Origin of the sequence: Micromonospora pallida, from assembly GCF_900090325.1 — a bacterium.
Classification (GTDB): Bacteria; Actinomycetota; Actinomycetes; order Mycobacteriales; family Micromonosporaceae; genus Micromonospora; species Micromonospora pallida.
This window is the reverse complement of sequence record NZ_FMHW01000002.1, coordinates 459,160-689,845: the sequence shown is the minus strand read 5'-3', so window position 1 is coordinate 689,845 and position 230,686 is coordinate 459,160. Positions and strand designations below refer to the sequence as shown.

Annotated in this window: 190 protein-coding genes, 1 tRNA gene and 5 pseudogenes (2 of these 196 running past the window's edge); 78 read left to right on the top strand and 118 right to left on the bottom strand. The window is 72.2% G+C overall.

Annotated features, from left to right (window positions below):
• The 3 genes from GA0074692_RS03230 to GA0074692_RS03220 form a co-directional block, all read left to right on the top strand.
• Positions 1–9,041: the 3' portion of a non-ribosomal peptide synthetase/type I polyketide synthase gene (locus GA0074692_RS03230; RefSeq protein WP_176738264.1), read on the top strand. 2,677 nt of this gene lie to the left of the window's left edge; only the last 9,041 of its 11,718 coding nucleotides appear in the window; its start codon lies off the left edge, out of view; the stop codon is at positions 9,039–9,041.
• Positions 9,042–9,121: 80 nt separating this feature from the next.
• Entirely contained in the window at positions 9,122–9,829 is a 708-nt protein-coding gene (locus tag GA0074692_RS03225; RefSeq protein WP_091639179.1) for an ArsR/SmtB family transcription factor, read from the top strand.
• A complete protein-coding gene (locus GA0074692_RS03220; protein WP_091639177.1) occupies positions 9,822–10,619 on the top strand; it encodes an SRPBCC family protein in 798 nt (265 codons plus the stop codon). Before GA0074692_RS03225 ends, GA0074692_RS03220 begins: the two co-directional genes overlap by 8 nt.
• Before the next feature lie 17 nt (positions 10,620–10,636).
• Here GA0074692_RS03220 and GA0074692_RS03215 read toward each other — a convergent pair whose 3' ends face one another.
• From GA0074692_RS03215 to GA0074692_RS03200, 4 genes are all read right to left on the bottom strand, one after another.
• Entirely contained in the window at positions 10,637–12,823 is a 2,187-nt protein-coding gene (locus GA0074692_RS03215) for a transglycosylase domain-containing protein (protein ID WP_091639175.1), read from the bottom strand.
• A 143-nt stretch (positions 12,824–12,966) separates the two neighbouring features.
• Positions 12,967–13,749: a hypothetical protein gene (locus tag GA0074692_RS03210; protein WP_091639173.1), complete on the bottom strand. Its 783-nt coding sequence runs from the start codon at positions 13,747–13,749 to the stop codon at positions 12,967–12,969.
• Positions 13,750–13,963: 214 nt separating this feature from the next.
• Positions 13,964–15,073, bottom strand: coding sequence for an SPFH domain-containing protein (locus GA0074692_RS03205; protein ID WP_091639170.1), 1,110 nt, complete (start codon positions 15,071–15,073; stop codon positions 13,964–13,966).
• 4 nt (positions 15,074–15,077) lie between these two features.
• The gene (locus GA0074692_RS03200) at positions 15,078–15,548 is read right to left on the bottom strand and encodes an NfeD family protein (RefSeq protein ID WP_091639168.1); all 471 of its coding nucleotides are present in this window, start codon (positions 15,546–15,548) and stop codon (positions 15,078–15,080) included.
• Between the two features lie 90 nt (positions 15,549–15,638).
• Here GA0074692_RS03200 and GA0074692_RS03195 point away from each other — a divergent pair, with 90 nt between their 5' ends.
• A complete protein-coding gene (locus GA0074692_RS03195) occupies positions 15,639–16,955 on the top strand; it encodes a serine hydrolase domain-containing protein (protein ID WP_091639166.1) in 1,317 nt (438 codons plus the stop codon).
• 127 nt (positions 16,956–17,082) lie between these two features.
• Here GA0074692_RS03195 and GA0074692_RS03190 read toward each other — a convergent pair whose 3' ends face one another.
• Positions 17,083–17,895 carry a DUF3097 domain-containing protein gene (locus GA0074692_RS03190; protein ID WP_091639164.1) on the bottom strand — a complete coding sequence of 271 codons (813 nt, stop codon included), beginning with the start codon at positions 17,893–17,895 and terminating at the stop codon, positions 17,083–17,085.
• Between the two features lie 155 nt (positions 17,896–18,050).
• On the opposite strand from GA0074692_RS03190, the gene GA0074692_RS03185 reads away from it, so the two are divergent.
• On the top strand, positions 18,051–18,842 hold the full coding sequence (locus GA0074692_RS03185) for a hypothetical protein (RefSeq protein ID WP_091639162.1): 792 nt from the start codon (positions 18,051–18,053) through the stop codon (positions 18,840–18,842).
• A 55-nt stretch (positions 18,843–18,897) separates the two neighbouring features.
• Here GA0074692_RS03185 and GA0074692_RS03180 read toward each other — a convergent pair whose 3' ends face one another.
• The 7 genes from GA0074692_RS03180 to GA0074692_RS03150 all read right to left on the bottom strand — a co-directional run bounded on the left by GA0074692_RS03180 (position 18,898) and on the right by GA0074692_RS03150 (position 26,060).
• Positions 18,898–19,776 (bottom strand): HAD-IIA family hydrolase, encoded by an 879-nt coding sequence (locus GA0074692_RS03180; RefSeq protein WP_176738663.1) that lies wholly within the window; start codon positions 19,774–19,776, stop codon positions 18,898–18,900.
• Positions 19,728–20,753: a ferrochelatase gene (locus GA0074692_RS03175; protein WP_091639157.1), complete on the bottom strand. Its 1,026-nt coding sequence runs from the start codon at positions 20,751–20,753 to the stop codon at positions 19,728–19,730. The genes GA0074692_RS03180 and GA0074692_RS03175 overlap by 49 nt, the downstream gene beginning before the upstream one ends.
• A 110-nt stretch (positions 20,754–20,863) precedes the next feature.
• Positions 20,864–21,631, bottom strand: a complete 768-nt coding sequence (gene fabI, locus GA0074692_RS03170; protein WP_091639155.1) for an enoyl-ACP reductase FabI — start codon at positions 21,629–21,631, stop codon at positions 20,864–20,866.
• A gap of 39 nt (positions 21,632–21,670) precedes the next feature.
• Positions 21,671–22,375: a beta-ketoacyl-ACP reductase gene (gene fabG, locus GA0074692_RS03165; RefSeq protein ID WP_091639152.1), complete on the bottom strand. Its 705-nt coding sequence runs from the start codon at positions 22,373–22,375 to the stop codon at positions 21,671–21,673.
• A 618-nt stretch (positions 22,376–22,993) separates the two neighbouring features.
• Positions 22,994–23,944, bottom strand: a complete 951-nt coding sequence (locus tag GA0074692_RS03160; RefSeq protein ID WP_091639150.1) for a VWA domain-containing protein — start codon at positions 23,942–23,944, stop codon at positions 22,994–22,996.
• Positions 23,941–24,930 (bottom strand): DUF58 domain-containing protein, encoded by a 990-nt coding sequence (locus GA0074692_RS03155; protein WP_091652474.1) that lies wholly within the window; start codon positions 24,928–24,930, stop codon positions 23,941–23,943. Before GA0074692_RS03155 ends, GA0074692_RS03160 begins: the two co-directional genes overlap by 4 nt.
• Positions 24,909–26,060, bottom strand: coding sequence for an AAA family ATPase (locus GA0074692_RS03150; protein WP_245730095.1), 1,152 nt, complete (start codon positions 26,058–26,060; stop codon positions 24,909–24,911). Before GA0074692_RS03150 ends, GA0074692_RS03155 begins: the two co-directional genes overlap by 22 nt.
• A gap of 267 nt (positions 26,061–26,327) precedes the next feature.
• Between GA0074692_RS03150 and GA0074692_RS03145 the strand changes: the two genes are divergently transcribed.
• From GA0074692_RS03145 to GA0074692_RS03130, 3 genes are all read left to right on the top strand, one after another.
• Positions 26,328–26,564, top strand: a complete 237-nt coding sequence (locus GA0074692_RS03145) for a hypothetical protein (protein WP_218106527.1) — start codon at positions 26,328–26,330, stop codon at positions 26,562–26,564.
• 18 nt (positions 26,565–26,582) lie between these two features.
• Positions 26,583–27,110, top strand: a complete 528-nt coding sequence (locus tag GA0074692_RS03140; protein ID WP_091639148.1) for a PH domain-containing protein — start codon at positions 26,583–26,585, stop codon at positions 27,108–27,110.
• Between the two features lie 236 nt (positions 27,111–27,346).
• Positions 27,347–28,651: a PH domain-containing protein gene (locus GA0074692_RS03130; protein WP_091652465.1), complete on the top strand. Its 1,305-nt coding sequence runs from the start codon at positions 27,347–27,349 to the stop codon at positions 28,649–28,651.
• Positions 28,652–28,736: 85 nt separating this feature from the next.
• On the opposite strand, the gene GA0074692_RS03125 is transcribed toward GA0074692_RS03130, so the two are convergent.
• Positions 28,737–29,831, bottom strand: coding sequence for a phosphatase PAP2 family protein (locus tag GA0074692_RS03125; RefSeq protein WP_091639147.1), 1,095 nt, complete (start codon positions 29,829–29,831; stop codon positions 28,737–28,739).
• A 76-nt stretch (positions 29,832–29,907) separates the two neighbouring features.
• Between GA0074692_RS03125 and GA0074692_RS03120 the strand changes: the two genes are divergently transcribed.
• Positions 29,908–30,303, top strand: coding sequence for a thioesterase family protein (locus GA0074692_RS03120; protein ID WP_091639146.1), 396 nt, complete (start codon positions 29,908–29,910; stop codon positions 30,301–30,303).
• Positions 30,300–31,130, top strand: a complete 831-nt coding sequence (locus tag GA0074692_RS03115) for an MBL fold metallo-hydrolase (RefSeq protein WP_091639145.1) — start codon at positions 30,300–30,302, stop codon at positions 31,128–31,130. Before GA0074692_RS03120 ends, GA0074692_RS03115 begins: the two co-directional genes overlap by 4 nt.
• Positions 31,131–31,273: 143 nt before the next feature.
• On the opposite strand, the gene GA0074692_RS03110 is transcribed toward GA0074692_RS03115, so the two are convergent.
• Both GA0074692_RS03110 and asnB read right to left on the bottom strand, forming a co-directional pair.
• Positions 31,274–32,206: a carbohydrate kinase family protein gene (locus tag GA0074692_RS03110; RefSeq protein WP_091639142.1), complete on the bottom strand. Its 933-nt coding sequence runs from the start codon at positions 32,204–32,206 to the stop codon at positions 31,274–31,276.
• A gap of 113 nt (positions 32,207–32,319) precedes the next feature.
• Complete coding sequence (gene asnB, locus GA0074692_RS03105; RefSeq protein ID WP_091652461.1) at positions 32,320–34,281, bottom strand: asparagine synthase (glutamine-hydrolyzing); 1,962 nt, start codon at positions 34,279–34,281, stop codon at positions 32,320–32,322.
• A 112-nt stretch (positions 34,282–34,393) separates the two neighbouring features.
• Here asnB and GA0074692_RS03100 point away from each other — a divergent pair, with 112 nt between their 5' ends.
• Together GA0074692_RS03100 and GA0074692_RS03095 are read left to right on the top strand one after the other, a co-directional pair.
• Complete coding sequence (locus GA0074692_RS03100) at positions 34,394–35,875, top strand: aminopeptidase P family protein (RefSeq protein ID WP_091639139.1); 1,482 nt, start codon at positions 34,394–34,396, stop codon at positions 35,873–35,875.
• 607 nt (positions 35,876–36,482) lie between these two features.
• Positions 36,483–38,123 carry a right-handed parallel beta-helix repeat-containing protein gene (locus GA0074692_RS03095; protein ID WP_141725119.1) on the top strand — a complete coding sequence of 547 codons (1,641 nt, stop codon included), beginning with the start codon at positions 36,483–36,485 and terminating at the stop codon, positions 38,121–38,123.
• Positions 38,124–38,254: 131 nt separating this feature from the next.
• On the opposite strand, the gene pulA is transcribed toward GA0074692_RS03095, so the two are convergent.
• The 4 genes from pulA to GA0074692_RS03075 form a co-directional block, all read right to left on the bottom strand.
• Positions 38,255–43,747 (bottom strand): pullulanase-type alpha-1,6-glucosidase, encoded by a 5,493-nt coding sequence (gene pulA, locus GA0074692_RS03090; protein WP_091639135.1) that lies wholly within the window; start codon positions 43,745–43,747, stop codon positions 38,255–38,257.
• Positions 43,748–43,906: 159 nt separating this feature from the next.
• The gene (locus GA0074692_RS03085; RefSeq protein ID WP_091639132.1) at positions 43,907–44,206 is read right to left on the bottom strand and encodes a hypothetical protein; all 300 of its coding nucleotides are present in this window, start codon (positions 44,204–44,206) and stop codon (positions 43,907–43,909) included.
• A 31-nt stretch (positions 44,207–44,237) separates the two neighbouring features.
• Complete coding sequence (locus GA0074692_RS03080; protein ID WP_091639130.1) at positions 44,238–45,080, bottom strand: ABC transporter permease; 843 nt, start codon at positions 45,078–45,080, stop codon at positions 44,238–44,240.
• Positions 45,077–46,033: an ABC transporter ATP-binding protein gene (locus GA0074692_RS03075; RefSeq protein WP_091639128.1), complete on the bottom strand. Its 957-nt coding sequence runs from the start codon at positions 46,031–46,033 to the stop codon at positions 45,077–45,079. The genes GA0074692_RS03080 and GA0074692_RS03075 overlap by 4 nt, the downstream gene beginning before the upstream one ends.
• Before the next feature lie 456 nt (positions 46,034–46,489).
• Between GA0074692_RS03075 and GA0074692_RS03070 the strand changes: the two genes are divergently transcribed.
• From GA0074692_RS03070 to GA0074692_RS03030, 9 genes are all read left to right on the top strand, one after another.
• Positions 46,490–48,637, top strand: coding sequence for a TOMM precursor leader peptide-binding protein (locus tag GA0074692_RS03070; RefSeq protein ID WP_141725118.1), 2,148 nt, complete (start codon positions 46,490–46,492; stop codon positions 48,635–48,637).
• A 54-nt stretch (positions 48,638–48,691) separates the two neighbouring features.
• Positions 48,692–48,874: a thiopeptide-type bacteriocin gene (locus tag GA0074692_RS03065; protein WP_091639124.1), complete on the top strand. Its 183-nt coding sequence runs from the start codon at positions 48,692–48,694 to the stop codon at positions 48,872–48,874.
• Positions 48,875–49,062: 188 nt separating this feature from the next.
• Positions 49,063–49,281 carry a hypothetical protein gene (locus GA0074692_RS36385; protein WP_091639122.1) on the top strand — a complete coding sequence of 73 codons (219 nt, stop codon included), beginning with the start codon at positions 49,063–49,065 and terminating at the stop codon, positions 49,279–49,281.
• Positions 49,282–49,346: 65 nt separating this feature from the next.
• Positions 49,347–49,532: a thiazolylpeptide-type bacteriocin gene (locus tag GA0074692_RS03055; RefSeq protein ID WP_091639120.1), complete on the top strand. Its 186-nt coding sequence runs from the start codon at positions 49,347–49,349 to the stop codon at positions 49,530–49,532.
• A 96-nt stretch (positions 49,533–49,628) separates the two neighbouring features.
• A complete protein-coding gene (locus tag GA0074692_RS03050) occupies positions 49,629–51,590 on the top strand; it encodes a TOMM precursor leader peptide-binding protein (protein ID WP_091639118.1) in 1,962 nt (653 codons plus the stop codon).
• A 10-nt stretch (positions 51,591–51,600) separates the two neighbouring features.
• The gene (locus GA0074692_RS03045; protein ID WP_091639115.1) at positions 51,601–53,316 is read left to right on the top strand and encodes a SagB family peptide dehydrogenase; all 1,716 of its coding nucleotides are present in this window, start codon (positions 51,601–51,603) and stop codon (positions 53,314–53,316) included.
• A 41-nt stretch (positions 53,317–53,357) separates the two neighbouring features.
• The gene (locus GA0074692_RS03040; protein ID WP_141725117.1) at positions 53,358–56,117 is read left to right on the top strand and encodes a lantibiotic dehydratase; all 2,760 of its coding nucleotides are present in this window, start codon (positions 53,358–53,360) and stop codon (positions 56,115–56,117) included.
• Positions 56,114–57,193: a thiopeptide-type bacteriocin biosynthesis protein gene (locus GA0074692_RS03035; protein ID WP_091639110.1), complete on the top strand. Its 1,080-nt coding sequence runs from the start codon at positions 56,114–56,116 to the stop codon at positions 57,191–57,193. Before GA0074692_RS03040 ends, GA0074692_RS03035 begins: the two co-directional genes overlap by 4 nt.
• Positions 57,193–58,506 (top strand): M50 family metallopeptidase, encoded by a 1,314-nt coding sequence (locus GA0074692_RS03030; protein ID WP_091639107.1) that lies wholly within the window; start codon positions 57,193–57,195, stop codon positions 58,504–58,506. The genes GA0074692_RS03035 and GA0074692_RS03030 overlap by 1 nt, the downstream gene beginning before the upstream one ends.
• 82 nt (positions 58,507–58,588) lie before the next feature.
• Here GA0074692_RS03030 and GA0074692_RS03025 read toward each other — a convergent pair whose 3' ends face one another.
• From GA0074692_RS03025 to GA0074692_RS03015, 3 genes are all read right to left on the bottom strand, one after another.
• A complete protein-coding gene (locus tag GA0074692_RS03025) occupies positions 58,589–59,272 on the bottom strand; it encodes a cellulose binding domain-containing protein (protein WP_091639104.1) in 684 nt (227 codons plus the stop codon).
• Between the two features lie 275 nt (positions 59,273–59,547).
• Complete coding sequence (locus tag GA0074692_RS03020; RefSeq protein WP_091639102.1) at positions 59,548–59,937, bottom strand: hypothetical protein; 390 nt, start codon at positions 59,935–59,937, stop codon at positions 59,548–59,550.
• A 37-nt stretch (positions 59,938–59,974) separates the two neighbouring features.
• Positions 59,975–60,742, bottom strand: coding sequence for a hypothetical protein (locus GA0074692_RS03015; protein WP_091639099.1), 768 nt, complete (start codon positions 60,740–60,742; stop codon positions 59,975–59,977).
• Between the two features lie 19 nt (positions 60,743–60,761).
• On the opposite strand from GA0074692_RS03015, the gene GA0074692_RS03010 reads away from it, so the two are divergent.
• Together GA0074692_RS03010 and GA0074692_RS03005 are read left to right on the top strand one after the other, a co-directional pair.
• A complete protein-coding gene (locus GA0074692_RS03010) occupies positions 60,762–60,950 on the top strand; it encodes a hypothetical protein (RefSeq protein WP_091639097.1) in 189 nt (62 codons plus the stop codon).
• Positions 60,951–61,337: 387 nt separating this feature from the next.
• Entirely contained in the window at positions 61,338–62,000 is a 663-nt protein-coding gene (locus tag GA0074692_RS03005) for a C39 family peptidase (RefSeq protein WP_091639094.1), read from the top strand.
• 198 nt (positions 62,001–62,198) lie between these two features.
• Here GA0074692_RS03005 and GA0074692_RS03000 read toward each other — a convergent pair whose 3' ends face one another.
• Positions 62,199–62,573, bottom strand: a complete 375-nt coding sequence (locus tag GA0074692_RS03000; RefSeq protein WP_091639091.1) for an ArsC/Spx/MgsR family protein — start codon at positions 62,571–62,573, stop codon at positions 62,199–62,201.
• A gap of 541 nt (positions 62,574–63,114) precedes the next feature.
• Here GA0074692_RS03000 and GA0074692_RS02995 point away from each other — a divergent pair.
• The 8 genes from GA0074692_RS02995 (at position 63,115) to GA0074692_RS02960 (ending at position 75,054) form a co-directional block, all read left to right on the top strand.
• The gene (locus GA0074692_RS02995) at positions 63,115–63,786 is read left to right on the top strand and encodes a C39 family peptidase (RefSeq protein ID WP_091639089.1); all 672 of its coding nucleotides are present in this window, start codon (positions 63,115–63,117) and stop codon (positions 63,784–63,786) included.
• A gap of 259 nt (positions 63,787–64,045) precedes the next feature.
• The gene (locus GA0074692_RS02990; protein ID WP_091639086.1) at positions 64,046–66,904 is read left to right on the top strand and encodes an aconitate hydratase; all 2,859 of its coding nucleotides are present in this window, start codon (positions 64,046–64,048) and stop codon (positions 66,902–66,904) included.
• A 254-nt stretch (positions 66,905–67,158) separates the two neighbouring features.
• The gene (locus tag GA0074692_RS02985; protein WP_091639084.1) at positions 67,159–67,845 is read left to right on the top strand and encodes a class I SAM-dependent methyltransferase; all 687 of its coding nucleotides are present in this window, start codon (positions 67,159–67,161) and stop codon (positions 67,843–67,845) included.
• A 46-nt stretch (positions 67,846–67,891) separates the two neighbouring features.
• Positions 67,892–70,258 (top strand): alpha/beta fold hydrolase, encoded by a 2,367-nt coding sequence (locus GA0074692_RS02980; protein WP_091639081.1) that lies wholly within the window; start codon positions 67,892–67,894, stop codon positions 70,256–70,258.
• Entirely contained in the window at positions 70,255–71,253 is a 999-nt protein-coding gene (locus tag GA0074692_RS02975) for an ATP-grasp domain-containing protein (protein WP_091639078.1), read from the top strand. Before GA0074692_RS02980 ends, GA0074692_RS02975 begins: the two co-directional genes overlap by 4 nt.
• On the top strand, positions 71,250–72,407 hold the full coding sequence (locus GA0074692_RS02970) for an AMP-binding protein (RefSeq protein ID WP_091639076.1): 1,158 nt from the start codon (positions 71,250–71,252) through the stop codon (positions 72,405–72,407). Before GA0074692_RS02975 ends, GA0074692_RS02970 begins: the two co-directional genes overlap by 4 nt.
• On the top strand, positions 72,404–73,828 hold the full coding sequence (locus GA0074692_RS02965; RefSeq protein WP_091639073.1) for an MFS transporter: 1,425 nt from the start codon (positions 72,404–72,406) through the stop codon (positions 73,826–73,828). Before GA0074692_RS02970 ends, GA0074692_RS02965 begins: the two co-directional genes overlap by 4 nt.
• On the top strand, positions 73,825–75,054 hold the full coding sequence (locus GA0074692_RS02960; protein ID WP_091639071.1) for an ATP-grasp domain-containing protein: 1,230 nt from the start codon (positions 73,825–73,827) through the stop codon (positions 75,052–75,054). Before GA0074692_RS02965 ends, GA0074692_RS02960 begins: the two co-directional genes overlap by 4 nt.
• A gap of 27 nt (positions 75,055–75,081) precedes the next feature.
• On the opposite strand, the gene GA0074692_RS02955 is transcribed toward GA0074692_RS02960, so the two are convergent.
• From GA0074692_RS02955 to GA0074692_RS02925, 8 genes are all read right to left on the bottom strand, one after another.
• A complete protein-coding gene (locus GA0074692_RS02955; protein ID WP_091639069.1) occupies positions 75,082–75,672 on the bottom strand; it encodes a GTP-binding protein in 591 nt (196 codons plus the stop codon).
• Positions 75,653–76,039 (bottom strand): DUF742 domain-containing protein, encoded by a 387-nt coding sequence (locus GA0074692_RS02950; RefSeq protein ID WP_091639067.1) that lies wholly within the window; start codon positions 76,037–76,039, stop codon positions 75,653–75,655. The genes GA0074692_RS02955 and GA0074692_RS02950 overlap by 20 nt, the downstream gene beginning before the upstream one ends.
• A 6-nt stretch (positions 76,040–76,045) precedes the next feature.
• Entirely contained in the window at positions 76,046–76,471 is a 426-nt protein-coding gene (locus GA0074692_RS02945; protein WP_091639064.1) for a roadblock/LC7 domain-containing protein, read from the bottom strand.
• A 91-nt stretch (positions 76,472–76,562) separates the two neighbouring features.
• Positions 76,563–79,109 (bottom strand): sensor histidine kinase, encoded by a 2,547-nt coding sequence (locus GA0074692_RS02940; protein WP_091639062.1) that lies wholly within the window; start codon positions 79,107–79,109, stop codon positions 76,563–76,565.
• A 98-nt stretch (positions 79,110–79,207) separates the two neighbouring features.
• On the bottom strand, positions 79,208–80,851 hold the full coding sequence (locus GA0074692_RS02935; protein WP_245730091.1) for a prenyltransferase/squalene oxidase repeat-containing protein: 1,644 nt from the start codon (positions 80,849–80,851) through the stop codon (positions 79,208–79,210).
• Positions 80,848–81,741, bottom strand: coding sequence for a terpene synthase family protein (locus tag GA0074692_RS35575; RefSeq protein WP_141725116.1), 894 nt, complete (start codon positions 81,739–81,741; stop codon positions 80,848–80,850). The genes GA0074692_RS02935 and GA0074692_RS35575 overlap by 4 nt, the downstream gene beginning before the upstream one ends.
• A gap of 15 nt (positions 81,742–81,756) precedes the next feature.
• A complete protein-coding gene (locus GA0074692_RS02930) occupies positions 81,757–83,079 on the bottom strand; it encodes a cytochrome P450 (protein WP_091639056.1) in 1,323 nt (440 codons plus the stop codon).
• 225 nt (positions 83,080–83,304) lie between these two features.
• Positions 83,305–84,222, bottom strand: coding sequence for a GNAT family N-acetyltransferase (locus GA0074692_RS02925; RefSeq protein ID WP_091639054.1), 918 nt, complete (start codon positions 84,220–84,222; stop codon positions 83,305–83,307).
• A gap of 78 nt (positions 84,223–84,300) precedes the next feature.
• Here GA0074692_RS02925 and GA0074692_RS02920 point away from each other — a divergent pair, with 78 nt between their 5' ends.
• Positions 84,301–84,549, top strand: a complete 249-nt coding sequence (locus GA0074692_RS02920; RefSeq protein WP_091639052.1) for a DUF2630 family protein — start codon at positions 84,301–84,303, stop codon at positions 84,547–84,549.
• Between the two features lie 119 nt (positions 84,550–84,668).
• Here the strand turns inward: GA0074692_RS02920 and GA0074692_RS02915 are convergent, their stop codons facing one another.
• Complete coding sequence (locus GA0074692_RS02915) at positions 84,669–85,613, bottom strand: serine protein kinase RIO (RefSeq protein ID WP_091639050.1); 945 nt, start codon at positions 85,611–85,613, stop codon at positions 84,669–84,671.
• Between the two features lie 259 nt (positions 85,614–85,872).
• The gene (locus tag GA0074692_RS02910; protein WP_091639048.1) at positions 85,873–86,724 is read right to left on the bottom strand and encodes a carbon-nitrogen hydrolase family protein; all 852 of its coding nucleotides are present in this window, start codon (positions 86,722–86,724) and stop codon (positions 85,873–85,875) included.
• A 92-nt stretch (positions 86,725–86,816) separates the two neighbouring features.
• Between GA0074692_RS02910 and GA0074692_RS02905 the strand changes: the two genes are divergently transcribed.
• The 6 genes from GA0074692_RS02905 to mug all read left to right on the top strand — a co-directional run bounded on the left by GA0074692_RS02905 (position 86,817) and on the right by mug (position 91,424).
• Positions 86,817–87,389, top strand: a complete 573-nt coding sequence (locus GA0074692_RS02905) for a TetR/AcrR family transcriptional regulator (protein WP_091639045.1) — start codon at positions 86,817–86,819, stop codon at positions 87,387–87,389.
• A gap of 142 nt (positions 87,390–87,531) precedes the next feature.
• Positions 87,532–88,455, top strand: a complete 924-nt coding sequence (locus tag GA0074692_RS02900; RefSeq protein ID WP_091639043.1) for a TIGR04222 domain-containing membrane protein — start codon at positions 87,532–87,534, stop codon at positions 88,453–88,455.
• Positions 88,452–89,405, top strand: a complete 954-nt coding sequence (locus GA0074692_RS02895; RefSeq protein WP_091652457.1) for an MbnB/TglH/ChrH family RiPP precursor modification enzyme — start codon at positions 88,452–88,454, stop codon at positions 89,403–89,405. The genes GA0074692_RS02900 and GA0074692_RS02895 overlap by 4 nt, the downstream gene beginning before the upstream one ends.
• Before the next feature lie 167 nt (positions 89,406–89,572).
• Entirely contained in the window at positions 89,573–90,016 is a 444-nt protein-coding gene (locus GA0074692_RS02890; protein WP_091639041.1) for an SCO6045 C-terminal-like domain-containing protein, read from the top strand.
• A gap of 32 nt (positions 90,017–90,048) precedes the next feature.
• Positions 90,049–90,810 carry an SDR family oxidoreductase gene (locus GA0074692_RS02885; RefSeq protein ID WP_091639039.1) on the top strand — a complete coding sequence of 254 codons (762 nt, stop codon included), beginning with the start codon at positions 90,049–90,051 and terminating at the stop codon, positions 90,808–90,810.
• Positions 90,807–91,424: a G/U mismatch-specific DNA glycosylase gene (mug, locus tag GA0074692_RS02880; protein WP_091639037.1), complete on the top strand. Its 618-nt coding sequence runs from the start codon at positions 90,807–90,809 to the stop codon at positions 91,422–91,424. Before GA0074692_RS02885 ends, mug begins: the two co-directional genes overlap by 4 nt.
• An 81-nt stretch (positions 91,425–91,505) precedes the next feature.
• Here mug and GA0074692_RS02875 read toward each other — a convergent pair whose 3' ends face one another.
• The 3 genes from GA0074692_RS02875 to GA0074692_RS02865 form a co-directional block, all read right to left on the bottom strand.
• The gene (locus tag GA0074692_RS02875; RefSeq protein WP_091652453.1) at positions 91,506–93,473 is read right to left on the bottom strand and encodes an ABC transporter ATP-binding protein; all 1,968 of its coding nucleotides are present in this window, start codon (positions 93,471–93,473) and stop codon (positions 91,506–91,508) included.
• Positions 93,474–93,605: 132 nt separating this feature from the next.
• The gene (locus GA0074692_RS02870; RefSeq protein ID WP_091639035.1) at positions 93,606–94,370 is read right to left on the bottom strand and encodes an enoyl-CoA hydratase/isomerase family protein; all 765 of its coding nucleotides are present in this window, start codon (positions 94,368–94,370) and stop codon (positions 93,606–93,608) included.
• A 46-nt stretch (positions 94,371–94,416) separates the two neighbouring features.
• Positions 94,417–94,644, bottom strand: coding sequence for a helix-turn-helix domain-containing protein (locus GA0074692_RS02865; RefSeq protein ID WP_007072022.1), 228 nt, complete (start codon positions 94,642–94,644; stop codon positions 94,417–94,419).
• 587 nt (positions 94,645–95,231) lie between these two features.
• Between GA0074692_RS02865 and GA0074692_RS02860 the strand changes: the two genes are divergently transcribed.
• Entirely contained in the window at positions 95,232–95,789 is a 558-nt protein-coding gene (locus tag GA0074692_RS02860) for a GNAT family N-acetyltransferase (protein WP_091639033.1), read from the top strand.
• A 215-nt stretch (positions 95,790–96,004) separates the two neighbouring features.
• Here the strand turns inward: GA0074692_RS02860 and GA0074692_RS02850 are convergent, their stop codons facing one another.
• Entirely contained in the window at positions 96,005–97,612 is a 1,608-nt protein-coding gene (locus tag GA0074692_RS02850; protein ID WP_091639030.1) for an ABC-F family ATP-binding cassette domain-containing protein, read from the bottom strand.
• A 230-nt stretch (positions 97,613–97,842) separates the two neighbouring features.
• Between GA0074692_RS02850 and ypfJ the strand changes: the two genes are divergently transcribed.
• Complete coding sequence (gene ypfJ / locus GA0074692_RS02845) at positions 97,843–98,760, top strand: KPN_02809 family neutral zinc metallopeptidase (RefSeq protein ID WP_091639028.1); 918 nt, start codon at positions 97,843–97,845, stop codon at positions 98,758–98,760.
• Between the two features lie 274 nt (positions 98,761–99,034).
• Here the strand turns inward: ypfJ and GA0074692_RS02840 are convergent, their stop codons facing one another.
• From GA0074692_RS02840 to GA0074692_RS02830, 3 genes are read right to left on the bottom strand one after another with little or no spacing between them, the layout of a single operon-like run.
• Positions 99,035–99,586: a PIN domain-containing protein gene (locus GA0074692_RS02840; RefSeq protein WP_091639025.1), complete on the bottom strand. Its 552-nt coding sequence runs from the start codon at positions 99,584–99,586 to the stop codon at positions 99,035–99,037.
• Entirely contained in the window at positions 99,583–100,683 is a 1,101-nt protein-coding gene (locus GA0074692_RS02835) for a helix-turn-helix domain-containing protein (protein ID WP_245730090.1), read from the bottom strand. Before GA0074692_RS02835 ends, GA0074692_RS02840 begins: the two co-directional genes overlap by 4 nt.
• Positions 100,684–100,730: 47 nt before the next feature.
• On the bottom strand, positions 100,731–100,970 hold the full coding sequence (locus GA0074692_RS02830) for a winged helix-turn-helix domain-containing protein (protein ID WP_091639021.1): 240 nt from the start codon (positions 100,968–100,970) through the stop codon (positions 100,731–100,733).
• Positions 100,971–101,290: 320 nt separating this feature from the next.
• Here GA0074692_RS02830 and GA0074692_RS02825 point away from each other — a divergent pair, with 320 nt between their 5' ends.
• Positions 101,291–101,566: a DivIVA domain-containing protein gene (locus tag GA0074692_RS02825; protein WP_245730088.1), complete on the top strand. Its 276-nt coding sequence runs from the start codon at positions 101,291–101,293 to the stop codon at positions 101,564–101,566.
• 2 nt (positions 101,567–101,568) lie between these two features.
• Positions 101,569–101,850: a hypothetical protein gene (locus GA0074692_RS02820; RefSeq protein ID WP_091639016.1), complete on the top strand. Its 282-nt coding sequence runs from the start codon at positions 101,569–101,571 to the stop codon at positions 101,848–101,850.
• A gap of 28 nt (positions 101,851–101,878) precedes the next feature.
• On the opposite strand, the gene GA0074692_RS35570 is transcribed toward GA0074692_RS02820, so the two are convergent.
• Entirely contained in the window at positions 101,879–102,193 is a 315-nt protein-coding gene (locus GA0074692_RS35570; RefSeq protein ID WP_245730087.1) for an endonuclease domain-containing protein, read from the bottom strand.
• Positions 102,194–103,120: 927 nt separating this feature from the next.
• Here GA0074692_RS35570 and GA0074692_RS02810 point away from each other — a divergent pair.
• From GA0074692_RS02810 to GA0074692_RS02795, 4 genes are all read left to right on the top strand, one after another.
• Positions 103,121–103,495 carry a group I truncated hemoglobin gene (locus GA0074692_RS02810; RefSeq protein WP_091639014.1) on the top strand — a complete coding sequence of 125 codons (375 nt, stop codon included), beginning with the start codon at positions 103,121–103,123 and terminating at the stop codon, positions 103,493–103,495.
• A gap of 195 nt (positions 103,496–103,690) precedes the next feature.
• Complete coding sequence (locus tag GA0074692_RS02805) at positions 103,691–104,431, top strand: hypothetical protein (protein ID WP_141725115.1); 741 nt, start codon at positions 103,691–103,693, stop codon at positions 104,429–104,431.
• A complete protein-coding gene (locus tag GA0074692_RS02800; RefSeq protein WP_091639009.1) occupies positions 104,432–105,061 on the top strand; it encodes a hypothetical protein in 630 nt (209 codons plus the stop codon).
• A 329-nt stretch (positions 105,062–105,390) separates the two neighbouring features.
• Positions 105,391–106,692, top strand: coding sequence for a TolB family protein (locus tag GA0074692_RS02795; protein WP_176738263.1), 1,302 nt, complete (start codon positions 105,391–105,393; stop codon positions 106,690–106,692).
• A gap of 121 nt (positions 106,693–106,813) precedes the next feature.
• Here GA0074692_RS02795 and GA0074692_RS02790 read toward each other — a convergent pair whose 3' ends face one another.
• From GA0074692_RS02790 to GA0074692_RS02740, 11 genes are all read right to left on the bottom strand, one after another.
• Positions 106,814–107,461 carry an acVLRF1 family peptidyl-tRNA hydrolase gene (locus tag GA0074692_RS02790; protein WP_091639007.1) on the bottom strand — a complete coding sequence of 216 codons (648 nt, stop codon included), beginning with the start codon at positions 107,459–107,461 and terminating at the stop codon, positions 106,814–106,816.
• Positions 107,462–107,640: 179 nt separating this feature from the next.
• Positions 107,641–111,342: a reprolysin-like metallopeptidase gene (locus tag GA0074692_RS02785; protein ID WP_245730085.1), complete on the bottom strand. Its 3,702-nt coding sequence runs from the start codon at positions 111,340–111,342 to the stop codon at positions 107,641–107,643.
• A 251-nt stretch (positions 111,343–111,593) separates the two neighbouring features.
• Entirely contained in the window at positions 111,594–112,310 is a 717-nt protein-coding gene (locus tag GA0074692_RS02780) for a LysE family transporter (RefSeq protein ID WP_091639004.1), read from the bottom strand.
• A gap of 467 nt (positions 112,311–112,777) precedes the next feature.
• Entirely contained in the window at positions 112,778–113,179 is a 402-nt protein-coding gene (locus GA0074692_RS02775) for a metal-sulfur cluster assembly factor (RefSeq protein ID WP_091652447.1), read from the bottom strand.
• A 146-nt stretch (positions 113,180–113,325) separates the two neighbouring features.
• Entirely contained in the window at positions 113,326–113,799 is a 474-nt protein-coding gene (gene sufU, locus GA0074692_RS02770) for a Fe-S cluster assembly sulfur transfer protein SufU (protein WP_091639001.1), read from the bottom strand.
• Positions 113,799–115,103 (bottom strand): cysteine desulfurase, encoded by a 1,305-nt coding sequence (locus GA0074692_RS02765; RefSeq protein WP_091638999.1) that lies wholly within the window; start codon positions 115,101–115,103, stop codon positions 113,799–113,801. Before GA0074692_RS02765 ends, sufU begins: the two co-directional genes overlap by 1 nt.
• A 20-nt stretch (positions 115,104–115,123) precedes the next feature.
• Positions 115,124–115,897: a Fe-S cluster assembly ATPase SufC gene (gene sufC / locus GA0074692_RS02760; protein ID WP_091638996.1), complete on the bottom strand. Its 774-nt coding sequence runs from the start codon at positions 115,895–115,897 to the stop codon at positions 115,124–115,126.
• Entirely contained in the window at positions 115,897–116,223 is a 327-nt protein-coding gene (locus GA0074692_RS02755) for a non-heme iron oxygenase ferredoxin subunit (RefSeq protein WP_091638993.1), read from the bottom strand. Before GA0074692_RS02755 ends, sufC begins: the two co-directional genes overlap by 1 nt.
• Positions 116,223–117,374, bottom strand: coding sequence for a Fe-S cluster assembly protein SufD (gene sufD / locus GA0074692_RS02750; protein WP_091638991.1), 1,152 nt, complete (start codon positions 117,372–117,374; stop codon positions 116,223–116,225). The genes GA0074692_RS02755 and sufD overlap by 1 nt, the downstream gene beginning before the upstream one ends.
• Positions 117,375–117,494: 120 nt before the next feature.
• Positions 117,495–118,925, bottom strand: coding sequence for a Fe-S cluster assembly protein SufB (sufB, locus tag GA0074692_RS02745; RefSeq protein WP_091638988.1), 1,431 nt, complete (start codon positions 118,923–118,925; stop codon positions 117,495–117,497).
• Positions 118,922–119,680 (bottom strand): helix-turn-helix transcriptional regulator, encoded by a 759-nt coding sequence (locus GA0074692_RS02740; protein ID WP_091638986.1) that lies wholly within the window; start codon positions 119,678–119,680, stop codon positions 118,922–118,924. The genes sufB and GA0074692_RS02740 overlap by 4 nt, the downstream gene beginning before the upstream one ends.
• A gap of 99 nt (positions 119,681–119,779) precedes the next feature.
• On the opposite strand from GA0074692_RS02740, the gene GA0074692_RS02735 reads away from it, so the two are divergent.
• Positions 119,780–120,760 carry a COX15/CtaA family protein gene (locus GA0074692_RS02735; protein ID WP_091638984.1) on the top strand — a complete coding sequence of 327 codons (981 nt, stop codon included), beginning with the start codon at positions 119,780–119,782 and terminating at the stop codon, positions 120,758–120,760.
• Between the two features lie 253 nt (positions 120,761–121,013).
• Here the strand turns inward: GA0074692_RS02735 and GA0074692_RS02730 are convergent, their stop codons facing one another.
• The 3 genes from GA0074692_RS02730 to GA0074692_RS02720 all read right to left on the bottom strand — a co-directional run bounded on the left by GA0074692_RS02730 (position 121,014) and on the right by GA0074692_RS02720 (position 123,415).
• On the bottom strand, positions 121,014–121,928 hold the full coding sequence (locus GA0074692_RS02730) for an ATP-grasp domain-containing protein (RefSeq protein WP_091638981.1): 915 nt from the start codon (positions 121,926–121,928) through the stop codon (positions 121,014–121,016).
• 14 nt (positions 121,929–121,942) lie between these two features.
• A complete protein-coding gene (locus tag GA0074692_RS02725; protein WP_091638979.1) occupies positions 121,943–122,278 on the bottom strand; it encodes a hypothetical protein in 336 nt (111 codons plus the stop codon).
• 183 nt (positions 122,279–122,461) lie between these two features.
• Positions 122,462–123,415, bottom strand: coding sequence for a heme o synthase (locus GA0074692_RS02720; protein ID WP_425413323.1), 954 nt, complete (start codon positions 123,413–123,415; stop codon positions 122,462–122,464).
• Between the two features lie 289 nt (positions 123,416–123,704).
• Between GA0074692_RS02720 and tkt the strand changes: the two genes are divergently transcribed.
• From tkt to pgl, 6 genes and pseudogenes are all read left to right on the top strand, one after another.
• A complete protein-coding gene (tkt, locus tag GA0074692_RS02715) occupies positions 123,705–125,843 on the top strand; it encodes a transketolase (protein ID WP_091638976.1) in 2,139 nt (712 codons plus the stop codon).
• Positions 125,844–125,859: 16 nt separating this feature from the next.
• A complete protein-coding gene (gene tal, locus GA0074692_RS02710) occupies positions 125,860–126,981 on the top strand; it encodes a transaldolase (protein ID WP_091652439.1) in 1,122 nt (373 codons plus the stop codon).
• Positions 126,978–128,627 (top strand): glucose-6-phosphate isomerase, encoded by a 1,650-nt coding sequence (locus GA0074692_RS02705; protein WP_091638973.1) that lies wholly within the window; start codon positions 126,978–126,980, stop codon positions 128,625–128,627. Before tal ends, GA0074692_RS02705 begins: the two co-directional genes overlap by 4 nt.
• 2 nt (positions 128,628–128,629) lie before the next feature.
• A pseudogene (gene zwf, locus GA0074692_RS02700) lies at positions 128,630–130,179 on the top strand (glucose-6-phosphate dehydrogenase).
• Positions 130,180–130,279: 100 nt separating this feature from the next.
• The gene (locus GA0074692_RS02695; RefSeq protein ID WP_091638970.1) at positions 130,280–131,296 is read left to right on the top strand and encodes a glucose-6-phosphate dehydrogenase assembly protein OpcA; all 1,017 of its coding nucleotides are present in this window, start codon (positions 130,280–130,282) and stop codon (positions 131,294–131,296) included.
• Positions 131,297–131,558: 262 nt separating this feature from the next.
• Positions 131,559–132,329, top strand: a complete 771-nt coding sequence (gene pgl, locus GA0074692_RS02690; RefSeq protein WP_091638967.1) for a 6-phosphogluconolactonase — start codon at positions 131,559–131,561, stop codon at positions 132,327–132,329.
• A gap of 227 nt (positions 132,330–132,556) precedes the next feature.
• Here the strand turns inward: pgl and secG are convergent, their stop codons facing one another.
• The 7 genes and pseudogenes from secG to rapZ form a co-directional block, all read right to left on the bottom strand.
• Positions 132,557–132,811, bottom strand: coding sequence for a preprotein translocase subunit SecG (secG, locus tag GA0074692_RS02685; RefSeq protein ID WP_091638964.1), 255 nt, complete (start codon positions 132,809–132,811; stop codon positions 132,557–132,559).
• Between the two features lie 93 nt (positions 132,812–132,904).
• Entirely contained in the window at positions 132,905–133,696 is a 792-nt protein-coding gene (tpiA, locus tag GA0074692_RS02680) for a triose-phosphate isomerase (RefSeq protein ID WP_091638962.1), read from the bottom strand.
• Complete coding sequence (locus GA0074692_RS02675) at positions 133,696–134,919, bottom strand: phosphoglycerate kinase (RefSeq protein WP_091638960.1); 1,224 nt, start codon at positions 134,917–134,919, stop codon at positions 133,696–133,698. Before GA0074692_RS02675 ends, tpiA begins: the two co-directional genes overlap by 1 nt.
• A complete protein-coding gene (gap, locus tag GA0074692_RS02670) occupies positions 134,916–135,920 on the bottom strand; it encodes a type I glyceraldehyde-3-phosphate dehydrogenase (RefSeq protein ID WP_091638958.1) in 1,005 nt (334 codons plus the stop codon). The genes GA0074692_RS02675 and gap overlap by 4 nt, the downstream gene beginning before the upstream one ends.
• A gap of 261 nt (positions 135,921–136,181) precedes the next feature.
• Positions 136,182–137,162 (bottom strand): DNA-binding protein WhiA, encoded by a 981-nt coding sequence (gene whiA / locus GA0074692_RS02665; protein ID WP_091638955.1) that lies wholly within the window; start codon positions 137,160–137,162, stop codon positions 136,182–136,184.
• A 54-nt stretch (positions 137,163–137,216) separates the two neighbouring features.
• A pseudogene (locus GA0074692_RS02660) lies at positions 137,217–138,355 on the bottom strand (gluconeogenesis factor YvcK family protein).
• Positions 138,352–139,254, bottom strand: a complete 903-nt coding sequence (gene rapZ / locus GA0074692_RS02655) for an RNase adapter RapZ (RefSeq protein WP_091638952.1) — start codon at positions 139,252–139,254, stop codon at positions 138,352–138,354. The pseudogene GA0074692_RS02660 and the gene rapZ overlap by 4 nt, the downstream one beginning before the upstream one ends.
• Positions 139,255–139,921: 667 nt before the next feature.
• On the opposite strand from rapZ, the gene GA0074692_RS02650 reads away from it, so the two are divergent.
• Together GA0074692_RS02650 and GA0074692_RS02645 are read left to right on the top strand one after the other, a co-directional pair.
• Positions 139,922–140,857 (top strand): trypsin-like serine peptidase, encoded by a 936-nt coding sequence (locus GA0074692_RS02650; protein ID WP_245730083.1) that lies wholly within the window; start codon positions 139,922–139,924, stop codon positions 140,855–140,857.
• A 218-nt stretch (positions 140,858–141,075) separates the two neighbouring features.
• Positions 141,076–141,537 carry a carboxypeptidase-like regulatory domain-containing protein gene (locus GA0074692_RS02645; RefSeq protein ID WP_091638950.1) on the top strand — a complete coding sequence of 154 codons (462 nt, stop codon included), beginning with the start codon at positions 141,076–141,078 and terminating at the stop codon, positions 141,535–141,537.
• A gap of 10 nt (positions 141,538–141,547) precedes the next feature.
• Here GA0074692_RS02645 and GA0074692_RS33730 read toward each other — a convergent pair whose 3' ends face one another.
• The 8 genes from GA0074692_RS33730 to GA0074692_RS35555 all read right to left on the bottom strand — a co-directional run bounded on the left by GA0074692_RS33730 (position 141,548) and on the right by GA0074692_RS35555 (position 148,665).
• Positions 141,548–141,895, bottom strand: coding sequence for a hypothetical protein (locus GA0074692_RS33730; protein WP_141725114.1), 348 nt, complete (start codon positions 141,893–141,895; stop codon positions 141,548–141,550).
• On the bottom strand, positions 141,892–142,209 hold the full coding sequence (locus GA0074692_RS02640; RefSeq protein ID WP_091638947.1) for a PadR family transcriptional regulator: 318 nt from the start codon (positions 142,207–142,209) through the stop codon (positions 141,892–141,894). The genes GA0074692_RS33730 and GA0074692_RS02640 overlap by 4 nt, the downstream gene beginning before the upstream one ends.
• 112 nt (positions 142,210–142,321) lie before the next feature.
• Positions 142,322–143,230 (bottom strand): hypothetical protein, encoded by a 909-nt coding sequence (locus GA0074692_RS02635; RefSeq protein WP_141725113.1) that lies wholly within the window; start codon positions 143,228–143,230, stop codon positions 142,322–142,324.
• Between the two features lie 1,008 nt (positions 143,231–144,238).
• Positions 144,239–144,514 (bottom strand): DUF4265 domain-containing protein, encoded by a 276-nt coding sequence (locus GA0074692_RS36815; protein WP_218106526.1) that lies wholly within the window; start codon positions 144,512–144,514, stop codon positions 144,239–144,241.
• Positions 144,515–144,750: 236 nt separating this feature from the next.
• Positions 144,751–145,731: a TAXI family TRAP transporter solute-binding subunit gene (locus GA0074692_RS02615; RefSeq protein ID WP_091638940.1), complete on the bottom strand. Its 981-nt coding sequence runs from the start codon at positions 145,729–145,731 to the stop codon at positions 144,751–144,753.
• A complete protein-coding gene (locus GA0074692_RS02610) occupies positions 145,728–146,120 on the bottom strand; it encodes a roadblock/LC7 domain-containing protein (protein ID WP_091638937.1) in 393 nt (130 codons plus the stop codon). Before GA0074692_RS02610 ends, GA0074692_RS02615 begins: the two co-directional genes overlap by 4 nt.
• Positions 146,117–147,142, bottom strand: coding sequence for a sensor histidine kinase (locus GA0074692_RS35560; RefSeq protein ID WP_245730080.1), 1,026 nt, complete (start codon positions 147,140–147,142; stop codon positions 146,117–146,119). The genes GA0074692_RS02610 and GA0074692_RS35560 overlap by 4 nt, the downstream gene beginning before the upstream one ends.
• Before the next feature lie 5 nt (positions 147,143–147,147).
• Complete coding sequence (locus GA0074692_RS35555) at positions 147,148–148,665, bottom strand: nitrate- and nitrite sensing domain-containing protein (protein WP_245730078.1); 1,518 nt, start codon at positions 148,663–148,665, stop codon at positions 147,148–147,150.
• 483 nt (positions 148,666–149,148) lie between these two features.
• Between GA0074692_RS35555 and recQ the strand changes: the two genes are divergently transcribed.
• Complete coding sequence (gene recQ / locus GA0074692_RS02600; protein ID WP_091638935.1) at positions 149,149–151,002, top strand: DNA helicase RecQ; 1,854 nt, start codon at positions 149,149–149,151, stop codon at positions 151,000–151,002.
• Between the two features lie 28 nt (positions 151,003–151,030).
• Here the strand turns inward: recQ and uvrC are convergent, their stop codons facing one another.
• Positions 151,031–152,956, bottom strand: a complete 1,926-nt coding sequence (uvrC, locus tag GA0074692_RS02595; RefSeq protein WP_091638933.1) for an excinuclease ABC subunit UvrC — start codon at positions 152,954–152,956, stop codon at positions 151,031–151,033.
• Between the two features lie 36 nt (positions 152,957–152,992).
• The gene (locus tag GA0074692_RS02590; protein WP_245730076.1) at positions 152,993–153,961 is read right to left on the bottom strand and encodes an exonuclease/endonuclease/phosphatase family protein; all 969 of its coding nucleotides are present in this window, start codon (positions 153,959–153,961) and stop codon (positions 152,993–152,995) included.
• A gap of 169 nt (positions 153,962–154,130) precedes the next feature.
• On the opposite strand from GA0074692_RS02590, the gene GA0074692_RS02585 reads away from it, so the two are divergent.
• Positions 154,131–157,367 carry a penicillin acylase family protein gene (locus tag GA0074692_RS02585; protein WP_091638931.1) on the top strand — a complete coding sequence of 1,079 codons (3,237 nt, stop codon included), beginning with the start codon at positions 154,131–154,133 and terminating at the stop codon, positions 157,365–157,367.
• A gap of 114 nt (positions 157,368–157,481) precedes the next feature.
• On the opposite strand, the gene GA0074692_RS02580 is transcribed toward GA0074692_RS02585, so the two are convergent.
• From GA0074692_RS02580 to GA0074692_RS02560, 5 genes are all read right to left on the bottom strand, one after another.
• Complete coding sequence (locus GA0074692_RS02580) at positions 157,482–157,964, bottom strand: Rieske (2Fe-2S) protein (RefSeq protein ID WP_091638929.1); 483 nt, start codon at positions 157,962–157,964, stop codon at positions 157,482–157,484.
• Positions 157,965–158,086: 122 nt separating this feature from the next.
• Positions 158,087–161,029: an excinuclease ABC subunit UvrA gene (gene uvrA / locus GA0074692_RS02575; protein WP_091638927.1), complete on the bottom strand. Its 2,943-nt coding sequence runs from the start codon at positions 161,027–161,029 to the stop codon at positions 158,087–158,089.
• A gap of 266 nt (positions 161,030–161,295) precedes the next feature.
• Positions 161,296–161,523 (bottom strand): hypothetical protein, encoded by a 228-nt coding sequence (locus tag GA0074692_RS02570; RefSeq protein WP_141725112.1) that lies wholly within the window; start codon positions 161,521–161,523, stop codon positions 161,296–161,298.
• Between the two features lie 38 nt (positions 161,524–161,561).
• A complete protein-coding gene (locus GA0074692_RS02565; RefSeq protein WP_091638919.1) occupies positions 161,562–162,215 on the bottom strand; it encodes an MBL fold metallo-hydrolase in 654 nt (217 codons plus the stop codon).
• Between the two features lie 7 nt (positions 162,216–162,222).
• A complete protein-coding gene (locus tag GA0074692_RS02560; protein ID WP_091652427.1) occupies positions 162,223–162,915 on the bottom strand; it encodes a maleylpyruvate isomerase N-terminal domain-containing protein in 693 nt (230 codons plus the stop codon).
• Positions 162,916–163,103: 188 nt separating this feature from the next.
• Here GA0074692_RS02560 and rsgA point away from each other — a divergent pair, with 188 nt between their 5' ends.
• Positions 163,104–164,150, top strand: coding sequence for a ribosome small subunit-dependent GTPase A (gene rsgA / locus GA0074692_RS02555; protein WP_091638916.1), 1,047 nt, complete (start codon positions 163,104–163,106; stop codon positions 164,148–164,150).
• A 109-nt stretch (positions 164,151–164,259) separates the two neighbouring features.
• Here rsgA and GA0074692_RS02550 read toward each other — a convergent pair whose 3' ends face one another.
• On the bottom strand, positions 164,260–164,874 hold the full coding sequence (locus GA0074692_RS02550) for a DedA family protein (RefSeq protein ID WP_091638913.1): 615 nt from the start codon (positions 164,872–164,874) through the stop codon (positions 164,260–164,262).
• A 92-nt stretch (positions 164,875–164,966) separates the two neighbouring features.
• Positions 164,967–165,659, bottom strand: a complete 693-nt coding sequence (locus tag GA0074692_RS02545; protein ID WP_091652424.1) for a class I SAM-dependent methyltransferase — start codon at positions 165,657–165,659, stop codon at positions 164,967–164,969.
• A gap of 160 nt (positions 165,660–165,819) precedes the next feature.
• Between GA0074692_RS02545 and GA0074692_RS02540 the strand changes: the two genes are divergently transcribed.
• A complete protein-coding gene (locus GA0074692_RS02540) occupies positions 165,820–166,023 on the top strand; it encodes a cold-shock protein (protein ID WP_088983014.1) in 204 nt (67 codons plus the stop codon).
• Positions 166,024–166,071: 48 nt separating this feature from the next.
• Here the strand turns inward: GA0074692_RS02540 and GA0074692_RS02535 are convergent, their stop codons facing one another.
• Complete coding sequence (locus GA0074692_RS02535) at positions 166,072–167,739, bottom strand: CocE/NonD family hydrolase (protein ID WP_091638911.1); 1,668 nt, start codon at positions 167,737–167,739, stop codon at positions 166,072–166,074.
• On the bottom strand, positions 167,740–168,255 hold the full coding sequence (locus GA0074692_RS02530) for a MarR family winged helix-turn-helix transcriptional regulator (protein ID WP_091638909.1): 516 nt from the start codon (positions 168,253–168,255) through the stop codon (positions 167,740–167,742). It lies immediately after the preceding gene.
• Positions 168,256–168,392: 137 nt separating this feature from the next.
• Here GA0074692_RS02530 and GA0074692_RS02525 point away from each other — a divergent pair.
• Positions 168,393–170,518: pseudogene (locus GA0074692_RS02525) on the top strand (MMPL family transporter).
• A 43-nt stretch (positions 170,519–170,561) separates the two neighbouring features.
• Here GA0074692_RS02525 and GA0074692_RS02520 read toward each other — a convergent pair.
• Positions 170,562–172,037: a PhoX family protein gene (locus GA0074692_RS02520; RefSeq protein WP_091638907.1), complete on the bottom strand. Its 1,476-nt coding sequence runs from the start codon at positions 172,035–172,037 to the stop codon at positions 170,562–170,564.
• Positions 172,038–172,137: 100 nt separating this feature from the next.
• On the bottom strand, positions 172,138–173,643 hold the full coding sequence (locus tag GA0074692_RS02515) for a DedA family protein (RefSeq protein ID WP_091638905.1): 1,506 nt from the start codon (positions 173,641–173,643) through the stop codon (positions 172,138–172,140).
• A gap of 134 nt (positions 173,644–173,777) precedes the next feature.
• Here GA0074692_RS02515 and typA point away from each other — a divergent pair, with 134 nt between their 5' ends.
• The 3 genes from typA (at position 173,778) to GA0074692_RS02500 (ending at position 177,303) form a co-directional block, all read left to right on the top strand.
• Entirely contained in the window at positions 173,778–175,646 is a 1,869-nt protein-coding gene (typA, locus tag GA0074692_RS02510) for a translational GTPase TypA (RefSeq protein WP_091652419.1), read from the top strand.
• A 63-nt stretch (positions 175,647–175,709) separates the two neighbouring features.
• Positions 175,710–176,570, top strand: a complete 861-nt coding sequence (locus GA0074692_RS02505; protein WP_091638902.1) for a serine hydrolase — start codon at positions 175,710–175,712, stop codon at positions 176,568–176,570.
• A 55-nt stretch (positions 176,571–176,625) separates the two neighbouring features.
• The gene (locus GA0074692_RS02500) at positions 176,626–177,303 is read left to right on the top strand and encodes a lysoplasmalogenase (RefSeq protein WP_091638900.1); all 678 of its coding nucleotides are present in this window, start codon (positions 176,626–176,628) and stop codon (positions 177,301–177,303) included.
• Here the strand turns inward: GA0074692_RS02500 and GA0074692_RS02495 are convergent.
• Positions 177,272–178,068, bottom strand: a pseudogene (locus GA0074692_RS02495) (tyrosine-protein phosphatase). The gene GA0074692_RS02500 and the pseudogene GA0074692_RS02495 overlap by 32 nt on opposite strands.
• 41 nt (positions 178,069–178,109) lie before the next feature.
• On the opposite strand from GA0074692_RS02495, the gene GA0074692_RS02490 reads away from it, so the two are divergent.
• Together GA0074692_RS02490 and GA0074692_RS02485 are read left to right on the top strand one after the other, a co-directional pair.
• Entirely contained in the window at positions 178,110–179,210 is a 1,101-nt protein-coding gene (locus GA0074692_RS02490; RefSeq protein ID WP_091638897.1) for a mandelate racemase/muconate lactonizing enzyme family protein, read from the top strand.
• 57 nt (positions 179,211–179,267) lie between these two features.
• Positions 179,268–180,188 (top strand): C40 family peptidase, encoded by a 921-nt coding sequence (locus GA0074692_RS02485; RefSeq protein WP_091638895.1) that lies wholly within the window; start codon positions 179,268–179,270, stop codon positions 180,186–180,188.
• A gap of 231 nt (positions 180,189–180,419) precedes the next feature.
• On the opposite strand, the pseudogene GA0074692_RS02480 reads toward GA0074692_RS02485, so the two are convergent.
• Positions 180,420–181,417 (bottom strand): annotated as a pseudogene (locus tag GA0074692_RS02480) (TerC family protein).
• Positions 181,418–181,932: 515 nt separating this feature from the next.
• Between GA0074692_RS02480 and GA0074692_RS02475 the strand changes: the two are divergent.
• The gene (locus GA0074692_RS02475) at positions 181,933–182,226 is read left to right on the top strand and encodes an antibiotic biosynthesis monooxygenase family protein (RefSeq protein WP_091638893.1); all 294 of its coding nucleotides are present in this window, start codon (positions 181,933–181,935) and stop codon (positions 182,224–182,226) included.
• A gap of 148 nt (positions 182,227–182,374) precedes the next feature.
• Here the strand turns inward: GA0074692_RS02475 and GA0074692_RS02470 are convergent, their stop codons facing one another.
• From GA0074692_RS02470 to uvrB, 4 genes are all read right to left on the bottom strand, one after another.
• Entirely contained in the window at positions 182,375–183,241 is an 867-nt protein-coding gene (locus GA0074692_RS02470; RefSeq protein WP_091638890.1) for a helix-turn-helix domain-containing protein, read from the bottom strand.
• A 136-nt stretch (positions 183,242–183,377) separates the two neighbouring features.
• The gene (locus GA0074692_RS02465) at positions 183,378–183,746 is read right to left on the bottom strand and encodes a VOC family protein (protein ID WP_091638888.1); all 369 of its coding nucleotides are present in this window, start codon (positions 183,744–183,746) and stop codon (positions 183,378–183,380) included.
• Between the two features lie 25 nt (positions 183,747–183,771).
• Positions 183,772–184,614 carry a helix-turn-helix domain-containing protein gene (locus tag GA0074692_RS02460; protein WP_245730074.1) on the bottom strand — a complete coding sequence of 281 codons (843 nt, stop codon included), beginning with the start codon at positions 184,612–184,614 and terminating at the stop codon, positions 183,772–183,774.
• Between the two features lie 6 nt (positions 184,615–184,620).
• Positions 184,621–186,723 carry an excinuclease ABC subunit UvrB gene (uvrB, locus tag GA0074692_RS02455; RefSeq protein ID WP_091638885.1) on the bottom strand — a complete coding sequence of 701 codons (2,103 nt, stop codon included), beginning with the start codon at positions 186,721–186,723 and terminating at the stop codon, positions 184,621–184,623.
• Positions 186,724–187,054: 331 nt separating this feature from the next.
• Here uvrB and GA0074692_RS35205 point away from each other — a divergent pair, with 331 nt between their 5' ends.
• Positions 187,055–188,815 carry a hypothetical protein gene (locus GA0074692_RS35205; protein WP_141725111.1) on the top strand — a complete coding sequence of 587 codons (1,761 nt, stop codon included), beginning with the start codon at positions 187,055–187,057 and terminating at the stop codon, positions 188,813–188,815.
• Positions 188,816–188,905: 90 nt separating this feature from the next.
• Here GA0074692_RS35205 and coaE read toward each other — a convergent pair whose 3' ends face one another.
• Positions 188,906–190,084 (bottom strand): dephospho-CoA kinase, encoded by a 1,179-nt coding sequence (coaE, locus tag GA0074692_RS02445; protein ID WP_091652409.1) that lies wholly within the window; start codon positions 190,082–190,084, stop codon positions 188,906–188,908.
• Between the two features lie 135 nt (positions 190,085–190,219).
• Positions 190,220–191,707 carry a 30S ribosomal protein S1 gene (rpsA, locus tag GA0074692_RS02440; protein WP_091638883.1) on the bottom strand — a complete coding sequence of 496 codons (1,488 nt, stop codon included), beginning with the start codon at positions 191,705–191,707 and terminating at the stop codon, positions 190,220–190,222.
• A gap of 359 nt (positions 191,708–192,066) precedes the next feature.
• On the opposite strand from rpsA, the gene GA0074692_RS02435 reads away from it, so the two are divergent.
• From GA0074692_RS02435 to GA0074692_RS02425, 3 genes are all read left to right on the top strand, one after another.
• On the top strand, positions 192,067–192,954 hold the full coding sequence (locus GA0074692_RS02435; protein WP_091638881.1) for a class I SAM-dependent methyltransferase: 888 nt from the start codon (positions 192,067–192,069) through the stop codon (positions 192,952–192,954).
• A 279-nt stretch (positions 192,955–193,233) separates the two neighbouring features.
• A complete protein-coding gene (locus GA0074692_RS02430; RefSeq protein ID WP_091638879.1) occupies positions 193,234–193,452 on the top strand; it encodes a hypervirulence associated TUDOR domain-containing protein in 219 nt (72 codons plus the stop codon).
• Complete coding sequence (locus GA0074692_RS02425) at positions 193,439–193,870, top strand: DUF3140 domain-containing protein (protein WP_091638877.1); 432 nt, start codon at positions 193,439–193,441, stop codon at positions 193,868–193,870. Before GA0074692_RS02430 ends, GA0074692_RS02425 begins: the two co-directional genes overlap by 14 nt.
• A 328-nt stretch (positions 193,871–194,198) precedes the next feature.
• Here the strand turns inward: GA0074692_RS02425 and polA are convergent, their stop codons facing one another.
• Positions 194,199–196,898: a DNA polymerase I gene (polA, locus tag GA0074692_RS02420; protein ID WP_091638874.1), complete on the bottom strand. Its 2,700-nt coding sequence runs from the start codon at positions 196,896–196,898 to the stop codon at positions 194,199–194,201.
• Positions 196,899–197,005: 107 nt separating this feature from the next.
• On the opposite strand from polA, the gene GA0074692_RS02415 reads away from it, so the two are divergent.
• Complete coding sequence (locus tag GA0074692_RS02415) at positions 197,006–197,251, top strand: hypothetical protein (RefSeq protein ID WP_091638872.1); 246 nt, start codon at positions 197,006–197,008, stop codon at positions 197,249–197,251.
• A gap of 308 nt (positions 197,252–197,559) precedes the next feature.
• Here GA0074692_RS02415 and GA0074692_RS34495 read toward each other — a convergent pair whose 3' ends face one another.
• The 8 genes from GA0074692_RS34495 to GA0074692_RS02380 all read right to left on the bottom strand — a co-directional run bounded on the left by GA0074692_RS34495 (position 197,560) and on the right by GA0074692_RS02380 (position 204,904).
• Positions 197,560–197,703: a hypothetical protein gene (locus GA0074692_RS34495; RefSeq protein ID WP_176738262.1), complete on the bottom strand. Its 144-nt coding sequence runs from the start codon at positions 197,701–197,703 to the stop codon at positions 197,560–197,562.
• 117 nt (positions 197,704–197,820) lie between these two features.
• The gene (locus GA0074692_RS02410) at positions 197,821–198,531 is read right to left on the bottom strand and encodes an ABC transporter ATP-binding protein (RefSeq protein ID WP_091638869.1); all 711 of its coding nucleotides are present in this window, start codon (positions 198,529–198,531) and stop codon (positions 197,821–197,823) included.
• Positions 198,521–199,441 carry an ABC transporter ATP-binding protein gene (locus GA0074692_RS02405; RefSeq protein WP_176738660.1) on the bottom strand — a complete coding sequence of 307 codons (921 nt, stop codon included), beginning with the start codon at positions 199,439–199,441 and terminating at the stop codon, positions 198,521–198,523. The genes GA0074692_RS02410 and GA0074692_RS02405 overlap by 11 nt, the downstream gene beginning before the upstream one ends.
• A gap of 79 nt (positions 199,442–199,520) precedes the next feature.
• Positions 199,521–200,663, bottom strand: a complete 1,143-nt coding sequence (locus tag GA0074692_RS02400) for a branched-chain amino acid ABC transporter permease (protein ID WP_091638866.1) — start codon at positions 200,661–200,663, stop codon at positions 199,521–199,523.
• Positions 200,660–201,601: a branched-chain amino acid ABC transporter permease gene (locus GA0074692_RS02395; protein WP_091638864.1), complete on the bottom strand. Its 942-nt coding sequence runs from the start codon at positions 201,599–201,601 to the stop codon at positions 200,660–200,662. Before GA0074692_RS02395 ends, GA0074692_RS02400 begins: the two co-directional genes overlap by 4 nt.
• Before the next feature lie 61 nt (positions 201,602–201,662).
• On the bottom strand, positions 201,663–202,817 hold the full coding sequence (locus GA0074692_RS02390; protein WP_091638862.1) for a branched-chain amino acid ABC transporter substrate-binding protein: 1,155 nt from the start codon (positions 202,815–202,817) through the stop codon (positions 201,663–201,665).
• A 231-nt stretch (positions 202,818–203,048) separates the two neighbouring features.
• Positions 203,049–204,227 carry a hypothetical protein gene (locus tag GA0074692_RS02385; protein WP_141725110.1) on the bottom strand — a complete coding sequence of 393 codons (1,179 nt, stop codon included), beginning with the start codon at positions 204,225–204,227 and terminating at the stop codon, positions 203,049–203,051.
• 56 nt (positions 204,228–204,283) lie between these two features.
• Positions 204,284–204,904 (bottom strand): ANTAR domain-containing response regulator, encoded by a 621-nt coding sequence (locus GA0074692_RS02380; protein WP_091638857.1) that lies wholly within the window; start codon positions 204,902–204,904, stop codon positions 204,284–204,286.
• Between the two features lie 95 nt (positions 204,905–204,999).
• On the opposite strand from GA0074692_RS02380, the gene GA0074692_RS02375 reads away from it, so the two are divergent.
• A tRNA-Leu gene (locus GA0074692_RS02375) sits at positions 205,000–205,083 on the top strand.
• Between the two features lie 62 nt (positions 205,084–205,145).
• Here GA0074692_RS02375 and GA0074692_RS02370 read toward each other — a convergent pair.
• Positions 205,146–206,111, bottom strand: a complete 966-nt coding sequence (locus tag GA0074692_RS02370; protein ID WP_091638855.1) for a trypsin-like serine peptidase — start codon at positions 206,109–206,111, stop codon at positions 205,146–205,148.
• Positions 206,112–206,343: 232 nt separating this feature from the next.
• Between GA0074692_RS02370 and GA0074692_RS02365 the strand changes: the two genes are divergently transcribed.
• Positions 206,344–207,354 (top strand): LLM class flavin-dependent oxidoreductase, encoded by a 1,011-nt coding sequence (locus tag GA0074692_RS02365; RefSeq protein ID WP_176738261.1) that lies wholly within the window; start codon positions 206,344–206,346, stop codon positions 207,352–207,354.
• A gap of 293 nt (positions 207,355–207,647) precedes the next feature.
• Positions 207,648–209,096: a pyridoxal-dependent decarboxylase gene (locus GA0074692_RS02360; RefSeq protein WP_245730072.1), complete on the top strand. Its 1,449-nt coding sequence runs from the start codon at positions 207,648–207,650 to the stop codon at positions 209,094–209,096.
• A 92-nt stretch (positions 209,097–209,188) separates the two neighbouring features.
• Here GA0074692_RS02360 and GA0074692_RS02355 read toward each other — a convergent pair whose 3' ends face one another.
• From GA0074692_RS02355 to pyk, 4 genes are all read right to left on the bottom strand, one after another.
• Positions 209,189–210,181: a sulfite exporter TauE/SafE family protein gene (locus tag GA0074692_RS02355; protein WP_091638849.1), complete on the bottom strand. Its 993-nt coding sequence runs from the start codon at positions 210,179–210,181 to the stop codon at positions 209,189–209,191.
• Between the two features lie 192 nt (positions 210,182–210,373).
• Positions 210,374–210,841, bottom strand: a complete 468-nt coding sequence (locus GA0074692_RS02350) for an RrF2 family transcriptional regulator (RefSeq protein WP_091638847.1) — start codon at positions 210,839–210,841, stop codon at positions 210,374–210,376.
• A gap of 51 nt (positions 210,842–210,892) precedes the next feature.
• Positions 210,893–211,771 carry an acyl-CoA thioesterase gene (locus tag GA0074692_RS02345; protein WP_091638845.1) on the bottom strand — a complete coding sequence of 293 codons (879 nt, stop codon included), beginning with the start codon at positions 211,769–211,771 and terminating at the stop codon, positions 210,893–210,895.
• The gene (gene pyk / locus GA0074692_RS02340) at positions 211,768–213,216 is read right to left on the bottom strand and encodes a pyruvate kinase (RefSeq protein ID WP_091638844.1); all 1,449 of its coding nucleotides are present in this window, start codon (positions 213,214–213,216) and stop codon (positions 211,768–211,770) included. The genes GA0074692_RS02345 and pyk overlap by 4 nt, the downstream gene beginning before the upstream one ends.
• Before the next feature lie 404 nt (positions 213,217–213,620).
• Here pyk and GA0074692_RS02335 point away from each other — a divergent pair, with 404 nt between their 5' ends.
• Both GA0074692_RS02335 and GA0074692_RS02330 read left to right on the top strand, forming a co-directional pair.
• The gene (locus tag GA0074692_RS02335) at positions 213,621–217,913 is read left to right on the top strand and encodes a PAS domain-containing protein (protein ID WP_091638843.1); all 4,293 of its coding nucleotides are present in this window, start codon (positions 213,621–213,623) and stop codon (positions 217,911–217,913) included.
• A gap of 71 nt (positions 217,914–217,984) precedes the next feature.
• Complete coding sequence (locus tag GA0074692_RS02330; RefSeq protein ID WP_091638842.1) at positions 217,985–219,568, top strand: GMC family oxidoreductase; 1,584 nt, start codon at positions 217,985–217,987, stop codon at positions 219,566–219,568.
• A 49-nt stretch (positions 219,569–219,617) separates the two neighbouring features.
• Here GA0074692_RS02330 and GA0074692_RS02325 read toward each other — a convergent pair whose 3' ends face one another.
• From GA0074692_RS02325 to GA0074692_RS02275, 11 genes are all read right to left on the bottom strand, one after another.
• A complete protein-coding gene (locus GA0074692_RS02325; protein WP_141725109.1) occupies positions 219,618–219,932 on the bottom strand; it encodes a hypothetical protein in 315 nt (104 codons plus the stop codon).
• 175 nt (positions 219,933–220,107) lie between these two features.
• Positions 220,108–220,941: an esterase/lipase family protein gene (locus tag GA0074692_RS02320; RefSeq protein WP_091638840.1), complete on the bottom strand. Its 834-nt coding sequence runs from the start codon at positions 220,939–220,941 to the stop codon at positions 220,108–220,110.
• 200 nt (positions 220,942–221,141) lie between these two features.
• Positions 221,142–221,684 (bottom strand): dihydrofolate reductase family protein, encoded by a 543-nt coding sequence (locus GA0074692_RS02315; RefSeq protein WP_091652400.1) that lies wholly within the window; start codon positions 221,682–221,684, stop codon positions 221,142–221,144.
• Positions 221,685–221,713: 29 nt separating this feature from the next.
• A complete protein-coding gene (locus tag GA0074692_RS02310) occupies positions 221,714–222,505 on the bottom strand; it encodes a TerC family protein (protein WP_091638839.1) in 792 nt (263 codons plus the stop codon).
• 160 nt (positions 222,506–222,665) lie between these two features.
• Positions 222,666–223,103 (bottom strand): hypothetical protein, encoded by a 438-nt coding sequence (locus GA0074692_RS02305; protein WP_091638838.1) that lies wholly within the window; start codon positions 223,101–223,103, stop codon positions 222,666–222,668.
• A 119-nt stretch (positions 223,104–223,222) separates the two neighbouring features.
• On the bottom strand, positions 223,223–223,810 hold the full coding sequence (locus tag GA0074692_RS02300; protein WP_141725108.1) for a DUF6518 family protein: 588 nt from the start codon (positions 223,808–223,810) through the stop codon (positions 223,223–223,225).
• 336 nt (positions 223,811–224,146) lie between these two features.
• Positions 224,147–224,596 (bottom strand): hypothetical protein, encoded by a 450-nt coding sequence (locus tag GA0074692_RS02295; RefSeq protein WP_091638836.1) that lies wholly within the window; start codon positions 224,594–224,596, stop codon positions 224,147–224,149.
• Positions 224,597–224,948: 352 nt separating this feature from the next.
• The gene (locus tag GA0074692_RS02290; protein WP_245730070.1) at positions 224,949–225,215 is read right to left on the bottom strand and encodes a DUF6244 family protein; all 267 of its coding nucleotides are present in this window, start codon (positions 225,213–225,215) and stop codon (positions 224,949–224,951) included.
• A 208-nt stretch (positions 225,216–225,423) separates the two neighbouring features.
• Positions 225,424–225,870 carry a hypothetical protein gene (locus tag GA0074692_RS02285; protein ID WP_091638835.1) on the bottom strand — a complete coding sequence of 149 codons (447 nt, stop codon included), beginning with the start codon at positions 225,868–225,870 and terminating at the stop codon, positions 225,424–225,426.
• 324 nt (positions 225,871–226,194) lie between these two features.
• Positions 226,195–226,443 carry a DUF6244 family protein gene (locus tag GA0074692_RS02280; RefSeq protein ID WP_091638834.1) on the bottom strand — a complete coding sequence of 83 codons (249 nt, stop codon included), beginning with the start codon at positions 226,441–226,443 and terminating at the stop codon, positions 226,195–226,197.
• A gap of 348 nt (positions 226,444–226,791) precedes the next feature.
• Positions 226,792–227,010 carry a GntR family transcriptional regulator gene (locus tag GA0074692_RS02275; RefSeq protein ID WP_091638833.1) on the bottom strand — a complete coding sequence of 73 codons (219 nt, stop codon included), beginning with the start codon at positions 227,008–227,010 and terminating at the stop codon, positions 226,792–226,794.
• A gap of 300 nt (positions 227,011–227,310) precedes the next feature.
• On the opposite strand from GA0074692_RS02275, the gene GA0074692_RS02270 reads away from it, so the two are divergent.
• Positions 227,311–227,490, top strand: coding sequence for a hypothetical protein (locus tag GA0074692_RS02270; RefSeq protein WP_091638832.1), 180 nt, complete (start codon positions 227,311–227,313; stop codon positions 227,488–227,490).
• Entirely contained in the window at positions 227,487–228,281 is a 795-nt protein-coding gene (locus GA0074692_RS02265) for a hypothetical protein (protein WP_091638831.1), read from the top strand. Before GA0074692_RS02270 ends, GA0074692_RS02265 begins: the two co-directional genes overlap by 4 nt.
• 506 nt (positions 228,282–228,787) lie before the next feature.
• On the opposite strand, the gene GA0074692_RS02255 is transcribed toward GA0074692_RS02265, so the two are convergent.
• The gene (locus GA0074692_RS02255) at positions 228,788–229,588 is read right to left on the bottom strand and encodes a hypothetical protein (protein ID WP_091638829.1); all 801 of its coding nucleotides are present in this window, start codon (positions 229,586–229,588) and stop codon (positions 228,788–228,790) included.
• Positions 229,585–230,686, bottom strand: the final stretch of a protein-coding gene (locus GA0074692_RS02250; RefSeq protein ID WP_091638828.1) for an FtsK/SpoIIIE domain-containing protein. It continues 1,448 nt past the right edge of the window; only the last 1,102 of its 2,550 coding nucleotides appear in the window; its start codon lies off the right edge, out of view; its stop codon occupies positions 229,585–229,587. Before GA0074692_RS02250 ends, GA0074692_RS02255 begins: the two co-directional genes overlap by 4 nt.

Genomic DNA, 230,686 nt, shown 5'->3' with positions numbered 1-230,686 from the left:
GGGTCGCGTACCGGCTGGGCCTGACCGGTCCGGCGATCACCGTACAGACCGCCTGCTCCACCTCGCTGGTGGCGGTGCACCTGGCGGCCCGCGCGCTGCTCGCCGGGGACGCCGACCTCGCGCTGGCCGGCGCGGTCGCCGTGCACGTCCCCCAGGTCACCGGCTACCACCACACGCCGGGCTCGATCCTCTCCGCGCAGGGCCAGTGCCGTCCCTTCGACGCTGCCGCGGACGGCACCGTCGGCGGCAACGGGGTCGCGGCGGTGGTGCTCAAGCCGTACGCCCGCGCCGTTGCCGACGGGGACCCGGTGCACGCGGTGCTCCTCGGCTCGGCCGTGAACAACGACGGCGCGGGCAAGGTGGGCTTCACCGCGCCCAGCGTGACCGGGCAGGTCGAGGTGATCCGGCAGGCATTGCGGAACGCCGCCGTGTCCGCCGCGTCCATCGGGTACGTCGAGGCGCACGGCACCGGCACCGCGCTCGGCGACCCGGTGGAACACCACGCCCTCGCCGAGGCGTACGCGTCGGCCCGGCCGCTGCTCGGCTCGGTCAAGGCGAACATCGGCCACCTGGACAGCTGCGCCGGCATGGCCGGCCTGGTCAAGGCGGTGCTGGCGGTCCGGACCGGCCAGCTTCCCCCGCAGATCAACTTCACCCGGCCGGTGGTCGACCTGGCCCCCTTCACCGTCACCACCAGCCCCATCGGCTGGCCGGTCGGCGACACGCCGCGCCGCGCGGCGGTGAGCGCCCTCGGCGTCGGCGGCACCAACGCCCACGTCATCGTCGAACAGCCGCCCGCCGAGGTCGCCCCACCAGCCGCCACCACGTCCCCCGCACCCGGCCTGCTACCGCTGTCGGCGGCCGACCCGGCGGCGCTCACCGCGCTCGCCGCACGCCACCGGGACCACCTACGCGCCCACCCCGACCTGATGCTGGCCGACCTGGTGACCACCGCCGGACGGGGTCGCCGGCACCTGCGCCACCGCCTCGTCGTACGGGGCGACTCCCCCGCCGCTCTCGCCTCGGCACTGGACCGGGTCGTCGGCGGCACCGCCATCCCGGACACGGTGGTCACCGGGTCGGTACCCGCCGGACCGCTGGCCCTGGCCTTCCCCGGGCAGGGCGACCTGCGCCCGGTGCTGCTGCCGCTCGCGGAACGGTTCCCGGTGGTCCGGGACGTCCTGGCGGAGGCCGCCACCGCGTACCGGGACGCGGTCGGTGGTGACCTGCTCGCCCGGTTGCGGGAGACCCCCGACGACCCCGCCGGGGTCCCCACCGACCTGGCCCAGCCGGTACTGGTCGTCGTCGGGCTGGCCCTGGCCGAACTCTGGCGCTCCTGGGGGATCGTCCCGGAACTCGTGCTCGGCCACAGCGTCGGCGAGTACGCCGCCCTGGCCGTGGCCGGCGCGCTGCCGTTCGCCGACGCGGTACGCCTCGCCGCCTGGCGCGGCCGACTCATGCAGGACGCGCTGGGGCCGGGTGCGATGTTGGCGGTGCTCGCCGACCGGGCGACCGTCGACGACCTGGTGGTGGGCAGCACCGTGGAGGTGGCCGTGGTGAACGGCCCCGACCGGCACGTACTGGCCGGGTCGCCCGACGAGGTCACTGCCGTCGCCGACCGGGCCGCGCGGCGGGGACTGTCGACCCGGCGGCTGCCGGTGACCCGCGCCTTCCACAGCTCGGCGATCGAGCCGCTCCGGGACCAGCTGTCCGCCCTGGCCGGTCGGGTCGACCTGCGGCCGGTCCGACTGCCCGTGGTCAGCACCGTCGACGGGCGAGTCCGCGAGCCGGGCTGGCAGCCGGACGCCGAGCACCTGTACTGGCAGGCCCGCGGGGCCGTCGAGTTCCACGCCGCCGTACGGACGATCGTCGACCAGGGCTGCCGGACGATCATCGAGGCCGGGCCGGACGCCGCCCTCACCCGGCTGGCCCGGGCGACCCGGTCGACGGCGACCTGGGTGCCGTCCCAGCGGCGCGACGCCGACCCGATCGACGGGGTATGGCGGGCCGTGGCGGAGCTGTACTGCGCGGGCGCACCGGTCGACTGGACGGCGATCACCGAAGGCTGCGGGGGACGCCGGGTGTCGTTGCCCGGGTACCCGTTCCAGCACCGCCGCTACTGGATCGACCCCGACCCGGACCCGACAGGGGGTACCCGTGCCCGCGCAGCGCGGACCGCCGACGGCCCGGCTCCGGCGGTGCGGGCCGCTCGACCGGACGCCGTACCCGACACTGCCGCCCCGCTGACCGAAGCCCCGGTCACCGCCCCGGCCCCCGCCGCCCACACCGAGGCATCCACTCCGGTGGCCGGAGCCCCGGTCGCCGGCCCGGTGTCCGGGCAGCCGGTGCTGACCGGGGAGCCGTCGGCCAGTGACCTGGTGGCCGACGAGGCGGTGCTGGACTGGGTGCGTACGCTAACCGCCGACAAGCTGGGGCTGGACGTCACGGCGGTCGGCCCCGACGAGACCTTCTTCGCCCTCGGCGCGGACTCGCTGCTGCTGATCAGCATGTCTCGCGAGATCGACCAGGCCCACGGGGTACGGGTCCCGATCCGGGACCTCTTCGAGACTGTCGACACGCCACGTCGACTCGCCGAACGCATCGTCACCGGCTCCGCCCCCTCCCCGACCGACCCCGCCCAGACCGCCCTCTCCCCGACCGGCCTCTCCCCGACCGGCCCTTCTTCGAGCGGGCCTGGCCTGTCTCGGGTGGGGGTGCCTCGAGATACGGCAAGTCGGGGTGTCGACGCACCCGGGACACCCCGACTCGCCGCATCTGGAGTTGATCGAGGGGGTGTCGCACGACCGGGAGAGGCTGCGGAGACCGGCACGCTCAGGCCGACGATGCCGACGATGCCGGCAGTGCCGGCGGTGCCGGCGCACGACCTGAGCGCCATCGTCCACCGCCAACTCGACCTGATGCAGCAGCAACTCGCCCTGCTCAGAGCGGCAGGCCAGCCGGCCGGCATTCTGCCGGTCAGCGCTCTGCCGGCTGGCGCTCTGCCTGCCACGGCCGCCACCGGCGCACAAGGCGCCATCCCCACACAGAGCTCCGTCCCCGCAAGGGACTCCGCCCCGGCGCCGGCTGCTGTCCCGACGTCGGCTCCGAGGCCGGTGCCGACGAGGGTGCCACCGGGCCCCGACCCGCAGCCCGCTACGGAACCGAAGCCGGGCGCGGACCCGGGGCCGGACGCAGAACCAGGGCCAGACGCAGAACCAGGGCCAGACGCAGAACCAGGGCCGGGCGCGGACAGTGTCGACGTCAGCCTGTACTTTTTCGGCGACTATCCCGACCAGGACGCCGACGACCGGTACGGCCTGATCCTCGACGCCGCGCAGTACGCCGACACCCACGGGTTCCACGCGGTGTGGTTCCCGGAACGGCACTTCCACTCGTTCGGCGGCATCTTCCCGAACCCGTCGGTGCTGGCCGCCGCACTCGCCGTACGCACCAGCCGGATCCGGCTCAACGCCGGCTCGGTCGTACTGCCCCTGCACCACCCGGTCCGGGTGGCCGAGGAGTGGTCCATGGTGGACAACCTCTCCGGTGGCCGGGTCGGGCTCGGTTGCGCGCCCGGCTGGCACGCCAACGACTTCGTCTTCCAGCCGGAGAACTTCGGCCGGCACAAGCAGGTGATGTACGAGCACCTGGAGACGGTGCGCCGGCTCTGGCGCGGCGATGCGGTCGCCGCCCGGTCCGGCAGTGGCGACCCGATCGACGTCCGGCTCTTCCCCCGGCCGGTGCAGGACGCCCCGCCGTTCTTCACCGCGATCGTCGGCAACCCGGACAGCTACCGGGAGGCCGCGCGACGCGACGTCGGGGTGGTCACGAACCTGATGACCCAGGACGTCGCCCAGCTCGCCGAGAACATCGCCCTGTACCGGCGTACCCGCGCCGAGCATGGCCTCGACCCGGCCGCCGGCCGGGTGGTGGTGCTGCTGCACACGTACCTCGGCGACGACCTCGACCGGGTACGCGAGGCGGCGTTCGAGCCGTTCTGCGCGTACCTGCGCTCGTCGTTGCACCTGCTCGGGCAGGTGGTCAACAGCCTCGGCATGAGCATCGACCTGGCCGACACCCCGGACGACGACGTCCGGTTCATGCTGTCCCGGGCGTACCAGCGATACTGCGAGCAGCGGGCGCTGATCGGCACCCCGGAGAGCTGCCGACCGGTGCTGGACGCGGTGCTCGACGCGGGCGCCGACGAGATCGCCTGCTTCGTGGACTTCGGCGTGCCCGCCCCGGCCGTCCGGGCCGGGCTGCCCTTCATCGACGTGCTGCGCCGGGCCACGCCGCGCCGCCGTACCGCGCCGGTGGCCGGCGGGGCGGTGGACCGCGAGGAGACCGCCCCGCTCACGCCCGGCCAACGCCGGCTGTGGCTGACGGAGCAGCTCCACCCTGGCACGCCCGCCTACACCGAGGCGGTGGCGGTGCGGCTGCGCGGTCCGTTGGACGTCGCGGCGCTGCGTGGCGCGCTGGCCGACGTGGTGGCCCGGCACGCGCCGCTGCGCACCACGTACCGGGAGGTCGACGGCGAGCCGTGCCAGGTCGTCCGGCCGACGGTGCCGGTGGAGCTGCCAATACGGGAGCTGGCTGGGCCGGCGAAGAAGGCGGTACGGGAGCTGGCTGGGCCGGCGGAGGAGCCGGTACGGGAGGTGACCGGAGAGGCGGCGGAGTCGGCCGTCGCGGCGGCGATGGCCGGGGAGAGCCGGCGGGTCTTCGACCTGGCCGAGGGGCCGGTGTTCGCGTTCACCCTGCTGCGCTTCTCCGCCGAGCACCACGTGCTGGTGCTGGCGTTCCATCACCTCGCCACCGACGGCACCTCGTACGCCGTGCTCACCCGGGAGGTCTCCGCCGCCTACCGGGCCCGGGTGACCGGTACGACCCCGGAGCTGCCCGACCTGCCGGTCAGCTACCCGGATCTCGCCCGGGCCGCCGCCGGACGCCGCGACGTCGACGACAAGGACCTGGGGTACTGGCTGACCCGGTTCGACCCCCCACCTCCCACCCTCGTCCTCCCCTCCGACCTGCCCCGCCCGGCGCTGCCCTCCGCGGCCGGCCGGAGCGTCTTCACCGAGGTTCCGGCCGAGCTGACCGACCGGATCCGGCGGTTCAGCCGGGCCGAACGGGTCACCCCGTTCACCACGCTGCTCAGCGCGTTCGGCGTCATGCTGTTCCGGTTCAGCGGCCAGCCGGACCTGGTGGTCGGCACCGGGTTCAGCGGCCGGGACGACCGCACCGCCGACCTGGTCGGCTTCTTCGTCGACACCCTGCCGCTGCGCCTGGACCTCACCGGCGACCCGACCTTCCGTGAGGTGCTCGCCCGCACCCAGGCCACCGCCGCCGAGGGGTACGAACACGCGGCCGTACCGTTCGACGCCCTGGTTCGTGCGCTCGCCCCGCACCGGGAGGCCGGCCGGAATCCGCTCTTCGACGTCGTCGTGGAGTACGAGACCGGTGGCGCGTTCGCCTTCGACCTGCCCGAGGTGACCGCCGAACCGCTGCCGGTGGGGCTGGACAAGGCCCCGGTCGACCTCATGGTCTACCTGTCGCACACCGACACCGTCCGCTGCCACGTCGAGTACCGGACCGAGGTGTTCGATCCGGTGACCGTACGCCGGTTCCTCGACGACTGGCTCGGGATGCTCGACCGGCTGACCCGGAACCCGGACCTCCCGCTGTCCCGGCTGGCCGACGCCGTCGGGCAAGACGCCGCGCCGAACGGGACAGCCGCGCGGCCGGCCCCGGCCCGCCACCGAGCCGATCCGGCCGGTGAACGCCCCGAGCCGGTCCGTGAACGCCCCGAGCTTGTCCCCGGGCAGGCCGGTCGACTGGACGATCTGGTTCTCCGGCAGGCCGGTCGGACGCCGGACGCACCGGCGGTGGTCGGCGGCGGGAGCCGCTGGACGTACCGGGAGCTGCGGGTGTGGGCCGAGGCGCTGGCCGGCCGGATCGCCGCCACCGGCGTCGGGGCGGACGACCTGGTCGCGGTGCTGCTGCCCCGCCGGCCGGAACTGGTCGCGGCGCAGCTCGGGGTGCTGCTGGCCGGGGCGGCGTTCCTGCCGCTCGACCCCGATCTGCCGCCCGCCCGGCTGGCCGCCCTGCTCGCCGACAGCGGCGCCCGGCTGCTGGTCACCTCGACGGCGGTCGACCACCCGACGAACCCGCCCCGGCTCACGGTCGAGGAGGTCACCGAACTCACGGTCGACGAGGATGCCGACGAGGATCGGTCGCCGGCGGCCACCCCGCAGTCGAACACCCTCCCGGCGTTCCGGACAGCCGGCCCCGCATCGACCGCCGGCCTCGGCCCGGAGCACCTGGCCTGGTGCGTCTACACCTCTGGCTCCACCGGACACCCCAAGGGGGTGCTGGTGCCGCACCGCGCGGCCGTCCGGTCGGTCACCTGGCACGCGGAGGCGCTCGGGCTGACCGGCTCGGACGTGGTCGCCCACGGGCTCGGACTCGGGTTCGACGCGAACCTCGCCGAGATCTGGCCGGCGCTCGCCGCCGGGGCGACCGTCCACCTCGTACCGGACGCGGTGCGCGCCGACCCGGCCGCGCTGCGCGCCTGGTGGGCCGAACACCGGGTGACCGTGGCATTCCTGCCGGCGCCCCTGGCGGAGCTGGTCTTCGCGCTGCCCACGCCACCCGCCGCCACGCTGCGGACCCTGGTGGTCGGGGGCAGCCAGCTCCGCCGCCGGCCGCCGGCCGGCTTCCCCGCCACTGTGATCAACGCGTACGGCCCGACCGAGGCCACCATCGTCACCACCGCCGGGCCGGTGCCGCCCGACGGGACCGGCCCGGTCGACATCGGCGTGTCCGCCGCCGACCATCGGCTGTACGTGCTGGACCCGGACGGCCGGCCCGTCCCGCCCGGCGCGGTGGGCGAGCTGTACGTGGGCGGCGACGGGCTGGCCCGGGGCTACCTCGGTCGGCCGGCGGAGACTGCCGCCGCCTTCCCGCCCGACCCGTACTCGCCAGTGCCGGGAGCGCGGATGTACCGCACCGGTGACCGGGTACGGGTACGCGGCAACGGGAACCTGGAGTTCCTCGGCCGCCTCGACGACCAGGTCAAGATCGCCGGCCACCGGGTCGAGCCGGGTGAGGCAGCCGTTGTGCTCGCCGGGCTGACCGGCGTGCGGCAGGCCGCCGTCGTCGCCCGGCACGACCGGGGCGACGAGCCGTACCTCGCCGCGTACGTGGTGCCGGTCGACGACGGCGAGCCACCGGCCGAACGCACGGCCCGGTTGACCGCCGCCCTGGCCGACCGGCTCCCGCCGTACCTGGTGCCCCGGGCGTGGGTGCTGCTGGACGTGCTGCCCACCGGGGGCACCGGCAAGATCGACGTGGCCCGGCTGCCTGCCCCGGAGGCGCCGGCCGGCGACCAGCGTCCGCAGCCGGGCACCGAACAGCTCGTCCACGACGCCTGGTGCGCCGAGCTGGGCGTGTCCCGACTGCCGCTGGACGTACCCTTCTTCGCCGCCGGTGGACACTCGCTGGCCGCCGTCCGCCTCGCCAACCGGCTGACCGGACTGCTCGGCACCGAGGTCGGCGTGCACCGGGTCCTCCAGGCGCCCGGCATCCGGGCCCTGACGACCGCCCTGACCACTACCGCCCCCACCGGGGAGACCACCCCGACCGGACCATCTGCCCCCGTCGAGGAGAGCCCGGCGACCGGACGTAGCGCACCGGTCGAGCCGGCCGCGCCCGACGCGGAGGTCGCGCCACGCGGGGAGGTCGCGCCCGAAACGAGGGCCGCGCCGGTCGAGGAGAGCGCGCCGGCGACGTACCAGCAGGAACTGATGTGGCACGGGCAGCGACGGGCGCCGAACCCGGCGGCCGTGCACATGCCGGTCCGGGTCGACATCACCGGCGACCTGGCCGTGCCGGCCCTGCGCGCGGCGCTGGACGCCCTGGTCTCCCGGCACGGCGCGCTGCGCACCCGGCTGGTGGACCGGGACGGCACGCTGACGCAGGAGATCCTCCCGCACCGGCCGCTCGACCTGCCCGTGACGGAGATGCCCGAAGCGGACGTGGACGCCTGGTGCGTGGCGACCGGCCGGGAGCCGTTCCCCGACGACGGGCCGTGGCTACGCGCCCGGCTGGCCCGGCTGGCGGCCGACCGGCACGTGCTGATGCTGGTGATCCACCACCTCAACGGCGACGGCTGGTCCATCCAGCACCTGCTGCGGGAACTTGAGGAGGCGTACCCGGCGCTGCGGGCCGGCGGCTCCGTCTCCCGGGAGTCGGCGGACGGCCTCCGGTACACCGGGTACGCCCGCCGGCAACGGGCCGCCGCCACGCCCGAGCCGGTACGGCGGTACTGGCGGGAGCAGTTGACGGGCGCGCCGCGTACCGTGCCGCTGCCCACCGACCGGCCCCGGCCGACGGCGCTCAGCGGCGACGGCGACGAGTACGCCTTCGACCTCTCCGCCGACCTCGCCGAGCGGGTACGCCGGGCCGCCGGGCCGTCCGGCAGCGTGCTGCCCGTCCTGGCCAGCGGGTGGGCGCTGCTGTTGCGCCGGCTCACCGGGGCGACGGACGTGGTGCTCGCCGCCTCGTACGCGCACCGGGACAGCCGGGACGTCGAACCGGTCGTCGGCCTCTTCACCAGCGTCGTCCCGCTGCGGGTGCCGCTGGCCGAGGGGGGTTCCTTCGCCGACCTGGTGGCCCGCACCGACCGGGTGTTCCTGGACGCACTGCGCCACCAGCCCGCCCCGGCCGCCGCGATCTACTCCGCCGTCGACCCGCGGTGGCGTCCCGGGGAACCGCCGCCGGTCGGCACCGCGCTGTTCGGCTGGAACCCGGGCGTGCCGGAGTTGCGCCTACCGGGCCTCGACACGGAGGTGACGGACCAGGGCCTGGCCTGTGCCCGCCGCGACCTGGGGGTGGTGGTCTCACCGGTCGGGTCGGTGCTGCGCGGGGTGGTGGAGTACTCCACCGACCTGTACGACCGCTCCACCGTGGCCCGCTGGTGTGCCGAGTACGTCGACCTGCTCACTGCCGCCCTCGTCGGCCCGGAGGCATTCTCTCGCCCCTGACACGCCACCTGCGGGGCCGTGTCACCGGCCTCCCTCGTGTTGCCATTGACAGGATTTGTTGTCAAGGGCAGGGTGGGGTCATGTCCGTCGAAGCTGTGGAAGTCATCGCGGCCCCCGCCGCGGCGATCGTGGCGCTCGATCCGGTCCGGTCCCGCCTCCTCGCCGAACTGCGCGAGCCCCGGTCGGCGACCGAACTGGCCCGTACGCTCGACCTGCCGCGCCAGCGGGTGCACTACCACGTCCGGCAACTCGAGGCGCAGGGCCTGGTGACCGGCGCGGGCGAGCGGCGCTGGGGTGGGCTCACCGAACGGCTGCTCGTGGCCACCGCCGGGGCGTACCTCGTCTCGCCCGAGGTGCTCGGGGCCGCCGCCGCCCGCCCGACGCCGGGCGACCGCCCGGACCGGCTCTCCGCCGCCTACCTCGTCGCGCTCGCCGGTCGGGTCGTCCAGGAGGTCGGTGCCCTGCTACGCCGGTCCCGGGAGACCGGACGGCCGGCCGAGACGTTCACTATCGACGCCGACATCACCTTCCGCACCCCGTCGGCGCGGGCCGACTTCGTCCGCGACCTGACCGAAGCCGTCGCCACGGTGATCGCCCGGCACCACGTCGAGAGTGGGTCGACCGGACGACGGCACCGGCTGGTCATCGGCGCCTACCCGATTCCGCAGAACGCGCCAGCGGACGCTGGCCCGAGCGAAGAGCAGAACCTGCCAGCGGACGCTGGCCCGAGCAAGGAGCAGAACCTGCCAGCGGACGCTGGCCCGAGCAAGGAGCAGAACGTTGGCTGACATTCGCGCGTCCATCGACGACGAGGACGGCCGGTACCGCGCGGTCGTCGAGGCCGACATGCCGGGCACCCCCGAGCAGGTCTGGGAGTTGATCGCCACCGGCCCGGGCCTGGAGGCCTGGTTCGTCCCGGCCGAGGTCGAGCCCGGTCCGGGCGGTCGGATCGTCACCCACCACGGTTCCTACGGCTCCTCCGAGGGGACGATCACCGCCTGGGACCCGCCCCGCCGGATCGTCTTCGACGAGCCCGAGGAAATCGATGAGCGAAGCCGGACGTGGAACACCGAGATCCTGGTCGAGGCGCGCTCCGGCGACACCTGCGTCGTCCGGCTGACCAGCGGTTTCCTTGTCGACGGCGACGAGTGGCGCGAGCACGTCGACCAGACCCTCGGCGGCTGGACCGCCGCGCTGCGCCTCATGCGGCTCTACCTCACCCACTTCGCCGGCCTGCCGGTGACCACGCTGCTCGTGCAGCACGAGGTGCCGGAGTCCATCGAGGCGCCGGATGCCGTGGCGGCGGCCGGACTGCGCACCGGAAAGGTCGGCGACGAGGTCGCCACGTCCGAGCCGGCACCGCTGCTGGCCGGCGTGGTCGAGCAGATCGACGACACGTCGGTCACCGTCCGCACGCACGAGCCGCCCGGCGTCGCCGAGGTCGCCACCATGACGTACGCCGGCACGTCGTCCGTCCTGATCCGCTGGTACCTCTACGGCGACCAGGGCCCCGCCACCCGAGACCGCGAAACCCAGGCATGGTCGACCTGGGCCGCCCACCTGATCACCCGCGCCTGAGCTCCGCCGGGCCACCGTCAGCGGGGGATGCCGAGGCGGTCCAGCCAGCTGCCGAGGTCCAGGTCGTCGTCGGGGCGGGTGAGGGGTGAGGAGCGGGGATCGGGCTCGTTGCCGAGGGCGATCTGCCGGCTCGGCGGGGTGAAGTCGGCCTCCGGCCGGCCCGCGGTGGCCATCGCGATGACCCGGGCCACCGCCGACACCACGCCGGACTGCGCCGAGATACCCACCCGGTCGGTCGGGTCGTCGGGGTTGGCGGCGATGCCGGCCACCGCGACCTGCGGTGTGTAGGCGACGAACGACTTGGTGGCGTCCTGGTCCGAGGTGCCCGACTTGCCGGCCACCGGGCGCCCCTCGAGGATCCGGTCGACCGAGGTGGCGGTGCCGCCGGTGCACCGGCCGAAGGCGGGGTCCTGACCGACCGGGCAGCGGGCCGCGTCGGTGGCCGCCCGTGCCACGTCGGCGTTGAGCACCCGCCGGCAGGACGGGTCGCCGACGGGCAGCTTCGCGCCGTCCGGGCCGGCGACCGAGAGCACCGGCAACGGCTCGCAGTACGTGCCCTCGGCGGCCACCGTGGCGTACGCGTTGGCGAGGTCCAGCGGCGTGGTGGCCGACACGCCGAGGGTGAACGCCCCCCACTCGGTGGGCTCGGTCCGGGCCAGTTCCTCGTCCAGGTCGGAACGGAACGTGATGCCGAGCCGCTGGGCCATCTCGACCACCTTCGCCGGGCCGATTCGCTCGGACAACCACACGAAGTACGTGTTCACCGAGCGGCCGAAGCCGTCCCACATGGTCCGGTAGCCGTTCATGCTGGCCGGGTCGGCGTTGGACGGGCACCACCGGTCGCCGCACGCCGCCGTCGACCCCTCGGCGGGGTGCCGGGTGGCCAGCCGGGTCGGCGCGTCGAAGCCGGTGGCCAGGGGCAGCCCCGACTCCAGGGCGGCCAGCATGGTGAACAGCTTGAACGTCGATCCGGCCTGGTAGCCGTCGATCGCCCCGCCGCCGGCCACCAGCTGGTTGACCGTGTTCGGCCGGTTGTCCTGCCCGTCCGGGTTGGCGTCCAGGCTGTAGTTCCGGTTGACCGCCATCGCCAGCACCCGGCCGGTGCCCGGCTCGACGGCCGCGATCGGCAGCGCCCGGGGCTCGTCCCGGTCGAAGACCGCCAGCGACTGCCGCAGCGCGCTCGCCTGCACCTCCGGGTCCAGCGAGGTGACGATGGTGTAGCCGCCCCGGCGCAGGGCCTGCTCCCGTTCGTCGGCGGTGCTGCCGAAGGCCGGCTGGTGCAACCACCAGGTGCGCAGGTAGTCGCAGAAGAAGCCCCAGTCGGCGTGCCCGCCGTCGATGGCGGTGCAACCGTTGGGCTGCTCGGTCGGATCGAGGGTCACCTCCTCGGCCCGGGCCTGGTCGGCCTGCTCGGCGGTGATCGCGCCGGTGGCCACCATCGAGTCGAGCACGTACGAGCGGCGGACCAGGGCCGCCTCCAGGTCGCCGTCAATCGGGCTGTACTCGTTCGGCGACTGCACCAACCCGGCCAGCAGCGCCGCCTGGTCGAGGGTCAGCTCCGCCGGGGTGACGCTGAAGTACCGCTCGCTGGCCGCCGCGATGCCGTACGCCCCGGAGCCGAAGTACGCGATGTTGAGGTAGCGGGCGAGGATCTCGTCCTTGTCGAGGGTCTGCTCCAGCGCGGCGGCGTACCGGATCTCCTGGAGCTTGCGGCCGACGCTCACCTCGGTCGCGCTCTCCCGCTCCTCGGCGGTGCGCTCCGGGTCGCTCTTGAGCACGTTGCGCACGTACTGCATGGTCAGCGTGGACGCGCCCTGCGTGGTGCCCTCGCTGGCGTTGCTGACCAGGGCGCGGGCCAGGCCCCGCAGGTCGACCCCGCCGTGGGAGTAGAAGCGGCGGTCCTCGGCGGCCACGATCGCCTGGCGCATCACCGGGGCGATCTCGGTCAGCGGCACATCCCGGCGGTTGACGTCGTAGAAGCTGGTGATCAACGTCCGACCGTCGTTGGCGTAGACGGCGGTGCGCTGGCCGGTGGTCGGGGTGCGCAGTTGCGCCGGCAGGTCGCCCCAGAGCTCGCTGGCCGCCTTCACGCCGAGCCCGGCCACCAGGTTGCCGGGAAACGCGGCGGCGGCCAGGAAGAGGCCGGCGAGGACCCCGCAGAGCACCACGGTGACCAGCCGGTCCAGCAACGATCGCAAGCGCATTTCCCCAGGTTGACGCGGTGTCGCGAGCAGCGCCCACTCTTTCCGCAGGGTTGCCAGAAAACTCACGGCGACGCGCCGTAGCCGGGCCGGCCATCCGGTACGCGGTGGTGGCTGCTGTCCGGTTCGTCCGGACGGCGCCGCGGTCATCGGGTGCCGGCCGGCGGTGTGGGGGTGGCGAGACTCGCGGCGGCGGCGTCCCGGGCGATCTGCTTCGGCACCAGCCGACCCGCCCGGTAGGCGATGCCGATCCCGGCGATCAGCGCGAACATGGCGCCGAAGGTCTGCAGCGAGCCGACCAGGGCACCGCCGAGGCCGAGCAGGGGCGCGGCGATTGCCAGCAGCACACCGTCACCGATGCTGAACACCCCGGACCGGCCGACCGCCCAGCCGGTGAGCGCCCAGCCGACGCTGTAGCAGGTGGCACCGACCAGGACCAGGCTGCGGGCGGTGGCGCCGAAGACCGGGGTCTGCTCGGCGAGGCCGGCGAACGGCAGCATGAGCACCGTGCCGGCAAGGCTGACCAGCAGCCCCGTCGCGGCGCTGCGGCGACTGCGGGTGGTGACCAGCAGCCCGGCCAGCGCCAGCAGGGCGAGCAGGCCGATCCAGACCGCCCCTACCCAGCCGACCAGGTAGAGCGGCCGGCCGTCGGCGGGGTACGGGTCGTTGCCGACGCCGCCGTCGCTGGCCAGGGCCACCACGCCGTAGAGGATCGCGTACGCCGGGAGCAGCCACACCGACGCGCGGGCGAGCCGCCGCATCGACCAGGCCCAGGTGGCGTCGGTGGCCGGGCCGGTCGGGGTGGGTTCCACGACGAAGGGCAACACCCCGAACCCGCCCCCAGTACGGCGCGAGCCGAGTGGTCCGAGTGGATCGTGCGCCCCGGGGACGGCCGCGCGGGAACGGACCGGATTCGTCGGATCGTTCATGCGTCACCTCGCTCACTGCTCCGGAGCCGGTCGACGCCGTCGGCCGAAGGAAGATCGGCGAGGCGGCCCGGCCCGGTGCCGGGGGACGCGTACGGCGCCCCGGCACCTGGTCACCATCGGTCCTCACGTACCGATCGTGGCAGGCACCGGAGCGCCGTATGAGTGATATTCGCTTTTTGCCCCCGGCCCCGGGGTCAGCGCCGGTTCGCCCTGGTCAGCCCCGTTCGCGGTGGTCGGCCGGGTCCTGGAGCAGACTGTGCGGGGAGACCGGTTCCGGGGCGGGCAGCCCCTGCGGGCCGTTGCCGCCGGTGGCCTGCGCCTCGGCGACGCGTACCTCGTCGTGGATCTCCCGGGCGGCGGCCGCGGCGGCCTGCGCGGCCGCCGCCGCTTCCCGCTCCACGTCGCTCGCCCCGGACGCGGCCTGCGGCGACGGCGCGTCCCCGACCATCTGGCTCAGCCCGCCGAGCGCGCCGCCCATCCCCTCCAGGGCCTTGGTCAGCTCGGCCGGCACGATCCAGACCTTGTTCGCGGTGCCGTTGGCGATCTGCGGCAGAGCCTGGAGGTACTGGTAGGCGAGCACCTTCTGGCTCGGGTTCGCCTGGTGGATCGCGTCGAAGACGGTACGGATCGCCTTCGCCTGGCCCTCGGCCTGGAGAATCCGCGCCTGCCGGTCACCGTCGGCCCGCAGCACCGCCGCCTGCTTCTCACCCTCGGCGGTGAGGATCTGCGACTGCTTGTGCCCCTCGGCGTTGAGGATCGCCGCCCGGCGGTCCCGCTCGGCGCGCATCTGCTTCTCCATCGAGTCGCGGATGCTCGGCGGCGGCTCGATCGCCTTGATCTCCACCCGGGTCACCTTGATGCCCCAGCGGCCGGTGGTCTCGTCCAGCACCCCGGACAGGTGTCGGTTGATCTCCTCCCGGCTGGTCAGCGCCCGCTCGAGGTCCAGCGAGCCGATCACGTTCCGCAGGGTGGTGACGGTGAGCTGCTCGATCGCCTGGAGGAAGTTCGAGATCTCGTAGGTGGCCCGGACCGAGTCGACCACCTTGAAGTAGAGCACCGTGTCGATCGAGACGACCAGGTTGTCCGAGGTGATCACCGGCTGGGGCGGGAAGCTGACCACCTGCTCGCGCAGGTCCACCTTGGTCCGGACCGCGTCGATGAACGGCACCAGCAGGTTCAGCCCGGGATTGAGGGTGCGCTTGTAGCGGCCGAGCCGTTCCACCACGTCCTGGCGCTGCTGCGGCACGATCCGCACCGACTTCGCCAGCGCCACCACCCCGATCAGCGCCATGGCGCCGAACAGCACCGCGATCACCAGTTCCATACGCTCACCCCTCCGACCCGGGCAGCGTGCCCGGGGAGATGTCGTCCCGCCAGACCAGGGCGGTCGCGCCCCGGACCTGGATCACCTGCACCCGCTGGCCCGGCGCGAACACCTGGGCGGCGTCGTACGACCGGGCACTCCACAACTCGCCGTCGATCTTGACCAGGCCGCCGTCGGTGTCGACCCGTTCCAGCACCAGCGCGGACGCCCCCTCCAGGGCCTCCACCCCGAACGGCTGCTCGCCGCTCTCCACCGCCGAGCGGCGGTGGCGCTGGATGGTCGGCCGGGCCGCCAGGACGGTCAGCGCCGAGACGGCCGCGAAGACGATCGCCTGGACGCCCACCGGGGCGCCCAGCGCCGCCGCGCCGGCGGCGGCGAACGCGCCCACCCCGAACATGATCAGGAAAAGCGTCGTCGTGAAGATCTCGGCGACCGCCAGCACCACACCCAGCACGATCCAGAGCACCGCGTCCACGCCTTCGATACTCGCACGTGAGCGCACCCCCACCTATTTGGAGATCAGTAAGCTCGGGCCGACGTCCCGTACCGGCCCTGGAGGAACGACATGTCCCTGTCACCGGAGACCGCCCGTCGGGTGGACGGCCTCGTCGCCGAGGCGCAGGCCGCCGGTCACGCCCCCTCCCTGCTGATCGGCGTGGTCCGCGACGGGGCACTGATCCACCTTGGCGTCGCCGGGGAGCACCCACGCCCGGACGTCGACCTCCAGTACCGGCTCGGCTCGATCAGCAAGACCATGACCGCCGTGCTGGTCATGCAGGAGCGCGACGCCGGACGGCTCACCCTGGACGACCCCCTCGACCGGCACCTGCCCGGCACCCCGCTCGGCGCGCTCACCCTGCGCCAACTCCTCGGCCACGCCAGCGGCCTGCAACGGGAGCCGGACGGCCAGTGGTGGGAACGCGCCGAGGGCGGAGACCTGGCCACCCTGCTCGCCGGGCTGAGCGCGGACAAGATCGCGTACCCGCCGCACCTGAGCTACCACTACTCCAACCTGGCGTACGGGCTGCTCGGCGGGGTGCTGGAACGGCTCACCGGTAAGCCCTGGTTCGACCTGCTGCGGGAGCGGATCCTCGACCCGCTCGGCATGCGCCGCACCACGTACCAGGCCACCGAGCCGTTCGCCCGGGGCTACGTGGTGCACCCCTGGCACGACACGCTCCGCGAGGAGCCCCGGACCGACACCGGGGCGATGGCCCCGGCCGGCCAGCTCTGGGCGACCGCCGCCGACCTGGCCACCTGGGCGGCCTTCCTCGCCGACCCGGCACCGGGGGTGCTCGCCGCCGCGAGCCTGACCGAGATGTGCGCGCCCGTGGTGATCAGCGACCTCGACTCCTGGCGCGGCGGCCACGGCCTCGGGCTGGAGCTCTACCGCCAGGGCGACCGGGTGTACGTCGGCCACGGCGGCTCGATGCCCGGCTACGTCGCCGCCCTGGCGGTGCACCGGCCGTCCCGCACCGGCGTCGTCGGCTTCGCCAACTCGTACGGCTTCCGGGTCGGCGGGATCAGTCTGCTCGGCCAGCAGGTGCTCACCACCGTGCTCGACGCCGAACCGGCCCTGGCCACGCCCTGGCGACCGGCCACCGCTGCGCCGCCGGCCGAGGTGGCCGAGCTGACCGGGCGCTGGTGGTGGATGGGGCACCCGACCGACGTCACCTGGGACGCCGGCGCGGGCCAGCTGGTGGCGTACCGGCGGGGCGAGCGGATGCTCCGGTTCGCGCCGGCCGGGCCGGACCGGTGGCGGGGCTGCTCCGCCGAGGAGAACGGCGAGCTACTCGCCGTGCTGCGCGACGGCGACGGCCGGGCAGTCGCTCTGGACGTGGCGACCTTCGTCCTCACCCGCACCCCGGACGAAGAGCCCTGACGGTCGCCCGCTGAGGGTGGGGCGGCTGGGCTGGTAGCAGGGGTCCCCTGCACGTCAAAAAGCGGTAACAAGGGTCCCCTGCTACCACCCCAGCCGACGCCGCCCGGCTACCAGCTCAGCCGACGCCTCACGCCGGGTCGGTGACGAAGTCGATGAGGCGTTCCATCGCGTTGATCAGCGGGGTCTCCACGTCGGCGAAGCTGTCCACCCGGGACAGGATGTGCCGCCACATGTCCGCCGGGTCGGCCACCCCGAGGGCGGCGCAGACCCCCTCTTTCCAGGGCCGTCCCGGCGGCACCACCGGCCACGCCGCGATGCCGAGCGCGGCCGGCTTCACCGCCTGCCAGACGTCGACGTAGGGGTGGCCGGTCACCAGCACGTGCGGCGAGTCGACCCGGGCCACGATCCGGCTCTCCTTGGAACCGGGCACCAGGTGGTCGACGAGCACCCCGAGCCGCCGGCCCGGCCCGGGCGCGAAGGCGCGAACCTCCTCGGCGAGGGCGTCGATGCCGTCCAGCGGCTCCACCACGACGCCCTCGATCCGCAGGTCGTCGCCCCAGATCCGTTCTACCAGGGCGGCGTCGTGCACCCCCTCCACCCAGATCCGGCTGGCCTTCGCCACCTGGGCGCGTACCCCCTCGACGGCGATGGATCCGGAGGCGGTGCGCCGTCGGGCGGACGGCACCGGCGCGCGGGTCGGCCGGCGCAGCGTGACCGGCTCCCCATCGAGCAGGAACGCCGCCGGCAGCAGCGGGAAGTTGCGCCGCCGGCCGTGCCGGTCCTCCAGCACCACCGCACCGGCCTCGAACCCGACCACCGCGCCGCAGAAGCCCGAGTCGGCGTCCTCGACCACCAGTTCGGGTTCGGCGTCCACCTCGGGGATCACCCTGCGCCGTCGCCAGTCTCCCGCGAGCACGTCCTCGCCGTATCGCCTCCCCATGGCCCGTGACGGTAACCGCCCGGTCGGCCGGCCGGAGGCAGGCGCGCCGCCCGCTGGCCGGGCCACCGCCGGGCGAAAAGGGGCAATCCAGGGCAGGCGGTACGCCCCCAACGACGGTCGAGACAGAGCCGCCGTCAGGACGTACCCTTCTCTGCATGTCTCCCGCAACGGACGCGGTCACTCTCGCGCCGCGCCGGTCGAGCCGCTTCGTGGCCTGGGTACGCGCGTGGCGCGCCGGGCTGGTCCCGTTCGACGAGGTGCCCGACGCCGTCGCCGGTAACGAGGAGCACCTCGTCGCGGACGCTCCCGGCACCTGGACGGACGTGCCCCTGCGCGACGCGCTGCCCACCCTGGCCCGGCTCTCGCCGGACGAGATCCGACTGGTGCTGCCCGCGCCGGGCGACCCACGCGGCCTGCCCGGCCCGGGTGACTTCACCGGGGCGGCCCTGGTCGCCGGTGAGGCGGTCGTCGCCGGTGGGCTGGGCCTGATCCCGGAGGTCCGGACGCACACCTCCGGCTCCGGGATGACCTGGGAGACGGTGCTGTGGCGGTGCTATCCGCTGCCGCCCAACGCCCCCGCCGCGTCCCTGACGATGCCCGGCGCCGCCGAGGCGGAGGCGGAGCTGGCCACCGCGCTGGCCGAGACCACCGCCGCGTTGACCCGGCTGGACGTCGCCCAGTGGCGGCCCGAGCTGGCCGGCGCGCTGGCCGCGCTGCGCCGCCCGGACGGCACCACCGACCTGCCGCCCGGGTTCGATCCGCGGTCCCGGCGGCTGTTCGCCCGGGCCGCCGTGCTCGACCGGGTGCTCGCGCTGGCCGAGCACGCTGCCCCGGGTGGCGCGGTCAACGGGTACGAGGCGCAGCAACGGGACGCGGCGCTCCGGCCGCTGACCACCGCCTGCCGACGCGCCCTCGTCGCCGCCTGCAACGCCCCGCTGCGCCCCTGACCGGACGCCCCCGGCGACCTGCGGCCCGCTGACGGGACGCACGGCCGGGGGCGACTCAGATCTCGTCGATCAGGTCGAGCACCGAGTCGACGATCCGCGACGGCCGGTACGGGTACCGCTCCGCCTCCGCCCGGGTGCTGATGCCGGTGAGCACCAGGATGGTCTCCAGACCGGCCTCGAGGCCGCAGAGGACGTCGGTGTCCATCCGGTCGCCGATCATCGCGGTGCTCTCCGAGTGCGCCTCGATGGTGTTCAGCGCCGAACGCATCATCATCGGGTTCGGCTTGCCGACGAAGTACGGCTCCACCCCGGTCGCCTTGGAGATCATCGCCGCGACCGAGCCGGCCGCCGGCAACGCGCCCTCCACCGAGGGGCCGGTGACGTCCGGGTTGGTGCAGATGAACCGGGCCCCGCCGTTGATCAGCCGAACGGCCTTGGTGATCGCCTCGAAGCTGTAGGTGCGGGTCTCCCCCAGCACCACGTAGTCCGGCTCGAAGTCGGTGAGCACGTACCCGACCGCGTGCAGCGCGGTGGTCAGCCCCGCCTCGCCGATCACGTACGCGGTGCCGCCCGGCCGCTGGTCGACCAGGAACTGGGCGGTGGCCAGCGCCGCCGTCCAGATCGCGTGCTCGGGCACCTCGAAGCCCATCCGGTTGAGCCGGGCGCACAGGTCACGCGGCGTGTAAATGGAGTTGTTGGTGAGCACCAGAAACGGCTTGCCGGAGGCACGCAGCCGGTTGATGAACTCCGGTGCGCCCGGCACCGGCTGGCCCTCGTGCACCAGCACGCCGTCCATGTCGGTGAGCCAACTGGCCACCGGCTTCCGCTCGATCATCTCTTCCCTCGGGGTGCTCGGAGTCTCCGGTCGGTGGGACGCGGGACGGGTCAGGGGCGGCGGGCGGGTACGCAGCACGTGGTCGGGCAGGTGTCCCAGCCGGGCAGTTCCCCGAGCCGGCGCGGTGCTGGCCCGGCCGGGTCGAGCCGCTCGGTGACCAGTTCCCGCACCATCGTCACGAACCGGGGATCGGTGCCGGGGCTGGCGGCCCGGACGAAGTCCAGGCCGAGCTGTCTGGCCGTGGCCAGCGCCTCGGTGTCCAGGTCCCAGACCACCTCGAGGTGGTCGGAGACGAACCCGATCGGGCTGACCACCACGCTGGTGACACCGTCCCCGGCCAGCTTGCCGAGGTGGTCGTTGACGTCCGGCTCAAGCCAGGGCACCTGCGGCGGGCCGGAGCGGCTCTGCCACACCAGGTCGTACGGCAGGTCGGGCGCCGCCGCCGTGGCCACCAGCCGAGCGGTCTCGCGCAGTTGTGCCTCGTACCGGCCGCCGTGCGGGCCGGCGGTGGCCGCCATCGAGGTGGGCACCGAGTGCGCGGTGAAGACCAGGCGGGTGGTGGCCCGCCTCGCCGGGTCGAGCTGGGCCAGCGCGGCCCGGACCGCGTCGGTGTGCGGCTCGACGAAGCCGGGGTGGTCCCAGAACTGGCGGAGCTTGTCGATCACCGGCGCGTCCGGCCCGACCGCCGCCCGGGCCGCGGCGATGTCCTCCTGGTACTGCCGGCAGGAGGAGTAGCCGCCGTACGCGCTGGTGACGAAGGCCAACGCCCGGCGTACTCCGTCGTCGCGCAGCTGCGCGACGGTGTCGGCGAGCATCGGGTGCCAGTTGCGGTTGCCCCAGTACACCGGCAGGTCGAGCCCGTGCGCGGCGAAGTCGGCCCGGATCGCGGCGAGCAGGTCACGGCACTGCTGGTTGATCGGGGAGACCCCGCCGAAGTGCTGGTAGTGCTCGACGACCTCGGCGAGCCGCTCCGGGGGAACCCCCCGGCCCCGGGTCACGTTCTGCAGGAACGGCATCACGTCCTCGGGCCGCTCCGGGCCGCCGAAGGAGACCAGCACCACCGCGTCGTACGCCATGCCCCCCATTGTTCCCCGCGCACCGGGGTCGTCCCGCGACGGCCCCTCGTCCCGCGCACGCACGACGCCCCCGCTGTGGCGGAGCCGACAGCGGGGGCGTCGTGACGCGGTCAGGCGCCGAGGGCGTGGTACCCGCCGTCGACGTGGACGATCTCGCCGGTGGTGGCCGGGAACCAGTCGGAGAGGAGCGCCAGGCAGGCCCGCGCGGCCGGCTCCTGGTCGGTCAGGTTCCAGCCCAGCGGGGCCCGCTCGGTCCACGCCGTCTCGAACTGGTCGAACCCGGGGATGGACTTCGCCGCGATGGTGCGCAGCGGGCCGGCGGCGACCAGGTTGCTGCGGATGCCCTTCGGGCCGAGGTGCAGCGCCAGGTAGCGGGAGGCGGACTCCAGCCCGGCCTTGGCCACGCCCATCCAGTCGTAGACCGGCCACGCCTTGGTGGCGTCGAAGGTGAGGCCGACCACGGAGCCGCCCGGGGCCATCAGCGGCAGCGCCGCCATGGCCAGCGACTTGTAGGAGTACGTGGAGACGTGCAGCGCGGTGGCCACGTCCTCCCAGGGCGCGTCGAGGAAGCCGCCGCCGAGGCAGCTCTGCGGGGCGAAGCCGATCGAGTGCACCACCCCGTCCAGGCCGTCGACGTGCTCGCGGACCTTGTCGGCGAGACCGGCCAGGTGCTCGACGTTGGTCACGTCGAGTTCGATCACCGGGGCGGGCTCGGGCAGCCGCTTGGCGATCCGCTCGACCAGGGAGAGGCGGCCGAAGCCGGTGAGCACGACCTGGGCGCCGTTCTCCTGGGCGAGCTTCGCCACCGAGAAGGCGATCGAGGCGTCGGTGATGACGCCGGTGACCAGCAGCCGCTTACCGGCCAGCAGTCCGGACATGTGGGTCCCTCCGTGGTTGTGTCGGTGCGGGTGGCCGCGTCAGTGGCCCATGCCGAGGCCGCCGTCGACCGGGATGACGGCACCGGAGATGTAGGCCGCGGTGTCGCTGGCCAGCCAGGTGACCACTCCGGCCACCTCCTCCGGGGTCGCGAACCGGCCGGCCGGGATGGCCGCCTGGTACTGCTCGCGCCGCTCCTGCGGCAGCGCCGCGGTCATGTCGGTGTCGATGAACCCGGGCGCGACGACGTTGGCGGTGATGTTGCGGGAGGCCAGCTCCCGGGTGATCGACCGGGCCACCCCGACCATGCCGGCCTTGCTGGCGGCGTAGTTCACCTGGCCCATCCCGCCGTACAGGCCGACCACCGAGGAGACGAAGATCATCCGACCCCAGCGGTTGCGCAGCATCTTGCGGGAGGCGCGCTGGGCGCAGCGGAACGCGCCGGTCAGGTTCGTGTCCAGCACCCGGGTGAACTGCTCCTCGGACATCCGCATGAGCAGCGTGTCGTCGGTGATGCCGGCGTTGGCCACCAGAACCTCGACCCCGCCCAGTTCCGCCTCGACGGCGGTGAACGCCTCGTCCACCGAGGCGGAGTCGGTGACGTCGCAGCGCACTCCGAACAGCCCGTCGGGGGCGTCGCCGGAACGGTGCGTCACCGCGACCCGGTCACCCTGCTTCGCGAAGGCCTGCGCGATGGCCAGGCCGATCCCCCGGTTGCCCCCGGTCACCAGCACGGTACGGGCCACAAGTCCCCCTTGCGCGACAAACGACTGCACAGACGGGTTGGAGACTAGGGGTTACCCACAGGTAAGCGTGAACCCGGGAGGGGTGGTGCGCGTGGCGCGACCCGCCGCCCACCGCTCCGGGCCCGGGTTGTACGATGATCCGCGTTCCGGACCCGCCGACCGCTGGAGGTGATCGCTGTGCGAGATAGCGATCCTCCGAGTCGTGGCCGGGCCGTTCGTCAGTCCCGCTGAGCCACGACTCAGCCTGGCCTGACCCGTCTCCCGCTCCCCGCGTCCACACCCGGCGTTCCGGCCTTTCCCGCCGCACGCGCCGGGCCCAGCCGCCCGTGCCCCGGGCGGTCGCGGGTCGAGCACCCCGGTCACGACTCCTGTGCGCGTCCTGTCCCCTCCCCGGTCCGGCCGTCGTGCCGCGCCGTCCGTCGCCACCGGAGCTGTCCATGAGCCGCTACGTCGCCCCGCTGGGCTTCACCCTCGCCGCCGTCTGGGTCGCCGTCCTCTTCGTCCTCACCAGCGGAAGCCACTGACCCACCGGCCCCGTTCGGACGGTCGCCGACCGGTGCCGGTGCGGGACCACCATCGGGCACGTACGACGGCAGCCCCGCACCGCGCGGACCGGGTTCAGAGCAGGCGCGGCGTCCAGAGCAGACTCGCGCCGGCTGCGGCGAGGGCGAAGAGCAGCGCCACGCCGGCGTACCACTGGGTGATCTCCCGGGGTTCGGTACGGAATCCGATCGAGCTGCCCATGTCCTGGTACACCTGCTTCAACTCGGTCACCGAGGCCGCCTCGTAGAAGTGCCCCTCGGTGGTTTCCGCCAGGTCGGCCAGCGCCAACCGGTCCACCGGCACCCGCTGCACCTGACCGCCGATGTCCACCTGCCCCGAATCGGTGCCGAACGCGATCGTCGAGACCGGAACGTTGGCCGCCTGCGCCGCCGCCGCGGCCTCCTCCACCGACCGCCCCGCGGTGCGGAACCCGTCGGAGAGCAGCACGATCCGGGCCGGCGGGAGGCCCGCCGCACCGTCGGCCGGCACCGACCGGATCGCCTCCAGGCAGGTGAAGACCGCCTCACCGGTGGCGGTCGCCTCGGCCAGCACCAGCCCGTCGATGGCGGCCGTCACGGCGGCCCGGTCCTTCGTCGGCGGCACCAGCACGTTCGCCGACTTGGCGAACGAGACCAGTCCCAGGTTGTAGGTCTCCGGCAGCTCGGCGACGAACTGCTTCGCCGCCTCCTGGGCGCCCTGCAACCGGTTCGGGGTCACGTCGTCGGCCTGCATGGACAGCGACACGTCGATGGCGAGCATGATGGTCGCCCGCTCCAGCGGCTCCTCGGTGTCGACCGCCGGCCGGGCGGTCGCGGTGGCCAGCGTCAACAGACAGAGCAGCAGCGCGCCGGCCGCCGCGTGTCGCCGCCAGCCCAGCCCCTTCGGCGCGAGCGTCCGCAACAGGTCCACGTTGGTGAAGCGCATCGCGTACGCCCGGCGGTGGCGTTGCCGCCAGACATACAGCGCCGCGACGGCGAGCACGGGCAGCAGGGTCAGCAGCCACCACGGTTGCATCAAACGGATCATCGAGTCGTCCCCCGGGTGCGGGCGTGCCGCTGCGCGGCCACGAAGCGCACCATGTCCAGCAGCCAGTCGGTGTCGGTACGCAGACGCAGGTGGGCGGCGCCGGCCGCCCGCAGTTCCCGGGCGATCGCCGCGCGCTGGGCGGCGGCCGCCTCGGCGTACCGGCGGCGCAGCCTCGGATCGGCGGTCTGCACCTCGTGCAGTTCCCCGGTCTCCGGGTCCACCACCGGCAGCACCCCCACGTCCGGCAGGTCCAGCTCACGCGGGTCGACCACCTCGATCGCCAGCACGTCGTGCCGGACCCGCAGCTTACGGATCGGCCGCCCCCACTGCTCGGGCGGCGCGAGGAAGTCGGAGATCACCACCGCCACGCCCCGCCGCCGGGGCGGCCGGTTGAGCAGGTCGACCAGGGCGCCGAGGTCGGCGCGTCCCGGTCCGATCTCGGTGCCGGCGATGGCGCGTACGAGGCCCTGGGCCTCCTTGCGCCCGGTGCGGGCCGGCAGCCGCCGCACGACCGGGGCGGCGGGCGGCATGCCCCGCCGGGACGCGGACGGCGGACCGCCGGTACCGACCACCGCGCCGATGCGGTTGCCACCCCGGACGGTCAGGTGTGCCAGGGCCGCCACCGCCGCGACCACCACCTCGCGCTTGAGCCACTGCCCGGTGCCGAAGTCCAGGCTCGCCGAGAGATCCACCGCGAGCCACGTCTCCAACTCCCGGTCGGCCACGGTACGCCGCACGTGCGGCATCGTGGTCCGCGCGGTGACCGGCCAGTCCATCCGGCGGACGTCGTCACCGGGGCGGTACTCGCGGGACTCCCCCGCCTCGCTGCCCGGCCCCGGCAGGAGCCCGGCGTAGTCGCCTTGGAGCAGGCCGTCGAGTTTGCGGGTGACCAGGAGCTGGAGCCGGGAGAGGACCGCCTCGCTGCGACCGGGGGTGACGCCGGCCGACCGGCGGACGGGTGGGGTCACGGCCGCTGCCCGGGCCAGCCGGCACCCGGCGGCGGGCCGGGGTGCGGCTGTCCGCCCGGGTGCGGCCCGCCCTGCGGCTGTCCGCCCGGATGGGGCCCGCCCTGCGGCGTCGCCTGCTGCCGGGGAGCCACCGAGGGCAGCGGGATGGTCGACATCACCCGGTGCACGATGTGGTCGGCCGGGACGTCGTCGGCGAGCGCGTCGTAGCTGAGCACCAGCCGGTGCCGCAGGATGTCCGGGGCGATGTCCTGCACGTCCTGGGGCAGCGCGTAGTCCCGGCCGCGCAGCAGGGCCAGCGCGCGGGTGGCCCGGACCAGGCCGAGCGACGCCCGGGGGCTGGCCCCGTACTGGATGAGCTGGGCGACGTCGGGCATCCCGTGCTCGGCCGGGGTGCGCGTGGCCAGCACCAGCCGGACGGCGTAGTCGACCAGGGCGTTGTGCACGAAGACCTGGTCGGCCTTGCGTTGCAGGGCGAGCAGGTCGGTGGTGGTGAACACCGGCGCCGGCTCGGGCGGGCTCACCCCCATCCGGTAGACGATCTCCCGCTCCTCGGCGTCCGTCGGGTAGCCGACGATGATCTTCATGAGGAAGCGGTCCCGCTGCGCCTCGGGCAACGGGTAGACGCCCTCCTGCTCGATCGGGTTCTGGGTGGCCATCACCAGGAACGGGTCCGGCACCCGGTGGGTCTCCCCGCCGATCGACACCTGCCGCTCGCTCATCACCTCCAGCAGCGCCGACTGCACCTTCGCGGGCGCCCGGTTGATCTCGTCGGCCAGCAGGAAGTTGACGAAGACCGGCCCCAGCTCCACATCGAACTTCTCGCTGGACTGCCGGTAGATGCGGGTGCCCATGATGTCGGCGGGCACCAGGTCGGGGGTGAACTGGACCCGGGCGAACGAGCCGCCGACGACCTTGGCGAGGGTCTCCACGGCCAGGGTCTTGGCCACCCCCGGCACCCCTTCCAGCAGGCAGTGGCCCCGGGCGAGAAGGGCGACGAACATCCGCTCGACCATCCGGTCCTGCCCGACGATCACCCGCTTGATCTCGAACAGCGCCCGTTCCAGGAGGGTCGCGTCCTCGGCGGGTGTGCTCGGTGGCGCCGGGGCGGCGTCGGTCGCGGTCGGGTCGGGCGTGGTCGGCTGGGCCACCGGTCCTCCACAGCGTGCTCGTGATCTCTGGCGACGAGGTGCGGGTCAAGCCTCGCATGCCCGGCTGAAAGCCAACCGGGCGAGCAACCGATTGTCATCACGCCGCGTCCGGACGCGCGAATCGCCGGCGGGGGTGTCCGAGCGCCTCCGCTGCGTGTACGATTCAGCCGTCGCCGGGCGGCTCCCCCCGTGGCCGCCCGGCGCTCTACTTCCCGACACTCAACTCTCCGTGCTCGGCCTCCCGGCTCGCCACCTAGACTGGCCCGGGTGACCGAGTCCTCGCCCGCCCCCACCGACCTGCCCGTCTGTTCGGCGCGCGGCTGCCGGGCCCCGGCGGCCTGGTCCCTGCGGTGGAACAATCCCCGGCTGCACGACCCCGAACGGCGCAAGACCTGGCTCGCCTGCGCCGAGCACCGGAGCACGCTCGGTGACTTTCTCACCGCGCGGAGCTTCCTCCGGGAGGTCGAACCGTTGCCCGCGTCGTTACGCTCAACGGGTGAGTAAGCGCAGCGGGGCACACCGGTGAACACGGAACACGCCGACGGGCCTACCCCCGCCCCGGCCGATCCGCTCGAACCGTGGCCGGAGACGGTCGACTGGCAGCGCGTCTCCACCGACCTGATCTGGGTGGAACTCGTCCGGCTGGGCATCGGCGTGCTCGTCGTGACGGCCGGGCTCGCGGTGGCCTGGGCGCTGACCGGGCTCTGGCCGTTCGGGGCCGTCCTGGGCGTCGTCGCGCTGTTGAGCCTCTGGCGGGCGGTGGCGATCGTCCGGGCCGTCCATGCCTGGGGGTACGCCGAACGCGACGACGACCTGCTGGTCCGGCACGGGCTGCTGGTACGACGACTGTCGATCGTGCCGTACGCCCGGATGCAGTTCGTCGACGTCACCGCCGGCCCACTGGAACGGGCCTTCGGGCTGGCCACCGTGCAGTTGCACACCGCCGCCGCGGCGAGCGACGCCCGGGTACCCGGGCTGCGCCCGGCCGAGGCCTCCCGCCTGCGCGACCGGCTCACCGCGCTCGGTGAGAACCGCGCGGAGGGATTGTGACCAGCGGCCCGCCCGACGCCGGCCCGGCCGAGCAGACCGGCCCGGCCGAACAGCCAGGGCCAGCCGAGCAGCCAGGACCGGTCGCGCAGCCAGGGCCGGCCGAGCAGCCAGGGCCGGCCGAGCAGCCAGGGCCGGCCGAGCAGCTAGCTCCGGCCGAGCAGCCAGGGCCGGTCGGGCCGTACCCATGGCCGGCCGTTCCCGGTTTCGGGCCGGCGCCCGTCGAGCCACGGCAACGCCTGCATCCGCTGAGCCCGGCGCTGCACGGGGCGAAGTCCCTGGTGGTGGTGATCGCCGGCCTCTCCTGGTCGACCCTGTCCCGGGTCGGGTTCGGCACGTTCGCGGTGCTGGCCACGGTGCTCGCGCTCGGCGCGACGGTGCTCGCGGTGGTCAGTTGGTACAACACCGGCTACCACGTGGTCGGTCGGGAACTGCGCGTCTACGAGGGACTGGTGTGGCGGCGTACCCGGGCCATCCCACTGGAGCGGTTGCAGGCCGTCGAGGTGGTCCGTCCGCTGCTGGCCCAGCTCACCGGCCTGGCCGAACTACGCCTCGAGGTGGTGGGCGGCGGCAAGACCGAGGCGCCGCTGGCCTTCCTGAGCGTGGCCGACGCGACGGCCCTGCGGACCCGCCTGCTCGACCTGGCCGGACGTGCCCCGACTGGCGCACCCGAGCCGGCGACGACAACGGGGACGGGGACGACGGGGACGGGGACGACGGCGGCGGTGCCGAGCGGTCGACCGCTGCACTCCGTCGGCAACCGCGACCTGCTGGTCAGCCAACTGCTCACCCCGCAGGCGTTCATGCTGCCGGTGGGCGTCGCGTTCGTAGTGGTGCAGTTCCTCTCCGAGGATTCCTGGTCGTTCATCGCGGTGGCCAGCACGGTCACCGCGATGGCCGGGGTGCTGCTGCAACCGATCCGGCGGGTCCTCGACGACTGGAACTTCCGGCTCGACCGGGACTCCGACCGGCTGCGTATCCGCAACGGCCTGCTGGAGACCCGCGCGCAGACCGTCCCGATCAACCGCGTGCAGGCCGTCGGAGTGACCTGGCCACTGCTCTGGCGGACCAAAGGCTGGCTGCGGTTGCGGCTGGAGGTCGCCGGCTACTCGGCGGCCGAACCGGACGACCGCAACCGCCCGGACCGGCTGCTGCCCGTCGGCGACCTGGCGACCGGCGAGATGATCACCGCCGAGGTGCTGCCCGGCGTGGCCGTCTCCGCCCTGCCGCTGACCGCCCCGCCACCCCAGGCCCGCTGGCTGCGGCCGTTGAGCAGCCGCGCCCTCGGCGCCGGCCTGGCCGACCGGGTCTTCGCCGTCCGTTCCGGCCTGCTCACCCGCCAGCTCGCCATCGTGCCGTACGCCCGGATCCAGAGCGTCCGGGTGGTCCAGGGGCCGGTCCAGCGGCGTCTGGGGCTGGCCACCGTGCACGCCGACACCGCCGGTGGCGCCGGCGCGGCGGCGCTGCACCGGGACGTGGCCGAGGCGTGGGCCCTCGCCGCCGAGCTGACCGCGCGTTCCCGCGCGGCCCGGCTCGGCAGCTGACCGACTCAGCGACTGACCAGCCCGGCGCCTGACCGGCTCAACGGGCGACCGGCTCAACGGGCGACCGGCTCAACGGGCGACCGGCTCAGCGGGCGACCGGGATCGACGGCTCCCCGGTCGGCGACGACCCGTCGTCGGCACCGGCGTCAGCGTCTCCGCTGTCCGTCCGGGGCGCGGAGTCGACGGGGACGGTCCCGGCCAGTTCCGTCGTCGGGGCCCGACGTGCCTGGCGGGCCTGGCGGGCCGCCCACCACCGCTCGGCGAGGCCGACCACCAGGAAGGTCATCCCCACGTACGCCCAGCCCACCAGCACGTCGATGATGTAGTGCTCGCCGGAGTACACCAGGGTGAACGTCATCGCCAGCGGGTACGCCAGCAGCAGCGGCCACCAGCGGCGACGGGTCGAGGTGAGGAAGAACAGCACCACGAAGAGCGCCCAGGCGGTGTGCAGGGACGGCATCGCGGCCACCGGGTTCGAGGCGATCTGCCCGGCGTTGAGCATGTTGCCCGCGCCGTGCATGCCGAACTCCTTCCACCCCCGGGTGGAGATCCGGGCCACCTCGGCGAGCAGCCCGTTCTGCGCCGCCCACCACGGTGGGGCGGCCGGGTAGAGGAAGTAGGTGGCCAGACCGGCGGCGCAGAGGAACCCCCACCGCCGCATGTACGCCCCCCAGCGGGCGCGGTCGCGCATCCAGAGCACCACCGCCGCCACGAACGTCACCACGAAGTGCGAGAAGTAGACCCAGGCCGCCAGCACGTCCCACCACTGCACCTTCGGCTCGTAGAGCCGCTCCTGTAGCCAGATGGTGGGCACCTCGCCGCCGGTCGCCCAGCCGAGCAGGAACCGGTCGGCGACGATCAGGTCGTAGGAGTACGGGATCGCGCCGTTGTCGGCGAAGCCCCGGGAGAGGTTGTAGGCGGCGAGGAGCAGCACCACCGGCAGCCAGTCCCGGGCGAAGCCCAGGTGGCTGCGCCACGGGCGGCCCCAGTTCCAGGCGATCACGGCGGACCAGATCCACACGAAGGCGTACGCCGGGTCTGTCGGCAGACCGATCGTCAGCCAACCGGCGACGAACAGGACGCTCCAGATCGACATGGCGACCAGGCGGGGGCGTCCGCCCGCGGGCATCGCCGGCGAGTCGGACGGGGCAGGGGGCTGGGGGTCAGTGACAACGGCCATCACCGTTCAGGTTAACGGCGGTCGGCGCATCGACGAACGCCGACCGGCATCCCGGTGTCCGGCGTAGGCTGTCGGCATGCCGGACCAGACTGTCGCGCCCGGGCTCAAGGCCCGGGTAGAACTCACCGTGACCGATGCCGACACCGCGCAGGCGGTCGGCTCCGGTGACGTGCCGGTGCTGGGCACGCCCCGGGTCCTCGCGCTGGCCGAGGCGGCCACCGTCGCGGCCACCGCGCGGCACCTGCCGCCGGGAACCACCACCGTCGGCGTCCGGGTGGAGCTGGAGCACCGGGCACCCACCCCGGTCGGCCGGACGGTGGCGGCCGAGGCACGCCTCGACGAGGTGGACGGCCGGCGGTTGGTGTTCACCGTCGCCGTCACCGACGGCGCCGAGACGGTGGCCGAGGGACGGGTGGAACGGGTGCTGCTGGATCGGCAGCGCTTCGTGGAACGCGCGTCCGGACAGTCGTGACCGGCCACTTCGTCGAGGTCGGCGCGGGCGTGCACGTGCTGCGCGAGCCGCTGCTCGACGTGAACGTCACGCTGGTCGTCGGCGACGGCGCGGCGCTGCTGGTGGACACCCTCTCCACGGCGGCGCAGGCCACCGCGCTGGCCACCGCCGTACGCGCGGTCACCCCGCACCCGTGGACCCTGGTCAACACCCACCACCACTTCGACCACTGCTTCGGCAACGCCACCCTCGCCGCCGACCCGCCCCGGCCGGTGTACGCGCACCCGCTGACCGCCGAGTGGCTCCGCGACCGTCCCGACGAGCTGCGCCGCCTCGCGTACGAGGAGATGCACACGGAGCAGCCTGCCCTCGCCGCCGAGCTGACCCGCACACCGCTGCTGGCCCCGACCCACACCGTGCACACCGAGACGACGCTGGATGTGGGCGGTCGTCGGGTGGTGCTGCACCATCCCGGACGGGGGCACACCGCGGGTGACCTGGTGGTGCACGTACCGGACGCGGACGTCCTGGTCGCCGGTGACCTGGTGGAACAGAGTGGCCCCCCGGCCTTCGAGGAGTCGTACCCGTTGCAGTGGCCGGAGGCGGTGGCGGCGCTGCTGCGGCTCACCGGCCCGGCCACGGCGATCGTGCCCGGGCACGGTGACCTGGTGGACGCCGCGTTCGTCCAGGCCCAGCACGACCAGCTCGCCGGCCTGGCGTGGCTGATCCGGGCCGGGCACACCGCTGGCGCGCCCCCGGAGCGGGTCGCCGCCGAGGCGCCGTTCGGGGCTCGCGCCGCGCTGGTCGCCGCCCGGCGCGGATACGCCGAACTCGACGGCACGGCCTGACCGTCCGGCAGAGGCACGCCGAACCCGACGGCGGCCTGACCGCCCGGCGCGGGGACGCCGAACCCGACGGCACGGCCTGACCGTCCGGCGCCGTCCGACGTGTCAGCGGGTCGGTTGGCCTACCCAGGGACGGCGGGAGCCGGTCAGGTGGCGAATCGGCGGGCGACCGCGTCCCGGGTCGGCATGGCGACCGCACCGCCGGGCGACTCGCAGACCAGGCCCGCCACCTGGAGCGCGAAGGCCACCCGGTCGGTCCAGCCGGCCGGGTCGGTGGGTGGCCCGTCGACCAGCAGGTCGGCGACGAGCGCGGCCATCACCGAGTCACCGGCCCCGGTGGCGTCGACGGCCCGGATGGTGGGCGCGGGTACGCGTACCGGGTCGGCTCCGGCCGCGACCAGCGCGCCGTCCGGGCCGAGGGTGACCACGACGGTGCCCGCGCCCAGCTCGCGCAGGTGGACGGCGACCCGCTCGACCGGCTCGCCCGGGTAGAGCACCTCGGCGTCGGCGGCGCTGAGCTTGACCAGATGCGCGCTGGCGGCGAACTCGGCGGTCGTGTGTCGCACCGTGTCGAGTGCGTCCGGGCCAGCGAGCAGCCGGGGACGGATGTTCGGGTCGAACACCCGCACCCCGGTGGCCAGGCGCCAGGCCCGACGGGCGGCGGCGAGGGTCGCCGGGCAGAGCAGCACGATCGATCCGCAGTAGAGCACGTCGGCGCCCTCGACCAGCGCGACGTCGAGGTCGTCGGCGGTCAGCAGCCCGTAGGAGGGCGGCTGACCGTAGAAGCGGAAGTCGGGTTCCGCCCCGGCGAAGGTGGCCACGGCGAGCGCGGTCGGCGCGGGCACGGTGATCGTCCCGCTGATCCCGACGCCGGCCGCGGTGAGGAAGTCCCGGATCCGGTCGGCCAGCGCGTCGTCACCGAGGGAGCCGACGAACCGGGAGTCGCCGCCGAGCCGGGCCACCCCGACCGCGACGTTGAGCGGCCCGCCACCGATCGCCTGCCGGTAGACCGGCTCGTCGCCACACCGACCGTCGAGCAGGTCGACCAGCGCCTCACCGACCACCACCGAATACCCCACCCCAACCCCTTTCTCGCCCCACCCCGCTGCCCGTGTTGATCAGGAGGTTCGCGGCACCGAAGCTACCGCCGGCTGACGCGAACCGCCTGGTCAACGCGTGGAGACGGCGGAGGTCAGCGGACCATGGAGCCGACCACCGGCTTGGTGAGCAGGGCGGACTGGTTGCGCTGGATACCCGGGTCGAGGGTCTTCGCGACGAAGATGGCGTGCCAGATGCAGAAGATCAGCACCGTCCACACCTTGCGGGAGTGGTCCGCCTCCTCCCGCTTGTGCTCCTCGAGCAGCCGCATCGCGTACGACAGGTCGAGCAGCTCACCGGCGCCGGAGTTGCTGAGCACCCAACGGGCCCACTCGTACATCTCGCCGCGCAGCCAGACCCGGGTCGGGGTCGGGAAGCCGAGCTTCTTCCGGTTCACGATGGCCGGTGGCACCACGCCCTGCAACGCCTGACGCATGGCGTACTTGGTGGCCTCCGAGCGGGGCGGCAGCTTCAGGTCGACCGGGATGCCGGCGGCCACCTCGAAGACCTCGCGGTCCAGGAAGGGCACCCGCACCTCCAGCGAGTGCGCCATCGAGATCCGGTCGGCCTTGACCAGGATGTCGCCGCGCAGCCAGGTGTAGAGGTCGACGTACTGCATCTTGGTGACGTCGTCCAGCTCCGTGCACTCGGCGTAGATCGGGGCGGTGACGTCGGTGTACCGCACCGAGGGGTCGTACCGGCGCAGCAGGTGCTGCTTCTCCTCCTCGGTGAACATCCGGGCGTTGCCGTAGTAGCGCTGCTCGATCGGGGTGGTGCCGCGCTCCAGGAAGCTCTTGCCCTTGACGCCCTGCGGGATCGCCTTCGACACCGCGCGCAGGCCCTTCTGCACCCCGTCGGGCAGGCCGTTGACGCTGCTCAGCGAGAGCGGCTCCCGGTAGATGGTGTAGCCGCCGAAGAACTCGTCCGCCCCCTCGCCGGAGAGCACCACGGTGACGTGCTCGGCGGCCTTCTTGGCGACGAAGTAGAGCGGCACCAGCGCCGGGTCGGCCACCGGGTCGTCCAGGTGCCAGACGATCTTCGGCAACGCCTCGATCATGTCCTGCGGCCCGATCTTGGTCGGGATGGTGGTCACGCCGAGGTGTCGGGCCGAATCCTGGGCGACGTCGATCTCGGAGTAGCCGGGAACGTCGTACCCGACGGTGAAGGTGAGGATGTTCGGGTTGAACTCGCGGGCCAGGGCCACCACGGCGGTCGAGTCGATGCCGCTGGAGAGGAAGGAGCCGACCGGCACGTCCGACCGCATGTGCATCCGGACGCTCTCCCGCAGCGTCTCCCGGATCTGGTGGTAGAGGCGCTGCTCGTCGGAGACCGGGGCGGGCCGGAACACCGGCCGGTACCACCGCCGTACGTCGATCCGGCCACCCGGGCTCCAGGTGAGGTACTCACCCGATCCGATCCGGCTGATGCCCCGGTGCAGCGTGCCGGGCTCCGGCACGTACTGCAACGTCAGGTAGTGCGAGAGGTTGGCGGTGTCCACCCCGGCGTCCCCGGCGTACGCGGACTGCGCGAACGGCAGCAGGGCCTTTTTCTCGGAGGCGAGGTAGAGACCGTCCATGGTTTCCAGGTAGTGCAGCGGCTTGATGCCGAAGTGGTCCCGGGCACCGAAGGCCCGCCGCTGCTGCCGGTCCCAGATGACGAAGGCGAACATGCCGCGCAGCCGGGTGAGCACCTGCTCGCCCCAGTAGTGGTAGCCGGCGACGATCACCTCGCCGTCGCCCGCCGTGGCGAACTGGGCGCCGAAGTTGCGGATCAGCTCCTCACGCAACTCAATGTAGTTGTAGATCTCGCCGTTGAAGGTGAGCAGATACCGGCCGCCCGCGTAGGGCAGCGGCTCATGGCTGGACGCCACGTCGATGATGGCGAGCCGCTTGTGGGCGAACACCCCGTCCGCGTACCGGCCGGTGGCGTCACCGACCAGCTCGACACCGGTCTCGTCGGGCCCACGGTGGTGCAGGCATTCCAACGCTCCGGCGATGGCGTCGCGGTGCGCGCCGGCGTCGCCGCGCGCGCTGAAAAAGGCCAGGAGTCCGCACATGTTGGCCATCTTTCCACGCGCCCGAGCACTCCGTCGCGGCACCACGGGCTCTCCCCGCACCGGGCTAGCGCGGTACCGTCTGCACCAGCGACGCCACCGGAGGGAGCGGACCATGGCTGAGAAGCGGACCGACACGACGCCGACGGACGGCACCGAATCGCACGACCCGGATTTCCCGGAAGCCTTCCTGGCCTTCATGCGGCAGGGCTGGCGGGACAGCACCCTGCCGGTGGGTCCCCGCCCCGAGGTGCCCAACTACGCCAAGCGACGGGCCGCGCTCTCCGCTGCCTTCGCGGGCGAGACGCTGGTGATCCCGACCGGCGGGGAACAGGTACGCGCCAACGACACCGAGTACCGCTTCCGGCCCGGCAGCGACTTCGTCTACCTGACCGGCGACCACGCCCCGGACAGCGTGCTGGTGCTGCGGCCGAACGGGTCCGGGCACGACGCCGTCCTCTACATGCGTCCGCGTTCCTCTCGGGACAACGACGAGTTCTTCCGCAGCCGGCACGGCGAGCTGTGGGTGGGACGGCGGCACACCCTCACCGAGAAGTCCAGCGAGCTCGGCCTGCCCACCGCCGACCTGACCGAACTGGACGCCGTGCTGGCCGACCTGGCGCCGGGGCGTACCCGGGTGTTGCGGGGGTTCGACGCCCGGGTGGACGCGGCCGTGCGCCCCTGGGACGGTCCCCGCGCCGAGGGACAGCCGGCGCGGGACCGGGAGCTGGCCATCGCCGTCTCGGAGCTGAAGCTGGTCAAGGACGAGTGGGAGATCGCGCAGCTCCAGGACGCGGTCGACGCGACCGTCCGGGGCTTCGAGGACGTCGCCCGGGTGCTCCCGGCCGACCGGGGGGTGTCCGAGCGACTGCTCGAGGGGATCTTCGCGCTGCGGGCCCGTCACGACGGCAACGACGTGGGGTACGGCTCGATCGTCGGGGCCGGCGAGCACGCCACGATCCTGCACTGGGTGCACAACCACGGCACCACCCGCCCGGGTGAGCTGCTGCTGATGGACATGGGGGTGGAGAACCGCCACCTCTACACCGCCGACGTCACCCGGGTGCTGCCGGTGGGCGGCCGGTTCACCGCCCTCCAGCGTCGGGTCTACGACGTCGTGTACGCCTCGCAGCAGGCCGGGATCGAGGCGATCCGGCCGGGCGTGAAGTTCAAGGACGTCCACCTGACCTGCATGCGGGTGCTCGCCGAGGGGCTGGCCGACCTGGGCCTGCTGCCGGTGAGCGTGGACGAGGCGATGGACGAGAAGTCGACGATCTACCGGCGCTGGACGCTGCACGGGTTCGGGCACATGCTCGGCCTCGACGTACACGACTGCGCGAACGCCCGCAAGGAGGTGTACCGGGACGGCGTCCTCGGCGAGGGGTACGTGCTCACCGTCGAGCCGGGGCTCTACTTCCAGCCGGAGGACGAGCTGGTGCCGGAGGAGCTGCGCGGGATCGGCATCCGGATCGAGGACGACGTCCTGGTGACCGCCACCGGCGCGGTGAACCTCTCCGCGGGTCTGCCCCGGAGCGCGGACGAGGTGGAGAGCTGGCTGGCCGAACAGCGTGAGGCGGGCCCGCGCCTGCCGGGCTGACCGCGACTGCTCTGGCGGACCCCGCCGACCGGTGCCCGGGTAATCGGGTCCCCGTCGGCGGGGTCCGTCGCGTAATGACTGAGTCTCTTCGCGTGGATGGCCGCCACCCGTGACCGGTTCCGCCCCAATCTGCCCAGATCTTGCCGTATTGCGGTGTTACCCCGGGAAACCCGCACCCTAGGGCGATCCATCCCCTACGGTTTGTTCAGAAAGTTCTTCCCGTTCGTGGCGGTCCGGACGGGTCGCGTGCGATTCGCTCCGTCCGCCCGGTCCCTTCCCCCCGCGGCCCGCGCGCAGGCGCCGACGCGGGGACCCACCGCCGGCATCCCCCGTGGTGTACCGGCTGATCCACATAAACCCAGAGCGACCCCTCTCCCGGACGCGTCCCGGAGAGGGGTCGCCCGGTGTCCGATCGCGGCCCAGCCACGACCGGACCGCACCCTCCTGCCAGAATGCCACCCAATATGGGCAACTTTCGGATTAGGCGGTCATAGTGAGGAACATTCTCATACGGTGTGGTTCAGCAGCTACAACCGATTTGTAGCGAAGGCCGCCTCGCCATGGCGGAGCGACCTTGTCTGGTACGAGGAGAGGGCAGAGAGCTCCGATGTCCAACTACCTTCGAAACAATGAGGAAGTCGCCCCGGAGGCGGTGCCACCGAGGAACCGTCGTCGGCTCTGGTTGGCCACCGGCGCTGCGGGCCTGGCCGGTGTGGTCAGCGTGGGCGCGATCGGTGTTGCCGCGACCGCCGGGGTGCCCGGCCTCACCGGCCTGACCTGGGCGAGCGCGCAGTCGATCCTCACGGGTGAAGGCTCGTCGCCGGAGGGCGGCCACAAGGCGGACAAGGGCCACCACGGAAAGGGCGACTGGCGCGGCCAGCAGGGCCAGGGACAGCAAGGCCAGCAGGGCCAGGGGCCACAGGGTCAGAACGGCCAGGGCCAGCAGGGGCAACAGGGCCAGCAAGGGCAGGGGCAGAACGGCCAGGGCCAGCAAGGGCAACAGAGCCAGAACGGCCAGCAAGGCCAGCAGGCGCAGCAGGGCCAACAGCAGGCTCAGCAGGCCACGGCGGTGCCCTGCAACCGCGACGCGCTCTTCGCGGCGATCAACCAGGCCAACGCCCGGCAGGGCGGCACGCTGCGGCTGGCCACGGAGTGCACGTACGACCTGCGGACGGCCACCGGCCCGAACGCCCTCCCGCCGATCACCAGCCGGATCACCATCCTGGGTGAACGGTCGGTCATCGAGCGGGCCTACGGCCTGCCCAACGCCGGCACCACCCTGTTCCGCTTCTTCCAGGTCGACAACGGCGGCCACCTGACGCTGCGGGACGTGACCCTGCGCAACGGCCTGGTCTCGGGAACGAACCGTGGGGGCGCGGTCCTGGTGCAGGCCGGCGGTGAGGCGGTCATCGAGAACAGCACCCTGACCGGCAACGGCGCGGTGGGGAGCGCGGGCACCGGCGGCGCCGTCGAGAACGCCGGCGTCACCACGCTGCGCAACACCCGGCTGGCCCTCAACCACGCGGCCGTCGGCGGGGGCGCCGTCCGCAACACCGGCACCCTGGTGGCGGAGGAGAGCCTGTTCGAGGCCAACAAGTCGATCGCGCCGGTCACCGGCACCGTCACCCGTGGCGGGGGTGCCCTCGAGAGCACCGGGACGGCGACCATCCGAAAAGGCCGGTTCCTCGGCAACGAGAGCGGTGGCAACGGTGGTGCCCTGTACGTCGCCGGCGGCTCGGTCGACGTCGGTGACTCCCAGTTCACCGCGAACACCGCCGCCTCCTCGGGCGGCGCGGTCGCCAACGAGGGTGGCGCCCAGCTCCGGCTGCGGGAGGTCACGCTGCTGGAGAACACCGCGGCGACGGTGGCCGGCACCGCGCCGGGCGGCGGCGGAATCTACAACGGCCCGGAGAGCACGGTGACCGCCCTCAGTGGCGTCCGGCTGACCGGCAACAGCGCCTACCTGGGTGCCGGTGGCGGTGTGGCCAACCTCGGCTCGCTGTCCGTCAACGGCGGCGAGCTCACCGGCAACCAGGCCGGCACGACCGGGGGTGGCATCCACAACGGCGCCACCGGTGTCCTCACCCTGGTGGGCACGAACATCACCCTGAACCAGGCCCGGACTGCCGGCGGCGGCATCCACCACATGGCCCCGTCCGGGGCAGCCACCGTCGACCTCCAGTCGCGGGTGGTCGGTAACAACTCGACCAACTGCGGCGGCCGGGCGATCCTCAACTGCCAGGGCTGACCGACGGGTGAGCACACCCGGCACCGACCGGGGCACGACGAGCCGGCCCCGCCCACGTGGTCCACAGGACCACCCGGGCGGGGCCGGACGCATGTCCACGGGTCACCGGCAGGCGGCTTCCCGTCCGGTCATCAGCGCTGGACGAACACCGCCACGCTACGGGCCGGAACGGTGAACGTGCCGCTGGCCGCGTCGAACGAGGCGGTCCGCAGCACCGGGTCCGCCGACGTGCGCAGCACCGGGTGCAGGGTCACGTCCGCGCCCCGCAGGCCGGTTACCTGCTGGGTCGCCGACTGCGGGGTGGCGTTGAAGACCACGGTCACCGACTTCCACTGCCGGTCCAGGCCGCGACCGTCCAGCGTCATGGTGAGTACGCCGGGGGTCTCCTGCGGACCGGAGAGCGGGAAGGCCACCCGCTGCTGCACCTCGCTGGCGTCGGTCAGCCCGAACACCGGCGAGGAGGCCCGCACGCGCAGCAGTTCGGCGTACCGGGCGTCGGTCAGGTTGATCGCCGCGCAGTCCGGCACCAGCTTCGCGTCCGCCAGCAGCGGCCTGGCGTACGACCACTTGTCCTCGTTGTCCGCCGCCGGGGGCAGGCCGGCGCCGAAGCCGTTGCCCTGGGCGCAGTCCCACCGGATCTGGTTGAACCAGTCACCGGAGTTGTACGAGTTGCGGTCCAGCGACTTCGACCGCAGCCGCTCGGTGCCGGTGGTGACGAAGCCGGCGCCCTGCCCCATCAGCACCGTGGAGAAGGCGAGCACCTGCATCCGGGCCCGGTCCACCATCGGGGTGTCCTGCGGCAGCTTGTAGGCCAACGCGTCGTACAGGATCTCGTTGTCGTGCGCGTCGACGTAGGTGACCGCCTCCCCCGGCGCGGCGGTGTAGCCGGCCGGCGAGCCGTTGTAGTCGACCTGCGCGCCGGTCACCGTCCGGCCCTGGGTGTCGGTGAACCGGTAGCCGGCGAGGTTGCCGACCAGGCCGACCTTGATCTGGTCGTGGGAGTGCAGCAGCCGGGCGCGCTGCTGCTCGGCGCTGCCGTTGACCGGGTCGCCGTTCGGGTCGCTGAAGAGCCCGGAGGCGAAGCCCTGGACGCGCGGGTTGGCGTCGAAGGGCCCGCCGCCGCGCACCGCGTCCCGGAGCCGGTCGTTGAAGGTGCCGATGCCGGTGCCGGCCATGTTGGCCTGGGTGGCCTGGACGAACCGGGCGTCGTTGGTGACCTCGCCGAAGTTCCAGCCCTCGCCGTAGAGCAGGATGGACTTCCCGTCCACCCCGTCCCGGGCGACGGTCAGCTTGTCCAGCGCCCGGCGCACGTCGAGCATGTTCGCCTTCGGGTGGTGACCCATCAGGTCGAACCGGAAGCCGTCCACCTTGTACGCCTTCGCCCAGGTGACGATGGAGTCGACCACCAGCTTGCCCATCATGGCGTGCTCGGGGGCGGTGTTGGCGCAGCAGGTGGAGTTGGCGACGGCGCCGTCCTCCAGCAGCCGGTGGTAGTAGCCGGGCACCACCTGGTCGAGCACCGACTTCGGGTCGGTGCCGGCGGCCGAAGTGTGGTTGTAGACCACGTCCATCACCACGCGCAGGTTCGCGGCGTTGACCCCGGCGACCATCTGCCGGAACTCGGTGGTCCGCTTGGCGCCGTTCGGGTCGACGGCGTAGCCGCCCTCCGGCACGGTGTAGTGCAGCGGGTCGTACCCCCAGTTGTAGCCGTCGGTGTCGGCGACCCCGGCGACGCACTTCTGCTGCTGGTCGGAGTCCGGCGGCAGCTTCGTCAGGTCGCAGGCGGGCTGTTGCTGCTCACCGCGCCGCTCGGGGATGGTGGCGAAGTCGAACGCGGGCAGCAGGTGCAGGTGGGTGACCCCGGCGGCACCGAGCTTGCGCAGGTGGGTCATGCCGGCGGTGGCCGGGTCGGTGAAGGCGAGGAAGGTGCCCCGTCGCTCGGCCGGGACGCTGCTGTCGGCGACAGAGAAGTCCCGCACCGACAGCTCGGAGATCTGCACCTTCGACGACGGCACCGCCGCCGGCTTGCGCAGCTTCGCCCAGCCGGCCGGCGCGAGCGCCGGGTCGTCGAGGTCGACGAGCTGGCTGTGCGTGGAGTTCGGGGCGAGGGCCACCGAGTACGGGTCGGTGACCGACACGGTGCGCACCTGCTGCGCCGCCGGCTGCCAGGTCTCCACCCGGTACCGGTAGTACTTGCCGGTCCAGTCCCGCGTGCCGCGCGCCGACCAGACGCCGGTCCGGTCGTCCCGGCGCATGGCCACGGTCGTCGGCTGCGCGGTCGGCGAATCGAACAGCTCCAGCGCGACGGTCCGGGCGGTGGGCGCCCAGACCGCCAGCGACGGCCGGTTGCCGTCGAAGGTCGGGCCGAGCTTCGCCGAGGTGGCCCGGGCGTAGACGTCGTCCAGCGCGCCGGGGATCTGCACGCCGGTCGCGGAGAGCAGGTTGCCCTCGTGGTCCCGCTCGGTCACCAGGAGCTGTCCGCGCAGCGCGGCCGGCACCTTCGCCAGATCCCGGTCAGCGAGGCGGAACGTCTGGTACGCCCACAGGTGCGGGAACTTCGCGCGCTGGGTCTCGGTGAGCCCGTTGCGCTGCGCGGTCAGCGGCAGCGAGGTGTACGTCCCGGACAGCTCGCCGTCGACCACGGTCACCCCACCAGCCGGGGCGGTGACCAGGGCGTACGTCTTGCCGTCGGCCGGGCCGGTGGCCCAGGCGACGGTGGACCGGTCGATCCAGTGCGCCTTCTGCTTGGTGATGTCGAGGTCCTTCGCGGTGCCGCTGGTGGTCGCCGGGAGCAGTCGGCCCGGGGTGGCGGCGAGCAGCCACACCTCCCGTCCGGCGCTGGCGAAGTCGAGCCGCTGGTCCTGCGGGAGGTCCTTCTCGTCTCCCTTGTGGATGATGTAGCTCAGCCCGGTGGCTCCGGCCGCGAGCGGCACCCGGAACACCGCGCCGAACGCGTCGACCCGGGTCGGGGCGAGCGGGGCGGCCCAGTCGGTGGGGTTGGCCGCGCCGTCCCAGAGGTGCAGGCCCCAGCCGTCGTAGTTGCCGTCGGCCCGGCGGTAGTGGAGGAGCGCGACGCCCTCCTCGACCGGGGGCGCGGGCTCGCCGGTGGCGTCGGAGTAACTCAGGTGGACGGTCGGGTCGCCCTGCTTGATCCAGATCTCGCCGGTCCGGGTGACGTCGATGGTCCGGTCCTGGGCGACGTCCTTGTTCCCGTCCTTGTCGATCACCAGGAAGCCGACGGACTGCGCGCCGGGCTTGAGCTTCACCCAGGCGAACCGGCCGTAGGCGTCCTCACCGGCGAACGGCTGGCCCTTGGGCCACTCGGTGACGTACGCCGGGTCGATGTCGCCCCAGGCGTAGAGGCTCCAGTCGGCGTAGTCACCGTCCGGGCGCTGGTAGTGCACGATCGCCCAGTCCCGGGAGGCGCCCTGTTCCGGGGTGCCCACGGTGGCGGTGGAGCGGGTGCTCGCGGTACGACTCTTACTGTCCCGGACCACGGCCTTGTACTCGATCCGGGTACCGCCGGGCAGCCCGGTCAGGTCGTGGTGCAGCGTGTACGGGGCCTGCTCGGCGGTGCCGAGCAGCGTCCAGTTGCCGCCGCCGACCCGGGCGGCCACCGCGACGGTGGCGAGCGGGTCGCCGGTCACCTGGGCGGTGACCGCGGCACGGGTGACGACGGCGGCGTCGGCAGCCGGGGCGGTGATGCTGATGGCCGGGGCGGCGGTCGGCTGTGGGATCGCCGTACCGGCCCGGTGCACCACCGCCGACAGCGGCGGCACGGTGACGGTGAGCTTGCCGTCACCGGTGGCGGTGCTGCTGCCGGTGGCTCCGTAGACGCCGGTGAAGGTGGCGTTCGTCGACCAGGTGTCCACGGTGACAGTCTGCGCGGTGGCCGCGTTGTTGACCGCGACGACGTACTCGACGCGCTGCTTCGGGTGGATCCGGGAGAACGCGAAGACGCCGGGTCCGTCGGCGGCGTGCCGGGTGACCTGGACGCCGTCGCGCAGCGCCGGGTGGGCCTTGCGCAGCGCGCCCAGCTCGGCGATGGTGCGGTAGAGCGGGTGGTTCCGGTCGTACTGGTCGACGGCGTGCGTGCGGTCGGTGCCGATCAGGTCGTCGTCGAGGTAGTCGGGCGTCCTCGAGGCGAACATGTCCTGCCGGGCGTCCTTGTCCCCGCCCGGGCCGGTGAAGCCCTGCTCGTCCCCGGAGTAGACCACCGGCTGTCCGCGGGTGAGGAACATCAGCTGGTGGGCGAGCTGGTCCCGGCGCAGGTGGGTGGCCGGGTCGGTGCCGCCGTTCGCGATGAACGAGCCGATCCGGCCCATGTCGTGGTTGCCGAGGAAGGTGGTCAGCCGGTCGGCGTCGGTGTCCCGGGAGGAGTAGAGGTCGTCCCGGGCGTACATGTCGGCGAGCGCCTTGGCGGAGCCGTTCCTGGCGGTGTAGCCGGTGGCCGCGTCCTGGAAGGGGAAGTCCAGGGTGGCCGGCAGGCCGCCCTGCCGAACGTAGGTAGAGGTGATCTCCGGGTCGGCGCTGTAGACCTCGCCGAACATGAAGAAGTCCTTCTTGCCCGCCTTCTCTGCGGCGCGCTCGATGCCCCGGCTGAACTGCGGCCAGAAGTCGAGGTTGACGTGCTTGACGGTGTCCAGGCGGAACCCGTCGACGCCGGTGCTGGCGATCCAGTCGCCGTAGACCTTGGTCAGCCCCTGGACCACCTCGGGGCGTTCGGTCCACAGGTCGTCGAGGCCGAAGAAGTCGCCGTACTCGCTGTTCTCACCGGCGAAGGTGGAGTCACCCCGGTTGTGGTACATGGTCACGTCGTTGAGCCAGGCCGGGACCTTGACCGTCTTGTCCGCCTCGGTGGCGAAGGTCGGGGTGTACGGGCCGGAGTTGGCGTCGACCTTCGGGAAGTCCCGGCTGCCGTCGGCGTAGTTGCGGTCCTCGAAGGAGCGCCCCTGCGCGTCGGTGTACGGGCTGGTCTTCTTGTCGACGTACGCGTACTTGTCCTCGGCGTACTTGATGACGTCGGCGGTGTGGTTGACGATGACGTCGAGGTAGACCTTGATCCCCCGCCGGTGGGCGAGGTCGACCAGGCGCTCGAGTTCCTCGTTGGTGCCGAAGTGCGGGTCGACCTGGGTGAAGTCGGTGATCCAGTACCCGTGGTAGCCGGCGGAGACGTCGTCGCCGGCGCCCTGCACGGGTCGGTTCTTGAAGACCGGCGCGAGCCAGATCGCGGTGGTGCCCAACCCCTCGACGTAGTCGAGCTTGTCGATCACACCCTTGAGGTCGCCGCCGTGGTAGAAGCCCTTGTCGGCCGGGTCGAGACCGGACTTCAGCCGGTCACCGGTCAGGCCACCACGGTCGTTGCGCGGGTCGCCGTTGGCGAACCGGTCCGGCAGGACGAAGTAGAACTGCTCGGCGCGGGCCTCGTCGGCGCCGGCCCGGAGCATGGCCTCGGCGGAGGGCTCGGTGCGCCACTGCGGCGCGCCGGCCGCGGTGCGGGGGTCGGGACGCCCGGCGGCGTCGGCACTGGCGGGGCTCACCGCGACGGGTGCGCCGACGAGCGCCAGGGAAAGTAGGGAAACCAGGCCGAACAGGGCCTTGGAGGATCGTGGCGGGGGTTTCATCGACGGCCTTTCCGTGGTCGTAGATTGGCCCGCACGCTAGTCCTTGCCGAAACATTCTGCAATAGATTGCAAACCAAGTCGAAATGTTGCGGTCACTTGCAGAACACCGACTGCCGTCGACCGGAAGCACCCGGTCGACGGCAGTCGGCGGTCGATGACTCAGTTCTCGGGGTGGCGGCGCTTGAAGTCCTCGTACGTCTCGCTGGCCAGTTCCAGCTCCCGGACGTGCGCCTCCAACTCGGCCTGGCGCACCACCGCCTCGGCGCGGACCCGGGCGAGCGCCAACTCGTGGCGGCGGTTGCGGTACCGGCTCCAGCCCCGGACCCCGGCCCAGGCGATCCAGCCACCGCTGGCCGCCAGTCCGGTCACCACGAAGGCGAGGAGGAACTCCATCCCGGCTCCTTCCGTCGGCCGGCGTACGACCGGCCCGTCGTTGCCGTCCAGGTCGTCGTCCGGCACGTTGGTCGACGTGCCGGACGACGACCGCTCGTCAGTTGACGTCGCGCCGCACCGCGACCCAGGTACCCAGGCCGAACATGAGCAGTACGTAGGCTGCCAGCACGGTAGCCGGCAACCAGGCGCTCGACGACTCCATCACCCCCGGCGTGCCGCCCTCGAACTGGGAGGGCGCGCCGAGCGCCCCGGCGACCGAGCCGGAACTCGGGGCCAGGAGCACCTTCTGGAGCACCTTCAACGGTTCGAGCACCAGGGCGAGGCCGTTGACCGCGTTCTCCAGCACCAGCGTCCAGACCAGACCGACCGCGATGGCGGTCGCGGTGCTGCGGAACGCGATGGCCAGGAAGTAGCCGACGCTCGCGTGCGCGGTGCAGATCAGCCAGGCCGCCCCCACCGCGCCGGCCAGCGAACCAACCGACGGCCAGTCGAGCCCCTGCCCCTCGACGGTGGCGAGGATCGCGGTGACCACGGCCAGGGCGGTGAAGGTGATCAGCACCAGCAGCAGGGTGAGGCCGCAGAGCGCCACGGCGTGCCCGAGCATCACCTGCGCCCGCCGGGGTCGTTGGGTGAAGATCAGGTTGAGCGTGCCCCAGCGGTACTCGTTGCCGACGACCAGCGCGCCGAGGATCACCACGATCGCGCCGCCGAAGAGCGGGAAGAGCCCGATCCCGGTGGACACCAGCTTCTCCGGCAGCACGGTGGTGAGCAGCGACTCGGCCGCCTCGGCCTGTTTCGGGTCACCGGAGAGGGCCAGGTGCACGATGTACGGGATGCCGATGCCGAACGCGATGGCCAGGATCGTCCAGGTCGCGGTGACGGTCCAGACCGCCGGCCGCTTCCGGTCGGCGAACCAGGCGGCACGTACCGATGCGATCACTTGTCGCCCTCCCCCGGGCTCGTCGGGCCCGTCTCACCGGTGGTCCGCTCGGCCTTGGTCAGTTCCAGGAACGCCTCCTCCAGCGAGTGGCGCACCGGCCGCAGTTCGCGGACCTCGACGCCGGCCTGGACCAGGAGCCGGTTGAGTTCCGCGGCCAGCGCCGGGTCGGTGGCGACCCGTAGCGTGTCGTCGACGGTATCCACCCGTTGCACGGCCGCATGGTCGGTCAGGCAGGCGACTGCCTTGTCCACCGGATCGGCGACGATGACCAGCGACCCGCTACCGAGGCGGGCCCGTAGCTCGTCGGGCGTGCCGTCGGCGACGAGCCGACCGCCGTCGATCACCGCGATCCGGTCGCAGACCTGCTCGACCTCGCCGAGGACATGGCTGGAGAGCAGCACGGTGTGCCCGCGCTGGCCCAGCGAGCGCAGCAGTTCGCGCATCTCCGACACGCCGGCCGGGTCCAGCCCGTTCGTCGGCTCGTCGAGGATCAGCAGGTGCGGCTGCTTGAGCAACGCGGCGGCCACGCCGAGGCGCTGCTTCATACCCAGTGAGTACTCGCGGAACCGGGAGCCGGCCCGCGCGCTGAGGTCCACCTCGGCCAGCACCCGCTCGGCCGCGCTCTCCGGCACGCCCGCGTACCGGGCCGCCAGGCGCAGATTGTCGAGCCCGGACAGGTGTGGGTAAAAGGTCGGAGATTCGATCAAGGCCCCGACCTGAGCCAACTGTTCCGGTGTGCCGGGCGGCTGTCCGAGGACACGGATCCGGCCGCTGGTGGGTCGGACCAGTCCGACGAGCATCCGCATCGTGGTGGTCTTGCCCGCGCCGTTGGGTCCGAGGAAGCCGAAGACCTCTCCCCGCGGCACCCGAAGGCGCAGGTCAGCCACGGCGGTGACCCCACCCGGGTACCGCTTCGTGACGCCGTCCAACTCGATGGCGAAATCGTCACCCATCAGCCCGACACCACGACCAAGAAATACGCTCAAGCGAACACGTCGGCAAGATTGTCTCCGTCCTCATCCGGCCACCTCGGCTTTCCTGTTAACACGATCGAGATTGTTGCAAATCCGATGGCGGCGTCGGCACGAATCAATCCCGGCGGCCGTCCGGTGGACCGGAGCAAACCGGTCGTGTCCGGAGTGGACGGTGCGACAGGGCCTTACACAGCACGCTTTCATGGCCCCTGAACTGCAAAGAGCCGGATGCCGACCACAGGCTAGCCGAGGTCGATCTTTCATGGAAGAGCACACGCCGGATTGTCCGGAAGGACCTCTTCCACCCCAGCCCAGAACAAGGGACCTTGCCGCGTACCACCAGCTTCACGAAACATTTGTTTGACGCTCGTGAACGTCTTGTGCACGATGGTGCTCACTTTTGGAACGGCCACAGTCGATGGCATAGGAGCCTGCATGAGCGTGCTAACGGACGGTGACCAGACCCTTGAGATGCGTCCCAAGCTGCGCCATGACGTGGTGTTCCTCGACGCTCCGGCCGGCGCCTACCTGCGCGGACCGGACTCGGCGTTCCTCATCAAGGGCCGCACCGCCTTCCGCTGGCTGTCCTCGCTGAGCCCCTACCTCAACGGCGAGCACAGCCTGGGCCAGCTCTGCGCCGACCTCGACGAGAGCCAACGGCGGACCGTGGTCAGCCTGGTCCGGGCCCTGGTCAGCCGCGGCTTCGCCAAGGACGCCCGGGGTCGCGCCGACCTGGCCGAGCCGGTGGCCCGCCGGTTCGCCCCGCAGATCGAGTTCGTCGACCACTTCGCCGACGACCCCACCGGCCGCTTCGCGCGCTTCCACACCACCCGGGTGGCGCTCGGCGGATCCGGGGAGACCCTGCTCGCCGCGGTCACCGGACTGCTGCGCAACGGGTGCGTGTCCCTGGACGTCTACCCCGACGACGCCCCGGAGACCTACCGCACCGCGCTGGCCGCGGAGGTCGACGAGCTGCGCGCCGAGGGCGTACCGGCCGAGGTGCGGGTGCACACCGGCCCGCTCGACCCGACCGGCGTCGACGCGGTCGTGTACTGCACCGACGGGACCGACCTGGCCCGCCTGCACGAGCTCGCCCGCACCTGCCACCGGGACGGCCCGCTCCTGGTGCCGGTCTACGCCGACAGCGACCGGGCGGTGCTCGGCCCCGTCGTCGCCGCCGGACAGACGCCCTGCTGGCTCTGCGCGCAGTTCCGACTCACCGCCTCCGCCGAGCCCGCCGTCGCCGCCGAGTTCTGGCGCCGGCTCGCCGTCGGACCGGACGGCGGCGAACCGGCGGCCCTGCCCCAGGTCACCGCCCGGACGCTGGGCAACGCCGCCGCCTTCGAACTCTTCCGGGTCCGCACCGGAGCCCTCGCCCCGGACACCGGCACGTCGGTGCTCCTGCTCGACCAGTCCACCCTGGAGTCCAGCCGCGAGCGGGTCCTGCCCCACCCGGCCTGCCCGGTCTGTCGGGACGTCGAGGTGCCCGAGGCCACCGAGGACGCCGCCGCCGACGAGGACGAGACCTACCAGCGGGCCGGCGTGCTGGTCTCCGACCACGCCGGGGTCTTCACCCGGTTCGTCGACGACCCGCTGGAGCAGTCTCCACTGAAGACGGCGCGGCTCCGGGTGCCGGGCCGGCGGGGGCCACGCGAGCTGACCACCTTCGACGTGCACACCGTGCTGGGCGCCCGCCTCGAGGCGTACCGGGTCGCGATCCGCGAGCACGTCGGCCGGTACGCCCGCCCGGTCGGCGCGGTCGACGGCACCGCCGCCGAGCTGCTCGCCGCCGGTCACCGCCCGGTGCCGTGGACGCAACTGGACACCGCCGCCGGGACCCTGCCGTACGACGCGGACCGGCACACCACCTGGGTGCCGGCACGGACCCTCGACGGCGCGGTCGAGCTGCTGGTGCCGGCCGCGCTGGTGCTGCCGCTGTCCGGGGCGAACGCCGACGGCTACGCCGAGCGGACCCCCGCCGGGGCGGCGGTCGGCGACACCCTCGACGCGGTGATCGACCAGGGGCTCGCCGACGCGCTGGCGTACCGGGCACTCACCGGCGCCCTGCGCGGCCGGGACGGACTCGTCGCGATCGCCGAGGAGGACCTCGTCGCCGACGAGGACACCGCGCTGGTGATCAAGGCGGCACACCGATTCGGCTGGCAGGTCGCGCTCTACGGACTGGCCGGCGCGGCCCCGGCGCACGCCGTCCTCGCGGTGACCACGCCGCCCGACGGCGGCGACCGGCTCTGGACCCTGGTCGCCGGCTTCGACCCGGTCACCACCCGCCGCGCGGCGGCCCGGGACCTGGTCGGCCTGATCCAGGTACGGCACTTCGAGGGCGTTTCGGCCGACCCGGGCGACCCGTTCCTGGTCGACCTCGACCCGGCGACCCTGACCGCCGCCGCGACCACCACCAGCGGCGCGGCCCCGACCGCCACCGACCGGGAGACCGTCCTCGCCGCCCTGGCCGCGTGCGGGACCGACGCCCTGCTGGTGGAGACGACCACCCGGGACGTACGGGCCAGCGGGGCGTTCCGCAGCGGCGTGGTGCTGCTGCACCAGCGCCCCACGGCCGACTGAAACCACCACGACAGTGGTCCCACGAGGCACGCGACCCGGAAAGGAGGTGAACACATGCCGATCACCCTGAACCACGAGCTCCGCGAGCTGGAGACCGAGACCTTCGAAATCGAGGAGGTCGAGGACGGTGCCGAGGCGCTGGCCGCGACCAGCTCCAGCTGCTCCTGCTCCAGCTGCTGCTCCTGCAGCACCTCGAGCTGCTGCTCCACCAGCACCAGCACCTCGAGCTGCGGCTGAGGCTGCCCGGGGTCGACCCCACGCTGACGTCCCCAGTCCGAAGCCGGTCTCCGCAGGAAACCGCACCATCCGCCGCCGGTCGTCCGCGACCGGCGAGCAGCCCCCCGCGTGCCTCCACCGGTCCACTGTGGTGGTGCGGACCGGACCCGACCACGACTGGCATTTCACCGCGGCTCGAGGAGAGGCCCATGGCACCACAGCACCCCGCGTCCGTCGCGCTTCCGGAGTCCGTTCGCAGCGAGCTGCGGAACCTCCAGACCGAGACGTTCGAGGTCGAGGACATCGCGGACCTGTCCGCCGATGTCATGGACATCTGCAGCAGCAGCACCAGCACCTCGAGCTGCTCCAGCTGCAGTACGTCGAGTTGTTGCAGCTGCACCTCGTCGAGTTGCAGCAGCACAAGCTGAACCGCGGCGCCGTCGGCTCGTCCGGCGGTGCCGTGGTCCGAGAGCGTTGAGGGGAGGTGTGAACAATGCCGGAACTCAGTGAGGAACTCCGCGCGCTGGAGACCGAGACCTTCGAGATCGAGGACGTCGACGCCGTCGACGCGATGGTCATGGCCTGGTCCAGCTCGAGCTGCTCCTGCTCCAGCTGCTGCTCCTGCAGCACGTCCAGCTGCTGCAGCACCAGCACCAGCACCGGTTGTGGCGGGGGCTGATCCGCCCCACCACCGTCCCCGCCGGCGCGCCTTGCCGGCGGGGATCCCACCCTCGACTCCGCACCACGGTACCGACCCGTCAGACAGGTGACGCAGATGATCGTCGACGTCCGGACCACCTCCACCGGGTGGGACACCAGCCTCAAGCAGCTCGGGGAGGCGTTCCACGAACGGGCCCAACGCCCGGCCGACGGATCGGACCGCGCGGCGTCGCCGTGGGACGGGGTCACCGTCCGCCTCGCCGCGCTCGGCCTCACCGACGTCAACCAGGACCCCACCGGGGCACCCGACGGCGAGGTCGTCCCGATCTGGCTGCACGGCGCGACCGCGCTGGTCGGCCCCCGCTGGTCCGGCCCCGCCGCCGACTCCCGCCCCGGCCCGTGCCCGCTCTGTGTGCAGCGCCGCTGGCAGGCCATCCGGGTACGGGACGAACGGCACGCCCTGGAACACGGCGCCCGAGTCGGCGTCGCCGGCCCGCTGCCGCACCTGACCCCGTTCGCGGTCGAGGCGATCTGGCAGTTGTTCGTCCGCGCCAGCGCCCCGGAGGCCACCCGCCCCGGCGTCGGCCGGGTGTACCAACTGCGGATGGACACCCTGGAGACCACGGTGGCCGAGGTGATGGCCGACTCCGAGTGCCCCGCCTGTGCCACCGTCCACCCGGACACCGCCGAACGGGCGATCATCCCGCTGGTTCCCCGCCCCAAGCCGAGCCCGACCACGTACCGGCTGCGCTCCGCCGACGAGCTGGACCTGCCGGTCGCCGCGCTGGCCAACCCGGTCGCCGGGACGCTCGGCGGCAACGCGCTGCGGGCGTACAACGCCAACTCGACCGCGCCGGTGACCGGCTACTTCCGGGTGCGCAGCCGCTTCGACCTGCACGAGATGTGGTGGAGCGGGCACGCCAACAGCTACGGCAGCAGCGAGACGTACGCGCTGCTCGAAGGGCTGGAGCGGTACGCCGGGCAGTTCCCCCGGGCCAAGCGGACCGAGGTCGTGGACAGCTACGCCAACCTCGCCCCGGACGCGATGGACCCGGCCGGGCTCGGCTACCACCCGGCCTTCTACGAGGGCCACGGGCTCTACTACACCCCGTACTCGCCGACCGAGCCGATGCACTGGGTCTGGGGCTACTCGCTGCGCGACAAGCAGCCCCGACTCGTCCCCGAGCAGCTCGTCTACTACCTGGACCGGCGGGAGAAGCAGCGCAAGTTCGTCCAGGAGTGCTCCAACGGCTGCGCCAGCGGCAGCTCCCCGGAGGAGGCGCTGCTGCACGGCATGCTCGAACTCGTGGAACGGGACGCCTTCCTGCTCGCCTGGTACGGCTCGTCCCGGCTGGCCGAGATCGACCCGGCCACCTGCCAGGACGAGAAGGTGCACTTCATGCTCGACCGGGTCGAACTGCTCGGGTACGACATCCGGCTCTTCGACACCCGCGCCGACCTGCCCGTACCGGTGGTGACTGCGGTCGCGGTCAAGCGCGGCGAGGGCCTGGGGCAGCTCTGCTTCGCCGCCGGGGCGAGCCTCGACCCCGACGACGCGGTCCGGGCGGCGGTCTGCGAGACCGCCTCCTACGTCCCCGGCTTCGACGAGCGGGTCGAGGCGAGCCTGCCGGACCTGCATGAGATGACCCGCGACTACACGAGAGTCACCGAGCTGAGCCACCATGCGCTGCTCTACGGCCTGCCGGAGATGACCCAGCACGCGGCGTTCCTCTTCGACGACCCGCCGAAGCGTTCGATGACCGAGCTGTACGGCGACTGGCTGGCCGTCCGCCCCGACCACGACGACCTGACCGCCGACGTGGAGTACCTGGCCGGGCTGATCGCCGGACTCGGCGGCGACGTCCTCGCCGTCGACCAGACCTGCCCGGAGCAGGAGATCGCCGGGGTGCACACGATGGCCCTCGTCGCCCCCGGGCTGATCCCGATCGACTTCGGCTGGCAGCGGCAGCGGATCCTCCACAGCGACCGGCTGGACCAGCACCTCGCTCGGGGACAGCAGGGCCCCGACCGGCTCGGCGCCACCGCACGCAACCCCCACCCGCACCCCTTCCCGTAGGAGCACCGTCATGCAGCAGGAGGCCGTCGCGGTCGTCCGGGAGTACACCGAGGCGGTGTTCCGCCGGGCGCAGGTACCGATGGAGCCGTTCAACTTCGAGGTGGACTGGGTCGACCAGCCCTCCCGCCACCTGTCCTACCCCGGCGCGCCCCGGCTGCCGCTGCCCACGGCCGTCCCGGACCTGGCCACCCTGCGGGACCTGGTCACCGGGGAGAACCTGCCCCCGGTGCGGGGCTGGTCGCTGGACCGGCTGGCCACCCTGCTGCGACTGTCGTACGGGGTGCTCGACCGGCGGATGACCGTCAACTGGAACCAGGACGCCGCCAAGCGGGCGCACTTCGAGCACGCGGTCTGGGGGCGGGGCACCGCCTCCGGCGGCGGCATGTACCCGGTGGAGATCTACCTGGTCGCCGGGGCGTCCAGCCCGCTGCTGCCCGGGGTGTACCACTACCACACCGGGCAGCACGTGCTGGAGCGGCTGCTCGTCGCCGACGTCGCCGACACCGTCCGGACGGCCCTGGGCGACGCCGCGTCCCCGGACGGGCCGGCCGCCGAGGACAGCTTCCTGCTGGCCACCCTCCGGTTCTGGAAGAACTCGTTCAAGTACAACAGCTTCTGCTACCACGTGGTCACCCAGGACCTGGGCGCGATGCTCGGCTCCTGGGACCTGCTCGCCCCGGCGCTGGGCGGGCCGCTGCGCCGGCACCTGCGCTTCGACCCGGCTCCCCTGGACCGGCTGCTCGGCTTCGACAGCGACGCGCAGAGCGTCTTCACGGTCGTCCCGGTCCGCTGGACCGACGACGGCCGCCCGGCCCCCACCGCCGCGCCGGCCGCCCGGTCCGCCACCACGTCTGCCGCGTCCGCCGCCAGTCAGGCCGGGCCGTCCACCGCGCCCGCCGCCATTCTGAGCAGGCCCGCCGGCAGCCCGGCCGACGGGCCGCGGGTACGGCACGAGCCGTTCGAGCGCTCCCAGCGGGTGCTGGAGTTCCCGCAGGTCACCACCGTGCACCGGGCGGCGGTGCACAGCGCCCCCACGCCGGGGCGGGTCGCCGACGCCGCACCGGTCGACCTGCCCGGCGACCCGGTCGCGCTGCCCGCGCCCCAGATCGACCGGCTGGCGCAGCCCCTGTCGACGGTGCTGGCCAGCCGGAACAGCAGCTTCGGCCGGTTCCGCCGCCCGCCGGAGCTGACCGCCGCCGAACTCGGCACCACCCTGGCGTTCGCCGCCGCCGGCGGGCACCACCCGGCCGACGTGAAGGGCCCCGACGGTGGCCCCGCGCTCACCCGCCTCTGGGTCTTCGCCAACCACGTCGACGGACTCGACACCGGCAGCTACGCCTACTGTGGACGACAGCACGCGCTGCTGCCCGCCGGACCGGAACCCGAGGGCGGGATGTCGGCCTTCCTGCAACAGCAGTACTTCCTGACCAACTACACGATGAGCCAGGTCGGGGCGGTGCTGGCGATCTCCGGCCGCCCGGACGCCGTACTCGACGTGTTCGGCCCGCGCGGCTACCGCGTCCTCAACGCCGAGATCGGCACCATCGCCCAGCGGGCGTACCTGTCGGCCACCGCCCAGCGGCTCGGCTGCGGCGCGGTGCTCGGCTTCGACAACGTCGCTATGAACACCGCGCTCGGGTTGGACGACACCGACGAGCGGACCGTGCTGTTCCTGCTCCTCGGGCGGCACCCCGAGGCCACCGCCGACCTGGCGTACCGGCTGTGACGTCCCCGACCCACGCCGACGCACCGACGAAGGAGAACCCCGTGACGGTGACCCTGCCCGCTCCCACGGTGAGCCCCGTGACCTGGCGGATGCCCGAGGTGTTCATGCTGCGCACCGCCGGGCTGCCGATCGAGGTCGCCGACGGGCTCTCCTTCGACCACACCGCCGCCTGGGCCCGCCGGGTGCTGGACCTGGAGGACCGGCTGCGCGAGACGGGCCGGGAACTCGCCGACGCGCTCCAGGCGGCGGTGGCCCGCAACCTCGACGACGACGGGCTGCGGCAGAAGCTGATCCGACTCCGGCGCGACGTCTACAACCTGCGCCAGCCCCGCCCCGCCGACCCGGCCGCCTGGCCGGCCGACCGGCTCGGCGCGGACACCCACGATCTGCTCACCCGGTGGCTGGCCACCTCGACGGCGTACCGGCAGGAGCTGGCCGCCGGCGCGGCGGTGCTCGACGCCGAACTGGCCGAGCGCCGGGCCACGCTGCGGGACCTGGCCGCCGACCCGGACCTGCGCGGCGGCATCCTGCTCGCGTCCCCGTCGCTGGACCAGTACCTGCCCGGCTACCTCACCGCCGGGGCGAAGCTCGGCAAGCGGGCCCGCCGGGCGGAACGCTCCCTGCTCGAGTACGCCTTCCGCACCGCCTGCAAGACCAGCCCGTTCAGCCGGCTGACCACGGTCAACGTCGGCTCCCTCGCGGACGGCACCGGCACCCTGCTCGGCGTCGACCCGGTCCCGGGCGCGGCCAAGCGGGGCAGCGCGCGGCTCAACCTGGCCGCCCTGGGCCGGCTCTCGGCGATCGTCCTGGCCGACGAGACGCTCCGCCCCGACCTGCCGGTGACCGTCACCACCGGCTGGCGCATCGAGCGCGGCCGGCTGCGCTACCTGCGCCGGCGCCGTACCGCCTCCGAGGACGGCGACGCCGCGATCACCCTGGAGTCGATCCACGAGTCGCTGTTCGTCCTGCCCACCGGCCGGATGCTGCACGACATCCTGGCCGCCCTCGACGGCGGCCGCGTCCGCCGGCTGGCCGACCTGGTCACCGAACTGGCCGTCGACGGCCGCCCCGCCGACGAGGTCGAGCAGTACCTGCACCACCTGCTCCGGGTGGGCCTGCTGGTGGTGCCGAACCTGCACCTGGACATCCACGCCGACGACCCGGTTGACGGCTACCGGACGGCGCTGCACGGCATCGGCCGGGGCTGGGCCGACAAGCTCGCCGAACGGGTCGACGTGGCCAACCGGCTCGCCACCGGCTACCCGGAACACGACGTGGACGGCCGGCGGCGCGCCCTTGCCGCGATCCGCGACGAACTCGCCGCCGCCCACGCCGACCTGGGCCGCGCCGACATCCCGGTGCCGCGCACCCTGCTCTACGAGGACGCCGCGCTGCCCACCCGGGAACCGGTGACCGCGGACCGGGGCCGCTGGGAGCGGGAGGTGCTACCCGGCCTGCGGGCGCTGGCCCGGATCATGCCGGTCTTCGACATCAACCTGCCCCGCCGGTTGGCCACCAAGGGCTTCTTCCGGGCCCGGTACGGCGACGGCGGGCGCTGCGACGACCTGCTCACCTTCGCCCACGAGTTCCAGCAGGACTTCTTCGAGCACTACACCGGCCGGATGATGCGCCGCCGGGCGTTCGACGAGGAGAACAACTACGTCCGGCAGGAGAACTGGTTCAAGCAGCCGGAGATCACCGCGTTGGACGACGCCCGGCTGGAGGTGGCCAGCCGGATGAACGAGGCGTACGACGCGCTGCCGCCGGACGCCGAGGAACTCGTCCTCGACGACGCCTTCATGACCGACGTCGCGGCCATGGTGCCGGAGACCCTCGGGGTGCTCGACCCGCGCTCGTTCTTCCTCCAGATCGCCGACCAGGGCGACCGCAACCGGGTGGTGGTGAACCGGATCTACTCCGGAATGACCCTGCTCTTCTCCCGGTTCGCGCACCTGTTCGGCGACGAGGACCTGGCCGGCCGGCTCCGCGCCGAGCTGACCCGGCTCGCCCCGCCCGGCGCGGTGCTGGCTGAACTGAAGGGCGGCTACGACGCCACGAACCTCAACCTGCACCCGGTGGTCACCCCGTACGAGCTGGTCTGCCCCGGCGAGATCAGCTTCCGGCCGGAAGCCGAGCAGATCCACATGGACGACCTCAGCATCGAACACGACCCGGAAACGGACCGGCTGCTGCTGCGTTCCCGCCGGCTCGACGCCGAGGTGATCCCGGTCTACCTGGGCTTCCTGCTGCCGATGGCGTTGCCCGAGGTGCAGCAGGTGCTGCTCACCTTCGCGTACCTGGGGATGGCCCAGCCGGACCTGTGGGCCGGCACCACCGTGCCGCTGCCCGGCACCGGCATGGTCGGCTACCCACGCATCGTGCACGGTGACCTGGTGCTGCAACGGCGGATGTGGAAGCTGCACCCGGACTTCCTGCCGCCGGCCCGCACCCCGGACCAGAGCGAGGCGGACTGGTTCCTGCGCTGGCAGCGCTGGCGGCGGGAGAACAACCTGCCCCGGCGGGTCTTCGCCACCCCGGAGGGCACCCGGCTCACCCCGGCCGCCGACGACGCGCCGCAGCCCGGCGGCCGGCCCGACCACAAGCCGCTCTACGTCGACTTCGACAGCCACTTCTCGCTGCAACTGCTGGACGCCACCGCCCGGGGAGCGGGCAGCCGGATGGTGCTGACCGAGATGCTGCCCGACCGGGACGAGCAGGTGCTGCGCGGCCCCGCCGGCACCCACGTCACCGAACTGACCGTCGAACTCAACGGCGTACGAGCCGGAAAGGTGCAGCTGTGACTGTCTTCCCGTCCCCGACGGACCACGGTTGGCTCAGCGTCCACGTCTTCTACGCCAGCAACGCCAACCCGATGCTGGTCGAGGGGGTCCGCCCGCTGGTGGACGAACTGCGGGAGGAGGGGCTGATCAGCCGGTACTTCTTCATCAAGTACTGGATGGAGGGGCCGCACGTGCGGCTGCGGGTGCTGCCCGCCCCCGGCGTCGACCCGGCGCTCGTCCGGGCCCGGGTGGACGAGGCGCTCGCGGCGTTCCTGCGTCGCCGCCCCGCGCTGTACGAGGTGGACGCCGACGGGCTCGGCGGTCTCTACAAGCAGATGTTCCTCGCCGAGTACGGCCAGGAGCGCTGGGACGTCGAGTACGGGCCGGACGGCGTGATGCCGATGCGGGCCAACAACAGCGCCCACCACATCGCGTACGAGCGGGAGTACAGCCGCTACGGCGGCCCGGCCGGCATCGAGCTGGCCGAGTGGCACTTCGAGCACTCCAGCGACGTGGTGCTGGACCTGCTCGCCACCACCAACGTGCACGTCCGACCGGTGCTGCTCGGCCTGTCCACGCAGCTCACCACGATGATGTGCGCGGCGTTCCTGGACGACGACCGGCGCATCGCCGACTTCCTCGACGAGTACCGGCGGTTCTGGGAGGTCTCCTACCAGGAGCCCAGCGACGACTACCACGCCAGTTTCGACAGCAGCTACCGGAAGATGGACGCCGCCCTGCGGGAGCGGCTCGCCGGCATCCGCGCCGCCGCCCGGGACACCGGCGTCTCGGTCACCGGCATCGAGGGACGCTGGCTGGCGCACTGCCGCGAGCTGCGGGACCGGGTGCTGGCCGCCGCCGATCGGGGCGACCTGGTGTTCCAGCGCGGCGGCGGGGAGCCGACCGTGGTCCGGGACCGGGACGCGGCCATGTCGATCCTGCTCAGCTCGTACGTGCACATGACCAACAACCGGCTCGGCGTGAGCATTCTCGACGAGATCTACCTGTCGTACCTGATCCGCACCGCGCTGCTGGACGACATGGCGCCCGGGGACCCGGCCGAGACCACCGACGACCTGGCCCCGGCCGGCGCGTGATGACGACGGTCGAAACCACCTGGACGCGGCCCCGGCTGCGTCCAGGGATCGTCCTCGGCCCCGGGCAGTGGCGCGGGGAGAAGCTCGTCCACCACGTCAAGGACCCGGAGACGGGCTGGTACTACCGGGTCGGTCCCCGGGAGCACTTCCTGCTGGCCCGGATGGACGGCACCCGCACCCTCGACGAGTTGGCCGCCGAATACGCCGAGGTGTTCCACCGCCGGCTCGGCCCGGAGAGCTGGCAGCAGCTCTTCGGCATGCTGCACCGGCGGCAACTGCTCGATGGCGCGACCGACCCGGCGGAACTCGCCCGGCTCGCCGCCACCGCCGCCGAGAGCGCGGCGAAGGCCAAGCGGGGTCCGTTGTCCGCCCGGATCCCGCTGTTCGATCCGGAACGGCTCTTCGACCGGGTGCTGCCCGCACTGCGTCCGGTGTTCACCTGGTGGTTCGTGATCCCCGCGCTGGCCACGGTGCTGGCCCTGATCGGATACGTGGCGCTGCACCTGTCCGAGCTGACCGCCGTGGTCACCGGCGGGCATCGCCCGCTCGCCGCGATTCTCGCCGCCGTGGTGATCACCTGGGCGATCGTCTTCCTGCACGAGTGCGCGCATGGCCTGGCCTGCCGGCACTTCGGCGGGCGGGTCACCGAGATCGGCATGATGTGGCGCTTCCCGATCTTCGCCCCGTACTGCAAGGTCGACGACGTGGTGCTGTTCACCCCGCGCCGACGGGTGGCGACCGCCTTCGCCGGGATCTTCGTGAGCCTGCTCGCGCTGCTGCCGTTCGCCGCGATCTGGCTGTGGGCCGACCCCGGCGTGCTGCGTGACCTGGCCGCCACGATCCTGCTCTTCGGCACCGCCGCCGCCAGCATCGGCCTGGTGCCGTTCCTGCGGCTGGACGGCTACTACATGCTCAGCCACGCGCTGAACCTGGTCGATCTGCGCGCCGACTCGTACCAGTTCTGGGGCCGGTTGCTGCGCGGCGGCCCCCGGACGGTGGCCGGATACCGGCCGCGCGACCGGGTCGTCTACGCCACGTACGGGCTGGCCTCGCTGCTGTTCGGGGTGACCCTGCTGGTGCTGCTGGTGCGCTACTGGTACGTGTCCCTGGCGACCTGGACAAGTCCCTTCTGGGCGGTCACCATCCTGGCGGTGGAGGCGGTCCTGGTGGTCGCCGCGATCGGCTACCTGTACCGCCGTCGGGCACGAGCCGCCACCGACGAAGGCGCTCCCGAGGCCAGCACCCCCGAGCCCGTCACCCCCAAGGCCAGCAGCCCCGCACCGGCAGCCGGCCCCGCGCCCGACGCGGGCTGAACCGAGCCCCCGTACCCACAGCCGAGCCGCCGCCCGACGCGGGCTGAGCCCCCGGGCGGCGGTCGCGGAAGTGGGTACGGGGTCAGCCCTCGCAGGGGACGTCGTCCACCCGGCAGCTCGTCGGGCGGGTGGCCGAGCCGGCGTTGGAGAGGTGGAACCGCAGCGACACCGAGGTTCCGGGAGCGAGGGCGACGCCACTGGTGAAGGTGAAGCGAGACCGGGAACCACTGGCCTCCGCCTGGACCAACCCCTCCACCAGGGAGGACACCAGACGGGTGCCGGGCAGCTCCACCCGCACCGTCCAGTTCCGGGGCACGTCGGAGGAGTTGGTCAGGCGCACCTCGCCGAGGAACGCCTTGTCGTAGGTCGTCACCGTCCGGTAGACCCCGGTCACCTGCCCCGGCGGGGCCGGCGCGGCCGGCGGAGGACTCAGCAGCGGCGCCCCGGCCGGCTCGGCGGGCGGGCTCGGGCTGCGTGACGAGGTCGGGGACACCACGGGGGCCGGGCTCGCGAAAGGGGTCGGGGAGGGACGGTCCGTCCGGCTCGCCGTCGGGGCCGCGTTGCGCGACGCGGCGAAGGAGGCCGCGGAGGCCGACGGCAGCGGATCGGTCGCCAGGGGCGGCCCGGGCTCCGACCGGTTGCCGACGACCGCCCCCAGGGCGATGCCCAGCAGGACGACCATCACCAGCACACCGACCGACACCACCGCCCAGGGCGAGAGCAGGAACGCACCAGACCCGTTCCACGCACGACGCCTGCTGGCCATGTTCCTCCCTCGTCGGATCCCGACGGGGAAGCGTAGCCAGCCGATACGACCAGTCGGAGTCCGACTCGGGTCCGGCCCGCCACGTGGGCGTGTCCACCGGGAAACGGCCTCGTCCACCAGGGTGTCGTGCCCTATCCGTCGGGGCTGCGGGGACGCTGCCCCACGGATCCGGACGGCGTCACCCCACAGGGATCCGGGCGGCGTCACCGCGCAGGGGTTCGGGCGGCGTCACCGCGCAGGGGTTCGGGCGGCGGAGCGGCGCCCCCGGCGGAGGTTCAGGCAGCCCGGATGACGGTGCAGATGACCGGCCCGTCGTCGGTGCCGCGCAGCAGGTAGCGGTAACGCTCGCCCGGCACCGCCTGTCCCCCGCTGTCCAGGAACTCCCACTGCACGGCCACCAGGGTCAGCAGCGGGGAGACCGGTTCCACCCGGCGGATCACCGCGTTGGCGGCCACCAGTTCGCGGACCTGGTAGTCGGGTGCGGCACCCACGAAGGAGAGTGCCACCGCCGCCGGCGAGCTGAACGAGAAGCTGTAGGTGTCAGCCACCACCAGCCCCGGCAGGGCGTAGCAGCTGGCGATGGCGGAGACATCGCCGGTGGTCAGGGCCACGCCGTACCGGTCGAAGAAGTCGGTGAGCCGGTCGAGATCGGTGGAGGCTGTCACGGCGACAGGAGTTGCCGCCCGGGCAGCCGGGCAAACCTCACCGGGGCGGGATCCGTACCTCGATCTCCGCGCCCAGCGTGGCCCCCGCATCGAGGCCGAGGTCGTCGCCGCTCCAGAACCGGCCCGGGTCGTACCAGTTCGGGCGCCGCCCCGGCGGAAGCAGCCCCATCGCCTCGTAGGTCACGGCGACCACCTCCGCGCAGTACGCGGTCTCCAGAGACCGGTTCGGCGCGGCGCCCGGCCCCTCGGAGCCGGCGAGCTGCCCCTCGAGATCAGCGGGCTGTTCCTTGGCGGCGAGCTGCCTCGCGTCGCCGCGCTGCTCCTTGGCGTCGGCTGCGAGGGATGCGGGGCGGCTCCACCCGGGCAGCACAGGTCGGGGGATCGCCGGGGCCCGCCCGCGCAACCAACGCCAGGCGAGCTGGGCGGTGGACGGGAAGGGCGTGCCGTCGAGTCGGGCGACGGTACGCAGCACGGCGTCCTCCATCGCCGGCCCGGCCGGCGGTTCGAGCTGCCGCAGCCAGGCCTGCTGGCCGTACCGGTTGGCCCAGACGCAGACGGCGTCGCGCAGGTCGTGCAGTTGCACGCCACGCTGGTGGGTGCCGGTCCACATGTCCGGCAGGGAGCGGCCCAGCTCGGCGTGCCACATCAGCGGCGGCAGGTCGTCCAGCACCACCGCCATGCCGACGTGGTTGACCGGGCTGTTGGTGGTGAGCTGGATGGCCCGGTCCGGCACACTCCGCCCCCGGAACACCCACACGTCGCCGGTCCGGGTCAGCTCGACCGCCTCGTCCAGGCTGATACTCATGGCGCATTACCCTAGGCCCATGCGGCAACGGATGCAGTGGTGGAAACTCCTCGGACTGGCCGGCGTGGTCGGGGTCGCGGCGACCGGCGTGGTGGTCGCCCGCGCGGAGCGGCGGCGCCGGGCGTACACCCCGGAGGAGATCCGGACCCGGTTGCGCGACCGACACGCCAAGGCCAGTGGGACCGCACCGGCGGACGACGAAAGCTGACACCGCACCGCTCGGTGTATTCGCGGGCCAGTCTTCGGGCGGTTTGTCCAACGGTAGGGAGGTCTGGCCGCCTGGGTTGTTTGTCCGGTTCACGCCGCCCGGTGGTGACCCCGGTCACCGTACGGCGGGCATGGACGCGACCCCGCGGCTGTTGTACAGGGGGTAACCGCCCGAGCCCCGACCTCAAGGGGTGCCGCCCCGGCCTTCACGGTATGCCGCCCCCGACCTCGTGGGGCCGGAATGGCCGGCCCGGCGGGTTGGTTACATCTCCCGGAACCCCGATCGGAGACGCCCTCCGGCTCTCCGACGCGCGAAACCCCTTCCTCGCGTGGCGCCCCACCCCCGGATCCCCCCGGGTGCCGCGTCCCCCGAGCGAGAGGTGACGACATGCGTACCGATCTGTTCCGCAAGACCGTCCTGACCGCTGCCGGCGCCGTGTTCGCCGGTGGGATGATCGCCGGCCCGGTCGCCGCGAGCGCCGCCGTCGACGCGAACCCGAAGCCGGTGACGATGAACGCCGAGCGTGGCCACGGCCACGGTAAGGGCGGCAAGGAACTGCGGGTCCGCTACGAGGCCCAGCCGAACTTCTTCTACTGCGGTCCGGCTGCGGCGCGTAACGCGCTGACCACGATGGACAAGAACGTCACCCAGGACGACCTGGCCCACGAGATGGGCACCACCGAGAACGGCACCGACAGCGCCCACCAGATCACCAAGGCGCTGAACATCAAGGCCGGCAAGGACACCTACCGCACCATCGAGATCTCCGGCGCCAAGGCCGACGACGCGCAGACCGACACCCTGCGCAAGGATGTCGTCAAGGCCGTCGACAACGGGCGCGCGGTGGTGGCCAACATCGCCGGCACCGCCACCGACACCGACGGCGGCGTCCACTCCTTCGAGGGCGGCCACTACATCAGCGTCGTGGGCTACCGCGACGGCGGCGACACCGTGAAGATCTCCGACTCCGCCAACCCGGACCAGTCCTCGTACTGGATCACCACCGACGCCCTCGCCGACTGGATCGCCACCCGCGGCTACTCCGCCTGACCGTGATCAGACCAACGGGCCGGCCCCCACACCTGGGGGCCGGCCCGTTGCCGTGTGTCCGGATCCGTCAGCCCATCGGGCCAGCCCGTAGCCGTATGTCCGGGCCCGCCAGCCTGTCGTATCGGCCCGTAGCCGTATGTCCCGGCCCGCCAGCCCGTCGGGTGGGCCCGTCGCCGTATGTCCCGGCCCGCCAGCCCGTCAGCCTGGCGTGTCGGCCCGGTCCACCGCCTCGGCCAACGCCTCGGCCGTACGACCGACCAGCGCCCCGCCGTCGTCCAGCAGCAGGATCGGCCGTTGGATCAGCTCCGGTGCGGCCACCATCGCCTCGATCCAGCGGGGTACGGACGCCTCGTCGCGCGGCCAGTCGGCCATGCCGCGATCGACGGCGGCCCGCTCGCCGAGCCGGCAGATCTCCCACGGCCGGGCGTCGAGGCGGCGCAGCACCTCGGTCAGTTCCGCCGCGCTCGGCGGCTGCTCCAGGTAGGCCCGCAGCCGGTACGGCACACGCGCGGCGTCCAGGGTCTCCCGCGCACCAACGCACTTCGAACAGGACGGGTTGTGCCACATCTCCATACCCCGCATCGTGACAGACCCCCTTCCCCCTTCCCCCTTCCCCTCCCACCCCCGCCACCCCGCCACCCCGCCACCTCGCCACCTCGCCACCTCGCCACCTCGTCGATCATGGAGTTGTGGTACCGCCCAAACCTCGCAATCGTCGCCAAACGTGGCACCACAACTCCATGATCGACGGGGCAGGGCAGGGCAGGACGGGGCCGGGCGGGGCGGGGCGGGAATCGGCTTGGGGGTGGGGGTGTTGTACAGGGTTCACCCCCGAGCACCCCGACCGGCGTCATCATGCCGGCACCCCGGGCGGCGTCATGCGCGCTGGCTCCGGCTGGCGTCGTGCACGCCGGCTCCCGGGCCGGTGTTGTGTGTGCCGTGCAGGCCGGCGCCCGGCTCGTGGAATGTGGGCCGGTCCGCGGGTGTTGTATATGGCTGGCGCACACCCGTGCGGGCTGAGGCCCCGGGACCGTGCCCCTGATCTTCTTCCCCAGTACGTGTGGCGTCCCCGCGCCCCGCGTCATCCCCCGTGACGGAAAGGCAGGACACCCCCATGACCACGCTGATCCGTAAGGCTGCTCTGACCGCTGCTGGTGCCGCTCTCGTCGGTGGCGCCCTGGCCGCCCCGGCCACTGCTTTCGCCGCCCCCGCCAGCACGCACGCCCCGACCGCCTCGGTGACCACTGACCGCGGCCACGACCGTGACGGTGGTGGTAAGGGTGGTAAGGAACTGCGGGTCCGCTACGAGGCCCAGCCGAACTTCTTCTACTGCGGTCCCGCCGCGGCGCGTAACGCGCTGACCACGATGGACAAGAACGTCTCGCAGGACGACATGGCCCGCGAGATGGGCACCACCGAGAACGGCACCGACTCGGCGCATCAGATCACCAAGGCGCTGAACGTCAAGGCGGGTAAGGACACCTTCCGCACCGTGGAGATCTCCACTCCCACCGCGGACGACAAGCAGACCGACACCCTCCGCAAGGACGTGATCAAGGCCGTCGACAACGGACACGGCATCGTGGCGAACATCGCCGGCACCGCCACCGACACCGACGGCGGCGTCCATTCCTTCGAGGGCGGCCACTACATCAGCGTCGTGGGATACCGTGACGGCGGCGAGACCGTGAAGATCTCCGACTCCGCCAACCCCGACCAGTCCTCCTACTGGATCACCACCGACAACCTCGCCGACTGGACCGCCACCCGCGGCTACTCCGCCTGACGACAACAACACGACCGGGCCGGCCCCCTGCAACAGGGAGCCGGCCCGCCGTCGTCTCCCCGAATCCCCACCCCCACCCCCAACGGGGCTGCGCTGCGGGGTGGGGGCTTGCTGTCTCAGGGGTTGGGGCGCGGTTGCGTTCATAGCAAGACGGACGTACGGTTTTGTAGGACTGCGGAATCGCTGGTAAGTGTTGCCTAACCAGGGCGGCACCCCGAGCGGTGCGACAGACTGCTCAGGACTACTCACGGTCGCTGGTGTGAAGGAGTACGACGTGGCGAGCCTCGACACCTTCGGTGCGAAGACCCAGCTACGCGTCGGAGACGCGAGCTACGAGATTTTCAAGATCAGCAAGGTGGACGGCCACGAACGGCTGCCCTACAGCCTGAAGATCCTCCTGGAGAACCTGCTGCGGACGGAGGACGGCGCGAACATCACCGCCGACCACATCCGCCAGCTCGGCGGGTGGGACGCCACCGCCAACCCGAGCGTGGAGATCCAGTTCACCCCGGCCCGGGTGCTGATGCAGGACTTCACCGGCGTGCCCTGCGTGGTCGACCTGGCCACCATGCGGGAGGCCGTCCGCGACCTCGGCGGCGACCCGACCAAGGTGAACCCGCTCGCCCCGGCGGAGCTGGTCATCGACCACTCGGTCATCGCCGACCTGTTCGGCCGCGAGGACGCCTTCGCCCGCAACGTCGAGCTGGAGTACGAGCGCAACAAGGAGCGCTACCAGTTCCTCCGCTGGGGCCAGACCGCGTTCAACGAGTTCAAGGTCGTCCCGCCGGGCACCGGCATCGTGCACCAGGTCAACATCGAGTACCTGGCCCGTACCGTGATGGAGCGCAACGGCCAGGCGTACCCGGACACGGTCGTCGGCACCGACTCGCACACCACGATGGTCAACGGCCTGGGCGTGCTGGGCTGGGGCGTCGGCGGCATCGAGGCCGAGGCCGCGATGCTCGGCCAGCCGGTCAGCATGCTCATCCCGCGCGTGGTCGGCTTCAAGCTCTCCGGGGAGATGCCCGCCGGCACCACCGCCACCGACCTGGTGCTGACCATCACCGAGATGCTGCGCAAGCACGGCGTGGTCGGCAAGTTCGTCGAGTTCTACGGCCCCGGCGTGAGCGCGGTGCCGCTGGCCAACCGGGCCACCATCGGCAACATGTCCCCCGAGTACGGCTCCACCGTGGCGATCTTCCCGATCGACGGCGAGACCGTCCGCTACCTGGAGCTGACCGGCCGGGACGCGCAGCAGGTCGCGCTGGTCGAGGCGTACGCCAAGGAGCAGGGCCTCTGGCACGACCCGGCGGCCGAGCCGGAGTACTCCGAGCGTCTCGAGCTGGACCTGAGCACCATCGAGCCGTCCCTGGCCGGCCCGAAGCGCCCGCAGGACCGGGTGCCGCTGGGCAACGCCAAGACGCTGTTCCGCTCGGCGCTGACCGACTACGTGGCCGCCGACGAGACCGGTGGCGACGCCGGCCGCAAGCCCGGCGTACCGCAGCAGGAGAAGCCGTTCGGCGTGCAGGGCCGCGCCGACGAGGCCAGCGCCGAGTCCTTCCCGGCCAGCGACTCGCCGGCGGTCGACGGGGCGAACGACCCGGCCGACGCCCCGCGCGAGCTGGTCAACGGCGCGGTCGGCTCGGGCGGCCGGGCCAGCAACCCGATCCGGGTGACCGGGGCCGACGGCACCGAGTTCGAGCTGGACCACGGCGCGGTGGTGATCGCCGCCATCACCTCCTGCACCAACACCTCCAACCCGCAGGTCATGATCGGCGCGGCGCTGCTGGCCCGCAACGCGGTGGAGAAGGGCCTGACCCGCAAGCCGTGGGTGAAGACCACCCTCGCCCCGGGCTCGAAGGTCGTCATGGACTACTACGAGCGGGCCGGCCTCACGCCGTACCTGGAGAAGCTCGGCTTCCACCTGGTCGGCTACGGCTGCACCACCTGCATCGGCAACTCCGGCCCGCTGCCGGAGGAGATCTCCGCCGCCGTCAACGAGGCCGACCTCGCGGTCGTCTCGGTGCTCTCCGGCAACCGGAACTTCGAGGGCCGGATCAACCCGGACGTCAAGATGAACTACCTGGCGTCCCCGCCGCTGGTGGTGGCGTACGCGCTCGCCGGCACGATGGACATCGACCTGGCCAACGAGCCGATCGGCGAGGACAGCCAGGGCAACCCGGTCTACCTGCGGGAGATCTGGCCGAACACCGCCGAGATCCAGGACGTCATCGCCTCGGCGATCGGCGCGACCGGCTTCAGCGCGGCGTACGAGGACGTGTTCGCTGGTGACGAGCGCTGGCAGTCGCTGCCTACCCCGACCGGCGACACCTTCGCCTGGGCGGGCGAGTCGACCTACGTCCGCAAGCCTCCGTACTTCGAGGGCATGGAGAAGGACCCGAAGCCGGTCGTCGACATCGACGGCGCGCGGGTGCTGGCCAAGCTGGGCGACTCGGTGACCACCGACCACATCTCCCCGGCCGGCTCGATCAAGGCCGACTCCCCCGCCGGCACGTACCTCGCCGAGCACGGCGTGCCGCGTCACGAGTTCAACTCGTACGGCTCGCGCCGGGGCAACCACGAGGTGATGATCCGGGGCACCTTCGCCAACATCCGGCTGCGCAACCAGCTCGTCCCGGGTGTCGAGGGTGGCGTCACGGTCAACCACCTGACCGGTGAGCAGACCTCGATCTACGACGCCTCGGTGGCGTACCAGGAGGCGGGCGTCCCGCTGGTGGTCCTCGCCGGCAAGGAGTACGGCTCCGGATCGTCGCGGGACTGGGCGGCCAAGGGCACCATGCTGCTCGGTGTCCGGGCGGTCATCGCCGAGTCGTACGAGCGGATCCACCGCTCGAACCTGATCGGCATGGGCGTGCTGCCGTTGCAGTTCCCGGCCGGCGAGACCGCCGACAGCCTGGGCCTGACCGGCACCGAGACCTTCTCGATCGCCGGGGTGACCGCGCTGAACGACGGTGCGACCCCGCGTACCGTCAAGGTCACCACCGACACCGGCCTGGAGTTCGACGCCGTGGTCCGGATCGACACCCCGGGCGAGGCGGACTACTACCGCCACGGCGGCATCCTCCAGTACGTGCTGCGCCGGATGATCGCCAGCTAGCCGTACCCGTTCGCTGCTGAGGGCCCCCGTCTCGTCGTTCCCGACGAGACGGGGGCCGTTCTTTGGGGCGGGTGTCCAAAGTAGACGAAAGCCCTCACAGCAGCCATCGTATGTAAATATTTCGATTTAATAACGTCTGCCGATCCGGGGGCTCTGATCTCCGGCGGGCCATGTCACGATGCCCTTCGCAACCACGCGATCACCGGCCGTTGCGGCCGAACCCCGTGCACAAGCTCCCACAAGGAGGCTGCCGCATGTCCCGTCCGCCCGCCAACGACAAGGATCTGTGGGATCCCGAGTCGTACGACGGACTACGACGTCAGCTCATCCCCTCGTTCGACCTGCTCTATTCGAGCGCGGTGACCGCCGTCACGGCGAACGTCCCGGCCGACGGCCGGATCCTCGACCTCGGTGCCGGAACCGGCCTGCTCAGCGCCATCCTGCGCCGCAGCCTGCCGAATGCGCGGTTGACCCTGGTCGACCGGTCCGAACTCATGCTGACCAAGGCGCGGCAGCGTTTCATTGGTGACCCGAACATCGAGATCCGGGTCGCCGACCTCACCCAGCCCCTGCCCGGGGAACCCTTCGACGCGGTGGTCTCCGGGTTGGCGATCCACCACCTGCCCCACACCGACAAGCAGGATCTCTTCAAGCGGATCCTGGGCGCGCTGCGCCCCGGTGGCGTGTTCGTCAACGTCGATCAGATCCTGGCCCCTTTCCCGGCGCTCGAAGCCGTCTACGACCAACGCCACGAACGGCACGTCGTCGACTCCGACACCCCGCCCGACGAGTGGGCGGCCGGTCGGGAGCGCATGAAGCACGACATCTGCGCCGACCTGGACAGCCAGTTGCGCTGGCTGCGCGAGGCCGGTTTCGCCCAGGTCGACTGCCTGGTCAAGGACTGGCGGTTCGCCACCTACGCGGGTTGGGCGCCCGCCTAGCGCCGGCTCCGCGCGACGTACCAGCACCGATCGAGGGGGGAATGCCGTGCTCTACGACGCCGTGCGCGCTGTCGCCCGCCGCGATCCGCAGGCTTCTGCGGTCCGCACCACCGACGGCGACACCGCGACGTACGCCCACCTGTGCGCCCTCGCCGACCGGGTGGGTGGTGGCCTGGCCCGGGCTGGTGTGGGCGACGGCCACGTGGTGGCGGTCTCGATGGACAACAGCATCGGGTACGTCGCCCTGATCCTGGCGGTCGCCCGGCTCGGGGCGACCTACGTGCCGATGATCCGCGAGTTCAGCGCCGAGGACGTACGCACGGCGTTGGACCTGACCGGACCGACGGTGGTCGTCGCGGACGGCCGCCGCGCTCCCCTGCCCGGCACCACCCGGGTGCTGGACCTCGCCGACCTGCTCACCGCCGACCCGCTGCCGGACACGCCCGGCCCGTCCCACCGGGGCCGCTTCCGGCTGCTGTGGACCTCGGGCTCGACCGGCTTCCCAAAGATGATGTCCTGGCGGCAGGACAAGTTCGTGGCCGAGCGACGCCGGTGGATCCGACACACCGGTCTCACCGCGCAGGACGTCTTCTTCTGCCGTCACCCGCTGGACGTCGCGCACGCCACGGACCTGCACGTCTTCGCCGCCCTGCTCGGTGGTGGCGAACTCGTGCTCGGCGACCCGCACGCCGGCCCGGCGGAGCAACTACGTGCGTTGGCGGACAGCGGGGCGACCGTGCTGAGTGCGCTGCCGCGCCACTACGAACAGCTCATCGAGGCGGCCCGGCAGCACGGCGACGCGGACGTCAGCTCGCTGCGGCTGCCCTTCTGCGGCGGCACCTACGTCAGCCCGCAGGTGATCCGGGACTGCGACGCGGTGCTCGGGGTCCGGATCCGGCAGCTCTACGGATCGACCGAGTTCGGCCTGGCCGCGGTGAACCTAACCGACACGGTGCAGACCGACGCGGACATGTCGCTGGTACGGGGGGTGAGCGCCCGGCTCGACCCGATGCCGGACGGCGGCCCGACGACCCAGCACGCGGTCGGGGAGAGTTCGGGCGCAGCCCGGCATGCAGTCGGGGAGAGTTCGGGCGCAGCCCGGCATGCAGTCGGGGAGTTGGTGCTGCGGTCCGCGTACACCAGCGAGGGCTACCTCAACAATCCCGAGGCGCACGCGCGGACCTTCCGCGACGGCGAGTACTGGACCGGCGACGTCGCCCAACGCAACGCCGACGGCTCGTACCGGATCCTGGGTCGGGTCAGTGAGGCGCTCGCCGCGCGGGAGGGCCTGCTGCTCGCGCCGATGTTGGACGAGGAGATCCAGCAGCGCTGCCCGGTACGAGAGTCGGTCACCCTGCCGGTCGAGCCCAGCGCGTACGGCAACCAGGTCGTGATCGTGGCCCGGCCCGCGCCGGAGACGGCCCGGACGGAGGTCGAGGCGTCGATCCGGACCGTGCTCGACGGACACGGCCTGACCGGCCCGATCCACCTCGTGGAAGCCCTCGCCTACACCGCGGTCGGCAAGCCGCACAAGTCGCTCCTGCGCCGCCAGTGGGTGTCCGCGCCGACCGGGGAACCGCCGGAAGGGGAAACCGTCGTGCCCGCAGACCGGAGTGCGAACCTGATCCGACACCGTCGACTGAGTCGGACGCCGACCCTGCTGTTCGTTCCCGGCCTGGCGATGACCTCGGCGTACTTCGACGAGGTGGCGGCGGACCTCAGCCAGGACCACGACGTGGTGCTGGTGGACCTGCCCGGCCACGGGGGCACCGCCGATCCGGCGCCGGGCTGGACCATCGACGACGCGGCCCGGTCCGTCCGGTCCGTCGTCGACCGCCTGGAGCTGCGGGACGTGACGCTCGTCGGCTGGTCGCTCGGCGCCGGCGTCGCCTGGACCTACCTGGACCTGTTCGGCACCGACCGGGTGTCCAGGTTGGTCTCGGTCGAGATGTCGCCGCGGATCCTGGCCGACGCGGACTGGACCCACGCCGCCTTCGGCGGCCTCGACGCAGCCGGCGCGGTGCACACCCAGCGGGCCATCTGGGCCGATCCGCAGGGCTTCCTGGACAACCTGGTTCGCGGTTCCTTCGCGGCCGGCACCGAGCCCGACCCGGCGACGCTCCAGCGGCTCATGGCCGAGACGAGGAGTTGTTCGGCCGTCTCCGTGCTGGCGCTCTGGCTCGACGTGCTGACCCGGGACTGGCGGGAGCAGCTGACCACGACGACGCTGCCCACCCTGCTGGTCCACGGGGCACGCAGTCAGGTCTACCCCACCGACGTGGGCGGGTGGCTGCACGAGGCCATGCCCGACGCCCGGTTGGAGACCTTCGCGCACAGCGGGCACATGCCGTTCCTGGAGGAGCCCGAGAAGTTCACCTCGGTCCTCCGCGACTTCGTCAAGGAGACTCGTTGACCACATCGCCCAGCCCCGCGACGAGACTGTGCTGGATCTACCCCGACCGCGGCACCGCCTGGCAGCGCGACTACGAGGAGCAGGGCGTCTGGGGCGCCTACCGGGAGATCGCCGCCACGCTCGGGCTCCGGATGAGCCTGCACAAACCGGACGAGATCGCGGTCGACGGCACCGACCCCCGGCAGCCCCGGGTGTTCCTCAACGGTGAGCGGGTCACGCCGGAGGACACCATCTTCGTCACCGCCATCTACTCCCTGCCGCACCAGGTGGTCGACGTCGCCAACCAGCTCTACCTCTTCACCGTCCTGGAGACGCTCGGCTTCTACCTGCCGATCCCGCCCTGGCTGACCTACCTCGGCGAGGACAAGCTGGCGACCGTCGTACACCTGGCGCAGAGCCCGGTGCCGCCGCTGCCCACGGTGCGGGTGGCCAGCGGGCGCGAGGCGATGACCGGGCACTACGACGAGGCCTTCGCCAACCTCGACTACCCCATGATCATCAAGCCGGCGAACTGGGGCATGGGCCTCGGCATCTCGGTGGTGTACAACGTGCACGACCTGCGCGGCGTGATCGGCCTGGCCGGGGGCGCCGAGACGCCGCTGGTGGCCCAGCCCTACCTCAAGGACCCGCGCGAAACCCGGGTCTACGTGGTCGACGGGCGGGCGCACACCGTGTTGCAGGGCACCAAGGAGGGCTACTGCCTGATGGTCACCAAGACTGTGGGCGGTCGGCACGAGCGCGGGTTCACCGACCTGCCGGCCGAACTCGACAGCACCATCACCTACCTGGCCGAGCGCCTGCCCACGCCGTACTTCTCGGTGGACTTCATCTCCGACGGCGAGCGGTTCTGGCTCTCCGAGATCGAGGTGGACGGCGCGATCGGGTTCTCCATGGACGCGGAGCAGGACGTCGTCGCCCGGTCCCTGGTCACCGCCCGGTTCGGGGCGTACCAGCGGGGCCACGCGCGCTGGCTGGCCGACCGGACGAGTCGATGACCATCGGCGAGCTGCCCTGGGAGGCGCTGCTGGTCCAGGCGAAGGAGCTGGCCGCGATTGGCGGGGCGCCGGTACCGGACTCGGTCACCGGGCTGACCGACCTCGCCGTCACCGGCCCGGCCGAGATCCTCGCGGTGTCGCGGCAGCTCAGCGCCGCCGGTGGCGCCGCGGTGATGTCCAGCGGCGGCACCACCGGACGACCGAAGCTGACCTTCGTCGCCCACCACCAGGCCATCGACCGGCTACGCGCCGTCTGGCGTCCTCTCGAACCGGGAAACGTGCTGCTCAACCTCTTCACCCCGGGCCGGTTGTGGGCGTCGCACTACTACATGCAGACCCTCGCCGAGCGCAGCCGGTGCCACGTCCTGCCCGCCGGGCCGTACGGCCCGGACGAGGTCGCGGACTGGCTGCCGATCTTCCGGGAGGTCGGCGTCGACGCGCTGGCCGGTACGCCCACCGCGCTGGCCGACCTGGCACAGGGCGTACTCGACCACGGCGTCGACCTCGACGTCCGCCGGGTGATCTGGATGGCCGAGCCGTGGACCCCGGCGAAGGAGGCGACCGTACGGGCGGCCTTCCCGCAGGCACGCTTCTGGGCGAACTACGGATCGGTGGAGACCTTCGTCATCGCCACCAACGACCCCGGCTGCGACCTGTCGGTCCTGCACCTGATGTCGGACCAACTGCTGGAACTCGACGACGACGGGGCCCTGTTGTCCCGGGTCGGCGACGGGTGGACCGTGCCAACCGTCCGCTACCGGCTCGGCGACCGGGTCGCTGCCGCCTCGTGCCGGTGCGGGCGGCCGCAGGCGCTGCGGGTCGTCGGGCGCGCCGACGACGCCATCAAACTGTACGGCTCGCTCTTCGGCATCAACGAGATCCTCGCCGGCGTACGGGAGAATCCCGGCGTGACCGAGGCACAACTCGTCCTCACCCGCAGCCCGGAGGCACGGCACTCGGTACGGCAGGTGGCCGTACGTTTCACCGGGGACGCCGATCCCGCCCGGGTCCGCGAACGGCTGGTACGGAGCTGGTACGACCTGCCGCTGATCCTGCAGACCTATCCGGAGGCGGTGACGGTCGACCGGGTCGAGCGGCTGCACCGCGTGGCACGGACCAACAAGGTGCCCCCGATGATCTGGCGGAACCGATGACGACGAGACTGCGCGGCAACCCGTGGGCCATCCTGGCCGTCCTGTGCCTGGCGTACTTCATGTCCCAACTGGACATCGCGGTGCTCGCCATCGCGATCCCGGACATCGTGCGGGACCTGGACGCCTCCCTCGACCAGGTGGTCTGGGCGCTGAGCAGCTACATCCTCGCGCTCGCCGCCCTGCTGATCACCGCGGGTCGGCTCGGTGACCTCTACGGACGCCGGCGCATCTTCCTGCTCGGTGTCACGGTCTTCACCGTCTTCAGCCTCGCCGGTGGCCTGGCCGACAGCCCGACCCAGCTCATCGCCGCCCGCGCGATCCAGGGCGTGGGCGCGGCCCTCTTCGTCCCGCAGACGATGGCCCTGCTGGTCGAGGCGTTCCCGCCGGAGCGGCGCGGCATGGCGCTGGGGATCCGGGGCGGCGTCGGCGGCTCGGCGGCGGTGCTCGGCCCGGTGGTCGGCGGTCTCCTGGTGGGCAGCCTCGACTGGCGCTGGGTGTTCCTGGTCAACATCCCGATCGGCGTGGTCATGCTGCTGCTCGCCGCGGCGACCATCCCGGCGACCGGGGGCCGGAAGGAGCACCGGCTCGACGTCGGCGGTGTCGTGCTGGCCACGGCCTTCCTGCTCCTGCTGGCCTTCGGGGTCAGTCAGGGCGCACGCTACTCGTGGAACGCCGGCATCTGGGCGGTGATCGCGGCCGGGCTGGTGCTCTTCGCCGTCTTCCTGGCGCAGCAACGGCGACGTCAGGACCGCGAACCGCTGGTGCCGTTCGCGCTCTTCCGGGACCGGAACTTCGCAGTGATGAACGTCTTCTCGGTCGTGGTCTCGCTGACCGTGATCGGACTCATCGTGGTGCTCTCGGTGACCTTCCAGTCCGTGTTGCAGTTCGGCGCCTGGCGGGCCGGGCTGCTGCTGATGGTGGCGTCGGTCTTCTCGGTCGCGTTCGATCCGGTGGCCGGCAAGCTCTCCGAGAAGGTCGAGGGCAAGCACCTGCTGTTCTTCGGGATGGCCGCCACGGTCGCCGGCCTGCTCTGGACGTTCACGCAGGTCCGGGCGGGGGCCGGCTGGGCGGGACTGGTCGGGCCGATGGTGGTGGTCGGGACCGGCAACGCGTTCCTCTTCACGCCGTTGGCCACCGTCGCGCTGCACCGGGTCCGGCCCGAGTCCGCCGGTGGCGCGGCCGGTGTGCTGGTCACGTCGATGCAGATCGGCTCGATGGTGGGCACCGCCGTGATGGGCGCGGTGCTCCAGGAGGGCGGCGGCACCGTACCGACCGTCGGCACCATCCGCGACGTTCTGCTGCTCCTGGTCGGCACGGCCGGGGTCGGCGCGCTGGTCTGCCTGGCCGCCGAACGGTCCGCGAAACCCGCCGACGCCGCCGCGCCAGCCGAGACCGCCCCGACCGAGGCCGCTCCGACATGAGCGAGGTACCGCGTTACCTGATCCTCAACCGGTTCGGCAACGAGTTCGGGGAGTACCACCGGTATCTCCGGCCGGACGAGGGACGGATGGCCTACCTGACCCTGGCTGCCGGGACGTCCGTCCTGGACACCGCGAACGCTCTCGACACCGTCGTGGTGGCGGACCTCGACCTGGACACGGTGCTGCCGGCGGCCCGGGCGCTGACCGGGCGGCTGGGGCCCTTCTCGGGCGTCGTCGGCATCTCCGAGATGGACCTGCTCACCGCCGCCCGGCTCCGGGAGGCGCTCGGCGTGCCCGGGTGGAGCCACGAGTTCGTCCGGCGCTTCCGCGACAAGCCGTACATGAAGGAGCGCGTGTCCGGGGCCGGACTACGCGCTCCCCGGTTCGTGGAACTCGAGCCCGGTACGAACCCGACGCTGCTCGCCAAGGAGGTCGTCGCCACGCTGGGCCTGCCGGTCGTCGTCAAGCCGCGTGCCGGGGTCGCCTCCGCCGGGGTGCGGCGGGTGGACACGGTCGAGGCGCTGACCGCGGCCCTGACCGGCCTGGACCTGGCCGCGCACGAGTGCGAGGAGTTCGTCGAGGGCCGGGTGCTGCACGTCGACGGGGTGCGCGTGGACGGCCGCTTCCACTTCGTGAGCGCCTCGGCCTACGTGAACACCTGCTTCGCCTTCGCCAACGGCGCGCCGCTGGGCTCGGTGCTGCTCGACCACGGCCCACTCCGCGACCGGGCGACGGACTTCGCCGCGCGGTGCCTGGACGCGCTCGACCTGGCGGACGGTCCGTTCCACCTGGAGCTGTTCCACACCCCCGGCGACGAGTTGGTCTTCCTGGAGGTGGGGCTGCGTCCCGGCGGCGGACCGCTGCCGGACCTGCACCGGGAACTGTTCGGGATCGACCTGCTCGCGGAGACGTTCCGCCTGACGGTCGGGCTCCCGCCGGCCACCCCCGCCACGGCACACACCGAGCCCGCCGGGGGTGGTTGGCTCATCTTCCCGGAGCCGCGCCCGCTACCCAGCCGGGTGGTCGCGCGCACGTCGCCCCGGGCCGTGGTCGACGGGATCTACGCCGAGGTCGTCCCCGAGGTCGGTGAGGTCTTCGACGGTACGGGAGGTTACCTCCACGTGGGCGGCACCTTCCGGTTCCGTGGCCCGGACGAGGCCACGGTGCGGTGCGACGTACGCCGGACCATCGACTGCTACCGGCTGACCACCACGCCCGCCCGGTGACCCCCGGTCCCGGTCACCGGCCCGGGGTCACCCCGCGCTGCCGCGCGCGGCCCGCGTCTTCATGGCGTGCTCGAGCAGGGTGATGAGCACGTCCTTGCTGGACTGCCGCTGCCGGGCGTCGCAGAGCAGCACCGGCACGTCCGAGTCGAGGTTCAGCGCCGCCTGCACCTCGTCGAGCCGGTACCGGCGGGCGCCCTCGAAGCAGTTCACCGCCACCACGAACGGGGTGCCCCGCCCCTCGAAATAGTCGATCGAGGGGAAGCAGTCGGCCAGTCGGCGGGTGTCGGCGAGCACCACCGCCCCGATCGCCCCGAGCGCCAGCTCGTCCCAGACGAACCAAAAGCGGTCCTGGCCCGGCGTGCCGAAGAGGTAGAGCACCAGGTCTTCGCTGATGGTGATCCGGCCGAAGTCCATCGCCACGGTGGTGGTCACCTTGTCCTCCACCCCGGACAGGTCGTCGATGCCGACGCCCGACTCGGTGAGGACCTCCTCCGTCCGCAGCGGTCGGGTCTCGCTCACCGCGCCGACCATGGTCGTCTTGCCCACGCCGAAACCACCCGCGATCAGGATCTTGATCGCGGTGGGCACCGTCGGCTGCTCAGAGTGCCCGTAGTCCATTGATAACCGCCTCGAAAATGCTGTCGTCGGGAAGGCCGCTGGTGGCCCGCGGCTCACGGACCTGCACCATGTTGCGGGCCACCAGGTCACCCAGGAGCACTCGGATGGTGCCCACCGGCAGGTCGAGGTGCGCGGCTATCTCCGCGACCGACTGCATCCGTTGACACAGTCCGACGATCGCCAGGTGCTCCGGCCCGAGACCCGCCTCCGGTGTGACGTCCGACTGGATCGCCGTCACGAGGGAGATCAGGTCGAACGTTCCGGTGACCGGCCGGGCCCGTCCACGGGTCACCGCGTACGGCCGGACCACCGGCCCGGCGTGGTCGTCCACCCACTGCTCTTCCATCGGCCCCCCGATAACGGTCATCACGGGCTACTTCTCGGCGGTGGTCGACTGCTCCGACGACCGGGTCGGCGAGGCCACGTACTTGCCGACCCGGGTCACCAGCATGGCCATCTCGTACGCGATCAGCCCCACGTCGGCGTCCTCGGAGGCGAGCACGGCGAGGCAGGCGTTGCGCCCGGCCGCCGTGACGAACAGGAAGGACGACTGCATCTCGATGATGGTCTGCTGCACCTGCCCGCCGCCGAACCGCTTGCCCGCCCCCCGGGCCAGGCTCTGGATGCCGGCCGCCATCGCCGCCAGGTGTTCGCCGTCGTCCCGGCTGAGCCCTCGTGAGGAGGCCATCAGCAGGCCGTCCGTGGAGAGAGCGATAGCGTGTTCGGCCTGCGTCACCCGGCCGACCAGATCATCCAACAACCACGTCAGGTCAGCACTCGAAGCCGTCTTCTGGGCCACTCGTCGTCCTCTTCTCCCCCGGCTGCTCGCCGTGCTCGTCTGGGGCTCACTGTCGGGCCGGCGGCGGGATCACCCGCCGCCGCGCCCCCGCTCACGTCGCTTGCCGATCCTCGCCGTCCGGCGTGTCCGTCGGCTCCGGACCGCGCGCCGGGCCGCCCAACAGCCGCGCCGCGTCCGTACGGCCCCGCCGGGTGCCGGTCTGGTACGAACTCATCATCCGCCGGACCTGCTCGGGCGGGCGCACCGCCTCGTCGTCCTCGGGGGTGTCCACGGCGGGCGGCTCGTCCCGCAGCTCCGGCGCGAGGTTCGCCTGGCGGACCCGCAGCGGCAGGCCGGAGTCGGTCCGGGGCGGTTCGGCGGCCGGGCACGGGGTCGGGCCGCCGTGGTGTTCCACCTTCCGCTCGGGTTCGGTACGCGGCACGGCCACCGGCAGGCCGGTCGGGAAGGTCGGACCGTCCAGTGCCGACTGACCCGGCCAGCGCCGTGCCCGGGTCGGCAGGCCGGATTCGTCCTCGGTCGGCGTGTCGTACGGCGCCCGGGGGCGCTCCGGCGTGGTCCGTACCCGGCTGGGAAGCTGGCGTGGCTCGCCGTCCCCGGTGCTCTCGGGCTCCGGCCGCGGCGGCACCGGCTCGGCCAGGGCCATCGGGGCGACCGGGGCGACCGGACGCGGACCGGGCCGCTCGGTACCGGTCGCGGCCGGCGCGGACAGCTCGGGCGGCGACTCGACCTCACCGGCACCGGGGGTGCCCGGCTCCTCCTCGTCGGCGGTCACCAGACCCAGCGGGATCAGCACTACCGCCGTGATGCCACCGTACGGGGACTCCTTCAGGTGCACCCGGATCCCGTGCCGCTCGGTCAGCCGGCTCACCACGTAGAGGCCGAGTCGGGTGGCGTTGGCCAGGTTCAGCTCCGACCGGTCGACGATGCGGTCGTTGGCAGCGGCGAGGTCCTCCTCGGTCATGCCCAGGCCACGGTCCTCGATCTCGAGCGCGAAGCCGTTGGCCACCATCTGCCCCCGGACCTCGACCGAGGTGTGCGGCGGGGAGAACGAGAGGCCGTTCTCGATCAGCTCGGCGAGCAGGTGGATGATGTCACCCACCGCGCGGCCGGCCAGCGAGACCGCCCCGAGCGGCAGCACGTTGACCCGGGTGTAGTCCTCCACCTCGGCCACCGCACCCCGGACCACATCCACCATCGGCACGTTGCGCCGCCAGGCCCGACCCGGGGTGGAGCCGGAGAGGACGATGAGGTTCTCCGCGTTACGCCGCATCCGGGTGGCCAGGTGGTCGACCCGGAAGAGGTCCTCCAGCTCCTCGGCGTCGTTCTCCCGCCGCTCCATCGCGTCGAGCAGGGTGAGCTGCCGGTGGACCAGGGCCTGGGTCCGCCGGGCCAGGCTGAGGAAGACGTCACGGACGTTGCGCCGCAGGTCGGCCTGCTCGACGGCGGTCCGGATCGCGGTCTCCTGTACGACGTTGAAGGCCTGACCCACCTGACCGATCTCGTCGTCGCCGAACTGGAGCGGGGGTGCCTCGGCGGCGACGTCGACCTCCTCGCCCCGACCGAGCCGCTCGACCACGTTCGGCAACCGCTCCTTGGCCAGCGCGAACGCGGCCTCCCGCAGGCGCTCGAGTTGCGCGAGCAGCGCTCGGGCGGTGGAGATCGAGACGATGATCGAGGCGATGACGGCGAGCAGACCCAGACCGGTGGCCAGCACCAGTCGGGTGATGACGCCGATGGCGACCGGCGTGGCCCGGTCCACCACGTCCTCACCACCGGCGCCCACGACGCCGTTGAGCTGCTGCAACGCCGGATCCACCGCAGCGCGCCAGGCGTCCAGTTCGACCGGCGGGAGCGACTCGGCGTTGCGGGCCTGGATGACCCGGTCCTCCATGGTGTGCAGGCGCTGGTACGCCTCCCCCTGGGACATCTGCTGGAAGCGGTTGCGGTCGGCTGCGGGCAGGGCGCTGATGGTGCTGGTCGAGACGTGCCGCTGCGCGCCGACCAGTTGCGCGAACTGCGCCTGCTCGGTGCTGGTGATCCGACCGGCGGCGAGGGCGCCGTGCAGCAGCGCGTCCTCCTGGGACAGCAGTTCCCGGGCGCGGTTGAGTTCGATCAGGGCGGCGGTGTCGTGGGCGACCTGTCGGTCGTCGACACCACCCAGCTCGTCGTAGACCCGGAAGATCGAGTCGATCACCTCCACATAGGAGGCCAGGGCGGCGGTCCGGTCGATGCTCTTGTCGTCGATCGCCGTCCGGGTCCGGGTGAGTTCGTCCAGCCCGGCGAGCACGTCACGGACCGCGTGCTCGACCTCGGTGCTCGCCGAGATCTCGGTCCGCCAGTTCGTCGCGGACTCCTCGAACTCACGGGCCAGTTCGTCGGTGCGGGCCCGCTCGGCACGCAGCGCCTCCAACTGCCCGGCCTCCGGCCGACCCAGGTACGCCAGGGAGAGGCGACGTTCCTTCTGCAACTGCAGCAGCATCGGCTCGCTGGGCGCGAAGATCCGGGTGTTGAGGGTCTGGACCCCGAGCAGGTTGAAGCCGTCCCGTACGGTCACCCACGCCGCGAAGGCCCAGAGCGCGACGAGCGACGCGAGCAGTGCGATGACTTTCGTACGGAGATTCGTGCTGCGGGAACCCATTACACCGTCCTGGCCGGGTATTCGATTGACGTGCCTGAGCGTGGCCGGTCGACGCATCCATCGACCCCGGCGCACGCTAGCAGCGTCGGGAGGTTGACTCAAGCGATCCTGATCATGGCACTCCGGCGCGCCGACTCCACCTCGACCGGTTCGGGACCCGCTGACGAGCGCCCCCACCAGGTCGCCGCAAGCACCGCAGCACGGACGATCAGTGACGGACGGTACAGATCCTTGTCGTGCCAGAGCGCCGGCGCGTCGTCGGCGCCGTCCATCGTGATCAGCCACTGCCAGCCCCGCGCGACCGCCTGGCCGCACTCGTCAGCCGAGGTCGGCCCGGCGGCCAGCAACACCTGGAGCGCGTACGCGGTCTCCTCGGCGGTGCCGCCCCAGCGTCCCCAGGAGCCGTCGGCGTGCTGACCGGCCATCACCCAGCGCACCGCCCGCCGCACCGCCGGCTCCACCGCCGGTCCGACGCCGTAGCCGTGCAACGCGAGCACCGCGCAACTGGTGGCATAGTAGGGCGAGGCGTGCCAGCGGTCGGAACTCCACGAGCCTTCCGGCGCCTGCCGATCGGCCAGCCAGACGGTCAGCCGGCGCACCACCGGGTCCAGCCGCCGTGCCGCTGCCCCGGAGTTGCGCAGGTGCCAGCCGAAGGCGTCCAGCACGTGCGCGTTCGTGGTGATGGAAGCGCCGTCCTCCTTCGGCCAGGTGCAGAAGTGCTCTCCGGTGTCGAAGAACTCCAGGCTCGACGGGTCGACCGGATGCCCCGCCCGGGCGAGGGCGTACAGGGTCACCGAGGTGGTGTCGGCGTCCACCGGCAGCCCGGGAGCGGTGGCGGTGCCGGTCGGGCCGATGGTGTCCCGCAGGCTGGCCAGCAGTGGCGCCGGAACGGCCAGCGGCACCCTGGCCCGGGCCAGGGTGCTGAGCACCCAGGACCGTTCGAAGATGCTGATCGGGCTGGTGCACGGGACCGGTCCGCCGTGCTGGCGGACAACCCCCTCGAGGTACGCCAGGGCGGTTCCGGTGGTGGCATCGGGGACGCCGAGCCAGGCGGCCGTCGCGGCGGGCGAGGCGCCCACCGTGCCCGGTCCGACCGGGACCACCCCGGGCGCCCGGTAGGCCGCCGGGCCGGTGACCTCCAGCGCGTGCAGCAGCTTCTTCGGCAGCGGGTGCCCCGCCGCCAGCGCCGCGCGGACCCGGGCCAGCCGGGTGGTTTCCATACCCGGCGGCAACGACAGCCGGGGCGCCTCCCGCCATCGTTCCAGTCCGGACACGGGTTCGTCGCGCAGCGCGTGCAGGTGGGCGGTGAGCGCCTCCACCAGGGCCGGGACGATCAGGTCGACCGCCGGCATGTCCGGCAGGGACGCCACCGGAACGGTGGTGAGTCGCTCGGCCAGGGCAGTCAGCCCCCGGTCGACGGCGGCCACCGCGCCTCTGCCCAGCGGGTCCGACGTCCCCGCCAGGTCGGCCCGACGCAGGGCGGCGAGCAGGCCCTCGGTGGCACTCAGCGTCGGCACCAGTCCGTAGCCACCGGGGCCGCCCCAGCCACCGCCGGCGTGCTCCACGTCGAGCAGGTAACGGATTCGCTCGACGTGCAGCGTCAGCCACGGCGACAGGCTGACCAGACGGCCCGTCTCGTACACCGACACCGACGACTGTCCGGTCGGTGTCGCGGTCAGCTCCGCGATCAGGTCCCGGGCGGCGACTGCGGGGCTCCGCTGCGCTGCGCTCCTCGCACTCACCGGGCAGTCCCCCAGAAGTCCGTGGAACCGTAGAAGCCGCTGGTGAAGCTGACCTGCCGGGCCAGGTAGGCCGCCGGGCGGGGACAGTCCGCCGCCAGGGGGGCCAGTAGGTCGTGACAGCGTGCGGTGAGGGCGTCGGCCCGCTGCTCGACCTCGGCCCGGTCGGCCACCAGCATGATCGCGTTGAGGTCGCCCCACTCCAGGTCCCGTTGGTACGTGCTGAGGTCGTTGACCAGGCGCAGCACCCGCTGCACCTCGTCGCTGGCCTCGATCAGCCGGGGCAGCGCCTGGTGGGTCTGCGCGTCGCCGGTGTGGATCCAGTGCGCGACGTTGACCACGGTGCAGGCCAGGTTGTCGGCGTTGGCGAGGTACTCCTCGAAGGTCGGCAGGGCGCCGGTGAGGTCCCGTCGGGCCGCCCGCCAGTCCCACTCGCGGCCCATCGCCTCCACCGTCCGGTGCACCGCCGCACGCCACGTGTCGCGCAGCCCCGGGTAGGCCGGTACGGCGGCCAGGTCGGCGCAGAGTTCGGCGAGGAAACGCGCCATCGGGTCGTCCGTCGCCGGGGTGGCGCCGTCGACCACCGCGAGGCTGGTCTCCGCCAGACGGTCGATCTCCGCCCGGGACTTGGCCAGGTAGTCGACCTGCCAGTCGAGGGCGAAACCCCACAGCACGGCGCGGTTGGTGACCCGCAGTTGCTCCACCGTGCACCAGGGCGCGCTGAACGCGATGGCCAGGGCGATGTTGCTGAACAGGGCAGCGTCGAAGGGCGCGGCGGAGAACAGCTCCGGATACTCGGCGGCACGCTTCTGCAGGTCGCGCTGCCCCCGGGCGGCCAGGGCACAGATCCGGCCCTGTTCGACGGCGTCCTCGGCGTGGGCGTTGAGGTCCATCACATCTCGCTCCGCTCAGGCGACGGCCGAGGGCGACGCGCCCGTGAGGGTCAGTTCCACCCGGTGGCGAGGACGCAGCGCGGCCGCCAGCCGCAGCCCGGGCACCCCGGGCTGGCGGAGCCGGAACCGGTACCGGCTCAGCATCGTGGCGATGATGAGCTGCGCCTCCAGATAGAAGAGGTACATGCCGAGGCACTGGTGCGGGCCACCCCCGAAGGGGAAGTGGGCGTAGCGGTGCCGGGCCCGGACCCGCTCCGGGCGGAACCGCTCGGGGTCGAACTCGTCGGGCCGCTCCCAGAAGGCCGACATCCGCTGGGTGATCAGTGGGCTCGCCACCACCGTCGCGCCGGCCTCGATCCGTACCCCGCCGACCACGTCGGCGGCGACCGCGCGACGGGGAATCAGCCAGCCGATCGGGTACAGGCGCAGCAGTTCGTCCAGGACCATCCGGGTGTAGCGCAGCTCGCCGAGGTGCTCGCGGCGTACCGGCTCGTCGCCCACCACCTGGCTGATCTCCGCGTAGAGCCGGTCGGCGACCTCGGGGTTCTCGTCCAGGTGCGGCCAGAGCCAGGTCAGCACGTTGATGGTGGTCTCGGTGGTGGCCGCGAACATCGCCACCGTGTCGTTGCGGACCTGCCGCTCGTCGAGTTGCCGGCCATCGTCGGTCCGCGCCCGCCACAGGGTGGAGATGATGTCGTCTCCCTCCTCCGCCGTGGCCCGGGACGCCCGCACGATGGGAACGAGCACCTCGTCGACGACCCGGACGGCCCGGCGGAAGGTCCGGTCCCCGGGCATGGGCAGCGACAACGGCGCGAAGGGCACCACGATCCGGGGAATCACCGCGCTGGCGATGGCGTCCTGCGCGTCGACGACCCGCATCGCGTCGGCCACCGAGATCTTGTCGGCGAAGAGCACCTTCATGATCGCCCGGCAGACGATCCGGGCCTGTTCGGCACCGATGTCGACGAGCCGCCCCGCGCGGGACGGTACGTCGAGTTCGTCGACGGCGTCGGAGATCGCCGCGGCCATCCCGTCGATCATCGACTCGACCCGCTTGGCGGTGAACATCGGCTGGAGCATCCGGCGGCTGGCCGACCAGATCTGCCCCTCGCCGAGGATCCCCTCGCCGAAGAGGCGCTTGACCGGCCGCCAGAACAGTCCGTCACCGGCCCGTTCGTAGTTCTCCGCCCGATCCCGGAGGACGTGTTGCACGTGTTCGGGGTGGGTGACGAGGTAGGGACGGAACGAGCCGAGGTTGATGCGGGCGAGGTTGCCCCCGGTCCGGTTGCCCGCGTCGATGAGCGCGCGGGCCGGATCGCGGACCAGAGCGGGCAGCATCCGGCGCAGCGGGACCCTCGTGGGAGGACTGACATGCGCCGGGGAGGGGTGCGGCGTTCCCACCTTTTGGGCTCCTCCCGGTTTCACCGCTGAGTCGCGGGACCGTCATTCCGAGTCACATGACCCGCTGAGCATGCCATCACAATGTCCGGTTCACCAGACTGGGGGCGAGAAATTTTCATTGACAACATTTGCGCCGTCCACAAAGTACGGTGTCGCGGAGCGTCAGCGGGACAGCGCGCGCCGATACCGCCACTCGCTGGCGATCGGTACGTACCCGAGCCGACGGTTGACCGCCAACATCGCCTCGTTCCCAGCATCGTTGCTGGTCAGCGCACTGGTGAAGCCCGTCTCGGCGGCCCGGCGCAGGGCGACGCGCTTGACCGCGCCGGCCAGCCCCCGACCCCGGTACGCCCGCCGGGTGCCGGTCATCCCGGACTGGTAACGGTCTGACCCATCAGTCAGCGCAAAACTGAACGCCGCCACCACACCGGAACAGATCGCCACGGTCGTCAGGGCCCGGTTCAGGTCCGGACGTTCCCAGTACGTGGTCCGCCAGTCGGCGTAGCCGGTCTCGTCCATGCCCACCTCGCCCGGCTCGTCCCGGGAGGCGTCCAGATCCGCCTCGTAGAGCAGGCGCGGATCGGCGAGGTCGGCGGCACTGGCGATCCGCACCCCGGCCGGCACCGACGGCACGGGCGGCACCCCGGCGGCCAGGTCCAGCCGCAGGTGGGCGCGACGACGGCCGCGCTGGTAGCCGCGCCGCTCGGCGAAGTCGACCGCCGCCGGCTCGTCCACCACCTTGGCGTACGCGACCCGCGCGCCGATCGTCCGCAGCCGCTCCTCGGCCGCGGCGAGCAGGGCGGAGCCGACGCCCCCGCCGCGCCGCAGCGGCAGCACGTTGACGTTGGCGTAGCCGAGCCCCGGCTCGGCGCTCTCGTGCAGCAGTCCCGTCCGGGCGACCCCGACCACCTCGCCGTCGACCTCGGCGAGCAGCATCCGGTGCCGCTCGGCCGGCGCGGCGTGCGCCGCCTGCCAGCACAGCGCCGCCGGGCTGAACACCCAGTACGGCGCGGCGACCAGGAGCACCGCGGCCACCGTGGTCGCGTCCTCGGGCCGGAACTGCCGGATGGTGACTGTCATGGGGCGGCAACCTACCCGAACCGTCGTCGCCGGGTGGGAAGCCGGGCACGGCCGGGCCGCCTGTGCCAGGCTCAGCACATGGACGACAAGACCATCCTGAACCGCATCACCGAGCTGGTCGACGAGGAGCACCGGCTCCGGGCGGAGGCGCAGTCCGGCCAGGCCGGCACCGACGACGACGCCCGCGCGCGGCTGCGGGAACTGGAGGAGGGGCTGGACCAGTGCTGGGACCTGCTCCGCCGTCGCCGGGCCGCCCGGCAGGCCCACGGTGACCCGGAGAGCCAGGGCCAACGTCCCGTCTCCGAGGTCGAGCGCTACCTCCAGTGACCCCGCGCGGTGTGGATCCGGACCCACCCGGTGCGCGGTGTGGATCCGGACCCGCCCGGTGCGCGGTGTGGGCCCGGCCCCGCCCGGTGAGCGGGTCGGGCGCCCACAGCGTGCGCCGGTCAGCGCAGCCCGGCCTCCCTGAGCAGTTGCCCGGTGAGTTCGGCCGGGTCGGCCAGGTCGGCGGGGAGCCCCCGGGCGGCGAACCAGGTGCTCACCACCCGGACGTCCCGGGCGAGGAACTCCGCCCCCTGCGGGTTGGCCACCACGTCGACGGCCTGCGGCAGGTCGATGAGGACGAGCCGGCCGTCGTGCACCAGGAGGTTGTACGGCGACAGGTCGCCGTGGGCGTACCCGGTACGGGCCAGCACCACCAGCGCGTCCACCAACTGCAGCCAGAGCCCACGCAGCTCGTCGGGGTCGGGCCGAAGCTGGGCCAGCCGGGGCGCGGCCTGCCCCTCGTCGGCGTCGCCGATGAACTCGAGCATCAGCTCGGTGCCGATCAGTTGCACCGGGTACGGCACCGCGACCGTGCCGAAGGCGACGCCGATCTCCCAGAGCCGGGAGAGCACGGCGAACTCGGCCGCCGCCCACTGCCCGGCGATCATCTGCCGGCCGAAGGCGGTGCGTCCGGCCATCGCCCGGTTCTCCCGGGAGCGGCGGACCCGACGGCCCTCCAGATAGCCGGCGTCCCGGTGGAACAGCCGGTGTTCCGGATCCCGGTAACGCTTGACCGCCAGCAGGCAGGAGCGGTCGGTGTCGGGCACCCCGCGCCGGACGAGGTGGACGTCCGCCTCCTTGCCGGTCTTGAGCACGCCCAGCTCGGTGTCCTGGGCGGCGAGTTCGGTGACCAGCCAGTCCGGGTGAGGCTCGGGGCCCTGAACGGCCTGGTCCCAGGTCGACCAGCGGTCACCGACCAGCGGTTGGTCGGGGTCCCCGTCGTCGAGGACGGGTGCGGGCCGGGGTTGCCGGCCGCGCTTCAGGAACTGCGGTTCGTCGTCGTCGAAGCGGCCCTTGCCGCGCGGTCGGCGCTCACGCGCCGACGGAGTGAAGTCGTGTTCACGCACTGGAGCGGTGATCCCTTGATCGAGGCTGATGGAGGCAGGTGGAAGGACCCTGCGAAGACGGCCATGACCGACCCCCTCTCCTCGACCGGGCGACGCCCGGAGTGCGCTCTGCGCGGACCATGCTCGCCACTGCCCGCCGGGCCCGCAACCGATTTACCGCCACCCCTGGAGACGCGGCACCAGGGGAACGTGCCGGGCGGCGGCGGAAACGTGCCGGGCAGGGCCGCCGGGTTCGGACGACTCGCCGGCGGTCGCCGACTCAGCCGGTGACCAGCGCCCGCCGCGGCCCCTGGTCGGCCAGCCGGTCGGCGAGCATGGGGTGGTCGGCGCGGGTCCGGGCGAGCTGCTCCGGGTCGAGCGTCGCGACCAGCACGTCCTCCCCGGTGTCCGCGCCCCGCACCAGGCACCGGCCCTCCGGGTCGTACACCGCCGCGCCACCGTTGAACCGCCAGGGGGCGGTGCCGTCGACGGAGTTGGCGAAGACGACGTACATGGTGTTGTCCAGCGCCCGGGCCGCGTAGTAGACGTCCCGCCGGTGCGCGGACCCGACCACGTAGCCGCTCGGGCAGAGGTAGCCGTGGGCACCGTCGTCCGCCGCGGCGCGACCGTGCTCGGGAAAGCAGCCGTCGTAGCAGATGCCGAGGCCGAACCGCCAGTCGTCGACCAGCAGCGTCGCCCCGCGCCGGCCCGGGGTGAACAGCTCCCGCTCCTCGCTCCAGAGCTGCTGCTTGTCGTAGCCGACGCGGACCGTCCCGGCCCGGTCGACGACCAGGGCGGAGATGGTCCGCCGCTGGTCCGGGTGGCGGACCGCCGCGCCGAGGACCAGCACCGTGCCGGTGTCCCGGGCCGCCGCGCGCACCGGGTCCAGGCGGGGGTCGACGACCAGCGCGTCCGGGTCGGCCGCGACGTCGGTGCCGGCCGGGTCGGCGGCGAGCGCCGGTGGGTGGTACGCCGAGAGGAACAGCTCGGGCAGGACCGCCAGCCGCGCGCCGGAGTCGGCCGCCCGGCGCGCCAGCCGGGCGGCGGTCACCGCGTTCTCGGCCACCTCACCGGGTACGGGGTCGGCCTGGACGGTGGCCACGGTCAGCGCGGTGGCGGGCAGCGACGTCATCCCGCGATGGTAGGTCCCGGCCGCCCTCCCGGGACACTCACAAGCCGTACGTACGGTTTGCGTCGGGGCGGGGCACCTGCGACGATCGAGACGTGCCCAGAGTAAGCCAGGACCAGCTCGACGCGCGCCGCCAGGAGATCCTCGCCGCCGCGCGCGCCTGCTTCGCCCGGCACGGCTACGAGGGAGCCACCGTCCGCCGGCTGGAGGAGGCGACCGGCCTTTCCCGGGGCGCGATCTTCCACCACTTCCGGGACAAGGACTCCCTCTTCCTCGCCGTCGCTGAGGACGACGCGGCGGCAATGGTGGAGACGGTGGCCCGCAACGGCCTGGTGCAGGTCATGCGGGACCTGCTCGCCCGGGCGATGTCCCCGGACACCACTGGCTGGCTCGGCAGCCAGTTGGAGGTCTCCCGCAGGCTGCGCACCGACCCGGCCTTCGCCCGCCGCTGGGCCGAGCGCTCGGCCGCGATCGCCGAGGCCACCCGCGAGCGGCTGGCCCGGCAACGCGAGGCCGGGGTGCTCCGCGACGACATGCCGATCGACGTGCTCGCCCGCTTCCTGGAGCTGGCCTACGACGGTCTCGTCCTGCACCTGGCGATGGGGCGCCCCGCCGGTGACCTCGGCCCGGTGCTCGACCTGGTCGAGGAGGCGGTACGCCGCCGCTGACCCGCCCGGCACGGTGGGATCCGCTTCCGGCGACCGTGGGTGATCGACCGCTGGCAGCCCGAGAACCCGGCTCACCTGCGGTTCCGCCCCTGGCGGGGTTGCCCCACAATGGGCCGCGACCCCTCCCGGACAGGAGCAGACGATGACCCTACTGGCGGCCACGGGCGACACCTGGGGCATCTCCGGCCCCGCCTTCCTCGCCGGCTACCTGACGGTGGCCGTGCTGGTGGTGGTCGGTTCGGCCATCCACCGTGCCTGGCTCTTCAAGGGCCACCAGCAGCCCGGCTTCGACCACCTCGGGCCGCAGCAGGCCGCGTACCTCAACGGCGGCGCGCGGCTGGCCGTCTACAGCTCCATCGGCGCCCTGCGCAGCGTCGGCGCGGTCGGGGCGGACCGCCGCCGGCTGCTGCGGGCCACAGGTCCGCTGCCCGCCGGGGCCACCCCGCTGGACCAGGCGGTGTACCAGGCGGCCAGTCGGGGCGTCCGCAGCCGTGACCTGCCGCAGGACCACTGGGTGGCCACCGCGCTCGGCCAGCTTCGCCAGGACCTGGAGAACCGGGGGCTGGCCATCGACGCCGGCCGGAGGCGCGCCGCCCGGTTCGGCCCGGTGCTGCTCACCGTGCTGCTCTTCGTCGGCATGCTGCGGCTGTTCGCCGGGTTCGACAACGACCAGCCGGTGGGCTTCCTCGTCGTCAGCCTGATCGTGCTCGTGGTGATCTCCGCGGTGCAGGCACGCCGGGTGCCGTACCAGACCCGCGCCGGTCGGACCGCGCTGCGCAACCTGCGGGCCCACTACCAGTACCTGACGCCCTCCACCGCGCCCGCGTACGCCACCTATGGCGCGGCCGGGACGGCGATGGGCGTGGCGCTCTTCGGCGCCGCCACGCTCTGGGCGGCCGACCCCACCTTCGCTCAGGAGGCCGAGATCCAGCGCCAGGCGGCTGGCAGCAGCGGCAGCAGCGGCGGCTGCGGGGGTGGAGACAGCGGGGGCGGCGGCGGGGACAGCGGCGGCGGCAGTTCCTGCGGCGGCGGTGGGGGCTGCGGCGGAGGCGGGTGCGGCGGATGACCACGCCGGCCCGGACGACCGGTCCCACCGACGCGAAGGCGACCGGCCCCACCAGCGCGAAGACGTCCGGGCCTGGGGCGAAAACGACCGGGCCTGGGGCGAAGGCAACCGGAGTCAGCCGCGCGAACCGGGCGGCGGCACCGGCCGGTGTCGGCATCGGGTGGCGGCCGGAGATCGCCGGGTTCGTCGCCGACCTGCCCGGCCTGCGCTTCGTCGAGGTGATCGCGGAGAGCGTCGCCCCGGCCGGGCCTCTGCCGGTCGGGCTCGCCGAGCTGCGGGCGGCCGGGGTGACCGTCGTACCGCACGGGGTGCGGCTCTCCCTCGGCGGCGTGGAACCGGTCGAGCCGGCGCGGGTGGCCCACCTGGCCGCGGTCGCCGACCTGCTGGACGCGCCGCTGGTCAGCGAGCACATCGCCTTCGTCCGGGCCGGCGGGATGGAGGCCGGCCACCTGCTGCCGCTGCCCCGCACCCGGGAGGCGGTCGAGGTGGTGGCGGCCAACGTCCGGCGCGCGCAGGCGGAGCTGCCGGTGCCGATCGCGCTGGAGCCGATCGCCGCCCTGTTCGACTGGCCCGACGACGAGCTGGACGAGGCCGCGTTCGTCACCGAGATCCTGGACCGCACCGACGCCCTGCTGCTGCTCGACGTCGCCAACGTGTACGCCAACGCCCGCAACCGGGGCACCGACCCGCTCGCGCTGCTCGGCCGGCTCCCGCTCGAGCGGGTCGCGTACGGGCACGTCGCCGGAGGGGCCGAACACGACGGGCTCTACCACGACACGCACACCGACGCCGTACCGCCGGAGGTCCTCGACCTGGTCGGCGAGTTGTGCGCCCGGCACCGACCGCCCGCGCTACTGCTCGAACGGGACGGACGCTACCCGCCGGCGGCGACGCTCCGGGCCGAACTGGACGCGCTCGCCACGGCGGCCGGCTGGCCGGTGGTCACATGAACGACCTGACCGCCCCGACCGCTGCTCACCATCCCCCTGCCCGGTCTGAGGTGGCTGAGGTGGTAGCAGGGGACCCTTGTTACCTCTTTTCGAGTAGCAGGGGTCCCCTGCAACCACCCGACGCAGCGGGCACCGCCGCGCAGACGGGGGGCGTCGGCGGTGCGGACGTGCCCGGGGACCTCGCCGCCCGGCAGGCTGCCCTGGTCGCGGCCCTGGTCGCCGGGGCCGATCCGCCGCCCGGCTTCGACCTCCGCCGGTTCGGCGCGGCCCGGGAGGCGCTGCTGCGCAAACGTGCCGGGGAGGTCGCCCGGCACTGGCCGCTGCTCGCCGCCGGGCTCGGCCACGCCTGGCCGGCGACCTTCGTCCGGTGGGCGGCGACCCGGCCCACCCGGGGCGGGTTGCGCGACGGCTGGGACCTCGCCCGCGAGTTGCGCGCTGGGGACGGCCTGCCCGCACTGGCCGTCGGGGAACTCGCCAGCCGCGAGGCCGCCCACCGCTACGACGGTGAGCAGTCCCCGCGCCCGCGTCGGCTGCCGGCCGTCGTCCGGGTCGGCGACGCCGTCGCGGTGCAGCTCGCCGGCCGGGTACGCCTGCTCGGCACCCGGCGGTAGCGACGCCGGCCGGCTACGGCAGGATCGACGGCATGGATCTGGGACTCACCGACCGGGTGTACGTGCTGACCGGCGCCTCCCGGGGGCTCGGCTTCGCCACCGCCGAGTGCCTCGTCGCGGACGGGGCGAAGGTGGTGCTCTCCGCCCGGGACACGGACGCGGTCTCCGCCGCCGTCGAGCGGCTCGGCGGCCCGGCACACGCCGTCGGGGTCCCCGGTGACCTGGCCGACCCGGCGCTGCCGCAACGGCTGGTCGACACCGCCCGGGAGCGGTTCGGCCGGCTCGACGGCGCACTGGTCTCGGTCGGCGGGCCGCCGCCGGGCACCGCCGCCGGGGTGAGCGACGAGCAGTGGCGGACCTCCTTCGAGACGGTCTTCCTGGGCACCGTCCGCATGGTCCGGACGGTCGCCGACGCGCTCCCGGCCGGCGGCGCGATCGGGCTGGTCCTCTCCACCTCGGCGCGGTACCCGATCACCGGTCTGGGCATCTCCAACGGGCTGCGGCCCGGCCTGGCCGGCGTGGCCAAGGACGTCGCCGACGAGTACGGTCCCCAGGGCGTCCGGGTGGTCGGGCTGCTGCCGGGGCGGATCATGACCGACCGCAACCGGCAGCTCTTCGCGGCCACCGGGGACGCCGAGGCGGCCCGGGCCGCAGCGGAGGAGGGCATCCCGCTGCGCCGGGTGGGCGAGCCGACGGAGTTCGGCCGGGTCGCCGCGTTCGTCCTCTCCCCCGCCGCCAGCTACCTGACCGGCATCACCGTCCCGGTCGACGGCGGCGCGACCCGCGACCTGTGACCGCCACCGGCAGTCGGCGGGTCACCCGGTCGACCCCGGCCGTGACCGACCCGCCGCTGCCGTCGGCCCGGCCGACCCGGGAGCAGCTCGCCGCCGCGGCGGACCGGACCATCCCCGACGTGCTCGCCGACGGACTGGACGTGCTCTTCGTCGGGATCAACCCCGGGCTGTGGACGGCGGCGACCGGCTGGCACTTCGCCCGTCCCGGCAACCGGTTCTGGCCCGCCCTGCACCGGGGCGGCTTCACCTCGCGCCAACTGCATCCGAGTGAGCAGGACGAGCTGCCCGGCCTCGGCCTCGGCATCACCAACATGGTGGCCCGGGCCAGTGCCCGCGCCGACGAGCTGACCGCGGCCGAGCTGGTTGCCGGGGCCCGGATCCTCACCGACAAGGTCGTCCGGCACCGGCCGCGCTGGGTCGCGGTGGTCGGGGTGACCGCCTACCGTGCCGGGTTCGCCCGCCCGAAGGCCAGCTTCGGACCCCAACCGGAACGGCTCGGCGACGCCCGGTTGTGGGTGCTGCCGAACCCGAGCGGACTGAACGCCCACTTCACCGCCGAGACGCTCGGCGCCGCCTTCGGCGAGCTGCGGGCGGCGGTACGCGCGGCGGGCTGACCCTCCGCCGCACCGGCGGCGTCCCCGCCGGTCGGATGTGTCGCCGCCCGGTGCCAGCGGGCCGGGCGTCCCGGCGCGTACTCAGTTGGCCACGTGTGGCGGCAGGGCCTCCTCGGCGACGTACGCCGCCATCGGCACCGTGGTGACCACCGGCTCGGGGCCGGTCGCGTCGGCGTACGGGCTGGGAGAGTCGGCCACCGCGAACTGGGTGCGGTACAGCTCGGCGTAGAGACCGCCGACCGCGACCAGTTCGTCGTGGCGACCGCGCTCGACGATGCGCCCCTCGTCGAGGACGAGGATCTGGTCGGCGTCCCGGACGGTGGAGAGCCGGTGCGCGATCACCAGCGCGGTACGCCCGGCGAGCGCGACCGACAGCGCCCGCTGCACCGCCGCCTCGCTCTCCGAGTCGAGGTGGGCGGTGGCCTCGTCGAGGATCACGACCGACGGGGCCTTCAGCAGCAGTCGGGCGATGGCGATGCGCTGCTTCTCGCCTCCGGAGAAGCGGTAGCCCCGCTCCCCCACCGTCGTCTCCAGTCCGTCGGGCAGGGACCGCACCAGGTCGGCCACCTGCGCGCCGGCCAGCGCGGCCCAGAGTTCGTCGTCGGTGGCGTCGGGCTTGGCGTACCGCAGGTTCTCGGCGATGGTCTCGTGGAACAGGTGGGAGTCCTGGGTGACCACACCGATCTCGTCACGCAGCGAGCCGAGCGTCGCGTCCCGGACGTCCACCCCGCCGACCAGCACCTGCCCCTCGGTGACGTCGTAGATCCGGGACACCAGCATCGACATGGTCGACTTGCCGGCCCCGGACGGCCCGACCAGGGCGACCATCTGCCCCGGCTCCACCGCGAACGAGACACCCCGCAGCACCGGCTCGTTGGTCCTCCGGTCCAGCGCGGCGACCTCCTCCAGGGAGGCCAGCGACACCTCGGCCGCGCTCGGGTAGCGGAACCGCACGTCGCGGAACTCGAGCCGGCCGTTGCCGCGTGGCACGGACACCGCGTCCGGCTTCTCCTCGATGCCGGGCCGCAGGTCGAGCACCTCGAAGACCCGGTCGAAGGAGACCAGCGCGCTCATCACGTCCACCCGGACGTTGGACAGCGCGGTCAGCGGCCCGTAGAGGCGGGTGAGCAGCAGGGCCAGGGTGACCACGGTGCCGGCGCTGACCGCGCCGCTGACCGCCAGCCAACCGCCCAGGCCGTAGGTGAGCGCCTGGGCCAGCGAGGCGACCAGCAGCATCGCCACGAAGAACGTCCGCGAGTACATCGCCGACTGGATGCCGATGTCGCGTACCCGCTCGGCGCGGCGGGCGAAGCGGCGGGCCTCGACCTCGGGAGCACCGAAGAGCTTGACCAGCATCGCTCCGGCCACCCCGAACCGCTCGGTCATGGTGGCGTTCATCTTGGCGTCGAGGTTGTACGACTCGCGGGTGATCTCGGCCAGCCGCCGGCCGACCCGGCGGGCCGGAATGATGAAGATCGGCAGCAGCACCAGCGACAGGACGGTGATCTGCCAGGAGAGGGTGAACATCACCGCGGCGGTGAGCACGAGTTGGATGACGTTGCTGACCACGCCGGACAGGGTCGAGGTGAACGCCCGCTGGGCGCCCAGCACGTCGTTGTTCAACCGGCTGACCAGCGCCCCGGTCTGGGTACGGCTGAAGAACTGCAACGGCATCCGCTGGACGTGGTCGTAGACCCGGGTGCGCAGGTCGAGGATGATGCCCTCGCCGATGCGGGCGGAGTACCAGCGCTGGGCCAGCGAGAGCAGCGCGTCGGCGACGGCCAGACCGGCGATGAACAGGGCGAGCCGGACCACGGTCGCGCCGGCCTCGGTGCCGCCCCGGGTGATCGCGTTGATGACGTCGCCGGCCAGTACCGGGGTGGCGACCCCGATGATCGCGGCCAGCACGACGGTGACCAGGAAGACCACGATGTCGCGACGGTACGGCCGGGCGAAGGCGACGATCCGCTGCCCGGTGCCCCGGCTGAGCCGGTGGGTGGAGACGTCGTCGGAGTTCCGCATCGACCGGAGCATGCTCCAGCCGACCATGCCGCCGCCGTTGGGATTCACGCGTCACCTCCGGGTCGTGCGGGACCGACCGCCCGCGCCGTCAGGTCGATTGTCCCGACCCCTACGACAACCTCGGCGGTAACCCGGTTCTTCCCGAGCGGTCCTTACCTCTCACTCGCCGAGTCCCGTCAGGTCCCGTAGTCGCCGGACCTGCGCCTCCCGTTCGGCGCGCTGCTGCTCCGCCGGGGTCCGTCGGGCGGCACCCGCGAGCAGGGCCTTGATCTCGATCACCGCGTCCCGGTTCCCGGCCAGCAGGGCGGCGACCAGGTCGTCGGTCGCCCCCGTCAGGTCCGTGGGCGGCACGACGAGGGTGGCCAGGCCGATCCGGTCGGCCTCGGCGGCGTCGATCCGCCGGCCGGTGGCGCAGATCTCCAGCGCCCGGGAGTAGCCGACCAGGTCGACCAGGCGCCCGGTGCCGGCGAGGTCGGGCACCAGCCCGAGGGTGACCTCGGCCATCGACAGCCGGGCGTCCTCGGTGAGCACCCGCAGGTCACAGGCGAGCGCGAGCTGGAAGCCCGCGCCGATGGCGTGCCCCTGCACGGCTGCCACGGAGACGATGTCCGGCCGGTGTAGCCAGGTGAACGCCGCCTGGAACTCGGCGATCCGGTCGGCGCACTCCGACTCGGGCAGCCGCGCCAGCTCGGCGAACGAACCCGGCCCGGTCGCGGTGGCGACCGACAGGTCCAGCCCGGCGGAGAACGTCCGACCCTCGCCCCGTACGACGACCACCCGGACGTCGCCGGGCAGGCTTCGGGAGAAGTCGCGCAGTGCCTGCCACATGGCCGGGGTCTGGGCGTTGAGCACGTCGGGCCGGCACAACGTCACGGTGGCCACCGGGCCGGCACACTCCAGCCGTACCCCGGGCCCGGTCGTCACCGGGCTGCCCGGGGCGTGGCGGGAAGGAACGACGTTGGTGGGTGGATCACGCCTTCTTACGGCGACGGGCGCCGCCGCGCTGCCGCAGCTGCACCCCGGACTCGGTGAGCACCCGGTGGATGAACCCGTAGGACCGGCCGGTCGAGGCGGCAAGGGCGCGAATGCTCTCACCCCCGGTGTACCGCTTTACGAGGTCCTTTGCGAGTGTCTGACGCTCGGCTCCGACGATCCGGCGACCCTTCTCAGTGCTGGTGGCTGTGCCAGTGGCTGCCATGCTGATTCCTCACGTCGCAGACTGTGCGGTTCGGATAACGGTCCAACCTATTAGACCGCCTCGGACGATCATGCGCCAGATATCAACTCTTCGCCAATCGACACGCTATGCAGTGTCAGGTTCCCGATAAAGTGATGACACGTCCGGGTGATCCCGTGTCGTCCGCCGCCGGATATCCCCCTGACCAGGGCGGACGCACTGCGCCGCCGGGGAACGGGTACGGACGCGTACCCGGCCCGCGGGGCCGGTCCCGACGGCGTGGCGAGCGGTACCGCCGCGTTGTTTCACCGCGACCGACGTCGATGACAGCGTCGGGTCCCAGGCCATCCCGCGCGACCAACGTCGATGCCAGCGTGGGGTCCCGGGCCATCCCGGCGGAGTCGATTGCCCAGCGCCTCTGCGTCGGCGCCACGGCCTGCCGACTGTCGCTGTGGAAGATCGGTGGCCACCCCGGGTGGTCCGGGCGGTGCGGCGGACCGGACACTGGCTGGTGCCGGTGATCTTCGTGTCCATCGGCGTGGTGATCCTGGCCGGTTCCGGGGTGGCCGGCCACCTGGCCGACCGGCTCGGGCGAGAGGAGAGAAAACGTGTTCGCCGTCCCACTCACCGAGGACGCCCAACTCCGCCCGCTGGAACCGTGGCAGGCGGCCGAGTTCCTCGCGCACATGGACCGGGCCCGGGAGTACGTCGACCCGTGGGTCCCGTTCGCCGGGCTGAGCACCGACCTGGAGTCGGCCCGCGCCGTGCTCCAGCGGTACGCCGACCGGAGGGCCGCCGATACCGGCGCGATCTACGGCATCTGGCGCGATGGCGTCCTGGTCGGCGGCACGCTGTTCGTCGGCTTCGACGCCCGCAGCGGCGTCTGCGAGGTGGGCTGCTGGCTGGAACGGTCCGCCGAGGGGCAGGGCCTGGTCACCCGGGCGATCCGCCACATGATCGACTGGGCCTTCCAGGAGCGGGACATGCACCGGGTGGAGTGGGTCAACGCCGCGCACAACGTCCGCAGCGCCGCCGTCGCCCAGCGGCTCGGCATGCGCCTCGACGGCGTGCTCCGCTCGGCGTTCCCGTACCGGGGCCAACGGCACGACAACCAGGTCTGGTCGGTGCTCGCCGACGAGTGGCCGACGGAGCCCACCCCGGCCTGACCGCTGACCGTTCGGGCCGGGCGGCCGGCAACCGAGCCGGCCCGGCGCGGCGGTCGCGTGGGCCACGGGCGCGCGGCCCGCACGCCGGCCGGCGACCGGGCCCCGGCCCGGGGCGGCCCGGCCGCCGGGTGCCGGTCGGCCCCGGGTGCCGGTCGCCGGTCGCCGGGTGCCGGTCGCCGGGTGCCGGTCGCCGGTCGCCGGTCGCCGGTCGCCGGTCAGGCCAACTCGACCAGTTCGAGCAGGTCGTCGCTCCAGGCGTCCTCATCGCCGTCGGGCAGCAGGATCGCCCGGTCCGGCTTCAGCGCGGTGACCGCCCCCGGGTCGTGGGTGACCAGCACGATCGCCCCCGGGTACCGGGCGATGGCGTCGAGGACCTGCTCCCGGCTGACCGGGTCGAGGTTGTTGGTCGGCTCGTCCAGCAGCAGCACGTTCGCCCCCGAGCAGACCAGGGTGGCGAGTGCCAGTCGGGTCTTCTCCCCACCGGAGAGCACCCCGGCCGGCTTGTCCACGTCGTCCCCGGAGAAGAGGAACGCGCCGAGGATCTTGCGCAGATCGGTGTCGGACTGCTCGAACGCGGCGCTGCGCATGTGCTCCAGCACCGTGCGGTCCACGTCGAGGGTCTCGTGCTCCTGCGCGTAGTAGCCGAGCCGCAGCCCGTGGCCGGCGTTGACGGTCCCGGTGTCCGGCTCGAGCAGGCCGCCCAGCATCCGCAGCAGGGTGGTCTTGCCGGCGCCGTTGAGCCCGAGGATGGCCACCCGGGAACCCCGGTCCACCGCCACGTTCACGTCGGTGAAGATCTCCAGCGAGCCGTACGACTTCGACAGGCCGGTGGCGGTGAGCGGAGTACGGCCGCACGGGGCCGGGGTGGGGAAGCGTACCTTGGCCACCTTGTCGGAGACCCGGACCTCCTCCAGCCCGGAGAGCAGCCGCTCGGCCCGGCGGGCCATGTTCTGCGCGGCGACGGTCTTGGTGGCCTTGGCGCGCATCTTGTCCGCCTGGGCCATCAGCGCGCCGGCCTTCTTCTCGGCGTTGGCCCGCTCCCGGCGGCGGCGGCGCTCGTCGGTCTCGCGCGCCTCCAGGTACGCCTTCCAGCCCAGGTTGTAGACGTCGACAACGCTGCGGGTGGCGTCGAGGAACCAGACCTTGTTGACCACCGCCTCAAGCAGCGAGGCGTCGTGGCTGATCACGATCAGGCCGCCCTTGTGGTTGGCGAGAAAGCTACGCAGCCAGGTGATCGAGTCGGCGTCGAGGTGGTTGGTCGGCTCGTCGAGCAGCAGGATGCCGCCGCCGTTCTCGCCGGCGTCCCGGAAGAGGATCCGGGCCAGTTCGATCCGGCGGCGCTGACCGCCGGAGAGGGTGCCGATGGTCTGGGCGAGGGCCCGGTCGGGCAGGCCCAGGTTGGCGCAGATCCGGGCGGCCTCGGCCTCGGCCGCGTACCCGCCGAGGGAGGCGAACTGGTCCTCCAGCGCGCCGTACCGACGGACCAGCCGCTCGTCGGAGCCCTCGGCGGCGAGCTTCGCCTCGATCTCCTGCATCTGGGCCATCAGCACGTCCAGGCCGCGCGCGGAGAGCACCCGGTCCCGGCCGGTGACCTCCAGGTCGCCGGTACGCGGGTCCTGCGGAAGGTAGCCGATGTTGCTGCGCCGGTCGATCTGCCCGGCGTAGGGCTGCCCCTCCCCGGCGAGGACCTTCAAGCTGGTGGTCTTGCCGGCGCCGTTGCGGCCGACCAGGCCGATCCGGTCGCCCGGCTGCACCCGCAGGGTGGTGTCGGACAGCAGGATCCGGGCGCCGGCGCGCAACTCCAGGCCGGTGGCAGTGATCATTGTGGCGAACTCGCTCTCAGGGGCCGGAAGGGCTGACTCAGGGCACGCGAAAGCGCCGGCGGGATCGATTCACCCGTCGGCGCGGGGCGGTTCAGCCTTCGCAGAGCAGCACGGCTCCGATTGTACCGGGGCGCCGAGTCCGGCCCGGCCCGGATTACCATCCAAGATCATCGGGTACCGAATCCTCGTCCATCGCCTCATCACGGAGCTGGCAGACGATCGGGGTAACCATGGAGCTGAACGAGAACGCGCGCATCGACACCAGCCAGGTAGACGACCGGCGGGGGTCCGGCGGCGGAGGCGGCCTCGGCATTCCGATCCCGGTCGGCGGCGGTGGCCGGGGCGGGCTGGTCGGCCTGATCATCGCCGTGGTGGTGGCGCTCGCCGGGGGCGGCTTCGGCCTCAACGCGGCCCTCGACGGCGGTGGCTCGGAGCAGGGCGACAACACCTCGCTCGAGCAGAAGTGCTCCGCCGACAACGCCCTCGACCAGCTCGACTGCCGCAACACGCTCTACGTCAACTCGATCCAGGCGTACTGGCAGAAGGCACTGCCGGAGCGCTTCGGCGAGCAGTACCAGGCGAGGGACACAATCTTCTTCAGCCAGGCCGTCTCCACCGGCTGCGGCAACGCCGACTCGGGGGTCGGCCCGTTCTACTGCCCCGCCGACCGGCAGGTGTACATCGACCTGACCTTCTACCAGGTCCTCGCCGACCAGCTCGGCGCGGCCGGCGAGTTCGCCCAGCCGTACGTGCTGGCCCACGAGTACGGCCACCACGTGCAGACCCTGCTCGGCACCGAGCCGCAGGTGCGCCGTCAGCAGCAGCGCGACCCGGACAACGCCAACGCGCTCTCGGTGCGGATGGAACTCCAGGCCGACTGCTACGCGGGCGCCTGGGCGAAGAACGCCACCGGCACCACCGACGCGAGCGGCCAGAAGATCTTCACCAGCATCACCCAGCAGGACATCAACCAGGCCATCGACGCCGCCGAGAAGATCGGCGACGACGCCATCTCGGAACGGGCGAACCGCCCGGTGAACCCGGACGAGTTCACCCACGGCACGTCGGAGCAGCGCCGCGAGTGGTTCACCCGGGGATACGAGACCGGTGACCCGAAGCAGTGCGACACCTTCAGCGGCAGCGTGTAGCAGACGACGGTCCGGGTCCGGTGGTTGCCCACCGGACCCGGACTCGTTCCGTGTCAATCCGGAACTGCCGGGGCTGCTGAGGCTGCGACTGCTTCTGTTGGTCGACACTCGTCCCTGCGGCGGTCTCGGCCACCCAGGGTGCCTACAGGGATAGTCCGGAAGTGCGACCTCGAACCTTCCGGTGCCCCGTCGTCACGTTCTTTCGCCATCTCAGGCTGCGCCACCGAGTCGCCCGGTACCGAGACTGTCTCAGACGTCCGTAATGGACGGACCACTACAGGAGGCCGTGGCTCCGTGCGTACCTTGAGAAACCCGCTCCCGTGCAGGGGAGGCGGGCTTCCAGGCTCAGGAAGCCGTCGATGAGGCTGCCAGCGTTAACCTCGGTGAGCTTGCCGCCTCGGCAGGCCATGGCGAGCAACCAGACCGTGCCGTGCACCTCGATGCCGTGCTCTCGGGCGACCTGTTTTGCCCGTCGATCATCCGTGAGCGCCACACCGGATCGCAGCTCTGCCAGTGCGAAGACGCTGGCTTCACCCTGGTCGCGGTCACCGGCGCCGACCAGGCTTGACCATTTCAGCAGAGCGAGGATTTCCTCGTCGGTGTCGAACGGGGTAATGGCCAGCCAGTCAAGATCGGAGATCGCGTCCAACTCCGGGTACTGCGCGCCACCATGACGTAGCTCGTCGCTGACGACTCTCGTGGTCCAGCAGTCCCAGCCCAGAAGGAGATCGCCCAGGACATCGAGCCGGTCGGTTCGAGCGAACTGGCTGAGACACATCGTGTCGAGGACGAGAACGTGAGAACCCGTTGCCGTAGACAGGCTCACGGCTCAACGTCCGAGTCATCCCGGGTGGGAAGATCCGCCGCGCTAATCTGGCCATGCATCAGGGCGACGGCCCGCCTGTCGGTGATCTTGTTGCGCCACCATGCATGCATTACCGATTGGGCATAAGTGGGCGGCACAATCTCGTCTTGTAGATCTGGCTGGGGCGTCCACCCGACGGCTTCCATGAACTCAGATCGGGTTGGGTTCGCCTTGCTCCACGCCTGCCGTGCTTCCCGGCTGACCAGACCGGCCAGCCCGGCTTGCCGCAGGGCCAGCGACCAGGAGGCGCGGTAGCGGGCGGCGAACTCCACGAGCCGCGCCCTGGACAAGCTCTCGGAGCTGCCCGACCCGGCGGCCAAGGTAGCCACGGGCAGCAGCAACTCTGCGGCAAAAGCGTCGATAACCGCCTCACGTTCGGAGCGCGAGGCATGGAGCCCAAGGTCGCTTGAGTATTCGTCCCCGATGATCATGTGGCCCAGCTCGTGGGCGACGGTTGCCCGCCGTCGGCCCGGGTCGGGCACCCGGCTGACCACGGCGACAGCAACATCGCCATCAAGTACCGAGGCGCCCTCCCCGGCCAGGTCGGTCGCCAGCACGAACTGCCCAGCACTCTCGCAGACCTTCACAATGCTGTCGATCGGCTCGTCGCCCAAACCCAGCTCAGCCCGCACCCAGGCAGCCGCTTGACGGGCGTCCGCCTCGGTGGCGACCTCGCCGGGGTAACGCAACAAGGCCGGCTGCCGCAATACCCCAAGATCGATGAGCTGACGCACCTCCCGTAGCCACTCGACCAAGGCGATCTCCAGACGATGGGACTGCCGTGTCACCGCGCTGTCCGTGTCCTCGGTCAACTGTGCTGACCGTCGGGAGATCACCTCGGGATGCGGCCGGATCAGGTGATCCATCGAGACACGGAGCGCCGACGACAGCCGGATCAACTCCACCGCGTCCAAGCGTCGAGTGCCCGCCTCCACCTTGGCGATCATCGTGCGGTCAAGACTCATTGCCTGAGCGAGGTCGCTCTGAGTCATGCCCATCGCGAGCCGGACCTGCCGCACTCGCTCACCGATCTCGGACCACACCAGCTCCCCAGCCATGTTGCGATAATCGCACACTGAGAGCAGAACGGGTCGATGCTCCGAGATCAGGGCTCCCGCATCCAGAGCGCCGGGTCGTTGACGAAGACACCCTTGCCCTGGTGCCGCCAGATCACTCGCAGGGCTTCGAGCCGGACGAAGACCTGCTTGACGGTAGACGGGCTGACCCCGTGCATCGTCGCGAGCTGCGTGATCGAGGGCAGCCTGTCGCCCGGCATGAGCTTCCTGGCTCGGACGTCGGCGACGATCTCGTCGGCGATACGGATGTAGTCGGCGGTAATCGGCATGACTCCCCCTGCGCGGCACGGCAATTCGATCACGCATGGGCACACGGCGACAACTCTGCGTTTGACTCAGGTGACTGGGACAGCTAAGTTGGCTCGTGCCTCTCCCCTTGCGTGGCAACGAGGAACGAGAGGTTCCCCCTGGTCGGGGTGGGTTACGCGTGCTCGTTCCGACCTGTTGGACCGCTCTGTCGCCGTACTGCTGAGGAGAGCTGCGGTGGCAGGGCCGGGCGGGTCGCCGCATGCCGGCGTGTGGCGACCCGCCCCTTCCCCGCACCACCCGCACGGACCCTTCACCCTCCCCCGCCCCGGAAAGGACCGACGTGGCCCAGGTGTATCGAGGCGGCCGGCTCTACGACGGCGGCCTCCCGGACCGGTTGACCCCGCACGAGGTACGCACCCGCGCGTTCAGCCCGCGTCGGCGTGGGGTCGATGCTGGCGAGGTACGCAAGTTCCAGTCCGAGGTCGCCGACGAACTGGCCGACCTGCACCGGCAGGTCCGCCTGCTCAGCGAGGAGAACGCACGGCTCACGCGGGCGCTGCGGGACTGGCAGACCATGCACGCCCGGGAGTGCCGGCCGAACCGGGGCCACTGGTAGCGGTGCGGATCACGCCGGGTGATCTGCTGCGGGTCGACGGCTGCGCGTCGGTGCAGTTCGGTGGCAAGCGGGCGTTGACCCTGCGGGTGGTGGCGGTCCTGCTCGACCGGCCGACGTTCGACGGTTGGATCTGGCTGGCCGGCTACGTGCTCGACGCCAAGGGCCTGGCCACCGACCGGCGGGAGCTGTTCGTCCAGCTCGCCGGCCTGTACCGGTTGGCCGTGGCGGCTGCGCCAGCCCCGTGTGCTCCCAGGCGGCGACCGACGGTCAGGGCCAACTCCTGAGCGATGGCTGCCGGGCGCGGGGGCGCGGTCAGGCCCAGGCCCTGGGCACGGACGTCGGGAGCGGTGGGGCTGCCAGGTCGGTCCGGCTGGCGAGGATGGCCAGGGTTTCCCGGCGTACGTCGTCGATCTCGTGCACGAGGCGGCGGTGGGCGAAGCGGACCACCAGGATGCCGGCGCTGGCCAGCAGGGCGTCCCGCCGTAGGTCGACTTCGCGCTGCCGGGGGTCGCCGTGCGTGGTGGCACCGTCGAGTTCGATGTTGACGCGTTCCCGTTCGGCAAGCATGTCGAGGTACATGGTGCGCTGGCCGATCCGGATGCGGACCTGCCGCTGGAAGGGTGGCATCCCGGAGCCGGTGAAGACGTGCTCGTGCCCCCAGATCTCCAGTTGGCTGCGGCAGCCCTCGGCGAGCCGAGGTCAGCAGGGTCCGGAGGGCGGCCAGGTCGGTCAGTTTCGGTGTGCCGTCCACGGTGCGCCGCAGCCGCTCGGGGGTGGTGTGGCGGTCGTTGACCTCTCGGATCACCGGTTCCCGTCGGTCCTCTGGTGACAGCAGGGGCCACGAGTCGACCAGGGTCTGGTCGAGGCGGGTCACCGGGAGGCCGTTTCTGCGCACCACCTGCGGCGATTCGACGACAAAGCCGTGTCGTCGGTGCACGCGGACGCCGGGGCGGGTCCGGATGGTGGGTTTCAGCGCCGCGCTCAGGTGCAGGACGTCGCCGGTCGTCTGCTGACGCAGGCCCCACACGTGGAGCGCGCTGAGGTGGCTGAGCGCGGCCCGACCGTCAGCCCAGGCGCAGACCGCCTGATGTCCGAGCGCGGGGTCAAGGCGGCTGAGGGTGGGGAGGTTGGGGTTGGCGTGTACCAGGGCCCGTAGCACCTCGTTCACGCCGTCGACCGTGCCGACGCGTGCGCTACGGCGCAGCCGGCCACCACCTTGATCTGTGGACAGACACCGGACTGTGGACAACGCCCGTCCGGGTCGGTCGTCTGCTACAGGACGGACGGTCCTGGCCGGCTGCGGTGGAATGCCGGCGGCGTGTCGTGTGGCTGACCTGCCAGAAGGTTGGGGGCAGGGACCTGGGGAGACGGGAGGGCCGGGAAGGAGAGGATCCGGGGGTGGGAGGTGCTGACCTGGGGAGACAGCGCATAGGATCGCGCGTACCACTCCTGAGCGGATCTCACCACCGTGACCGGTCGCTTGTGGGTTGACCGTGTCGCCGGTGTCGCACTGGGCCGAACGGCGGGAAAGGCCTGGTCGCTACCGTGATCCGCATGAGCATCTACGACTCCATCGGCGGAGCGCCGGCCGTGCAGGCGACGCTGGAGGACTTCTACGCCCGGGTGCTGGCAGACCGGGCGCTCGTCTCGTACTTCGACGGCGTGGACATGCGGCGCCTGAAGGCACACCAGCGGTCGTTCCTCACAGCGGCGCTGGGCGGGGCCGAGATCTACGCGGGGCGGGACATGGCCACGGCGCACGCCCGGCTCGCTATCACCGACGAGGCGTTCGACGCGGTGGTCGACCATCTGGTCGACACGCTCACCGGACTGGGCGTGCCGGCCGAGACCATTGCCGAGATCGGTGCCGAGCTGGCCCCGTTGCGCCAGGACATCGTGACGAGCCCGGCCGTCTCACCATCCGCGTAGGACAGGTGAGCCTACGGACCGCCACCCGGCTGGTTCCGGGCACGCGCCGCGAGCGGGCTTGTTGGGTCAGGGCGGTGGTTGGTAGCTTGCCGGGTATACGTTCTTGATGATCCGAGCCTGTCTGGACGTGCTCGGTCAGTTCTCGCACAGCGGTCCCGCCGGGTGCGGCCCACAGCCGCTGACCACATCCGCTCGATGGCCGTTCTCCATGTCAACGACCGGATCGAGGCGGCCCCCTGCGAACTGGTCGAGGCGATGGTCAGGTTCGAGGAACGCTACGGCGGTCTTCGGTACCCGGTCCTCGGCTCCAATGGTATGGAGTACGGCCTCGATGGTGCTGCAGTAGGTCACCGCAGCCCTCTTGGGCTAGCCTTTCCCGGCATACTGGACGGCGACTTGACCTGGGGCGTCGACGTACTCGCTGACGGCCGTACCGCCATGGGACGCGGCAAGTGGTCTTACCGCGCGATCGACCGCTCCGTCGATCAGCGTCTGGAGAGCCACGCCCTGCTCGTGGCGGTCCGGGGCTGGTTCCACCGGACCTTCACCTGCTACACGCCGCGTGACGTCGTCCCTGTAGTGGACGAGCGGCGTTTACCACAAGGGGTACCCGAGGCGACCGGCCCGACCGAGCTCTGGTGGCTGGACGAGGACGCCGGCGTCGCCGTCCAGGCCCAACTGCGCGCCTGGCCACATGACCGAGACGAGTGGACCATGCGGTACTTCACTCGGACACCGGCGCAGGCTGCCGACGCGAACCCGGTCGTCTTCGGAGCAACAATCCACGAGACGGTGCCGGCGCTGTGGTGCACGCTGTGTGCTCACGTGGTCGAACCGGGACGTACCTGCCACCGTGTGCACCCGCAATTGATGGGCGATGGAGGCAGCACGCCCATGCCGAGATCAGTAAGTCGATCGTTGTGGGAGGCTTCGTAGGTGACGAGCCTTCAGGAGGCCCTGGACGCCGCCGCTGAGGATCCTGGTTCCCAGCAGTGGGATCTGATCTGGCAGGAGTCGTGTCACCAGGGCACCTGTGATCCCGCAAGCGCCGTTCTGCTGCCCTGGTTGGCCCGGACCTGCGCCAACTTCCGTCCTCAGGAACGCGAGCGCGCCGTAGTCCTCGCTGGCTTCATCGCCGTGGACGCCGACGAGAAGAGCCGCGGCGTGTACGCCGATGACATCGCCTCGTTGCGGGCGCTGACCCTTGAATGCCTCTCGTCTGGGGGGTCCAGCGACACGATGTTCGTGTACCTGCAGCAAGCCGTACTCGGTTTCGACGGTGACGAGGTCTGGGGCAAGGAGCTCGACCGCATCAACGACGGGGAGGTCGATGTGCAGTGTCCGGCGTGCGCTAAGGACCTGCTTGTCAACCTGCAGTCAGGCGGTTCCTCGATCGAGCCCGGGCTCTCCTCCCAGCTGGCCACACGTCTGCACGCTGAGGCGTTGCAGGTGGGCCACGAGTCGGTGGCGGCCGCCCTCACCTACTTGTTCGGCCGGATGAGCTGTCCCGTGTGCGGTGCCGCGTTCAACGTTGCGGACGAGGCGACCGGCAGTCCTTCCCGATAACCGCAGGCATCCTCGTCTGTAGCCGCGAGCGTGCCCTGTTGCGATGCGTGAGGGCCTCCGCCACGCGTCTTGAGTCACCGCCCGCGAGGCTCAACGCGTGCCGGCTGCCCGGTGGCTTCGACATGATCATTGCCAGGCCGGTCAGCGTGCAGTAGTCCGCCGTGCGTCACGGCAACGACGGCCTGGGTACTAACGGGCCGGTGTGCGTGTCCGATCGAGGACAGCCGAGCGACTCCCCCGTTCCGTGCCCTTGCCCCCGCTCATTCCACCGGACGACGCTGGAAGGCACACTTTGTCCGAGTTGAAGAGATGGCACCAACATGGCACTTATGCGAATTTGGCTCACTATGACCGTCACCGCCGTCGTGGTCGTCGCAGCCGCCCCGCCAGCCACGGCGATCGGGCCCACCACCACCCGGGTCAGCGTCTCCACCACCGGCAACCAGAGCAACGACCGCAGCGACGACCCGGCGATCAGCGCCGACGGCCGCTATGTCACCTTCGACTCCGACGCCGCCAATCTCGTGCCCGACGACACCAACGGCGTCAGCGACATCTTCCTCCGGGACCGGGTTACCGGCACCACCACCCGCGTCAGCGTTTCCACCAGCGGTAATCAGGCCAACCAATTCAGCCGGGCTTCGGCGATCAGCGCGGACGGCCGTTACCTCGCCTACCACTCCCTGGCGAACAACCTGGTACCCGACGACACCAACGACGAAATCGACGTCTTCGTCTGGGACCGCGTCACCGGCGCCACCAGCCGCGTCAGCGTCTCCACCAACGAATACCAGGCCAACCGCTACAGCGAACTCCCGGCGATCAGCGCCGACGGCCGTTACATCGCCTACCACTCCTTGGCGACCAACCTCGTACCCAGGGACACGAACAGCGCCTACGACGTCTTCGTCCGGGACCAGAGCACCGGTACCACCCGCCGTGTCAGCGTCTCGACAACCGGCGACCAGGGAAACCGGGACAGCTTCGAACCGGCGATCAGCGCCGACGGACGCTACGTCAGCTACACCTCAGGCGCCTCGAACCTGGTACCCGACGACACCAACGGCGACCTCACCGACATCCTCGTCTGGGACCGCACCACCGGCGCCACCCGCCGGATCAGCGTCTCCACCAGCGGCGACCAGGGCAGCGACGACAGCTTCACCTCGGTGCTCAGCGCCGACGGCCGCTACGTCAGTTACGCCTCGGACGCCTCGAACCTCGTACCCGACGACACGAACAACGCCACCGACGTCTTCGTCTGGAACCGGAGCACCGGCACCACCCGCCGAATCAGCGTCTCCACCAGCGGTACCCAGGGCAACAGCTTCAGCCAAAGCCCGGCGATCAGCGCGGACGGCCGCTACGTCGCGTACCACTCCCTGGCGACCAACCTCGTACCCGACGACACCAACGACGTCAGCGACATCTTCGTCCGGGACCGGGTCACCGGCAGCACCCGCCGCGTCAGCGTCTCCACCAACGACTATCAGGCCAACCGCTATAGCGAAGTCCCGGCGATCAGCGCCAACGGCCGCGACATCGCGTACCACTCCCTGGCGACCAACCTCGTACCCGACGACACCAACGACGTCAGCGACATCTTCGTCCGGGACCGGGGCGGCTACTGAGCCCCCGCCGCAGTTCGGCGGCGGCCGGGCGGTTGGCGCTGGGAGCTGACCACTGTGACGGGGGCGCAGGACCGGGCGGCCCGCGCCAAGCCGGGAGCCGACGCCACCCCGCAGCCGCCCGTCAGTCGGGGTCGCGGACGAGGATGTGGGTGGCTCGGGCGGCGGTGGCCGCGGCGAGCAGCACCGCGTACCGGGGTTCGGGGACGTCGAGGAGGCGGTCGGCGCGCAGCGCGGCGAGCGGGGTGAGGCGGCGGTCGGCGAGCACCGTGTCGACGGCGCGGCGGTCACCACCGGCGACGAGGGCGGCGAGCGTGGCCGCTTCGGGGAGCAGGAGGCGTACCGTCAGCTCCACCGCGTCGGCAAGCGCGGCCTTGGCCTGGTTGTCGCGGCGGCGGGCGAAACGTTGCTGGGACCAGCCACCGGCGGCGGTGCGGCCCTGCACGTACCGGGTGTCGACCTTGTGGACGACCAGGTCGCTGCCCTCGGCGATCCCGACGGCCACCGCGCCCTTGCGGGCCAGGAGCAGACCGATCCGGCGGGGCGTCGACGCCGCCGCCGCGAACCCGGCCACGTCCGGGCTGGTGGGGACACCGGGTGGGGTGTGCAGTTCGGCGGTGGCGCCGTCGGGGGCGGTGAGCAGCAGACCGTACGGCTGCGCGAGGACGGCGGGGGTGCCGTGCCGGTCGGTGAAGCCCTCGACCCAGCGGGCGATGCGGGCGGGGTCGACCTCGACCCAGCGGCCACCTCCGGCGGCGGGTCGGCTGGTCATCCCTCGACGGTACGGCACCCTGCCGGAAAGGCGACGGCGGGCGGACCCGGAAGGGTCCGCCCGCCGTGGACACCGCCGTTTCGGCGAAGTGGCGCTTTCCGAAACGGTGGACACCGCCGTTTCGGCGATATGGAGTCGATCAGGCCCCGGGGAGGCTGCCCCGTGGGGCGTCGACCGGGTCAGTGGACGGTGAGATTGCCGCTCACCAGCGTGACCCCGGCGGTGTCCGTCCCCGTCCAGTCGGACGAGAAGAGCAGCGCACCGCCCTGCCAGAGACTTACCCCGATGGTGTCCCTACGACCGGGGGAGCCCCGGTCGGTCACCGTCGTCTCCAGCGTCAACCCGGCGGCCACCACCGCGCCGGTGGTCAGGTCCACCAGTTCGGCCCGGTAGCGGACCCGGGCCGTGGCGTCGGCCGAGCTGATGCCGAGCCCGTCGACGGCGGTGCCACGGATCTCGTAGCGCCGGCCGCCGGAGCCGAACTCCACCTCGGCCGTACCGGAGGCGACACGCCCCGGCTTGGCCGTCAGCTTCACGTCGACGCGGGACCGGGGGTCGGCCGGGTACGTGCCGGCCGAGCCGGTGGCGGTGAACCCGCCGTCACCGGTGAGGAAGCCCCCGTCGGAGGCGGCCACCGTGACCTGGGCGCCGGTGGTGCCGGTGTAGTTGCCGCCGACCGTCGCGGTCACCGCGTGCCGACCTGCGGGCAGGCTCGCCTCGCAGGCGGCCGAGGCGGTGCCGTTGCTCGGGTCGAGCGGGGTGACCACGCCGGTGCAGAGCGCCGTGCCGCCGGCGGTGAACGTCACCGTCGCGGTACGGACGTCACCGGCGGTGCGGTCCGACGCGCCGGCCGGCACCGCGCTGTCCCGCAGGGTGACCCGCAGCAGGGCCCGACCACTGGCCGCCCCGGCGGTGGTGGTCACCAGGCTGTCCCCGGTCCAGGTGCTCTCCGCGTCCTCCGGCAGCACGGTGACGGTGAACGCGGTGCTGGCGGCCGGCGTGCTGCCGTCGGTGACGTTCACCGTGACCGGGTACTCGCCGGGGGTCGCCGTGGTGGTGCCGGTGACCGTCCAGCTCCGGGTGCCGGGGCGGGTGTCGGCGTCGGAGGTGGCCGCCACCGCGAGCGACAGGCCGGCGGGCAGGCCGGTGGCCGTCGCGGTGAGCGCCGCACCGGTGCTGTCGGCGTCGGACGCGGTGACCGTCACGGTCGGCGCGAGCGCGTCGCTGTACTGGACGCGTACCCCGCCGGCCGGGACGTCGGTGGATACCACGGGAACGGCGCGGATGGTCAGGTCGGCGTCGTTCAGGTCGAAGAAGATGTTCCCGACCGCCTCGATCCGGATCCGGGCCCGCTCCGCCGCCACGTTGGGCAGGGTCACCGTGGCGTTGCCGGAGTTCGGCACGCTCGCGGCCAGCACGTGCGGGTAGGTCAGCCCGCCGTCGGTGGAGAGGGTGATCCGTACCTGGTCGACGCCGATCGGGGCCGCGTCGGTGCCGGCGACGTCCCAGGTCACGGCCTGCGTGGATCCGCCGTCGACGACGGCGGCGGTGGCGTGCGAGGTGACCAGGAACGGACCGGTGTTCGGGGCGAGGGTGACCGCGACGTCGGCGCTGCCGACACCGCCGCCGCCCAGCCGATGGTCCCGGGCGGTCAGCTTGAAGTGCATGGTGCGGTCACCGGCGAAGCCGACCCAGTCCCGGGTGGGCAGGAACTCCGAGTAGCAGTCGACCAGCGCGGCCGGCACGTTGGAGGCGCCCCCGGAGGGCGGGGCCGGCGGAGCGGGCGGGCACGCGCCGGTGGCGGCGTTGGTGTTGCCCGCGACGATCTGCTTCAGGTCGGGGAAGACCCGGGTGGAGTTGGTGGTCACCGCGTTCAGACCCGGCGAGTGGTACTTCAGCGTGTCCGTCGGGGAGACGTACGCCGCCTCGCTGAACACCCGGAACAGCGGGCCGTTGACCTTGGTGTTGTTCACCAGCGCGGTGCCGGCGAGGCCACCCCGGTCGTTCTGCTCCCACAGGTACGTCACGGTGTCGCCGTCGGCGTCGGTGGCGCTGCCGGTCAGCGCGAACGGCGTCCGCACCGGGATGGTGACGGCGTCCGGCACGGTCACCACCGGGGCGTGGTTGGCGGTCTCCTCGACCACGTGGCCGCCGTTGTCGATGGCCCCGCCCTTCGCGGTCTCGCCGACGAAGCCGTCGGTCCCGGTCGGGTCGGTCAGGGTGAGCGGCGCGACGTTCGTGCTGGCCAGGGTGCCACCGAAGGTGACCTGGAAACCGGTGTCGTTGAGCAGGCCGGTGGCCCCGAAGGCGGCCACGGTGACGGTCGCGCCGGCCGGCCAGCCCGCGCTCGCCTCGATGGCGGCCTTGATGCCGGCGGTGGTGTAGTTGACCCCGCGCACGATCGGCGCCGAGACGCCGCCCGGGTAGCCGAGGGTGAACGAGTCCCCGTCGGTGTCGAAGTCCCGCAGCGAGACGGTCTGCACCTCGTTGATCATCGGCCGGGTCGCGGTGACGTACGTGGTGATCTCGGTGTAGCTGCGGTGCGACCAGTACGGGTCGCTGTGCGGCTGGAGGTTGTCCTGCTGGCAGATGCCGGCGTACGCCATGATCGACGAACCGCTGCCCGGCTCGTACGAGTTGGCGGCGCTGCGGTTGCCCCCGGAGCAGTTCCACTGGTTGCCGTTGAAGGTGTGGTTGCCGGCGAACTGGTGGCCGATTTCGTGCGCGACGTAGTCCACCGCGAAGAAGTCGCCGATCGGGGTGGGCAGGCCGGTGCAGCCCCGTGCCTTGCCGTCGCCGCCGACCACGCCGAGGCCCGCGACACCGCCGCCGGCGACGCCGAGTCCGATGTGGCCGACGTCGTAGGCGGACGCGCCGACGAGCTGGCCGAGCACGATCCGGTTGCGGTTCAACGTGCTGCTGGAGCAGGAGGTGACCTGGGCCTGGGTGAAGCAGGCCGCCGCGCCGCACGGGCCGTTCGGCTCGGTGGCGAGCGCCGGGGTGTTCAGGTTGGTCTTCGCGGTGTCGTTGATGAGCACCAGCCGGATGGCGGTCTCGTCCTCGTAGATCTGGGTGACCCGGTTCATCAGCGTCACCTTGGCCGCGGTGACGTTCTCCGGGCCGAAGAAGGTCGCGTACGACGGGTCGGTGACCAGCGCTACCCGGTAGGTGCGCAGCCGCACCGCCGGCCCGGCCGGGGTGTCGGCCTGGGCCCCGGCGACCTCGTCCTCCAGCGCGTGCGCGGCGGACTCGACGTCCTCCCGCTCGACGAACTCGCCGTGCCGGTCGACCAGGTCACGGGCGAAGTAGCTGGCGTAGAGGCTCTGGTCCCGGTGGTAGTAGGGGTCGATGTACCAGGCGCCGGCGGACGACCGCACCGACGCGTGGAAGCCGAGCGGGGTGAGGTCCGCCCGGATGGTCGCGCTGGGATCGTCCACGCCCTTGCCCGCGTATGTGGTGATCTCGGGGTGGGCGGCGGCCAGTCCGGCCTCCATCACCGGCGACTCGACCAGCGCGAAACGCTGGAAGCTGCCGTCCGGTGCGGGCAGGGAGATCACCTGCCGCGCCTGGCGCAACGCGCGGGCCTGCTCCTGCGGGGCCCGGTCGAGGGTGTTCTTCAGGGCGGCCCGGTCCAGGGTGTAGGCGGCGAGCCGTTCGGCGTGGACGCTGGCCTGGCGGCCGTTCTTGCTGGCGGCCGGCTTACCGTCCACCTTGTGCCAGGGGCCGTCGGGTGCCGGGGCCGCGCTGGCCGGGGCGGGTCCGGTCAGCACCGGCAGCACCGTCGCGGCCAGCAGGGCCGCCAGTGCGCCGGCGAGGCGGCCACGCCGGGGTCGGCCGGTGCGCGACGCGCGCCCCGGATGGCGTACGAGGCTGGTCCTCAAGTCGTCTCCCTGCTCGGTGAGGAGTGGCGGACCCGCCACCCGCCTGAGCAGGGCGCATCGGTCCACATGATTCACCAGAGACGCTATGGGGACGACAGAGCACCAACATCACCCGAACAGCGGATGAAGTCCTGGCACGAACGCTGGTCAGCGACCATTCCGGACAACCTCGGCGGACGCCACTGTGGCCCGGCGGGGCGGCCCGGTGGGGTGTGGTCCACCGGGTCGATCGGTCGGCGGGACGGGCGCGGTCAGCCACTGAGTAGCGTGACCACGGCCAGGACGGCGATGATGGCGCTGGACGTCAGGGCGGTGACCAGCTGGCCCCGGGGTCCGGTGAGCACCCGTCCGATCACACTGCCGCCCGCCGCAACGAGCAGCTGCCAGCTCGCTGAGGCGAGGAACGCGCCGAGTACGAAGAGTCCGGCGGTCACCGGGTCGGGTCCGGCCCGCCGGGCGAGGACCAGCGCCGCGAAGTAGACCACCGTCGCCGGGTTGAGCAGGGTCAACGCCAGCACACCGAGGAAGGCCCGGGTCGGCGTGTCCAGACCCCGCCGGGCAGCGCCTCCAAAGCGATGTCGATCCGGACGAGGTCGGCCCGGCCGCGATGGTGCCGCCGTCTCGGACGTACGTTCCGAACGAGGTCGGCCCCGCCCCGCGGGTGTCGCCCTCTCGGACGTACGTCGGCGCAGCGCCCGCCACGCGCCGTGTCCGGCGAGGGCGAGCAGCACCCCGGCGGCGGCCAGCCGCAGCGGGCCGGCGACCGGGGCGACGAGCCCCGCGACGGCGGCCCCGCCCAGCGTGGCGACGGCTGCGTAGAGCCCATCGGCGGTGGCGACGCCGAGCGCGGCGGCGGACCCCACCCGGAACGAGGTGCGCGCGGTCAGGCCGAGGACCAGGATGGCGATCGCCCCGACCGGGACGGCGACGCCGTAGCCGGCAACCAGGCCGGCGAGGAACGCGGTCACGACGGCGGACGGTGGACCGGGACGCGACCGGGGCGCAACCGCTGTCGACCCGTGGCGGTGGCCACGGCGACAGGGACGACGAACTTCCGGTACGACTCGGTCACCCGGTCATCCTGCGCCCGCCATCCCGCCCCCGCGACCGGTTTACCAACCTGCGTCCGACCAACCAGAGCGGACGGACCCGGGGCCGGCCGGGGCGCGCCGCGCGGCCCCGTGTCGCGCAGCCCTGTCAGGGGCGCGTCGCTTTATTGGCGAAGTGGCGGTATCCCTCGCCGAGGAGACCCCCATTTCGCCAAAACGGCAGCCCGACCGACCGAGCCCGACCGACCGGGACGGGGCAGGCCCGGCCGGGACAGGCCGGCGGGCCGGGACGAGGTCGGGCGGCCCGGGCGGCCGTCTCGGGGGCGGAAAGCGTCGAGGGTGCCGCCCCGGAAGCGGGGCGGCACCCTCGACGTGGTGTGGTCGGGTCAGACGTTGAAGCCGAGCGCGCGGAGCTGCTCCCGACCATCGTCGGTGATCTTGTCCGGCCCCCATGGCGGAATCCACACCCAGTTGATCCGGAAGTCGTTGACCAGCCCGCCACCCGGGCCGGTGGTCAGCGCCTGCCGGCACTGCGCCTCGATCTCGTCGGTCAGCGGGCAGGCCGCCGAGGTCAGCGTCATGTCGATGGTGGCGACGTTCTCGTCGTCGACGTGTACGCCGTACACCAGGCCGAGGTCGACCACGTTGATGCCCAGCTCGGGGTCGACGACGTCCTTCATCGCCTCCTCGATGTCGGCGAGGGCGGCCTTGCCGCCGGCCGAGGCGGTCGAGGTCTCCCCCGCCGGCGCGGTCTCCCCGTCCGCCGCCGGCGTGGCCTCCCCCGTCACCGTCGCCGTCTCCCCGGCCGGCGGCGTCGCGGCCGCGTCGGCCGACGAGCTTGCCGCCGGGTCGGACGGTGCCTTCGCGGCGCCGTCGGGCGGCGTCACGGCCGCTTCGGGCGACGGCGTGGTGGCCGTCGCGGTCTCTTCTGCACTCATGCCTTCACCTCCGGGCTCGCGCCCACCCCCGCGCGTGCCGCGGCGTCCTTGAACGCCATCCACGGCAGCAGCGCGCACTTGACCCGGGCGGGGTAGCGGGCGACACCCGCGAACGCTACCCCGTCACCGAGCACGTCCTCGTCCGGCGTGACCTGGCCACGACCGGACATCAGCTCGACGAACGCCTCGTGCACGGTGAACGCCGCGTCGGTCTGGCTGCCCGTCAACAGCTCGTGCAGCACGCTCGCGGACGCCTGGCTGATCGAGCAGCCCATGCCGTCGTACGAGATGTCGTGCAGCACCGTGCCGTCGGTGGCGACCCGGACGGTCACCTCGTCCCCGCAGGTCGGGTTGACGTGGTGCGCCTCGGCGACCCGGTCCCCCGGCTCCTGCGGGTCGCGCAGGCCACGACCGTGCGGATGCTTGTAGTGGTCCAGGATGATCTCCTGGTAGAGCTGGTCGAGCTGCATCAGGCGAACACCTTCCGTGCCTGCTCCAGGCCCGCCACCAGGGCGTCGATCTCCCCGGTGGTGGTGTAGAGGTAGAACGACGCCCGGGTCATCGCCGGCACCCCGAACCGGGTACACACCGGCCGGGCGCAGTGGTGGCCGACCCGCACCTGCACCCCGAGGGCGTCGAGCACCTGCCCGACGTCGTGCGGGTGCACGTCGCCGAGGGCGAACGAGATGGTGCCGCCCCGACCCACCGGTACGGCCGGGCCGAAGACCCGCAACCCCGGCACCGTCGCCAGGGCGTCCAGCGCGTACGCGGTCAGCTCCTTCTCGTGCCACTGGATCGCCCGCATGCCGATGCCGGTGAGGTAGTCCACGGCGGCGCCGAGCGCCACCGCCTCGGCGATCGGCGGGGTGCCCGCCTCGAACCGGGCCGGCGGCGCGGCGAACGTGGAACCGGCCATCGTCACCGTCTCGATCATCGAGCCGCCGCCGAGCACCGGCGGCATCGCCGCCAGCAGCTCCGAGCGGCCCCAGAGCACGCCGATGCCGGTCGGGCCGCACATCTTGTGGCCGGTGAAGACGATGAAGTCGGCGTCGAGGTCCACCACGTCGAGCGGCATGTGCGGTGCCGACTGCGAGCAGTCCCAGAGCAGCAGGGCGCCCACCTCGCGGACCCGCTGGGTGATCCGCGAGGTGGGGTTGACCGTGCCGAGGATGTTCGAGACGTGCACCAGCGAGACGAGTTTCGTCCGCTCGTTGACCAGGTCCTCCAGGCCGGAGTCGTCGAGCCGGCCGTGCTCGGTGACCGGGAACCAGCGCAGGGTCGCACCGGTCCGCTCGCAGAGCAGCTGCCACGGAACGATGTTCGAGTGGTGCTCCATCTCGGAGATCACCACCTCGTCACCGGGGCCGAGCCGGAACCGGGGGTCGGCGTCCGCGCGCAGCGAGGCGTTGGAGAACGCGTACGCCACCAGGTTGATCGCCTCGGTGGAGTTCTTGGTGAAGACCACCTCGTCCGCGCTGGGCGCGTTGACGAACGCGGCGATCTTCGCCCGCGCCCCCTCGTACGCCTCGGTGGCCTCGGTGCCCAGGGTGTGCACCGAACGGGACACGTTGGCGTTGTGCCGCGCGTAGTGCTCGGCGAGCACGTCGAGCACCTGGCGCGGCTTGTGCGAGGTGTTGGCGCTGTCGAGGTAGACCAGCGGGTGCCCGTTGATTTCCCGGTCCAGGATCGGGAAGTCGGCGCGCACCTTCGCCACGTCGAAGCGGGGCACGTCGTCGTACTGCGGCATCCCGGCGGGGATGGTGATGGTGGTCATCTCCGGTGACCGGCCCTTCCTCAGGCCCGCGCCGCGCCGGCCCCGGCGACGTACCGCTCGTAGCCCTCGTCCTCGAGCTTGTCGGCCAGCTCCGGGCCGCCCTCCTCGACGATGCGTCCGGCCACGAAGACGTGCACGAAGTCCGGCTTGATGTAGCGCAGGATGCGGGTGTAGTGGGTGATCAGCAGCAGGCCGGTGTCACCGGTGTCGCGGACCCGGTTGACCCCCTCGCTGACCACGCGGAGCGCGTCGACGTCGAGGCCGGAGTCGGTCTCGTCGAGGACCGCGATCTTCGGCTTGAGCAGTTCGAGCTGCACGATCTCGTGCCGCTTCTTCTCACCGCCGGAGAAGCCCTCGTTGACGTTGCGCTGGGCGAAGGCCGGGTCCATCTGGAGCCGTTCCATCGCGCCGCGCAGCTCGCCGCCCCAGGTGCGCAGCTTCGGGGCCGCGCCGTCGATGGCGGTCTTGGCGGTCCGCAGGAAGTTCGCCACCGAGACGCCGGGCACCTCGACCGGGTACTGCATGGCAAGGAAGAGGCCGGCGCGGGCCCGCTCGTCGACGGACATCTCCAGCACGTCCACGCCGTCGAGGGTCACCGTGCCGCCGGTGATCTCGTACTTCGGGTGACCGGCGATCGAGTACGCCAGGGTCGACTTGCCGGAGCCGTTCGGGCCCATGATGGCGTGCGTCTCGCCCGACTTCACGGTCAGGTTGACGCCGGCCAGGATCGGCTTGAGCTCACCCTCGGGCAGCTTGACCGACACCTTCAGGTCGCGGATCTCCAGGGTGCTCATTATCGGGTCACTCCATTGCTCGGCGTGAGACTGACGTAGATGTCGCCGTCGCGGACTTCGACGGGATAGACGGGTACGGGTTCGGTGGCGGGCAGGCCGCTCGGCGCACCGGTCCGCAGGTCGAAACGCGAACCGTGCAGCCAGCATTCCAGCGTGCAGCCCTCCACCTCGCCCTCGCTGAGGGCCACCGAGGCGTGCGAACACTCGTCGTGGACGGCGTGGAAGGAGCCGTCCTCGGCGTGCACGAGGGCGATCTGGGTGCCGTCCACGTCGGCGCTGATCGCGGTGCCCTTGGGCACGTCCTCGGTCGAGCAGATCCTGATCATCAGGCGCCGGCCTTGGTCAGCCGGGCCTCGATCGCCTCACCGAGCCGCTCGCGCAGCGCCTCCACCGGGATCTTGTTGAGGATCTCGGCGAAGAAGCCCCGGACCACCAGACGGCGGGCCTCGGCCTCCGGGATGCCCCGGGCCATCAGGTAGAAGAGCTGCTCGTCGTCGAAGCGGCCGGTGGCGCTCGCGTGGCCGGCGCCGGCAATCTCGCCGGTCTCGATCTCCAGGTTGGGCACCGAGTCCGCCCGCGCGCCGTCGGTCAGCAGCAGGTTCCGGTTGATCTCGTACGTGTCGGTGCCGGTCGCCTCGGCGCGGATGAGCACGTCGCCCACCCAGACGGTACGGGCGCTCTCGCCCTGCAACGCGCCCCGGTAGCCGACATTGCTGCGGCAGTCCGGGATGCTGTGGTCGACCAGCTGCCGGTGCTCGAGGTGCTGCCCGGAGTCGGCGAAGTAGACGCCGTACAGCTCGGCCTCGCCGCCCCGGCCGGCGTACTCCACGCTGGTGTACTGCCGGACCAGGTCGCCGCCGAGGGTGACCTGCACGTGCGTCACCCGGGCGTCCCGGCCCAGCTTGATCTTGAGGTGCTGCGCCTGGACCGCGTCGTCGGCCCAGTCGGCGACGGTGACCAGGGTGAGCTTCGCGCCGTCCCCGACGGACACCTCGACGTTCTCGCCGAGCGTGCCGCTGCCCACCTGCTCCACCACGATGACCGACTCCGACAGCGGGCCGATCTCGACGAAGGTGTGCGCGAAGGCGAGCACGTCGCGGGGACCGCCCTGCACGGTGATCGTCACCGGCTCGTGGACCACCGCCTGGGGGGCGACCCGGATCAGCCGGCCGAGGTCCGCCTCGCCGTAGGCGCGGGCGCTGACCCGGTCGAACGGGGTCAGCACGCTGCCCCGGCGCGGGTCGTCCTTGGCCAGCGTCCCGACGGTCACGCCGTCCGGCAGGCGGCCGACGTCGTAGGCGGGCCAGTGCGGGGACTCGTCGGTGACGGTCCCGTCCAGCAGACCCCGCAGCCGCTTGAGCGGGGTGAAGCGCCACTCCTCCTCCAGCCCGGTGAGGGCGGGGAAGTCGGCGACGTCGTACGAGCGCAGCGCCTGCGACTTGGTGCTCGGCGGCGGCGCGGAAGCCTGGGTAGTCATCTCTTCCTTGGTCAGTTCTCGCGACAGCGGTGGGCAACACGGGCTGGCAGGGCGGACCGGTGGCACCGGCCCGCCCGTGGGTGGGGCGAAGTCATCCGCCCGCCCGGAGGTGGGGCGGCGTCAGCCGACCGCGCCCTCCATCTGCAGCTCGATCAGGCGGTTCAGCTCCAGGGCGTACTCCATCGGGAGTTCCTTGGCGATCGGCTCGATGAAGCCGCGCACGATCATCGCCATCGCCTCGTCCTCGCTCAGGCCCCGGCTCATCAGGTAGAAGAGCTGGTCCTCGCTGACCTTGGAGACGGTCGCCTCGTGCCCCATCGACACGTCGTCCTCACGGATGTCGACGTACGGGTAGGTGTCCGAGCGGGAGATGGTGTCGACCAGCAGCGCGTCGCACTTGACCGTGCTCGCGCTGTGGTGCGCGCCCTCCATGACCTGCACCAGACCCCGGTACGAGGTACGGCCGCCGCCCCGGGCGATCGACTTCGACACGATGGTGCTGCTGGTGTGCGGCGCGGCGTGCACCATCTTGGCCCCGGCGTCCTGGTGCTGGCCCTCGCCGGCCATCGCCACCGAGAGCACCTCGCCCTTGGCGTGCTCGCCGGTCATGTAGACCGCCGGGTACTTCATGGTGACCTTGGAGCCGATGTTGCCGTCGATCCACTCCATGGTCGCGCCCTCGTGGCAGACCGCGCGCTTGGTGACCAGGTTGTAGACGTTGTTCGACCAGTTCTGGATGGTCGTGTAGCGGCAGCGGGCGTTCTTCTTGACGATGATCTCGACGACCGCGCTGTGCAGCGAGTCGGAGGAGTAGATCGGGGCGGTGCAGCCCTCGACGTAGTGCACGTACGCGCCCTCGTCGACGATGATCAGCGTCCGCTCGAACTGGCCCATGTTCTCGGTGTTGATCCGGAAGTACGCCTGGAGCGGGATCTCCACGTGCACGCCCTTCGGCACGTAGATGAACGAGCCACCGGACCACACGGAGGTGTTCAGCGCGGCGAACTTGTTGTCGCCGACCGGGATCACCGTGCCGAAGTACTCCTTGAAGATGTCCTCGTGCTCCTTGAGAGCGGTGTCGGTGTCGAGGAAGACGACACCCTGCTCCTCCAGGTCTTCACGGATCTTGTGGTAGACCACCTCGGACTCGTACTGGGCGGCGACACCGGCGATCAGCCGCTGCTTCTCGGCCTCGGGGATGCCCAGCCTGTCGTAGGTGTTCTTGATCTCCTCGGGCAGTTCCTCCCAGCTGGTGGCCTGCTTCTCAGTGGAGCGGACGAAGTACTTGATGTTGTCGAAGTCGATCCCGGTGAGGTCCGCGCCCCACGCCGGCATCGGCTTGCGGCCGAACAGCCGCAGGCCCTTCAGCCGCAGGTCGAGCATCCAGGCCGGCTCGTTCTTCTTGGCCGAGATGTCCCGCACCACCGCCTCGTTGAGGCCCCGCTGGGCGGTCGCCCCGGCGACGTCGGGGTCGGCCCAGCCGTACTCGTAGCGACCGAGGGCGGCGAGCTGCTCCTCCTGGGTCAGGGGCTGGACGATCTGCTCGGTCATCTATCTGTCCTCACAGTGGTGACGGTGTTACCGGACGGAACACGCCCCGGCTGACCGGGAATGTGCGTGGTGCACACCCCGTCGCCGTGCGCGATGGTGGCCAGACGCTGTACGTGCGTACCGACCAGACGGGAAATCACCGAGGTCTCGGCCTCGCACAGTTGGGGGAACTCGGCGGCCACGTGCGCCACCGGACAGTGGTGCTGACAAAGCTGGCCGCCGGAGGCAATCGTGGACGCGCTGGCAGCGTATCCCTCGGCGGTCAACGCTCCGGCGAGCGCCTCGGCGCGGGCGAGCGGGTCCTCCCCGGCGCCCTCCATCGCCGTCCGGCAGCGGCGCTCCAGCGCGGCGACCTGCTCGGTGGCGAACGCCTCGACCGCCTCCGGGCCGCCGGTGCGGGCGATCCAGCGCAGGGCGGCGGTGGCCATGTTGTCGTAGTGGTGGGTGCCGCAGCGCAGCCGGCCGGCGTCGGTGAGCACGAAGACCTTGGCCGGACGGCCGCGCCCCCGGTGCCCCCGCACCGCCTGCTCGCGGGCGAGCACGTCGCCGTCGGCGAGCATCGCGTCGAGGTGGCGGCGGATCGCCGCCGGGCTGAGCCCGAGCGCGTCGCCGAGCTGCGCGGCGGTGGTCGCGCCCCGCTCCAGCAGGAGCTGGGTGACCCGCTCACGGGTGGAGACGTCGGCGGCGGACGCGGACGCCCCGGCGGCCGGCCCGGCCGCCGGCCGCTGCCCGGAGAGCGCCGCCGCGTTTTTCACAACGCCCACGTTACGTAATTCGCTGGACGCCCGCAAACCCCTGTTCCGGTGATCCAAACCACCGGCTCGGCGGAGGCCACCCGGAATCCGAGCACTACAGTGCGTAGGATTCGCGGTGTGATGCGATCCGCCCGGTTCCCGGTCTCCGCCACCCTGCTGCGCCGTCTCGCGCTCGCCTCGATCATCGCCAACGTCGGGATCGTGGTGACCGGCGGGGCCGTCCGGTTGACCGCCTCCGGTCTCGGCTGCCCCACCTGGCCCCGGTGCACGGACGCGTCGTACACCGCCACCGCCGAGATGGGCATCCACGGGGCGATCGAGTTCGGCAACCGGCTGCTCACCTTCGCGGTCGGACTGATCACGCTGGCCACCCTGCTCGCGGTGCTGCTGCACCAGCCCCGGCGGCGCGGCCTGGTGCCGCTGGCGGTCGCGGTCTTCCTGGGCATCCCGGCCCAAGCGGTGGTCGGCGGAATCACCGTGCTGACCAACCTCAACCCGTGGGTGGTCGGGCTGCACTTTCTCGCCTCGATGGCGGTGATCGCGGCGGCGTACGCGCTCTGGAAGCGGACGATGGAGCCGGACGGGCCGACGGTGGCCGTGGTAGCCGCCCCGCTGCGCCACCTGGCCCGGCTGACCACGCTGGTCGGCGTGGCCGTGCTGGTCATCGGGACCTGGGTAACCGGCAGCGGCCCGCACGCCGGTGACCACGGCGCGGCCCGCAACGGCTTGGACCCGGAGTCGATCTCCCAGGTCCACGCGGACAGCGTCTTCCTGCTGATCGGCCTCTCGGTGGCGCTGGTCTTCGCCTTCCGGGCGGTCGGCGCGACCGGTCCGGCCCGGGCGGCGCTGGTGCTGGTCGCGGTGATACTCGGCCAGGGCCTGATCGGCTTCGTGCAGTACTTCACCCACCTGCCGGCCCTGCTGGTCGGCGCGCACATGCTCGGCTCGTGCCTGGTGCTGCTGGCCACCCTGTCCGTGCAGTGGTCGACCCGCGAGCGGCGGCCCGTCGCCACTCCGGAGACGGCCGCCGAGGCAGTGACGGACGCCCCGGCACGCCCGGTCAGCGCCGCCCACAGCTGATCCGCTCGCCCCGCCCCGCCCGGATCCGCCCCGCCCGGATCCGACCCGCGCCCACCCGCCTGCCGTCCTCGCCCACCCGCTGCCGGCTGCCCGCTGGCGGCTGGCGGCTGGCGGCTGGGGTGGTTGCAGGGGTCCCCTGCTCATCAAAAGGCGGTAACAAGGGACCCCTGCTACCACCCCAGCCCGCCCACAGCGGAGGGCGGGAGCGGGAGAGGAGTGGGGGCGCGGGAGCAGGGGGCGCGCGGGGGTGGGATCAGGTGGCGCGGAGGTGGGCCACGATCGCGTCGGCGAAGCGGTCGGCGGCGCCCTCGGTGTGACCGAGGAAGAGCGACGGCTCGGTGAGTTCCAGTTCGACCAGGACCGGCGAGCCGTCCGGACCGGGAATCACGTCCACCCGCGCGTAGAGCAGCCGCCCGGATCCGCCGGGCACCGCCGTCAGGGTCTTCTCCGCCACCGCCAACTGCTCGGGTGTGGCGGTGCGCGGGTCGATCCGCTCGGGCCGGAACAGCTCACCGGTGGGCAGGTCCGGGCCGGTGAGCATGGCGCCCTTGCGGATCGCGTGGCTGAACACCGGGCCGGTGGGTCCACCGGCGAACAGCAGCGCGGTCTCCCCCGCAGTGTCGACCGCGCTCAGGTACGGCTGCACCATGGCCGTTCGGCCCGCTGCGCCGAGCCGGGCCAGGTGGTCGGCGGCGAGCCGGCGGTGGTCGGGGTCGGCCAGGTCGTACCGGCCGCTGTCCAGGCTGCCCGCGCCGACCGCGGGCTTGACGACGTACTCGCCCTGCTCCGGCTGCCGCCAGGGTGCGCCGGGCGCGATCCAGGTGGTGGGCACGGTCGGCACCCCGGCAGCGGAGAGGTCGTCGAGGTATCGCTTGTCGGTGTTCCAGGCGACCACGTCGGCCGGGTTGGCCAGCCGGGGCACGGTCGCCGCCCAGGCGACGAACTCGTCGCGGCGAGCGATGTAGTCCCAGGTCGAGCGGAGCACGACCAGGTCGTAGTCGGGCCAGTCCACGCCCGGGTCGTCCCAGGTGACGGTGTCGACCCGTACGCCCCGGGCAGCTAGCGGGGCCAGCAGGAGCCGGTCGTCCGGCTCGAGGTCGGGCAGGTCGGTGCAGGTGACGAGAGCGACCCGGGGTCGCCCCCGGGTCGACTGCTGATTGTCGGACAAAGGTGTCTCTCTATTTATCGGGCCAGGGTGCGCCGGGCCATCGACCGCCAGAGGTCGTTGCTCGGCCGCATCTGGTCCATCAGTTCACGTTCCCAGGCGTTCTCCACGGCCACCCCCGCCAGCGCGCAGGCCTCCCGCGCGATGTCGGTGCCCTCGGCGAACTGGTCTGCCCACACCCCGTCGGAGCCCACCAGCACGATGCGTGCGCCCCGCTTGCCGACGTACTCGATCACCGCCGTCGCGCCGCCGTGGCCGGCGGCGAACGACTTGATGCCGGAGACCAGGCCGTTGGGGGCCGGGGCCGAGGCGATCTGATCAGCCGTCAGCGTCGTATCGGAACCATCTGCCATGACGCGAAGCCTAAGCAGATTTCCGCCCGGATGCGCGAGAACGATGAACTGATTGTGATGCCAATTACCTGAGGTTTAAGGAGAACCACAGGTAATTGGCCCTCATTTGTCCGACTTATCCAGACATACCCGGGCCGGAAATGTTACCGAGAGGTGACAACTTTCCGACGGGCGTGCGGCCGCTCAGAGCAGCGCGTCAAGGGCGACCGCCGCCGCCAGGATGGTCAGGTACGTGGTGGACCAGTGGAACAGCCGCATCGGCTTGACCGCCTCGCCCCGGGCGGAACGCCGGCACAGCTTGTGCGCCTCGACGATGAACACCGCCCCGACCACCAGGGCGGTCACGCCGTAGATCGGGCTCATCCCGAGCGGCCAGAGCGCCAGCGAGGACAGCACGGTGAGCCAGGTGAAGACGATGATCTCCCCGTTGACTCGCCGGGTGGAGGCGACCACCGGCAGCATCGGGATGCCGGCGCGGGCGTAGTCCGCCTTGTACTTGATGGCCAGCGCGTAGAAGTGCGGCATCTGCCAGAAGAAGACCACCGCGAAGAGGGCCCACGCCGCCGGGGCGAGCGAACCGGTCACCGCCGCCCAGCCGATCAGCACCGGGGCCGCCCCGCAGGCCCCGCCCCAGAAGGTGTTCTGCGAGGTGGTCCGCTTCAGCCACAGCGTGTAGACCAGGTCGTAGTAGACGATGGCGGCCAGGGTCAGCGCGGTGGCGAGCCAGTTGGTGAAGACCGCCATCAGGGCCACCGAGACGGCGGCCAGCACCAGCCCGAAGACCAGGGCGTTGCGCGGGGTGACCGTGTGGGTGGGCAGCGGACGGCGTTTCGTCCGCCGCATGACCTGGTCGATGTCCCGGTCGATGTAGCAGTTGATCACGCTGGCCGCGCCCGCGGCGAGGGCGCCGCCGACCACCACGATCGCGACCAGCCAGAGCGACGGCAGGCCGCCGGCGGCGAGCATCATCGCCGGCACCGTGGTGACCAGGAGCAGCTCGACGATCCGGGGCTTGGTGAGGGTGACGTACGCCGAGACCACCGCCCGCACGTCCCGCCGCGCACCGGCCTCCGGCGCCACCTCCGCCGCTGGTCCTGCGGCGGGACTGTTGACGGGGCGTTCGGTGATCATGCTCACGTACGGCCACCTTCCGGCATCGGCAGGAGATCGGCTCAGCGGCGGCCGGTTCGCGGCACGCACATACCGACCGACAGCCTACGCGGCGTGATCCGCGCAGCCCGTCCGCCCCGTCCCCCGTGCCCGCCATCACATCCGCCGGGGCCGGAACGGGACGTCGGCCGCAGCCGGGAGGAGAACTGGTCAACCGGCACGTAACCGCATGTAGAGATCCCTGGGCAGGGGTTTACGGCCGCTCGATAGGGTCATCCCCGAGGGTTCCGCCCATCTGCCGAGGAGCACAACCATCGTGGCTGCCAACCGACCCGAACAGACAACCCTGACCTGGTCCGACCTCGACCGGCGGGCCGTCGACACCGTCCGAGTGCTGGCCATGGACGCCGTGGAGAAATCCGGCAACGGCCACCCCGGTACGGCGATGAGCCTCGCCCCCGCCGCGTACCTGCTCTTCAACAAGGTCATGCGGCACAACCCCGCCGACCCGAACTGGGCCGGCCGGGACCGTTTCGTCCTCTCCTGCGGCCACTCCAGCCTCACCCTCTACATCCAGCTCTTCCTCAGCGGCTACCCGCTCGGGCTGGACGACCTGAAGGCGCTGCGCCAGTGGGGCTCGCTCACTCCGGGTCACCCCGAGCACGGGCACACCCCCGGCGTGGAGACCACCACCGGCCCGCTCGGGCAGGGCCTGGGCAACGCGGTCGGCATGGCGATGGCCGCCCGGCGGGAGCGGGGCCTGTTCGACCCGGACGCCGCGCCGGGCAAGTCGATCTTCGACCACCACATCTGGTGCATCGCCTCGGACGGCGACATCGAGGAGGGCATCAGCCACGAGGCCAGCGCCCTCGCCGGCCACCAGCAGCTCGGCAACCTCACCCTGATCTACGACGACAACGAGATCTCGATCGAGGACGACACCCGGATCGCCAAGAGCGAGGACGTCGCCGCCCGGTACGAGGCGTACGGCTGGCACGTGCAGACCGTCGACTGGCGGCGCGGCGACGCCGACCAGGGCGACTACCACGAGAACGTCGAGGCCCTGCACGCCGCGCTGCTCGCCGCGAAGGCGGAGAGCGGCCGCCCCTCGTTCATCGCGCTGCGCACCATCATCGGCTGGCCCGCCCCGAACAAGCAGAACACCGGCAAGATCCACGGCTCGGCGCTCGGCGCCGACGAGGTGGCCGCCACCAAGCGGGTGCTCGGCTTCGACCCGGAGCGCACCTTCGAGGTGAGCGAGGAGGTGCTCGCCCACACCCGGGACGCGCTCACCCGGGGCGCGCAGGAGCAGCAGGAGTGGCAGAAGGCGTTCGACGGGTGGGCGAAGGCCGCCCCGGAGCGCCAGGCCCTCTACGAGCGGCTGGCCACTCGTACCCTCCCGCAGGGCTGGGCCGACGCGCTGCCCACCTTCCCGGCGGATGCCAAGGGGATCGCCACCCGGGCCGCGTCCGGCAAGGTCCTGGAGGCCCTCGCCCCGGTGCTGCCGGAGCTGTGGGGCGGTTCGGCCGACCTGGCGGAGAGCAACAACACCACGATGAAGGGCGAGCCGTCCTTCGTCCCGAGCAGCCACGCCACCAAGGAGTTCCCCGGCCACGAGTACGGCCGCACCCTGCACTTCGGCATCCGTGAGCACGCCATGGGCGCGATCCTGAACGGCATCACGCTGCACGGCGGCACCCGCCCGTACGGCGGCACGTTCCTGGTCTTCAGCGACTACATGCGCCCGTCGGTGCGGCTCGCCGCGCTGATGAAGCTGCCGGTGGTCTACGTCTGGACGCACGACTCGATCGGTCTCGGCGAGGACGGCCCGACCCACCAGCCGGTGGAGCACCTGACCGCGCTGCGGGCCATCCCCGGCCTGGACGTGGTGCGTCCGGCCGACGCCAACGAGACCGTCTGGGCCTGGCGGGCGGCGCTGGAGCACACCGACCGGCCGACCGCGCTGGCGCTGAGCCGGCAGCCGCTGCCGACGCTGGACCGGTCGACCCTGGCCGACGCGGAGGGCGTGACGAAGGGCGGCTACGTGCTGGCCGAGGCGTCCAACGGCAAGCCGCAGGTGATCCTGGTCGGCACCGGTTCGGAGGTGCAGCTCTGCCTGACCGCCCGGGAGCGGCTGGAGGAGCAGGGCACCCCCACCCGGGTCGTCTCGATGCCCTGCCAGGAGTGGTTCTTCGCGCAGGACGAGGCGTACCGCGAGTCGGTGCTGCCGCGGAGCGTGAAGGCCCGGGTCAGCGTCGAGGCGGGCATCGGGATGTCCTGGCGTGGCATCGTCGGCGACAGCGGCGAGAGCGTCAGCCTGGAGCACTACGGGGCGAGCGCCCCGCACTCGGTGCTCTTCGAGCAGTTCGGCTTCACCCCGGACCGGATCGTGGCCGCCGCGCACGCGGCGCAGACCCGGATCGGCGACATCACCGGTTTCACCACCGGCAACTGAGGGGAGCGTGAACGGCATGACTGACAGGTTGAAGGAACTGACCGCCGCGGGCGTGGCGGTCTGGTTGGACGATCTCTCCCGGACCCGGCTCAGCTCCGGCGGTCTGGACAAGCTCCGGCGGGAGCAGCACGTGGCCGGGGTGACCACCAACCCGACCATCTTCGCCAAGGCTCTCAAGGACGCCGACGAGTACGACTGGCAGGTGCGCGACCTCGCCACCCGGGGGGTGGAGGTCGAGGAGGCCGTCCGGATGCTCACCACGTACGACGTGCGGTGGGCGTGCGACGTGATGCGCCCGTCGTACGAGGGCAGCGCCGGCGTGGACGGCCGGGTCTCCATCGAGGTGGACCCGCGCCTGGCCCACGAGTCGGCGAAGACCGTCGCCGAGGCGAAGGCCCTCTGGTGGCTGGTCGACCGGCCGAACCTGTTCATCAAGATCCCGGCGACCGAGGCCGGGCTGCCCGCGATCACCGCAACCCTCGCCGAGGGGATCAGCGTCAACGTCACGCTGATCTTCGGGCTGGACCGCTACTCGCAGGTGATGGAGGCGTTCCTCGCCGGCCTGGAGCAGGCGAAGGCGAACGGGCACGACCTGTCGACGATCGGCTCGGTCGCCTCGTTCTTCGTCTCCCGGGTGGACAGCGAGATCGACAAGCGGCTGGAGAAGGCCGGCTCCGCCGAGGCGAAGGCGCTGCGCGGCAAGGCGGCCGTGGCCAACGCCCGGCTGGCGTACGAGCGGTACTCGGAGGTCTTCTCCTCCGACCGCTGGCGGGCCCTCGCCGACGCCGGGGCGCACCCGCAGCGCCCGCTCTGGGCGTCCACCTCGACCAAGAACCCGGACTACCGGGACGTGATCTACGTCGAGGAGCTGATCGCTCCCGGCACGGTCAACACCATGCCGGAGTCGGTGATCCACGCCTACGCCGACCACGGCGAGACCCAAAGCGACACGGTCACCGGCGGGTACGACGAGGCCCGGCAGCTCTTCGCCGACCTGGAGTCGGCCGGCGTGGACATGGCCGACGTGATCGTCACCCTGGAACGGGAGGGCGTGGAGAAGTTCGAGGCGAGCTGGCAGGAACTGCTCGACGGGGTCCGGACCTCGCTGGAGGCGGCGCGGCGGGGAGGCAAGGCGTGAGTGACCTGCTGGACGGCCCGGCGGAGACCGCCGCCGGGCTGGCCGTGTACGGCGCGGCGGCGGTCGACGCGGCCGGCGCCACCTCCACCCGGGACGCGCTGGTGCGCTCCGGCGTGCCCGGAATGCTGGCGGAGAAGGACCCGACCATCTGGGGTCCGGAGGCCGAGCAGGAGGCGAAGATCCGGCTCGGCTGGGTGGACACCCACCGGCGCAGCCGGGAGCTGCTCCCGCAGCTCGCCGAGCTGACCACCGAACTGGGCGACCTGGACCACGTGGTGCTCGCCGGCATGGGCGGCTCCTCGCTGGCCCCCGAGGTGATCGCCCGGACCCTGGGCCGGCCGCTGACCGTGCTGGACACCACCGACCCGGGGCAGGTCCGGGCGGCGCTGGCCGACCGGCTGGAGCGGACGGTGGTCGTGGTGGCCAGCAAGTCCGGCTCCACCGTCGAGACCGACAGCCACCGGCGGGCGTACTGGCAGGCGTTCCTCGACGCGGGGATGACCGAGGCCGAGGCCGGGCGGCACTTCGTGATCGTCACCGACCCGGGCTCCCCGCTGGAGGCCACCGCCACCGAGATGGGCGCCCACGTGGTGCTCGCCGACCCGGAGGTGGGCGGCCGGTTCGCCGCGCTGACCGCGTTCGGGCTGGTGCCGTCCGCGCTGGCCGGGGTCGAGGTCGCCGAGCTGGTCGACGAGGCCGAGGCGCTCGCGGAGAGCTTCGGCCGGGACACCGACAACCCGGGCCTGGCGCTCGGCGCCGCGCTCGGCGCCGCCGCCACCCTGGGCCGGGACAAGGTCGCCCTGGTCGACGACGGCACCGGCATCGAGGGCCTGGGCGACTGGGCCGAGCAGCTCATCGCCGAGTCGACCGGCAAGTCCGGCGTCGGCATCCTGCCCGTGGTGGTGGAGTCGCCGGACAGCCCCGGCGCGACCGGGGACGACGTGCTGACCGTCAGCTACGGCGGGTCGCTGCCCGCCGGGGCCGTCCCCGGTGGCGGGACGCAGGCGCAGGTCGCGGTCAACGGACCGCTCGGGGCGCACTTCCTGACCTGGGAGTACGCCACGGCGATGGCCGGGGCGGTGCTCGGCATCGACCCGTTCAACCAGCCGAACGTGACCGAGAGCAAAGAGAACACCAACCGGATCCTGGCCGCCGGGCCGGTCACCGAGTCGCCGTCGTTCACCGAGGGCTCGATCGAGGTGTACGCCCCGGCGGGCGTCCCGGGCGAGCTGGTCGGCGTGCTGCGCTGGCTACTCGACGGGATCGCCGACGGCGGCTACCTGGCGGTCATGGCGTACCTGGACCGGTTCGCCGACGCCGACGCGGCCGGACTGCGGGCGCTGCTGGCCGGGGCGTCCGGACGCCCGGTCACCTTTGGCTGGGGGCCCCGGTTCCTGCACTCCACCGGCCAGTACCACAAGGGTGGGCCGCAGGTCGGCAGCTTCCTCCAGGTCACCGGCGCGGTCACCGAGGACCTGCCGGTGCCCGGGAAGCCGTACACGTTCGGCGGGCTCCAGGCGGCGCAGGCCGCGGGTGACCGGGAGGCCCTGGCCGGCCGGGAGCGTCCGCTGCTGCGCCTGCACCTGACCGATCGGGCGGCGGGCGTGGCCCAGTTGCTCGACGCGGCCCGGCGCCTGCGGGCATGACGATGACCGGAACCGATCCGGCGGAGCGAGGAGGCGGCGTGAACCCGCTACGCGACCCGCAGGACCGGCGGCTGCCGAGGATCCCGGAGCCCTGCGCTCTGGTGATCTTCGGCGTCACCGGCGACCTGGCCCGCAAGAAACTGCTGCCCGCGGTGTACGACCTGGCCAACCGGGGCCTGCTCCCCCGGGTTTCGTGGTCCTCGGCTTTGCCCGCCGGGACTGGGGTGACGGCGACTTCGAGTCGCTGGCCTACGAGGCGGCCAAGAAGCACGCCCGGACCCCGTGGCGGGAGGAGGTGTGGGCGCGGCTGGCCGGCAACATCAAGTTCGTCGGCGGGTCGTTCGACGACGACGCCGCGTTCGACCACCTCGCCGCCACCCTCGACGAGCTGCGCGACACCCACGGCATCACCGGCAACGCCGCCTTCTACTTCTCCATCCCCCCGGCGGCGTTTCCCGTGGTGCTCAAGCAGCTCGCCCGCACCGGCATGGCCGACAACGCCCGGTCCGGCGGATGGCGGCGGGTGGTGGTGGAGAAGCCGTTCGGGCACGACCTGCCCTCGGCGAAGGAACTCAACGACCTGGTCGACGACGTGTTCACCAGCCAGGACGTGTTCCGCATCGACCACTACCTGGGCAAGGAGACCGTCCAGAACATCCTCGCCCTGCGGTTCGCGAACAACCTGTTCGAGCCGCTGTGGAACTCGCACTACGTCGACTCGGTGCAGATCACCATGGCCGAGGACGTCGGCATCGGCTCCCGGGCCGGGTTCTACGACTCGGCCGGGGCGGCCCGCGACGTGGTGCAGAACCACCTGCTGCAACTGCTGGCCCTGGTGGCGATGGAGGAGCCGACCAGCTTCGACGCCGACGAGATCCGGACCGAGAAGCTGAAGGTGCTCCGGGCGATCACCCTGCCGAAGGACATCGACCGGGGCACCGTGCGGGGCCAGTACCTGCCCGGCTGGGTGGGCGGCCAGCGGGCGGTGGGCTACCTGGACGAGGAGGGCGTCCCGGCGGACTCCACCACCGAGACGTACGTCGCCGTGCGGCTCGGCATCCAGAACCGCCGCTGGGCGGAGGTGCCGTTCTACATCCGCGCCGGCAAGCGGCTCCCCCGCCGGGTGACCGAGGTCGCCATCATGTTCAAGCGGGCCCCGCACCTGCCGTTCAACGACGCCGACATCGAGATGCTCGGCAACAACCAGCTCGTCATCCGGGTGCAGCCGGACGAGGGCGTGGTGCTGAAGTTCGGCTCCAAGGTGCCGGGCACCACCATGGAGGTCCGGGACATCGCCATGGACTTCCAGTACGGCGAGGCGTTCACCGAGGCCAGCCCGGAGGCGTACGAGCGGCTGGTGCTGGACGTGCTGATCGGCGACCGGACCCTCTTCCCGGACGCCGCCGAGGTGGAGCAGAGCTGGCAGGTGGTCGACCCGCTGGAACGGGCCTGGCAGAACACGAAGCCGGAGCCGTACCGGGCCGGCGAGTGGGGTCCCCGGGCAGCCGACGAGTTGCTGGCCCGCGAGGGCCGGACCTGGCGGCGCGCGTGAGCGAGCAGAGCGAGCGAACCATCGGCGCTGTGCCACGCCGGTGCCGAGCGACGCGAGGCGCCGGCGTCAGCGAGCAGAGCGAGCGAACCAGGAGGCTCTCTTGATCGGGCTGTGGGACACCACCGGTAGCGAGGTGGTCAAGGCGCTCGCCGCCGAGCGGCGCAGTGCGGGCGGGGTGGCCAGCGGGATGGCGCTCACGCTGATCGTGGTGGTGGACGAGAAGCGGGTCCGGGAGGCGGAGGCGGCGGCCACCATCGCCGCCGCCGCCCACCCGTGCCGGCTGCTCGTCGTGGTCCGCTCGGACGTGGAACGGGACCGCAACCGGCTGGACGCGGAGATCGTCGTGGGCGGCCGGCTGGGACCGTGCGAGGCGGTGGTCACCCGGATGTACGGCCGGCTCGCGCTGCACGCCGAGTCGGTGGTGATGCCGCTGCTGGTGCCGGACGTGCCGGTGGTGACCTGGTGGCACGCCGAGCCGCCGGAGGAGATCGCCACCGACTTCCTCGGGGTGGTCGCGGACCGGCGGATCACCGACGCCGCCCAGGCCGCCGACCCGATCGAGGCGCTGCGGCAGCGGGCCCGGGACTACGCCCCGGGCGACACCGACCTGGCCTGGACCCGGATCACCCCGTGGCGCACCCTGGTCGCGGGGGCCTTCGACACCACCCAGGACCAGGTCACCGAGGCGACCGTGGTGGCTCCGCCGACCGACCCGACGGCGGCGCTGATGTGCGGCTGGCTGGGCAGCCGGCTCGGCATCGAGCCGCACCGGGAGCACGTCGACGGCCTGCCCCGGATGCGCGAGGTGCGGTTGCGCTGCGCCAACGGCGACGAGCTGACCCTGACCCGGGAGGACAGCACGGCGACGTTCCGGCGTACCGGCCAGGCGGACCGGAACCTGCCGCTGGTCCGCCGGCCGCTCGGCGACGAACTGGCCGAGGAGCTGCGCCGGCTGGACGCCGACCAGATCTACGCCGAGGCCCTCGGGGCGACGGCGGGGATCTCCGGCCTGGACGACCGGCCCGCCCAGCGGGTGCACGTCTGGAAGGACCCGGCGACCGCCCGGCGTGCCGAGGCGGGCGTCACCGCGCACGCCTCGACGAACACGCCGTCCTGACCGCCTGGTCCGGTCCGCCCTGCGCCGAGGTCCGGTGCCGGGCGGACCGGACCGGGGAGCACATGTACCCGGGCGGACCGGACCGGGGAGCACACGCACGCGGGCGGACCGCCGGGGGAGCATATGTACGCGGGCGGACCGCCGGACAAGACACGTACGCGGGCGGGCCGTCCGGGAAACACACGTACGCGGGCGGGCCGTCCGGGCGACGACCAGGTACCGCCGGGCGGGACGCCCGTCGGTCGACGACGAGAAGGATCTGATGAGTGAGGCGAGTGTCGCCGTACACGCCGACGCCGACCTGCTGGCCCAGGCGGTCGCGGCCCGGTTGGTGGTGAAGCTGCTCGACGCCCAGGCCGACCGGGGGCAGGCGTCGGTGGTGCTCACCGGCGGGCGGATCGCCGCCGCCGTGTACCGGGCGGTGGCGGCCCTGCCGGCCCACGACGCGGTGGACTGGTCCCGGGTGGACGTCTGGTGGGGCGACGAACGCTTCCTCCCCGCCGGAGACCCGGAGCGTAACGAGACCCAGGCGCGGGCGGCGCTGCTCGACCTGCTCCCCCTCGACCCGGCCCGGATCCACCCGATGCCGGCCTCCGACGGTCCGGACGGGGTGGACCCGGAGGCGGCGGCCGCCCGGTACGCGGAGGAACTCGCCGCCGCGGCCCGCCCCGGGCACGCCACCCTGCCCCACTTCGACGTGCTGCTACTCGGGGTGGGTGAGGACGGCCACGTGGCATCGGTCTTCCCGGAACACCGGGTGCACTACGAGAGCCGTCCGGTCAGCGCGGTCCGGGGCAGCCCGAAGCCGCCGCCGGTGCGGACCACCCTGACCCTGCCGGCGATCAACACCGCCGAGGAGGTGTGGCTGGTCGCCAGCGGGTCGGACAAGGCGGCGGCGGTCCACATGGCGCTGGACGGCGCCGGTCCGGTGCAGTTGCCGGCCGCCGGGGTGGCGGGCGTCAGCCGTACCCTCTGGCTGCTCGACCGGGCCGCGGCGGCCGACGTGCCCCCGCGCTTCCGCAGCCTGCGCTGACGGGTGGTCGCCGCGCCCCGGCGACCGGGCCGGCGCACCGTCGGGGAAAAGCACCATGCGCGGGGCCGGGCACGCACCGCCGGGGAAAAGCACCGTGCGCGGGGCCGGCGCGCACCGTCGGGGAACAGCACCGTGCGCGGGGCCGGGCGCGCACCGCCGGGGAAAAGCACTGCGCGCGGCCCGTGGTACGGACCGCGCGCAGTTTGCCTACGTCGGGAGGAGCTGCCTCAGGCGGGCACGGCCAGCTTGAGCCAGAGTCCGAGACCGATGATGCAGGCGAACCAGACGATGCCCACCAGGACGGTGTAGCGGTCGAGGTTCTTCTCGGCCACCGACGAGCCGGCGAGGCTCGAGCTGACCCCACCGCCGAACATGCTCGACATCCCGCCGCCCTTGCCGCGGTGCAGCAGGATCAGCAGGGTGAGCAGGATGCTCGTGATCGTCAGTAGCGCGATCAACGTGTAGGCGAACCAGATCGGCATGGCTGGGGTCAGTCCTCTCGTTGCGATCCTCGCCCCGCGTGTCGGGCGTGCGGCACCGACCGACGGACGGGCGGAGTCAAGGATAGCGAGCGTTCAGCGGGTGATGTGCTCCGGGAAGCGGCAGATCTGCACGAATTCCTCGGCGTCGAGGCTGGCCCCGCCGACGAGCGCGCCGTCCACGTCCGGCTGGGCCATGATGGCGGCCACGTTCGCCGCCTTCACCGACCCGCCGTAGAGGATCCGGACCTGGTCCGCGGTTGCCTGGTCGTACAGCTCGGCCAGGCGCTCACGCACCGCCCCGCACACCTCCTGGGCGTCCTCCGGGGTCGCGGTCTTGCCGGTGCCGATCGCCCAGACCGGCTCGTACGCGATGACGACCTTGGTGACCTGCTCGGCGGTGATCTTCTTGAGGCCGGCGGTGAGCTGGTCCTGGCAGTGCGCCACGTGCCGCTGCTCGTCCCGGACGTCCAGTCCCTCGCCCACGCAGAGGATCGGGGTCAGGTCGTTCGCCAACGCCGCCTTCACCTTGGCGTTGAGCAGCGCGTCGTCCTCGTGGTGGTACGCGCGCCGCTCCGAGTGCCCGACCACCACGTACGTGCAGCCGAGCTTGGCCAGCATCGGCCCGGAGATCTCCCCGGTGTACGCCCCCGACTGGTGCGGGGAGAGGTCCTGCGCGCCGTAGCCGATGAGCAGCTTGTCGCCGTCCACCGCGGTCTGCACGGTGCGCAGGTCGGTGTAGGGCGGCAGCACGACGCACTCGACGTCGGTGAGCTGCTTCTCGTTGAGGCTGGCCGCCAGCTTCTGGAGCAGGAGGTTGGCCTCGAAGTGGTTCAGGTTCATCTTCCAGTTGCCGGCCATCAGGGGCCGGCGGGTGACCGCCGCCATCAGTCCTCCAGCGCCGCGATGCCGGGGAGGGTCTTGCCCTCGAGGTATTCCAGCGAGGCGCCCCCGCCGGTGGAGATGTGCCCGAACGACGACTCGTCGAGCCCGAGTGCCCGAACGGCGGCGGCCGAGTCACCGCCACCGACCACGGTGAACGCGTCGGCCTTGGCGATCGCCTCGGCGACGCCCCGGGTGCCGTGGGCGAACGCCGGCATCTCGAACACGCCCATCGGGCCGTTCCAGAAGATCGTCCGCGCGCCGCCCGGCCCGCCGCCCGCGGCGTCCTTGAGGGCGGCGGAGAACCCGGCGACCGTCTCCGGGCCGATGTCGAGCCCGAGCCGGTGGCTGGGAATCCCGTCGGCGCGTACCACGTCGTGCGCGGCGTCCGGCGCGAAGGCGTCGGCGACCACCACGTCGACCGGGAGCATGATCTTGCCCTCGGACCGCGCCAGCAGGTTGCCGCAGGTCTCGACCATCTCCTCCTCGAGCAGCGAGGTGCCCACCTCGTGGCCCTGGGCCTTGAGGAAGGTGAAGCACATGCCGCCGCCGATGAGCAGCCGGTCGACCTTCGGCAGCAGCGCCTCGATCACCGCGAGCTTGTCGGAGACCTTGGAACCGCCGAGGACCACCACGTACGGGCGCTCCGGCTCGCCGGTCAGCTTGCCGAGCACCTCGACCTCGCGCAGCACGAGCCGACCGGCCACGTGCGGCAGTCGGGCCGGGACGTCGTACACGCTGGCGTGCTTGCGGTGCACCGCGCCGAACGCGTCGTCCACGTACGCCTCGGCGAACGCGGCGAGCTGGTCGGCGAAGGCGCCCCGCTCGGCGTCGTCCTTGCTGGTCTCCCCCTTGTTGAAGCGGAGGTTCTCCAGCAACGCGGCCTGGCCGTCGGCCAGCCCTTCCACGGTGGAACGGGCCGAGTCGCCGACGGTGTCGGTGGCGAAGTGCACCGGCGCGCCGAGCAGCTCGCCGAGCCGCCCGGCGACCGGGCGGAGGCTGAACTGCGGGTCCGGCGCGCCCTTCGGGCGGCCCAGGTGCGAGCAGACGACCACCTTCGCGCCGGCCTGCACCAGCGCGCCGAGCGTCGGCAGCACCGCCCGGATCCGACCGTCATCCGTGATGGCGCCGGTCTGCTTGTCGAGGGGCACGTTCAGGTCGGCGCGCACCAGCACGCGCCGACCCGAAACCCCCTCGGCGAGCAGGTCGTCGAGGGTACGGATGCTCACAGCGACGAACCGACCAGCTTGACCAGGTCGACCAGGCGGTTGGAGTAGCCCCACTCGTTGTCGTACCAGCCGACGACCTTGACCTGGTTGCCGATGACCTTGGTCAGCGGCGCGTCGAAGATGCAGGACGCCGGGTCGGTGACGATGTCGGCCGACACGATCGGGTCCTCGTTGTAGACCAGGACGCCCTTGAGCGGGCCCTCGGCGGCGGCCTTGATGGCGGCGTTGACCTCGTCGACGCTGGTCTCCCGGCCGACCGTGACGGTCAGGTCGGTGGTGGAGCCGGTCGGGATCGGCACCCGCAGCGCGTAGCCGTCCAGCTTGCCCTTGAGGTCGGGCAGGACCAGGCCGATCGCCTTGGCGGCGCCGGTGGAGGTCGGGACGATGTTCAGCGCGGCGGCGCGGGCCCGACGCAGGTCGCTGTGCGGCGCGTCCTGGAGGTTCTGGTCCTGGGTGTACGCGTGGATCGTGGTCATCAGACCCTTCTCGATGCCGAAGGTGTCGTGCAGGACCTTCGCCATCGGGGCCAGGCAGTTGGTGGTGCAGGAGGCGTTCGAGATGATGGTGTGCTTGGCCGGGTCGTAGTCGCCGTGGTTGACGCCCATGACGACGGTGACGTCCTCGTTCTTGGCCGGCGCGGAGATGATGACCTTCTTGGCCCCACCGTCTACGTGCGCCTTGGCCTTGGTGGCGTCGGTGAAGAAGCCGGTGGACTCGATGACCACGTCCACGCCCAGGTCGCCCCAGGGCAGCGCGCTCGGGTCGCGCTCGGCGTACGCCTTGATGGTCTTGCCACCGACGGTGATCTCGTCGGCGGTGGCCTTGACCTCGTGCGGCAGCCGGCCGAGGATGCTGTCGTACTTCAGCAGGTGGGCGAGCGTGGCGTTGTCGGTCAGGTCGTTCACGGCGACGACCTCGACGTCCGCTCCGGACGCCAGCACTGCCCGGAAGAAGTTGCGGCCGATGCGGCCGAAGCCGTTGATGCCAACCCGGATGGTCACAGGTCCCATCTCCTCGCGTTCTGGTCTGCCGGCGCCGCACGGCGGCCGGCGAGTTGATGTGCGCCGACCAGTGGAGCCGGCCGTTGACAGTTCATCTCGGCCACCCCGCCGCGGTCCGACGGACCAGACCGCCGAGGCGGTGGGTACGGCGGGGGAAGCCGATTGTCGGCTCCCTTGCCGTACGCTGCGACCCTATCCGAGCGCACGGCGGCTCGCTGCGTGGGGGCGTGAACCCACGAGCCGCCTCGTCCCACCGTCCTATCAGACCACGAGCATGTCCGGCGTGACTGCCGCTTCGGTATCGGGGATGCCGAGGTCACGGGCGCGCTTGTCGGCCAGCGCGAGCAGCCGGCGGATCCGGCCGGCGATGGCGTCCTTGGTCAGCGGCGGGTCGGCGAGGGCGCCGAGTTCCTCCAGGGACGCCTGCCGGTGCTCCAGGCGCAGCCGACCGGCCGAGGTGAGGTGGTGCGGGGCGTCCTCGGCGAGGATCTCCAGCGCCCGGGTGACCCGGGCGGCGGCGGCCACCGCGGCCCGCGCCGAGCGGCGCAGGTTGGCGTCGTCGAAGTTCGCCAGCCGGTTCGCGGTGGCCCGGACCTCGCGCCGCACCCGGCGTTCCTCCCAGGCCAGCACGCTGGAGTGGGCGCCGACCCGGGTGAGCAGCGCGGCGATCGCGTCGCCGTCCTTGACCACCACCCGGTCCACGCCGCGCACCTCGCGGTTCTTGGCGGTGATGCCGATCCGGCGGGCCGCGCCCACCAGGGCGAGCGCCGACTCCGGCCCGGGGCAGGTGATCTCCAGGGCGCTGGACCGGCCCGGCTCGGTCAGCGAGCCGTGTGCCATGAACGCGCCCCGCCAGGCCGACACCGCGCAGCAGACGTTCGCGGCGACCACGTGCGGGGGCAGACCACGCACCGGGCGGCCCCGGACGTCCAGCAGCCCGGTCTGCCGGGCCAGCGACTCGCCGTCCTTGACCACCCGGACGATGAAGTGGCTGCCCTTGCGCAGGCCACCGGAGGCGAGCACGTGGATCTCGCTGGGGTAGCCGTAGACCTCGGCGACCTCGCGGCGCAGCCGCCGGGCCACCGCTCCGGTGTCCAACTCCGCCTCGACCACCACCCGGCCGGAGACGATGTGCAGCCCACCGGCGAACCGCAGCAGGGCGGTCATCTCCGCCCGCCGGCAGCACGGCTTGGGCACGTCGACCCGACTCAGCTCGTCCTTGACCGCAGCCGTCATCGCCATTGTGCGTCCCCTCACGGACCGGTTCCGGCGTGCCGCCGGTGATTACGTAGGTGCTTAACGAGCGGCGCCCAGGACAGGCACCAGGGCGGCGCCCAGGGCGGCCGGGTCGTGCCGGGGACTGCCGTCGGCGACGGCGATCGGGGCGAGCACGAGACGGGCACCCAGCGATTCTGCCGCACGGGCCAGCGGCTCGGGTTCGTTCACCACCCGGTCGTCGGCGAGCACGCAGTCGACCGTGAGTTCCGGGAGGTAGCGGTGCAGCGCGGCGAGGTGGCCGGCGGCGGAGAGCCCGAGGGTCTCCTTCTCCGCGGAGAGGTTCAGGGTGACCAGCCGCCGGGCCGGGCTGGCGACGATCGCGTCGGCCAGGCCGGGTACCAGCAGGTGCGGCAGGACGCTGGTGTACCAGCTCCCCGGCCCGAAGATCAGCCAGTCGGCGTCCCGGGTCGCCGCCACCGCCTGCGGGCAGGCGACCGGGGCGGCCGGGGTGAGCCGCAACGCCTCCACCCGGCCGGTGGTAACCGCCACCTGGTGCTGCCCACGCACCGTACGCACCTCGTCCGGGCGGGCCGGGTCCGCGCCGCGCACCCGCGCCTCGATGCCGACCGGCTCGCAGGACATCGGCAGCACCCGGCCGACCGTGCCGAGCATGGTGCCGGCGTGTTCCAGCGCGACCACCGGGTCGCCGAGCAGTTCCATCAGGCCGAACAGCACCAGGTTGCCGACCGCGTGCCCGTCCAGGCCGTCGACGCAGCCCCCGGCCGACCGGTCGCCGTTCCCCGTCGTCGCGGCGGCAACGGCCGGGATCGCCGCCGGCAGGCTCCGGGCCCGCTCCGCCGCGACCGGGGTCGGCGTGGGGACCGCCGGGCTTCCGTTGGCGTGGGCCGACGCGGGCACGGCCTGGTTTTCGCCGGCACGGGCACCAGCGCCGGTACGGGCGAAGCGGTGCTGGAACAGCGTCGCGCTGCGCCGGGTGGCCGGGTGGTCGCCGGCCAGCGCCACCAGCGCCTGGCGCAGGTCCCCCGGGGGCAGTCCGCCCCGGGCGGCACGGAGCCGGCCACTGGACCCCCGTCGTCACCCACAGTGACCACGGCGGTGATGTCGAGGTCGAGTTCGGGGGCACACCGGCGCAACGCGCGCAGCGACGCGGACAGGCCGTGCCCGCCGCCGAAGGCCACCACCTTCGTCACCGTCATTCGCGCCCCAGGTCCCGGTGTTGCGCGTTGGCGGCGAGTCCGGACCGGCGCAGCCGCGAGGCCAGTTCCTCGGTGATCGCCACGCTGCGGTGCTTGCCCCCGGTGCAGCCGACCGCCACGGTGAGGTACCGCTTGCCCTCCCGCTCGAAGCCGGCGGTGGTGGCGTTGACCAGGTCGGCGTAGGCCGACACGAACGCCTCGGCGCCCTCCTGGCCGAGCACGTACTCGCTGACCGGCTCGTCCCGGCCGGTCTGCTCGCGCAGGTCAGGAACCCAGAACGGGTTGGGCAGGAACCGGGCGTCGAGCACGAAGTCGGCGTCCGGCGGCAGGCCGTACTTGAACCCGAAGGAGAGCACGGTGACCCGCAGCCGCCGGGCGTCCTCCTCGCCGAAGAGCTCCTCGATGCGCCGCCGGAGCTGGTTGACGTTCAGGTGGCTGGTGTCGATGATCACGTCGGCCTGGTCCCGGGCCTCCTCCAGCAGGTCACGTTCGACCGCGATGCCGTCGGCCAGCCGGCCGTCGCCCTGCAACGGGTGGGAGCGGCGGACGCTCTCGAACCGCCGGATGAGCACCTCGTCGTCGGCGTCGACGAAGACCACCCGTGGGGAGAAGGCCCGTTCCTTCAGCTCCCGGATGGCGCCGGCCAGGTCGGTGGAGAAGGCCCGCGAGCGCACGTCCAGCACCATCGCGGTACGCCGGGCCGCGCCGCCGGCCTTGGAGGCCAGCTCGGCCATGTCGAGCATGAGCGCCTGGGGCAGGTTGTCGACCACGTAGTAACCGACGTTCTCCAGCGCCCGGGCCACCGTGCTCCGGCCGCCGCCGGAGAGCCCGGTGACCACGACCAGGCTCGTCTCGGCCTCGTCGTACGGCTCCGCGGGCGCCTCTGCGTACGCCTCCACGCGTGTCACCGGAGTCTGGCCTGTCAGCGCCTCGTTCACCTGAATTACCCCCCGGGCGTGGCCCTGCGGCCACCACCGACCGCGAACGTCAGGGAGCGACTCTATCCCGCGCCGGGACGGCCGGCCCCGAGCCCGCTCACCGGCGCGGCCGGCGTGCCACGCCGCCCCGGGCCGTTCCTTCGGGCCCAGGCCACCGGCCGCGCTCGCCGCGCCCGGCCCTACTTCCGGCCCGAGTCTCCGGCCGCACTTGCCGCGCCCGATCCCTCCTTCGGGCCCGAATCTCCGGGCCGCGCTCGCCGCGCCCGGGCCGTCCGACCTGTTTCGGCATGACGGTAGGTGCGCCGATCATCGGCGCGATGTAACATTTACCGAACCGGCGGGCAACATCATTAGGATTCCATTCGTGGGAATGGCACGGATGGCAAACGTGCCTATGCCCCGCCAATTACGTTGCCGGACTTGCCGCCCGTTCCCGGACCCAATCGGGCAACCCCCGTACGTCACCTCATTTCAATTCCCGAAATCCGGCGCGCGAGCGATACCACACACCCCCGACCGAAGCCAGGTTTCTGCGGATATTCGAAAGAGTCAAATCGAGGCATGCCCATTCGCAATTAATCTCGCTAAGGTAACGCCTGCCGGTATCCCTCTCCCCTGAGGAGAAATCATGATGCAATTGTCCGTCCGTCGCCGGGGGCGCCTGTTCGCCCTGGCGACCGTCACGGCGGCGGCCCTGCTCGCCACCGGCGGCGTCCCGGCGTCGGCCGAGCCCACCGCCAGCCGGGTCAGCCCGGAGACACCCACCGCCAGCGTCAGCGTCCCCGCGCCCGGCCCCGCCGCCGCGGCCAAGGCCACCAGTTCGCCGAGCTTCGCCGGCACCGGCACACCGACCCGTTCCCGCGACCGCGCGGTCGACCAGGGCGCGCCGGGCACCAACTCGATCATCGCGCCGGACGAGCGGTACCGGATCAACCCGACCACCGGCTTCCCGTACCGGGCGGTCGCGCTGGTCACCTTCTCCGGCGGCCGGTGCACCGGCTGGTTCTACGGGCCGGACGTGGTCGGCACCGCCGGCCACTGCGTACACAGCGGCGGCACCGGCGGCGCCTGGTCCACCAACGTCGTCGTCTACCCCGGATACAACGGCTCCAGCGGCGCCCCGTACGGCTCCTGCACGGCCAAGAGCCTGCACTCGGTGACCGGCTGGACCACCAACGCCAACCACGAGTTCGACTACGGCACCATCAAGCTGAACTGCCGGATGGGCGACACCGTCGGCTGGTTCGGGTACTTCTGGCAGTCGGCCAGCCTGAACGGCCTACCCACCCGGGCCTGCGGCTACCCCGGCGACAAGCCGCTCGAGCAGTGGTGCGGCGACAACGACAACGGCGTCCAGGCGACCGTGGTCAACTCCACCACCGAGAAGGTGTACTACCGCAACGACACCGTCGGCGGCAACAGTGGTGGACCGGTCCACTACAACCGCTCCGGCTGCGGCGATTGCAGCATGGCCTTCCACGGCTATGGCGGCAACCCCAACTCGGGTAAGCGGATCACCCAGGCCACCTACAACAACATGCAGTACTGGACCTCCCTGCCCTGACGGTGAGGTCGCGGGCGGCACCCGATCGGGTGCCGCCCGTTCCGTTGACCACGCGCATGCCCACACCCGATTCCGCGTTCCGGCACCGGTTACCGGAATTCGTGGTAGAAGTGACCAACAGCATGACCGGTCCGATGCTCATCTCGATTTTCTCGCCCGATCGGATGAACGGCGTCCAGTGATCGGGAAACCGGCCAGGAAAGGAGACGGAAACCGCGATGCGAAAACACCTCGGTCCGCTCGGCCTGTCGTTGGTCGTCCTCGGCGCGCTTCTCACCGGCTGTCAGGGGGACACCGGTCCCACCGGCACGCCCGCGCCCGCCACCGGAAGCCCCAACCAGCCGGTGAGCGACCGGCCCAACGAGCCGGACGACGACCCGTCACCCGACCTCGACGACGACCTCCCCGGGAACCGGGGCGTGGTGAGCGGACGGGTGCGCACCCCGTCCGGTGCGGCGGTCGTCGGCGCGGCGGTCCGGGTACGCTCGCTCGACACTCCCCCGGTGCCGGTGCCCGAACTGGTGGTGACCACCGACGACGACGGCTACTTCCGCTGGCAGCTCGCCCCCGGGCGGTACGAGGTCAGCGTGGCACCGGCGGACGGCAGCGCCCCGATCACCGCCTCGGCCGTCGACGTCCGCGCCGGCGCGGAACGGACCATCGACATCACCGTCCGCTGACCAGCGTGCCTCAGCCGGCGATCAGCAGAGTGACGCCGCCGAGCAGGGTAAGGGTGAGCAGGATGGCGAGGACGGCGGCGCGTCGACGACCACGGGCGCCGCCGACGATGCGCATACCGAGAGCGAGAGGTCCGACTGGCAACATCATGGTGGACCCTTTCGGTGAAGTTGCGATGATGCGCGCTGCGGCACCTGCTGTGCCCAACGCGAGCCGCAGCGCAGGCAGGCCAAGCTCGGCTGCGCCGTGCACGTCGGCTTGCCACTGTTCGAGATAGCGGGCCCGCTGTCGGGGGTCGGGCAGCATGCGCGCGGCGCAGCGCGCCACCGCGAGTGCCGCCCGCAGCCGGACCGATCTCACTGGGTCACCTGCGGTGACACAGGCCGCCACGAGGCTGGCTTCATCGCGGCGCGAGCGCAGACGCGGCGTGCCTCTATCACCCCGTCTGCCGTCAGCTGGTACAGCCGCCGTCGTGGTCCACGCCGGCCGCTGTCGTCGTCCCAGTGGGACGTAACCCAGCCGGCCCGCTCAAGGCGGTCCAACAGCGGATAGACGCTCCCCGACGGCCGGCCGGTGAGTTTGATGATCTCCAACCCCCAGCGGGGCTGATCACTGCCGGTCAGCACGGCCAGCACATCGACGGTCGCTTTCCCTATGCGTCCGAGCGGCTCCATACCCCCAGACTACCTATGTAGTTTAAGCGCGTCCAGTGCCCGCTGCCAGCACCTTGGTGGCTTCGCCGCCCGCTACGGAGCCACCGTGCACGCCGCGACGATCAACGAGTGGCTACCCCGCCCGGTGGATCTGCTGTAGCGCCTTGACACGTTGGCGGCCGAGTACCGGCAGGTAGTCGTGCGGCTCGTCCAGACACGAATCGACCTCGGCTGCCTTGATGATTTCGGCAAGTCGTGCGGCCAACTCGTCGGGGTCGGGTTGGAGCTGCTCGCACAGGTGAACGTGTGCATCCCGCAGCGCGCCGCCGATCTCGGCGGGCTCCTCCTCGTACGTCTCCCAGGCGTCCCACAGATGGACCGCGATGCTGTCCCACGCCCGAGCCGCCTGCTCGACCACCTCCAACAGGCCCTCGGTCGCCGGCCGCTGAACCAGCACCTGCACCTCTTCGACAATCGCGCGGCCGGCCTTCTCCACGTCGTGCAGGTCCCAACGGTCACCGCTGGTCGCCTGGCTGGCGAGGTCGGCAATCATGCGGCGCGCATCCGCCAGCTCGGCGTCCGTCAGCGGTCCGAGCTTTCCGGCGTACGTGAGCAGCCGGGTCTCCAACACGCGATCGGTGGCCGCATGCTCGGCGAGCAGCAGGGCCACCCGCTGGGCGGGCAGCTCCCCGACGATCTCCATCAGCCGGGCGACCTTCGTCTCCTGACCGACCGCCGATGACGATGCGGCGGTCGACGACCATTCGAACCCGTCCCGCAGTGCCGCCGCGACAAGCGCCACGACGTGCGCACACCACTCCCCGACGGCCGGGCAGTCGCATTCGGTGGTGAACCCGTCCGCCGTGACGCCCGCCCAGGCCTCGCACGGCGGTTGCCCATCGGCCCGGACGACTCCTGACGCTCCCCCATCAGCTGAAAGGACCACCTCGGGCTGCCCAGCGGCGAGCAGGGCGTCGGCTTCCGCGCAGACCGCCGGGCCGGCCTCGCTCCGCAACGCTTCCATGTCGATCCGGATCGCCATCCGGCTATCTAACCCCATCTGCGGGCCAGCCTGAGGACGGCCACTCCCTCGCAGCGCGGCCTCGGGAGGTGGGGCGACCGGTCCGGCTGGACAATCCTCGTGTTTGGCAACTCAGGTGGTCGTTGCCATGGGCGGTTCCGGTGCCACGAACGCTCGCTGGCGCTGCTCGCGCAGCTCGGCAACGGAGGACGGCCTGTCTCCGGGATGTAGCGCCACCCGCAAGGCGTGTTGCCGGTCAGGTGCAGGCTGGTGGACCCATAGCGACATCGGTCGGCGCGGCATACATCCAGCACGCGAGCCGGGCCAGGCTCGGCGGGTGTGTCTGGTCTGCGTGACGACGGCGAGGTGGATGTGGTGGCAGAGAACGAGGTTCCCGCGCGCACTCAGGCACCACAGCACCGGATCACGGACCCAGTCGCGGCAGTGTAGGCGCTGGAACGGGCGATCCCCGGCCTCGTCAAGCACCGCCGCCCCGAGCCCGCCGCCCTGGATTGGCCGCTGCTGGATAAAGGACTGGGCACACGCCTACCGGCTGACTACAAGCTGCTCGCCGCGCTGTACTCCACCTTCACCCTGGGCGACTTCCTGGTTATCGGCCTTCCAGAGCCGGGCGCGGAGCATCACAGGCTGCGCGGCATCCGTAGCGACCTCGAGATCGTCCAGGACTGGTGGGAGGCGGACATGTCAATCGGCCTGCGCCCCTACCCCGCTCCGGGTGGCCTCCTTCCCTGGGCCCAATCGAACCAGGGTGACATCTTTCTGTGGACCACAACCGGTCCCGGACCTGATGAATGGCCGGTCACCGTCGCATCCCGCAACCTTGGCTGGTGGCACTACATGGGCGGAGCCGTCCAGTTCCTGGCCGAACTGGTCGACGGCACCCTGCAACCGTGGGAGCTGCCGCCGGTCCGCCCCAACCGACTCCGTTTCGGCGATGTGGCGCTTTCCGAAACGGTGGATACCGCCGTTTCGGCGATATGGAGTCGATCAGGCGCTGCCGAGGCGCTCCTACTTGGACGTTTGATCGGGATCCGCCGCCGACCAGGCATCGCCGATGCAGCCTTCCTCGTACTCCCACCAGCCATCGCGGCTGCCCTCACACAGCAGCCGTTTCACGGCCGCGAGGTCAGCGTCAGGTGGCACTTCAAGAGACACCATGCCGAACTGCTGCACTCCTTCGCCCGTGACCCCGAGCGGCGCGAACGCGTCAAGGACTCGCTGCCGCGACCCGCCCAACGCGCCATCCGGGAACGGGATGATCCGGATCGTGCAGTAGCGGACCACTCCAACCGCTCGTCGGCGACAGAGAGGTGCAGTGGTGGCTGACAATCGATCGGCGCGTTGGGGGCAGAGGGCGACAACGACGGGGCCTGGATCCACGCCAGTCTGTCCTACCTGCGCCGGGACCGCCTCGGTGAGCTGCGCGGATCGTACGCCGAACCGGAGCCGCCACCCCGACCACGTGACCTGTCCGGCGCGGCCGGCGGTGACCGTTCCGCCAAGTGGTGGACCGCCGTGCGTCAGCCGCCGCGGTAGAAGCGGGCCGCGCCGGGGTGCAGCGGGAGCGGGTCGGTGTTCGCGGCGTTCTGCCGGTCGAAGTTGCGTCCCTCCGGATGCACGGTCGCCAGCTCGGTCTGGTGGGCGAAGAGCAGCCGGGTCAGGTCGTACGCCAGCTTCTCCGGCATCTCCGGGCTGACCAGCAGCAGGTTGGGCACGGTGATGGTCGGTACGTCCCGAGGGGTGCCATAGGCGCCCTTGGGTAGTACCCCGCTGGTGTAGACCGGCCCGTGGGCTCTCGTGAGCGATTCGGCCAGACTGGCGATCGGCAGGAAGGCGTACTCCCCCGCCCCGCTGCTGATCAGGTCGGCGATGCCCGGGGTGGGCAACCCGCCGGAGAAGAAGAAGGCGTCCACGGTGCCGGCCCGCATCCGCCGGACGGTGTCCGGCAGCGACAACCGCTCCCGCTGGATGCCGCGCTCCGGGTCGAGACCGGCCGCGGTGAGGAGCCGGGTGGAGATCACGTCGGTACCCGAGCTGGGCGAGCCGGTGGAGACGGTCTTGCCGCTCAGATCCTCCATGGTCTCGATGTCCGCGTCGACCCGGACGACCATCTGGATGTAGTCGCTGTAGATGCGGGCCAGTGCCTGCACCGGCTGGGGACGGTCCTGGAAGGCGCCCCGACCGGCGCTGGCGTCGGCCGCCGTGTCCGCCGAGCTGAAGCCGATCTCCATGTCCCCGCTGATCACCCGGGGGATGTTGTCTCCGGACGCGCGGGTCGGTTCAGCCCGCGCCTCGTATCCGGGCAGGTGCCGGCTGATGATGTCGGCGTAGCCCCCGCCGAGCTGGTAGTAGACGCCGGTGGTGTTACCAGTGGCGAGGAAGATCCGCCCGTCGTGCCAGGCGTCGCTGTCATCCGCCGCCGTCCGGTCGGCGGCGCACCCGCTGCTGACGCCCAGGGCGAACAGCAGCGGAGCGGCCAGTACGGCCCGCCGCCGGATCATGCCCGGGCCGCCGGTTCGAGCGCCTCGGCCACCCGCTGCACCAGCATCGCCGTCTCGTAGCCGATCTGCCCGAGGTCGCAGCCCGGTGCCGCGAGCACCCCGATCAGCGCCCGGTTGCCCACCGCCATCACCAGCATCACCCCGCCGTCCATGTCGACGATCTGCTGGCGGACCCGGCCGGCGGCCATGAACCGGGCGGCGCCGGTGGTCAGGCTGGCCAGTCCGCTGATCACCGCCGCGAGCTGGTCGACCTGGTCGATCGACAGCCCCGGTGAAGCCGCCAGCCGCAGGCCGTCGCCGGAGACCACGAGCGCGTGGGCCACGTCCGGGATCTGGTCGGCGAAGCTGGCGAGAAGCCAGTCGAGCCCGGCGCTGTAGGGATGGCTCATTGCTGCCTCCTGGTCGGATCTGAGGGTTGGCTGCGCCGCATAGCTGTGGCCACGCCCTCGGCCAGTGCGGACAAACGGGCTCGTACCTGCTCCGGATCGAGAAACTCGGCGGCCTGCCCGGCCGATGCCGGCTGGGGTGCCGTCGGGGGTGCCTGTAGCTCGGCCATCAGCCACTGCCCCTTGGCCCGCCGGGGCAGCTCCCGACCAGACCCGCCGGACGATTCCCGACCGGGCTGGGTGGGCAGCTCCCGACCAGGCCCGGTGGGCGGCCACGGCGGTTGCCCCGCACCACCCGACGAGGGCAGCCGATCCGGACCGGCCGGCTGACCGAGGCTGCCGACGACCGGCAGCGTCATCGTCGGTGCCCGCTGGGCGGAGAAGTCGGCGGCGGCGCTCTGCCGGCTGGCCGGCGCCGTGTGCCCAACCTGGAACCAGGCTGTCGGTGCGCTGGTCGTTGCCGACGCACTGGCCACCGTCGGTGCGCTGGTCGTAGCCGGCGCACTGGCCAAGGTCGGTGCGCTGGTCATTGCCGGCGCGCTGGTCACCGCTGGTGTCGGGCGGGATCGCTCGATGCTCGGCGGGCCCTGCCGGAAGGTGTACTGGGGCAGTGTGAGGATCGACTCGGGCAGCTCGACGTTGGCCATCGTGCCGCTACCGGTGGCGTGCAGCGAGACCCGGATCTGGTGCCGGGCCGCGAGGTGCGAGACCACGTGCAGACCCATGCTGCCGGCCGCCGCGCTGGACAGAGTGGCCGGTGCGCTGAGCCGCTTGTTGATCTCCGCAAGGCGGGTGTCGCTGATCCCGATGCCCTGGTCGTGCACCCGGATGACCAGGCCGTCGACCGTACGCCGACCGTCGACCTTCACGTTGGTGTGCGGCGGCGAGTACGCGGTGGCGTTCTCCAGCAGCTCGGCGAGCAGGTGCACCAGGTTGCCGACCGCGTTGCCGGCGATCCCGACGGCGGGCAGGTCGGCCTCGATCCGGGTGTACTCCTCGATCTCCGACGCGGCGGCGGTCGCCACGTCGGTCAGCAGGTAGGCGCCCTCCTGGGAGCGGCCGGGTTCGCCCCCGCCAGCACCAGCAGGTTCTCACCGTTGCGGCGCATCCGGGCGGCCAGGTGGTCGAGCGCGAAGAGCCGGGCCAGCGCGTCCGGATCGGTCTCCTCACGCTCGAACTCGTCGAGCAGCCGGAGCTGACGGGTGATCAGGGTACGGATCCGGCGGGCCAGCGCCTCGGCCATCCGGGTCACGTCGACCCGCAGCTCCGCCTGCTCGCCGGCCAGGTGCAGCGCGGCCTGGTTGACGGTGTCGAACGCTTCGGCGACCTGGGCGATCTCGTCGCGTCCCCGGGCGATGGCGGCGGTGCGTTCCAGCGCCGAGGGGCCGGTGGAGCCCGGCGCGGTGCCGTTCGGGCCCTGGTCGGTGCCGGAGGCGATCGCGTCGATCCGTTCCGACAGCTCACGGCGGGCCATGATGAGCGCGGCGGCCCGCAGTTCGCGGAGCCGGCGGCTGGTGCGTACGGCGAGGAAGCTGGCCGTCAGGAAGGCGAGCAGGGCCAGCGTCAGGGTGGCCGCCCCGGTGACCAGGGCGCTGGTGCGCGCGTCGGTGGCCAGTTCGGCGGCGCGCGCGTCGAGCTGTTCGGAGAGGTTCCGCCCGACCAGGTTGTACCGGCGGATGACGCTGCTCTGGGCGACGAACCAGGCGTCACCATCGGCAGGCAGAGCCTCGGAGTCGGCGCTCAGCACCTGGTCGCGCATCCGGCGGGCGGTGGAGACGTCCGAACCGGTCATCAGCCGGCCGTAGGTGGCCGATGCCTCGGGGCTGGCGATCCGGGAGAACTCCGCCTGCCGCTGCTCCTGAGCGCCCCGGAGATGGGCGACCCGGACCAGCTCCGCCTTGGTCAGCGTGCCCCGGTTGAAGCTGGCCCGGAGCAGGTCGCGTTCGAGGGCGGCGATGTGTTCCTGGGCGCCGACCGAGGCCACCTCCCGGGCCGCGTTGGCCAGTTCGGTGTTGCGCAGCTGCGCCGGCAGCGCGTCGGCGACGGCGAGCAGCGAGTCAACCAGGCTGAGGTAGAGCGTGTCGGCGGGCCGGTTGCCGAGCGCCACCGACCGGGCGTCGTCGAGCTGCTCGAGCTGCTCGTTCGCGCCGTCCAGCACCCGGGCGAGTCCGGGCGCGACGTCGCGGGCGTCCTCGGCCGCCGTACGGTACCGCCGCACCGCCGTGTCGCCGCGCTGGCGCTGGGCGTCGACCAGTTGCCGCCCGGAGGTCCCACCGCGTCCGCGCAGGGCGACCGTCTCGGCCAGTTCCCGCTCCAACTCGTGCACCAGACGCACGGTCGCGGTGGCCGTGCCGGCCAGCACCCGGGCCCGCTGGGCGTCGGACGACGCGGAGAGGGCGCTGCTGGTCTGCAGGGTGCCGAGGCCGAGCAGGCCGAGGGTCGCGATCAGGATTGGGGCGAGCAGCTGGGTACGGACCGACCACAACCGGTTCGGCTGGTCGGACGAGCCGTTGTGCCTGCGTACGCGGGCGGTGCGGGGTGCGGGCACGCGGGCCTCCGGACGGTCAGAGTGAGCTGCCAGGCCTGGTTGTCGGCCCGGTGTCGGTCAGGTGGGCCGAGCCCAGGCGGGTGCCCCGGCCAACGGATCGGACCTTCGCCGTGGCGGTCCGTGACCAACCGCTGAAAGATCGGAATGACGACACGACCCGGCACGATACGCGTCTTCACCGACCGGAGGAATACGGCGGCGGGCCCTTTACCTTAGCGTGATCCAACAATTGCTCCTGGTCGTCCAAGTGCAGGTCACAGGGCCTCCGAAGGTGGCTGACAACAGCCCAAAAGGCGGCACGACCCTCCACCGTTCAGCCGAATGATAATTAGCGGATCGTATTTTCCTCGCGTGTTTTCTGTTACGCTGCACGGGACGTAAGGGAAACGGGGCGAAATCTGGAACGGCGGGTTAAATCCCGGAATACGCGGTCTGCGCCGAGGGTCCGGCCAGCGGGTCACGCCGCGCCCGTAGAATCCCCCGATGGACTCTCCCACCGCCCTGCGCACCGAGACCCCGTTGGACGTGCTGCGGCGGGTCTTCGGCTACGACTCGTTCCGCGGCTTCCAGCAGGAGGTCGTCGAGCTCGTGACCGGTGGGGGCGACGCGCTGGTGCTGATGCCGACCGGCGGCGGGAAGTCACTCTGCTACCAGATCCCGGCCCTACTGCGCGACGGCGTGGCGGTGGTGGTCTCGCCGCTGATCGCGCTGATGCAGGACCAGGTCGACGCGCTGCGGGCGGTCGGCGTCCGGGCCGGCTTCCTCAACTCCACGCTCGACCTGGACACCCGCGCACTGGTCGAGGCGGAGTTCGTGGCCGGCGAGATCGACCTGCTCTACCTGGCGCCGGAGGCGCTCAGCTCCCGGGCCACCCTGAACCTGCTCGACCGGGGCCGGATCGCCCTGTTCGCCATCGACGAGGCGCACTGCGTCGCGCAGTGGGGGCACGACTTCCGCCCTGACTACCTCGCCCTGTCGATGCTGCACGAACGTTGGCCGGGGGTGCCGCGCATCGCCCTGACCGCGACCGCCACCTCGGCCACCCGTCAGGAGATCGCCACCCGACTCAAGCTGACCGAGGCCCGGCACTTCGTGGCCAGCTTCGACCGGCCGAACATCCAGTACCGGATCGTGTCGAAGCGGGAGCCCCGCAAGCAACTGCTCGCCCTGCTCCGCGACGAGCACGCCGGCGAGGCCGGCATCGTCTACTGCCTCTCCCGGGCCTCGGTGGAGAAGACCGCCGAGTTCCTGGTCGCCAACGGCATCGCCGCGCTGCCGTACCACGCGGGTCTCGACGGGGCCACCCGCGCCGCCAACCAGCAGCGGTTCCTCCGCGAGGACGGCCTCGTCATGGTGGCGACGATCGCGTTCGGCATGGGCATCGACAAGCCGGACGTCCGCTTCGTCGCCCACCTGGACCTGCCCAAGTCGGTGGAGGGCTACTACCAGGAGACCGGCCGCGCCGGGCGGGACGGCCTGCCGTCGACCGCCTGGCTGGCGTACGGGCTCCAGGACGTGGTGCAGCAGCGCAAGATGATCGACACCTCGGAGGGGGACGCGGCGCACCGGCGTAACCTCGCCGCCCACCTGGACGCGATGCTCGCCCTCTGCGAGACGGTCCGGTGCCGGCGTGGGCAGCTCCTGGAATACTTCGGCCAGCCGGCCAGCGGCGGCTGCGGCAACTGCGACACCTGCCTGGAGCCGCCGGAATCCTGGGACGGCACGATCGCCGCCCAGAAGCTGCTCTCCACCGTCTACCGGCTGCACCGGGAACGGAACCAGAAGTTCGGCGCCGGGCACTGCATCGACATCCTGCTCGGCCGGAGCAACGACAAGATCGTCCAGCACCGGCATGACGCGCTGAGCACCTTCGGTATCGGCGCCGACCTGCGCGAGGGCGAGTGGCGGGGCGTGGTCCGTCAGCTCCTCGCCGAAGGGCTCCTCGCGGTCGAGGGCGACTACGGCACCCTGGTGCTCACCGAGGCGAGCGCCGAGGTGCTGGGCCGGCGGCGTACCGTGACGATGCGCCGCGAGCCGGAACGCCCGGCGGCAACCGGGAAGGCCGGCCGGTCGGCCAAGGCCCGCAGCGGCGCGACCGCCGCCGTCGAACTGTCGCCGGAGGCCGCGCCGGTCTTCGAACGGCTGCGCGCATGGCGGGCGGCGACCGCGAAGGAGCAGGGCGTCCCCGCGTACGTGATCTTCCACGACGCCACCCTGCGGCAGATCGCCACCGACGCGCCGACCAGCCTGGCCGAGCTGTCCGGGGTCAGCGGCGTCGGCGAGAACAAGCTCGCCAAGTACGGCGACCAACTCCTCGCCGTACTCGCCGAGGAGTAGCTCGGTCAGCGGGTCACGCGTTCAGAGGTCATCGGGCGCCGTCGCCGAGTGCGGAGAGGATCGCCTCGGCGGTACGTGGGCCGATCCCGGGGACCTCGGTGATCTCGTCGACGCTGGCCGCCGAGAGCCGCTTCAGCGAGCCGAAGTGGCGCAGCAGCGCCTTGCGGCGTGCCTCGCCGAGGCCGGGGACGGTGTCCAGCGCGGACTCGGTCATCCGCTTGGAGCGGCGCTGCCGGTGGAAGGTGATGGCGAACCGGTGCGCCTCGTCGCGGACGCGTTGCAGCAGGTAAAGCGCCTCGGAGTTGCGCGGCAGGATGATCGGGAACTCGTCGTCGGGGAGCCAGACCTCCTCCAGCCGCTTGGCCAGCCCGCAGAGCGCCACGTCGTCGACACCGAGGTCGGCCAAGGCCGTCGCGGCGGCGGCCACCTGCGGCGCACCGCCGTCGACCACCACCAACTGCGGCGGGTACGCGAACTTCCGGGGCCGCCCGGTGGTCGGGTCGATTCCCGGACGGTCGGGGTCGCCAGCCCGTTCGTCGCCGATCTCGCCGGTCTCGGCGCGGGTCTCCAGGTAGCGGGCGAAGCGGCGGCGCAGCACCTCGGACATGGCGGACAGGTCGTCGGTGGCGCCGCGCACGATGAACCGGCGGTACTCGCTCTTGCGCGGCAGTCCGTCCTCGAAGACGACCATGCTGGCCACCACGTCGGTGCCCTGCATCTGGGAGACGTCGTAGCACTCGATGCGCAGCGGGGAGGTGTCCATCCCCAGCGCCTCGGCGATCTCGTCGAGGGCCTGGCTGCGGGTGGTCAGGTCACCGGCGCGGCGCAGCTTGTGCCGGGCAAGGGCGTCCCTGGCGTTGCGTTCGACCGTCTCCAGCAGGGACCGCTTGTCGCCGCGCTGCGGCACCCGCAGGCTGACCCGGCTGCCCCGGCGGGTGGCGAGCCAGTCGGCGAGGGCGTCCGCGTCGCCGGGCAGCTCGGGCACGAGCAGTTCGCGGGGGACGTCGGTCTCGCCCTGCTCCCCGCCGTACACCTGGGTGCAGAAGTGGTGGACGAGGTCGCCGGTGGTCAGTTCCTCGGTCTTCTCCACCACCCACCCGCGCTGGCCCCGGACCCGGCCGTCGCGGACGTGGAAGACCTGGACGGCGGCCTCGAGGGGGTCGTCGGCGAAGGCGACCACGTCGGCGTCGGTGCCGTCGCCGAGCACGACGGTCTGCTTCTCCATGGCCCGGCGCAGCGCGGCGATGTCGTCGCGCAGCCGGGCGGCGCGCTCGAACTCCAGTTGCTCGCTCGCCTCGGTCATCTCGCGTTCCAGCTTGCGGACCATGGTGTCCGTCCGGCCGGCCATGAAGTCGCAGAAGCCGTCGACGATGTCCCGGTGCTGCGTGGCGCTGACGCTGCCCACGCAGGGCGCGGAGCACTTGCCGATGTACCCCAGCAGGCAGGGCCGGCCGACCTGACCGGCCCGCTTGAACACCCCGGCCGAGCAGGTCCGCGCCGGGAAGACCCGCAGCAGCAGGTCGAGCGTCTCGCGGATCGCCCAGGCGTGGGAGTACGGCCCGAAGTACCGCACCCCCTTGCGCTTGGCGCCGCGCATCACCTGGAGTCGGGGGTACTCGTCGTCCAGGGTGACCGCGAGGTACGGGTACGACTTGTCGTCCCGGTAGCGAACGTTGAACCGCGGGTCGTACTCCTTGATCCAGAGGAACTCGAGTTGGAGTGCCTCGACCTCGGTGGCGACCGACGTCCAGTCCACCGACTCGGCGGTGAAGACCATCTGCCGGGTGCGCTGGTGCAGCCCGACCGGGTCGGCGAAGTACGAGTTGAGCCGGCTGCGCAGGTTCTTGGCCTTGCCGACGTAGACGACCCGGCCGGTGCCGTCCCGGAAGCGGTAGACCCCCGGGGACTCGGGGATGGTGCCGGGGGCGGGACGGTAGGTCGACGGGTCTGCCACGCTCCGAGCCTAGTCGCCGCCCCCGACACCCCTCGGCTACCGGGCGGCGAGGCTCCAGGAGAACCAGGCGGCGTGCGGGTAGTGGTCGGACAGCGGTTCGCCGGCCGGGTCCAGGAAGCGGTGGTGCTCGTTGTTGTAGCGGGTCGGCTGGAGCCGGACCGACGAGTTGCTCCGGTAGAGGATCTTGTCGACCACCTCGCAGGCGTTGGTGACGTTGGCCGGGTCGCAGTTGAGCGCGGGGCTGCCGAGCGCCGGGGGCACGCCGCCACGTTCCTGCTGCACCCAGACGTCGGTGAGGCCGTTGGCCGCGACCAGTTCCCGGATGGTGTCGCCGGTACGGGTGTACTTCACGTTCAGGTCGCCCATCACGATCACCGCGTTGCCGGCGGAGTTGGCCGTGATGTACGCCGAGAGCTGGGCGAGGTTGTCCCGCCGGGCGGCGAGGTCCCGCTCATCGCTGCCGGCGTTGGCGTGCACGTTGTAGAAGTCGACGTACACCCCCGCGGCCAGCTCGATCCGGGAGGCGGTGAAGCCCTTCGGGGTGAGGCAGTCGGTGCCGGCGCACCGGTTCCAGGTGATCCGCTGGAAGTTCGCGTACGGCAGGTTCGACATCGTGTTCAGGCCGCTGCCGAAGGGCACCGGGCCGCTGGTCCGGGTCCGGTACGGGTGCCGGTCGGTGGCGTACAGGTCGGAGTGGTAGTTGAAGTCCTCCTGGACGTGCACGATGTCGTACGCGTTGACCCGTTCCCCGATCGGCCGGGTGTTGACGTCCGGGTTGCTGCCGGAGAGGGGTTCGGGCAGGCCGGCGACGTTGTAGGTGAGCACCGAGAAGCTGCCTGCGGTGGCATCCGAGCCGCCCGACACCACGGCCGGCTCGGACGCCGCCGCGGCCGGTGTCGACGCGGGAAGCAGGGCGGCGAGCAGCACGGCGGGTGCGAGCAGGCGTACGGCGAACATCCGGTGTCCCTTCTCGACAGTGCGCGGCGCCCGATCCGCCGCCGACACGGGGATCGAAGGCTATCGAGCAAACGCAGCACACTCAACACCGGAGCGGCGACACTCCCGATCGACGTCTTCCAATGTTGAGCGGTCCGGCCTACCATCCGGTAACCGAATGTTCTTCACGTAATGCCCCGGCAATCCCCGTCATGATCCCCAGCTAGCGGAGGATCACATGCCCCGTCCCGCCACCACCCGTCGCCTGCTGGCCGGCGTGACCGCCACCGTCGGCCTCGCCGCCCTGCTCGTCTCCCCCGCCCCGCCCCCGGCGGCCGGCGCACCCGCCGCCGCCCCGAAGGCCACCACCACCTTCGCGGCCAACGACTACTGCCTGGGCGAGTGCGGCGACATCGTGCCGCCCGGCCAGAACGGCAACGCCACCCTGGTCGAGATCCTCGCCCACCAGACCCTCGGCACCATGCCCCGGCACTCCGGCGACCAGCTCGGCCGGTACACCGACCTCGTCTACGGCTACGCCGGGCTGCGTCCGGACCAGATCGGCGCCTTCTTCAACGACGCCTCCTTCGGCGTACCGCCCAGCCAGGTCGAGCGGGAGTACTCACCCCGCGCGGACGTCCGGATCGTGCGGGACAAGACCACCGGCATCCCGCACATCACCGGCACCACCCGCGGCGGCACCATGTACGGCGCCGGGTACGCCGGTGCCGAGGACCGGCTGTTCACCATCGACCTGCTCCGCCACGTCGGGCGGGGCACCCTCACCCCGTTCGCCGGCGGGGCGCCCGGCAACCGGGCCCTGGAGCAGAGCGTGTGGCGCAACTCGCCGTACACCGAGGCCGACCTCCAGGCCCAGGTCGACGCGTTGCGCGCCAAGGGCCCGCGCGGCGAGCAGCTCTACACCGACGTACGGGACTACATCGCCGGCATCAACGCCTACGTCCAGGACTGCATGGACGACTGGAACTGCCCCGGCGAGTACGTACTGACCGGGCACCTCGACCCGCTCACCAACGAGGGCGGCCCGGAGCCGTTCACGATGACCGACCTGATCGCCATCGCCGGGGTGGTCGGCGGTCTCTTCGGCGGCGGGGGCGGCACCGAGATGCAGTCCGCGCTGGTCCGGATCGCCGCCCGGGCGAAGTACGGCCCGACCGAGGGCGACCGGGTGTGGAACGCGTTCCGGGGGGAGAACGACCCGGAGACCGTGCTGACCCTGCACGACGGGCAGAGCTTCCCGTACGGCAACGCCGACCCGAACGCGCCGAGCGTGGCGCTGCCCGACGCCGGCTCGGCCCGCCCCGAGCCGGTCTTCACCGACCCCACCGGCTCCGCCGGCAGCAACGCCCCCACCCGGGGCGCTGACCTGGCCGCCGCGCTCTCCGGGCTGACCATCAGCCCGGCCCACCGGGGCATGTCCAACGCCGCCGTGGTCTCCGCCGCGCACTCCGCGACCGGGCATCCGATCGCCGTGCTCGGCCCGCAGACCGGCTACTTCGCTCCCCAACTGCTGATGGTCCAGGAGTTGCAGGGGCCGGGGATCAGCGCCCGGGGCGCCGCCTTCGCCGGCGTGAACCTCTACGTGCTGCTCGGCCGGGGCCAGGACTACGCGTGGAGCGCGACCTCCGCGGTCCAGGACATCACCGACACGTACGCGGTGCCGCTCTGCACCCCCGACGGCAGCGCGCCGACGCCGACCAGCGACCACTACCTGTTCCGAGGCCAGTGCCTGCCGATGGAGAAGCTGTCCCACGTCAACGCGTGGCAGCCCACCCTGGCCGACGGCACACCAGCCGGGTCGTACCGGCTGGTCGCCTGGCGGACGAAGCTGGGCCTGGTGGCCTGGCGGGGCACGGTGGCCGGCCGGCCGCACGCCTTCACCCAGCTACGGTCCACCTACCGGCACGAGGCCGACTCCGCGATCGGCTTCCAGATGTTCAACGACCCGGCCCTGATGGGCTCCGCCGACGCCTTCGTCGCCTCGGCGGGCAACGTCGACTACGCCTTCAACTGGTTCTACGTCAACTCCACCGAGTCGGCGTACCTGAACTCCGGCCTGCACCCGCTGCGCGCCGCCGGGGCCAACCCGAGCCTGCCGATGAAGGCCGAGCCGGCGTACGAGTGGCAGGGCTACGACCCGGCCACCAACACCGCCCGGTACGCCTCGCTCGCCGCCCATCCGCAGTCGAAGAACCAGGACTACTACATCAGTTGGAACAACAAGCAGGCCAAGGACTTCGGCGCGGCCGACGGCAACTTCAGCTTCGGCGCGGTGCACCGGGGCGACCTGCTCGACAAGCCGATCAAGGCGGCCATCGCGGCCGGGCAGAAGTTCGACCGGGCCTCGCTGACCGCGCTGGTGCAGCGGGCCGGCCTGACCGACCTGCGCGGAGCCGAGGTGCTCGACGAGCTGATCCGGGTGCTGGAGAGTCAGCCGGTCACCGACCCCACCCTGGCCACCGAGATCAGCCGGCTCAGGGCGTGGCGGCAGGACGGCGCGCTGCGGGTGGAGACCGCGAAGGGCTCGAAGGTGTACCGGCACGCCGAGGCGATCCGCACCTTCGACGCCTGGTGGCCGCTGCTGGTCCGGGGCATGTTCAAGGCCCCGCTCGGCGACGACCTCTACCAGGCGCTGGTGAACACCCTCTCGATCAACGAGTCCCCCTCCGGCCACCAGTCCGGCGACAAGTCGAACCTGCCCGGGTCGGCGAGCAGCGGTCAGACCCACAAGGGCTCGGCATTCCAGCACGGTTGGTGGGGCTGGGTCGACAAGGACCTGCGCGCGGTGCTCGGCGACCCGGTCGCCGGTGGCCTCGGCCGCACCCACTGCGGCAACGGCGCCCTCGCCGGCTGCCGGCAGATCCTGCTCGACACGCTCGGCGCGGCGGCGGCCACCCCGGCCACCCAGACCTACCCCGGGGACAGCACCTGCGCGGCCGGCGACCAGTGGTGCGCCGACGCGATCGTGCAGTCCCCGCTGGGCGGGATCAGCCACGCCCCGACCGCCTGGCAGAACCGGCCCACCTACCAGCAGGTCGTCTCCTTCCCGGCGAAGCGCGGCGACGACCTGACCAACCTGGCCGCGCAGCGGCCGGTGACCGCGTCGAGCAACCAGCTCGGCTTCCCCGCCAGCCGGGCGGTGGACGGGGACCTGGGCACCCGGTGGTCCAGTTCCCGGGCCGACGACCAGTGGCTCACCGTCGACCTGGGCTCCGCCCGGCCGGTGAGCCGGGTGGTGCTGGCCTGGGAGGCGGCGTACGCGCGGTCGTACCGGATCGAGGTCTCCACCGACGGCACCACCTGGCGGACCGCCTGGTCGACCACGGCCGCCGACGGTGGCACCGACGTGCTCACCTTCCCCACCGAGACCGCCCGGTACGTCCGCATGCGCGGCCTGACCCGGGCCACCTCGAACGGCTTCTCGCTCTGGGAGATGGCGGTGTACCAGCACTGACACCGCCCCCGTCCGGCGGCAACCCCCGATGCCGCCGGACACGGCCCGGTGCGGCCGGCACGGTCCCGTGTGCCGGCCGCACCGGCGCCAGTCAGGTGGATCCCCCGGCGCCGGTCAGGCCAGGCGGATCTGGTCGCCGTCGACGACGATCTCCTTCGCCGGCAGCGGCTGCTTGGCCGGGCCGCCCTGCACCGAGCCGTCCTCGATGGAGAACGTGCTGTTGTGGCAGGTGCACCTGATGCTGCCGCCCTCGATCCGCGCCACCGGGCACTTCTGGTGGGTGCAGATCGGGCTGAACCCCTTGAACACCCCGGCGGTGGGCTGGGTGACCACCACGCCCTTGTTGGCGAAGATGACCCCGCCACCGACCGGCACGTCGGCGGTGGCGACGATCGCGTCGGCCGCGCCCTGGTCGCCGCCCGCCCCGGCGCTCGGCGAGACACCCGGACCGGCGCTGGTCGGCGCGGCGGAACCGGAACCCGACGGCTCGTCGTCGCCACCGCACGCGGTCAGGACGACCGCCGCGCCGACCGCGCCGGCACCGGCGAGGAGGGTACGTCGGGTAGCCGGCCCGGTCAGCCCGTTGGCGTCACTCATACGGAACTCTCTCTCTGCTCGTCCGAGATCACGTGAGGGAACACGCACCACCCTGCCGGACGGTTCAACCCACCGGCCGGGTGCCACCCCGCTCACATCCCGGGTGGCACCCTCGGCCCGCGTCAGCGGGACCGGGCCGGCGTCCGCCGGGTGGTGCGGGCCCGCCCGGCGTTGGCCTTCGCCGCCCGGCCGGTGGCCGCCGCCGCGCCCTGGGCCTCGCCGTCGAGCCCGAGCACCGGACGCAGGAACTGGCCGGTGTGGCTCTCGGGCACCTCGGCGACCTCCTCGGGGGTGCCGGTGGCGAGCACGGTGCCACCCCGGTGACCGCCCTCCGGGCCCATGTCGATCAGCCAGTCGGCGGTCTTGATCACGTCGAGGTTGTGCTCGATCGTGATCACCGTGTTGCCCTTGTCGACCAGCCCCTCGAGGACCATCAGCAGCTTGCGGATGTCCTCGAAGTGCAGGCCGGTGGTGGGCTCGTCGAGCACGTAAACCGTCCGGCCGGTGGACCGCTTCTGCAACTCGGAGGCCAGCTTGACCCGCTGCGCCTCACCGCCGGAGAGGGTCGGGGCCGGCTGGCCGAGGCGGACGTAGCCGAGGCCGACATCGACCAGGGTCTTCAGGTGCCGGTGGATCGCCGGGATGGCGGAGAAGAACTCCGCCGCCTCCTCGATCGGCATGTCCAGCACGTCGGCGACCGTCCGGCCCTTGTAGTGCACCTCCAGGGTCTCCCGGTTGTACCGGGCGCCCTTGCAGACCTCACAGGGGACGTACACGTCGGGCAGGAAGTTCATCTCGATCTTGATCGTGCCGTCGCCGGAGCACGCCTCGCACCGGCCGCCCTTGACGTTGAACGAGAACCTGCCCGGGCCGTACCCCCGGACCTTCGCCTCGGTGGTCTCGGCGAAGAGCTTGCGGACGTGGTCCCAGACCCCGGTGTAGGTGGCCGGGTTCGACCGGGGCGTACGGCCGATCGGCGACTGGTCGACGCCGACGACCTTGTCCACGTGCTCCAGCCCGGTGATCCGGGTGTGCCGGCCGGGCACCAGCCGGGCCCCGTTGATCTGGTTGGCCAGCACCGCGTACAGGATGTCGTTGACCAGGGTCGACTTGCCCGAGCCGCTGACCCCGGTGACCGCGATGAGCTGGCCGAGCGGGAACGAGACGGTCAGGTTGCGCAGGTTGTGCTCGCGCGCCCCGTGCACGACCAGTTCCCGGTCCGGGGTCTGCGGCCGGCGCTGCGGCGGCGTCGGGATCGACTTCCGCCCGGAGAGGTACGCCCCGGTGACCGACTCCGGGTTCTCCAGCAGGGCGGACACCGAGCCGGAGTGCACGATCCGGCCGCCGTGCTCGCCCGCGCCGGGCCCGATGTCGACGATCCAGTCGGCGACCCGGATGGTGTCCTCGTCGTGCTCGACCACGATCAGCGTGTTGCCCAGGCCACGCAGCCGCAGCAGGGTCTCGATGAGGCGGTGGTTGTCCCGCTGGTGCAGACCGATCGACGGCTCGTCGAGCACGTAGAGCACGCCGACCAGGCCGGACCCGATCTGGGTGGCGAGCCGGATCCGCTGCGCCTCGCCGCCGGAGAGGGTGCCGGCCGGGCGGTCCAGGGAGAGGTAGTCCAGGCCGACGTCGAGCAGGAACCGCAACCGGGCGTTGATCTCCTTGAGGACCCGCTCGGCGATCATCTTCTGCCGGTCGGTCAGCTCGATGCCGGCGAGCAGCTCCGCGCACTCCCCCACCGACAGGTTGCACACCTCGGCGATGTTCCGGCCGGCCAGGGTGACCGCGAGGACCTCCGGCTTGAGCCGGGCCCCGCCGCAGGCCGCGCAGGGCACGTCCCGCATGTAGCCCTCGTATTTGTCCCGCGACCACTCCGACTCGGTGTCGGAGTGCCGGCGCTCGATCCACTGCACCACGCCCTCAAAGCCGGTGTAGTAGGAGCGCTCGCGGCCGTACTTGTTGCGGTAGCGCACGTGCACCTGGTCGCCGGAGCCGTGCAGGATGGTCTTCTGCGCCCGGGCCGGCAGCGCCCGCCACGGGGTGTCCAGGTCGAAGTGCTCGCTCTCACCGAGCGCCTCCAGCAGCCGGAGGAAGTACTCCAGGTTGTGCCCGGTGCCCCAGGGCTGGATCGCGCCGTCGCGCAGGGTGCGCTCCGGGTCGGGGATGATCAGCTCCGGGTCGACCTCCTTCTTGGTGCCCAGGCCGGTGCACTCCGGGCAGGCGCCGTACGGGGCGTTGAAGGAGAACACCCGGGGTTCCAGGTCCTCGATGGCGAGCGGGTGGTCGTTCGGGCAGGCCAGGTGCTCGGAGTAGCGGCGCTCGCGCTCCGGGTCGTCCTCGGCCAGGTCGACGAAGTCGAGCAGGACCAGCCCGCCGGAGAGCCCGAGCGCGGCCTCGACCGAGTCGGTGAGCCGTTGCTTGGCGGTGGGCTTGACGGTGAGCCGGTCGATCACCACCTCGATGGTGTGCTTCTCCTGCTTCTTCAGCTTCGGCGGCTCGGTCAGCGGGTGCACCACGCCGTCGACCCGGGCGCGGGCGTACCCCTTGGCCTGGAGTTCGGCGAAGAGGTCGACGTACTCGCCCTTGCGGCCGCGCACCACCGGGGCGAGCACCATGAACCGGGTGCCCTCGGTCATGGCGAGCACCCGGTCGACGATCTGCTGCGGGCTCTGCCGGGAGATGCGCTCACCGCAGACCGGGCAGTGCGGTTCGCCGACCCGGGCGAAGAGCAGCCGCAGGTAGTCGTAGACCTCGGTGATGGTGCCGACGGTGGAGCGCGGGTTGCGCGAGGTGGACTTCTGGTCGATCGAGACGGCGGGGCTGAGCCCCTCGATGAAGTCGACGTCCGGCTTGTCCATCTGGCCGAGGAACTGCCGGGCGTACGAGGACAGCGACTCGACGTAGCGCCGCTGCCCCTCGGCGAAGATCGTGTCGAAGGCCAGGCTCGACTTGCCCGACCCGGAGAGCCCGGTGAACACGATCAGCGCGTCCCGGGGCAGGTCGAGACTGACGTCACGCAGGTTGTGCTCGCGTGCGCCACGGATTATCAGGCGGTCGGCCACGGTCCGAGTACTCCAGGATTCACGAGAATGAGGCGGTATTCACGGAGATAAGGCGCTATTCACAAAGATGAGGCGACATGTCCCACTCTGAGGCGATCTGAGCGGGCGGGTCAGCGCAGCAAAGGCGCCCCGGCAACTCTAGCCCCGGGGTACGACACTTTCCCGCGCTGACGTATTCGCCCAGCTCAGCGACCCGCGCCCGGCCTCTTCCGCCCGACCGGTCATGGGTTGCTGGTCGGCTCCGGGAATGTGCCGGCGGCGAGCAGTCACTCCTCGCCGCCGTCCCGCGTCTGGTCGTCGGTGGTGTCGAGCAGGTCGAGCAGGGTCGGCCCGTCGGGCTGTTCCGATCGGGGCCGGGGAATGTGGGGTGGGAGGAGGCCGAGTTGCCGGGCGCACTCCTCGCCGTAGCCGTCGTAGAGACGTCCCCTTGTCACCGGGTGCTGGCAGCGACGGCAGCGGACGGGTGGCGGGTCGGGCAGCAGCGGTTCGATCATGGTCGGGTCGATCTCGGCCTCCTGGTCACCAGGGCGGGCTACCAGCCGCGCGCCCGCCACTGCGGCAGCGCCGGGCGCTCCGCGCCGAGGGCGGAGTCCTTGCCGTGGCCCGGGTAGAACCACGTCTCGTCGGGCAGCCGGTCGAAGAGCTTGTGTTCGACGTCGTCGATGAGCGAGGTGAACCGCACCGGGTCCTGGTCCGTGTTGCCCACGCCGCCGGGGAACAACGAGTCCCCGGTGAACAGGTGCGGGATGCCGCCCGGGTCCTGGTAGAGCAGGGCGATCGAGCCGGGGGTGTGCCCGACGATGTGGATCACCTCCAGCGCGCAGTCGCCGACCGGGACGCCGTCACCGTCGGCGAGCTTCTCCGACGGAATCGGCAGTCCCTCGGCGTCGTCGGCGTGCACCAGCGACCGGGCGCCGGTGGCCGCCACCACCTCCTCCAGGGCCACCCAGTGGTCCATGTGCTGGTGGGTGGTGACCACGGCGGTCAGACCGGCGTCGCCGATCAGGTCGAGCAGGCGGGGCGCCTCGTTGGCCGCGTCGATGAGCACCTGTTGCCCGGTGGTCCGGCAGCGGAGGAGGTAGGCGTTGTTGTCCATCGGTCCCACCGACAGCTTGGTGATGGTGAGCCGGTCGAGTTCGCGTACGGCCGGCGGGCCGCCGGGGGTGACGTCACCGCGGTAGGTCATCGGGGTTCTACATCCATTCGGGTAGGTGCGGGAGAGATCCGTCGGGAGCGACGGCGAGGGTCCGGCCGTCGGAGCGCCCGGCCAGCCAGGCGGCCAACTCGGCGGCGGGACCGGTGATCGTCGGGGCGTGCTCGGGGACGCCGACCACCACCTGGTGCCGGGCGCCGTCGAAGCGCAGCACCATGGCCGGGGCGTCGGCCCGGTCGGCCAGCCCGGCCGCCACCTCGTGCAGCAGCCGGTGGGCGAACGCCTCCGACCAGTCGGCCGACCGGTAGTCGGCGGCGAGATCGACATGGTGCACCTGGACCTCCCGCAACCGGCCCCAGACGATGGCGGCCGCCGGCAACGGGCCGCGCCGTCCCTCGACCGTGGCCGCCCACGCCGGCATCGGCATGGCGGCGACCGCCTCGGCGAACCGGTCCGCCGAGCGGCGCAGGTCGTCCAGGTGCGCCTCGGGCGGGCGGGTCGCGCCGGTGGCGATGTCCGCGTCCCGGGCGGCGTCGCTGGCGTACATCGGCACGGTTTCGCCGGTACGGGCGGCGGTGAGCAGGTTGACCAGCCCGTCGGCGTTGCGGGCCAGGTGGGTCAGGACGTGTCCCCGCGTCCAGCCGGGCAACAGCGACCCGGCGGCCAGCTCGGCGGCGTCGAAGCTCGCGGCGGTGCGGAGCAGGCGGTCCGTGGCGGCGTCCACCTCGCCCATGAGCAGAAGCGGATCGGTCACGTGGCCGACCCTATCCCCAACCGGTGTCGCCTGCTGGTGGAAATGGGTTTCGGCGTGTCGACGCGCCACCTACCGTCGATGTCGACGCAGGCGGCGGCTTCGGGCGGGGGTGCTGTTTCCGCTGGCCGCGCGCCCGTAGACCGCTCGCTCCGACCGATGAGGATGCCATGACGATCGATCTCACCGCCCTCGGCTGGGACGCCGCCCGCGCGGCGGCCGTCCGGCGTGGGCAGCGTCCCGGCCGGGTGGCCCGGGTCGACCGGGGGGTCTGCACGGTGCTCTGTGCCGAGGGGCCGGTCCGGGCGACGCTGGGCGGAACGGTCCTGGCCGCCGCGGCCCGGGACCTGACCACCCTGCCCTGCGCCGGTGACTGGGTGCTGCTGGGCACCTGGCCGGACGGGCCGGTCACCGTGGAGAAGGTGCTGCCCCGGCGGACGGCGCTCATCCGGCGCACTGCCGGCCGGGACGCCAGCGGGCAGGTGCTGGCGGCGAACCTGGACGCCGTGGCCGTGGTCGAGCCGGTGCATCCCGCGCCGGACGCCGCCCGGCTGGAGCGGCTGCTCTCCCTGGTGCACGCTTCCGGCGCCCGGCCGCTGGTCGTGCTCAGCAAGGCCGACCTCGCGGCGGACGCGGCGGCGGTGGCCCGCCAGCTCGCCCAGGTCGCCCCGGACGTGCCGGTGCTGCCGGTCAGCGCGGAGCACGACGCGGGGCTCGACCCGCTGCGCGCCGAGGTGGCCTCGGGCCGCACGCTCGGGCTGCTCGGGATCTCCGGCGCGGGCAAGTCGAGCCTGGTCAACGCGCTGGCCGGGGTGGCGGTGATGCCGACTCAGGCGATCCGCCGAGTCGACGGCAAGGGCCGCCACACCACCACCTGGCGGGCGCTGGTGCCGATCCCGGGCGGCGGCGCGATTCTGGACACCCCGGGCGTACGGGCGGTCGGGCTGTTGGACGGCGCGGACGGCCTGGACCGGGCCTTCGCCGACGTCACCGCGCTGGCCGCGACGTGCCGTTTCGCCGACTGCGGGCACGCGGTCGAGCCGGGGTGCGCGGTGCAGGCGGCGCTGGAGAGCGGCGAGCTGACCGCGCGGCGCTGGGAGAGTTGGCGCAAGCTCCAGCGGGAGCTGGCCCACGAGAGCCGGCGGCGGGAGGTACGGCTGGCCGCCCAGTGGCGCGGTGGCTGGCGACGCGGGCGGCGGGACAGCGCCCGGCCCTGAGCCCCACTCACCGCACGCTTTCCATCTCCCGGGTGGCGCGCCGGCCGGCACCCACGGGGTGTCGGCCGCCGTGGTCGTCACCGGCTCGACGCCGCCCGCTCCCGGCGCGCTACGACGCGACGACCGCAGCGGCACGCAGCCGACGGCGGCTGGCCAGCAGCACCACCGTGCCGAAGACCATGCCGAACGCCAGGGTGCCCCAGGTGGCGGACTCCCCGGGCAGCAGGCCGCCCAGCGACCGGGCCAGTGCGCCCAGCACGACGTAGAGGCCCGCCCAGAGCGCCGCCCCGGAGGCGGCGCAGGCCACGAACCGCCGGTACGGCATCCGCAGCCCGCCGGCGGCGAGCGGCAGCAGCGCGTTGAACACCGGCAGGAAGGGCGCGACCAGCACCATCCGCCCGCCGCCCCGGTGCAGGATCCCCTCGGCGGCCGCCCAGCGGTCCTCGCCGATCCAGTCGCCGACCCGGCTGGCCCGCAGCCGCCGGCCGTAGTGGCGGCCGACCAGGAAGCTCACCGACCAGCCGGCCAGGCAGCCCCCGACGACCGCGGCGAACGAGGCGAACGTCGCGGCCGGCTGCCCCACCCCGACCGCCGCCAGCACCGCCACGTCCCCGGGGACGAGCACGCCGAGCAGCGGAATCGCGTCGAAGAGCATGACCACGCCGAGCACCCCCATCAGCAGCACGGTGGGGAGTTCTCCGATCTGGGTCAGCCAGTCCGTCATGCCGACGAATCTAGGCCGCGACCGCCACCGTACACATGGGGCGTCAGCCCCGGCTTTTCCCTGAGAACACCCGGATTTCCCGGGGCCGCCGGTCACCCCGGACGGCGGGACGGGCGCAGGATCCGCACCGGGCGCACCGGCTCCTCGTCGGCGGGTTCGGTGCTGGGCACCTGGTAGACGGCCAGCGTCTCCAGCCGTCCCTCCGGGAGGTGCCCCCGCCCGGGGTCACCGACCAGCACGTCCACGCCCCGGCCGGCGACCCGTTCGAGGAAGGGCAGCACCCGGTCGGCCATCGGCCGGTCGTAGAAGACGTCGCCGGCCAGCAGCAGGTCGACGTCGCCGCCGTCGGTGTCGAGCAGGTCGGCCTCGGTGCTGTCGACAGCGACCCGGTTGGCGCGGGCGTTGGCGTCGACGGCGGCCACCGCGTACGGGTCGATGTCGCAGGCCCGGACCCGCGCGGCCCCGGCGAGGGCGGCGGCGATCGCCACCAGCCCCGAGCCGGAGGCCAGGTCGAGCACCCGGCGTCCGGCCGCGACCCGGGGACGGTCGAGCAAATAGCGGGCCAGCGCCTGGCCGCCCGCCCAGGCCGAGGCCCAGTACGGGGCGGGCAGCCGGTGGCCGGCCGCGGCCTCCATCCGGGCCCACCAGAGGATCGCGTCCTCGGCCACGTGCAGCCGTACCTCGGGCACCAGCGGGGTCGGCACCAGCCGCAGCCGGTCGAGGCCGGTCCCGGGCGTGTGGATCTCCCGCCGCAGCGCGGCGGCGGCACGCGTCACGGCGTCCATGCCGGCAAGCATGCCGCCATCGATGCGGCGGCGGGGCGGTTTCGCGTCTCGACCCGGCACTTCAGCCAGCGTACGGGGGCCGGGCCGGTTACTGTCGGGGAGGTACAGGGCGATCACCGGCCGGACGCTGGTGGTCTCCCATGGCAACAGGGAGAGATGCATGGCAACCGGCACGGTCAAGTGGTTCAACTCCGAAAAGGGCTTCGGCTTCATCGAGCAGGACGGCGGGGGCCCGGACGTCTTCGTCCACTACTCGGCGATCGCGACGAGTGGCTACCGTGAGTTGAACGAGGGACAGAAGGTCGAGTTCGAGGTGACCCAGGGTCAGAAGGGTCCGCAGGCGGACAACGTCCGCCCGCTGTAGACCGTGCCGGTGGCGGCGCACCCTGTCGGGGCGCCGCCACCGCGTGCGTCAAGGCACGGGTAGGTGCACCACCGAGGGGTGCGCCGGGTCGTGCAGCACTTCCCGCCACCCGGCTCGCAGGGTGACCGCCGTGCCGAGCGGCTCGCCGGTCCCGGGGTTGCGCGCGTAGCGGGGGTGCGCGCCGCCGGTGACCTGGACGCGCAGCCGGTGACCGGCGGCGAATCGGTGCGCCACCGGCCAGAGCGGCACCGGTACCCGCACCGCGCCGGAGTCGTCGGTCGGGAAGCGGTCCGGCCAGAGCCGCACCAGTCCGTCGCAGACGTTCCAGGAGCGGCCGCGCGGGTCCACGTCGCAGAGCCGGACGAAGACGTCCAGGTAGGCCAGTTCGCTGCGGACGTACACCTCGGCGTGGACCGGACCGACGACCTCCAGCGGCGCGGTCAGCGGTGCGCTGGTGTAGGTGAGCACGTCCGGTCGGGCCTCGACCGGACGGTTGTCCACCGGCCCGGCCCGTTGGGCGACCAGCAGCGGCCCGCCGAGCGACGGGGTCGGGTCGGCCGGGTCGTACCGGAAGCGGTCCGGGGTCGACGGCGCCGGCGGTTCGGGGCGCAGCGCCGCGTCGGGGTGCAGGTGCCACCTGCTCGATCCGCTCGGCGGCGGCCAGTCCGGCAGGTCCCGCCAGCCACCGCCGTCCCCACCGACGTGCACCCGCACCGGGGCGGCGTCGGAGGCGGCCCCGCCGGGACGCGTACGCCCGCCGGGCGGAACATCGCCGACGGGGCGACGGCCGGCGAGGTGGGTGTCGAGCCAGTCCAGTCCCTCCCGCAAGGCGGTGAGCAGCAGCCCGGGGCTGCCGTGCGTCCAGGGGCCGATGGTGAGCCGGCTCGGGATGCCGGCGGCGCGCAGCACGGCGTGGTCGGCGAGCTGGGCGGGCAGGAAGATGTCGTGCCAGCCGCTGACCATCAGCACCGGGGCGCATACCTCGGCGAGCCGGCGGTCGAAGACCCGGTCCCGCCAGTAGGTGGCGTCGGGGGTGTGGTGGCGCAGCCACTCCTGGAAGAACGGGATGGTCACCCCGGTGGCGATCCGGTCCGCCTCGGCCAGCGGCAGGTGGGCCAGCGCGGCGGCGAGCCGGGGCTGGCCGCGTTTGAGTTCCCACTGCCGGGCCAGCCAGGGCACGGTCTGCGCCTGGAGCAGTTCCGCCCAGGTCAGCACGGTGTCCAGGGAGAACGACTCGCCCGCGTAGGTGGAGTCGCGGGTGGTGGACGCGGTCACCACGGCGACCATCGCGCGCAGTTCGTCGCCGGCCTCGGCGGCCAGCGCCCACTGCACGAAGCCCTGGTAGCTGGCGCCGAACATGCCGAACGCGCCGGTGTACCAGGGTTGCCGGCGCAGCCAGTCGAGGGTGTCCAGGCCGTCGGCGCGCTCGTGCAGGAAGGGCTCGAAGGTGCCGCCGGAGCCGTGGGTGCCCCGGCAGGACTGGATGACCACGTGGTAGCCGTGGGCGGCGACGAGCCGGCCGAGCAGCCGCATCGGCCCGCCCCGCCCGTACGGGGTGCGGATGAGCACGGTGGGCGCGTCGGACGGGTCGGGGGCGTAGTGGTCGGTGCGCAGCGGCACGCCGTCGCGGACCCGCACCGGGACGTCCCGGGTCAGGGTGACCCGGGCCCGGGACGGGGGCAGCCGCAGCAGGCCGGTGGCAAGCCGGGTGAGCATCTACTCCGCCCGGCGTCGGGGTGGCTCGGGCCGGGCGGCGCGGACGTCGTCGCGGTGCTGCCGCAGCGAGGCGCTCATCCCCACCATGAACCGGTGCACGACCTCCAGCTCGTCGTCGGTGAACCCGGCCACCACTGCGTCGGTGCGCGCGCCGAGCGGCTGGAAGAACTCCGTCGCCACGGCGGCGCCCCGCTCGGCGTAGTGCAGCAGAATCTTGCGCCGGTCGGTGGGGTCCCGGTCGCGGCGGATGTGTCCGGCCCGTTCGAGGCGGTCGACCAGGGCAGTCACCGAGCCGGAGGAGAGGTCGAGCTGCTCGCCGAGGCGGCCGGGGGTGATCGGTTCGCCGCGCAGTTCGGCGTCCATCACCGCGATCAACGCCTGGAGGTCGGTGCCGCCGAGTCCGTGCCGGCCGGCAAAGGCGTGGCCGACGTGCTGGGCGTCCACCGCGTACCGCCGGAGGTTGTTGGTGATCTCGGCGGCCAGGTGGTCCCGTCGGGTGTCGCGTCGCCGGTACATGCCGTGCCCTGCCACGTTGCGTCGCGTCTCCCCCGTCGTTGTCCCGGTTGCAGCTTAACCCAGCAGCCGATAATCTCGGCCGTCAAGATACTTGATGACCGGGGTATTTCCCTGTCCCGAGACCGGGAGGCATCCCGATGTCCGTCTTCACCCGCGTCGCCCGTGGCCGGCTGGCCGCGTGGCTCACCGTGGCGGCCGCGATCGTGCTCGGCGGGGCCGTCTTCGGGCTGACCCGGCCCGACAACCCCGCCCCCGTCTCCACCACCGGCCTGTCCGTCGAGTGGCAGTCCACCCAGGCCGAACGCCTCCAGCAGCAGCTACCGTCGCGCGACGTCCAGCCGGCGATCGTGGTGGTCAGCCGCGCCGACGGCGGCCCGCTCACCGGAGCCGACCGGGACCGGGTCACCGACACCGCCGGCACCCTGGGCCGGTACGCCGTCGGCGGTCGGATCCCTCCGCCGCAGGTCTCCCCGGACGGCACGGTGGCCCTGCTGGTCGTGCCGGTGTCCAGCGTCGACGGACCAGAGGCGGTCGCCGAACGCGTCGGTGTGCTGCGGGACGCGCTGGGCGCCCTGCCCGCCCCGCTGACCGTCGAGGTCACCGGAGCCCCGGCCTTCGTCGCCGACCTGACCCGGGTCTTCGACGGCGCGGACGTCACCCTCCTCGCGGTCACCGCCGGTGTGGTGGCGGTGCTGCTGCTCGTCACCTACCGCAGCCCGTTCCTGTGGCTGGTGCCGCTGGCCGTCGTCGCCGCCACCGAACAGCTCACCCTGCGGGCCGTCGAGATCATCGTCCCGGCGGTCGGCATCAACCTCCAGAGCGGCGAGGTCACCGGCATCGCCAGCGTGCTGGTCTTCGGCGCCGCCACCGACTACGCCCTGCTGCTCATCGCCCGCTACCGGGAGGAACTGCGCCGCGACGCCGACCGATTCGCCGCGATGCGCGCCGCGCTGCGCCGCACCGCCGAACCGATCCTGGCCAGCGGCGGCACCGTCGTGCTCGGGGTGCTCACCCTGCTGCTGTCCGAACAGGAGACCAACCGGGCGCTCGCCGTGGCCTGCGCCACCGGCGTGGTGCTGGCCATGCTCGCCGCGCTGCTCGTCCTCCCCGCCGCGCTGGTGCTCCTCGGCCGGGGCTGTTCTGGCCGTTCGTGCCCCGCGTCGGCGCTGCCGCCCGCGAGGGGAGGCTCTGGGGGCGGCTCGGCGCAGCCGTCGTCCGCCGGCCGTTGCCGGTCGCCGCGCTGGCCACGCTCCTGCTCGCCGCGCTGGCGCTGGGTGGGCTCGGCATCCGCACCGGCCTGTCCGAGACCGAGCAGTTCCGGGTGGAACCGGAGGCGGTCGCCGGGGCGAAGACCCTCGCCGGGGCGTTCCCCGCCGGGGCCACCCAGCCGGTCGCCGTCCTCACCACCCCCGCCGCAGTGCGGGCGGTCACCGAGGCCGCCGCGGCCGTACCGGGGGTCTCCTCCGCCCGCCCCGGCGACGCCGGCCAGACCGTCGCCCAGGTCGACGTGGTCCTGGCCGCCGAACCCGGCACCGCCGCCTCCGACCGCGCCGTCAAGGCGCTGCGGGACGCCGTCGCCGCCGTCCCCGGCTCCGCGCCGCCGCCCCTCGACGGCGTCGCGGAGTTCCCCGGCGCCGTGGTCGGCGGCACGGTCGCCGCGACGTACGACTCCGACGCGGCCGACAGCCGGGACCGGCGGCTCATCCTGCCGATCATCCTGCTGCTGGTCCTCGCGGTCCTGGTGGTGCTGCTGCGCGGCCTGCTCGCGCCACTGCTGCTGGTGCTCACCGTGGTGGCGTCGTTCTTCGCCAGCCTCGGCGCGGCCTGGCTGCTCTTCGACCACGTGCTCGGGTTCCCGGCGCTGGACAGCGGGGTCCTGCTGATCGCGTTCGTGTTCCTGGTGGCCCTCGGCGTGGACTACAACATCTTCCTGGTCACCCGGGCCCGGGAGGACGCCCGGCGGGTCGGCACCCGGGCCGGCACGCTCTCCGCGCTGCGGGTGACCGGCGGGGTCATCACCAGCGCCGGGGTGCTGCTCGCCGCGGTCTTCGCCGTCCTCGGCGTACTGCCGTTGATCCTGCTCACCCAGATCGGGGTCATCGTCTGCGTCGGTGTCCTGCTCGACACCCTGCTGGTCCGTACCGTCCTGGTGCCGGCGCTGGCGTTCCTGCTCAGCGACCGGTTCTGGTGGCCGGGCCGCATCCGCCCGGAACCCGCCACCGACGCCGCCACCGACCGGGAAGCGGTGACCGCCCGGGAGTGATCCCCCGGTGGGTGGCCGTCGGCCGGCCACCCACCGGGGCCTGTCAGACGCCGATCCGGGCCCAGTCACCCCAGATCGCGAAGGTCATCCCCCGGCTGGCCTGGATGTTGACGAACAGGGTGTGCCCGTCCGGGCTGAACGTCGACCCGGCGAACTCGTCGTTGGACCGGTCCGCGCCGGTGCTGCTGGTCAGCCGATTCAGGGCGATGTCGAACAGCTCCCCACGCGGGGTCAGCCCCCGGATGAAGTTGTCCGACGTGTTGTCCTCGCAGACCACCAACGTGCCGCGCGGGCTGGTGGTGACGTTGTCCGGGAAGTCCAGCACGTCCGGGCCGGGCGACTCGTACACCAGGCGCAGCACCTGCGACCGGCAGTCGTACGCCCACACCTGGCCGTGCCCGTTGCCGTACCCGTCGGCGATCGGCCCGACCGACGTCTCCGCCGGGCCACCGCCCTGGGTGGCGGTGAAGTAGACCACCCCGTCGTCGTACACCGCCCCCTCCAGCCGGGAGAAGTACGCCGCGCCCTGCGCCCAGCCCTGCCGCGCCACGTGGGTCAGCGCGGTGTCGTTGGGGGTCGGCGCGGGCTGCCCCGGCGTGTACGGGAACGACGGCGCGGGATCGTCGATGTCGACCCACTCCACCGGATAGGTCGCGTGCCGCCGCTGCGTGGCGGCCAGGTCCCGGTTGGGTCGGCCCCGCACCGCGAGCATCTGCAAGCGGCCCCCATCGGCCAGCCGGCCGGTCCGCATCGGGTCCGTCGGCGGGGTGTACCGGTAGAAGCCGGACGCGTAGCCGAAGTTGTCCTCGGTCAGGTAGAGATGTCCGCCACGCGGGTCGTACGCCACCGACTCGTGGCAGAACCGGCCGGCGGCGGTCACCGGCTGCCGGTCACTGCGCCCGTCGGCGGGCACCTCGAAGACGAAGCCGTGCCGCTTGGTCAGCGGCACGTTCGGCGCGCCCGTGTAGTCGGAGCCGACGTCCGGCCCGTTGACCGTCTCCTCGCAGGTGATCCAGCTACCCCACGGCATCCGCCCGCCGGAGCAGTTCATCATGGTGCCGTTGAGGCTGGTCCAGGAGCGCCGGACCTCACCGAACCGGGTCACCTCGACGGTGGTGGTGCCACCCGGGGCCATCGGGTCGTACGCCTCGGCAGGGTTGCCGAAGGCCGGGATGGGCCCACCGACCTCGTGGTTGCGGACCAGCCGCACGGTGCCGCCGGGCCCTGGGAAGGCGCCCATACCGTCGTGCCGGCCGGGCAGGGCGGTGCCGTCGTCGAGGGTCACCGGGAACTCGGTGTCGTGGAAGGACCGGTACCGGAACCCGTCGGGCAGCCAGAGGCGGACCTTGCCGTCCCGCAGGTCGGGCACCGCTTCCAGGGTCGGCCGGGGGCGTGGCCGGCGGCCGGCCGCACCCGCCGCGTCGCGGGCCACGAACCCGAGGAACGGGCCACCGAGGACGGCGCCACCGGCCACCGCGGCCGCGCCGCGCAGCAGGCCACGCCGGTTCACGTCGGACATGAGGGGACTCCTTCGTCGCCGGGGAGGTCACCGGGACGTGACCGCCCCCGTGATCCTCGCCAGACCGATCGACGTTGGCAACCTTCCGGCCACCTGGAGTTCACCCAACGTTTGCCGAAACCTCAGCAGCCCCGTTGTCGTCCCCGCCGCCCAGCGGCGAACCGACGGCACGGTCGTCGCCGGCCGGAGCGGGCACGTCGGCCGGAGCGGGCACGTCGGCCGGTGCGTCCACGTCGGTCGGTGCGGGCACGTGGGGGACGGCCGGCACACCGTCGGCGCGCTGGGCGCGGTCCCGGGTCGCCCAGGCCACCACGAAGACCACCGTCCAGAGCACGCCCAGCAGGATCGAGCTGACCGTTCCGCTGGCCGGACTCAGGCCCAGATAGAGCCGGGCCAGCCCGACACCGGCGATACCGACGGCCGCACCCGTCCACAGCGCCACCGCCACCGGCCAGCGGGCCCCCCGCGCCACTAGCCAGGCCAGGGTGCACAACCCCGCCGAGACCACCGCGTTCTGGGCGGGAAACAGCAGTGCCTCCGACGACGAGGTGAGGTCGGCCACCACGCCCAGCACCACCGGCGGCACGAACGCCCCCACCGTCCCGAGCAGGCCGAGCAGATCCGCCCGGTAGGTCCGCCGCCGCCAGGCCAGCACCCCGGCGACCAGGGCGATCAGGGCGATCAGCACCGGCCCCCGGAACGCCGACACCACGGCCAGGGTGACGTCCACCGCCCCCGGCGTACGCCGGGCCGCGAACCACTGCGCGATCGCCGCGTCCACCGCGGCCAGGCCGCTGTGCCGGACCACCGCGTCGAGCAGCCAGGCGATCGCCAGTCCGGCGCCGAACAGCAGGGCCAACCCGACGGTCAGGTTCAACAGCAGCGCCCAGGTCGACCCGATCCGGGTGCCGAGCAGGAACAGCAGGATCCCGTACCGGCGGGTCACCCAGCTCAGCGGCGGCACCGACATAGCCCGGTCGAACAGCGCCCGCACCGGGTCCGGATTGCGTCCCAGCCAGCGGCCGACCAGCACGATCGCCAGCACGCACCCGGCCAGCACCAGCACCGCGCCGGTGGCCCGTCCCAGATACGCCGAGACCGTCTCGTACGACTCGCCGGCCAGGTAACCAACCAGCACCGAGCCGCCCACCCAGGTGACCACGCCGCCGACGTTCCACGGCAGGAACCGGCGGTACGGCATCCCCGCCGCCCCCGCCAGCCGGGGCACCAGGGTGCGGGCGAACGCCACCCAGCGGGCCGCGAACACCCCCCGCCCGCCCAACCGGTCGAGCATCGCGTCGGCGCGGCCCCACCGCTGCGCCCCGACCCGGGCACCCCACCGGGACGCGCGCAGCCGGGGACCATACCGGCGACCCGACCGGTAGGCCAGGGTGTCCCCCAGCACCGCCGCAGTGATCATGACCAGCAGCGCGGGGCCCAGGCGCAGCGTGCCGGTGAAGGAGAGAAACCCCACCAGCAGCAGCGTCGCCTCGCCCGGCGCGACCAGGCCGATCAGCAGCGCTGTCTCCCCAGCGACGATCAACGCCGCGACCAGGTAGATCAGCTCGGTCGGCAGGTGTTCCAGCAGGTTCACGAGATCGTGCACTCAAGCCCCCGACACACGACCGTCAGCATGCCAGCATCAGTACCGAGTGTGACAGAAGTTTCACTGGAGATCCGGGCCGACTCCGGGGTGACCCCGACTCCGCCCCTGATCCGGCGGACGAGAGGATGGAGACCATGCAGCTTCGCACCGACCTCCGCAACGTCGCCATCATCGCCCACGTCGACCACGGCAAGACCACGCTGGTCGACGCCATGTTGCGGCAGGCCGGCGCCTATGGCGCCCGCGGTGAGACGACCGACCGGGTGATGGACTCGATGGACCTGGAACGGGAAAAGGGCATCACCATCCTCGCCAAGAACACCGGCGTGCGCTACCTCCCGGCGGACGGCTCCGACCCGGTCACCATCAACATCATCGACACCCCCGGCCACGCCGACTTCGGCGGCGAGGTGGAACGCGGACTGACCATGGTCGACGGGGTGGTGCTGCTCGTCGACGCCAGCGAGGGCCCGCTGCCGCAGACCCGCTTCGTGCTGCGCAAGGCGCTCAAGGCGCGGATGCCGATCATCCTCGTGATCAACAAGGTGGACCGGCCGGACGCCCGCATCAAAGAGGTCGTCGACGACACCTACGAGCTCTTCCTCGACCTCGACGCCGACGAGGCGCAGATCGACTTCCCGATCGTCTACGCCTGCGCCCGCGACGGCATCGCCTCGCTGACCCAGCCCGCCGACGGCGCCGTCCCGGACGACAGCACCAGCCTCGAACCGCTGTTCCGCACCCTGCTCGACACCATCCCGCCGCCCGCGTTCGACGAGGACGCCCCACTGCAGGCCCACGTCACCAACCTCGACGCCTCGCCGTTCCTCGGCCGTCTCGCGCTCTGCCGGGTCCGGCAGGGCACCATCGCCAAGGGCCAGACGGTCTCCTGGTGCCGCACTGACGGCACCATCGCCAAGGTCCGCATCTCCGAGCTGCTGATGACCGAGGGCCTGGAGCGCAAGCCCGCCGACAGCGCCGGGCCGGGCGACATCATCGCCGTCGCCGGCATCCCCGAGATCATGATCGGCGAGACCCTCGCCGACGCCGAGGACCCCCGCCCGCTGCCGCTGATCACCGTCGACGAGCCGGCCATCTCGATGACCATCGGCACCAACACCAGCCCGCTGGTCGGCCGGGTCAAGGGCGCCAAGGTCACCGCCCGCATGGTCAAGGACCGCCTCGACAAGGAACTCGTCGGCAACGTCTCCCTGCGGGTACTGCCCACCGAGCGCCCCGACGCCTGGGAGGTGCAGGGCCGCGGCGAGCTGGCCCTGGCCATCCTGGTCGAGCAGATGCGCCGGGAGAACTACGAACTCACCGTCGGCAAGCCGCAGGTGGTCACCCGGGAGATCGACGGCAAGACCTGCGAGCCGGTCGAACGACTCACCATCGACGCCCCCGACGAGTACCTCGGCGCGATCACCCAGCTCCTGGCCACCCGCAAGGGCCGGATGGAACAGCTCGTCAACCACGGCACCGGCTGGATCCGGATGGAGTGGCTCGTCCCCGCCCGGGGCCTGATCGGCTTCCGCACCGAGTTCCTCACCGAAACCCGGGGCACCGGCATCCTGCACCACGTCTTCGAGTCCTACGAGCCGTGGTTCGGTGAGCTGCGCACCCGCAACAACGGCTCCCTGGTCGCCGACCGCGCAGGCAGCGTCACCGCGTTCGCCATGACCAACCTCCAGGAACGCGGCCAGCTCTTCGTCGAGCCGACCACCGAGGTGTACGAGGGCATGATCGTCGGCGAGAACTCCCGCTCCGACGACATGGACGTCAACATCACCAAAGAGAAGAAGCTCACCAACATGCGCTCGTCGACCGCCGACGAGACCGAGAAGCTCATCCCGCCGCGCAAGCTCTCCCTCGAGCAGGCCCTCGAGTTCTGCCGCGAGGACGAGTGCGTCGAGGTGACCCCGGTGGCCGTCCGCATCCGCAAGGTCGTCCTCGACCAGACCCAGCGGGCCCGCGCCACCGCCCGCCGCAAGCACGCCAACTGAACCACCGGTCGCGGGGGCCACGCCGGCCCCCGCGACCCCCGGCGATCGGCTACGGTCACCGCCATGATCTGGGACGACCTCGACGCCCGTCTGGCCGGTGTCCCCGGCACCGTCTCGGCGTACGTCGGCCGGCTCGACGCCGCCCCCACCTGGACCCACGCCGAACACGCCCCCCACTACGCGGCCAGCACCATGAAGGTCGCCGTCCTCGCCGCCCTCTACCGGGCCGCCGACGCCGGCACCCTCGACCCGGACACGCCGGTGCCAGTGCACAATGACTTCCCGTCCGCCCACCCCGACGGGCCGCGTTTCTCCGTCAACCCGGGCGACGACAACGACGACGCCGTCTGGCAGCGCCTCGACCGGACCGCCCCGCTGGGCTGGCTCGCCGAACGCATGATCGTCCGCTCCAGCAACCTCGCCACCAACATCCTCCTCGGCCACGTCGGCCTCCCCGCCGTCGCCGAGGTCTGGGCCCTGGTCGGCGCCCGACACAGCGTCACCGGACGGGGCATCGACGACGCCGTCGCCCGCGAAGCCGGCATCACCAACCTGGTCACCGCCGCCGACCTCGCCGCCCTGCTCGGCGCGCTCGCCCTCGGCGCCACCCGCCCCGGCTCCCTCGCCACCCCGACGAGCTGCGCCACCATGCTCGACGTGCTCTGCGCCCAACAGATCCGCGACGACCTCCCCGCCGGACTGCCCACCGGGGTCCGCATCGCCCACAAGAACGGCTGGGTGACCGGCGTCCGGCACGGCGTCGGCGTGGTCCTGCCCGACGACGCGCCCCCGTACGTGCTCGCCGTCTGCACCACCACTGACCTCGCCCGAGGTCAGGACTCCGACGACGACGCCTGCCGGCTGCTCGCCGACATCTCCGCCCAGGTCTGGGCCGCCCGCCACGACCTGCGCCCCGCCCCCTGACCTGCCCCGACGGCCGACCAGCGCTCCCCCACCCCACCCCCGCCAGGAGCCCTCGATGCCGCACCACCGACTGCCGCTGGTCGTCTTCGTCGCCCTGACGGCGGCAAACCTCACCGCCGTCGCCACCGACCACCGCCTCGGCGTCCTGCTCACCAAACCGCTGCTGATCCCGGCGCTCGTCGCGTACCTCTGGCGCAGCGCCGCCGCCCACGGCCGGCGACCGGACCGGCTGGTCCTCGCCGCCCTCGTCTGCTCCACCGGCGGCGACATCGCGCTGCTCGTCGACGGCACCAGCGCGTTCCTCACCGGCATGGCGCTCTTCCTCGGCGCGCACCTGTGCTACATCACCGCGTTCACCCGCCACGGCGCCACCCGGACCCTGCGCCGCCCGCCGTTGGTCGCCCTCGGAATCGGGTACGTCGTCGCCACTGCCGCCGCCCTGGCCTGGCTGTGGCCCGGCCTGACCGAGGCCGGACTGGCCCTGCCCGTCGCCGGCTACGCCGTCGCGCTGGCCACCATGGCCACCACCGCCGCCGCGCACGGCCCCCGCGTCGCCCTCGGCGGCGCGCTGTTCCTCGGCTCCGACCTGCTCATCGCCACCCGCGTCGCCGACCTCGCCCACCTGCCCGGCCACGGAGTGTGGGTGATGGCCACCTACTGCGCCGGGCAGGCGCTCATCGTCACCGGATGGGGTGCCCGGCTCACTCCAACAGGTTCGCCCGCAGCGCGCTGACCAGCTCGTCGGTCACGCCCAACCCGTCCCGCAGGTACGCCCCGAACGACCCGTGCACCCGCGCCACCTCGTCGTACGCGGCGTCCAGGTACTCCGCGCGCACCTCCAGCACCGGCCGCACCGCCGCCACATCCAACTCCGGACGACGCCGCCGCATCGCCTCCAGCAGCACCTCACGCAGACTCACCGTCAACTCGTTGTGCCGCAGGTAGTCCGCCCGGATCGCCGCGTCGTCCACCCCCAGCACGGTCAACAGCACCACCGCCAACCAGCCGGTCCGGTCCTTGCCCGCCGAACAATGGAACACCATCGGCAGGTTCGCCGGGTCGGCGGCCAACCGCAGCGACGCGGCGAACCCGCGCCGCGCCGACTCCCCCGTCACGAACCACCGGTAGATCGCCGCCATCGCCCCGGGGTGCCCTGCCGCGCCAGGCCCCCGTACGCCCCCAGGTCGTGCCCGAGCAGCAACGCCGAGACGTAGGTGAAGACCGGATGCGCCGCGTCGTGCACCGGCAGGTGCACCACCCTCGGCTCACCGGGCAGCCGGTCCGGCGGGCCCTCCGCGATCTCGGCGGCGTCCCGCAGGTCGACCACGCACACCGGCCCGAGCTTCGCCAGCACGGGCAGGTCCTCGTCGGTCAGCCGCCCCAACGCCGGGGTACGGATCAACAGGCCCGCCCGCACCCGCCGCCCGTCCACACCGACCAGACCACCCAGATCCCGCGCGTTCGGCGCACCCACCAGTTCCCAGTCGCGTATCCTCACTCGGCCTCCCCTGCCCGCGCACGTCCCTATAGGGTGCCGCAATGACGATCGCCGCGGTGCGCACCCACCGGCTCTCCGCCCCGTTACACACGCCCTTCGTCACCGCCCTGCGCCGCACCACCACCGTCGAGACCCTGGTCGTGGAGATCGTCGACGACGAGGGGCGCTCCGGATTCGGCGAGGCCCCACAGGTCTGGCAGGTCACCGGCGCCTCCATCGACGGCTCCCGGGCCTGCGTCCACGAGATGCTCGGGCCGCTGGTCGCCGGCCGGGACGCCGACGACCTGAACGCCCGCTGCGCCGAGATCCAACGCGCCGTCGCCGGCAACGAGGCCGCCAAGGCGGCCGTCGACATCGCCCTGCACGACCTCGCCGCCCGCCGGCTCGGCGTACCGCTGGTGCGTCTGCTCGGCGGCACCGGCCGGCGCGTCCCCACCGACGTCACCCTCTCCGCCGGGGACGCGGTCGACCTGGCCGCCACCGCCCGGCAGCGGAGGGCCGACGGCTTCACCGTCCTCAAGCTCAAGGTGGGCACCGACGCCGCCGGTGACCTGGACCGGGTCCGCGCGGTCCGCTCGGCGGTTGGCCCCGGGGTACGCATCCGTCTCGACGCCAACCAGGGCTGGACGCCCCGCGAGGCGGTCCGGGTCATCCGCGGCATCGAGGACGCCGGCCTCGACGTCGAACTGGTCGAACAGCCCGTCCCCCACTGGGACCTGGACGGGCTGGCCTGGGTCAGCGACCGGGTGGACCTGCCGATCCTCGCCGACGAGTCGGTCTACGGCCCCCGCGACCTGGTCGAGGTGATCCGCCGCCGCGCCGCCGACCTGGTCAACGTCAAACTCGCCAAGGCCGGCGGCCTCCGCCCAGCCCGTACCCTGCTCGAACTGGCCGCCGCACACGGCGTCGGCACCGTCGTCGGATCGATGATGGAGAGCCAGATCGGCGTCGGCGCCGCCGCCAGCCTGGTCGCCGCCCACGGCACCACCGCCGTCTCCGACCTCGACGCCGCCTGGTGGCTGGCCTGGTCGCCGGTACGTGGCGGCATCCGCTACGAGGGCCCTACGGTGGTGCTCCCCGACGCCCCCGGCCTCGGCATCGAGGCGGTGGACGACGTGAAGCCCCAGCAGGCCGGTTGTTGACCGTTGGAATCTTTCGTAGGGTCACCGCAGCCGACCACCCGCCTCCTGGGAGGGCACGTGGAACTGCGAGCCGACCACCGGGCCGTCGTACGGGTCCCCGTCGCGACCCTCTGGAGCCGCCCGGAGGCGGTCCGCCCGGTGGACGCCCCCGCGCTCGGCCCGAAGCCCGACACCGTCGCCTGGATCGCCGGCATGGACACCGACCAGCAGGTCGGCGACTGCGTGCTGAGCCAACTCCTACTCGGCGAGGAGGTGCTGGTCACCGAGGTACGCCCGGACGGCTGGGCCCGGGTCGTCGCCGTCGACCAGGCTGCCGCCCGGCTCGACCCGCACGGCTACCCCGGCTGGCTGCCCACCGACCAACTCGCCGCCCCGGCCGCCCTACCCTCCCCTACCGACCCGCTGGTGGTCGACGCCACCGTCACCGCCCTGCACGCCACCCCCCACGGCGACGTCCGGCTGCCCGGCGTCGTCCTCGGCACCCGGCTCACCCCCGCCGGGCCAGCCGTCGACGGGTGGCGACCGGTGTACGCCCCCGGCCACCCCGAACCGCTCTGGCTCCCCGACCGGGACACCGTCCCCCTGCCCGGTGATCCCCCGACCCCGGACGCGGCGCTCGGCGTCGCCGACCGGCTCCGCGACGTCGTCTACGTCTGGGGCGGCATGTCCCCCGCCGGGATCGACTGCTCCGGCCTGGTGCACCTGGCCTGGCGGCGGTTCGGCGTACGGCTGCCCCGCGACGCCGGGGACCAGGCCGCCGCGACCACCCCCGTGGAGCTCGGCGCGGAACGCGTCGGTGACCTCTACTTCTTCGCCCGCCCCAACCGCCCGATCCACCACGTGGGCATCGTCACCGCCCCACCCGGTCCCGGCGACGACCGCCGCATGCTGCACGCCTGCTACCAGCGCCGTCGGGTGCTCGAGGAACGCCTCCCCGACGACCGCACCGCCACCCTGGTCGGCGTCCGCCGCGTCTGAACCGCCCCGCGTTCGCCACTACCCACCGCCCGAAGTTGCGGTGGGTAGTGGCGGCGGTTGCGGCGGTTGCAGCGGGCTGCGGTGGTTGCAGAGGTTGCAGAGGTTGCGGCGGGCTGCGGTGGTTGCAGGGGACCCTTCCTACCGCTTTTTGATGAGGAAGGGCCCCCTGCAACCACGAGAGGCGGCGCTCGGCCGGGCAGCGCTGGGGTGAGGGGTGGGGTGGGGCGCCGGTCAGTGCTTGACGGCGAGCAGCTCGCGACGGCGGTCCCGGGAGGACTTGACCAGGCTGGCGACCGTCGCCACGGCGAGCGTGCCGAGGATGACCGTCAGCGAGAGCCAGATTGGGATGTGCGGCGCCCAGCCCACGTGCTCGCCACCATTGATGAACGGCAGGTTGTTCTCGGCCAGGGCCTCCAGCATCAGCTTGACGCCGATGAAGCCGAGTACCACGGCCAGGCCGGTGCTCAGGTAGACCAGGCGGTCGAGCAGGCCACCGAGCAGGAAGTAGAGCTGCCGGAGCCCCATCAGCGCGAAGACGTTCGCGGTGAAGACCAGGTACGGCTCCTGGGTGATGCCGAAGATGGCCGGGATGGAGTCCAGCGCGAAGATCAGGTCGGTGGTGCCGATCGCGATCATGACGATCAGCATCGGGGTGAACAACCGACGGCCGGCCACCCGCGTGGTCATCTTCGCGCCGTCGTAGCCCTGGGAGATCGGCAGTGCCCGCCGGCTCCACCGGATCAGCACGTTCTCGCTGAACTCGTCCTCGTCCGGCTCGCCCTGCCGGGCCAGGTTGATCGCGGTGTAGATGAGGAACGCGCCGAAGATGTAGAAGACCCAGGTGAACTGCGTGATCAGCGCCGCACCGGCCGCGATGAACCCGCCCCGCATGATCAGCGCGAGCACGATGCCGATCAACAGCACCTTCTGTTGGAACTCCCGGGGCACCGCGAACCGGGCCATGATGATCACGAAAACGAAGAGGTTGTCCACCGAGAGGCTGTACTCGGTGAGCCAGCCGGTGTAGAACTCCCCCGCTACCCTGCCGCCGCCGAACACCCACAGGCCGGCGCCGAAGAGCAGGGCCAGGCCGACGTAGAATCCGACCCAGAGGCTGGATTCACGCACGCTGGGTTCATGGGGCGGCGGCCGATCACCAACAGGTCGAAGACCAGTAGCGCGGTCAGCGCGATCAGGGTCCCCGCCCAGACCAGTCCGGACACGTTCACAGCTTATCCTCCGGCAGACACGCAGCGTCGGGCTCACCGCAACCCCGGCCACAGGGACATGGCAGGGCTCGGTGTGCCGGCGACGCTGACTCTGGTGACTGTCGGAGGTCTCTCCCGCCACCGCTCCGCGAACGGATCGGTGACCGATGGTGCCGGGTCGACCGTCGGATGACGTTCGACCGTGCTGACGACACCGTCGTGAGGGATACTCCCCTCCTCGGCGGTCATTGTTCACCATGCACGCCGTCCGGCGCATCTCCCGAGGCGACGATTGCCGACCACATCACGTTCTCTTGCTTGCCACCCTGGTCTCACTCTCGGCCGGCGCTCCCACCGTGTGGGACGCCACCTGTCGCGCACGGCGTCCTAGGAGACTAGGTGCCAGGAGGACGGCACGGTGCCAGAAGGAGGGCTGGGTGTCAGGAGGGGGCAGGGTGTCGGGTGAGGGCACCGCTGATATGGGACAGGGCCTACCCCCGGGTGGGCCCGACACCCGACATGGCAGGCTGCGGGGCATGGTGCTCGAGGTCGCGCTCATCGACGTACTGCCCGGACACGAGGAGGCGTTCGCCGCCGCGTACGCCCAGGGCCACCCGATCCTCGCCGGCACCCCCGGCTGCCGCTCGGTGCGGATGACCCGGGGGATCGAATCGCCGTCGCGGTTCGTACTGCTCGTCGAGTGGGACTCCGTCGAGGCCCACGAACTCCAGTTCCGGGCCACCGAACGGTTCGAGCAGTGGCGGGCCCTGATCGGCCCGCACTTCGCCGGCCCGCCCCGGGTCGAGCACTTCGTCGACGTACCGGCCTGAGAGCGGCCTGAGGCCGTCGACAAAGCAGCCTGAGGCCGTCGACAAAGCAGCCTGACCGCCGCCGGCGGCGCGGTCTGACGCCGTCGACGTACCGGCCGTCGGCGGAACGACGTCCGGGGGCGGACCTGGCCCGGCGACGGCGTGCCGGCTATTCCTCGGCGGCGTGCCGGTCGAGCAGCGCGACCGTGTCGGCGTCGGACAGGGCGGCGTCGAGCAGCCACCCGGCGAGCTGTTCGTAACGGCGGACGTCCGGCTCGGCGGTCAACCGGAGGTCGGTGGTGAGCGTCTCCAGCACCACGGTGCGCGGGTCGGCCGGGTCCGGGAAGGCGTAGCAGGAGAACGGGGTGAGCGGGTGCATCGCGCTCCCGGCCACCGTGGCTCCACGGGGCAGCACCCGGATCGTCACGTTCGTCCGCCGGACCGTCGCCAGCAGATGCCGCAGTTGGTCCCGCCACACCGGCGCGGAGACGCCGGATCCGGTGAGCACCGCCTCGTCGAGAACGGCGGTGTACCGGGGCGCGTCCGTCCGGTGCAACACGTCCTGCCGGGCCGCGCGGGCCCGGGTGTCCGCCTCCACGTCGACCGCTGGGTCGAGGAGCCGGCTGGCGGCCACCCGCAGCCGCGCGTACGCCCGGGTCTGGAGCAGGCCGGGCACCAGCGCGGGCTGGTACTCGAAGATGGTGGCCGCCCCCGCCTCCAGTTCGGCGTAGGTGCGTTGCCGCTCCCCCATCTCGCCGAGCGCCCTCCACCAGCTCCGATTGGTCGCCGCGTCGCGGGCGATGACGATGAGCGCCTCGCGCCGCTCGGCCGGGACCTCGTAGACGTCGAGCAGGTCGAAGACGTCGGCCAGGTCGGGACGGCTCTGCCCCAGCTCGATACGGGACAGCTTTGAGGTGGAGGCCCAGCCGAGCCGTTCGCAGACCTGATCGAGGGTGAGGGCCGCCTGACGACGGAGTTGGCGCAGCTCCGCGCCCAGGCGTGCCCGACGGACAACGGGACTCGTTGACAGCGGCATCCGGCCTCCCACCGTCGGAGAGTACGGGCACCCCGCGACACGCCGCAATACCTCGCTCACAGAGCGCAACAACGGCCGTAAGGCGCTTTCTCCGGCGGTCCGCGCCGGCACGCGCCGCCAGTCGGCACCAGGCCGCTCACGGCCGGTACGTGCCGAACGCCCAGACGTTCCCGGCCAGGTCCCGGGCGCTGTAGTCCCGCGATCCGTAGTCGGTGTCGGACGGCTTCCGGACGATCTCGGCACCGGCTGCGCGCGCCCTGGCGCAGTGGGTGTCGACGTCGTCGACAGCGACGTAGAGCGACCACTCGTCGTCGGCCGGACGGGGGCGGGGATGCCGCTGCGGGCCGAGCATGATCATGCCGGTGCCGAGCAGCAGTTCGGCGTGCGCCACCGAGCCGTCCCGCGCCTCGTGGACAGCGTGGACGGTGCAGTCGTACGCCGCCTGGAGCCAGTCGATCGCGGCCCGGACGTCGGGGTACGTGAGGATCGGGTAAACGGTTCGCATGGGCACCAGTCTGCGGCGGCGGGGTTCAGCCGGGATTGGACACATGTAATCCCCCGACCAGCAGAGCGGTGGGGGTCGTCCCGGCGAACTCCCGGAAGTCCCGGATCAGGTGGGACTGGTCGAAGTACCCGCAGGCCACGGCGAGTTCCGCCCAACCGTCCGGGCCGGAGTCCACCGCGTCGGGCCGCCACCCGGTCATCGTCGTGCACGCCCGCTGGAAGCGCAGCAGCCGGGCGGTGGTCTTCGGCGGCAGTCCCGCCTCCCGGTGGAACAACACGCTCAGGTGCCGTCGACTCCACCCGACCTCCGCGGCGAGCGCGCCGATGCCGAGCGCGCCACCGCTGTCCACCAGGCGCTGCCAGGCGCGCTCCAGCCGGGGGTCCACGGGGTCGGCGGCGCCGATCCGGGCGGCCAGCGCCGCGTCGAGCAGCGCGAACCGTCGGGGCCAGTCCGGGGCCTCGGCCAGTCGGAGGCGCAACCGCGCCAGCCAGCCACCGGGTAGCTCGTCGGCCGGCACCGCCCGGTTGGTCAGCTCCCGCAGCGGCAGGCCGAGAATGCGCCGGGCGGCCAGCGGGGTGAGGAGCAGCTCCACGCCGGTGCCCAGGCCGACCGTACGGGTGTGGCAGTGGCCGTCGAAGGTCCCGGCCACGAACGAGTCGACCCGGTACGCGCTGCGCTCGGCGGAGCCCGGCACGAGCACGTCCAGCGGGTCGCCCCACCCGATGATCAGTACGACGAAGGCCCCCGCCACCTGGCGGCGGACCAGCGGCTGCGCGGCCCGTTCCCGGTAGCCGAGGTACCGGTCGACCCATGGGCGCAGCCGTGGGTGGGGCACCCCGACGACCATCTCGTCATCCGGTGTGCCCACCCCGCGTCACTTCACCCCGGCCGCGTCCATACCGCGCAGTTCCTTCTTGAGGTCGGCGACCTCGTCACGGATCCGGGCGGCCAGCTCGAACTGCAACTCCCGGGCGGCGGCCAGCATCTGGTCGTTGAGTTCCTGGATGAGCTGGGCGAGGTCAGCGCGGGCCATGCCCTCCCGGGACGGGCCGGCGGTGACCCGGGACCGGCTGCGGGTCTCCTTGACCGGAGCCTTGCCCCGGGAGAGTTGCCGTACGGCGCCACCGACGCGGTTGTCGGTGTCCTCCGCCTCGCGGTAGATGTCGTCCAGGATGTCGTGGATCTTCTTGCGCAGCGGCTCGGGGCTGATCCCGTGGGCCTCGTTGTGCGCGATCTGCTTGGCCCGCCGCCGGTTGGTCTCGTCGATCGCCTCGGCCATCGACGGAGTGATCTTGTCGGCGTACATGTGCACCTGGCCGGAGACGTTCCGGGCCGCCCGCCCGATGGTCTGGATCAACGACCGGCCGCTGCGCAGGAAACCCTCCTTGTCGGCGTCGAGGATCGCCACCAGGGAGACCTCGGGCAGGTCGAGGCCCTCCCGGAGCAGGTTGATGCCGACCAGGACGTCGTACTCGCCCTTACGCAGCTCGCGCAGCAGCTCCACCCGGCGCAGCGTGTCGACCTCGGAGTGCAGGTAGCGCACCCGGATGCCGTTCTCCAGCAGGTAGTCGGAGAGGTCCTCGGCCATCTTCTTGGTCAACGTGGTGACCAGCACCCGCTCGTCGCGCTCGGTCCGCAGCCGGATCTCGTGCATCAGGTCGTCGATCTGCCCCTTGGTGGGCTTGACCACCACCTCCGGGTCGACCAGGCCGGTCGGGCGGATCACCTGCTCGACGTACTCGCCCTGGGCCTGCTCCAGCTCCCAGGAGCCGGGGGTGGCGGAGAGGTAGACCATCTGGCCGACCCGCTCCAGGAACTCGTCGAAGCGCAGCGGTCGGTTGTCGGCCGCACTGGGCAGCCGGAAGCCGTGGTCGATCAGCATCCGCTTGCGGGAGGCGTCGCCCTCGTACATGCCGCCGATCTGCGGGATCGTCACGTGCGACTCGTCCACCACGGTGAGGAAGTCGTCGGGGAAGTAGTCCAGCAGGCAGTGCGGCGGGCTGCCTGGCAGCCGACCGTCGATGTGCATGGAGTAGTTCTCGATGCCGGAGCAGAAGCCGACCTGCCGCATCATCTCGATGTCGTAGGTGGTGCGCATCCGCAGCCGCTGTGCCTCCAGCAGCTTGCCCTGCCGATCCAGCTCGGCCAGGCGCTCGGCCAGCTCGGTCTCGATGTCGCGGATCGCCCGTTCCATCCGCTCCGGACCGGCGGCGTAGTGGGTGGCCGGGAAGATCAGCAGGTGGTCGACCTCGCGCACCACGTCACCGGTGAGCGGGTTGAGGTAGTAGAGCTTCTCCACCTCGTCGCCGAACAGCTCGATCCGGACGGCCAGTTCCTCGTACGCCGGAATGATCTCCAGGGTGTCGCCGCGGACCCGGAAGGTGCCGCGCTGGAAGGCCATGTCGTTACGGGTGTACTGGATATCGACCAGGCGACGCAGCAATTGGTCGCGGTCCAGCTCCTGCCCGACGGTGACCCGGACGGCCCGGTCGAGGTACTCCTCCGGGGTGCCCAGGCCGTAGATCGCCGAGACGGTGGCCACCACGATCACGTCCCGCCGGGTGAGCAGCGACATCGTCGCGGAGTGCCGCAGCCGCTCGACCTCCTCGTTGATCGAGGAGTCCTTCTCGATGTACGTGTCGGTCTGCGGAATGTACGCCTCAGGCTGGTAGTAGTCGTAGTAGGAGACGAAGTACTCGACCGCGTTCTGCGGGAGCAGCTCGCTGAACTCCTTGGCCAACTGGGCGCAGAGGGTCTTGTTGGGGGCGAGGACCAGCGTCGGTCGTTGCAGCCGCTCGACCAGCCAAGCGGTGGTGGCGCTCTTGCCGGTGCCGGTGGCGCCGAGCAGGACGCTGTTCCGGTCGCCCCGGCGGACGCGGCGCTCCAGCTCGTCGATGGCGGCGGGCTGGTCGCCGGCCGGCTGGAACTCGCTGACGACCTGGAAACGTCCGTCGAGACGGGGGATGTCGAGCGCCATGACCCCAACGGTACGCCGTGGGTGTGACACCCCGCCGAGAGTGACGGGGCGTGCCTGACCAGCTTCGATATTCGCATTGTGGGCTACATCTCACCAGGCTAAGGTGAGCAGCGTAGGCCGCTCGCGGCGGCCGACCGGGCCGGGGCCCGGCCTTCGATGGCCGACCCGCCCGGCGCAGGGGTTGCGGCACCCGGGTCGACCGGCGTGCGCCCCCGACGCGGTCGCGCCGAGTGCGCAGACCGGCCGCCGCGAGCGGCCCCACTCGTCACCCCAGCCCGGTCGGGCCGTTCAACCACTCGTGGAGACAACGCCCGACCCGGAGTCCGGACGCGTGCCCGCCCCGGGCGGCACCCCCACGGACGCCTGCGGCGAACCGGACGCTGGCGAACCGGACGCCGACCAGGGCGATGCCGACGACCAGAGCCGCGCGGACGACCAGGACGACGCGGACGACCCGAGCGACACGGACGACACGGACGACCAGGACGACACGGACGACACGGACGACGCGGACGACGCGGACGACGCGGACGACGCGGACGACGCGGACGACGCGGACGACGCGGACGACGCGGACGACCGAGATGAGGCCGACCAGGGCGAGGACCGAAACAACAAGCCGGACCAGGACGACCGGCACGACCGAGACGACGCGCACCAGCCGGACGGCAGCGACGACCGGGACGGCGGGTCGGCGCGCTCGACCCGACGGCGGCGCAGCGTCCTGGTCGGGCTCGGCACCATCGCCGCCGTCACCGCCACCGTCCTGGTCGCCGTACTGCTCAGTTGGCGGCCCGAACCGCCCGAACCGGCCCGGGCGCTCACGCTCGCTGAGGCCGAGCGGCTGGCCGCCGTCCGGGTCACAAACTACCGGGACGGGCGTGCCCAGCTACGGGCCACCGTGGGCCACGGCGGTGACCGCGTCGAGGCGGTCGGGTGGGTCGACTGGACCCGGCCGTTGGTCTACCTCGACGTCGGTGGTCCCGGGGCGGGTCCGGTCCGGGGGTTGGTGCAGGCGACCCCCGACCTGGTGGCGGTCCGTCCCGACCCGGCCGCTGTGCTCACCCCGGCGGTTCCCCCGCTGGTGCCACCGGCCGACAACTGGCGGATCCACGACCTGCCGGGCGATCCGCCGCTGGCCGCTCTCCTCGATCTGCTCTTCGCACTGTCGGCCGACCGTCCGGACCCGGTCGAGCCGCTGCGTTCCGGCACCGCACGTTGGGTGGACCGGGACACCGTCGGCCGCATCCCGGTCGACGTGTTCCGTACGACCGGCGCGCCACCGCTGCCGACCGCCACCCCCGCCAGCAGTGCCCCCACGCGACAGTCGGCCGACGCCGGGTGGCGCTACTGGGTGGACCGGGACGCCCGGCTGTACCGGCTGACGGCCCGGCTGGCCGGCACGGTGCCGGTCACGCTGGACCTGGACCGGTCGCACCGCCCGCCGCTGCCCCCGGTGGCGGCCCTCGGTGGCGCCCCCGGACTTCCCCGGGAGCTGACCCGGGAGGAGGCGGACCGGCTGATCCTGATGCCCGTCCGCAACCGGGCTCTCGGCGGCACCGCGCTGGTCCTGGCCGTCCCCGCGGGCAGCGGCGTCAACCTGCGCGGCGGTGGCTGGCTGGACTGGGGCGGGCAGGTCGCGTACCTCGCCACCACCGATCTCGCCGCTGCCGGACGCCGGACCCTGGCGCGTTACGACCGGTCGGGCGTGGCCCGCACGGAGGTCCCGGCCGGGGACGAGGCCCCGGACGCCCGGCCGCCGTTGCCGCCGCCCCACGAGGTGCGCTGGCAGCGGGCACGGACCGGGTCGGGTGACCTGGACCTGCTGGTCGGATCGGCGCTGCGGGCCGGGCGGACCCCGCCGGAACAGGCCCGCACCACCTGGCTACGCCGGGACAGCACTGGTGGCCGACAGGTGGACGTCGTCCAGGTACGCGCCGGACGAAACGCCTTCCGGTACTGGCTCGACCGCTCCGGCGTGCTACGCCGGCTGGAGCTGCGGACCGGGATCGGCGCGTGGGCCCAACTCGACCTGGTACAGGCGCCGGTGCCCCGGCTGCCCCCGGTGCCGCCCGCCCGGCCACCCCGCTGACCGTCCGGGCTCACCCGGCAGGAACCCATCCGGCCCCGCCCCGGCAGAAGGGCAACCGGGACACCCAGGCCCAGCAGGCAGGCGGGCCGGTCAGGGGCGCCAGCCGGTGTGGGCGGCCCACTCCTCGGCACGTACGTGTTCCTCGTCGAACCACGGTTCCTTGGCCGTGGCATAACCGGCGCTGTCCGGGTTCGCCGCCGCCACCGTCCGCTTCACCGCCAGGTAGGCAGCCCGCTGCTCCGGGTCGGCGCGCAGGTGGTCACGCATGAGCAGCGCGTACCGCCAGCCCGGCGAGCCGGCCTCGCGGACGTGCAGATGGACCCGCCGGCCCGGGTCGGCGCTGCCGTGCAACCGCTTGTCCCAGGGCTGGCCGCCGGCCGGGTGCGGAGTGTCCCACCAGCGACCCGGAAAACGCGGGAACCCGGCGGCGGTGAGGCGCTCGGCGAGGTCGTCCGCCTCGGCGAGTGAGGGCACTCCGAGTTGGATGTCGATGACGTCCTTCGCGGGCAGACCGGGCACAGCGGTCGACCCGATGTGGTCGATCCGCACGTCGACCGGGGCCACCGCGCGGCGGATCCGGGCGGCGAGTCGGTCGTACTGCTGGGGCCAGGTCGGGTCCGGATCGACGAGCTGGACCTGCCGTACCCACACCGGCTGGCGGTGCCGCAGGTTCTCCTCGTACGGCACGAGTCGTCCGTGCCAGAGCGCGTCCACCGCGACGTGCAGATCGTCGAGGGTGGCGTCGTTGCTGAGCACCACGTCGGCGGCGGCCCGCCGCCGGGCGTCGTCGGCCTGGGCCGCGATCCGCCGCTCGGCCTCCGCCCGGCTCATCCCCCGGTCCCGCGCCAGTCGGGCCAGTCGGATCTCCGGCGCCGTCTGCACCACGACCACCAGGTGGTACGTCGGGGCCAGCCCCACCTCGACCAGCAGCGGTACGTCGTTGACGACGATCGCGTCCGGCGGCGCGGCGGCAGCCAGCTCGGCGCTGCGGGCCCGCACCCGGGGGTGAGTGATCGCCTCCAGTCGACGGCGGGCCGCCTCGTCGCCGAAGACCACGGCCCCGAGCGCCGGCCGGTCGAGCGACCCATCCGGGGCGAGCACCCCCGGGCCGAAGGTGGCGACGATCTCGGCGAGCCCCTCGCTACCCGGGGCGACCACCTCCCGGGCGATCCGGTCCGAATCGATCACCACCGCGCCGAGTTGCCCCAACCGCGCCGCCACCGCGCTCTTGCCGGAACCGATGCCTCCGGTCAGCCCCACCATCAACACCGCATCAGTGAACCCGACCACCCTCGGTCGGCCCCACCGGGGGTGGAGAAACCGGCCCAACCGGGGTGGAGAAAAGGGGAAGGCCCCGTCCACCGTGGGGAGCCGGGGACGGGGCCTTCCGATGGTGCCTGTGGATCACTTACCGCCGGCGAGCTTCTCCCGCAGTGCGGCGAGCGCCTCGTCGGTGGCGAGGGTGCCGGACGGCTCCTCGGTCTGCCGGCTCGGGGCCGGGGTGGTCGAGGTGGCGCCGCCGGTGACCGCGGGAGCCGGGTTGGCAGCGGCCTCGGCGTCGGCGGCCCGGGAGTTCTGCACCTGCTTGGTGTGGGCCTCCCAGCGCTGACGCGCCTCGGCGTACTGGTTCTCCCAGGTCTCGCGCTGCTTGTCGTACCCCTCGAGCCACTCGCCCGTCTCCGGGTCGAAGCCCTCCGGGTAGATGTAGTTGCCCTCGTTGTCGTACGTCGCGGCCATGCCGTAGAGGGTCGGGTCGAAGTGCTCCTCGCCCTCGACGAAGCCCTCGTTGGCCTGCTTGAGCGAGAGCGAGATCCGCCGCCGCTCGAGGTCGATGTCGATGACCTTGACCATGACCTCGGAGCCGACCTGGACGACCTGCTCCGGGATCTCGACGTGGCGCTCGGCCAGCTCGGAGATGTGGACCAGACCCTCGATGCCGTCGTCCACCCGGACGAAGGCACCGAACGGCACCAGCTTGGTGACCTTACCCGGCACGATCTGCTGGATCGCGTGGGTGCGGGCGAACTGACGCCACGGGTCCTCCTGGGTCGCCTTCAGCGACAGCGAGACCCGCTCGCGGTCCAGGTCGACGTCGAGGACCTCGACCTCCACCTCCTGGCCCACCTCGACGACCTCGGACGGGTGGTCGATGTGCTTCCAGGACAGCTCGGAGACGTGCACCAGACCGTCCACGCCGCCAAGGTCGACGAACGCGCCGAAGTTGACGATCGAGGAGACGACGCCCTTGCGGACCTGCCCCTTCTGGAGCTTGTTGAGGAACTCGGTGCGCACCTCGGACTGGGTCTGCTCGAGCCAGGCCCGGCGGGACAGAACCACGTTGTTGCGGTTCTTGTCCAGCTCGATGATCTTGGCCTCGAGCTCCCGGCCGACGTACGGCTGGAGGTCCCGCACCCGACGCATCTCGACCAGGGAGGCGGGCAGGAAGCCGCGCAGCCCGATGTCGAGGATGAGGCCACCCTTGACCACCTCGATGACCGAGCCGCGGACGACGCCGTCCTCGTCCTTGATCTTCTCGATCGTGCCCCAGGCCCGCTCGTACTGCGCCCGCTTCTTGGAGAGGATCAGACGCCCCTCCTTGTCCTCCTTCTGGAGGACGAGCGCCTCGATGTGGTCACCAACCGACACCACCTCGGCCGGGTCCACGTCGTGCTTGATCGACAACTCCCGAGAGGGGATGACACCCTCGGTCTTGTAGCCGATGTCGAGCAGGACCTCGTCCCGATCGACCTTGACGACGGTGCCTTCGACAATGTCGCCGTCGTTGAAGTACTTGATGGTCTCGTCGATCGCGGCGAGGAAAGCTTCCTCGGAACCGAGATCGTCGTGGGTGACCCGGGTGGCGCTCGAGGGGGCCTCGATGCTGCTCGTCATGTGGGCGGTTGCTCCGGTCGGATGGTGTGTCACAGCACGGCTCGTGTCGCAGTGACCTGTTCGCGCCAGCGGATCCGCCTCCGGGCACACCGAACGATCGTCTAGTGAGATCATGTGATGTGGCTCCGTTGACCGCGCGCCTGCTCCCTGCCGAGACACACGATCCGCGAGCGCATCCTCTAGCCTACCCGGTGCATTACCACAGCGTGCAAGCCCTCCCACTCTCTCCGGGGCGCGTCAGCTGCGAAAGCCGAAGAATCGCCCGCAATCCCCCAGCCATGTAACAGCCGTCACAGCGGCCACCGCCGTGCGCCGGCACCGCCGACGGCCGCCGACTGGGCGGGGCCTAGCGTGGTCGCGTGGACGACGACAACCGGGTGCTGCGCCGCCGGGTCGGCGACGCCGAGGCGCGCCGGGCCAACCGCCGCTGGTGGGACGCTGACGCCGACGACTACCAGGCCGAACACGGCCACTTCCTGGGCGAGGTGGACTTCGTCTGGTGCCCGGAGGGGCTGCGCGAGGCCGACGCCCGGCTGCTCGGCGATCTCGCCGGCCGGCGGATCCTGGAGCTCGGCTGCGGCGCCGCGGCCGCCGCCCGGTGGCTGGCCACCCAGGGCGCCCGACCGGTCGCCCTGGACCTCTCCGCCGGCATGCTGCGGCACGCCGCCCAGGCCGCCGACCGCAGCGGCGTACGCGTCCCGCTGGTGCAGGCCGACGCGCTGGCCCTCCCCTTCGCCGACGCCGCCTTCGACATCGTCTGCACGGCGTTCGGCGCGATCCCGTTCGTGGCCGACTCGGCGGCCGTGATGCGCGAGGTGGCCCGGGTGCTGCGCCCCGGCGGGCGCTGGGTCTTCTCGGTGACCCACCCGATGCGCTGGATCTTCTACGACGACCCGGGCGAGGGCGGGCTGGTCGCCGTCCACCCCTACTTCGACCGCAGCCCCTACGTCGAGCAGGACGAGGACGGCGTCGCCACCTACGTCGAGCAGCACCGCACCCTCGGCGACCGGATCCGGGAACTGGTCGGCGCCGGCTTCCACCTGCTCGACCTGGTGGAACCCGAGTGGCCGACGGGGCACGAGGGGATCTGGGGCCAGTGGAGCCCGCTACGCGGCCGCCTCTTCCCCGGCACCGCCATCTTCGTCACCGAGAAACCCATCGTCGCAGAGAAACCGGAGAACCCGGCCCGGACCTCCGTCGCGGAGCAGCCGGCCAGGAGCTTCGGCGCGGAGCAGCCGGCCGACTGACCCGACGTCGCACCCGCTGTCCGTCCCCGCGACACTACCCAGGTCGACCGACACCAGCAGCCCGGTTGCCGACGCTGATGCCGACGGCCCGGTACCCGGGCACGGGCGGCGCGGTACCCGGGCACGGGCGGCGCGGTACCCGGGCACGGGCGGCGCGGTACCCGGGCACGGGCGGCGCGGTACCCGGGCACGGGCGGCCCGGTTTCCGGGCACGGGCGGCGCGGTTTCCGGGCACGGGCGGCGCGGTTTCCGGCCATGCCCGCCGGGTAATCCGCGGGCATGGCCGACAGGGAGTTCCGCGAGGGCGACCACGTCTCCTGGGCCAGCCACAGCGGTCGGGCACACGGCGTGGTCAAGGAGAAGCTGACCTACCGGACGCACGTACGGGGGCACACGGTGAACGCGTCTCCCGAACACCCGCAGTACCGCATCCGCAACGACGACTCGGGCCGGGACGTCGCACACAAGCCGGAGGCGCTGCGCCATGAAGAACGATGAGCAGGGCCGGGACACCTACCGCGAGTTCACGGACGCGGTGAACATGAAGCCCGGCGAGCTGTCGAAGTGGCTGGAGACTGACGAGTCCAAGCACGTCGGCTGGCGCAAGAAGGGCACCGGGGGCGGCGAGTCGGTCGGCCACGAGTCCGGCCGGAAGATCGTCAACCTGCTACGCCGCAAACGCGCGGAACTCTCCGCCGCTGACCTCAAGCACATGCGCAAGGTCGTCGGCTACGTCCACCGGCACATGGCCCAGCGCCCCTCCGGCGACGTCCGGAACACGAAGTGGCGCTGGTCCCTGATGAACTGGGGCCACGACCCGATCAAGGCACCGCTGCCACCACCCGGCGGCCCGTCCCGCCGCGCCCTGGAGCGACACGGCGCCCCGCCCATCTCCCGCCGCAGTCCAACCCGCTAGCAGCGGTGAAGCTGTCCGCCCCACCCGGGGACCGGCTCCTGCCCCGAGCCGCCAACCCCGCGCAAGCCCGCGACCCGGACCAGGCCAGGGGTTCCGGGCAGCCCGGCCCGCGCAGGGATCAAGCCTGACGCCCGGAGCGGGCCGGGCTGCCCGGAACCCCCCAACCCCGACTCCGTCGATCATGGAGTTGTGGCGCCTGACTGGTGGCGATTGCGAAGTTTGGGAGGTGCCACAAGTCCATGATCGACGCGGGCGGCAGGCAGGGCCGGCAGGCAGGGGCGGCAGGCAGGGGCGGCAGGCAGGGGCGGCAGGCAGGCAGGGCGAAGGGTCAGTGGCCGGCGCTGTTCCAGTCGCGGCCGTCGCCCACGGAGACCTCCAGCGGCACCGAGAGCGGGTACGCCTCGCCCATCTCCCGCCGTACCAGCGTCTCCAGCGCCTCCCGCTCCCCCGGCGCCACCTCGAAGACCAGTTCGTCGTGCACCTGCAACAGCATCCGCGAGCGTAGCCCGGCGTCCCGCAGCGCCGTGTCGACGTGCAGCATGGCGAGCTTGATGATGTCGGCGGCGGAACCCTGGATCGGGGCGTTGAGCGCCATCCGCTCGGCCATCTCCCGGCGCTGCCGGTTGTCGCTGACGAGATCGGGCAGGTAGCGGCGACGGCCCAGCACGGTGGAGGTGTAGCCGTCCTGGCGGGCCTTGTCGACCACGGTACGGAGGTAGTCGCGTACCCCACCGAACCCGGCAAAGTAGTCGTCCATCAGGCCCCGGGCCTCCTCGGCGCTGATCCCGAGCTGCTGGGAGAGGCCGAACGCGCTGAGCCCGTACGCCAGGCCGTAGTTCATCGCCTTGATCTTGCGCCGCTGGTCGGCGGTGACCTCCTCGACCGGCACGCCGAACACCGACGAGGCGGTGACGGCATGGAAGTCGGCCCCGGAGTTGAACGCGTCGATCAACTTCTCGTCTGAGGACAGATGCGCCATGATCCGCATCTCGATCTGGCTGTAGTCGGCGGTGAGCAGGCAGTCGTACCCCTCGCCGACCACGAACGCCCGGCGGATCCGCCGGCCCTCCTCGGTGCGGATGGGAATGTTCTGGAGGTTGGGCTCGGTGGAGGAGAGCCGGCCGGTCGCGGCCACCGTCTGGTTGAACGTGGTGTGGATGCGGCCGTCGTCGGAGACCGACTTGAGCAGGCCGTCCACGGTCACCTTGAGCTTGGCGACGTCCCGGTGGCGCAGCAGGTGGGCCAGGACCGGGTGCTGGGTCTGCGCGAAGAGCCACTGGAGGGCGTCCGCGTCGGTGGTGTAACCGGTCTTGATCTTCTTGGTCTTGGGCAGGCCCAGCTCGCCGAAGAGGATCTCCTGGAGCTGCTTGGGCGAGCCGAGGTTGAACTCCCGCCCGATCTCGGCGTACGCGGCCTGCGCGGCGCCCTTCACCTCACCGGCGAAGTGCGCCTCCAACTCGTGCAGGTAGTCGGTGTCGGCGGCGATGCCGATCCGCTCCATGCCGGCCAGCACCCGCATCAGCGGCAGCTCCACCCCGGCCATCAGCCGGGCGGACTGCTCACCGTCGCGGGACAGCTCGGCGTCGATCGCCTCGGCCAGGTCCAGGGTGGCCCGGGCGTGGAGCATGAGGTTCTGCTCGGCCTCGCTGTCGTCGCCGAACCCCTCCAGGGTGAGCTGGCCGGTCTCCGGGGCGTCCACCCGCAACTCCCGGTGCAGGTAGCGCAGCGCCAGGTCGGTCAGGTCGTACGAGCGCTGGTCGGGACGGGCCAGGTAGGCGGCGATCTGGGTGTCCCGGTGGATGCCCTCCAGGGTCCAGCCGTGCGCGGCGAAGGCGAGCACGGCCGGCTTGCTGTCGTGCAGCACCTTCGGCCGCTCGGCGTCGGCCAGCCAGGCCGCCAGCGCCGACTCGTCCTCGGTGCCCAGCTTCGCCGGGTCGAACCAGACCGCCGCGCCACCGGTGGTGGCCAGGGCCAGCCCGAGGACGGCGGCGGTGTGCCGGCGGTTCGGGCCGGTGTCGAGCTTGACCGCCATGCCGACCGGCGTGCCAGCCGGCGCGTGGGCGCCCAGCCACGCGGTCAGGCCCCCCGGCTCGGTGAGCACCTCGCCGGTCAGCTCGAAGCCGGCCTCGGCCTCCGGCTCGACCGCCTCCAGGTACTGGTAGAGCCGGTCGCGCAGGATGCGGAACTGGAGCGTGTCGAAGACCTGGTGCACGGCCTCCCGGTCCCAGCCGGTCCAGCGGGTGTCCTCGGCGCGTAGCGGCAGCTCGAGGTCGGCGACCAGGCAGTTCAGGTCGTAGTTACGGATCACGTCGGCGAGCCGCTCGCGCAGGCTCTCGCCGGCCTTGCCCTTGATCTCGTCGGCGCGCGCGACGACGCCCTCCACCCCGCCGTACAGGTTGATCCACTTGGCGGCGGTCTTCGGGCCGACGCCGGGGACGCCGGGCAGGTTGTCACTGGCCTCGCCGACCAGTGCGGCGAGGTCGCGGTACCGCTCGGGGCGGACGCCGTACTTCGCCTCGACCGCGTCGCCGTCCATCCGGGCCAGGTCGGAGACGCCCTTACGGGGGTAGAGCACGGTGATGTTGTCGTCGACGAGCTGGAAGGCGTCCCGGTCGCCGGTGGAGATCAGCACGGACATGCCCTGGTCACGGGCCTGGCAGGCGAGGGTGGCGATGACGTCGTCGGCCTCGTACCCCTCCTTCTCGACCACCGGGACACGCAGCGCGGCGAGGACCTCCTTGACCAGGCTGACCTGCCCGACGAAGTCGGCCGGGGTCTCGCTGCGGCCGGCCTTGTACTCGGCGTACTTGTCGGTGCGGAAGGAGCGGCGGGAGACGTCGAAGGCGACCGCGAGGTGGGTGGGCTGCTCGTCGCGGAGCACGTTGATCAGCATTGAGGTGAAGCCGTAGACCGCGTTTGTCGGCTGCCCGGTGGTGGTGGAGAAGTTCTCCACCGGCAGGGCGAAGAAGGCCCGGTAGGCCAGGGAGTGGCCGTCGACGAGGAGTAGGCGCGGGGTCGTAGCTGTCACGCAGGCGACTCTACCGCCGGGGTCCGACAGCACCCCGCAACCGGGGTAGCGAAAGTCACTCACAGCAGTTAACGTATCGCTATCCGTCAAAGCAGAAAGGAACGGGGATGAAAAAGTTTCTGCAGCGAATGGGAGTGGTCGCGCTGACCACCGTCGCCGGCGCAACACTCATGGCCGGCCCCGCACAGGCAGGGGTCTGGGTAGACGGCGGCCTCTACCAGACCAATTCCGACTGCCAGACGACGGGACACGGCCGGGTCCTGAGCGGCATGTACCAGACCTACACCTGTACGGCTGAGTGGGACAGCGTCGCCCAACGCAACTTCTACCGCCTGCGCGGCTACATGAACTGAACGCGCCACCCCGCGTCTCTGGGATACCGATAATTCGGCACTTCGCCCGGACCAGAATCGGCCGCCACAGGGACGCGGGGGCCCGCGGCGGTAGTACGCACCAAAACAGGAACGCGCGGCAGCGCTGTTCTTGACATCGGACGGCAAGCGAAAACCGTCCACGACGACAGAAGCGGGGAAATGAAGAAAATCACACGCGCAATCGCCGTGTCGGCACTTGTCGCGGCTGGCTCCGTCATGACGATCGCCGGGCCGGCCCACGCCGGCGTGTGGGTCGACGGTGGGATCTACAGCTCTGAGAGCGCCTGTCACTCCACGGGCAGTTCCCGGGTCGCCAGTGGCATGTACCAGACGTACACCTGCACGTTCGGGACGTGGTCCAGCAGCAGCGTGGCACCGGCCGGAACCACCCCGGACCCGGCGATCACCGACGACTGCGATCGATGCGGCACCCGCGGTTATCTGCTGAGGGGCTACATGAACTGACGTCGCTCCGGTAACCCGACGGCGAGACGTCAGCGGCCGGTCATCGCTCGTGCGATGACCGGCCGCTGGCAGTGGAACGGGCGTCAGGCGACGCCCAGGTACGCCTCCTTGACCGCCGGGTCGTGCAGCAGGTCCTGGCCGGTGCCCTCCTTGACGATCCGGCCGGTCTCCAGCACATAGCCGCGGTGGGCGCGGGAGAGCGCCTGCTGGGCGTTCTGTTCCACCAGCAGGATGGTGGTGCCCTGCTGGTTGATCTCCGTGACGATGTCGAAGATCTGCCGGATCACCATTGGGGCCAGCCCCATCGACGGCTCGTCCAGCAGCAGCAGCTTCGGCCGGCTCATCAGTGCCCGGCCGACAGCGAGCATCTGCTGCTCACCGCCGGAGAGGGTGCCGCCGGCCTGCTTGCGCCGCTCCTTCAGGCGCGGGAAGAGGGTGAGCACCCGGTCCAGGTCGGCGGCGATGCCGGCCCGGTCCTTGCGGGTGTACGCCCCCATGTCCAGGTTCTCCAGGACCGTCATGCCGGGGAAGATGCCCCGGCCCTCCGGAGCCTGACAGATCCCCCGGATGACCCGCAGGTCGGCCCGGACTCCAGTGATGTCCTCGCCGTTGAACCGGATCTTGCCCGTCTTGGCCGACAGCAGTCCGGAGATGCCCCGCATCGTGGTGGTCTTGCCGGCGCCGTTCGCGCCGATCAGGGCCACCACCTCGCCCTCGGCCACGTGCAGGCTGACCGAGTGCAGCGCCTCGATCCGCCCGTACGCCAGCGTCAGGTCCTCGATCTCAAGCAGCATCGACGGACTCCCCCAGGTAGGCCGCGATCACCTTCGGGTTCTCCCGCACCTCGGCGGGCGTCCCCTCGGCGATCTTCTTGCCGAACTCCAGCACCACGATCCGGTCGGTGACCCCCATGACGAGCCGCATGTCGTGCTCGATGAGCAGCACCGTGTAGCCGAGGTCGCGGATCCGCCGGATGAGGGCGTTCAGCTCCGCCTTCTCCGCCGGGTTGAAGCCGGCGGCCGGCTCGTCCAGGCAAAGCAGCTTCGGCTCGGTGGCCAGCGCCCGGGCGATCTCCAGCCGACGCTGGTCACCGTAGGGCAGGTTCCGGGCCAGTTCGTTGGCCCGGCCGACGATCCCGACGAACTTGAGCAGTTCGAGGGACTTACGCTCGCCGGCCCGCTCCTCCAGCGTGTGCCGGGAGATACCGAAGACCTTCGCGCTGCCGCGCCGGATCTTCTGCCAGGTCCGGACGATCCCGTTGGTCGAGTCGACCACCGGCAACTCCTCCGGCTTGGCCTTGACCCGGTAGAGCCGGAACAGCGCCCCGACCACACTGGTCTTGTGCCGGGCGTCCGCACCGATCATGACGTTCTCCAGCGCCGTCATCTCCGGGAAGAGACGGATGTTCTGGAACGTCCGGGCGATGCCCATCCGGTTGATCTGGTGCGGCTTGCGACCGGTCACCTGCTGGCCGCTGAACCGCACCGCCCCAGAGGTGGGCCGGTACACGCCGGTCATCACGTTGAAGCAGGTGGTCTTACCGGCTCCGTTCGGGCCGATCAGACCGAGGATCTCCCCCTGGTAGAGGCTGAAGCTGACGTCGTCCAGGGCCGTCACACCGCCGAAGCGCAGCGTCACGTGGTCGACGTCGAGCAGCACCTCCCGCTGCCGGGGCACCGACCGGTGGAGCTTGATCTCCTCCAGGTCCGGCTGCTCGTCCGCTCCCGCCGACACCGCCCGCTGCTCGGGGATCTTGTCTCCGGGCTCGGGAACCGCTTTCTCGTCAGACACTGGCCGGCACCTCCTCGGCACGGTCCTTCAACTCGCGGGCCCGACGTCGACTCGGAATCAGACCCTGCGGGCGCAGGAGCATCACCAGCACCAGCGCCAGACCGAAGGCCAGGAACCGCCACTCGGCGAAGTCCCGGAACCGCTCCGGAAGGTACGCCAGGAGGAACGCGCCGAGCGCCACCCCGGCCATGTTGCCGGCACCGCCGACCACCACCATCGCCACGAACAACACGGAAAGCTGCGCGTTGAACGTCGCCGGCTCGATGAAGCCCTGCCGGCTGGCGAACAGCGCCCCGGAGACCCCACCGAGCGCCGCGCCGATCGCGAACGCCCACAGCTTGAACTTGAACGGGTAGACACCCATCACCGCGGCGGCGTCCTCGTCCTCCCGTACCGCCAGCCAGGCCCGGCCGACCCGGCTGTTCTCCAGCCGGCGCACCGCGAAGACCAGCACCAGCACCGCCGTCAGAGCCAGCCAGTACCACGGCTTGGCGTCGATCAGGCCGAACACGTCGTTGTCCGCCGACGGCGGGCCCTGCGGACCCGGGATGCCGGTGACCCCCTGCGGCCCACCCGACCAGCCCACGTTTCGGACCACGATCCGGATGATCTCGCCGAACCCGAGCGTCACGATGGCCAGATAGTCACCGCGCAGCCGTAGCGTCGGCCAGCCGAGCAGCACCCCGGAGATCATGGTGAAGGCGATCGCCAGCGGGATGCAGATCGCCCAGGCCACCGCCCACTCCTGGGGCAGGTCGAAGCGTTCCTGGAGCGCCTTGACCACCGGCGACTGGGTGGAGCCGAAGAGCGCCACACTGTACGCGCCGACCGCGTAGAACCCGACATAGCCGAGGTCGAGCAGACCGGCCAGGCCGATCACCACGTTCAGGCCGACGGCGATCAGCACGTAGACGGCGCAGAGGAACAGCACCCCGGCCCAGTTGTTGCCGCCGTTGACGTCGGTACGCAGCCAGGTCAGCCCCGGGATGCCGAGCAGCGGCAGGTAGTAGAGGAACGCCACGAACGCGGCGAAGGCCAACATCCGCTGCCACTTGGGCAGCGCCCGGAAGCGGTCGCCGACCTTCCCGGTCGTGTTTCGCAGGCCGTCCAGCGGCCCCTTGGTCGTCGTCGTCATGCGCGGGCCCTCCCCAGCGACTCGCCGAGCAGACCGGTCGGACGGAACAGCAGGACGACCACCAGCACCACGAAGGCGGCCACGTCCTCCCAGCTCGACTTGGTCAGCGTCGCCGCGTAGACCTCGACGACACCGAGCAGCAGCCCGCCGAGCAGCGCGCCGCGAATGTTGCCGATGCCGCCGAGCACGGCGGCGGTGAACGCCTTCAGGCCCAGAATGAAGCCGACGTTGAACCGGGTGTTGCCGTAGCGCATCGTGTACAGCAGCGCCGCCGCGCCGGCCAGCAGACCACCCAGCAGGAAGATCAGCGCGATCACGCGGTCCTTGTTGACGCCCATCAGCGCGGCGGTGTCCGGGTTCTGGGCGACCGCCCGGACGCCCCGGCCGTACCGGGTGCGGTTGATGAAGACGTCCAGCCCGACCATCATGACCAGCGCGGCGACCACGGTGATCAACTGCGTGTTGGTCACGTCGGTGCCGGCGATCGAGAAGACCACGTCACGTTCCAGCACCGTCGGCATACCGACCACCAGCCGGCCCTGCCAGAGACCGAACGCCTCCGACATCACCAGCGACAGACCGATCGCGGTGATCAGGAAGATCAGCGGCGGGGCGTTCATTCGCCGCAACCGCCGGTACGCGATCCGTTCCACCGCCACCGCGGTCAGCCCGGAAACCGCCGCCGAGGCCAGCAGGGCGACCGTGAGCAGCAGCAACATGGTGCCCACCGGCGGCCCGTCGGTGGCTCCCATCAGGCTCCACACCCCGACCACGGTGAACGTGCCCACCATGAAGACCTCGGAGTGGGCGAAGTTGATCAGCTTCAGAACCCCGTAGACCAGCGTGTAGCCGAGCGCGACGAGAGCGTAGATCGCGCCCTTCGCCAGACCGTCCACCGTGTGCTGGCCCAGGTGCCCGAAGAGTTCGTCGAAATTCACGATTTCTCCCTCTGCAACGAGCACGGCCGGGGGCTACCGCCCCCGGCCGTGCTCGTTGGGCTCAGCTGAGCTTGATTTCTTCCTTGGGAACGATCTGGCCGCCCTTGATCTCGTACGCCCAGATGACGACCTTGGACTTGTCGACGTCACCGTTGGCGTCGAACTTGACGTGCTTGGACACGCCCGGCTTGTCGTAGGCGTCGACCCACTCGAGCAGCTCCTTGCGGGTGGACTTGCCGGCCGCGTAGCCCTCCAGCAGCACCACCGCGCCGTCGTAGCCCTCCGCGCCGTAGGAGCCCGGCGCCTCGCCGTACTCCTTCTCGTAGTCGGCGGCGAAGGTGCCACCGGCCTCGGTGGCCGGCAGGCACGGGCAGGTCACGATCGCGCCCTCGGCGCCAGCGCCGGCACCGGCCGGGAAGCCCGGGTCGTAGAGGCCGTCGAAGCCGAGGAACTTCGCGGTGATGCCCGCGGCCCGCGCCTGCTTCAGCAGCGGCGCCGCCTCGTTGGTGTAACCGCCGTAGGCGATCACGTCGGCGCCCGAGGACTTGATCTTCGAGATGGTGGCGTCGAAGTTGGTCTGCTCGGTCTGGACCTTGTCCTCGGCGACCACCTTCGCGCCGAGGCCCTTCTTGACCTCGGCGATGATGCCCGCACCGTACGGCTGGCCGTCGTCGATCACGAAGACCTTGGTCGGCTTGAGCACGTTGTTCAGGTACGTCACCGCGGCCGTGCCCTGGGTGGCGTCGTTGCCGACGACCCGGTGGAACGACTTGTTACCGGCGGTGGTCAGCTCCGCGGCGGTCGCCGACGGGCTCACCATGACCAGCCCGGCGGCCTCGTAGGTCGCCATGGTCGCCTTGGTCTCGCCGGAGAAGTGACCACCGATCACCGAGGTGAACGACTGGTCCTGGGCGACCTGGTTCGCCACCGGGGTCGCCTGGGTCGGGTCACCCGTGGTGTCGAACTCCTTGAGCTCGACCTTGCAGTTCGGGTTCTTCTCGTTGTGCTGCTTGACGGCCAGCTTCGCGCCGTTCAGCGACGGCAGCACCAGACCGGCGTTCGGGCCGGTGAAGGCCCCGTAGATGGCGATCTTGCCACCGCACTTGCCGTCGCCGCCGGCCTCGGTGTCACTGCCGGCATCCTGGCAGCCCGCGACCGCGACCAGCGCCGCCGCCAGCCCGACGGCGCTGAGCGCCCGTACATAACTACGCCTCACGGCTTCCTGACCTCCTCCAGATGCAGGTACGGCGTCCCGGAGAGGCCGGCTCGCACGCCCGCCCCACGACAACTCCCCGGGTGAGGATCCGCACACCTGCTTACGGCTCGTGATGGCGGAGCGTACTGGAGCCGTAATTGGTCCCGGAAGGCCTGTAAGCGACGCTTGCCAAAACGTTACGAACAAAGGCGTCGATGATCCGACAGCCGTCACATGACGGAAATCCGTTTCTCAACTCGCGGAATCGGGTGCCAGAAACACCTGGCCGGCCGCGGCGTCGTCCACCACCAGCAGCAGGCGTTCCCGAGAACCGGCCAACGCCACCGCCCGTTCCGCCCCGCCCGGCATCGCCACCGGCGGGTCCACGGACCGCCACGAACCGCCGCCGTCCGCCGACACCCAGAGCGCGTGCCCGCCCCCGTCCACCGTCGCGGCGTAGAGTCGACTGCCGGCCACCGTCAGCCCGCGCACCCCCGGGATACCGTCGGTCCGGGCCGTACCAAACCCCGCCGTCGTCCGCCAGGCGCCGCCGTCACCGTCGGCCCGCCACGTCCCGAACGCCCGACCGCGCAACCCCACCGCCACCGGCACCCCGTCGACCAGCACCACCCGCTGCAACTCGTCGTACTCGGTGGTCGCCGGCACCGGCACCCGCTGCCAGGTGACGCCGTCCGCCGAGGTCCAGGCCAACGGATCGCGGTCGGTCCGGCCGGTCAGCAGCAGGCCGCCCACCATCAGCCAGCGCCCGTCGCGGTCCACCGCGTCGAACCCCCAGGTCTCCCCCCGGCCGTCGGAGGCCAACTCCGGGGCGCCCTCGACGATGGTGAACCGCGTCGAGTCCGCCGAGACCCAGCTCGCCGCGCCACCCGTCCGGTTCCCGGTGATCAGCCAGCCGGGCGTGCCGGCGACCAGCCGGGCCACGTTCACCGCCCGTGGGCCGCCGAACAACTCGAACGGCGCGGTCACCTCGGTCAGCGAGCCGTCCGGCAGTTGCCGCCAACTGCTCGTCCGAGGGTTCGCGTGCGCCCCGCCCCGTTTCGCCCCGAGCAGCGCCACCTGACCGTTGCGGCAGGCCACCGAGTAGAGGACGTGCCGCTGCCCGTAGTACGACTTCGGCCGCATCGGCACCGACGTCCAGGTCGCCCCGTCCGGGCTGGTCCAGGCCGCTGGCCGGGTCTCCCCCGCCGCGTCACCGACGCCACCCACCACGTACCAGTGGTCCGCGCAGGCCACCGCGTCCCGCACCAGCAGCCGGCCCGGCGGACCCGGCGGCGGCGGCAACGTCACCGGCTGCCAGGCCGGCCGCACCGGCGCCGACGGCGCGGCGTCGGGATCGTCGGACGACCGCTCGCAGGCGGTCAGGAACACGCCGAGGAGAGCGAGGAGCGCCACCACGCGTCGGGCCGACATGGACGAGATGCTATCGGTCCGGCCGCCGGGAAAGGTGCCCGGCGACCGCGCCACGATCACCCGGCGGGCTGCGCCGCCTCACCGCCGGCGGTTTCCGTCAGGATGCGCTCGGCGACCTCTTTCATGGTCATCCGGTGGTCCATCGCCGTCCGCTGGATCCACTTGAACGCCTGCGGTTCGGTCATGTTGTACGTGGTCATCAGCGCGCCCTTGGCGCGTTCCACGGTCTTGCGGATCTCCAGCCGGTCGGTCAGCCCGGCGACCTCCGCCTCCAGCGCGGCGATCTCCGAGTAGCGGGAGAGGGCGATCTCCACCGCCGGCACCAGGTCGCTCTTCTGGAAGGGCTTCACCAGGTACGCCATCGCGCCGGCAGCCCGCGCCCGCTCGACCAGGTCCCGCTGGCTGAACGCGGTCAGGATGATCACCGGGGCGATCCGGGCCCCGGCGATCCGCTCGGCGGCGGCCAGGCCGTCCATGATCGGCATCTTGATGTCGAGGATCACCAGGTCGGGCTTGAGTTCCTCGGCGAGCCGGACGGCGGTCTCGCCGTCACCCGCCTCACCGACGACCTCGTAGCCCTCCTCGACGAGCATCTCGGCCAAATCGAGCCGGATGAGCGCCTCGTCCTCGGCGATCAGCACGCGCCTGCGCTCGGCCCCCGTCTGCGTCTCGGCCACCAGCCAACTCCCACGTTGTTCCCGGCACGGCTACCACCCATGCTCCCGCATCAGAGTAGTCGGGTACAGTGAGCCCCACTCCCCTCAGGGGTGAAGCCGGGATGGAGGAATCGGCAGACTCGGATGCCTCAAAAGCATCTGCCCGAAAGGGCGTGCGGGTTCAAGTCCCGCTCCCGGCACTCCTGTCACACCTACGGTCACGGCGCGGTCGACGCCGACCATCGCTCTCGACCCGGCCGGGTCAGCTCGATTGCGCGGTGAGGTAGAAGGTCCGCGCCAACTCACCGAAGTAGGCGCCCACCAGTCGGCTCGTGGTGGACCCGACGGCGGTCACCGAGTTGAGCAGGCCGGACCCGGTCGCCTCGTCGAACCGCACGAACCACGGCCCGCCCCCGGCACCCGTGCCCATGGTGCAGGCCAGGGTCGGGTTCCCGTACGGGTCACTGGACGTGGTGCCACTACAGTAGGCCAGCCAGTTCCCGTAGTAGGGGGCGGACACGACGTACCCGAAGGCGTACCTGTCCCGGATCACGGGCTCGTTGAAGGTGATCCCCTCGCCGCCCACCACGTCGGTCAGGTACCTGCCGTTCAGCGGCGCGACGATACCGGCGCCGACGTCGTAGACAGGGTTAGGGGAGCCTCCGCTGTTGTCCATCGCCATGATCCGGCGCGCCGGCCAGAGGCCGTACGGGGCGACACCCTGGTGGTAGCCCGGCGCGAAGACCCACCGGGCCAGGTAGAAGCCGCCGTACCGCACACAGTGCGCTGCGGTCATGGTGGTGCTCTTGTTGACGCTGGTCACGGCGGTCGCGGTGCACCAGACGTCCCGGTTGTCGTGGGTGATGGCGAAGACCCGGCCGACCGTCCGGCTCACGCTTCCGCCACCCGGCCAGGGACCGCCCGGGTGGGGGAAGCTCGCCGGTACGGTGGCGGAGGCGCTCACCGGTCGGCCGGACGCCGGCCCGCTGGTGGCCGGGCCGCTGGTGGCCGGGCCGCTGCTGGCCGGGCTCGCGCTCTTCCCCGCGTGCGCCAGCGACTCGAGGGGCACCGCCGCGCGCATCCGCTCCGGGGTCCAGTGGGCGACCGCCCGAGCCCGCTCTCCCACGGAGAACGTCCCCGCGGCCGGTGACGCGTACGCCACGGCACCGGTGGCCAACGCCGCGCCGACCACGGTGCACACGATCACGAACTGCCGGAAGGATTTCATCGGGCACCACCATCCTCGGGCGCGCGCCTGTGACGATTCCGCCACTGATGGTAGTGGATGCTGTCGGCCCGGCACACCCGTCGAGTCCACCCCCGGACACCCGTCGAGTGCGCACGTCGGGCCGGCGCGGGGCCAGGTCGACCCGACGAGAGCGCCACCTGGTCCGACACGATCCGGTGACCGGGGAGCGGCCACCGGAACAAGGTGGGGTCGGTCGGAGTTGGTCAGGCATGTGATCGACGTACCGTTGTCTGTTCTTGATCTTGCCCCGGTCGCGGCGGGCACCTCCTCCGGGGCGGCGCTGCGGCACACCACCGAGTTGGCCCGGCGCACGGAGGAGCTGGGGTACCACCGGTTCTGGGTGGCCGAGCACCACAACATGCCCGCCATCGCCAGTTCGGCGCCGGCGGTGCTGATCGCGCACCTGGCCGCGCACACCTCGACGATCCGGCTCGGCTCGGGCGGGGTGATGCTGCCGAACCACGCGCCGCTGGTGGTGGCGGAGCAGTTCGGCACCCTGGAGGCGCTGCATCCGGGCCGGATCGACCTGGGGATCGGCCGGGCACCGGGCACCGACCAGCGGACCGCGTTGGCGTTGCGCCGGACGATGGAGGGGTTGTCGGCGGAGGGCTTCCCCCAGGAGTTGGCCGACCTGATGAACTACTTCAGCGGGGAACGGCCGGGGCCGATCGTGGCGACGCCGGGCCGGGGTGAGCAGCCGGCGATCTGGCTGCTGGGGTCGAGCGGATTCAGCGCCCAGTTGGCCGGGGCGCTGGGCTTGCCGTTCTCGTTCGCGCACCACTTCAGCGCGGCGAACACCGAGCCGGCCCTGGCGCTGTACCGGCGTAGCTTCCGGCCCTCGCGGTGGCTGGACCGGCCGTACGCGATGGTGGCGGTGAACGCCGTCTGCGCGGAGACCGACGAGCGCGCGCGGTGGCTGGCCGGTCCGGCCGCGCTGTCGTTCCTGAAGCTGCGCTCCGGAAAGCCGGAACCCCTGGTCAGCCCGGAGGAGGCGGCGGCGTACCCGTACACCGCGCTGGAGCGGGAGTTCGTGGCGCAGCGCGGCGAGGGGCAGGCGACGGGGTCGCCGGAGACGGTCCGCCGGCAGCTCGGTGAGCTGCTGGAACGGACCCGGGCCGACGAGTTGATGTTGACCGCGCTGGTGTACGACGTGGCGGACCGGGTTCGCTCGTTCGAACTGATCGCGGAACAGGTCGCCGGCGGGCTGCGCCGCGCGGGGTGATCGGGTCCGCGGGGCCACGGCGCGCGAGGTGATCGGATCCGGCGGGCTGCGGCGCGCGGGGTAACCGTGCCGGAAACACGATCTTCATACCGGCGTCACCCACCGTCATCGAACGCCGCCTAACGTTGGTTCCGGTGGTGGTAGGGCATCCCCGGTCGGGACGGGTCGGGGATGCTGCGGTGTGGTGCACCGGGCCGGAGCTGTGCGGATTCCGCGGCTGCGGCCCGGTGCCTGCCGTCGGGGCAGGTCGCCCACCACTTGCCTTCGATGCGGATTGTTGATCGACTCAACAGATGCCCCCTCACATGGACCCCGAGGAGTTCCGCCGCGCCGGCCACGCGGTGGTGGACTGGATCGCCGACTACTGGTCGACGCTCGACGCCCGCCCGGTGACCTCGCAGGACCCGCCCGGGACGGTCGCCGCCGCGCTGCCGGCCGGGCCACCGACCGACGGCGAGCCGGTCGAGGCGGTGCTCGCCGACCTCGACACCGTGATCGCTCCCGGGCTCACCCACTGGCAGCACCCCGGGTTCTTCGGCTACTTCCCCGCCAACACCAGCGGCCCGAGCGTCCTCGGCGACCTGGTCAGCGCCGGGCTCGGCGTACAGGGCATGCTCTGGGCCACCGGCCCGGCGTGCACCGAGCTGGAGACGAGGATGCTCGACTGGCTGGCCGGGTTGCTCGGCCTGCCGGAGCGGTTCCACTCGTCCGGCCGGGGCGGCGGGGTGATCCAGGACTCGGCCTCGTCGGCGACCCTGGTGGCCACCCTGGCGGCGCTGCACCGGGCCAGCGGGGGCCGGTGGCGCGACGTCGGCGTCGACCGCCGCTACCGCGCCTACACCTCGACCCAGGGGCACTCCTCCATCGAGAAGGCTGCCCGGATCGCCGGCCTGGGCGACGACGGGGTACGCCCGATCGAGGTGGATCCGGAGACCCTCGCTCTGCGTCCGGCGGCGCTGCGCGCCGCGATCGAGGCCGACCTGGCGGCCGGCGAGGTGCCCACGATCGTGGTGGCGACGATCGGGACCACCTCCACCGCCGCCGTGGACCCGCTGCCGGAGATCGGCGCGATCTGCGCCGAGTACGGCGTCTGGCTGCACGTCGACGCGGCGTACGCGGGGGCGGCGGCGGTCTGCCCGGAGCTGCGCTGGTCGCACGCCGGCGTGGAGTACGCCGACTCGTACTGTTTCGACCCGCACAAGTGGCTGCTCACCGGCTTCGACTGCGACGCCTTCTGGGTGGCCGACGCGGCCGAGCTGGTCGAGGCGCTGACCGTGCTGCCGGAGTACCTGCGCAACGCCGCCACCGAGTCCGGCGCGGTGATCGACTACCGGGACTGGCAGGTGCCGCTGGGCCGGCGGTTCCGCGCGCTGAAGCTCTGGTTCGTGCTCCGCTGGTACGGCGTCGAGGGGCTACGGGCGCACATCCGTTCCGGGGTGGCGCTGGCCGCCCAGCTCGCCAACCGGATCCGCGCCGACGACCGGTTCGAGATGGCCGCCCCGCACCCGTTCTCGCTGGTCTGCTTCCGGCTGCGGGCCGGCGACGAGCCGAGCGCCGCCCTGCTGGCGCGGGTGAACGCGACCGGCCGGGTGTACCTGACGCACACCCGGGTCGGTGGCCGGTACACGCTGCGCCTGGCGGTGGGCTCACCGCAGACCCGCGCGGAGCACATCGACGGGGCCTGGGAGTTGCTCCGGACGACGGCGGACAGCCTGCTCGCCGAGGAGACCCCGACCCGCTGACCACCCCCGGCCACCCGGGCCAGGTCAGCGCGCGGCGCGCCCGCCGGGTCAGCGCTCGACGCCCGCCGGGTCAGCGCTCGACGCCCGCCGGGTCAGCGCTCGACGCCGGCCAGCGGCTGCGGCGCGGCGGCGTCCACGTCGGCGGGCTGCCGCGCCGAGGTGGCCACGCCGGCGGGCTGCGGCGCAGTGGCGTCCTCGTCGGTGGGCTGCGCCGCGGCGGTCCCGGCCCGGCGGGTACGGCGCAGCACGCGGACCGCCAGGACGATGGCGGTCAGCCAGCCGAGGCCGAGGAGCACGTAGACGGTGGCCGGGGCCGGCCCGTCGAGGCCGGCGGCGCGGATCAGGCTGCGAGCGTTGGTCAACACGATCACGCCGCCGACGGCCGCGCCGAGCAGTTGGGCCGGGACGATCCGGACCAGCCAGGCGGCCACCGGGGCGGCGATCAGCCCGCCGGCCAGCAACGCCAGCACGATGGGCAGCACGAAGCCCTCCGAGCCGAGCCCGATCAGGAAGCCGATGCTGGCGGCGCTGGCGACGACGAACTCGGAGGTGTCCACCGAGCCGATCACCTTGCGGGGTTCCATTCGGCCGGAGACCAGCAGCGCCGGGGTGGCGACCGGGCCCCATCCCCCGCCGCCGGTGGCGTCGACGAAGCCGGCGACCAGGCCGAGCGGCCCGAGGAACCGGCTGCGCAGCCGGCCACCGCGCCGGTCGGTGCGCAGCGGCCGGGAGAAGCGCACCAGCAGGTACCCGCCGAGCACGAAGAGGATGCCGGCCATCCAGGGTGCGGCGGCCTCGGTGGAGATGGAGCTGAGCAGGGTCGCGCCGGCGAAGGCCCCGATCGCGCCGGGCAGGGCGATCCGGCGTACCACCCGCCAGTCGACGTTGCCGAACCGCCAGTGCGCGGCCCCGGCGGCGAGGGTGGTGCCGATCTCGGCGAGGTGCACCGAGGCGGACGCGGCGGCGGGGGCGACTCCGACCAGGAGCAGCAGGGTGGACGAGGTCAGCCCGTAGGCCATGCCGAGCGAGCCGTCCACCAACTGGGCGGCGAGGCCGACCAGTGCCAGTACCAGCAGCTTGCGCACCGCACCCTCCCAGCTTTTCGGTATCCCCTATCGACTTGGTCGAGAATGCGGCACGCCGGGGGTCAGGTCAAGCGCTGATCGAGGAGTGGGACGAGTCGTCCCGTGGGACGGTACGGATCAGGAGTGGGACGGATGGCCCCTGGGAGGGTACGGATCACGAGTGGGACGGATCGTCCCACGTGAGGGTGCGGGTCAGGTCCAGGCGCGGGGATCCGCGGCGAGCTGGTTGATCCGCTCGGGCAGCGTCCCGGCGGCCACGTCGGCGACGGTGACCATCTCGAGGATCTCCCGTTCGCTGGCCCGCAGGGCGATCCACACCTCCTGCAACGCCCGGGCCGCTCCGTGGTAGCCGAGTTGCTCGGGGCGCTGCCCCCGGACGTGTGCCAGCGGACCGTCGATCACCCGGATCACCTCGGCGAGGGAGATCTCGGCGGCCGGTCTGGCCAGCCAGTAGCCACCCTCCGGGCCACGCTGGGCGTGCACGACACCACCGCGGCGCAGTTGGAGCAGGATGCTCTCCAGGAACTTCGGCGGGATGTCCTGTGCCCGGGCAATCTGCTCGGCGGTGACCGGCCGGGTCCGGCTGGGCCCGTCCCCGGCGACCGCCGCGAGTTCGGCGGTTGCCCGTAACGCGTAGTCGACCCGAGCGGAGAGGCGCATGCCGGACAGGTTAGCGGTCGGCTGGTTTGGCCTGCTGATCACCCCTGCGGGTCAGCCCTCGACGCGGCGCAGCAACCCCTCCTGCACGGCGCTGGCGATGTGCCCACCGTCGGTGGTGAACATCCGGCCGGTGGCCAGTCCCCGGCCGCCGGAGGCCGATGGACTCCAGCAGTCGTAGAGGAACCACTCGTCGGCGCGGAACGGGCGGTGGAACCAGAGCGCGTGGTCGAGGCTGGCCCCGACCACGCCGCCGGGTCCCCAGACCTCGCCGTGCACCGACAGCACCGAGTCGAGCAGGGTCAGGTCCGAGGCGTACGTCAGGGCGCACGCGTGCAGCAGCGGATCGTCGGGCAGCTTGCCGTCGATCCGCATCCAGACCCGCTGGTGCGGGTCGGCGGGCCGGTCGCCGGGGCGTACCCAGCCGGGCTCGCCGACGTAGCGCACGTCGATCGGGCGGGGGATCATCGCCCAGATGCCGAGCCGCTCCGGGTAGCGGGCGAGCCGGTCGGTCATGGTGGGGACGCCCTCCGGACCGGGCACGTCCGGCGGGTTGGGGGCCTGGTGGTCCAGCCCCTCCTCGCGGTGCTGAAACGAGGCCGACATGAAGAAGATCGGCTTCCCGTGCTGGTAGGCCACCGACCGGCGGACCGAGAAGGACCGGCCGTCGCGGATGTTCTCCACCGCGTAGTCGATCGGCTCGCTCGGGTCGCCGGGCCGGACGAAGTAGCCGTGCAGCGAGTGCACGAACCGTTCGGGGTCGACCGTGCGGCCGGCGGCCACCAGGGCCTGACCGGCGACCTGGCCGCCGTACACCCGCTGGGGACCGACCGGGGGGCTGATCCCCCGGAAGGTCGTCGCGCCGGTCGGCGCGAGGTCGAGGACCTCCAGCAGTTGGTCGACGGCGGCCTGGCCGGTCAGGACGTCGGTCACTGCAAGGCCCGCGCCGACGCCGCGTCCACGAGCGAGCCGAGCTGGTGCACCCGCAGGGTGTTGGTGGAACCGGGGGTGCCGGGCGGGCTGCCGGCGACGATGACCACGTAGTCGCCCGGGTTGGCCCGGTTGAGGCCGAGCAGCGCCTGGTCGACCTGGCGGAACATGTCGTCGGTGTGCTCCACGAACGGCATCAGGAAGGTCTGCACGCCCCAGGAGAGGGCGAGCTGCCGGTAGACCTCGGGGACCGGGGTGAAGGCCAGCAGCGGCAGGTCGCAGTGCAGCCGGGAGAGGCGCTTCACGGTGTCACCGGTCTGCGAGAACGCGACCAGCGCCTTCGCGCCGATGTTCCGGGCGATCGACGACGCCGCCGAGGTCAGCGCGCCGCCGTGGGTACGGGGGTCGTGCTGGAGCCGGGGCACGGCGAACGAGCCGGCCTCGGTGGTGCTGACGATCTTGGCCATGGTGCTGACGGTGAGCACCGGGTACTTGCCGACGCTGGTCTCGCCGGAGAGCATCACCGCGTCCGCGCCGTCGAGGACGGCGTTGGCGACGTCGGAGGCCTCGGCCCGGGTCGGCCGGGAGTTCTCGATCATCGAGTCGAGCATCTGGGTGGCGACGATGACCGGCTTGGCGTTCTCCCGGCAGAGCTGCACCGCCCGCTTCTGCACCAGCGGAACCTGGTCCAGCGGCATCTCGACGCCGAGGTCGCCCCGGGCGACCATGACGCCGTCGAAGGCCAGGACGATCGCCTCGAGGTGGTCGACCGCCTCGGGCTTCTCGACCTTGGCCAGCACCGGCCGGTGCACCCCGACCTCGGCCATGATGGTGTGGACGAGCTTGATGTCCTCCGCCGAGCGGACGAAGGAGAGCGCGACCAGGTCGACCCCGAGGCCGAGGGCGAAACGGAGGTCCTCGGCGTCCTTCTCGGACAGCGCCGGCACGCTGACCGCCACGTTCGGCAGCGAGACGCCCTTGTTGTTGGATACCGGGCCGCCCTCGGTGACCAGGCAGCGGATGTCGTTGCCGGTGACGTCGGTGACCTCGACGGCGACCCGACCGTCGTCGATCAGCAGCCGGTCGCCGGGCTTCACCTCCTGCGGCAGCTTCCGGTAGGTGCAGGAGACCCGCTCCTTGGTGCCGAGCACCTCGTCACCGGTGATCACCACCGAGTCGCCGGTACGCCACTCGTGCGGCCCGTCGGCGAACCGGCCGAGACGGATCTTGGGGCCCTGGAGGTCGGCCAGTACGGCGACCGGGCGACCCGCCGCCTGGGCGGCCTCGCGGACCAGTCGGTAGACGGCCTCGTGGTCGGCGTGGCTGCCGTGGCTGAAGTTCAGCCTCGCCACGTTCATGCCCGCCTCGACCAGCCCGCGAATGCGTTCCGGTGAGGAGGTGGCGGGGCCGAGTGTGCAGACGATCTTCGCGCGGCGTGTCACGCCCATCAGGCTAGTCTCTCCCCCGGGTCGGGCTGCGGGCCGACCCTCTTGCAGGATGCGGAACAGTTCTCCAACGGCGTCCGGGACACGGGTGGCCGGTGGGCGACGCCGCACCGGGACGTAACCGCCATCGGGGACGTAACCAGGACCGGGACGTAGCCGTACCGGGACGTGGAGGTGGCGGGCATCGGCGACCGCGCGCCGCGAATCGTACTCCTCGCCGTCATCCCCGTGGCCGTCCCTCCGTCCGGCCAGACCGGCGTTCCGGGTCGTCCCTCTGTCTGACCAGGCCAGCGTTCCCACGCTCCGGCCGGATCGGCGTCGCGTCCTCCGGTCGCCCTCGACGCGCCCCCGCCCGGTGGTACCGTGGCGAACCCGAATCGGCCACGGACGTCGGGCGGAGGTGGCGGATGGACGACTCGCTGCTCGCCGACGCCACAACTGTCGACGGCACAGCTGTCGATGCGCCACGGTGGCGGGACGTCTTCGCGTCCGGCGGCGAGACCGGCGCCCGGATCGCCGCCCACGACTGGGCCGCGACACCGCTGGGCCCGGTGGCCGGCTGGCCGCCGAGCCTACGGACGGCGCTGACCCTCTGCCTGCACGCGCCGTTGCCGACCGTGCTCTGGTGGGGTCCGGCGAAGATCATGCTGCACAACGACGCATACCGGCCCCTTCTCGGCCAGTCGGGGCGGGAGGCGCTGGGCCGACCGGGCCCCGAGGCGACTCCGGAGACCTGGCACGTGGTCGGGCCGCTGCTCGACGGGGTGCTGGCCGGCCGGGGCGCGACCGGCAGCCCGGACGAGCCGCTGCTGATCGAGCGGGACGGCTTCCGGCAGGAGTGCCACCTCGTCTTCTCGTGCAGCCCGGTGGTGGACGAGACCGGCGTGCCCGTCGGGGTGCTCACCACCGTCACCGAACGCACCGACCGGGTGCTCACCACCGTCACTGAGCGGGTGGTCGGCGCGACGACGGCGTGCGACCCGGCCCGGCAACGCAGCCGGCTGCCGGGCACCGTCCGGGACACCGAGGACCCGGCGCTGACCGAACGGCACCGGGCCGTCGCCGCGCTCGCCGACGAGCTGGTCACCGCCGGTGACGCCGACGGGGTCGCGGCGATCGCCGTACGGGCCTGGGAGCGCGCCTTCACCGGCCGGGCGTACCTGATGGCCCGGGGTGCCGACGGGGCGACGACGGCGTACACCTCGGTCGGGCCGGTCGTGCCGGCGACGCTGGACCCGGGGGTCGTCGCCCGACTGCTCGCCGCCGGGGACCGGCCACCGGCAGGGGACGCGGACGCCACCGGGCTGGGTGGCCGGATCCAGACCTCCACCGGGGCGTGGAGCTTCTGGGTCCGGCTGCCCGCGCCCCGGCCGCTGCGCCCCGAGGAGCACCTGCTGGCCGGGCTGCTCGCCGCCGCCGTCGGACAGGCGTTGCGCCGGGTCGAGGCGGTGGCCCGCCAGGACGCGGTCACCGCCGACCTGCGCGGGGCGGTCCGCGAGGCGACCGACCGGGAACACGCCTGGCGGGCCGAGGCGGCGGCCCGCGCCGACCAGCAGCGCGCCGACCGGCGGTTCCGCAGCCTGGTGGAGGCGTCCTCGGCGGTGGTCTGGTCGGCCGACGCGACCGGGGCGATCGGCGTGCCGCAGCCGTCCTGGGAGGCGTACACCGGGCAACGCTGGCCGGGGTACGCCGGCTTCGGCTGGACGACCGTGGTGCACCCGGAGGACGCGCCGCACCTGAAGGCGGAGTGGCGCAAGGGGCTGGCCGCCGGCGCGCCGCTGTTCGAGTTCGAGGGCCGGCTCTGGCACGCCGGCAGCGGCACCCACCGGCACGTGGTGGTCCGGGCGGCCAGCCTGCGCGACGCCACCGGCACGGTCAGCGAGTGGATCGGCACGATCTACGACACCGACGACCGGGTCCGCGCGGAGGAACGGGCCCGCCGGACGGCGGCGATCAGCGAGGCGCTGCTGGACACCTCCCCCGTCGGCTTCGGCTGGGTCGACCCCCAGCTGCGCTACCGGTACGTCAACCCGGCGCTGGCCGCGATGAACGGCCGCCCGGTGGCGGCGCACCTGGGCCGCCGGCCAGGCGAGGTGCTGCCCACGTACGGGAAACAGGTCGAGCAGTTGCTGCGCCGGTCGCTGGCGCGCGGCCCGATCAGCGGGGTGGAGCTCAGCACGCCCGACGGCGGCCCGGCCGGCGGTGTCCGGCACCTGGTGGCCAGCTACTTCCCGATCCGCATCGCGCACCCGCACGAGCTGGTCGGGGTGGGGTTCACGCTCGTCGACGTGACCGAGCGGACCCGGCTGGCCCAGGCCCTCGGTGAGCAGCGGGCCCGGCACGAACGGCTGGCCGCCACCGACGTGCTGGCTGTCTTCGGGGGCAACGACGAGCGGATCACCGAGGCCAACGAGGCGTTCGTGACCATGCTCGGCTACACCCCGGCCGACGTGACCGAGGGACGGCTGAGCTGGCCGGAGCTGACTCCCCCCGGCTGGGACGAGGTGGACCTCCGGGCCCAGGCCGAGCTGGCCACGACCGGACGGGCGCGGGCGTACGTCAAGGAGTACCTGCACCGCGACGGGCACCGGGTGCCGGTGCAGATCGGCATGGTCGCGCTGGAGCGGGAACCGCTGCGCTGGCTCGCGTACGCCACCGACCTCAGCGCGGAGCGGGCCGCCCAGGCCGAGCTGCGGCTGTTCCAGGCGCTGGTGGAACGGTCCGGCGACTTCATCGCGGTGGCCGCGCCGAACGGGCGGATGGTCTACGTCAACCCGGCCGGGCGGGAGTTCGTCGGACTGGCCGGCGACGCGCCGCTGGACCGGCTGCGGCTGCTCGACTTCGCCGCGCCGGAGGTGCGCCCGGCCTGGCGGCGGGAGCTGATCCCGACCGCGCGGCGCGAGGGGCACCACCGCACGGAGAGCCGGCTGGTCCGCCTCGACACCGGTGAGCGGCGCGACGTCGACCACCAGACCTTCACCGTCACCACCGGCACCGGAGCGGAGTCGCACGCCTTCCTCGCCGCCGTCGCCCGGGACATCGGCGACCGGCAGCGCACCCTGCGGCAGGCGGAGGCGCTGGCCCGGCTGGCCGGGGCGTTGAGCACCGCGCCGGGTCGGGCGGAGGTGGCCGCCGCGGTGACCGCGATCGCGCCGGACGCCCTCGACGGGGCCCGGGTACGCCTCGCCACGGCCGCGCCGGGCGGGCCGGTGCTGGAGGTCACCGAGTCGTCCCGCCACGACCGGCTCGACGTGGACGCCGACATCCCGCTGGCCCGGGCGGTACGGGACAACACGGTGATCACCGTCGACGGGGGCACCGGGACGACGCTGGGGCTGTGCGTGCCGCTGCGCTACGGCGAGGGCGGGCCGCTGGGCGCGGTCGAGGCGCACTGGGGCCGGCCGGTCACCGACGACGAGGCGTTGCGCAACCTCCTCGACACCGTGGCGGGGCTGTGCAGCCAGGCGTTGCAGCGGGCCGAGCTGACCCGCTCGGCGCGGGCGATGGCGGAGTTCGCCGCCCGGCTCAGCATCACCCGTACCACGGCCGAGGCGATCGAGGTGATCCTGACCGCCGTGCCGGCGACCCTCGGGGCGAGCCGTCCCACGCTGGCCGTACGGGAGGACGGGCCTCGGATCCGGCTGCACCGCGCGGGGCCGCAGCCGGTCCCGGCGCACGGCCGGAACGACCTGACCGTGGACGACCCCGGGCCGATCCCGGTGGCGTTGCGGACCGGTGCGCGGATCGTCCTGCCGGACCGGGCGGCGTTCGCCGCGCGCTTCCCCGGCCTGGTCGACTCGGCCGGGGCCGACGGGCTGGTCACCACGGTGGCCCTGCCGCTGCTGGACGCGCAGCGCCGGCCGATCGCGGTGCTGGCCTTCGGTTGGTCCCGGGCGCGGCCGTTCCGGGAGGGCGACCTGGCGCTGCTGGACACCATCGCCGACCTGTGCGAGCAGACCCTGGAACGGGTCCGGCTCGCCGCCGCCGAGCACAACCTGGTCACCCGGCTCGCCGGTCGGCTGCGTACCTCGTCCCGGCCGGCCCCGGCCAGCCTGGACATCGCCACCCGCTACCAGCCGGCGGTGAGCGGGCTGAACCTCGGCGGCGACTGGTACGACCTGATCCGGCTCGACGGCGACCGGCTGGCCGTGGTGGTGGGCGACGTGGTCGGTCACCGGGTCGAGGCCGCCGCCGACATGGCGCAGCTCCGGACGATGGTGAACACGCTGATCCGTACCGGGGTGCCGCTGGGTGAGGTGTTCCCCCGGCTGACCGACCTGGTCGGGGCGGGGTTCCTCGGCACCTGCCTGGCGATGGTGGTCGACCCGGCGGCGGGTGAGGTCCTGGTGGCGCGGGCCGGGCACCCGCACCCGGTGGTGGCCCGGCGTCGGCGACGACCGGTGGCGGTGGACACCGAGCCCTCGCTGCCGCTGGGCATGGTGCGGGAGACGATGACCCTCACCGCGTACCCGTTCGAGCCGGGTGACCTGCTCGTGGCGTACACCGATGGGCTGGTGGAACGGCGCGACCAGGTGTACGACGCGGGGGTGACCGCGCTGCGCCGGGTGGTCTCGGCGCACCGGCGGCGGTCCGTGGAGCGGATCGCCGACGCGCTCCTGACCGAACTGGGCGGCTCCGACGACGACCAGGCCCTGGTGGTGATCCGGCACGTCGGGTCCACCCTGGACTCTCAGCGCTGACCGCCCCGGGCTGCGGGATGGGTGACCGAGCGACTACCGTCTGATCAGAGCATCAGGTTCGGGGGTCCAGAGTGGAAGAGTTCGACTACGTCGTGGTCGGTGCGGGCACAGCGGGCTGCGTCCTGGCGCACCGGCTCAGCGCGGACCCGGCGACCCGGGTGCTGGTGGTCGAGGCCGGCGGCTGGGACAGCAGCCTCTTCGTCCGCATTCCCAAGGGCTTCTCCAAGCTCATGGACGACGAGAGCACGGCCTGGCACTACCCCGCCACCACCCCCACCGGGCAGGAGGTGTGGCAGCGGGGCCGGCTGGTCGGCGGCTCCAGCTCGATCAACGGCATGATCTACGGCCGGGGCGCGCCGGCCGACTGGGACGCGCTGGAGCAGCGCGGCAACCCGGGCTGGGGTTGGGACACGATGGGGCCGGTGTTCCGGCGGATCGAGGACAGTCCCCACGACAGCACCGACGGCGGGATGTTGCCGCTGTCCACCGCGGTCGGCACCAACGAGATCTGCGAGGAGATGATCGACGCCGGGGTCCGGCAGGGACTGCGCCGTACCGACGACCTCAACGACGGCGACGACGAACGGATCGGCTACACCACGGCGACCATCCGCGACGGTCGGCGGGTCAGCGCCGCCCACGCCTTCCTGCACCCGGTGCGCGACCGGCCCAACCTGACCGTCTGGGTGCGGACGCTGACCCAGCGGGTGCTCATCGAGCAGGGCCGGGCCGTCGGGGTGCGGGTGCACCGGGACGGGCGCAGCGTCGACGTCTTCGCCCGCGCCGAGGTGATCCTCGCGGCGGGCGCGATCGCCAGTCCGCAACTGCTCCAGCTCTCCGGGATCGGACCGGCCGACACGCTGCGCGCCGCCGGGGTGACGGTGCTGGCCGACCGCCCCCGGGTGGGTGCCGGGATGCGGGAGCACCGGATGATGGCCCTCCAGTACCGGCTGGCCGGGCAGGTCGGGTACAACCCCATGCTGAACAACGTCCTCGGGCAGTCGTTGGCGGCGATGCGCTGGCTGGTCGGTAAGCGGGGACCGCTCGCTCTGCCGGTGCACGACGTGGGCGCGCACCTGCGGTCGGGGTCGGCGCACGGGCGGCCGGACGGCGTCCTGCTGATGGCCCCGTTCTCCGCCGCCCCGCGCCGCCCCGGCCGGGCGCTGGAGCTGGAACGGGAGGCAGGGCTGATGTGCCTGGGCGGGGTGGCCCGACCGGAGAGCGAGGGCAGCCTGGAGATCACCGGCCCGACCCCGGCGACCCCGCCCCGGATCACGGTGCGCTACCTCACCGACCCGTACGACCGCACCCTGGCGGTGGCGACGTTCCGCCGGATGCGGGAGTTCTTCGCGACCGGGCCGATCGCCCGGCGGATCGTGGCGGAGACGCTGCCCGGTCCGGCCGTCCGTAGCGAGCGGGAGATCCTCGACGCGGCGCTGGCGCACGGCTACTGCGGCTACCACGCCGTCGGCACCTGCGCGATGGGCCCGGACGACGCCGACGTGGTCGACGCCGACCTGCGGGTGCGCGGGGTGGACGGCCTGCGGGTGGTGGACGCCTCGGTGCTGCCGGTGCTGGTGGCGGGCTGGATCAACGGCCCGGTGGCCGCGCTGGCCTGGCGCGCCGCCGACCGCATCCTCGGCGCCCACGTCTGACACGGGCGGCGGCACGCTTCAACGGGTCTGTCCCCGCTGTTCGACCTTCCTACGGCCAGTAGCAGCCGGAGAGGTTGTCCCGGGGGACCCAGCCGTCCTGCGTCGGCGCTTCCGCCCCGTGCCCGTAGTACCACAGCACGCCCGTGCCGGTGTCGGAGCCGATGCCGTGCCACCGGAACCCGCGCCCCGCCGTCAGCGTGCGCAGCACATTGCCGTGCTCCGCGTCACGCAGCCAGGTGTTCTGGTTGAGCACGCAGATGGCGCCGCCCTTGTCCTCGCTGGCCGACGCCGGCGTGGCGACCACGGCGGAGCCGGCGAGCACCAGGCCCATGACCATGGATGCGCGCAGAAGCCTGTTCTTCACGAGTGCCCTCTCTGAAGTGGACAGTTGTCGACGACGATTGTCGATCGTGTCCCCTGCCGCCGGTGCGGGCCGGTCACTCAACCTGGTCACCGACGCTGTGATAGTGCTGCCCCGTCTGGGGCGCGTCGACGGTGCGTGGCGAGGGCGGTACCGGCCCGCGACCAGCGGACGTTCGTCAGATGGCCCAGCAGTCCGGGGTGATCGCCCGGTCCGCGAGCGCGTCCTGGATCATGGTGTAGGTGGTGCCGTCGACCACCAGCCCGACGTGCGCGACGATGCGCAGCGGGCACCAGCTCTGCACCAGCGCGTTGACCGCCCCGTCGCCGAGGGTGGCGTTCCCGGTTGGGCGGACCAGCTCGTCCTGGAGGGTTCGGATGGTGGTGTAGCGGACGGCGCCCGGGGTGTCGTCCCCGGCGTTCAGGTCGTTGAGGAACGTCGAGCCGATCGCCATCTGCTGGCAGGCGACGATCCCGAGGCAGTCGCCGAGGCCGAGGAACTTGGCGATGTCGGCGATGTACGTGCCGTAGTGCGGGCTGCCCAGGGTGATCAGCCGGCCGACCGAGCCGGTGCCACCCAGGTTCTTCAGGTAGTAGCGGGAGACCAGGCCACCCTCGGAGTGGGCGACCAGGTCCACCTTGGCCGCGCCGGTGGCAGCCCGCACCTGGGCGACGTACGTGCTGAAGGAGCGGGCGGAGGCGGCGATGTCGCCGAGCCCGAGGCCGGGAAGCTGGTAGATGTTGACCCGGTAGCCGTCGGCGCGCAGCCGGGCGGCCAGCGGCTCGTACGCGATGGCGACCCCGGAGAGGCCACCGACGACGATGATCGGGTTGGCGGCGGCCGTGCCGACCCCGGACGCGGTCGTACCGGTCGCCGCGGTCGTGCTGTCGGTCGCGGTCGCGGCGGTCGCACTGTCGGCGGGGGCGGGTGTCGGGGCGGCTATGGCGGCGGTGGCAGGCACCAGGAACGCGGTGGCGGCCGTGGCGGTGACGAGGATCTTTCGGAGCAGCATGGCTGCGCCCTCCGTGGGGGTGGTCCCGGTGGTGGCGGGAAACTGGCGGGGACTTCCGATCGATCGTGGACACATGATGCCTGCCACAATTCGTCAACGTCAATGAAAAGTTACGGGCGAGTAACGAGTGATGTCCTTCGGGCAACACGAAGGGGCCGCCCCGATTCGGGGCGGCCCCTTCCGGTTGCGGCGTCGGCCGCTCAGCGCACCACGCGCAGCCAGAGGTTGGTGACCGGCGGCGTCTGGGTGACGCTGATCGGTTCGAGCCGGACGGTCGACCCACCCGGGTGGTCGAAGAGCCGTACCCCGTCGCCGAGCAGCACGGGCGTGACGGAGACCAGCACCTCGTCCAGCAGGCCTGCGGCGAGACACTGCCGGGCGACGTCCGCGCCGAGGACGTTGACGTACCCGTCGCCGGCCGCTGCCCGCGCCCGCGTGACGGCCGTCGCCAGGTCGGTGACGAAGGTGACGCCGGGCACCGGCTCGGCCGGCGGGCGGTGGGTGAGCACGAACTGCGGCCCGTCCCAGCCGCCCCCGAACGCCTCCCCCTCCCCCGGCAGGTCGCGGTACGGGTCGTCGCCGCCGAAGGTCCGCCGGCCGACGAGCAGCGCGCCGGTGCGCGCGGCGAGGTCGTCCACGGTCGGGTTCGGGCCGAGGTACGGCGTCAGCCAGGACATGTCGCCGCCTACTCCGGCGATGAACCCGTCCGTCGACATCGACGCCGAGTACAGCAGTTTGGCCACGTCGCCACCTCCGTGGTCGGCCCGATCGGTCACTTGCCGGCCGGGACGCTTTCCCCGCCCGTGCCGGTCTGCCCATTCTTCACGTACGTCGGGTGCAGGTGGACCGGCGTCTCCGCGCGCTTCTGCTTGGACCGGACCCGCAGGTTCAGGAACTCGACGAAGATCGAGAAGGCGATCGGCCCGTACACGTAGCCCTTCGGGATGTGCTGGTCGAAGCCCTCGGCGATCAGGCTGGCCCCGATCAGCAGCAGGAACGACAGCGCCAGCATCTTCACGGTCGGGTGCCGGTTCACGAAGCCGCTGACCGCACCGGCCGAGAGCAGCATGATCACCATCGCGATGATCACCGCCGCCACCATGATCACGAGTTCGTCGACCATGCCGACCGCGGTGATCACCGAGTCGAGCGAGAAGACCACGTCGAGGACGAGAATCTGCGCGATGACCGAGGCGAACGAGGCGGCCTTGCCGGACCGGGCGTGGTCGGCCCCCTCCAGGTGCTCGTGGATCTCGTACGTCGCCTTGCCGAGCAGGAACAGACCACCCAGCAGCAGGATCAGGTCCCGCCCGGAGATCTCCTGACCCAGGACGGTGAACAGCGGGGCGGTCAGACCGATCACCCAGGACAGGGACGCCAGTAGGAGGAGCCGGGTGATCAGCGCCAGCGAGAGGCCGATCGTCCGCGCCCGGGCCTGCTGGTGCTCGGGCAGCCGGCCGGACAGAATCGAAATGAACACCACGTTGTCGATACCGAGCACGATCTCCAGCAGGAGCAGGGTCGCGAACGCGACCCACAGCTCGGGGCTGGCCAGAAACTCCATCTCACCCTCGACTTCCTGATCACCACCGGGCCGTCCGCCCAGATCAAGGCGGATCTTGTCATGCGAAGCTGAGTCACGCTGGACGACGGTGGCGCCGACGGTCCCGTCCGTCGTCCCGCGTGGATCACTCCCCACCGGACCCGAGGCGTCAAGTTGCCGGCTACCCCGCCAGCGGGAGGATGGCCTGCGCCACGGTGGCGAGCTCCTGGCTGTCGGCCGCCTCGGGGTTGGCGATGACGTCGATCCCAACTCCGGGCGCCACCAGCCAGAACGCCTCGGACGGCCCGATCAGCCCGGCCGCGTCGCCGACGTGGAACTCGGCCAGGGACGGGTCGTCGGCGTCGCGCTCGTGGTATCCGGCCAGGAAGTCGCGCAGGTCGGCGAGAGTGGCGAGCCGGTCACCGCGCAGAACGTGCACCCGCAGGTCGACCCACGCCCCCTCGGCGGTCTCGCGCTCCCACACCCGCGAGACGAACCGGACGTCGTCCCACTCGGTGGCGAAGTCCGTGACCAGGTCACCGACGCCGGCCGGCACGTACCCGATCCGGAACCCGTCCAACTCCCCACCCAAGCGCCCACCGGCACCGGCGTCGCTCATCTCGCCACCTCCGCACCCCGACTGTCTATCTTGGACACCTGTCCGTCCGGCCACCACGGTAACCGTCCAAGATCTCTCCGTCACGGGCAACGTCGAGACCGCGACACGTCAGTCGCGCCTCAGCCTGGCCTGACCGATGGCGCCAGGACCCCGCGCCGACCCCTCGTACGGATAATCAACACAGTGGCTATTGCCGCCGATGTCCACACCGTCAGCCGCACCGGCTGAGCCATCAGGCTGTCCGGCGGCGGAGGCAGCACCACCATCTGTAGGGCAGCGCCGGCCGGCACCAGCAGTGCGGCGAGTGTCCCGACCGGCCCAGGTCGCCGGATCAACGCGCCGACAACCCCGAGCACCGGGCCGAGCAGCACGCTGGCGATCAGCCAGTACCCGGTCGCCCCGTACCACCACGGACCGCCGTCGGAGAGCACGTCCATGCCGTAGTAGGCGACGGTGGCGAACACCAACGTGAGGGCTCCGGCTGCCGCCCCGCGCAGCAATCCCACCGCGGGTCGCGGGTGCCTGCTCACCAGCCAGCCCACCAGCACAGCCGCCCCGGCCCACGCCCATCCGGCGTTGAGCACGAGACTCGCGAACTCGGCGGCCTGCGACCAGCCACCGCGCTCGGCGCGTGCGGTGCCGACTTCGCCAAGCCAGACCGGCACATGGTTCACCACCGAGTCGACGGCACCCAACGCCGTCCCCACGACCGGCCCAGCCGCCACCCACCGCAACCGATCATGCCCCCGTACCACGACAGTCATTGTGCTGGCCTGAGCGCGAGCAACGGGCCCGAGGCCGCCGGCCTGAACGGCCGCCTGCATGCTGCTGCCCACGCCGCGGCTCCACTCGCACACCCATCGCCCCCGCGCCTCGCCCCTCGTTTTCTGCGCCTCGCGCCGAGTGTGAATCTTGGACACTTACCGTCCTGTCGCAACGATAAATGTCCAAGATTCACGAATGCCCGACACCAGCCGACGGATCCGGCCTTAAGAACCGCTACACGAGGGCGCGCGACCGGTCCTCCGCAAGCAATAGCCGGTCTACCCCGCAGCCTCGATCGCGGCTTCCACCTTGTCCAGGTACTTGAACCACCACTCGCCATCTTCCGGCTTGGAAGCGGTGGCGAGCAGGTTCGCGGCAACCAGGTACGGGAGAACCACAATCGCCTCGTGAGGCAGCGTCTCTGACAGCGGCGTCTTCTCCGCCAAGGCGGTCAAGTAGGCCCGCACATCCTCGACGCTCGGCGACATCCATGCCTCCTGCTCAGCGATGTCGCCAGCCAGTTCGTTGATCTGATCCCTCGACGGCAGGCCATCGTGAATCTCAAAGAGAACGAACCCGGAGATGGCCACTGCAAGTTCAGTGCCCTGTTGGAGTATGCCTCGACCAGACATCTCACGGACCGTCTCCTCAAGGCGAGGAGCGTTGCGGTGCACCACGGCGTCGAGAACCGAACGGACCTGAACCTCGACCTGCTCATCAATCTTCATGCCTCATCCCTCCGCCTGTTCCGCCGTTCTCTCCAAGCCTTGAACGCCCCGACGGCACCCGCTGTTGCGAGCACCGTACCGACGATCGTCTTTGGAATGGCCGGAAGAAACTCCTGGAAAGTTGCGTAGCTCGCCGCAGACGCGGACGTCCACCATCCGATCGCCTCCGAGGTGATGCCGCCACGTGGCTCAGTTGGCGGGCTTGACTGCTCCCGGCGATCACGACGCCGACTCCGGGGCTCCCGGCGCTCTTGCCTCCGAGAAGGCTCATCATCCCGCTGAGGCACACTGGGCCGGAGTACCGGAGGAGCCGCCCGGGGTGGTTGGCGGGTTGTGCTGCCACCACCCCCGGTCAGTTTCCCAGCGCGTGGATCTTTGCGATCGTCTCCTGGACGTGCTGCCGCGCCGGTTCACTGCCCTGCGCGGCCTGCATCAACGCCTGCCGGTACGCATCGATCACACCGACCAGCGGACCAGCACCCACACCCTCCAACGCACTCGCCACGAGAGCCCGCGCCTCGGCGACATCCTGAGCGGCACCGGCCGCCTTGGCCCGCGACTCCTCCAGCTTCTGCGACGCCACGCTCAGCTTCGCGATCATCTCCGCAGCGCTACTCACACACCCCTCCCCCAGGGCCAGCCAAAGTCCAGCGGCCACGCCACCGCACCGGCGCGAACCACCACGCAGCGTATGAGATCAACCACGGACAAGCCACCCCGAGGTAGATCCACGACGGACTGGCCCCACTGATCCACTCCATGCCAAGGAACCGGAGGCATCCCGCGCGCGGGAGCGAAGAGGTGGCGACATCGCCAACCGCCAGTCCCTACCTCGCAGCCTCGATCGCGGCTTCCACCTTGTCCAGGTAGTTGAACCACCACTCACCCGGTGCCTTGGGCTTCGACGACAACAGGTTGGCGGCAACGACGAACGAAACCGGCACGAGACGTTCCGAGGGCAGGGCGTCGAGTTTCCGGCTACCGCCGAGGACCGCGTCGATGTAGGCAGCGACTTCGGCTGTGGTGACCGATGCCCAACCTTCGTCTTCGGCGATGTCGGCGGCTAGCGCCCGTATCTGGTCCTCGGAGGGCCGCTGGCCGAAGACGTCAACCGCCGTGTAGCCGCAGATCGCGACAAGCAGTTCCAGGGCCGAGCGTCGGGTCGCCTCGTTCGGGAAGGCGCGCAACGCGTCCCCGAACTCGTCGGGCTTACGCTTGACAGCCCAGTGCAGGGTGTCGCGCACGAGTTGTTCAACCCGGTCATCGATCTTCATTCGAACCTCCGCGTTCCTGCTTTCTGGCCCTGTACGCCTTGAAGGACCCCCAGGTGGCTATCGACCCAAGGACAACTCCCGCGATCGTTTTCGGTAACGCCGGCAGGAACTCCGCAACGCTTGCCCATGCGGTGGTGGCAGCAGTCCCGCCAAGTGCGATGGCTTCCGGGCTGACTCGCTCCCGACGGGCGGGCGGTGGAGCCTCGTCGCCCTCTCGGCTCCGGGACTCCCGGCGCTCCCGTCGCTGGGGAGTTTCTTCGTCCTGTGGCCGTAACGGCTCGGAGATCATGGGTGGCTGGCGGGTTGCGCTACCACCACCCCCGGTCAGTTTCCCAGGGCGTGGATCTTCGCGATCGTTTCCTGGACGTGCTGCCGAGCCGGCTCACTGCCCTGCGCCGCCTGCATCAACGCCTGCCGGTACGCATCGATCACACCGACCAGCGGACCGGCCCCCACACCCTCCAACGCGCCGGACACGAGGGTCCGCGCCTCGGCGGCATCATGGGCGGCGGCGGCCGTCTTGGCCCGTGCATCGTCCAGCTTCTGCGAGGCCGCGCTCAGCTTCGCAATCATCTCTGCCGCGCTACTCACACGCCCTCCCAGTGGGTCGGCCGGAGTTCAGCGGCCACGCCGCCGCAACGGCGTCGACCACAACACAGCGTATGAGCTCAACTACGGAGAAACTACCCCCCGAAGGACCCATGACGTAGCCGACTTACTGATCGACATGAATTAACCGAGCCGGGGGCATCCTGCGATCGCCGATGCCGCGACATCGGCGAAACGGACTCAGGTCATAGCGAGGGAGTGGTGGCGACCGATGGGCGCGGTGAAGCGTGGCAGGAAACGGCCCCCAGAAGGGCCCACTGTCACCACGATCATCGGGACAGCAGGCGGCAGCCGGCAGATCAGCCGGCCGGGCTAACGCTCGGCGACGAACACTCCGACCCCTTGGACGCCTTCGATCAGCCCTTCGGTACGCAGCTTGAAGATCGCTTGGCGCACGGTGATGGCCGAGACGCTGTGCTGCTGGCACAGCTCGGTAGTGGAGGGCAACTTGTCTCCGGGAGCCAGCTCGCCCGATTCGATCTGCGATCGCAGATGATCGGCAAGCCGCTCCCACTTCGATTTGGCGGGCATGTGGACTCCCTGGTCAGCGCCGCCATTGGATCACGCATCAGCTTTACATGGCAAGAAATGCAGAGCAGGGGCTTGCTTTGTATTGGCGCACATGTAAAGCTGGCGTCGGCCGGCTCCCTGGTCAGCACCCGTGGGAGTTGGTCCTTCCCCACCGCAGTAAGCGCCCGGTCGGCCGCTCCCCCTGGCCGGCCGGGCGTGCCGGGGCCTGCCCGCACGCAGCCCCGCCACCGACGCCGAGACCGACACCACCACCCAGACCGAGACAACCCATCGCGCAAGGAGCAGACGGGAGACGTACCCGTGCAGCACCTGTCCGACTTCGCGTCCGCGCAGGACGTCGAGGACGCCGACGACATCCTCTTCGCCCACCCCATCCGTACCGTGACCCGCCTGGTCTGTGCCTGCGGCGCGGACCACCCCTGCCCGGAGGTCCGCTTCGCTCTGATGGTCAAGGGCACGACCAGCGGCGGCACCCGGTGAACCAGGGCCACTTCAGCACGTACGCGCACGAGCGGATCACCGACGCGCGCCGGATGCTCACCGCGCACCAGACTGTCGCGTACACCGGGGTGTGCCGCGCCTGCGGGCGGCCCGGCCCGTGCGACGAGTGGCGGGCCGCGCAGGGCCGCCTCGCCCACTACGCCAGCGTGCGGCTCACCGACGACCTGGTGGACGACCTGCGGACCGCCTGGCTGGCGCTGATCGCGGCGAACGACCGGGCCGGCGCGCACCTACACGGGGCCGGGTCGCCCACCCGGCGGCAGCCGTGGCGGGAGGCGGTGGCCGAGTGCTGGCGGGCGCTTGGGCTGGTCTACGCGGGGCTGGCCGAGGCGCGGGCCGATCCGGACACGCCGGCCGGCTCCACGAGTCTGCTGGCTGGGCTGCGGTTGGCTCGCGCCGATGCGGACCGGGCCGCCGCGCTCGCCGCCCGGGTGCGGCACCGGCTCGGCGCGGCCGAGGACCGGCTGCGGCGTACCGGGCGGGTGGACGGCCTGGTCGCGGCCCGGCGGTTCGCGGCGGCGTCCGCGCGGCTCGACCTGGTCGCCGCGCGGCTGGCGGTGGGCGCACGAACCATCGACCGGTACGCGGCACGGCTGGCCGGTGTGCCGGAGCCGGCACCACCGCCAAGGGGCAGCACGTGCGCCGACCCGGCGGAGATCGCCGCCGGGGTCCGGGCGGCAATCCACCTGGTACGGGCACGGCGTCGCCGGGAGCGCCCCGGCCGCTGGACGAGGGTACGCAACGAGGTGATCAGGGAGTGGCGACGGTGACGGAGAGCGTGCGGACGGCCCTGCGGAGTCTGGTGCACGGACGGGTGGACCGACACGACCGGCGGGTACGCGGTTTCGCCGAGCCGGAGTGGCGGCGGTACGCGGACCTGCTGGCCGGGGCGTTGCTGGTGGCCGTCCGGCGGCGGTTCGCGCCCGATGCGGACCGGGCGGCGGTGATCCGGTTCGTCGCCTCGGCCCGGGAGCGGTACGACGTGACCGGCCTGGACGTGGATCCGACAGTGGCCGAGGCGCTGATCCGGGCGGCGCTCGGCGAGTGCCCGGCCCCGCCGGACGACGCGGCCACGCTGACCGCCCGTACGCTGCTGCTGCTCGGGCTCCTCGAGGACGAGGGGATGACCTCGGCCGACCTGGACGACCTGCTCACCGCCGCCTGGACCACCGCCGAAGGCGAGCCGACCGCCACCGCCGAACCGACGGCCGAGTCGACCGTCGACGCCGAGCCGACCGCCGGCAGCGCGCCGGACGCCACGGGTCGGCCGGCGCGGTCAGCCGCCCCGGGCGAGAAGCAGGTAGCCGCAGGAGACGGCGGGCAGCAGCAGGAAGCAGATCACGAAGCCGGTGTTGAGGTGCCGGGGCGGGGATGCGCCGCCGACGGCCGGTCGGCCGTACCGGCCGAGCAGCAGGAACCCGGCGAAGAAAGCCAGCGCGGGGATGCCGGCGACGGTCCAGATGGCGAGGGTGGCCGAGTCGATCCAGCCGGCGTTCGCGACGAGCACCAGAACGGCCACCGCGAGCGCCCCGACCAAGGCGCTACCGAGGTAGACGACGATCGCCCGGGCCAGCGGTGACCAGCCGGGCAGGAGTCGGGGTTGCCCGGCCCGCGCCTCGACCTGCCGGCCGTACCGGTCGGCCTCGTCGGCGCTGGACCGGACCCGGGTCAGTTCCTCGGCCGGATCGAGCGGGGGCGGCGGGGCGGCCGGACCGGGCGGCGGCGAGCCCGGGTCGACGGTGCGGAGAGCCGCCGAACCGTCGACCCGGGCGGGGTCGCTGGTCGGCAGGGCCGGGCGGGGCGGACCGACCGGCAGTTCCCGGTACGTCGTCCCGTCCGTCGTCGGCTCCCGGTCCTCCGGCGGTCCGTCCGGGTCGACCGTCCGGAATGGTGCGCCGATCGCCGCGCCGAGTTCGGCCAGCCACTCCTGCTGGGCGGTAAGCCGCTGGTCGAGCTGGTCGACGTCGGCCTGCCAGCGCCGTCGCCGTCCGGTCTCGGCGTCGGCCCGCCGGTCGTCGGCCCGGCGTTGCTCGGCGAGGTGCCGGGCCAGGGCCGCGTAGTCCTCGAAGCTGCTCACCTCAGCCCCTCCTCGTCCGGCTCGTGTCCCGCCCCGACGAACGGCACGATCAACTGGGTGCGGTGTTCGTGCCGGTCCACCAGCAGGGCCCGGTTCGCCCGTGGGGTGTACGCCAGGTCGGTCACCCCGAGGTGCAGCCCCAGCTCCGCCCCGGGCACGTTCAGCGCCACCAGGCAGGCCACGTCGTCCCGGTTCTGCGTGCCACCGAGGTCGTCGGCGAGCCGGCGCAGCCCACGCCACCAGCCGAGCAGGTGCACCCCGTACCCGGGGGCGTGCCGCAGCAGGGCGCGCAGGTCGTCGTACCCGCTGCGGAAGGTGGCCGGATCGGAGAGGCCGAGCACCGCGCCGGCCGCGTCCACCCCGAACACCACCAGGTACGTCCGCCCGGTCGGCGGGGCGGCCGGTGCGGTGGCGAGCTGGCCGACGTGTCCGCGCAGCCCGGTGGCGTCGAGCTGGTCGACCGGGTGCCCGGCGTCGGTGAGCGCGGCGGCGAGGTCGTCGGCGACCGGGTCGGCGGCGGCAACCAGCGGGGCGAGCAGGAACCGGGCGGTGCCCGGCGCGTGCTGCCGGGCGAGGCTCCACGCGGCGGCCCGGAGCACGTGGGCGCCGGCCACCGAGGTGCCCACCACGGCCAGGTGCCGGCCGGGGGTGGCGTCCAGGGCGACGGCGGCGGTGCTGCCGGTCACGTCGACCGCCCGGCCGACCAGGGCGGCCGGGCGCCGACCGCCGGGGCGTAGCCCGGCGAAGACCGGGTCGTCCTCGACGTGCGCGGCCTCGTACCCCCGGAACACGGCCGGCGATTGGTTGCCGGCGGGCCGGGCCTGCCAGAGCTGGTGGCGCAGTCGGCCCAGGTCGCCGGCGTCGGCGTGCGCGTCGGGGAAGCGGACGACGGTGTCCGGGCCGGCGGCCCCGGCGGCGGTGTTCAGTACCGCCGTGCCGATGGTCAGCGCGTCGGCGGCCGGGTTGAGCGGGTCGAGCACTCCGGAACCGCCGGGCAGGGCCACCCGGAGCGGGAACTGTCCGAAGATCGCGTCGGCCTTGCCGTAGAGGGCCTCGATGCCGGCGGTGCTCTGGCTGGCCAGCACCAGGTGCACCCCG

What these genes read in the sequence shown, in the direction of transcription:
- GA0074692_RS03225 (WP_091639179.1), top strand. Translation starts at nt 9,122, where the DNA reads ATGTCCGTCGAAGCTGTGGAAGTCATCGCGGCCCCCGCCGCGGCGATC.
- GA0074692_RS03215 (WP_091639175.1), bottom strand. Translation starts at nt 12,823, where the DNA reads ATGCGCTTGCGATCGTTGCTGGACCGGCTGGTCACCGTGGTGCTCTGC.
- GA0074692_RS03210 (WP_091639173.1), bottom strand. Translation starts at nt 13,749, where the DNA reads ATGAACGATCCGACGAATCCGGTCCGTTCCCGCGCGGCCGTCCCCGGG.
- GA0074692_RS03205 (WP_091639170.1), bottom strand. Translation starts at nt 15,073, where the DNA reads ATGGAACTGGTGATCGCGGTGCTGTTCGGCGCCATGGCGCTGATCGGG.
- GA0074692_RS03195 (WP_091639166.1), top strand. Translation starts at nt 15,639, where the DNA reads ATGTCCCTGTCACCGGAGACCGCCCGTCGGGTGGACGGCCTCGTCGCC.
- GA0074692_RS03190 (WP_091639164.1), bottom strand. Translation starts at nt 17,895, where the DNA reads ATGGGGAGGCGATACGGCGAGGACGTGCTCGCGGGAGACTGGCGACGG.
- GA0074692_RS03185 (WP_091639162.1), top strand. Translation starts at nt 18,051, where the DNA reads ATGTCTCCCGCAACGGACGCGGTCACTCTCGCGCCGCGCCGGTCGAGC.
- GA0074692_RS03175 (WP_091639157.1), bottom strand. Translation starts at nt 20,753, where the DNA reads ATGGCGTACGACGCGGTGGTGCTGGTCTCCTTCGGCGGCCCGGAGCGG.
- fabI (WP_091639155.1), bottom strand. Translation starts at nt 21,631, where the DNA reads ATGTCCGGACTGCTGGCCGGTAAGCGGCTGCTGGTCACCGGCGTCATC.
- GA0074692_RS03160 (WP_091639150.1), bottom strand. Translation starts at nt 23,944, where the DNA reads ATGATCCGTTTGATGCAACCGTGGTGGCTGCTGACCCTGCTGCCCGTG.
- GA0074692_RS03125 (WP_091639147.1), bottom strand. Translation starts at nt 29,831, where the DNA reads ATGGCCGTTGTCACTGACCCCCAGCCCCCTGCCCCGTCCGACTCGCCG.
- GA0074692_RS03120 (WP_091639146.1), top strand. Translation starts at nt 29,908, where the DNA reads ATGCCGGACCAGACTGTCGCGCCCGGGCTCAAGGCCCGGGTAGAACTC.
- asnB (WP_091652461.1), bottom strand. Translation starts at nt 34,281, where the DNA reads ATGTGCGGACTCCTGGCCTTTTTCAGCGCGCGCGGCGACGCCGGCGCG.
- GA0074692_RS03100 (WP_091639139.1), top strand. Translation starts at nt 34,394, where the DNA reads ATGGCTGAGAAGCGGACCGACACGACGCCGACGGACGGCACCGAATCG.
- GA0074692_RS03095 (WP_141725119.1), top strand. Translation starts at nt 36,483, where the DNA reads ATGTCCAACTACCTTCGAAACAATGAGGAAGTCGCCCCGGAGGCGGTG.
- pulA (WP_091639135.1), bottom strand. Translation starts at nt 43,747, where the DNA reads ATGAAACCCCCGCCACGATCCTCCAAGGCCCTGTTCGGCCTGGTTTCC.
- GA0074692_RS03075 (WP_091639128.1), bottom strand. Translation starts at nt 46,033, where the DNA reads ATGGGTGACGATTTCGCCATCGAGTTGGACGGCGTCACGAAGCGGTAC.
- GA0074692_RS03070 (WP_141725118.1), top strand. Translation starts at nt 46,490, where the DNA reads ATGAGCGTGCTAACGGACGGTGACCAGACCCTTGAGATGCGTCCCAAG.
- GA0074692_RS03065 (WP_091639124.1), top strand. Translation starts at nt 48,692, where the DNA reads ATGCCGATCACCCTGAACCACGAGCTCCGCGAGCTGGAGACCGAGACC.
- GA0074692_RS36385 (WP_091639122.1), top strand. Translation starts at nt 49,063, where the DNA reads ATGGCACCACAGCACCCCGCGTCCGTCGCGCTTCCGGAGTCCGTTCGC.
- GA0074692_RS03055 (WP_091639120.1), top strand. Translation starts at nt 49,347, where the DNA reads ATGCCGGAACTCAGTGAGGAACTCCGCGCGCTGGAGACCGAGACCTTC.
- GA0074692_RS03050 (WP_091639118.1), top strand. Translation starts at nt 49,629, where the DNA reads ATGATCGTCGACGTCCGGACCACCTCCACCGGGTGGGACACCAGCCTC.
- GA0074692_RS03045 (WP_091639115.1), top strand. Translation starts at nt 51,601, where the DNA reads ATGCAGCAGGAGGCCGTCGCGGTCGTCCGGGAGTACACCGAGGCGGTG.
- GA0074692_RS03030 (WP_091639107.1), top strand. Translation starts at nt 57,193, where the DNA reads ATGACGACGGTCGAAACCACCTGGACGCGGCCCCGGCTGCGTCCAGGG.
- GA0074692_RS03025 (WP_091639104.1), bottom strand. Translation starts at nt 59,272, where the DNA reads ATGGCCAGCAGGCGTCGTGCGTGGAACGGGTCTGGTGCGTTCCTGCTC.
- GA0074692_RS03015 (WP_091639099.1), bottom strand. Translation starts at nt 60,742, where the DNA reads ATGAGTATCAGCCTGGACGAGGCGGTCGAGCTGACCCGGACCGGCGAC.
- GA0074692_RS03010 (WP_091639097.1), top strand. Translation starts at nt 60,762, where the DNA reads ATGCGGCAACGGATGCAGTGGTGGAAACTCCTCGGACTGGCCGGCGTG.
- GA0074692_RS03005 (WP_091639094.1), top strand. Translation starts at nt 61,338, where the DNA reads ATGCGTACCGATCTGTTCCGCAAGACCGTCCTGACCGCTGCCGGCGCC.
- GA0074692_RS03000 (WP_091639091.1), bottom strand. Translation starts at nt 62,573, where the DNA reads ATGGAGATGTGGCACAACCCGTCCTGTTCGAAGTGCGTTGGTGCGCGG.
- GA0074692_RS02995 (WP_091639089.1), top strand. Translation starts at nt 63,115, where the DNA reads ATGACCACGCTGATCCGTAAGGCTGCTCTGACCGCTGCTGGTGCCGCT.
- GA0074692_RS02985 (WP_091639084.1), top strand. Translation starts at nt 67,159, where the DNA reads ATGTCCCGTCCGCCCGCCAACGACAAGGATCTGTGGGATCCCGAGTCG.
- GA0074692_RS02970 (WP_091639076.1), top strand. Translation starts at nt 71,250, where the DNA reads ATGACCATCGGCGAGCTGCCCTGGGAGGCGCTGCTGGTCCAGGCGAAG.
- GA0074692_RS02965 (WP_091639073.1), top strand. Translation starts at nt 72,404, where the DNA reads ATGACGACGAGACTGCGCGGCAACCCGTGGGCCATCCTGGCCGTCCTG.
- GA0074692_RS02960 (WP_091639071.1), top strand. Translation starts at nt 73,825, where the DNA reads ATGAGCGAGGTACCGCGTTACCTGATCCTCAACCGGTTCGGCAACGAG.
- GA0074692_RS02955 (WP_091639069.1), bottom strand. Translation starts at nt 75,672, where the DNA reads ATGGACTACGGGCACTCTGAGCAGCCGACGGTGCCCACCGCGATCAAG.
- GA0074692_RS02950 (WP_091639067.1), bottom strand. Translation starts at nt 76,039, where the DNA reads ATGACCGTTATCGGGGGGCCGATGGAAGAGCAGTGGGTGGACGACCAC.
- GA0074692_RS02940 (WP_091639062.1), bottom strand. Translation starts at nt 79,109, where the DNA reads ATGGGTTCCCGCAGCACGAATCTCCGTACGAAAGTCATCGCACTGCTC.
- GA0074692_RS35575 (WP_141725116.1), bottom strand. Translation starts at nt 81,741, where the DNA reads ATGGACCTCAACGCCCACGCCGAGGACGCCGTCGAACAGGGCCGGATC.
- GA0074692_RS02930 (WP_091639056.1), bottom strand. Translation starts at nt 83,079, where the DNA reads ATGCTGCCCGCTCTGGTCCGCGATCCGGCCCGCGCGCTCATCGACGCG.
- GA0074692_RS02925 (WP_091639054.1), bottom strand. Translation starts at nt 84,222, where the DNA reads ATGACAGTCACCATCCGGCAGTTCCGGCCCGAGGACGCGACCACGGTG.
- GA0074692_RS02920 (WP_091639052.1), top strand. Translation starts at nt 84,301, where the DNA reads ATGGACGACAAGACCATCCTGAACCGCATCACCGAGCTGGTCGACGAG.
- GA0074692_RS02910 (WP_091639048.1), bottom strand. Translation starts at nt 86,724, where the DNA reads ATGACGTCGCTGCCCGCCACCGCGCTGACCGTGGCCACCGTCCAGGCC.
- GA0074692_RS02900 (WP_091639043.1), top strand. Translation starts at nt 87,532, where the DNA reads ATGACCCTACTGGCGGCCACGGGCGACACCTGGGGCATCTCCGGCCCC.
- GA0074692_RS02895 (WP_091652457.1), top strand. Translation starts at nt 88,452, where the DNA reads ATGACCACGCCGGCCCGGACGACCGGTCCCACCGACGCGAAGGCGACC.
- GA0074692_RS02885 (WP_091639039.1), top strand. Translation starts at nt 90,049, where the DNA reads ATGGATCTGGGACTCACCGACCGGGTGTACGTGCTGACCGGCGCCTCC.
- GA0074692_RS02875 (WP_091652453.1), bottom strand. Translation starts at nt 93,473, where the DNA reads ATGGTCGGCTGGAGCATGCTCCGGTCGATGCGGAACTCCGACGACGTC.
- GA0074692_RS02865 (WP_007072022.1), bottom strand. Translation starts at nt 94,644, where the DNA reads ATGGCAGCCACTGGCACAGCCACCAGCACTGAGAAGGGTCGCCGGATC.
- GA0074692_RS02850 (WP_091639030.1), bottom strand. Translation starts at nt 97,612, where the DNA reads ATGATCACTGCCACCGGCCTGGAGTTGCGCGCCGGCGCCCGGATCCTG.
- ypfJ (WP_091639028.1), top strand. Translation starts at nt 97,843, where the DNA reads ATGGAGCTGAACGAGAACGCGCGCATCGACACCAGCCAGGTAGACGAC.
- GA0074692_RS02835 (WP_245730090.1), bottom strand. Translation starts at nt 100,683, where the DNA reads ATGGCTGGGGAGCTGGTGTGGTCCGAGATCGGTGAGCGAGTGCGGCAG.
- GA0074692_RS02830 (WP_091639021.1), bottom strand. Translation starts at nt 100,970, where the DNA reads ATGCCGATTACCGCCGACTACATCCGTATCGCCGACGAGATCGTCGCC.
- GA0074692_RS35570 (WP_245730087.1), bottom strand. Translation starts at nt 102,193, where the DNA reads ATGCCACCCTTCCAGCGGCAGGTCCGCATCCGGATCGGCCAGCGCACC.
- GA0074692_RS02810 (WP_091639014.1), top strand. Translation starts at nt 103,121, where the DNA reads ATGAGCATCTACGACTCCATCGGCGGAGCGCCGGCCGTGCAGGCGACG.
- GA0074692_RS02805 (WP_141725115.1), top strand. Translation starts at nt 103,691, where the DNA reads ATGGCCGTTCTCCATGTCAACGACCGGATCGAGGCGGCCCCCTGCGAA.
- GA0074692_RS02795 (WP_176738263.1), top strand. Translation starts at nt 105,391, where the DNA reads ATGCGAATTTGGCTCACTATGACCGTCACCGCCGTCGTGGTCGTCGCA.
- GA0074692_RS02790 (WP_091639007.1), bottom strand. Translation starts at nt 107,461, where the DNA reads ATGACCAGCCGACCCGCCGCCGGAGGTGGCCGCTGGGTCGAGGTCGAC.
- sufU (WP_091639001.1), bottom strand. Translation starts at nt 113,799, where the DNA reads ATGCAGCTCGACCAGCTCTACCAGGAGATCATCCTGGACCACTACAAG.
- GA0074692_RS02765 (WP_091638999.1), bottom strand. Translation starts at nt 115,103, where the DNA reads ATGACCACCATCACCATCCCCGCCGGGATGCCGCAGTACGACGACGTG.
- sufC (WP_091638996.1), bottom strand. Translation starts at nt 115,897, where the DNA reads ATGAGCACCCTGGAGATCCGCGACCTGAAGGTGTCGGTCAAGCTGCCC.
- GA0074692_RS02755 (WP_091638993.1), bottom strand. Translation starts at nt 116,223, where the DNA reads ATGATCAGGATCTGCTCGACCGAGGACGTGCCCAAGGGCACCGCGATC.
- sufD (WP_091638991.1), bottom strand. Translation starts at nt 117,374, where the DNA reads ATGACTACCCAGGCTTCCGCGCCGCCGCCGAGCACCAAGTCGCAGGCG.
- sufB (WP_091638988.1), bottom strand. Translation starts at nt 118,925, where the DNA reads ATGACCGAGCAGATCGTCCAGCCCCTGACCCAGGAGGAGCAGCTCGCC.
- GA0074692_RS02725 (WP_091638979.1), bottom strand. Translation starts at nt 122,278, where the DNA reads ATGGCAGATGGTTCCGATACGACGCTGACGGCTGATCAGATCGCCTCG.
- tal (WP_091652439.1), top strand. Translation starts at nt 125,860, where the DNA reads ATGACTGACAGGTTGAAGGAACTGACCGCCGCGGGCGTGGCGGTCTGG.
- pgl (WP_091638967.1), top strand. Translation starts at nt 131,559, where the DNA reads ATGAGTGAGGCGAGTGTCGCCGTACACGCCGACGCCGACCTGCTGGCC.
- secG (WP_091638964.1), bottom strand. Translation starts at nt 132,811, where the DNA reads ATGCCGATCTGGTTCGCCTACACGTTGATCGCGCTACTGACGATCACG.
- tpiA (WP_091638962.1), bottom strand. Translation starts at nt 133,696, where the DNA reads ATGGCGGCGGTCACCCGCCGGCCCCTGATGGCCGGCAACTGGAAGATG.
- whiA (WP_091638955.1), bottom strand. Translation starts at nt 137,162, where the DNA reads ATGGCGATGACGGCTGCGGTCAAGGACGAGCTGAGTCGGGTCGACGTG.
- GA0074692_RS02650 (WP_245730083.1), top strand. Translation starts at nt 139,922, where the DNA reads ATGATGCAATTGTCCGTCCGTCGCCGGGGGCGCCTGTTCGCCCTGGCG.
- GA0074692_RS02645 (WP_091638950.1), top strand. Translation starts at nt 141,076, where the DNA reads ATGCGAAAACACCTCGGTCCGCTCGGCCTGTCGTTGGTCGTCCTCGGC.
- GA0074692_RS02640 (WP_091638947.1), bottom strand. Translation starts at nt 142,209, where the DNA reads ATGGAGCCGCTCGGACGCATAGGGAAAGCGACCGTCGATGTGCTGGCC.
- GA0074692_RS02635 (WP_141725113.1), bottom strand. Translation starts at nt 143,230, where the DNA reads ATGGCGATCCGGATCGACATGGAAGCGTTGCGGAGCGAGGCCGGCCCG.
- GA0074692_RS02615 (WP_091638940.1), bottom strand. Translation starts at nt 145,731, where the DNA reads ATGATCCGGCGGCGGGCCGTACTGGCCGCTCCGCTGCTGTTCGCCCTG.
- GA0074692_RS02610 (WP_091638937.1), bottom strand. Translation starts at nt 146,120, where the DNA reads ATGAGCCATCCCTACAGCGCCGGGCTCGACTGGCTTCTCGCCAGCTTC.
- recQ (WP_091638935.1), top strand. Translation starts at nt 149,149, where the DNA reads ATGGACTCTCCCACCGCCCTGCGCACCGAGACCCCGTTGGACGTGCTG.
- GA0074692_RS02585 (WP_091638931.1), top strand. Translation starts at nt 154,131, where the DNA reads ATGCCCCGTCCCGCCACCACCCGTCGCCTGCTGGCCGGCGTGACCGCC.
- GA0074692_RS02580 (WP_091638929.1), bottom strand. Translation starts at nt 157,964, where the DNA reads ATGAGTGACGCCAACGGGCTGACCGGGCCGGCTACCCGACGTACCCTC.
- GA0074692_RS02570 (WP_141725112.1), bottom strand. Translation starts at nt 161,523, where the DNA reads ATGATCGAACCGCTGCTGCCCGACCCGCCACCCGTCCGCTGCCGTCGC.
- GA0074692_RS02565 (WP_091638919.1), bottom strand. Translation starts at nt 162,215, where the DNA reads ATGACCTACCGCGGTGACGTCACCCCCGGCGGCCCGCCGGCCGTACGC.
- GA0074692_RS02560 (WP_091652427.1), bottom strand. Translation starts at nt 162,915, where the DNA reads ATGGGCGAGGTGGACGCCGCCACGGACCGCCTGCTCCGCACCGCCGCG.
- rsgA (WP_091638916.1), top strand. Translation starts at nt 163,104, where the DNA reads ATGACGATCGATCTCACCGCCCTCGGCTGGGACGCCGCCCGCGCGGCG.
- GA0074692_RS02550 (WP_091638913.1), bottom strand. Translation starts at nt 164,874, where the DNA reads ATGACGGACTGGCTGACCCAGATCGGAGAACTCCCCACCGTGCTGCTG.
- GA0074692_RS02545 (WP_091652424.1), bottom strand. Translation starts at nt 165,659, where the DNA reads ATGGACGCCGTGACGCGTGCCGCCGCCGCGCTGCGGCGGGAGATCCAC.
- GA0074692_RS02540 (WP_088983014.1), top strand. Translation starts at nt 165,820, where the DNA reads ATGGCAACCGGCACGGTCAAGTGGTTCAACTCCGAAAAGGGCTTCGGC.
- GA0074692_RS02535 (WP_091638911.1), bottom strand. Translation starts at nt 167,739, where the DNA reads ATGCTCACCCGGCTTGCCACCGGCCTGCTGCGGCTGCCCCCGTCCCGG.
- GA0074692_RS02530 (WP_091638909.1), bottom strand. Translation starts at nt 168,255, where the DNA reads ATGTACCGGCGACGCGACACCCGACGGGACCACCTGGCCGCCGAGATC.
- GA0074692_RS02520 (WP_091638907.1), bottom strand. Translation starts at nt 172,037, where the DNA reads ATGTCCGACGTGAACCGGCGTGGCCTGCTGCGCGGCGCGGCCGCGGTG.
- typA (WP_091652419.1), top strand. Translation starts at nt 173,778, where the DNA reads ATGCAGCTTCGCACCGACCTCCGCAACGTCGCCATCATCGCCCACGTC.
- GA0074692_RS02505 (WP_091638902.1), top strand. Translation starts at nt 175,710, where the DNA reads ATGATCTGGGACGACCTCGACGCCCGTCTGGCCGGTGTCCCCGGCACC.
- GA0074692_RS02500 (WP_091638900.1), top strand. Translation starts at nt 176,626, where the DNA reads ATGCCGCACCACCGACTGCCGCTGGTCGTCTTCGTCGCCCTGACGGCG.
- GA0074692_RS02490 (WP_091638897.1), top strand. Translation starts at nt 178,110, where the DNA reads ATGACGATCGCCGCGGTGCGCACCCACCGGCTCTCCGCCCCGTTACAC.
- GA0074692_RS02475 (WP_091638893.1), top strand. Translation starts at nt 181,933, where the DNA reads ATGGTGCTCGAGGTCGCGCTCATCGACGTACTGCCCGGACACGAGGAG.
- GA0074692_RS02470 (WP_091638890.1), bottom strand. Translation starts at nt 183,241, where the DNA reads ATGCCGCTGTCAACGAGTCCCGTTGTCCGTCGGGCACGCCTGGGCGCG.
- GA0074692_RS02465 (WP_091638888.1), bottom strand. Translation starts at nt 183,746, where the DNA reads ATGCGAACCGTTTACCCGATCCTCACGTACCCCGACGTCCGGGCCGCG.
- uvrB (WP_091638885.1), bottom strand. Translation starts at nt 186,723, where the DNA reads ATGGCGCTCGACATCCCCCGTCTCGACGGACGTTTCCAGGTCGTCAGC.
- rpsA (WP_091638883.1), bottom strand. Translation starts at nt 191,707, where the DNA reads ATGACGAGCAGCATCGAGGCCCCCTCGAGCGCCACCCGGGTCACCCAC.
- GA0074692_RS02430 (WP_091638879.1), top strand. Translation starts at nt 193,234, where the DNA reads ATGGCCGACAGGGAGTTCCGCGAGGGCGACCACGTCTCCTGGGCCAGC.
- GA0074692_RS02425 (WP_091638877.1), top strand. Translation starts at nt 193,439, where the DNA reads ATGAAGAACGATGAGCAGGGCCGGGACACCTACCGCGAGTTCACGGAC.
- GA0074692_RS02415 (WP_091638872.1), top strand. Translation starts at nt 197,006, where the DNA reads ATGAAAAAGTTTCTGCAGCGAATGGGAGTGGTCGCGCTGACCACCGTC.
- GA0074692_RS02410 (WP_091638869.1), bottom strand. Translation starts at nt 198,531, where the DNA reads ATGCTGCTTGAGATCGAGGACCTGACGCTGGCGTACGGGCGGATCGAG.
- GA0074692_RS02400 (WP_091638866.1), bottom strand. Translation starts at nt 200,663, where the DNA reads ATGACGACGACGACCAAGGGGCCGCTGGACGGCCTGCGAAACACGACC.
- GA0074692_RS02385 (WP_141725110.1), bottom strand. Translation starts at nt 204,227, where the DNA reads ATGTCGGCCCGACGCGTGGTGGCGCTCCTCGCTCTCCTCGGCGTGTTC.
- GA0074692_RS02370 (WP_091638855.1), bottom strand. Translation starts at nt 206,111, where the DNA reads ATGAAATCCTTCCGGCAGTTCGTGATCGTGTGCACCGTGGTCGGCGCG.
- GA0074692_RS02360 (WP_245730072.1), top strand. Translation starts at nt 207,648, where the DNA reads ATGCCCCCTCACATGGACCCCGAGGAGTTCCGCCGCGCCGGCCACGCG.
- GA0074692_RS02350 (WP_091638847.1), bottom strand. Translation starts at nt 210,841, where the DNA reads ATGCGCCTCTCCGCTCGGGTCGACTACGCGTTACGGGCAACCGCCGAA.
- pyk (WP_091638844.1), bottom strand. Translation starts at nt 213,216, where the DNA reads ATGGGCGTGACACGCCGCGCGAAGATCGTCTGCACACTCGGCCCCGCC.
- GA0074692_RS02335 (WP_091638843.1), top strand. Translation starts at nt 213,621, where the DNA reads ATGGACGACTCGCTGCTCGCCGACGCCACAACTGTCGACGGCACAGCT.
- GA0074692_RS02320 (WP_091638840.1), bottom strand. Translation starts at nt 220,941, where the DNA reads ATGCTGCTCCGAAAGATCCTCGTCACCGCCACGGCCGCCACCGCGTTC.
- GA0074692_RS02310 (WP_091638839.1), bottom strand. Translation starts at nt 222,505, where the DNA reads ATGGAGTTTCTGGCCAGCCCCGAGCTGTGGGTCGCGTTCGCGACCCTG.
- GA0074692_RS02305 (WP_091638838.1), bottom strand. Translation starts at nt 223,103, where the DNA reads ATGAGCGACGCCGGTGCCGGTGGGCGCTTGGGTGGGGAGTTGGACGGG.
- GA0074692_RS02295 (WP_091638836.1), bottom strand. Translation starts at nt 224,596, where the DNA reads ATGAAGATTGATGAGCAGGTCGAGGTTCAGGTCCGTTCGGTTCTCGAC.
- GA0074692_RS02285 (WP_091638835.1), bottom strand. Translation starts at nt 225,870, where the DNA reads ATGAAGATCGATGACCGGGTTGAACAACTCGTGCGCGACACCCTGCAC.
- GA0074692_RS02280 (WP_091638834.1), bottom strand. Translation starts at nt 226,443, where the DNA reads ATGATTGCGAAGCTGAGCGCGGCCTCGCAGAAGCTGGACGATGCACGG.
- GA0074692_RS02275 (WP_091638833.1), bottom strand. Translation starts at nt 227,010, where the DNA reads ATGCCCGCCAAATCGAAGTGGGAGCGGCTTGCCGATCATCTGCGATCG.